At 35.1% G+C, this 230,686-nt stretch carries 211 protein-coding genes, 3 tRNA genes, 20 pseudogenes and 1 riboswitch (2 of these 235 running past the window's edge); of the genes and pseudogenes, 85 read left to right on the forward strand and 149 right to left on the reverse strand.

Going from position 1 to position 230,686, the window contains the following annotated elements; all coding sequences use genetic code 11:
* Together ABWU47_RS04540 and ABWU47_RS04545 are read left to right on the forward strand one after the other, a co-directional pair.
* Positions 1–323, forward strand: partial view of an ankyrin repeat domain-containing protein gene (locus tag ABWU47_RS04540; protein ID WP_236717738.1) — the final stretch only. The gene continues 580 nt to the left of window position 1, outside the view; the window shows 323 of its 903 coding nt (coding positions 581–903); its start codon lies off the left edge, out of view; it ends in the stop codon at positions 321–323.
* Positions 277–1,374: a hypothetical protein gene (locus tag ABWU47_RS04545; RefSeq protein ID WP_236717737.1), complete on the forward strand. Its 1,098-nt coding sequence runs from the start codon at positions 277–279 to the stop codon at positions 1,372–1,374. The genes ABWU47_RS04540 and ABWU47_RS04545 overlap by 47 nt, the downstream gene beginning before the upstream one ends.
* Here the strand turns inward: ABWU47_RS04545 and ABWU47_RS04550 are convergent.
* A complete protein-coding gene (locus ABWU47_RS04550) occupies positions 1,339–1,644 on the reverse strand; it encodes a transposase (protein WP_353285595.1) in 306 nt (101 codons plus the stop codon). The genes ABWU47_RS04545 and ABWU47_RS04550 overlap by 36 nt on opposite strands.
* Before the next feature lie 224 nt (positions 1,645–1,868).
* Between ABWU47_RS04550 and ABWU47_RS04555 the strand changes: the two are divergent.
* Positions 1,869–2,703, forward strand: a pseudogene (locus ABWU47_RS04555) (transposase family protein).
* A 62-nt stretch (positions 2,704–2,765) separates the two neighbouring features.
* On the opposite strand, the pseudogene ABWU47_RS04560 reads toward ABWU47_RS04555, so the two are convergent.
* Both ABWU47_RS04560 and ABWU47_RS04565 read right to left on the reverse strand, forming a co-directional pair.
* Positions 2,766–2,930, reverse strand: a pseudogene (locus ABWU47_RS04560) (phage major tail tube protein); the annotation flags it as partial.
* Positions 2,931–3,014: 84 nt separating this feature from the next.
* Positions 3,015–3,849: pseudogene (locus tag ABWU47_RS04565) on the reverse strand (transposase family protein).
* Positions 3,850–4,043: 194 nt separating this feature from the next.
* Between ABWU47_RS04565 and ABWU47_RS04570 the strand changes: the two are divergent.
* A pseudogene (locus ABWU47_RS04570) lies at positions 4,044–4,550 on the forward strand (transposase); the annotation flags it as partial.
* A gap of 214 nt (positions 4,551–4,764) precedes the next feature.
* On the opposite strand, the gene ABWU47_RS04575 reads toward ABWU47_RS04570, so the two are convergent.
* The gene (locus ABWU47_RS04575) at positions 4,765–5,712 is read right to left on the reverse strand and encodes an IS110 family transposase (RefSeq protein ID WP_209472550.1); all 948 of its coding nucleotides are present in this window, start codon (positions 5,710–5,712) and stop codon (positions 4,765–4,767) included.
* Positions 5,713–5,973: 261 nt separating this feature from the next.
* Between ABWU47_RS04575 and ABWU47_RS04580 the strand changes: the two genes are divergently transcribed.
* From ABWU47_RS04580 to ABWU47_RS04600, 5 genes and pseudogenes are all read left to right on the forward strand, one after another.
* Complete coding sequence (locus ABWU47_RS04580; protein WP_353285596.1) at positions 5,974–6,321, forward strand: IS630 transposase-related protein; 348 nt, start codon at positions 5,974–5,976, stop codon at positions 6,319–6,321.
* Between the two features lie 28 nt (positions 6,322–6,349).
* Positions 6,350–6,832 (forward strand): IS630 family transposase, encoded by a 483-nt coding sequence (locus tag ABWU47_RS04585; protein ID WP_264330460.1) that lies wholly within the window; start codon positions 6,350–6,352, stop codon positions 6,830–6,832.
* A gap of 751 nt (positions 6,833–7,583) precedes the next feature.
* On the forward strand, positions 7,584–10,868 hold the full coding sequence (locus ABWU47_RS04590) for an ankyrin repeat domain-containing protein (protein ID WP_353285597.1): 3,285 nt from the start codon (positions 7,584–7,586) through the stop codon (positions 10,866–10,868).
* Between the two features lie 49 nt (positions 10,869–10,917).
* On the forward strand, positions 10,918–11,250 hold the full coding sequence (locus tag ABWU47_RS04595; protein WP_353285598.1) for an AAA family ATPase: 333 nt from the start codon (positions 10,918–10,920) through the stop codon (positions 11,248–11,250).
* A 2-nt stretch (positions 11,251–11,252) separates the two neighbouring features.
* Positions 11,253–11,420: pseudogene (locus ABWU47_RS04600) on the forward strand (transposase); the annotation flags it as partial.
* A gap of 7 nt (positions 11,421–11,427) precedes the next feature.
* Here ABWU47_RS04600 and ABWU47_RS04605 read toward each other — a convergent pair.
* A pseudogene (locus tag ABWU47_RS04605) lies at positions 11,428–11,632 on the reverse strand (IS630 family transposase); the annotation flags it as partial.
* A gap of 103 nt (positions 11,633–11,735) precedes the next feature.
* On the opposite strand from ABWU47_RS04605, the pseudogene ABWU47_RS04610 reads away from it, so the two are divergent.
* A pseudogene (locus ABWU47_RS04610) lies at positions 11,736–12,849 on the forward strand (IS3 family transposase).
* Positions 12,850–12,956: 107 nt separating this feature from the next.
* Here the strand turns inward: ABWU47_RS04610 and ABWU47_RS04615 are convergent.
* Positions 12,957–13,448: pseudogene (locus tag ABWU47_RS04615) on the reverse strand (transposase family protein); the annotation flags it as partial.
* Between the two features lie 56 nt (positions 13,449–13,504).
* On the opposite strand from ABWU47_RS04615, the gene ABWU47_RS04620 reads away from it, so the two are divergent.
* Positions 13,505–13,927 carry a hypothetical protein gene (locus ABWU47_RS04620; protein WP_186809101.1) on the forward strand — a complete coding sequence of 141 codons (423 nt, stop codon included), beginning with the start codon at positions 13,505–13,507 and terminating at the stop codon, positions 13,925–13,927.
* A gap of 47 nt (positions 13,928–13,974) precedes the next feature.
* Here the strand turns inward: ABWU47_RS04620 and ABWU47_RS04625 are convergent, their stop codons facing one another.
* Together ABWU47_RS04625 and ABWU47_RS04630 are read right to left on the reverse strand one after the other, a co-directional pair.
* On the reverse strand, positions 13,975–14,727 hold the full coding sequence (locus tag ABWU47_RS04625) for an ATP-binding protein (protein ID WP_353285599.1): 753 nt from the start codon (positions 14,725–14,727) through the stop codon (positions 13,975–13,977).
* 194 nt (positions 14,728–14,921) lie between these two features.
* Positions 14,922–15,353 (reverse strand): annotated as a pseudogene (locus ABWU47_RS04630) (helix-turn-helix domain-containing protein); the annotation flags it as partial.
* Between the two features lie 128 nt (positions 15,354–15,481).
* Here ABWU47_RS04630 and ABWU47_RS04635 point away from each other — a divergent pair.
* The gene (locus ABWU47_RS04635) at positions 15,482–16,369 is read left to right on the forward strand and encodes an Rpn family recombination-promoting nuclease/putative transposase (RefSeq protein ID WP_077188053.1); all 888 of its coding nucleotides are present in this window, start codon (positions 15,482–15,484) and stop codon (positions 16,367–16,369) included.
* A 400-nt stretch (positions 16,370–16,769) separates the two neighbouring features.
* Here the strand turns inward: ABWU47_RS04635 and ABWU47_RS04640 are convergent, their stop codons facing one another.
* The 5 genes and pseudogenes from ABWU47_RS04640 to ABWU47_RS04660 form a co-directional block, all read right to left on the reverse strand.
* Positions 16,770–16,922, reverse strand: a complete 153-nt coding sequence (locus tag ABWU47_RS04640) for a hypothetical protein (RefSeq protein WP_186809102.1) — start codon at positions 16,920–16,922, stop codon at positions 16,770–16,772.
* 96 nt (positions 16,923–17,018) lie between these two features.
* Positions 17,019–18,398 carry a hypothetical protein gene (locus tag ABWU47_RS04645; RefSeq protein WP_353285600.1) on the reverse strand — a complete coding sequence of 460 codons (1,380 nt, stop codon included), beginning with the start codon at positions 18,396–18,398 and terminating at the stop codon, positions 17,019–17,021.
* A 126-nt stretch (positions 18,399–18,524) separates the two neighbouring features.
* Positions 18,525–19,648 (reverse strand): annotated as a pseudogene (locus ABWU47_RS04650) (IS4 family transposase); the annotation flags it as partial.
* 104 nt (positions 19,649–19,752) lie between these two features.
* Positions 19,753–19,938, reverse strand: a pseudogene (locus ABWU47_RS04655) (IS4 family transposase); the annotation flags it as partial.
* A 516-nt stretch (positions 19,939–20,454) separates the two neighbouring features.
* Positions 20,455–22,713: a hypothetical protein gene (locus ABWU47_RS04660; RefSeq protein ID WP_353285601.1), complete on the reverse strand. Its 2,259-nt coding sequence runs from the start codon at positions 22,711–22,713 to the stop codon at positions 20,455–20,457.
* A 397-nt stretch (positions 22,714–23,110) separates the two neighbouring features.
* On the opposite strand from ABWU47_RS04660, the pseudogene ABWU47_RS04665 reads away from it, so the two are divergent.
* Positions 23,111–23,653, forward strand: a pseudogene (locus ABWU47_RS04665) (exopolysaccharide biosynthesis protein); the annotation flags it as partial.
* Between the two features lie 370 nt (positions 23,654–24,023).
* On the opposite strand, the pseudogene ABWU47_RS04670 reads toward ABWU47_RS04665, so the two are convergent.
* Positions 24,024–24,146: pseudogene (locus tag ABWU47_RS04670) on the reverse strand (XRE family transcriptional regulator); the annotation flags it as partial.
* Positions 24,147–24,379: 233 nt separating this feature from the next.
* Here ABWU47_RS04670 and ABWU47_RS04675 point away from each other — a divergent pair.
* Positions 24,380–25,255 carry an Rpn family recombination-promoting nuclease/putative transposase gene (locus tag ABWU47_RS04675; protein WP_077188055.1) on the forward strand — a complete coding sequence of 292 codons (876 nt, stop codon included), beginning with the start codon at positions 24,380–24,382 and terminating at the stop codon, positions 25,253–25,255.
* Positions 25,256–25,456: 201 nt separating this feature from the next.
* Here the strand turns inward: ABWU47_RS04675 and ABWU47_RS04680 are convergent.
* Positions 25,457–26,308 (reverse strand): annotated as a pseudogene (locus ABWU47_RS04680) (IS630 family transposase).
* A gap of 471 nt (positions 26,309–26,779) precedes the next feature.
* Between ABWU47_RS04680 and ABWU47_RS04685 the strand changes: the two are divergent.
* From ABWU47_RS04685 to ABWU47_RS04700, 4 genes are all read left to right on the forward strand, one after another.
* Positions 26,780–30,022: a hypothetical protein gene (locus ABWU47_RS04685; RefSeq protein ID WP_077188056.1), complete on the forward strand. Its 3,243-nt coding sequence runs from the start codon at positions 26,780–26,782 to the stop codon at positions 30,020–30,022.
* Positions 30,023–30,775: 753 nt separating this feature from the next.
* Complete coding sequence (locus ABWU47_RS04690) at positions 30,776–31,309, forward strand: HK97 family phage prohead protease (protein WP_077188057.1); 534 nt, start codon at positions 30,776–30,778, stop codon at positions 31,307–31,309.
* Between the two features lie 135 nt (positions 31,310–31,444).
* Complete coding sequence (locus ABWU47_RS04695; RefSeq protein WP_077188058.1) at positions 31,445–32,719, forward strand: hypothetical protein; 1,275 nt, start codon at positions 31,445–31,447, stop codon at positions 32,717–32,719.
* A gap of 8 nt (positions 32,720–32,727) precedes the next feature.
* Entirely contained in the window at positions 32,728–33,117 is a 390-nt protein-coding gene (locus ABWU47_RS04700; RefSeq protein ID WP_077188059.1) for a hypothetical protein, read from the forward strand.
* Here the strand turns inward: ABWU47_RS04700 and ABWU47_RS04705 are convergent.
* Together ABWU47_RS04705 and ABWU47_RS04710 are read right to left on the reverse strand one after the other, a co-directional pair.
* Positions 33,114–34,286: a CCA tRNA nucleotidyltransferase gene (locus tag ABWU47_RS04705; RefSeq protein ID WP_006279937.1), complete on the reverse strand. Its 1,173-nt coding sequence runs from the start codon at positions 34,284–34,286 to the stop codon at positions 33,114–33,116. The two genes, ABWU47_RS04700 and ABWU47_RS04705, sit on opposite strands and share 4 nt — an antisense overlap.
* Positions 34,287–34,373: 87 nt before the next feature.
* Positions 34,374–35,267: a hypothetical protein gene (locus ABWU47_RS04710; protein ID WP_410530064.1), complete on the reverse strand. Its 894-nt coding sequence runs from the start codon at positions 35,265–35,267 to the stop codon at positions 34,374–34,376.
* Positions 35,268–35,384: 117 nt separating this feature from the next.
* Between ABWU47_RS04710 and ychF the strand changes: the two genes are divergently transcribed.
* Together ychF and ABWU47_RS07105 are read left to right on the forward strand one after the other, a co-directional pair.
* Positions 35,385–36,479: a redox-regulated ATPase YchF gene (gene ychF / locus ABWU47_RS04715; RefSeq protein WP_077188061.1), complete on the forward strand. Its 1,095-nt coding sequence runs from the start codon at positions 35,385–35,387 to the stop codon at positions 36,477–36,479.
* Complete coding sequence (locus tag ABWU47_RS07105; protein WP_410529736.1) at positions 36,472–36,666, forward strand: hypothetical protein; 195 nt, start codon at positions 36,472–36,474, stop codon at positions 36,664–36,666. The genes ychF and ABWU47_RS07105 overlap by 8 nt, the downstream gene beginning before the upstream one ends.
* A gap of 42 nt (positions 36,667–36,708) precedes the next feature.
* Here the strand turns inward: ABWU47_RS07105 and ABWU47_RS04720 are convergent, their stop codons facing one another.
* Entirely contained in the window at positions 36,709–37,092 is a 384-nt protein-coding gene (locus ABWU47_RS04720; protein WP_186809104.1) for a hypothetical protein, read from the reverse strand.
* A 144-nt stretch (positions 37,093–37,236) separates the two neighbouring features.
* Here ABWU47_RS04720 and ABWU47_RS04725 point away from each other — a divergent pair.
* The 5 genes and pseudogenes from ABWU47_RS04725 to ABWU47_RS04745 form a co-directional block, all read left to right on the forward strand.
* Positions 37,237–38,146, forward strand: a pseudogene (locus ABWU47_RS04725) (IS630 family transposase); the annotation flags it as partial.
* 107 nt (positions 38,147–38,253) lie between these two features.
* Complete coding sequence (locus ABWU47_RS04730) at positions 38,254–39,447, forward strand: ankyrin repeat domain-containing protein (RefSeq protein WP_077188062.1); 1,194 nt, start codon at positions 38,254–38,256, stop codon at positions 39,445–39,447.
* Positions 39,440–41,245, forward strand: a complete 1,806-nt coding sequence (locus ABWU47_RS04735) for a pentapeptide repeat-containing protein (RefSeq protein ID WP_077188063.1) — start codon at positions 39,440–39,442, stop codon at positions 41,243–41,245. Before ABWU47_RS04730 ends, ABWU47_RS04735 begins: the two co-directional genes overlap by 8 nt.
* On the forward strand, positions 41,229–41,837 hold the full coding sequence (gmk, locus tag ABWU47_RS04740) for a guanylate kinase (protein WP_077188066.1): 609 nt from the start codon (positions 41,229–41,231) through the stop codon (positions 41,835–41,837). Before ABWU47_RS04735 ends, gmk begins: the two co-directional genes overlap by 17 nt.
* Before the next feature lie 282 nt (positions 41,838–42,119).
* Entirely contained in the window at positions 42,120–44,222 is a 2,103-nt protein-coding gene (locus ABWU47_RS04745; protein ID WP_077188064.1) for an ankyrin repeat domain-containing protein, read from the forward strand.
* Here ABWU47_RS04745 and sdhA read toward each other — a convergent pair.
* Positions 44,194–45,999, reverse strand: a complete 1,806-nt coding sequence (sdhA, locus tag ABWU47_RS04750) for a succinate dehydrogenase flavoprotein subunit (protein ID WP_077188065.1) — start codon at positions 45,997–45,999, stop codon at positions 44,194–44,196. The genes ABWU47_RS04745 and sdhA overlap by 29 nt on opposite strands.
* Before the next feature lie 119 nt (positions 46,000–46,118).
* Here sdhA and ABWU47_RS04755 point away from each other — a divergent pair, with 119 nt between their 5' ends.
* Complete coding sequence (locus ABWU47_RS04755; protein WP_353285602.1) at positions 46,119–46,259, forward strand: hypothetical protein; 141 nt, start codon at positions 46,119–46,121, stop codon at positions 46,257–46,259.
* Positions 46,260–46,997: 738 nt separating this feature from the next.
* On the opposite strand, the gene gltX is transcribed toward ABWU47_RS04755, so the two are convergent.
* On the reverse strand, positions 46,998–48,350 hold the full coding sequence (gltX, locus tag ABWU47_RS04760; RefSeq protein WP_077188067.1) for a glutamate--tRNA ligase: 1,353 nt from the start codon (positions 48,348–48,350) through the stop codon (positions 46,998–47,000).
* A gap of 149 nt (positions 48,351–48,499) precedes the next feature.
* Here gltX and ABWU47_RS04765 point away from each other — a divergent pair, with 149 nt between their 5' ends.
* Together ABWU47_RS04765 and ABWU47_RS04770 are read left to right on the forward strand one after the other, a co-directional pair.
* On the forward strand, positions 48,500–49,162 hold the full coding sequence (locus ABWU47_RS04765) for an aankyrin (RefSeq protein WP_077188068.1): 663 nt from the start codon (positions 48,500–48,502) through the stop codon (positions 49,160–49,162).
* A gap of 61 nt (positions 49,163–49,223) precedes the next feature.
* On the forward strand, positions 49,224–51,299 hold the full coding sequence (locus ABWU47_RS04770) for an acetyl-CoA carboxylase biotin carboxylase subunit (RefSeq protein ID WP_077188069.1): 2,076 nt from the start codon (positions 49,224–49,226) through the stop codon (positions 51,297–51,299).
* Here ABWU47_RS04770 and ABWU47_RS04775 read toward each other — a convergent pair.
* The 6 genes from ABWU47_RS04775 to ABWU47_RS04800 are packed head-to-tail and all read right to left on the reverse strand — an operon-like array spanning position 51,248 to position 55,850.
* Positions 51,248–52,276 (reverse strand): COX15/CtaA family protein, encoded by a 1,029-nt coding sequence (locus ABWU47_RS04775; protein ID WP_077188070.1) that lies wholly within the window; start codon positions 52,274–52,276, stop codon positions 51,248–51,250. The two genes, ABWU47_RS04770 and ABWU47_RS04775, sit on opposite strands and share 52 nt — an antisense overlap.
* Complete coding sequence (locus ABWU47_RS04780; RefSeq protein WP_320157282.1) at positions 52,258–53,856, reverse strand: glycosyltransferase family 2 protein; 1,599 nt, start codon at positions 53,854–53,856, stop codon at positions 52,258–52,260. Before ABWU47_RS04780 ends, ABWU47_RS04775 begins: the two co-directional genes overlap by 19 nt.
* Before the next feature lie 14 nt (positions 53,857–53,870).
* Complete coding sequence (locus ABWU47_RS04785) at positions 53,871–54,347, reverse strand: hypothetical protein (RefSeq protein ID WP_077188071.1); 477 nt, start codon at positions 54,345–54,347, stop codon at positions 53,871–53,873.
* A gap of 8 nt (positions 54,348–54,355) precedes the next feature.
* Positions 54,356–54,835 (reverse strand): hypothetical protein, encoded by a 480-nt coding sequence (locus ABWU47_RS04790; RefSeq protein WP_077188072.1) that lies wholly within the window; start codon positions 54,833–54,835, stop codon positions 54,356–54,358.
* A 3-nt stretch (positions 54,836–54,838) separates the two neighbouring features.
* Entirely contained in the window at positions 54,839–55,066 is a 228-nt protein-coding gene (locus ABWU47_RS04795) for a F0F1 ATP synthase subunit C (RefSeq protein ID WP_006014985.1), read from the reverse strand.
* Between the two features lie 58 nt (positions 55,067–55,124).
* Positions 55,125–55,850, reverse strand: a complete 726-nt coding sequence (locus ABWU47_RS04800; protein WP_022626288.1) for a F0F1 ATP synthase subunit A — start codon at positions 55,848–55,850, stop codon at positions 55,125–55,127.
* Between the two features lie 229 nt (positions 55,851–56,079).
* Here ABWU47_RS04800 and ABWU47_RS04805 point away from each other — a divergent pair, with 229 nt between their 5' ends.
* Complete coding sequence (locus tag ABWU47_RS04805) at positions 56,080–56,367, forward strand: hypothetical protein (RefSeq protein WP_077188073.1); 288 nt, start codon at positions 56,080–56,082, stop codon at positions 56,365–56,367.
* Positions 56,368–56,487: 120 nt separating this feature from the next.
* Positions 56,488–58,827 carry a phenylalanine--tRNA ligase subunit beta gene (gene pheT / locus ABWU47_RS04810; protein ID WP_236514775.1) on the forward strand — a complete coding sequence of 780 codons (2,340 nt, stop codon included), beginning with the start codon at positions 56,488–56,490 and terminating at the stop codon, positions 58,825–58,827.
* Here the strand turns inward: pheT and ABWU47_RS04815 are convergent.
* Positions 58,818–61,565, reverse strand: a complete 2,748-nt coding sequence (locus ABWU47_RS04815) for a hypothetical protein (RefSeq protein WP_353285603.1) — start codon at positions 61,563–61,565, stop codon at positions 58,818–58,820. The two genes, pheT and ABWU47_RS04815, sit on opposite strands and share 10 nt — an antisense overlap.
* Positions 61,566–61,619: 54 nt before the next feature.
* Positions 61,620–64,988 (reverse strand): class I tRNA ligase family protein, encoded by a 3,369-nt coding sequence (locus ABWU47_RS04820; RefSeq protein ID WP_077188076.1) that lies wholly within the window; start codon positions 64,986–64,988, stop codon positions 61,620–61,622.
* Positions 64,989–65,248: 260 nt separating this feature from the next.
* On the opposite strand from ABWU47_RS04820, the pseudogene ABWU47_RS04825 reads away from it, so the two are divergent.
* Positions 65,249–66,631: pseudogene (locus ABWU47_RS04825) on the forward strand (peptide MFS transporter).
* A 139-nt stretch (positions 66,632–66,770) separates the two neighbouring features.
* On the opposite strand, the gene miaB reads toward ABWU47_RS04825, so the two are convergent.
* Entirely contained in the window at positions 66,771–68,090 is a 1,320-nt protein-coding gene (gene miaB / locus ABWU47_RS04830; protein ID WP_006279599.1) for a tRNA (N6-isopentenyl adenosine(37)-C2)-methylthiotransferase MiaB, read from the reverse strand.
* 507 nt (positions 68,091–68,597) lie between these two features.
* On the opposite strand from miaB, the gene ABWU47_RS04840 reads away from it, so the two are divergent.
* Positions 68,598–69,566 carry an IS110 family transposase gene (locus ABWU47_RS04840; RefSeq protein ID WP_077190114.1) on the forward strand — a complete coding sequence of 323 codons (969 nt, stop codon included), beginning with the start codon at positions 68,598–68,600 and terminating at the stop codon, positions 69,564–69,566.
* 274 nt (positions 69,567–69,840) lie between these two features.
* On the opposite strand, the gene ABWU47_RS04845 is transcribed toward ABWU47_RS04840, so the two are convergent.
* A complete protein-coding gene (locus ABWU47_RS04845; RefSeq protein ID WP_006279601.1) occupies positions 69,841–70,095 on the reverse strand; it encodes a hypothetical protein in 255 nt (84 codons plus the stop codon).
* Between the two features lie 72 nt (positions 70,096–70,167).
* Here ABWU47_RS04845 and ABWU47_RS04850 point away from each other — a divergent pair, with 72 nt between their 5' ends.
* From ABWU47_RS04850 to ABWU47_RS04865, 4 genes are read left to right on the forward strand one after another with little or no spacing between them, the layout of a single operon-like run.
* Positions 70,168–70,497, forward strand: coding sequence for a transposase (locus ABWU47_RS04850; RefSeq protein ID WP_049973609.1), 330 nt, complete (start codon positions 70,168–70,170; stop codon positions 70,495–70,497).
* Positions 70,481–71,116, forward strand: coding sequence for a transposase (locus tag ABWU47_RS04855; protein ID WP_082246250.1), 636 nt, complete (start codon positions 70,481–70,483; stop codon positions 71,114–71,116). The genes ABWU47_RS04850 and ABWU47_RS04855 overlap by 17 nt, the downstream gene beginning before the upstream one ends.
* Complete coding sequence (locus tag ABWU47_RS04860) at positions 71,113–71,367, forward strand: hypothetical protein (RefSeq protein WP_049973607.1); 255 nt, start codon at positions 71,113–71,115, stop codon at positions 71,365–71,367. The genes ABWU47_RS04855 and ABWU47_RS04860 overlap by 4 nt, the downstream gene beginning before the upstream one ends.
* A gap of 60 nt (positions 71,368–71,427) precedes the next feature.
* On the forward strand, positions 71,428–71,802 hold the full coding sequence (locus ABWU47_RS04865) for a TrbC/VirB2 family protein (protein ID WP_006279664.1): 375 nt from the start codon (positions 71,428–71,430) through the stop codon (positions 71,800–71,802).
* On the opposite strand, the gene ABWU47_RS04870 is transcribed toward ABWU47_RS04865, so the two are convergent.
* Together ABWU47_RS04870 and ABWU47_RS04875 are read right to left on the reverse strand one after the other, a co-directional pair.
* The gene (locus tag ABWU47_RS04870; RefSeq protein ID WP_006279663.1) at positions 71,778–72,776 is read right to left on the reverse strand and encodes a pyruvate dehydrogenase complex E1 component subunit beta; all 999 of its coding nucleotides are present in this window, start codon (positions 72,774–72,776) and stop codon (positions 71,778–71,780) included. The two genes, ABWU47_RS04865 and ABWU47_RS04870, sit on opposite strands and share 25 nt — an antisense overlap.
* A 240-nt stretch (positions 72,777–73,016) precedes the next feature.
* Positions 73,017–74,114, reverse strand: coding sequence for an ATP-binding protein (locus tag ABWU47_RS04875; protein ID WP_077188086.1), 1,098 nt, complete (start codon positions 74,112–74,114; stop codon positions 73,017–73,019).
* 719 nt (positions 74,115–74,833) lie between these two features.
* Here ABWU47_RS04875 and ABWU47_RS04880 point away from each other — a divergent pair.
* From ABWU47_RS04880 to ABWU47_RS04900, 5 genes are all read left to right on the forward strand, one after another.
* Positions 74,834–75,010 (forward strand): hypothetical protein, encoded by a 177-nt coding sequence (locus tag ABWU47_RS04880; RefSeq protein WP_174930852.1) that lies wholly within the window; start codon positions 74,834–74,836, stop codon positions 75,008–75,010.
* A 295-nt stretch (positions 75,011–75,305) separates the two neighbouring features.
* A complete protein-coding gene (locus ABWU47_RS04885; protein WP_410530077.1) occupies positions 75,306–76,511 on the forward strand; it encodes an MFS transporter in 1,206 nt (401 codons plus the stop codon).
* A 160-nt stretch (positions 76,512–76,671) separates the two neighbouring features.
* The gene (locus ABWU47_RS04890; RefSeq protein ID WP_353285604.1) at positions 76,672–76,824 is read left to right on the forward strand and encodes a hypothetical protein; all 153 of its coding nucleotides are present in this window, start codon (positions 76,672–76,674) and stop codon (positions 76,822–76,824) included.
* Complete coding sequence (locus ABWU47_RS04895; RefSeq protein ID WP_007548762.1) at positions 76,809–77,138, forward strand: transposase; 330 nt, start codon at positions 76,809–76,811, stop codon at positions 77,136–77,138. Before ABWU47_RS04890 ends, ABWU47_RS04895 begins: the two co-directional genes overlap by 16 nt.
* A complete protein-coding gene (locus tag ABWU47_RS04900; protein ID WP_353285605.1) occupies positions 77,122–77,688 on the forward strand; it encodes a transposase in 567 nt (188 codons plus the stop codon). The genes ABWU47_RS04895 and ABWU47_RS04900 overlap by 17 nt, the downstream gene beginning before the upstream one ends.
* Positions 77,689–77,690: 2 nt before the next feature.
* On the opposite strand, the gene ABWU47_RS04905 is transcribed toward ABWU47_RS04900, so the two are convergent.
* From ABWU47_RS04905 to ABWU47_RS04935, 7 genes are all read right to left on the reverse strand, one after another.
* A protein-coding gene (locus tag ABWU47_RS04905; protein WP_238513981.1) for an IS5 family transposase occupies positions 77,691–78,475 on the reverse strand; the annotation gives its coding sequence in 2 pieces (ribosomal slippage) (positions 77,691–78,154 and positions 78,154–78,475; 786 coding nt in all).
* A 180-nt stretch (positions 78,476–78,655) separates the two neighbouring features.
* Entirely contained in the window at positions 78,656–79,624 is a 969-nt protein-coding gene (locus ABWU47_RS04910) for an IS110 family transposase (RefSeq protein ID WP_077190114.1), read from the reverse strand.
* A 415-nt stretch (positions 79,625–80,039) separates the two neighbouring features.
* Positions 80,040–80,450, reverse strand: coding sequence for a nucleoside deaminase (locus tag ABWU47_RS04915; RefSeq protein WP_077188051.1), 411 nt, complete (start codon positions 80,448–80,450; stop codon positions 80,040–80,042).
* 25 nt (positions 80,451–80,475) lie between these two features.
* Positions 80,476–82,080, reverse strand: a complete 1,605-nt coding sequence (locus tag ABWU47_RS04920) for a CTP synthase (RefSeq protein ID WP_077188050.1) — start codon at positions 82,078–82,080, stop codon at positions 80,476–80,478.
* Complete coding sequence (gene secG, locus ABWU47_RS04925) at positions 82,080–82,400, reverse strand: preprotein translocase subunit SecG (protein WP_010962615.1); 321 nt, start codon at positions 82,398–82,400, stop codon at positions 82,080–82,082. The genes ABWU47_RS04920 and secG overlap by 1 nt, the downstream gene beginning before the upstream one ends.
* 94 nt (positions 82,401–82,494) lie before the next feature.
* A protein-coding gene (locus ABWU47_RS04930) for an IS630 family transposase (protein WP_410530061.1) occupies positions 82,495–83,506 on the reverse strand; the annotation gives its coding sequence in 2 pieces (ribosomal slippage) (positions 82,495–83,025 and positions 83,027–83,506; 1,011 coding nt in all).
* Between the two features lie 109 nt (positions 83,507–83,615).
* A protein-coding gene (locus ABWU47_RS04935; RefSeq protein ID WP_238513981.1) for an IS5 family transposase occupies positions 83,616–84,400 on the reverse strand; the annotation gives its coding sequence in 2 pieces (ribosomal slippage) (positions 83,616–84,079 and positions 84,079–84,400; 786 coding nt in all).
* A gap of 260 nt (positions 84,401–84,660) precedes the next feature.
* On the opposite strand from ABWU47_RS04935, the gene mtaB reads away from it, so the two are divergent.
* The gene (gene mtaB / locus ABWU47_RS04940; RefSeq protein WP_077188084.1) at positions 84,661–85,887 is read left to right on the forward strand and encodes a tRNA (N(6)-L-threonylcarbamoyladenosine(37)-C(2))-methylthiotransferase MtaB; all 1,227 of its coding nucleotides are present in this window, start codon (positions 84,661–84,663) and stop codon (positions 85,885–85,887) included.
* Between the two features lie 66 nt (positions 85,888–85,953).
* Positions 85,954–86,892 (forward strand): P44/Msp2 family outer membrane protein, encoded by a 939-nt coding sequence (locus tag ABWU47_RS04945; RefSeq protein WP_049973647.1) that lies wholly within the window; start codon positions 85,954–85,956, stop codon positions 86,890–86,892.
* A gap of 7 nt (positions 86,893–86,899) precedes the next feature.
* On the opposite strand, the gene ABWU47_RS04950 is transcribed toward ABWU47_RS04945, so the two are convergent.
* From ABWU47_RS04950 to ABWU47_RS04960, 3 genes are all read right to left on the reverse strand, one after another.
* Positions 86,900–88,387: a type II secretion system protein GspD gene (locus ABWU47_RS04950; protein WP_077188083.1), complete on the reverse strand. Its 1,488-nt coding sequence runs from the start codon at positions 88,385–88,387 to the stop codon at positions 86,900–86,902.
* A 134-nt stretch (positions 88,388–88,521) separates the two neighbouring features.
* Positions 88,522–89,886: an ankyrin repeat domain-containing protein gene (locus tag ABWU47_RS04955; RefSeq protein WP_006280021.1), complete on the reverse strand. Its 1,365-nt coding sequence runs from the start codon at positions 89,884–89,886 to the stop codon at positions 88,522–88,524.
* A 766-nt stretch (positions 89,887–90,652) separates the two neighbouring features.
* Complete coding sequence (locus tag ABWU47_RS04960) at positions 90,653–91,327, reverse strand: septal ring lytic transglycosylase RlpA family protein (protein WP_006280020.1); 675 nt, start codon at positions 91,325–91,327, stop codon at positions 90,653–90,655.
* A gap of 26 nt (positions 91,328–91,353) precedes the next feature.
* On the opposite strand from ABWU47_RS04960, the gene murC reads away from it, so the two are divergent.
* From murC to fumC, 5 genes and pseudogenes are all read left to right on the forward strand, one after another.
* Entirely contained in the window at positions 91,354–92,868 is a 1,515-nt protein-coding gene (gene murC, locus ABWU47_RS04965) for a UDP-N-acetylmuramate--L-alanine ligase (RefSeq protein WP_077188082.1), read from the forward strand.
* A gap of 193 nt (positions 92,869–93,061) precedes the next feature.
* A pseudogene (locus ABWU47_RS07110) lies at positions 93,062–93,178 on the forward strand (WPE palindromic element domain-containing protein); the annotation flags it as partial.
* A gap of 128 nt (positions 93,179–93,306) precedes the next feature.
* The gene (eno, locus tag ABWU47_RS04975; RefSeq protein WP_006280017.1) at positions 93,307–94,581 is read left to right on the forward strand and encodes a phosphopyruvate hydratase; all 1,275 of its coding nucleotides are present in this window, start codon (positions 93,307–93,309) and stop codon (positions 94,579–94,581) included.
* On the forward strand, positions 94,569–95,591 hold the full coding sequence (gene cgtA, locus ABWU47_RS04980) for an Obg family GTPase CgtA (RefSeq protein WP_006280016.1): 1,023 nt from the start codon (positions 94,569–94,571) through the stop codon (positions 95,589–95,591). Before eno ends, cgtA begins: the two co-directional genes overlap by 13 nt.
* 392 nt (positions 95,592–95,983) lie before the next feature.
* Entirely contained in the window at positions 95,984–97,378 is a 1,395-nt protein-coding gene (gene fumC / locus ABWU47_RS04985) for a class II fumarate hydratase (RefSeq protein ID WP_077188081.1), read from the forward strand.
* Between the two features lie 183 nt (positions 97,379–97,561).
* Here the strand turns inward: fumC and ABWU47_RS04990 are convergent, their stop codons facing one another.
* The 4 genes from ABWU47_RS04990 to ABWU47_RS05005 all read right to left on the reverse strand — a co-directional run bounded on the left by ABWU47_RS04990 (position 97,562) and on the right by ABWU47_RS05005 (position 102,852).
* Positions 97,562–98,944 carry an IS66-like element ISWen3 family transposase gene (locus ABWU47_RS04990; RefSeq protein WP_353285606.1) on the reverse strand — a complete coding sequence of 461 codons (1,383 nt, stop codon included), beginning with the start codon at positions 98,942–98,944 and terminating at the stop codon, positions 97,562–97,564.
* A 447-nt stretch (positions 98,945–99,391) separates the two neighbouring features.
* Positions 99,392–100,687 carry a Na+/H+ antiporter NhaC family protein gene (locus ABWU47_RS04995; RefSeq protein ID WP_077188080.1) on the reverse strand — a complete coding sequence of 432 codons (1,296 nt, stop codon included), beginning with the start codon at positions 100,685–100,687 and terminating at the stop codon, positions 99,392–99,394.
* 1,106 nt (positions 100,688–101,793) lie between these two features.
* Entirely contained in the window at positions 101,794–102,417 is a 624-nt protein-coding gene (ccmA, locus tag ABWU47_RS05000; RefSeq protein ID WP_006279892.1) for a heme ABC exporter ATP-binding protein CcmA, read from the reverse strand.
* Positions 102,418–102,420: 3 nt separating this feature from the next.
* Positions 102,421–102,852, reverse strand: coding sequence for a hypothetical protein (locus ABWU47_RS05005; protein ID WP_006279891.1), 432 nt, complete (start codon positions 102,850–102,852; stop codon positions 102,421–102,423).
* A 196-nt stretch (positions 102,853–103,048) separates the two neighbouring features.
* On the opposite strand from ABWU47_RS05005, the gene aspS reads away from it, so the two are divergent.
* Together aspS and ABWU47_RS05015 are read left to right on the forward strand one after the other, a co-directional pair.
* The gene (gene aspS, locus ABWU47_RS05010) at positions 103,049–104,851 is read left to right on the forward strand and encodes an aspartate--tRNA ligase (protein ID WP_006279890.1); all 1,803 of its coding nucleotides are present in this window, start codon (positions 103,049–103,051) and stop codon (positions 104,849–104,851) included.
* Between the two features lie 61 nt (positions 104,852–104,912).
* The gene (locus tag ABWU47_RS05015) at positions 104,913–106,175 is read left to right on the forward strand and encodes an MFS transporter (protein ID WP_077188079.1); all 1,263 of its coding nucleotides are present in this window, start codon (positions 104,913–104,915) and stop codon (positions 106,173–106,175) included.
* Positions 106,176–106,182: 7 nt separating this feature from the next.
* Here the strand turns inward: ABWU47_RS05015 and ABWU47_RS05020 are convergent, their stop codons facing one another.
* Both ABWU47_RS05020 and pdhA read right to left on the reverse strand, forming a co-directional pair.
* The gene (locus ABWU47_RS05020; protein ID WP_006279888.1) at positions 106,183–107,106 is read right to left on the reverse strand and encodes an RluA family pseudouridine synthase; all 924 of its coding nucleotides are present in this window, start codon (positions 107,104–107,106) and stop codon (positions 106,183–106,185) included.
* 408 nt (positions 107,107–107,514) lie between these two features.
* Positions 107,515–108,495 carry a pyruvate dehydrogenase (acetyl-transferring) E1 component subunit alpha gene (gene pdhA / locus ABWU47_RS05025; protein WP_006279887.1) on the reverse strand — a complete coding sequence of 327 codons (981 nt, stop codon included), beginning with the start codon at positions 108,493–108,495 and terminating at the stop codon, positions 107,515–107,517.
* 55 nt (positions 108,496–108,550) lie between these two features.
* Here pdhA and hemJ point away from each other — a divergent pair, with 55 nt between their 5' ends.
* Positions 108,551–108,979, forward strand: a complete 429-nt coding sequence (gene hemJ / locus ABWU47_RS05030; RefSeq protein WP_006279885.1) for a protoporphyrinogen oxidase HemJ — start codon at positions 108,551–108,553, stop codon at positions 108,977–108,979.
* 167 nt (positions 108,980–109,146) lie between these two features.
* Here the strand turns inward: hemJ and ABWU47_RS05035 are convergent, their stop codons facing one another.
* A complete protein-coding gene (locus ABWU47_RS05035) occupies positions 109,147–109,782 on the reverse strand; it encodes a transposase (protein ID WP_082246250.1) in 636 nt (211 codons plus the stop codon).
* A complete protein-coding gene (locus tag ABWU47_RS05040) occupies positions 109,766–110,095 on the reverse strand; it encodes a transposase (protein ID WP_049973609.1) in 330 nt (109 codons plus the stop codon). Before ABWU47_RS05040 ends, ABWU47_RS05035 begins: the two co-directional genes overlap by 17 nt.
* A 34-nt stretch (positions 110,096–110,129) precedes the next feature.
* Between ABWU47_RS05040 and ABWU47_RS05045 the strand changes: the two genes are divergently transcribed.
* Positions 110,130–110,276 carry a hypothetical protein gene (locus tag ABWU47_RS05045; RefSeq protein ID WP_353285607.1) on the forward strand — a complete coding sequence of 49 codons (147 nt, stop codon included), beginning with the start codon at positions 110,130–110,132 and terminating at the stop codon, positions 110,274–110,276.
* 503 nt (positions 110,277–110,779) lie between these two features.
* Here the strand turns inward: ABWU47_RS05045 and lepA are convergent.
* The 10 genes from lepA to pgsA form a co-directional block, all read right to left on the reverse strand.
* On the reverse strand, positions 110,780–112,576 hold the full coding sequence (gene lepA / locus ABWU47_RS05050; RefSeq protein ID WP_006279999.1) for a translation elongation factor 4: 1,797 nt from the start codon (positions 112,574–112,576) through the stop codon (positions 110,780–110,782).
* A 75-nt stretch (positions 112,577–112,651) separates the two neighbouring features.
* A complete protein-coding gene (locus tag ABWU47_RS05055; RefSeq protein WP_006280000.1) occupies positions 112,652–114,055 on the reverse strand; it encodes a malonyl-CoA decarboxylase in 1,404 nt (467 codons plus the stop codon).
* 899 nt (positions 114,056–114,954) lie between these two features.
* Positions 114,955–115,647 (reverse strand): thiamine diphosphokinase, encoded by a 693-nt coding sequence (locus tag ABWU47_RS05060; protein WP_006280001.1) that lies wholly within the window; start codon positions 115,645–115,647, stop codon positions 114,955–114,957.
* A complete protein-coding gene (locus tag ABWU47_RS05065) occupies positions 115,628–115,903 on the reverse strand; it encodes a SemiSWEET family sugar transporter (RefSeq protein ID WP_006280002.1) in 276 nt (91 codons plus the stop codon). The genes ABWU47_RS05060 and ABWU47_RS05065 overlap by 20 nt, the downstream gene beginning before the upstream one ends.
* Positions 115,892–115,994, reverse strand: a riboswitch (TPP riboswitch). Its footprint overlaps the gene before it by 12 nt.
* Before the next feature lie 76 nt (positions 115,995–116,070).
* Positions 116,071–116,916: an SPFH domain-containing protein gene (locus ABWU47_RS05070; RefSeq protein WP_077188091.1), complete on the reverse strand. Its 846-nt coding sequence runs from the start codon at positions 116,914–116,916 to the stop codon at positions 116,071–116,073.
* Between the two features lie 7 nt (positions 116,917–116,923).
* On the reverse strand, positions 116,924–117,820 hold the full coding sequence (locus ABWU47_RS05075; protein ID WP_006280004.1) for a M23 family metallopeptidase: 897 nt from the start codon (positions 117,818–117,820) through the stop codon (positions 116,924–116,926).
* Between the two features lie 3 nt (positions 117,821–117,823).
* Complete coding sequence (locus ABWU47_RS05080; protein WP_006280005.1) at positions 117,824–118,558, reverse strand: YebC/PmpR family DNA-binding transcriptional regulator; 735 nt, start codon at positions 118,556–118,558, stop codon at positions 117,824–117,826.
* 59 nt (positions 118,559–118,617) lie between these two features.
* Positions 118,618–119,325 (reverse strand): outer membrane protein assembly factor BamD, encoded by a 708-nt coding sequence (locus tag ABWU47_RS05085; RefSeq protein WP_353285766.1) that lies wholly within the window; start codon positions 119,323–119,325, stop codon positions 118,618–118,620.
* 60 nt (positions 119,326–119,385) lie between these two features.
* On the reverse strand, positions 119,386–120,327 hold the full coding sequence (locus ABWU47_RS05090; protein ID WP_077188088.1) for a hypothetical protein: 942 nt from the start codon (positions 120,325–120,327) through the stop codon (positions 119,386–119,388).
* A gap of 111 nt (positions 120,328–120,438) precedes the next feature.
* A complete protein-coding gene (gene pgsA, locus ABWU47_RS05095) occupies positions 120,439–120,981 on the reverse strand; it encodes a CDP-diacylglycerol--glycerol-3-phosphate 3-phosphatidyltransferase (RefSeq protein WP_077188089.1) in 543 nt (180 codons plus the stop codon).
* Between the two features lie 134 nt (positions 120,982–121,115).
* On the opposite strand from pgsA, the gene ABWU47_RS05100 reads away from it, so the two are divergent.
* Positions 121,116–122,438, forward strand: coding sequence for a malic enzyme-like NAD(P)-binding protein (locus tag ABWU47_RS05100; RefSeq protein WP_077188090.1), 1,323 nt, complete (start codon positions 121,116–121,118; stop codon positions 122,436–122,438).
* Positions 122,439–122,452: 14 nt separating this feature from the next.
* Here the strand turns inward: ABWU47_RS05100 and ABWU47_RS05105 are convergent, their stop codons facing one another.
* A complete protein-coding gene (locus ABWU47_RS05105; RefSeq protein WP_236717734.1) occupies positions 122,453–123,361 on the reverse strand; it encodes a P44/Msp2 family outer membrane protein in 909 nt (302 codons plus the stop codon).
* A 129-nt stretch (positions 123,362–123,490) separates the two neighbouring features.
* Here ABWU47_RS05105 and ABWU47_RS05110 point away from each other — a divergent pair, with 129 nt between their 5' ends.
* The 3 genes from ABWU47_RS05110 (at position 123,491) to ABWU47_RS05120 (ending at position 125,549) form a co-directional block, all read left to right on the forward strand.
* Positions 123,491–123,709 (forward strand): BolA/IbaG family iron-sulfur metabolism protein, encoded by a 219-nt coding sequence (locus ABWU47_RS05110; protein WP_006280012.1) that lies wholly within the window; start codon positions 123,491–123,493, stop codon positions 123,707–123,709.
* Positions 123,710–123,724: 15 nt separating this feature from the next.
* Positions 123,725–124,048, forward strand: a complete 324-nt coding sequence (gene grxD / locus ABWU47_RS05115) for a Grx4 family monothiol glutaredoxin (RefSeq protein ID WP_006280013.1) — start codon at positions 123,725–123,727, stop codon at positions 124,046–124,048.
* Between the two features lie 118 nt (positions 124,049–124,166).
* Complete coding sequence (locus ABWU47_RS05120) at positions 124,167–125,549, forward strand: IS66-like element ISWen3 family transposase (protein ID WP_353285608.1); 1,383 nt, start codon at positions 124,167–124,169, stop codon at positions 125,547–125,549.
* Between the two features lie 178 nt (positions 125,550–125,727).
* Here the strand turns inward: ABWU47_RS05120 and ABWU47_RS05125 are convergent, their stop codons facing one another.
* The 6 genes from ABWU47_RS05125 to ABWU47_RS05150 form a co-directional block, all read right to left on the reverse strand.
* Positions 125,728–125,883, reverse strand: a complete 156-nt coding sequence (locus tag ABWU47_RS05125; RefSeq protein WP_167347043.1) for a hypothetical protein — start codon at positions 125,881–125,883, stop codon at positions 125,728–125,730.
* A 333-nt stretch (positions 125,884–126,216) separates the two neighbouring features.
* A complete protein-coding gene (locus tag ABWU47_RS05130; protein WP_236717735.1) occupies positions 126,217–126,519 on the reverse strand; it encodes a type II toxin-antitoxin system RelE family toxin in 303 nt (100 codons plus the stop codon).
* Positions 126,497–126,721, reverse strand: coding sequence for a hypothetical protein (locus tag ABWU47_RS05135; RefSeq protein ID WP_010962565.1), 225 nt, complete (start codon positions 126,719–126,721; stop codon positions 126,497–126,499). Before ABWU47_RS05135 ends, ABWU47_RS05130 begins: the two co-directional genes overlap by 23 nt.
* Before the next feature lie 94 nt (positions 126,722–126,815).
* Positions 126,816–128,522 (reverse strand): arginine--tRNA ligase, encoded by a 1,707-nt coding sequence (argS, locus tag ABWU47_RS05140; RefSeq protein WP_077188093.1) that lies wholly within the window; start codon positions 128,520–128,522, stop codon positions 126,816–126,818.
* Between the two features lie 95 nt (positions 128,523–128,617).
* The gene (locus tag ABWU47_RS05145) at positions 128,618–128,836 is read right to left on the reverse strand and encodes a hypothetical protein (RefSeq protein ID WP_077188094.1); all 219 of its coding nucleotides are present in this window, start codon (positions 128,834–128,836) and stop codon (positions 128,618–128,620) included.
* Positions 128,837–129,031: 195 nt separating this feature from the next.
* Positions 129,032–130,747 (reverse strand): ABC transporter ATP-binding protein, encoded by a 1,716-nt coding sequence (locus ABWU47_RS05150; RefSeq protein ID WP_077188095.1) that lies wholly within the window; start codon positions 130,745–130,747, stop codon positions 129,032–129,034.
* 928 nt (positions 130,748–131,675) lie between these two features.
* Here ABWU47_RS05150 and ABWU47_RS05155 point away from each other — a divergent pair.
* Positions 131,676–132,539, forward strand: a complete 864-nt coding sequence (locus tag ABWU47_RS05155; protein ID WP_265023279.1) for an Rpn family recombination-promoting nuclease/putative transposase — start codon at positions 131,676–131,678, stop codon at positions 132,537–132,539.
* Positions 132,540–132,733: 194 nt separating this feature from the next.
* On the opposite strand, the gene ABWU47_RS05160 is transcribed toward ABWU47_RS05155, so the two are convergent.
* The 5 genes from ABWU47_RS05160 to ABWU47_RS05180 are packed head-to-tail and all read right to left on the reverse strand — an operon-like array spanning position 132,734 to position 136,165.
* Complete coding sequence (locus ABWU47_RS05160) at positions 132,734–133,849, reverse strand: FtsW/RodA/SpoVE family cell cycle protein (RefSeq protein WP_077188098.1); 1,116 nt, start codon at positions 133,847–133,849, stop codon at positions 132,734–132,736.
* Complete coding sequence (gene ubiE / locus ABWU47_RS05165) at positions 133,846–134,562, reverse strand: bifunctional demethylmenaquinone methyltransferase/2-methoxy-6-polyprenyl-1,4-benzoquinol methylase UbiE (RefSeq protein WP_006279624.1); 717 nt, start codon at positions 134,560–134,562, stop codon at positions 133,846–133,848. The genes ABWU47_RS05160 and ubiE overlap by 4 nt, the downstream gene beginning before the upstream one ends.
* Positions 134,563–134,615: 53 nt before the next feature.
* Positions 134,616–135,479, reverse strand: coding sequence for a lipoyl synthase (lipA, locus tag ABWU47_RS05170; protein ID WP_077188099.1), 864 nt, complete (start codon positions 135,477–135,479; stop codon positions 134,616–134,618).
* Positions 135,472–135,786 carry a 50S ribosomal protein L28 gene (rpmB, locus tag ABWU47_RS05175; protein ID WP_006279619.1) on the reverse strand — a complete coding sequence of 105 codons (315 nt, stop codon included), beginning with the start codon at positions 135,784–135,786 and terminating at the stop codon, positions 135,472–135,474. The genes lipA and rpmB overlap by 8 nt, the downstream gene beginning before the upstream one ends.
* 37 nt (positions 135,787–135,823) lie before the next feature.
* Positions 135,824–136,165 (reverse strand): DUF721 domain-containing protein, encoded by a 342-nt coding sequence (locus ABWU47_RS05180; RefSeq protein WP_064125521.1) that lies wholly within the window; start codon positions 136,163–136,165, stop codon positions 135,824–135,826.
* Positions 136,166–136,481: 316 nt separating this feature from the next.
* Here ABWU47_RS05180 and ABWU47_RS05185 point away from each other — a divergent pair, with 316 nt between their 5' ends.
* A complete protein-coding gene (locus ABWU47_RS05185; RefSeq protein ID WP_182366768.1) occupies positions 136,482–136,700 on the forward strand; it encodes a hypothetical protein in 219 nt (72 codons plus the stop codon).
* A 242-nt stretch (positions 136,701–136,942) separates the two neighbouring features.
* Here the strand turns inward: ABWU47_RS05185 and iscX are convergent, their stop codons facing one another.
* The 3 genes from iscX to rpsD all read right to left on the reverse strand — a co-directional run bounded on the left by iscX (position 136,943) and on the right by rpsD (position 137,884).
* The gene (iscX, locus tag ABWU47_RS05190; RefSeq protein ID WP_077188100.1) at positions 136,943–137,143 is read right to left on the reverse strand and encodes a Fe-S cluster assembly protein IscX; all 201 of its coding nucleotides are present in this window, start codon (positions 137,141–137,143) and stop codon (positions 136,943–136,945) included.
* Between the two features lie 30 nt (positions 137,144–137,173).
* Positions 137,174–137,260, reverse strand: a tRNA-Leu gene (locus ABWU47_RS05195).
* Between the two features lie 9 nt (positions 137,261–137,269).
* A complete protein-coding gene (gene rpsD, locus ABWU47_RS05200; protein ID WP_010962555.1) occupies positions 137,270–137,884 on the reverse strand; it encodes a 30S ribosomal protein S4 in 615 nt (204 codons plus the stop codon).
* Between the two features lie 113 nt (positions 137,885–137,997).
* Here rpsD and tkt point away from each other — a divergent pair, with 113 nt between their 5' ends.
* On the forward strand, positions 137,998–140,070 hold the full coding sequence (gene tkt, locus ABWU47_RS05205; RefSeq protein ID WP_077188101.1) for a transketolase: 2,073 nt from the start codon (positions 137,998–138,000) through the stop codon (positions 140,068–140,070).
* A 68-nt stretch (positions 140,071–140,138) separates the two neighbouring features.
* Here the strand turns inward: tkt and ABWU47_RS05210 are convergent, their stop codons facing one another.
* The 4 genes from ABWU47_RS05210 to ABWU47_RS05225 all read right to left on the reverse strand — a co-directional run bounded on the left by ABWU47_RS05210 (position 140,139) and on the right by ABWU47_RS05225 (position 147,299).
* Complete coding sequence (locus ABWU47_RS05210; RefSeq protein WP_353285609.1) at positions 140,139–141,680, reverse strand: ankyrin repeat domain-containing protein; 1,542 nt, start codon at positions 141,678–141,680, stop codon at positions 140,139–140,141.
* Positions 141,681–141,812: 132 nt separating this feature from the next.
* Positions 141,813–142,976 carry a multidrug effflux MFS transporter gene (locus ABWU47_RS05215; protein WP_006279533.1) on the reverse strand — a complete coding sequence of 388 codons (1,164 nt, stop codon included), beginning with the start codon at positions 142,974–142,976 and terminating at the stop codon, positions 141,813–141,815.
* A gap of 183 nt (positions 142,977–143,159) precedes the next feature.
* Positions 143,160–144,026, reverse strand: a complete 867-nt coding sequence (locus ABWU47_RS05220) for a hypothetical protein (protein WP_077188103.1) — start codon at positions 144,024–144,026, stop codon at positions 143,160–143,162.
* A gap of 57 nt (positions 144,027–144,083) precedes the next feature.
* The gene (locus ABWU47_RS05225) at positions 144,084–147,299 is read right to left on the reverse strand and encodes a glycoside hydrolase TIM-barrel-like domain-containing protein (RefSeq protein ID WP_077188104.1); all 3,216 of its coding nucleotides are present in this window, start codon (positions 147,297–147,299) and stop codon (positions 144,084–144,086) included.
* A gap of 13 nt (positions 147,300–147,312) precedes the next feature.
* On the opposite strand from ABWU47_RS05225, the gene ABWU47_RS05230 reads away from it, so the two are divergent.
* On the forward strand, positions 147,313–147,465 hold the full coding sequence (locus ABWU47_RS05230) for a hypothetical protein (RefSeq protein WP_186809109.1): 153 nt from the start codon (positions 147,313–147,315) through the stop codon (positions 147,463–147,465).
* Positions 147,466–147,716: 251 nt separating this feature from the next.
* On the opposite strand, the gene dcd is transcribed toward ABWU47_RS05230, so the two are convergent.
* A complete protein-coding gene (gene dcd / locus ABWU47_RS05235; protein ID WP_006280485.1) occupies positions 147,717–148,274 on the reverse strand; it encodes a dCTP deaminase in 558 nt (185 codons plus the stop codon).
* A 141-nt stretch (positions 148,275–148,415) separates the two neighbouring features.
* On the opposite strand from dcd, the gene ABWU47_RS05240 reads away from it, so the two are divergent.
* Positions 148,416–149,432, forward strand: coding sequence for a substrate-binding domain-containing protein (locus tag ABWU47_RS05240; protein ID WP_077188105.1), 1,017 nt, complete (start codon positions 148,416–148,418; stop codon positions 149,430–149,432).
* 155 nt (positions 149,433–149,587) lie between these two features.
* Here ABWU47_RS05240 and ABWU47_RS05245 read toward each other — a convergent pair whose 3' ends face one another.
* Positions 149,588–150,706 carry a hypothetical protein gene (locus tag ABWU47_RS05245; RefSeq protein ID WP_353285610.1) on the reverse strand — a complete coding sequence of 373 codons (1,119 nt, stop codon included), beginning with the start codon at positions 150,704–150,706 and terminating at the stop codon, positions 149,588–149,590.
* A gap of 141 nt (positions 150,707–150,847) precedes the next feature.
* Between ABWU47_RS05245 and ABWU47_RS05250 the strand changes: the two genes are divergently transcribed.
* Positions 150,848–152,308, forward strand: a complete 1,461-nt coding sequence (locus ABWU47_RS05250) for a TrkH family potassium uptake protein (protein ID WP_077188107.1) — start codon at positions 150,848–150,850, stop codon at positions 152,306–152,308.
* Between the two features lie 263 nt (positions 152,309–152,571).
* Here the strand turns inward: ABWU47_RS05250 and mgtE are convergent, their stop codons facing one another.
* Positions 152,572–153,942 carry a magnesium transporter gene (gene mgtE / locus ABWU47_RS05255; RefSeq protein WP_006280192.1) on the reverse strand — a complete coding sequence of 457 codons (1,371 nt, stop codon included), beginning with the start codon at positions 153,940–153,942 and terminating at the stop codon, positions 152,572–152,574.
* A gap of 153 nt (positions 153,943–154,095) precedes the next feature.
* Between mgtE and prfB the strand changes: the two genes are divergently transcribed.
* Together prfB and ABWU47_RS05265 are read left to right on the forward strand one after the other, a co-directional pair.
* A protein-coding gene (gene prfB, locus ABWU47_RS05260; RefSeq protein WP_141456981.1) for a peptide chain release factor 2 occupies positions 154,096–155,200 on the forward strand; the annotation gives its coding sequence in 2 pieces (ribosomal slippage) (positions 154,096–154,170 and positions 154,172–155,200; 1,104 coding nt in all).
* Positions 155,201–155,282: 82 nt separating this feature from the next.
* Positions 155,283–155,417, forward strand: a complete 135-nt coding sequence (locus ABWU47_RS05265) for a hypothetical protein (RefSeq protein ID WP_255703194.1) — start codon at positions 155,283–155,285, stop codon at positions 155,415–155,417.
* Here ABWU47_RS05265 and ABWU47_RS05270 read toward each other — a convergent pair whose 3' ends face one another.
* The 38 genes from ABWU47_RS05270 to carA all read right to left on the reverse strand — a co-directional run bounded on the left by ABWU47_RS05270 (position 155,418) and on the right by carA (position 178,013).
* On the reverse strand, positions 155,418–155,582 hold the full coding sequence (locus ABWU47_RS05270) for an IS3 family transposase (RefSeq protein WP_080717614.1): 165 nt from the start codon (positions 155,580–155,582) through the stop codon (positions 155,418–155,420).
* A gap of 115 nt (positions 155,583–155,697) precedes the next feature.
* Entirely contained in the window at positions 155,698–157,080 is a 1,383-nt protein-coding gene (locus tag ABWU47_RS05275; RefSeq protein ID WP_353285611.1) for an IS66-like element ISWen3 family transposase, read from the reverse strand.
* 92 nt (positions 157,081–157,172) lie between these two features.
* Complete coding sequence (locus ABWU47_RS05280; protein ID WP_353285612.1) at positions 157,173–158,453, reverse strand: M48 family metalloprotease; 1,281 nt, start codon at positions 158,451–158,453, stop codon at positions 157,173–157,175.
* A 71-nt stretch (positions 158,454–158,524) separates the two neighbouring features.
* Complete coding sequence (gene ribB / locus ABWU47_RS05285) at positions 158,525–159,169, reverse strand: 3,4-dihydroxy-2-butanone-4-phosphate synthase (protein WP_007549343.1); 645 nt, start codon at positions 159,167–159,169, stop codon at positions 158,525–158,527.
* A gap of 6 nt (positions 159,170–159,175) precedes the next feature.
* On the reverse strand, positions 159,176–159,670 hold the full coding sequence (greA, locus tag ABWU47_RS05290; RefSeq protein WP_077190318.1) for a transcription elongation factor GreA: 495 nt from the start codon (positions 159,668–159,670) through the stop codon (positions 159,176–159,178).
* A 9-nt stretch (positions 159,671–159,679) separates the two neighbouring features.
* Positions 159,680–161,221: a F0F1 ATP synthase subunit alpha gene (gene atpA / locus ABWU47_RS05295; RefSeq protein WP_012673176.1), complete on the reverse strand. Its 1,542-nt coding sequence runs from the start codon at positions 161,219–161,221 to the stop codon at positions 159,680–159,682.
* A complete protein-coding gene (atpH, locus tag ABWU47_RS05300) occupies positions 161,218–161,778 on the reverse strand; it encodes an ATP synthase F1 subunit delta (RefSeq protein WP_077188175.1) in 561 nt (186 codons plus the stop codon). Before atpH ends, atpA begins: the two co-directional genes overlap by 4 nt.
* Before the next feature lie 41 nt (positions 161,779–161,819).
* Positions 161,820–162,170, reverse strand: a complete 351-nt coding sequence (locus ABWU47_RS05305) for a YraN family protein (protein WP_012673177.1) — start codon at positions 162,168–162,170, stop codon at positions 161,820–161,822.
* A gap of 23 nt (positions 162,171–162,193) precedes the next feature.
* Positions 162,194–162,622 carry a 50S ribosomal protein L17 gene (gene rplQ, locus ABWU47_RS05310; RefSeq protein ID WP_007550873.1) on the reverse strand — a complete coding sequence of 143 codons (429 nt, stop codon included), beginning with the start codon at positions 162,620–162,622 and terminating at the stop codon, positions 162,194–162,196.
* Positions 162,623–162,629: 7 nt separating this feature from the next.
* Positions 162,630–163,697 (reverse strand): DNA-directed RNA polymerase subunit alpha, encoded by a 1,068-nt coding sequence (locus ABWU47_RS05315; RefSeq protein WP_077188176.1) that lies wholly within the window; start codon positions 163,695–163,697, stop codon positions 162,630–162,632.
* Positions 163,698–163,718: 21 nt separating this feature from the next.
* Positions 163,719–164,105: a 30S ribosomal protein S11 gene (rpsK, locus tag ABWU47_RS05320; protein WP_015589137.1), complete on the reverse strand. Its 387-nt coding sequence runs from the start codon at positions 164,103–164,105 to the stop codon at positions 163,719–163,721.
* Between the two features lie 24 nt (positions 164,106–164,129).
* The gene (gene rpsM, locus ABWU47_RS05325; RefSeq protein WP_010962745.1) at positions 164,130–164,498 is read right to left on the reverse strand and encodes a 30S ribosomal protein S13; all 369 of its coding nucleotides are present in this window, start codon (positions 164,496–164,498) and stop codon (positions 164,130–164,132) included.
* A 59-nt stretch (positions 164,499–164,557) separates the two neighbouring features.
* On the reverse strand, positions 164,558–165,199 hold the full coding sequence (locus ABWU47_RS05330) for an adenylate kinase family protein (protein WP_077188177.1): 642 nt from the start codon (positions 165,197–165,199) through the stop codon (positions 164,558–164,560).
* Positions 165,196–166,524 carry a preprotein translocase subunit SecY gene (gene secY / locus ABWU47_RS05335; protein WP_077188178.1) on the reverse strand — a complete coding sequence of 443 codons (1,329 nt, stop codon included), beginning with the start codon at positions 166,522–166,524 and terminating at the stop codon, positions 165,196–165,198. The genes ABWU47_RS05330 and secY overlap by 4 nt, the downstream gene beginning before the upstream one ends.
* A gap of 3 nt (positions 166,525–166,527) precedes the next feature.
* Positions 166,528–166,998: a 50S ribosomal protein L15 gene (rplO, locus tag ABWU47_RS05340; RefSeq protein WP_006279863.1), complete on the reverse strand. Its 471-nt coding sequence runs from the start codon at positions 166,996–166,998 to the stop codon at positions 166,528–166,530.
* A gap of 3 nt (positions 166,999–167,001) precedes the next feature.
* Entirely contained in the window at positions 167,002–167,514 is a 513-nt protein-coding gene (gene rpsE, locus ABWU47_RS05345) for a 30S ribosomal protein S5 (protein ID WP_010962748.1), read from the reverse strand.
* 12 nt (positions 167,515–167,526) lie between these two features.
* The gene (gene rplR / locus ABWU47_RS05350) at positions 167,527–167,898 is read right to left on the reverse strand and encodes a 50S ribosomal protein L18 (RefSeq protein ID WP_006279867.1); all 372 of its coding nucleotides are present in this window, start codon (positions 167,896–167,898) and stop codon (positions 167,527–167,529) included.
* Positions 167,899–167,903: 5 nt separating this feature from the next.
* Positions 167,904–168,449, reverse strand: a complete 546-nt coding sequence (rplF, locus tag ABWU47_RS05355) for a 50S ribosomal protein L6 (protein ID WP_007551152.1) — start codon at positions 168,447–168,449, stop codon at positions 167,904–167,906.
* A gap of 16 nt (positions 168,450–168,465) precedes the next feature.
* A complete protein-coding gene (gene rpsH, locus ABWU47_RS05360) occupies positions 168,466–168,861 on the reverse strand; it encodes a 30S ribosomal protein S8 (protein ID WP_007551150.1) in 396 nt (131 codons plus the stop codon).
* 21 nt (positions 168,862–168,882) lie between these two features.
* The gene (gene rpsN, locus ABWU47_RS05365; protein WP_006279345.1) at positions 168,883–169,191 is read right to left on the reverse strand and encodes a 30S ribosomal protein S14; all 309 of its coding nucleotides are present in this window, start codon (positions 169,189–169,191) and stop codon (positions 168,883–168,885) included.
* 16 nt (positions 169,192–169,207) lie between these two features.
* A complete protein-coding gene (gene rplE, locus ABWU47_RS05370; RefSeq protein ID WP_010962750.1) occupies positions 169,208–169,741 on the reverse strand; it encodes a 50S ribosomal protein L5 in 534 nt (177 codons plus the stop codon).
* 6 nt (positions 169,742–169,747) lie between these two features.
* Positions 169,748–170,065 carry a 50S ribosomal protein L24 gene (gene rplX, locus ABWU47_RS05375; protein ID WP_006279347.1) on the reverse strand — a complete coding sequence of 106 codons (318 nt, stop codon included), beginning with the start codon at positions 170,063–170,065 and terminating at the stop codon, positions 169,748–169,750.
* Entirely contained in the window at positions 170,065–170,424 is a 360-nt protein-coding gene (gene rplN / locus ABWU47_RS05380) for a 50S ribosomal protein L14 (RefSeq protein ID WP_006279348.1), read from the reverse strand. The genes rplX and rplN overlap by 1 nt, the downstream gene beginning before the upstream one ends.
* A 13-nt stretch (positions 170,425–170,437) precedes the next feature.
* On the reverse strand, positions 170,438–170,674 hold the full coding sequence (gene rpsQ / locus ABWU47_RS05385) for a 30S ribosomal protein S17 (RefSeq protein ID WP_006279349.1): 237 nt from the start codon (positions 170,672–170,674) through the stop codon (positions 170,438–170,440).
* Entirely contained in the window at positions 170,667–170,870 is a 204-nt protein-coding gene (rpmC, locus tag ABWU47_RS05390) for a 50S ribosomal protein L29 (protein WP_006279350.1), read from the reverse strand. Before rpmC ends, rpsQ begins: the two co-directional genes overlap by 8 nt.
* 11 nt (positions 170,871–170,881) lie before the next feature.
* Positions 170,882–171,295: a 50S ribosomal protein L16 gene (rplP, locus tag ABWU47_RS05395; RefSeq protein ID WP_010962752.1), complete on the reverse strand. Its 414-nt coding sequence runs from the start codon at positions 171,293–171,295 to the stop codon at positions 170,882–170,884.
* A 14-nt stretch (positions 171,296–171,309) separates the two neighbouring features.
* Positions 171,310–171,924 (reverse strand): 30S ribosomal protein S3, encoded by a 615-nt coding sequence (gene rpsC, locus ABWU47_RS05400; RefSeq protein WP_010962753.1) that lies wholly within the window; start codon positions 171,922–171,924, stop codon positions 171,310–171,312.
* 39 nt (positions 171,925–171,963) lie between these two features.
* Entirely contained in the window at positions 171,964–172,311 is a 348-nt protein-coding gene (gene rplV / locus ABWU47_RS05405; RefSeq protein WP_007549821.1) for a 50S ribosomal protein L22, read from the reverse strand.
* 5 nt (positions 172,312–172,316) lie between these two features.
* Positions 172,317–172,601, reverse strand: coding sequence for a 30S ribosomal protein S19 (rpsS, locus tag ABWU47_RS05410; RefSeq protein ID WP_006279181.1), 285 nt, complete (start codon positions 172,599–172,601; stop codon positions 172,317–172,319).
* A 3-nt stretch (positions 172,602–172,604) separates the two neighbouring features.
* The gene (rplB, locus tag ABWU47_RS05415) at positions 172,605–173,429 is read right to left on the reverse strand and encodes a 50S ribosomal protein L2 (protein WP_015589143.1); all 825 of its coding nucleotides are present in this window, start codon (positions 173,427–173,429) and stop codon (positions 172,605–172,607) included.
* A 1-nt stretch (position 173,430) separates the two neighbouring features.
* Positions 173,431–173,718, reverse strand: coding sequence for a 50S ribosomal protein L23 (locus ABWU47_RS05420; RefSeq protein ID WP_353285613.1), 288 nt, complete (start codon positions 173,716–173,718; stop codon positions 173,431–173,433).
* A complete protein-coding gene (gene rplD, locus ABWU47_RS05425; RefSeq protein WP_012673183.1) occupies positions 173,715–174,329 on the reverse strand; it encodes a 50S ribosomal protein L4 in 615 nt (204 codons plus the stop codon). The genes ABWU47_RS05420 and rplD overlap by 4 nt, the downstream gene beginning before the upstream one ends.
* Before the next feature lie 2 nt (positions 174,330–174,331).
* Positions 174,332–175,054: a 50S ribosomal protein L3 gene (rplC, locus tag ABWU47_RS05430; protein ID WP_006279218.1), complete on the reverse strand. Its 723-nt coding sequence runs from the start codon at positions 175,052–175,054 to the stop codon at positions 174,332–174,334.
* A 9-nt stretch (positions 175,055–175,063) separates the two neighbouring features.
* On the reverse strand, positions 175,064–175,384 hold the full coding sequence (gene rpsJ, locus ABWU47_RS05435; protein ID WP_077188181.1) for a 30S ribosomal protein S10: 321 nt from the start codon (positions 175,382–175,384) through the stop codon (positions 175,064–175,066).
* 14 nt (positions 175,385–175,398) lie between these two features.
* Complete coding sequence (gene tuf, locus ABWU47_RS05440) at positions 175,399–176,571, reverse strand: elongation factor Tu (protein WP_236514841.1); 1,173 nt, start codon at positions 176,569–176,571, stop codon at positions 175,399–175,401.
* A 78-nt stretch (positions 176,572–176,649) separates the two neighbouring features.
* Positions 176,650–176,720, reverse strand: a tRNA-Gly gene (locus tag ABWU47_RS05445).
* Positions 176,721–176,724: 4 nt separating this feature from the next.
* A tRNA-Tyr gene (locus ABWU47_RS05450) sits at positions 176,725–176,807 on the reverse strand.
* Positions 176,808–176,921: 114 nt separating this feature from the next.
* A complete protein-coding gene (gene carA, locus ABWU47_RS05455) occupies positions 176,922–178,013 on the reverse strand; it encodes a glutamine-hydrolyzing carbamoyl-phosphate synthase small subunit (protein ID WP_236514842.1) in 1,092 nt (363 codons plus the stop codon).
* Between the two features lie 205 nt (positions 178,014–178,218).
* On the opposite strand from carA, the gene ABWU47_RS05460 reads away from it, so the two are divergent.
* Both ABWU47_RS05460 and ABWU47_RS05465 read left to right on the forward strand, forming a co-directional pair.
* Positions 178,219–178,701, forward strand: coding sequence for a hypothetical protein (locus ABWU47_RS05460; RefSeq protein ID WP_077188183.1), 483 nt, complete (start codon positions 178,219–178,221; stop codon positions 178,699–178,701).
* A gap of 152 nt (positions 178,702–178,853) precedes the next feature.
* A complete protein-coding gene (locus ABWU47_RS05465; protein WP_353285611.1) occupies positions 178,854–180,236 on the forward strand; it encodes an IS66-like element ISWen3 family transposase in 1,383 nt (460 codons plus the stop codon).
* 175 nt (positions 180,237–180,411) lie between these two features.
* Here the strand turns inward: ABWU47_RS05465 and ABWU47_RS05470 are convergent, their stop codons facing one another.
* Positions 180,412–181,500 carry a hypothetical protein gene (locus tag ABWU47_RS05470; RefSeq protein ID WP_077188184.1) on the reverse strand — a complete coding sequence of 363 codons (1,089 nt, stop codon included), beginning with the start codon at positions 181,498–181,500 and terminating at the stop codon, positions 180,412–180,414.
* An 81-nt stretch (positions 181,501–181,581) separates the two neighbouring features.
* Complete coding sequence (glpX, locus tag ABWU47_RS05475) at positions 181,582–182,508, reverse strand: class II fructose-bisphosphatase (RefSeq protein ID WP_077188185.1); 927 nt, start codon at positions 182,506–182,508, stop codon at positions 181,582–181,584.
* A gap of 115 nt (positions 182,509–182,623) precedes the next feature.
* Here glpX and ABWU47_RS05480 point away from each other — a divergent pair, with 115 nt between their 5' ends.
* The gene (locus ABWU47_RS05480; protein ID WP_353285614.1) at positions 182,624–183,895 is read left to right on the forward strand and encodes an ankyrin repeat domain-containing protein; all 1,272 of its coding nucleotides are present in this window, start codon (positions 182,624–182,626) and stop codon (positions 183,893–183,895) included.
* Between the two features lie 142 nt (positions 183,896–184,037).
* Here ABWU47_RS05480 and ABWU47_RS05485 read toward each other — a convergent pair whose 3' ends face one another.
* Positions 184,038–184,181, reverse strand: coding sequence for a hypothetical protein (locus ABWU47_RS05485; protein WP_353285615.1), 144 nt, complete (start codon positions 184,179–184,181; stop codon positions 184,038–184,040).
* 47 nt (positions 184,182–184,228) lie between these two features.
* Complete coding sequence (gene ppdK, locus ABWU47_RS05490) at positions 184,229–186,964, reverse strand: pyruvate, phosphate dikinase (protein ID WP_186809118.1); 2,736 nt, start codon at positions 186,962–186,964, stop codon at positions 184,229–184,231.
* A gap of 210 nt (positions 186,965–187,174) precedes the next feature.
* Here ppdK and ABWU47_RS05495 point away from each other — a divergent pair, with 210 nt between their 5' ends.
* Positions 187,175–188,026 carry an Rpn family recombination-promoting nuclease/putative transposase gene (locus tag ABWU47_RS05495; protein ID WP_077188186.1) on the forward strand — a complete coding sequence of 284 codons (852 nt, stop codon included), beginning with the start codon at positions 187,175–187,177 and terminating at the stop codon, positions 188,024–188,026.
* Positions 188,027–188,132: 106 nt separating this feature from the next.
* Here the strand turns inward: ABWU47_RS05495 and ABWU47_RS05500 are convergent, their stop codons facing one another.
* Entirely contained in the window at positions 188,133–189,488 is a 1,356-nt protein-coding gene (locus ABWU47_RS05500) for a phosphomannomutase/phosphoglucomutase (protein WP_353285616.1), read from the reverse strand.
* A gap of 127 nt (positions 189,489–189,615) precedes the next feature.
* On the opposite strand from ABWU47_RS05500, the gene ABWU47_RS05505 reads away from it, so the two are divergent.
* The 6 genes and pseudogenes from ABWU47_RS05505 to ABWU47_RS05530 all read left to right on the forward strand — a co-directional run.
* A complete protein-coding gene (locus tag ABWU47_RS05505; protein ID WP_236717743.1) occupies positions 189,616–191,913 on the forward strand; it encodes a hypothetical protein in 2,298 nt (765 codons plus the stop codon).
* Positions 191,914–192,422: 509 nt separating this feature from the next.
* Positions 192,423–192,686: a hypothetical protein gene (locus ABWU47_RS05510; RefSeq protein WP_007552904.1), complete on the forward strand. Its 264-nt coding sequence runs from the start codon at positions 192,423–192,425 to the stop codon at positions 192,684–192,686.
* A complete protein-coding gene (locus ABWU47_RS05515) occupies positions 192,676–193,191 on the forward strand; it encodes a transposase (protein ID WP_353285617.1) in 516 nt (171 codons plus the stop codon). Before ABWU47_RS05510 ends, ABWU47_RS05515 begins: the two co-directional genes overlap by 11 nt.
* Positions 193,192–193,388: 197 nt before the next feature.
* Positions 193,389–194,400, forward strand: a protein-coding gene (locus ABWU47_RS05520; RefSeq protein ID WP_410530061.1) for an IS630 family transposase whose coding sequence is annotated in 2 segments (ribosomal slippage) — positions 193,389–193,868 and positions 193,870–194,400 — 1,011 coding nt in all. Because the reading frame shifts where the segments join, the coding sequence is not laid out codon by codon here.
* Between the two features lie 9 nt (positions 194,401–194,409).
* A pseudogene (locus ABWU47_RS05525) lies at positions 194,410–194,902 on the forward strand (transposase); the annotation flags it as partial.
* Between the two features lie 338 nt (positions 194,903–195,240).
* Positions 195,241–195,402, forward strand: a pseudogene (locus tag ABWU47_RS05530) (transposase); the annotation flags it as partial.
* A gap of 250 nt (positions 195,403–195,652) precedes the next feature.
* Here the strand turns inward: ABWU47_RS05530 and ABWU47_RS05535 are convergent.
* The 3 genes from ABWU47_RS05535 to ABWU47_RS05545 form a co-directional block, all read right to left on the reverse strand.
* Positions 195,653–196,411: a cytochrome c1 gene (locus ABWU47_RS05535; protein ID WP_077188190.1), complete on the reverse strand. Its 759-nt coding sequence runs from the start codon at positions 196,409–196,411 to the stop codon at positions 195,653–195,655.
* 368 nt (positions 196,412–196,779) lie between these two features.
* Positions 196,780–198,012 (reverse strand): cytochrome b, encoded by a 1,233-nt coding sequence (locus ABWU47_RS05540; RefSeq protein ID WP_077188191.1) that lies wholly within the window; start codon positions 198,010–198,012, stop codon positions 196,780–196,782.
* Between the two features lie 85 nt (positions 198,013–198,097).
* The gene (locus tag ABWU47_RS05545) at positions 198,098–198,349 is read right to left on the reverse strand and encodes a J domain-containing protein (RefSeq protein ID WP_236514981.1); all 252 of its coding nucleotides are present in this window, start codon (positions 198,347–198,349) and stop codon (positions 198,098–198,100) included.
* Positions 198,350–198,518: 169 nt separating this feature from the next.
* Between ABWU47_RS05545 and ABWU47_RS05550 the strand changes: the two genes are divergently transcribed.
* Positions 198,519–199,091 (forward strand): NifU family protein, encoded by a 573-nt coding sequence (locus ABWU47_RS05550; RefSeq protein WP_353285767.1) that lies wholly within the window; start codon positions 198,519–198,521, stop codon positions 199,089–199,091.
* On the forward strand, positions 199,088–200,311 hold the full coding sequence (hisS, locus tag ABWU47_RS05555) for a histidine--tRNA ligase (protein WP_353285618.1): 1,224 nt from the start codon (positions 199,088–199,090) through the stop codon (positions 200,309–200,311). The genes ABWU47_RS05550 and hisS overlap by 4 nt, the downstream gene beginning before the upstream one ends.
* Positions 200,312–200,335: 24 nt before the next feature.
* Here hisS and surE read toward each other — a convergent pair whose 3' ends face one another.
* Positions 200,336–201,088 (reverse strand): 5'/3'-nucleotidase SurE, encoded by a 753-nt coding sequence (gene surE, locus ABWU47_RS05560; RefSeq protein ID WP_077188194.1) that lies wholly within the window; start codon positions 201,086–201,088, stop codon positions 200,336–200,338.
* Positions 201,089–201,831: 743 nt separating this feature from the next.
* Here surE and ABWU47_RS05565 point away from each other — a divergent pair.
* Together ABWU47_RS05565 and ABWU47_RS05570 are read left to right on the forward strand one after the other, a co-directional pair.
* Entirely contained in the window at positions 201,832–202,053 is a 222-nt protein-coding gene (locus ABWU47_RS05565) for a hypothetical protein (protein WP_174515652.1), read from the forward strand.
* Positions 202,022–202,144, forward strand: a complete 123-nt coding sequence (locus ABWU47_RS05570) for a hypothetical protein (RefSeq protein WP_256469374.1) — start codon at positions 202,022–202,024, stop codon at positions 202,142–202,144. Before ABWU47_RS05565 ends, ABWU47_RS05570 begins: the two co-directional genes overlap by 32 nt.
* Before the next feature lie 200 nt (positions 202,145–202,344).
* On the opposite strand, the gene ffh is transcribed toward ABWU47_RS05570, so the two are convergent.
* The 7 genes from ffh to rseP all read right to left on the reverse strand — a co-directional run bounded on the left by ffh (position 202,345) and on the right by rseP (position 212,915).
* Positions 202,345–203,688, reverse strand: coding sequence for a signal recognition particle protein (gene ffh, locus ABWU47_RS05575; RefSeq protein WP_077188195.1), 1,344 nt, complete (start codon positions 203,686–203,688; stop codon positions 202,345–202,347).
* Positions 203,673–205,232: a proton-conducting transporter membrane subunit gene (locus tag ABWU47_RS05580; RefSeq protein ID WP_077188196.1), complete on the reverse strand. Its 1,560-nt coding sequence runs from the start codon at positions 205,230–205,232 to the stop codon at positions 203,673–203,675. Before ABWU47_RS05580 ends, ffh begins: the two co-directional genes overlap by 16 nt.
* Positions 205,233–205,535: 303 nt before the next feature.
* Positions 205,536–208,418, reverse strand: coding sequence for an FAD-dependent oxidoreductase (locus ABWU47_RS05585; RefSeq protein ID WP_006279639.1), 2,883 nt, complete (start codon positions 208,416–208,418; stop codon positions 205,536–205,538).
* Between the two features lie 45 nt (positions 208,419–208,463).
* Positions 208,464–208,895, reverse strand: coding sequence for a 3-hydroxyacyl-ACP dehydratase FabZ (fabZ, locus tag ABWU47_RS05590; RefSeq protein WP_353285619.1), 432 nt, complete (start codon positions 208,893–208,895; stop codon positions 208,464–208,466).
* A gap of 4 nt (positions 208,896–208,899) precedes the next feature.
* On the reverse strand, positions 208,900–209,451 hold the full coding sequence (locus ABWU47_RS05595) for an OmpH family outer membrane protein (protein WP_077188197.1): 552 nt from the start codon (positions 209,449–209,451) through the stop codon (positions 208,900–208,902).
* Positions 209,452–211,788 carry an outer membrane protein assembly factor BamA gene (bamA, locus tag ABWU47_RS05600; RefSeq protein WP_353285620.1) on the reverse strand — a complete coding sequence of 779 codons (2,337 nt, stop codon included), beginning with the start codon at positions 211,786–211,788 and terminating at the stop codon, positions 209,452–209,454.
* 8 nt (positions 211,789–211,796) lie between these two features.
* Positions 211,797–212,915 carry an RIP metalloprotease RseP gene (rseP, locus tag ABWU47_RS05605; protein ID WP_006279483.1) on the reverse strand — a complete coding sequence of 373 codons (1,119 nt, stop codon included), beginning with the start codon at positions 212,913–212,915 and terminating at the stop codon, positions 211,797–211,799.
* A gap of 99 nt (positions 212,916–213,014) precedes the next feature.
* Between rseP and ABWU47_RS05610 the strand changes: the two genes are divergently transcribed.
* Positions 213,015–213,293 carry a succinate dehydrogenase assembly factor 2 gene (locus ABWU47_RS05610; RefSeq protein ID WP_006279484.1) on the forward strand — a complete coding sequence of 93 codons (279 nt, stop codon included), beginning with the start codon at positions 213,015–213,017 and terminating at the stop codon, positions 213,291–213,293.
* Here the strand turns inward: ABWU47_RS05610 and ABWU47_RS05615 are convergent.
* The 3 genes from ABWU47_RS05615 to ABWU47_RS05625 form a co-directional block, all read right to left on the reverse strand.
* Positions 213,268–213,594, reverse strand: a complete 327-nt coding sequence (locus ABWU47_RS05615) for a cell division protein ZapA (RefSeq protein WP_010082086.1) — start codon at positions 213,592–213,594, stop codon at positions 213,268–213,270. The genes ABWU47_RS05610 and ABWU47_RS05615 overlap by 26 nt on opposite strands.
* A gap of 72 nt (positions 213,595–213,666) precedes the next feature.
* A complete protein-coding gene (locus ABWU47_RS05620) occupies positions 213,667–213,945 on the reverse strand; it encodes an HU family DNA-binding protein (RefSeq protein ID WP_010963035.1) in 279 nt (92 codons plus the stop codon).
* 29 nt (positions 213,946–213,974) lie between these two features.
* The gene (locus tag ABWU47_RS05625; RefSeq protein WP_012673366.1) at positions 213,975–215,627 is read right to left on the reverse strand and encodes a 30S ribosomal protein S1; all 1,653 of its coding nucleotides are present in this window, start codon (positions 215,625–215,627) and stop codon (positions 213,975–213,977) included.
* Positions 215,628–215,766: 139 nt separating this feature from the next.
* Here ABWU47_RS05625 and trmB point away from each other — a divergent pair, with 139 nt between their 5' ends.
* On the forward strand, positions 215,767–216,432 hold the full coding sequence (gene trmB, locus ABWU47_RS05630; protein WP_012673367.1) for a tRNA (guanosine(46)-N7)-methyltransferase TrmB: 666 nt from the start codon (positions 215,767–215,769) through the stop codon (positions 216,430–216,432).
* A gap of 476 nt (positions 216,433–216,908) precedes the next feature.
* Here the strand turns inward: trmB and ABWU47_RS05635 are convergent, their stop codons facing one another.
* Positions 216,909–217,556 carry a heme exporter protein CcmB gene (locus tag ABWU47_RS05635; RefSeq protein WP_077188200.1) on the reverse strand — a complete coding sequence of 216 codons (648 nt, stop codon included), beginning with the start codon at positions 217,554–217,556 and terminating at the stop codon, positions 216,909–216,911.
* A gap of 106 nt (positions 217,557–217,662) precedes the next feature.
* Between ABWU47_RS05635 and ABWU47_RS05640 the strand changes: the two genes are divergently transcribed.
* Both ABWU47_RS05640 and ABWU47_RS05645 read left to right on the forward strand, forming a co-directional pair.
* Entirely contained in the window at positions 217,663–218,055 is a 393-nt protein-coding gene (locus ABWU47_RS05640) for a TraR/DksA family transcriptional regulator (protein WP_064124828.1), read from the forward strand.
* 296 nt (positions 218,056–218,351) lie between these two features.
* Positions 218,352–218,490 (forward strand): annotated as a pseudogene (locus ABWU47_RS05645) (IS4 family transposase); the annotation flags it as partial.
* Between the two features lie 24 nt (positions 218,491–218,514).
* Here the strand turns inward: ABWU47_RS05645 and ABWU47_RS05650 are convergent.
* From ABWU47_RS05650 to ABWU47_RS05670, 5 genes are all read right to left on the reverse strand, one after another.
* Positions 218,515–219,299 (reverse strand): IS5 family transposase gene (locus ABWU47_RS05650; protein ID WP_238513981.1). Its coding sequence is split into 2 segments (ribosomal slippage): positions 218,515–218,978 and positions 218,978–219,299, totalling 786 coding nucleotides; the frame shifts between segments, so codons are not numbered across the junction.
* 135 nt (positions 219,300–219,434) lie between these two features.
* Positions 219,435–219,821, reverse strand: a complete 387-nt coding sequence (locus ABWU47_RS05655; protein ID WP_015589263.1) for a cytochrome c-type biogenesis protein CcmH — start codon at positions 219,819–219,821, stop codon at positions 219,435–219,437.
* On the reverse strand, positions 219,805–220,845 hold the full coding sequence (locus tag ABWU47_RS05660) for a hypothetical protein (RefSeq protein WP_077188201.1): 1,041 nt from the start codon (positions 220,843–220,845) through the stop codon (positions 219,805–219,807). Before ABWU47_RS05660 ends, ABWU47_RS05655 begins: the two co-directional genes overlap by 17 nt.
* A complete protein-coding gene (locus ABWU47_RS05665) occupies positions 220,838–221,200 on the reverse strand; it encodes a ferredoxin family 2Fe-2S iron-sulfur cluster binding protein (protein ID WP_077188202.1) in 363 nt (120 codons plus the stop codon). Before ABWU47_RS05665 ends, ABWU47_RS05660 begins: the two co-directional genes overlap by 8 nt.
* Before the next feature lie 96 nt (positions 221,201–221,296).
* Positions 221,297–221,419 (reverse strand): hypothetical protein, encoded by a 123-nt coding sequence (locus ABWU47_RS05670; RefSeq protein WP_007549233.1) that lies wholly within the window; start codon positions 221,417–221,419, stop codon positions 221,297–221,299.
* A gap of 750 nt (positions 221,420–222,169) precedes the next feature.
* Between ABWU47_RS05670 and ABWU47_RS05675 the strand changes: the two genes are divergently transcribed.
* From ABWU47_RS05675 to ABWU47_RS05685, 3 genes are read left to right on the forward strand one after another with little or no spacing between them, the layout of a single operon-like run.
* Positions 222,170–223,723, forward strand: coding sequence for a Mur ligase family protein (locus ABWU47_RS05675; protein WP_353285621.1), 1,554 nt, complete (start codon positions 222,170–222,172; stop codon positions 223,721–223,723).
* 6 nt (positions 223,724–223,729) lie between these two features.
* Positions 223,730–224,320 (forward strand): COQ9 family protein, encoded by a 591-nt coding sequence (locus ABWU47_RS05680; protein ID WP_006279275.1) that lies wholly within the window; start codon positions 223,730–223,732, stop codon positions 224,318–224,320.
* Positions 224,321–224,324: 4 nt separating this feature from the next.
* A complete protein-coding gene (locus ABWU47_RS05685; protein WP_006279274.1) occupies positions 224,325–224,657 on the forward strand; it encodes a hypothetical protein in 333 nt (110 codons plus the stop codon).
* On the opposite strand, the gene rsmD is transcribed toward ABWU47_RS05685, so the two are convergent.
* The 4 genes from rsmD to ABWU47_RS05705 form a co-directional block, all read right to left on the reverse strand.
* Entirely contained in the window at positions 224,615–225,163 is a 549-nt protein-coding gene (gene rsmD, locus ABWU47_RS05690) for a 16S rRNA (guanine(966)-N(2))-methyltransferase RsmD (RefSeq protein ID WP_077188204.1), read from the reverse strand. The genes ABWU47_RS05685 and rsmD overlap by 43 nt on opposite strands.
* Positions 225,164–225,285: 122 nt before the next feature.
* On the reverse strand, positions 225,286–225,918 hold the full coding sequence (locus tag ABWU47_RS05695; protein WP_077188205.1) for a hypothetical protein: 633 nt from the start codon (positions 225,916–225,918) through the stop codon (positions 225,286–225,288).
* Complete coding sequence (locus ABWU47_RS05700; protein ID WP_077188206.1) at positions 225,908–229,705, reverse strand: type IV secretion system protein; 3,798 nt, start codon at positions 229,703–229,705, stop codon at positions 225,908–225,910. Before ABWU47_RS05700 ends, ABWU47_RS05695 begins: the two co-directional genes overlap by 11 nt.
* 89 nt (positions 229,706–229,794) lie before the next feature.
* Positions 229,795–230,686 carry the final stretch of a type IV secretion system protein gene (locus ABWU47_RS05705; RefSeq protein WP_077188207.1) on the reverse strand. Its footprint extends 2,090 nt past the window's final position, so only the last 892 of its 2,982 coding nucleotides appear in the window; its start codon lies beyond the right edge, outside the window — the gene reads right to left on this strand; its stop codon occupies positions 229,795–229,797.

The raw sequence follows: 230,686 nt of genomic DNA on the forward strand, positions 1-230,686 counted from the left end.
TAGGTCATTACGATAATGCAAACTCTCTTCTCTTAAAAGGAGCTAACCCTAATATAACAAGTAGAAAGGGCAAAACTCCACAACAAATAGCAACTAATAAACTCTGCTATAATATAGAAGAATTATTCTTAACTGATAAACAGAAAAAGATGAATAAGGAATTGTATGACTTACTTGTGTGTGATTCAGACTGCACTAAAAATTTAAAGGAGTTTTTAAGTAAGCATAAAAGAGACTCAGACCTAAAAGTGGTGCTAAATATTCGGCAAGGAATGGGTGAATCAAAAGTGTTTTCGTATGTTGATCGTTTTTGCTTGGGATAATGAAGATCTTGCTCAAGAGTTAAGAAAAATATTTCTAAAAGCAGGAGCATTAGATTATGATAAAAATATTATTTATCGTCAGCAAAAGAAAGGACAGGTCAGTAAATTACTCGTTAATTTAACCTCAAATCAAAAGGAAAAGTTAAATGAGTTTTCTGATAAGGTGTTTCAGGCTCAAAACATGGCTGAACTTGAAGAGATTGTAAACGATGCTATAAAGTCTGGTGTACGATTAAACTATTCTCTTTCACAAGATTTCTTTTCAGGTAATGAGTACACTTTTACCGATTATGTGATGAAAAAAATCAGTGAGTTGGAAAAAAATCCTAAAGTTGCTAGTAATATAATATGTCAATTAGTATCAAAAGGGGCAGTGTTTGGTAATACAGTTGATGCTAACACACTGACATCAGAATTTAAAGAGCATAAAACTAACCTAAAAAAAGCTTATAGAGATTATATTAGCAATTCTCATAAATTTATTGAAATCGCAAAAAGTGCAACCAATAGCGAGCTAAAAGATGTAAGAGTAGACAACTCCGTTTTTTACTTAGAATATTCTAAAGATAGTAAAATAGACATTATAAAGATAACAGATGGGGCAAGGGATTTAGGTCTAACAGATGGGGATGTAAAGTGTGGAAGAAATATAGTAAAGATCGGTAATAGTGAAGTAGAAATTAAAACTGAAGATGGCATAAGGAATTACACAGATCTTACAGAAGGCAGCGATGTAGTATTAACTTTCTATACTAGTTTGGGAAATGTAGACGTTAGGCTGTATCCTGACATACAGAATAAAAGCAAAATTATAGTAGAAGTGAGTAATAGAGAGGAAATATTAGAAAAATTCAAAGGTTGCGAAGAAGAGTTAGGCAATGATTGCGAGCTTGGTAACTACTGGGTCTACGATGCTATTGAACAGGGATATTTTGAAAGATCTGGTGGATTAATGCGTCCTGAAGTAATAAGCGAGTCTAACAACAAAAAGGTTTCATGGGCAGAACGTGAAGAATTAAGAAGGGTTTCTAGGGAAGAAATTGCTAGGTAGAAGGTAGCTCCTCTTAAGCTTATCGTCGGTTAAGTCCACATTCAACGCTTCTTCTACATCTTCTGTCATAACACTTTCTAGGTTGCTAATAAAGATAGCTGACCAAAAATCCTGTTTAACAGACTCAACACTTTTTCTTGTAAAATTTTCTAGACTTAGTCTTCCTTTGAGTTTTGCAAAAAATGTCTCAACTCTCCAGCGTAAAAAATATAACTCCTTAAATCCTCCAGTTTGAAACTTTTGTTCATCCATTAATGATGTAGCTAACACTTCAATTTCACCAGATGGCAGTACCACTTTGAAGCGTTATTCCGCTATTTTCTTGTTTTATCTTACGCTGAGCACATATGGTAACCTCAACACTAGATGGGCTTTTTTCTTCAAACATAGCATTCACTTGATTAAAAGACAATCTGGAACATCGAATAAACCTGATGGAAAAGAGAGAGAATGGTTATAAAATAGGAGGTATAGCAAGAGAATAGAGAGGAAAGATGAGCTTAAATTACCATAATCTAAAAGAACATCCGAGAAATTTTCGAGATGTAACAGGTTTGAAAATAGAAGAATTCGAAAAGGTTGTAGGAAAAGTGCGCCCAGAGTGGGAAAAAGTTCAAGAACAGAAGAAATACCATGGAAGAACGTCAAGATTGCCTGTATTGGAAGATAAAATACTCTGTATAATTCTATATTATCGAACTTACATAACGTACCGATTCTTGAGCTACCTATTCAACTTGCATAACTCAAACATCTGCAGATTACTCAAAAAAATGGAACCTCTTTTGGCTAAAGAAATCTCAATAAAAAAGGACAGAACTATTACTCCAGAAAGAATTTTGAAGATATTAGCAGATGTTACAGAACAACCAATACAACGGCCAAAAGATAGAAAGAAAAGAAAATTGTCTTACTCCGGAAAAAAAAAGATTAAACACAATGAAAAAGGAAATCATTATAAGAGACGATGGACAAATTCTATCAGTGTCAAAGTCACACAGAGGTCGAATTCATGATTTTAAGATACGAAAACAGGAAAAAATGTTGCCAAAAGAGAATATAAAGTATGCTGATTCTGGTTATCAAGGGTGGCAAAAATTGCAGAGTAACGTTGTAATTCCATATAAAAGGTATCGAAAAAAATCGCTGACCGATGATCAAAAAGAGCACAATCGAAAGCTGGCATCATTTAGAATGAGAGTAGAGCATAAAATTCGTGAAATTAAGGTTTTTAAAATCATGTCGCATACCTATCGCAATTTTCAGAAGAAATACAACATGAGATTTAACATAATTGCTGGTCTGGTAAACCTCAAACATGAGTTTTAATTGATCCTCCTGTTAACCTAACTCATCCTTCAATTAGTTCCATACCGTTTCGCAGTAGGTCTTAACTTTTCCATACCCATATCAATATTTACTGGAATATCCATACCACCAGCTCTATATTCCTCAGTTTTAATCGTGAGCTTCGGCAAGGTTATTTCATCTATTTTTCCTGCATAACCACGGCCATCAACGAATACGTTAAAATTCTTTAAAATCTTAGGTAGCATCTCTCTTTCTCCTTTTTACAATAGACCTACTGCGAAACGGTATGGAACTAATTGAAGGATGAGTTAGGTTAACAGGAGGATCAATTAAAACTCATGTTTGAGGTTTACCAGACCAGCAATTATGTTAAATCTCATGTTGTATTTCTTCTGAAAATTGCGATAGGTATGCGACATGATTTTAAAAACCTTAATTTCACGAATTTTATGCTCTACTCTCATTCTAAATGATGCCAGCTTTCGATTGTGCTCTTTTTGATCATCGGTCAGCGATTTTTTTCGATACCTTTTATATGGAATTACAACGTTACTCTGCAATTTTTGCCACCCTTGATAACCAGAATCAGCATACTTTATATTCTCTTTTGGCAACATTTTTTCCTGTTTTCGTATCTTAAAATCATGAATTCGACCTCTGTGTGACTTTGACACTGATAGAATTTGTCCATCGTCTCTTATAATGATTTCCTTTTTCATTGTGTTTAATCTTTTTTTTTCCGGAGTAAGACAATTTTCTTTTCTTTCTATCTTTTGGCCGTTGTATTGGTTGTTCTGTAACATCTGCTAATATCTTCAAAATTCTTTCTGGAGTAATAGTTCTGTCCTTTTTTATTGAGATTTCTTTAGCCAAAAGAGGTTCCATTTTTTTGAGTAATCTGCAGATGTTTGAGTTATGCAAGTTGAATAGGTAGCTCAAGAATCGGTACGTTATGTAAGTTCGATAATATAGAATTATACAGAGTATTTTATCTTCCAATACAGGCAATCTTGACGTTCTTCCATGGTATTTCTTCTGTTCTTGAACTTTTTCCCACTCTGGGCGCACTTTTCCTACAACCTTTTCGAATTCTTCTATTTTCAAACCTGTTACATCTCGAAAATTTCTCGGATGTTCTTTTAGATTATGGTAATTTAAGCTCATCTTTCCTCTCTATTCTCTTGCTATACCTCCTATTTTATAACCATTCTCTCTCTTTTCCATCAGGTTTATTCGATGTTCCAGATTGTCTTTTAATCAAGTGAATGCTATGTTTGAAGAAAAAAGCCCATCTAGTGTTGAGGTTACCATATGTGCTCAGCGTAAGATAAAACAAGAAAATAGCGGAATAACGCTTCAAAGTGGTACTGCCATCTGGTGAAATTGAAGTGTTAGCTACATCATTAATGGATGAACAAAAGTTTCAAACTGGAGGATTTAAGGAGTTATATTTTTTACGCTGGAGAGTTGAGACATTTTTTGCAAAACTCAAAGGAAGACTAAGTCTAGAAAATTTTACAAGAAAAAGTGTTGAGTCTGTTAAACAGGATTTTTGGTCAGCTATCTTTATTAGCAACCTAGAAAGTGTTATGACAGAAGATGTAGAAGAAGCGTTGAATGTGGACTTAACCGACGATAAGCTTAAGAGGAGCATTAACAAATCTGTCTCATTTAACGCGATCAAAAACTTGGCTTTCGACATTTTTGCTACGGAATCAGATACTGACTGCATTATGGATTAATTATCAAAGCTATTTTTGATGAACACTTTGGCGGTAAGAAAGGGAACGAAAGTTGATCGTCATAAGGTACCTTATCTTCGTTCGTTCAATTACCAAAAAAGAGTTAGAAAACACATATTTTGACTAGAGGTATAGTATCAACTATGTTTTTTAAAAATTTTTTTATTTGTGTAATTTTGCAAATTATATGGGCAATAAAAACCCGTTTGTCATAGAAATAGAATTTTATATCAAACAGCTACCACAGCAATTTCTGCTTAAGCTAATGAATATGTGCTTTAAGTCTGTGTGGACGCACATATTCATTAGCCAATTTCAGTTACCGTTGTGAAGATTTTTAAGTATGCAAATTAATTGCTTCTTTAAGTCTTGTATTAGCAATTACTATAATTTTACGCATTAGGGCTGTTATAGCCACCATCTTCTTCTTACCACTTTCAACAAGCTTAGAATAAAAGGCGCCAAGTATAGATTTTGACCTTGTAGCAGCCATAGCGGCTGTAAAGAGCTTTGAACGAACGTTACTTCTACCACCTGTAATCCTTCGGTAACCAACAGCTTTACCACTTTCTTTTGGATGCGGTGCAACTCCGGCAAGACTTGCTACTTCTTTTCTATTTAAGTAACCAAGCTCTGGCATTAAACACAAAAAATCTTGTGATAACTTTTTACCTATTCCAGGAACTGTTTTAAGAATTTTTTGGCGTTGTTGTAATTCGCGGCTTTCATCAATAATCTTTTGTATAGTATCATTGAGTTCGTTTATTTGACTATCGAAAAACTCAATGGTCTTTTGACAGCTTTCTTTTATATGATCATTTTCCGGTGCTTCAAGTCTGCATTTTTCTTGAGTTCTCATTTGCGTAATATCATCACGACGTTGACAAAGTGCAGCCAAAGTTGATTGTTCTGTAGAGGTAGGTACAAATAGAGAGATAGTTCTATGGCGTTCAAATCCATATTGAGCAAGAGCTCTTGCATCTGATCTATCAGACTTTGCTAAAGTTCCGTGAGATAAAATAAAGCTTTTTACTTTACGAGTATTAGCTCGATGCACGGCAATATTTTTGTCGGTAAGAAAATGTGATAAGCCAAGCTCATATTTCCCTGTATTTTCTAAAGTCACTAAAGCATTAGGTAGAATATCTGAAAACTCTTGAAATAATTGTTGCCAACCAGAAGCATTATTATCAAATTCGACAGCATTCTTCTGTTTGTGAATTGCAACGACATTTTTAAATTTTCCGATGTCAATGCCAATAAAATTTTGATAAGATGTAACCATAATAAACCTCGATAATTTTAGTTAATTTAAGATTGTAAACGGGTGCATATATATGTCCCAAGCAACTATTCAAACGTATCGAGAGATAGGGCTAGCGTACCTTGATACCAACGGTTGTAATACCAATTTCCTTTCGGTCGCGCACGCCCGCTATTCCTAGTGAGCAGGGTTATCTTTCTCTCTTATCTCTTTTATATCACGTTTTTAACTTACAATTTCCTAAAGTAAATGATAAAGGTATAATAAAGTATTTGAGTTATAATGGCATATAGTGTGGATTTAAGGGAAAAGGCAGTATTGATGATAGAAAAAGGTAAGACAAAGGTTGAGGTAGCAGAGCTTATGGAGATAGGAATAGCAACTCTGTACCGTTGGTTAAAAAAGAAAGCTGCTGGTGAAAGCCTCAAGCCATCTAAAAACGGTAGCTTTATTCGAAAAATAGACCCCAAAATACTCGAAGAATATGTTACAAATAATCCAGATCATACTCTGGCAGAGATGAAACAAAATCTTGGATTTGGAATAAACTCAATTTGGTATAGACTAAAACAGCTAAAAATTACTTTAAAAAAAAGTCACACTATATCAAGAGCGCAATCAAGAAGATAGGGAGCAATTTATTGATAAAATCTCAAAAATAGACCATTCCAGCATCTTATATATAGATGAAGCAGGAGTTGATAATAAGTTATACCGAGAATATGGACGCGCTCCAAGAGGAAAGAAAATTTATGCAGATATTCCAGGGAGAACTCGAGAGAGAATCAGTATAGTAGCCGGGTGGATTGGAAAGAGATTTATTGCACCAATGACTTTCAAAGGTGGGTGTGACAAAGAGGTATTCAATACATGGTTGGAGAAGATGTTATTACCTAAATTGCCACTTGGCACAACTATAGTTATGGATAATGCTACATTTCATAAGACCACTAAAACAAAATCATTAATAGAGTCTTTTGGCTGTCATTTGCTGTATCTTCCAACATATTCACCAGATTTGAATCCTATAGAATACTGTTGGCATACCATCAAAAGCCGCCTCAGACCTCTCATGTATAAATATACAGACTTACAGCTTTTGGTTGGTAATACCATAATGGAACTTTATCATCCATTTTAGAAAATACTATAGTATTCATATCTTCTGATAATAACTGGGTAGCTTATTGCCATAGCTCCTGTAAAATGACTTCTAAACAAACTATTTCTTAAGTAATTTATACTTCAGAGTTTATCTGCCTTAAAGTTTACTCTATTCTGTTTCGGCATTTGTCATAAATCCTTAATTATTTCTGACTTTTTAGTTCAGTTTTTAACCATTCTTTCCTTAACTTAATGGCAGTGATCCAGAGGATATGGTCCTGAAAAAAAACTAAAGGGCAGAGACCGTCATATTGTTGTGGATACAATGGGCCTAATGATTACATCTGATGTTCGTAGTGCAAGCGTTCAAGATCGTGATGGTGATCTAAATCTTTTTACTTAAGCTAAACGAAAAGCTCCAACGCTACAGAAGTTTTTTACTGATCAAGGATACACAGATAAATTACAAACCGCTGTTTATTAAAAACAGGATGTTTATTAACAATCGCCAAGAAAGTAGTTGATACATGATTCGAGGTTATTCCTAAACGTTGAAAGAGCTTTTGCTTGGATTTCCAATTTTAGACGTATAAGCAAGGATTACAGACACTCACCTTCTACTTAAAAAATAACACCCCTTTAATATGATCACCATTATGCTTCATAAATACTTTTGAGACAGGTTCTCAGCATCAGTAATACTACTTGCTTTGTTTTTTTGTCTTAAGTACAATTGAGGTTAGTTAACTAAATTAAGTTATTAATATATTTAAATGGATATTTTGGCGATGAATGATATAAATTACACTGTTTGGAAAAGAGTACTGAGTCGTGTTAATGACAGCGAAGATTTGAGTTGTGATAACCTTATAAGGAAAATAGAAGAGCAGCTGGAACTTGAAAATAAAAGTTTTGATTTCAGCTCTGTCGCTATTGATTTAGATGCTAAGTTCACCTTCAGCATTACGTACAAAAACAACGAGGATTATTCTTTCTCTTGTAGCCTGATATCCTTGGCTGCCAAGTCTGGTTGTGAAAAAGTAGTGGACACTTTGGTCCAATTGGGTGCAGATCCTAATATTGTTGACTGTGACGGCTGGAATCTTTTCCACTATGCTGTTTCTGGTAGTGTCCCACACATTGTACCTTTTCTGCTTAGGTTAAAAGTAGAAATTAACGCTAGGGATCTTTCTGGAGCTACTCCTCTATATTTTGCTATTGAAAATGAAGACAAAAATATGGCAATTGCTCTGCTTGAGTGTGGTGCAGATCCTAATATTGTTGACTGTGACGGCTTAACTCCTTTGCATTTAGCTGCTAAATCTCAATGTGATAGTTTGGCTACTATTCTACTAGAGCAAGGAGAAAAAAAGGCGTATGTTGAAGTGGTATCTCGTCTTGATTACTCGACTCCTCTCCACTATGCTGCTAGGGGCTCTTCTCTTTCCTTAGTAAAAAAATTATTGGAAAAAGGAGCGAGTATTTCTGCACGAGATATAGATAGAATGCTTCCTTTGCATATTTCTGCTAAGTTTGATTTTTCAGAAGCAATAAGTAGCTTACTGTTGGTAAGCTCCAAAGATAAAGATAGTTCTAATCGTTATTCGTTAACTTATCCTGGGGTACAGTTCTTGGGTATTGTCACTCACAAAAGTGGTATTACCCTAGAAGATGCTATAACTTTTGATACTGTAGCTAAATTCAAAAATGCTCCTTTACACATTTCCGCTGAATTTTACTCCCAAGAAGCAGCAGTTGCTCTAATAAATGTGGGAGCATCAATTGATCTTAAGAATAAAGAAGGTAGGACTCCATTACATGTTTCTGCTATCCATAATAATGTAGGTTGTGCAAGACTTCTTATACAGAAAGGAGCCTCTTTGGATTTGTCAGATCTTACCGGTGATACCCCCTTGCATCTTGCTGTTGAGAGGTGCAATGTTGATTTAGTAGAACTTTTACTAAGTTATAAGGCATCGATTAAAGCGCAAAATTTAGAAAAAAAAGGGCCTTTGCATCTTGCTGCTGAGCAAGGAATGACCGATGTGGTAGATTTCTTAATCAATAAGGGGATGGATCCTAATCAGAAAGATAATAAAGGTAAAACGCCTTTGCATCTTGCTGCTGAGCGAGGAATGACCGATGTGGTAGATTTCTTAATCAATAAGGGGATGGATCCTAATCAGAAAGATAATAAAGGTAAAACGCCTTTGCATCTTGCTGCTGAGCGAGGAATGACCGATGTGGTAGATTTCTTAATCAATAAGGGGGTGGATCCTAATCAGAAAGATAATAAAGGTAAAACATCTTTGCATCTTGTTGCTGAGCGAGGAATAACCGATGTGGTAGATTTCTTAATCAATAAGGGGGTGGATCCTAATCAGAAAGATAATAAAGGTAAAACATCTTTGCATCTTGTTGCTGAGCGAGGAATGGCCGATGTGGTAGATTTCTTAATCAATAAGGGGGTGGATCCTAATCAGAAAGATAATGAAGGTAAAACACCTTTGCATCTTGTTGCTGAGCGAGGAATGGCCGATGTGGTAGATTTCTTAATCAATAAGGGGGTGGATCCTAATCAGAAAGATAATGAAGGTAAAACACCTTTGCACCTTGCTGCTGAGCGAGGAATGATTGAAGTTGCATTAAAGCTACTCTCTGCTCAAAGTACAGATATTCATGCTTTAGCCTTTAACAGGCACTCTCCTTTACATCTTGCTATTTTAAATCAACAATTTAGTTTTACGAAATTGTTAGTTATTAATCTTGCGGATATTACTCAAGTAGATAAAAGTGGGAATAACTGCTTCCATCTTGCTGCTCAGTGCTCTGATGAAAAGATAATGGACTTTTTAATAAAAAGTAAGGAATATAAACCGTATATAAATATGTTAAATAAGAGAAATCAATCTCCCTTGCATGTTGCTCTTGTTTCTACCCCTAATAGTTTGTCTCTAATACAAATTTTAATAGATCATGGTGCGGAAGTTAACTTAAAGGATGGTGAAAATTATTTTCCTTTACATCTCGCTGTTATGAAAAAGGATATAGAAATCATGAAGCTGTTAGTAAATGCGGGCGCCGATGTTAATTTGTCAAGCAAAGATCACGGTACTCCTCTACAACTTGCTGTTAAAGATGATGAAGTGGATTTGGTTGAAACTTTGGTGAAATTAGGAGCTGACCTTAAAGCAAAAGATAAAGATGGGTATACTCCCTTGCATGTCGCCGTTCGAATGAATTTTATAGAGATGGTAACGACTTTGGTGAAATTAGGAGCTGATCTTGAAGCAAGAGATGTATTATACAGGTCTCCTATATTTCATGCTGTCGAATTAGATCACAGGTGTATGCTGTTACATTTAAAAGAATCGGGAGCCAATCTTGAAGCAAAGGATAGAGGTGGTAGAACTCCTCTAATCCTAGCAGTTGAAAAGAAAAATCTTTATATGGTCGATGCTTTAATTAGTTGCACTTCTTATAGTAGAAGAGAAGTCCTCAGAGCTGCTTTAGATATTGCTATTCAAGCAAATTACGTGGAGATAGTGGATTATATTGTACGTTTCGGACCTTTCAAGCTTGAAACAAAAGGTAAAGATGGTAACACTCCCTTGCATGTCGCCGTTCGAACGAATTCCATAGAGATGGTGAGGACTTTGTTAGGATTGGGAGCTGATCTTGAAGCAAAAGATAAAGATGGTAACACTCCCTTGCATGTCGCCGTTCGAACGAATTCCATAGAGATGGTGAGGACTTTGTTAGAATTGGGAGCTGATCTTGAAGCAAAAGATAAAGATGGTAACACTCCCTTGCATGTCGCCGTTCGAACGAATTCCATAGAGATGGTGAGGACTTTGTTAGAATTGGGAGCTGATCTTGAAGCAAAAGATAAAGATGGTAGGGATCCTATAGCCATTGCAAAGTTTAGTAATCCTGATGTTTATAGGTGGCTTGTGCTGCGGGATAAGGGTGAGGATATTCCTATTACTCAAGACGATGATCTGATATCTCCTTCCACTGCTGTATGTGATCTATTTTCTTGTAGTATATTTTGTAATAGAAGAGGTAAGTGAAAAGAACATGTTAGGTTGTAAATTTTGCGGTAATCTAGTGTAGACTGGTTTGTTGGATGATGAAGCAGGTAATAAATACGCAAAAAAAGCTGAAAAAAAGCTTTTAGAGATTGGAGTTGCATCACTTGTTAAGCTTAAGATACCACAAGGTAGACCAAAAGGCTGGGATGCTGCAGATGGTGTGCTAGAAAGAATGAACGTTGAAGAATTTATCCTCAACAACAAAAGCCCTAGAAAGTCAAAAACAATTAATACTACAGCTTGGAGCAACAATGCTCCAAAGAGAAAATGGATTATTAAGGATTGGCTTCCTGTAGCAAGTGTTACAGCTCTTTACGGTGACGGTGGAGTTGGGAAATCCTCTTCCTTGCTCAACACTTAATAAGTGAGTTACATTCTTTTGTTGTGCTGCCAAAGAGATGGGTTGTCGAACGCTCTTTTGCTTGGTTAGAAAAATGTAGACGATTGTGGAAAAATTGCGAGCGTAAACTTAATACTAGCCTACAGATGATTGTTCTCTCCTTCGTTTCTCTCCTATTACGAAGATTTTAAACAGGTTCTTATATCCGTAGATCTTTTTTTCTTGTAAATCCAATATTTTTAAGTGCGCGATGAATCGTTTGTCAACTGATATTGCCCCAGAGTTTAGCCATCTCCGACTGAGTTTTGCCACCATGGTTTTTTGCAAATTCGGTGAAGACATTCCAGTCGGTAATTTTATGGTTATACCCTACGCTTCCAGGCTTTTTTGATTGAAAATCTCCCGTTTCCTCACGTCTTTTCTGCTACTCATATAGTATAATGCACCCCATAAACTAGACCAAAAAAAATTGGTTGATCCGAGTAGGAAGGTAAAGGGGTAAAAGTATGGCAACAAAAAAATATGAACCAGAGTTAAAAGCAAAGATAGCTTTAGAAGCAACAAAAAATCAAAAAAGCACAGCTGAGATATGTAGTGAATATAAAATACCATCAACAAATCTATATGATTGGAGTGATAGAGTATTGGCAAGGTTAAAAGACCTATTTGCTGAAAAAAGTGAAAGTGCGAGAAAACAAAGAATCTTAGCGCAAGAAATAGAAAGCTTACATAAAGTAATAGGAGAACTGACAGTGGAAAATAGTTATTTGAAAAAAAAATTACTGAAATAAGCAAAAAAGATAGAGTAAGGTTTATAGAAAAAGATTCTGATCTATCAATTAGGAAACAGGCTGATTTACTTGGTATTTGCAGGTCTAGCCTATATCATAGGCCTATAATTAATAACGAAAGTGAAGTAGCAAATTTGATTCAAGAAGTATATTTGGCTTCTGATTGCCGTTATGGATATCGCAAAATTACTGCTGAAATCATAGCGAGTGGAGTAGTAGTCAATCACAAGAAAATCTTAAGAATTATGAAAAAAATGAAGATCAGTGGACTATATTGTAGAAAAAAATGTAATACAAGTATTAAAGAAAAAAAGCATAAAATATATCCTTATTTACTCAAAGATTTGATTATTTGTAGAGTTAATCAGGTATGGGCTACTGATATAACATATATTATGGTAGAAGGTAAGTTTGTCTATTTTATGGCAATAATGGACTTGTATAGTCGCTATATTATTGCTCATTCATTATCACCATATCTTGATGCTGGATTTTGCCTTTATACTCTTAAAGAAGCTCTAAAACAAGGTAAACCTGAGATTTTAATAGCGATCAAGGAGTGCAGTTTACTAGCTATAACTTTATTATGGAATTAGAGCGTGCTAATGTTAAAATCAGTATGGACCATAAAGGACGTTGCTTCGACAATATATTTGTTGAACGCTTATGGAGAACTTTAAAGCAAGAAGCTATATATTATTATAAACCAAATAGTATCAGAGATTTGAATCTTATAATAAATGATTTTGTTGGTTGGTATAACTATAGAAGGCGACATCAGACTCTACATAATAAAGTTCCTGCTGATCTTTATTATCATAAACAGTAAATGAATATATTGATAAATACTTTAAATGTGTGTCGACGTATTTATCAACATATTCATTTTAAAAATCGGATTACTTTGAAAAAAATGGTCTAGACAAATGGGTGCACTATAGATAGAATTTGTCCATCGTCTCTTATAATGATTTCCTTTTTCATTGTGTTTAATCTTTTTTTTCCGGAGTAAGACAATTTTCTTTTCTTTCTATCTTTTGGCCGTTGTATTGGTTGTTCTGTAACATCTGCTAATATCTTCAAAATTCTTTCTGGAGTAATAGTTCTGTCCTTTTTTATTGAGATTTCTTTAGCCAAAAGAGGTTCCATTTTTTTGAGTAATCTGCAGATGTTTGAGTTATGCAAGTTGAATAGGTAGCTCAAGAATCGGTACGTTATGTAAGTTCGATAATATAGAATTATACAGAGTATTTTATCTTCCAATACAGGCAATCTTGACGTTCTTCCATGGTATTTCTTCTGTTCTTGAACTTTTTCCCACTCTGGGCGCACTTTTCCTACAACCTTTTCGAATTCTTCTATTTTCAAACCTGTTACATCTCGAAAATTTCTCGGATGTTCTTTTAGATTATGGTAGTTTAAGCTCATCTTCCCTTTCTATTCTCTTTGCTATACCTCCCTATTTTATAACCATTCCCACTCTTTTGCAGCAGGTTTATAGCCACACATCTAGTAAGGCTCATGCTCAACTTGCAGAAAAAGAAAGAGCATTGATTGATTCAAGGGAGCGTATCTGGCAGCTAGAGCAAGTGATGGAAAACCTTAATGGCAAATTGGAACAGGTAGAACAAAAAAGCTTGAGCCAACAAAAAGTCATCAGTGATCAGAGTAGAAAACAGACTAACTATGCCTCTGCTTCTTTTGTATTAGCTGGAATGTTTGCTATTGGTGCAAGTTTAACACCTTATTTAGCAGTATGTATCATACTTGCTGTAGCTGCATCGATTTTTCTTATAGCAGGGGGATGCTGTTTATATAAAGCAAATACAGCACTTAGTGATGTTAAAGCTGATCAAATTCCAGGCGTTGTAGGTGCGCTTAATTGTAATAGTTCAGGTTTAATCTGACAAGCCAGCTATAACAACTTCTATGAGTCAAATATTTAATTTTTATGTTAATGACGTAGAAAAGAGGATTCTTCTGTTTGTGCCTGAAATGAAGTTGACATTACTCTGCCTCTTCCTTGTCCTGGATTTAGCTCGTGAAACACATGATTGAAATCTTCCTTACTCACTACTTTGGACTTTCTTTCAAGAGCAGCGTGTATTTTTGCTTCACTGACTAATTGTTCTAACTCAGCTCCAGAATAATCTTCTGTTTTTTCTGCAATATCTTGAATATTTAGCCCTCCATCAGTTTTTGTATTTTTGATATAAAGCTCCAATATCTTTCGTCTCGTTTCCACATTTGGATTAGGTATATGAACCCTTTGACCTAAGCGTCCAGGCCTAATAAGTGCTGGATCTATCTCATTGATCAGGTTAGTTGCACCAATTACTATTATATCTTTTCTGCTCTTAAATCCATCTATTTCAGTTAGTAACTGTGTTAAGCTCTCTCGACAGTGGTAAGCTGAGTTATTAGCGGTACTTCTTTTTTGCGCAACTGCATCTATTTCATCTATGAATACTATACAAGGAGAATATTTTCTCGCTACTTTAAAAAGCTCGCGTACAGCATGCGCACCATGACCAATATATACTCCAATAAGTTCTGGACCTGAGATACTTATAAAATTCATATTTGATTCACCTGCAATTGCACGTGCGATAAGTGTTTTACCATTTCCAGGAGGGCCGTGCAGTATATAACCTTTTAGTAAGTTAATACTTTCACTTCCAAACATCTCACGCATTTCTTCTGTCATTTGGTTACAGCAAATAATCTGCAATCGTTGTTTTAAGGAATCGTCAATTATAACATTAGCAAATGTTGTTTATTATCTGAATTAGCTAATTTTATTTCTATAGGCAGCTCTACTTCCTTCATTTTACTAAATACTTGATCATATATAAACCAAGCGATAAAAAAGAAAACAGTGAGTAACACAACAGGCATAGCTTCGCTAATATAATGTGCAGCCAGCTCATATCCTAAACCCTTTGCCACCTCTACTTTTACTGCCTTTCCACTCTCTTCCTCACTAATACGGATGAATTTAGTTAATAAATAAAACGTTTCGCGTAATTCTTGATCCTTAATCTCTTTATGTCTTCTTACTAGATTTACTATCTCTTCTCCCTCATACCTTTCCTTATTTGATACTTCTTGTCCGCAAGCTAGGTCTCTAGCAGTTGTTGATAATGCTTCTGCTAATTCATATAACTTCTTAATTGAAATTCTGCGTGTTCCTTTTTCATATTGCAGTATTAACTGATATGTTGTTCCTATTTTTTTTGCTAAATCTTTTTGAGTATATCCTCGCTTTAACCTCCAGCTCCTTACTTTTTGTGCTATCTGATACCTTATGGAAACGGTAGTATACTTTGCCATACAGAAATAGATATTATACAGGTTAATACTATCAAATAAAGATACACAAAAACTTCTATGTTTGAATTTTAGTTGAATATTTCTTCAGAATTGTGTATAATTATCAATGCTTTTTAGGTTGATTTATTATGGCTTTTTCTAAATTTCTCGATCCTAAATATGATTTGCCCTTCAAACGAGTGTTCGGCACTGAAAAAAATAAGAATATTCTTATCCACTTTTTAAATGATATCTTAGGGTTTACTGGTGTCAATACAATACAAGAAGTTAAGTTTCTTAGCACTATTATGGATCCTGAGATTGCTTCTGATAAACAGAGTATTGTTGATGTTCTTTGTAAAGATTCATACGGAAATAGGTATATTGCGGAAATGCAGCTCGCTAGGGACAAGGGATTTGAAAAACGTGCCCAACTTTATGCTGCTAAAGCTTACTCAAGACAATCTGGCAATTACATTGATTTTAAGAAAGTATTCTTTATCGCTATTTCCAATAGTATATTGTTTCCTACAGAGGTTGAGTATATTTCCACTCACAATATACGTGATATAAAGACTAACGGACATTACTTAAAAGATTTTCAATTCGTCTTTATTGAGTTGCCTAAATTCACAAAGAACAAAGTAGAGCAACTAGAGAGCACAGTAGAAAGGTGGTGTTTTTTTTTCCGGTATGCAGAAGATACTACAGATGAAGACCTAAAAGATATTGCAGAAAAATCACCAATAATAAAGCTAGCATATGATGAATTAGACAAGTTTAGTTGGGAAGAAGAGGATCTAGCAGCATACGAAGAAAGAGTTTTGAGTGTACAGAAAGAAGCTGCTATTTGGGAACAACGTCTTGATGATGCTACTGAAAAAGGCAGAGAAGAAGGCAGAGAAGAGGGCGAAAAACAAGCTAAAATAGCAGTTGCAAAGAATCTACTTAAAGCAGGGGTTTCTATTGATATCATAACTGAAACTACTGGTCTTACAGTTAACGAAGTCAAAGACTTAAGCTCTTTGGGTGTCTAGATGAACACTTTATACTAGATGAAAACCCAGCAATTGCGGCTCAAATGTTGTGTATATAGTAAAAATGCTACTAGAAACTACTGAGTAATGTTTTTTCAACAGCACCCTAATCCTTTTATTAGTGTAATAGATTATAATATAGAAGTTCCATACAAACTTACTCATGTCCTTGTTCTTTATACCTCAGTTATGGATTAGCTTGATGTAAAGTCCTGAAATTCTGTTCTCTGCACTAATTGTAATAACATAAAATCACTTTTGCTTCAGATATTTTGTAAATTGCTGTTATTTTGCGCTTTTTGATCCATAATCTAGCAAAGCTGTTACTTTCTGTCATATATGTATTACCAATCGTATAACTTAATGATTTTAGCTTCTTTTTTGGTGTTATACTCAATTTCTAATCCATAATTGGAGTTCTTACTATCATCCACAAAGAAGTCCTGCTAATTTTTCTACTAAAATTAGTCTTTTCTTCATCTGTATCTCCTTTTGCACCTAGAATTTTATTTGCAAATTCTTTATTTTCTAAGCAGTACTTTACACCCGCCATTCAGCAACAAATTTTTCACACCAAAAGCTGATAGCACTTTTCCACTTCTCCCTAAATCTTTTGGGGAGCAAAGCAAGATATTTTTTTTCCGAACAGTTATAAACTAGGAACCATAAAAACAGCTTCATGATTAGCAATTTTAAAAGTTTGATCAAGTTCAATATTCCTAAGCGTCGTACTTGCCTTATACGAACAATAACATCCCAATGTAAGGAAAGTTAATGCAGTCAAAGCAAGTGAAATAGATATTCCTAAATGAGACATTGTTAAACTTGCGCCAACAGCAAATGCTCCAGATAATATAAGAGAAGCAGAGGCACAAATTATTTGCTTTCTACCGTGAGCGCTTACTGCTAAGAATTGAGATTTTACTGCTGAACTTTTTTCAGGAACTTGAGATAGGTTACTAGCCCTTTTACTATAACCTTGTTTTACACTAACTAGATCCACGTTCTTTGTAGGTACCATCGCCTCAGGGCCAACTTCCGGCTCCATTTCATTTTGGGTTGAATTATCGAGCTTCTCCCTCTTTTCAATAGCTGCAAACTCATTATACAAATTTTCTCCAGAGCAAAAATGTGAGATCTTGGTACTCCAACCGTCTTCTAATCGCTTACTCCCTGTCTTTAACCGCTCTACATGATCCCATAATATAATTCTCTCTGAAAGAAGTTCTTCAATTTGTTTCTTCATTACATCTATCTTTTCTATCAACTCTTGTTGTTCTACCCATCTGGGATACCTATCGTCCAATTGGGTAATTTCTCCAGATTTGCTTATGTCCTCCGTTTGCATAGCAATACTTCTTGTTTTGGTTGGTCTTGAAATGTATTTGTAATACTCGTCTAACTCATCCTTTCCCTGTCTTAATTGCTTATTTTCTGCAATCAACCTATTTTTATCTTCCTCTATTTCCCTTATAGAAGCATACAGCACATCTCTTTCTTTGAGTACGTTGTGTAGATTATCCTTCATTAATCTTTTTCTATCGAGAAGATCTTCATCCTTTCCTATAAGCTTGAGTTTTTCTGCAATCAATAGTTGATTTTCTTCATCTAGAGAACTATTTATTTTTTCTTGCTTTTCCAATTCTAATTTAAGTCTGTAAATTTGTTGTAAAAAATCCCCAGATGAATTTCCAAAATTGTCTTCTTGTGGGCGTTTTTCACCACATTTAATGATAAGCTCCTCTACAACATTAAAAAAATCTTCAAAAGACTTTTTTACCCCTTTTAACTCTTTACTAAATAACGTAACATCTTTTTGTTCTATTATTTTCTTCATATTGTCCAACCTATCTACAATTAGTTTCATAGGTTCAACCATTCTACTTGCACCACTTAAATTCATCTTATCACTAAGTTCTGCCTCATTAACCAGATCTTCAATCATGGAAGTTTGGTTAGATTGACCGACCTGTTTAATCGGAGTGCTCGAATTAATCAAATTTATATCAAAGTTATAAGACACGCTCATATCACTTCCAACAACTGAGCTATCCAGTGAAGATATGCCACTATTTTCAATTAATTCACTATTATCGGAAGCTTTCTGATCTTGTCTCTGATCAACAGCAGTGTCTGTTAGACCATACGCGTCAAGTTAAGAGATTGTGAGCAAATTTAGAGAGGTTAAAGTGGATACTCTAGCCCTTCTACGTTTGTCTTTTAATGAAAATCGCGACCAAGTTATAGTGAGTTTTTTAAGAAATGCTTTTAAACTATTAATTTTGGTTAATACTAAAAATAACTCTCTAACCCGCCTTTTTAGCTCAATAAATGCCTTTGTTAAGCTAAGTTCTGTATTCTTTTTCACTTCTGTGCAACCAACTATGCCGTGAAATATAAGAATTGCGCACAATTTAGCATATAGTTCACATAATACTCTGCATGGCTTTCCTTTTAGCTTATCAAGCCTGATATGGCTTTTATACAATTTAAATAATAACTCAATTTGCCACCTTACTCTGTAAATCGTTAATACTTGCTCAGCACTAATTTTATTTTCTGGAACATTAGTTATAAATATTGACCAGTTCAACAATTTTTGATTTCTTTTAGAGGATGTATATCCCTGCGATCTTGCTAATCTATTAGCTTTCCTTCTTCTGGCCATAGACTGTTCTTCAGTTAGTTTCTGACATATAATTCTTACTCTAATTTTTGCTTCTTTTCCTAACAATACCTCGTTTTCTAAAAATCTCTAAACATTCTAATAACTCCATTTTTTGATTTGTTTCTACATCATATATGTTGGTATCGACGACTTATGAAATAAGCTCCTATTTCATTGATTTGTTTAAAAGAACTTGGCACAAAATAACCGAGATCAGATATTAGCAAATCATTGCTTAATATATTACTTAAATGTTTCCTATATCCCTGGTCTGATCTTACCCCCTCCGTTAAATTAAGTTGGTCTATTATCTGATTCATGTAGTCGAAAACTAATTGTAACTTTATTCCAGACTTAGTATTGCTTTCATAGCCACTGTAGCTAGTACCATAACCTTTATACATCTCTTCCATACTGTTAGGTAGAGTAATATAGCTACTGTCCAATAATTTAACACTATTAAATTGCTGTAAGATTTTGCAATCAACTTGCAAGATATTTTTAAAGAGAATCACAGATTCATTATACATCCTTTTCATAAATTCCACTGCTTCTTCAGTAAATCTAAAATCCAAACCTTGTTTTGTTATATCTATCGAGTCCTCGTTTAGTATAGCCTTTCTTATAATAGTCCGAATGCGATAAGATATGTGTTTATGGCTATAGCAGGCCAGTAGCATATTACGGTCTGTTCGGATTATTGTAAAAAGAGCTATAATTGACACATTGTTTCTACGCTACAATTATCAACTCCTATATTACCCAAGACCATGGCTTTTACGAATGATGAACCTTTTAGCTTTCTCTTTCTTTTTATAAACCTTGTTGTAATTGAGATTTTCTCTGCTTTTTCATTAAAAAATTCTTTGAGCTTTTTTGATAAGCAAGTTATTTTATTCATTGGTTCTCTCACTAAAAGTATATCTGGGAGAACTTATACCTTATTATTCTATCTCTTTCATACCTTTATTTCCTTAACTTGACGCGTATGATTTGAAAGACAATCTCATTAAAAATAGAATATATGACTCTGTTAGTTTATTGGAGGATACTATATGTGCATTCATTCGTAATATTACGGAAAGTTCGATCAAAACTATTTGTTCTGTGAGTTATAGCTCTTTTTACAATAATCCGAACAGATCATAATATGCTACTGCTCTACCATAGCCATAAGCACATATCTTATCCTATTCGGACTATTGCGAGAAGTGCTATATTTGCCTACTTATTTATGATATTTGGTATTATACCTAAATTTTGGATTAGTGATAAAAAAGCTAGAGGAAGAATGGACTATGGATTTGTCGAATTGGACTTTGAATACTTGATATCTTCTTTCCAGATAGATTGAAAACGAAGTTGTATAAAAAATGCTGCTTTGAATGGTTATTTTTGAAATATTTGAGCCTGATTTTTAAATTCCCCTTTCATTTACTAACTGATTGCAATAAGCTTCTTTCATAAAGCTAGATGGAACATATGATTTTTCTATTGTACAATCTGACTGTTTCATAGTTTTAGCTAACTCTTCAGAAACGTCACTGTTTATTTCAAAATAACCATCTTCTATGCCTATAGAAACATTTTTTCCTCCTAAAAGACAGCTCCCCCCTAAACTTGATTTATCCTCCAACTTACTAAAACGTGCTATGCTTTCTTCGTTGGCGAGCTTTACTTCTATTTTATTATTATCTCTATCACTAGGAGATAAATAAACACTGACCTTCCCAAAGTAAGTAGTAAAAGACATTTCAATTCTACCCTCCGAAATGTCGGTGTAATTCCTAACTCCTTCTTCATTTTCAACTCTAACTATACTTTCTCCAACTTGAAGCATACCAATTTCCAGACCTAAATTTTTAGCTTTTTTATTGTTGAATATTCTTGCAACTTCGACAACACTATCTTTTGGATATTTTATACAAAAGTGCCCATTGTCCATCTCTAACTCAAAATCATGATCATCAGTTTTTACACTTACGTCTACGATACTTTTGTACACCAAGTCCTTAAGTTCTAAAAGTATTTTTTCTCGTTGATCTAGAGCGTATCTATCTGAGCAAATTATGTTCACGAAATCGCCATGTTCTTCACCGCTAAATCTATTTAAAGACGCACCTCTTGATACTATTTGCAATATCTTTTTCTCATCTAAAAATCCATAAATTCGGGTAGTATCGTAAGAAAAATATAGCTTTTGCAATGTATCAATTATGCGATCCACTAAAGATATATTAGCTTTATACGGAAGAGTGAACATTACTCTTTGTTTCAGCGCCTCGCTTACAATTTTATCAAGTCTTTTATTGCACTCTTCATAATCCTCTTCATTACCATATTTACCCAAAGCATCCAATTCATCATGAATATTATCTATTTTTTGCCAAATACTTTCATATTTTTCTCTTTCTCTTTCTCTTAATTTTACTTTTGCTAAGGAAAAAGAATCTTTTTTACGTATTATGTTTGCATTGTAGACTAGTTGACCGTAGGTCCTACCAACAATTTCATCATAATCAAAGCAATAGCTAACATTATAGTCACTTTCACTAGTTGATTCCTGATCATTGCTACTTTCATCGTCATCTTTATTCCATACTTCAATATCGTAATCAGTGTTTTCAAGGTTTTTGTCTTCACTTGTTCGATAATCTTGATTGTTTTCTACTTTTTCGTACAGCCAGGTTGATTTTTGATCATCGCTACTTTCATCGTCATCTTCATTCCATACTCCAATGTCGTAGTTAGTATTTTTAGGTTTTTTATCTTCACCTGTTTGATAATCTTCTGCTTCTCTATATAGCCATATTGATTCCTGGTCATCATTATCATTGATACGCCTCATTTCCACTTTTGTTGTAGACTGAGGTCTTACTATTTCTTTTCTTACGTTTTCTTTGTTTAATTCATCTTCAAGAGACACTTCATTACTAATATAGAAGTTTTTCTGTTTTAAACTCTCATTTTCATTCTGCAATGAACTAAATTCTGCAAACAGCTCTTCACGCTCTGATAAATAAACATAGAGCTGGCCTATTACATCATTAAGTTCCTTATCTTTTTCTAATATCTGGTTTTCATAATTACTCTTCAAATCCTCTATACTGTCTACCAGCACTACACTTTCTTTTCTTAGTCTACTTGAGTTAGATTCAACCAAATTTAACCTTTGCTGTAACTCTTCATTTTTTTTGTCTATCATCTGTATTTCACTCTTCATATCTTCTAATTTGCTGTCCAAGTTCCCTATTATGTCATTTTTATTCTTCACGTCCAATAATACTTTTTCTATTTCTTGTTTTAGCTGTTCAATTTCTTGGCCATTTTTAGTTAATTCTCTTGTTTTTCTTTGTAATTGAGCTTCAAGCTCTTTAATTTTCTTTTCTAGGATCTGATTTTTCTTGCTGAGCTCACTCACTTCTTGATCATACTCTTCCGCTATACCTTTATAGCATTCCAAGAGCTTTTCATTTTTCTTGAGATCAAAGTTTTCTTGTTGCAGCCTTTCTATTTCACCATCTGAATTATCTATTACTTGGTTACCCTCACTACCAATCTCAAATATCTCTTCAGAAGTAATCGTAAAATCTTTAAATACGCAAGGCAAAGTAGTGTCTTCAAGGTTATTACTATCAAATGAGTTATATTGTACTACCTGCCTTGAACTAGGCATACTTATACCTTTCTATTAACAAAGGCACACAATGCATTATATTTACTATATACGCAACTGATTTAAACATAATTTATTTACTAATTCATATTGTGAATTTTTATAAAATAGGTTTATATGCAAAATATTATAATAACGTTAAAGCACGTAGCTAATACCATTATTAGTACAGTATAAAGGGCCTTTTTGCCTATAATTGAAGAGTTTAAGCAAATTCATAATATACCTCATTTATCTTCTAATAACGAAAATTTGTATCGAAACAGATAAGACCATAAGTATGAAATTCAAAGAGGAATGAATCAGTTAAATCAAGAATAGATGTTGTGTTATAGTAGTGATTATGCTAATTATTGGGTCGTTTGGTTAAAAGGTAATTGTGAAAAGGGGTAAGAATTTGACTGAAGATAAAAAATTAGCATCTGATATTCTAAAAGAGGTTGCAGGTACTGGTACTGCTGATAGTGATAAAGTGACATTGTTTGACATTAAAACAGCTTTACAAGAACGTGGTTTTGGTATTTTAATAATCATCTTCTCCTTGCCGCTATCGGTGCCTATACCGGTTCCACCTGGTTATACAACTATTCTTTCTATACCTTTAATCTTGTTTTCATTACAACTTCTGCTTGGGTTTCATTCTCCCTGGATGCCACGTTGGTTGGAAAGGAAATCCTTTAAACGTTCAACATTAGCCCTTGTGGTTAAAAAAACTTTACCTGCATTAAAAAAAATAGAAAAGTTCATGAAACCGAGAATGTCTTTTATCTTCTGTGGGCCAGGTGAAAAGATTTTGGCATTTATAATGCTGGTTTGCGTATTGGTGATAGCCAATCCGTTTCCGTTGACTCACTTCATTCCAGCAATCGGTACGACTCTTATTTCACTTGGTATTATGAATAAAGACGGGCTTGTCTCGATACTTGGAGTGTTGGTATCCTCATACGCGTCAAGTTAAGGAAATATCGTGAAATATAGCAACATTTGAGATGGGCATTTTATTTGTTACATTTATTTTTTTAGGGAGTTCTTATCTAGAAGAAGATAATTTTTTCAGAAGAATCTATAAATTAATAACTTTATTACTTAATATATAAAATAGTTTTTTCGTTTCCTTTCTTCCTTATACCACTTTTCTTTAACTTGACGCGTATGCTTGAGATACATTCCCGAGCTGTTTTGCTAGCTCTAATAAACCTAGTTTTGGTTTTAATATTTTTGTTTGTATTGTATTCATTTCTAACACTCCTTTCTTTTATTATTTTATAACTTACTTTTTTAAAGTGTCAGATTAAATCTTGTTTAATACATCTTAGCAGCGTGTGGTAGTTTATGCTTGTTTTGTCTACTAAGTCTTTCAGAGTATATTTTCTCTTTAACCTCCAGCTCCTTACTTTTTGTGCTATTTTGTACCTTATCGAGATATTTGCCATAAATATTATACAGGTTAATATAGCACTTCTCGCAATAGTCCGAATAGGATAAGATATGTGCTTATGGCTATGGTAGAGCAGTAGCATATTATGATCTGTTCGGATTATTGTAAAAAGAGCTATACTACCAAATAAAGATATACAAGAGGGATGCTTCTTTCTATGTTTGAATTTTAGTTGAATATTTCTTCATAATTGTGTATAATTATTAATGCTTTTTAGTTTTTTTTCTCATGGCTCTTTCGAAATTTCTTGATGCACGCAATGATTATGCTTTTAAAAGAATATTTGGCACTGAAAAGAATAAAGATATCCTCATTCATTTCTTGAACGATATTTTAGGCTTTACTGGTTTAGCTGCTATTCACGATGTTGAATTCTTAGCTACCATTTTGGACCCTGAAATTGCCGCTAAAAAGCAGAGTATTGTTGATGTTCTTTGTAAAGACTCTCAAGGTTCCAGATATATTATAGAAATGCAGTTCACTAAGACCAAAGGCTTCGAAAAACGTGCTCAATATTATGCTGCTAAAGCCTACTCAAGTCAAGCTGATCAAGGTGATAATTATCATAATCTCAAGGAAATTATCTTCATAGCTGTTGCTGATTGTATTATTTTTCCAGATAAGACTGAGTACAAATCTAATCATGTCATTTTAGATCAAAATAGCTTTGAACATGACTTAAAGGATTTTTACTTCGTATTCATAGAACTACCTAAATTTATAAAGACAAAAGAAGACCAACTAGAAAATATAGTAGAAAAATGGTGTTATTTTTTCCGATATGCAGCAGAAACAAGGGAAGAGGATCTAGATAAGATAGTTGGTAGTGACGTAATAATAAAACGAGCTTATGAAGAAATGAATAAGTTTAATTGGTCAGAAGAAGAGTTACTAGCATATGAACAAATGAAAAAACGTATAATGGATGAGGTAGCTGCTTTAGCTCAAAAATTTGATGAGGGTCTTAGGTTAGGTCAAGAAAAAGGTAGACAAGAAGAAAAAATCGAAGTTGCAAAAAACTCACTCAAGGCCGGTGTCTCTATTGATGTTATCGCTGAAATCACTGGCCTCTCTTTAGATGAGATCCGAAAATTAAAGGATTAATACGAAAATGTTCAAAAAAGCATATACATCAAGTTAAGGGAAAGTGGCATAAAGAAAAAAAGGGGATGGAAAAAACCACTTTAGATAGTAATTAATAAGGTTAGTGGTTTATAAGATTACTCTAGATAAAAATGCTCTAAAAAATAAATGTAACAAATAAAACACCTACTTTATAGCATTTCTCATAATAGTCCGAACAGGTCATAGGAAGGCAGAATCAACAGCACGACGAAAGGATTCGAATAGAGGAATGTTTTTCCTGGCTCTGTTTTTTATAGCAAACCAATGATGCTCAATTTTGTTGAAATCTGGAGAATAAGGCGGCAGATACAAAATTTCTGCACCAACCCCTTTAGCAAGCTTTATCAGACTTATGAAAAGTAGCATTGTCAAGAATGACAGTCTGTCCAGGTTCCAAGATCGGTGTCAAAAATTGCTCAAACCATCCATTAAAAACATCCATATTACAGTGGCCTTCAAAGGTTAACGGAACAACTATCTTTCTTCCACTTAAGGCTGCAACCATAATGATTCGTTGAGTTTTCTTTCCAGATTTTAAGGCATAAAACCGCTGTCCTTTCTGGCAATATCCGTAGGGGTAGTCTTCGGTGTTATCAATGCCAGACTCATCTATATACACTAAGTTTTTAGGTTCTTTTGTCGCTATAATTTTCAAAAATTCAGCACGTTTTTCTTCGTTTCTTTCCTTGTATCCATATGTCTTTTTTTGCGCGTAAATCCAATTTTTTTAAGGGCTCGATAGATCGTTTGGATACTAACGTTGTTCCAAAGTTTAGCCATTTCCGATAGAGTCTTTCCTCCGTGTTCTCTGGCAAATTTGGCAAAGGTACCCCAGTCGGTAATTTTGTGATTGTAACCCCCATTTCCAAGTTTTTTTGATTGAAAGTCTCCTGTTTCTTTTCTTCTTTGCTGCCACTCCCATAAAGTAGTTCGTCCAATCTTAAATCTTGCTGCCACTGTTTCTCTGCTTTCTCCTTCGTCTAGCGCTTCCATTGCTTTTTTTCTTAAATCATAACTATATGCTGCTGGCATTCAACCTCCTTATCATCATCTACCCTTATCCTATCACATCCGGACTTTTATGGAAAGAGCTATAAATTTTGCTATACTAGACAATCTTTCCTTAACTTAACGCCATTGCTTGAACGGATACCTTTTGATTGAATAAGATAATACGATAGTAAATAAAAGGTTGTATTAGAGCTGAATTTTACATCAAAAAATATTTTTCATGATATAAAAAATTATTATTGACTTTTATGCAATTAGAGAACTTATATACAATTACACTTTCATAGAAGATATAAACCTAAATAAAATTTTTATCCTTATTTTAGTCAAATAATTTTTGACAATAAAAGCATAGTTGATATCGTGGTCTTATAAGTAAGTGGCTTGCAGTATTGTAGGCAATTAATTAATCGTGGTGTTGATTGTATGATAGTGATTTCGTTGTTGTATTGGTTGAAGTAAGTTTTTGTATGTTTATTTGTGAGGGTGTTTATGCAAGAAAATGAGCCAGTTTTGCCTCCAGGCTTTCGTGTAGGAAAAGCAACTACAGATGGAAACTGTTTTTTTGATTCGTTTAAGCAAGGACTAGGACAATTAGGAATGAGCGCTGCTGTTGAGGAACTGCGAGAATATTGTAAAGAGTTTGCACAAAATAACCCACCAGAATGGTTCATAAATGCTATTGCTAACAGTTATGACAATAATGGTGTAGTGCGTAGGAAAACTCCAGATTCTTATGCAAAAAATATTCTAAATAACAATAGATGGGGTGATTCCGAAGTTGAAGGTAGAATACTTTGTGGAAAGTATGGTGTAAAACTGTATGTTATGGAAATACATGTTGTGGATGGAAAAGAGGTATGGACAAATCAGATCATAAATAGTGAAGAAGGTTCTAAGAATGTGGACAACATAGATTATAATGAGGAAAATACTATACACATAATAAATAGAGGCCATGGTCATTTTATTCCAATATTGAGAAAACAAAACGACAGAGGAAGTGGTGAGCCTCTTAATGATCTTGAAAAAAAGATCGAAGGTTACCTTGGCGAATCTTTGCATTTTGTTGATATATTTGGGAACGTTGAAGTAATTTATTTAGGTCGTTACAATAATCAAGACTGCGTTGAAGAAAGAAATTTGAAGTTTGCTGTTTTAACTAATAAAAGAGACTCAGAAGGTCAACAAATTGTAAGGTGCTATACTATTTCTTATAGAATAAACAGTCCTGACTCAAGATTCAGTGAAGAAGAGATGGAATTGGTAAGAAACAAACTACCTGATAGCGATACTGAAGGGAAAAAACGAGCATTTGTGTTTCAAGAGTATAAAATGTTCACAGGAAAAGAAAGGAAGGGGAATGATAGAGAATTAGTCTGTAAATCATTTTCTGAAAAGCAAGAATTTACTAGAGAGTTGAAATGTCCATATAATGAATTTGTAGCATCAATCAGGGGCTTTGGTTCACGTAGTCTTTTTTCTCCTGTACGTGCTTCTACACCAATTGCCCGAAGAAATATACCTAAAGGACATGATAAGGCTTACGCGTATAAGTTTTTAGAAAATCTTCTTAGAATAGAGATGAGTCCTGATGTGCTAGTAGATATTATAGTTGATAGTAAAGATGATACTAAAATCGCTGTAGTAGGACGTCCAAAGGTATTGGGAAGTTCTACAAAACAAATGCGTCATGTTATATCATATTCTTCGGTAAAGAGTGCTATTGAAAGTGTAATAAAAGCAGAAGGTGACTACGAGTTATATGTGAAAAACATGGTAGAACAAGTTATGACTCCACTAGTAATGAGCAGAGAAGGTTTGTGTTTGACAGAAGAACAGTATAATAATCTTAAAGAGAAAGAGGTTATTTCTTCTGGTAAATATGATGAATTTAAACTCACGACTGAAACTAAAAAAGGACAACGTAAAAAATATCACTTAATATACGATAAAGAGATTATAGAAGCCATTAATAGCAAAAAAATTTTTACAGAAGAAGAAATAAAAAAAGCTCGCTCTGATTTTAATGCAAGACTTAGAAAATACATAAGCCATGGAATTGATTATCTAACTGATGGATTAGCTGCAGAAGATATAAACACTGTTACAATAATGTGTGAGGGAGTTGCCAGAATAATATTAACTATGTTTAATCAAGACATACATGCTGCTTTTCCTGAAGAAGGTAATACTCTATCAGAAGAAATTCGTTTATATGAGAGCCAAAACGATGCAAAAGAACCTAAAGCAAAGGTGTTTAGTGTATTGCTACATGACGAAATCACTCAAGAGATAGTCGGAGATTATAATCTTCGTATTAGAATTGTGAATAATGAAGGATATATAGTAAAGAGAACAGCATGTGCGTTGAGTGTTTTAAATTCTTTACTAAAAACTACTTCATATAATATCAATGAAAAAGAAAGTAAGAAATATTTGGATGATTATAATGAAAAGTGTAATTCTACTATTAGAACACATAGTCAAGATTTAGGTAATTATAATGGGAAGATTAATAAAAATAATCTAAATGATGTTCTTTATAATCATGTAGCAAAACATTTGTATGAAGTATTTGATTTTAAACCGTTGGAAAAAAGAGTATTAGCGCCAAGAAGAGAGGCAGGGGATGCTATCAAAGTATATCCTTCTGCTGGTGGTATAAGAGAAGCAGAATATTTAGTACAAGAAGGAGATGAATATAGAAGGTTAAAAATAAATGAAGCAAAAGGTTATAATGATAAAGCAATATTTCGTTCAGGAATGGCTAATAAATTAATAGGAAAAATACTATCTAGTAAAATTGTTTCTCATGTTATTATTCATCTAGTGCCATACAGGTACTTGAAGGATGGTTTTATGGAAAGTGCAGTGGAAGAAGGATTAGGAAATGGAATGCAAAAGATACTAAAGTCTTTTATAGATTTAGTACAGCAAGACTATATTAATGCGCCATTTCACGAAAGAATTGGAGAAGTACTAAATGATGATTGGGTAAATCGAACACTTGAAAAATATCAAGAACAAAATCAGTCTTTTTCTGAAGCAAGCAGTATCATTATAGAGGAAAGTGATACTAAAAGACCGCCAGAAGAAGGTGGTATCGATGAGACTCATATTGAAAAACTACCAAGAGAAGGCGGTGTCAGTGATATTGAACAACGCTTAAAAGGAAAAGGTATTAAGGAAAATATATATAAAGGAGGTTATATGAAAAAACGTAAAAGTAATTTACAGGTGGCATTTGAAGGAGCACACTCAGATTTCTTATGTGATGCAGTGAATAATAATAACCCTGACTTGATTACACAATGGGTGGAAAATAACCTAATGAAAGGTGACGACCAAATAAGAGGTGGTAAAACATCAAGAACTGCTTTTTATGAGGCAGAAAAATCACTAATTAGGAAGTATATTCGTGAGGGTAAGTTTGGTAGTATTGTCACTCTTCTTGATGCGGTTCATAATGAGAAGTTCAAAAATGAGGATAGCTATAAAGAATTAAAAATAAAAGAATGTGAAGTACTGACAGGTGCAATAGTAATGGCAAGAGGGTCTTTGGAAAGAGATGACACTATGCACAAGAATCTGAATGATTTGTTAAAAGATAAACAAGAGAAATTAAAAAAAATGGAAGATATAGATCTTGAAAAAGATGGAGTATCTACTAAAATAACAGAAGCCCTTAACATAGTTCAGGTTAATTCTGCAGGTAGTTCTAAGGGTAAGTAGTAAATTTCAATGTTTTATTAAGGTTTTACAAGTGTGTGGTAGGGAATACTATATTAATTTCGTTTTCCTACCATGTCACTGGTAGTAGGTTTATAAATTCTATATAGTTTTGCGGCGTTTTTATGTTGAGTGATCATGCAGCACCAGACTGATACTACTCCAATAAATAACGATCTCTTAACTATAAAAAACCTCAAATTGTTCGTTCCATATGTGTGATTATGTTTCATTAAAAATGCCTTCCTTGATTTTTGGATGTCAGATAATTTAAACGTAAGATACGCTGTATATGTCAAATATTTATTGTAGAACATAGTGGCCTTAGTCAGAAAAAGTTGTAGAGGAGTTTGGAATATTTCTATACAAGTATTAATAAAAAGAATTGCATTCTATACATTTGCAAGTGGAGTAATAATGATTTATTAATGTATTTTACTAAGAACTTAAATAAAACAGCCATTTCCAGCGCTCAAAACCAAGGGCCGTGAGAAGAGTTTGTTTTGGGATGTGTTGGTCAGGGCACTGGGATGACATCATAGAGGCACTAGGATGACACCTTGACAATCGCCATTCCGCTACTTGTTAGCGCCGCGGTGGTATGACGTAGAATTTTATAACCCAGTGTCCAATCTGGATTCTAGTTAGCGTTTTTAGTAACTAAGAAAAGTGCTTCCCCCTTTTAGAGCACTGCATATAATAGAATTATATCGCAGTGCATTGCGAAACAAAATTCCCAATACTACAGGAGGCTTTATGAATAAGAAATTTCTCTATTCACCATTGTCAATAAAAAGTATAGAAGAAAACGGTGTATTTTCTGGTTATGCTAGCGTTTTTAATATAGTTGATAAACAAAATGATCTGATATTGCCTGGAGCATTTAAGGAAAATTTAAACAGAAATAAAATAAAACTCCTTTGGCAGCACAATCCAGGTGAGCCTATAGGTAGCATCATAGATATTTGCGAAAATGATGTTGGCCTGTATATAACCGCACACTTACTTTTGGGCATCCAAAAAGCAAAGGAAGCGTACTTAATGCTCAAAACTGGAGTAATCAATGGACTTTCCATCGGCTATATACCTATAGAGTATGATGTTGATCATAAAAGCGGAGCTAGAGTGTTAAAACAAGTGGAATTATGGGAAGTCAGTTTGGTCACTTTTCCTGCAAACTTGGCTGCTCAGGTAATCAATGTGAAAAATCAGAACAATGAACAGGAAGTGTTAGCAAGAGCGATAGAAAAAGCAAATGCTGTACTTGCAGACATGTACATTTCTGCTTAAAGTGTATTAGGCGGGCAAAGACTTTACCATAATTTGACACCTGTGTTAGTATTTGTTTAACATTTATACTAATATATATAACTTTATTACTATTAAAATTTTCTGTAAATTAAAGTTAAAAAATGAGGTAATTTTATGCTAAATATTAATAATAAGGTTAATTATGAAATTAATATTAAGCGAAAGGAAAAAAAATACAGCTGGTCTACTGTATTTGCTTGGTTATATCTAAAAACGATTGGACGAATATTGCCCAAGAGATGGAATAGATGGGCAGAAAATATTTTGTACTACGATAAAACTACTGCAAACAATGAAGTTCAAACTGATGCTTTTAAGACAATAGATGGAAGTGTTCAAGTTGACTTAAAACCTGAAGTTGTAGAGAAAGAGAGCCAAAGTGTAGTGATAAACAAAGATGGAGGGGTTCAGACTGATGGAGTAGCATTGATAACAGAGGAAGATGATGAAGCATTAGAAGAACAGCTGGAGGGCATAAATCAGGAATTAGAACTTGAACGTTTACAAAATGCTTCCTTAAAAGAAGAAAATAGAGAATTACGATCTGCAATTGAAGGACTTGAAAAGAGTTATAAGGGACTTACAGAAGATGCAGGCGAACGAGAAGAGGAACTAACCAAATACAAACAAGATAAAAAAGCAATGCAGGATAAAGTTGATGAACAACAGAAAACTATATTTGATCAATACATGATAATAAGAGAGCAAGGAGAAGAAATTGAAGCTACTAGGAAAGATAATGAAAGTCTGCAAGCACAAATAATAGAACTTAAGAGTAGGTTAAAGGACAAGGAGGATAAATTAATTGAATTGAATCAACAATGGCAAGCTAGCAAATTAGTGGCTTTACTTAAATCACAGACTGATAAATTGTGTCAGGCTAAAGACAAAAATACTGAATTAGAAAATAAAGTCAGTGACTTAGGTCATGAAGACAAAGCTCTACGATTAAGTGTGAATACATTGACTGCTCAATTGGGTGAAATGGAGAACTTGGGGAAGCAATTACAAAGTGTTCAAGAATCTAAACAACAATTGGAGATTGATTTAGAAGGTCAATTGAAAGCTGACACTAAGAAACTACAGGAAGCAAAAGAAGGTCAATTGGCTAAAAAGGCAGGTGCAGTGAGTACAGTATCTACTGCAAAATCAACTCTTTCAAAATTACGAAACTTGCCCAATAAGCTTTCTAGGGATAAGGGTCTCAATAACTTTTTATCTGGGAAAAACGAGGAGTTAAAAAAAGGTTTTCCTGAATTTAAAGAGAAACACTTTTGCCATAACGTGCTTAATGAAACTATAAAGTCTCTATCAAATCAAGATGATGGCAAATTTGAAAGCAGTAAGCTGCTTGAATTATTAGAAAGTAATTTGAAACAATCCGCTTAAAAGCCAAGTTGTCACCTTCTGTTAGAAAATGCGTAAAAAAATTAGAATTTAACAAACAAGAAGGGGTAAATAAGATTGTAGACTCTATCTTGCACAGCTTTAATAGCAAGAATAATAATAATAACGACTCAGTAGAATTACTTAAAGAAATTGTTGTGAAAGAGCTAGTAGAAGCTAGAATGAGATTTTTTTTAGATAAGATTCAAGAGTTACAACTGACATCAAGCATAAGAGATAAATTTTTATCTACAGATCAGGGAATGTGTAATCAAACTCAAGGAGGAGTAAACGAATACCAATTAACAGAAAAAGCTAAAAAAGAATACACACCTAATTCCTCGATGAGTCACACTAATACTGTAAGCATACATTCATTGAACAGTCGGAAAGCAAGTTAAAGTAGGCTCTTAGCATAAAGCACCAGCTCCTCTTTTGTTAAAGTATAGGAGCTGTCTTCCCAATGTTGTTTTAGCAATTCTAAGTTTTTACCTAAACTTTTTCCTGGCTGGTGACCTATACTTATTAAATCATCGCCAGATAAAGGAAATTTTGGAATATTGAATGTATTAGCAAATGAAATGTATTTGTCAATATTTTCTCCAGACTCAACACCACAAATTTTTATTAAATCACAATATAGTTCTCTACCAAATAAAGATATGTACTTTTTTTGCTCTTTTTCCGAAAGCTCTGTTTTGATATCGTTGGATAGTAAAAATAGCAGCTTTTTCTTTTGCTTGTTCGAAAGACGTAAAAATTTGCTTACATATTCTCCAAGACTTAGCCTGTCATTTTTGGTGGTCCTAAGAAGTAACGCTAATTTTACTAGTGCATCAGTGCCCAAAAGAAGTGACGAAGACAGAATTTCGCATTTTACTTCTTTTGGGATAATCTTTTGCAAAACATCAGATTCTTGCATGCTCTTAAGTGTTGGAAAAGGATCATTGCACTCCAGCAATTTAAGTATTTCATCTCTTATTCTCTCTCCAGAGAGGTTTTGAATCATATGCGAATGCTTTTTGCATACGCTTAGTATTTCATCACTCAAATCTCCGGCACATATTTTTGCATGAAAACGAAATGCTCTTAAAATACGTAGATAGTCTTCTTTAATTCTATCTTCAGCGTTGCCTATAAAGTTTAACCTTCGCGCTTTTAAGTCCTCTATACCACCAAAGTAGTCATATATATGGCCATGCTTATCTGCATACAGAGCATTAAATGTAAAGTCGCGCCTTGAAGCATCCGCTTGCCAATTATTGGTAAATTCTACTTTTGCATGCCTACCATCACATTTCACATCATGCCTTAGTGTTGTGATCTCAAAAGATCTTTGATTTAGAACCGCAGTGATAGTTCCATGTTTTAAGCCAGTTGGAATAGTTTTTATATTACGGAGTTTTAGCGCTTTAATCGTTTGATTGGGAAGCAAATTAGTAGCTAAATCGATGTCGTGAACATCACGCTGCAAAATTGAGTCTCTCACACATCCGCCGACAAGCCTAGCCTCACCGCCAAATTCCTCTATGGCATCAATAATTAAACTAGTCTCATGGTCAACTTGCATTTAGGTTAGTACGTACTGCAAGTTCATATTATATGAAATGCTTGCAAAAGCCCTATATAAAAATATACAGAGCTATGAAGATTTATTTTACACTTCCAATTGTGATATTTGTTGTTGATGAAATGTTTTTTCTGTTCTTGATTCCTCCATACTACATCTTGGTGAGCTTGAAGGGTTTTGCTTCTCAGAGCGCTCTATGCGCTGCTTTATATCACTAACGCACTGCCCTACAACATCACCAATTTTTCCATCAGCATTTTCTGCCAATAACTTATCAAATCCCTTTTCAAACTCTGCTCTCTCAGAGATATCCTTTGAAAGGTTACAATATTCTAAGATCTCGTCTAGCTGCAGTTTTTTTGCTAATAGGAAATCTTCTTGTTCTTGCTCTTGTTTAAGTTTGGTTTCCTCTTGCAGTTGTTTTGCTAAACTTTTATTTCTATCAAGCAATGGTTCGAAATGCAATCCGCCTTTGTTTATTATATGCACAATACTACTATCATCATAATCAACTTTATTGTATTCACCTGCACTTTTTGAACCTGAATTGTCTATTAATTCATGCAAAGACAGATCTTGGTTATCAACAGTCTGGTTCTCTATAACATGTAGCTTTACCTTATACTTTTCACAAAGTATTCTGCCTTCAACGTCAGGATCACCCCACCTACTGTTACGCATAATGTCTGCTGTATAATCATCTACAGTTTCACTACGGTGCTGGCCATTGTTATCATGACTATTGACAATTGCATTTGTAAACCACTTTGGTGGATTCTTTTGCGCAAATTCCCTACAATCATTTCTTAATTTTTCGACAGTAACTTGCTCTCCTGTCTGTTGTTCTAGACTTTGCCTGAACGAGTCAAAAAAGCAGCTTCCATTACCAATTGCTTGTCCTACATAGAAATTGTCAGGGTAAGGGTTACTATTTAAAAGAGTTATTTCTTGCCCTGAGATCCTGGGCCTTGCTGTAGTCATAGTTTTACCTTAATTTAAGCTATATATTACTATACCAACAAAATTGTCAATAAGCAACTAATTAAGTATAGCAGAAATTTTTAAATTATGCAATAGTTATAATTTTACATAGCAAATATGAGTTTTAACTGCGGTATAGTTGGGTTACCAAACATAGGAAAATCAACCTTATTTAATGCGCTTACAGAGTCAAGTGCAGCCGAAGCTGCAAATTATCCTTTTTGCACAATCGAGCCAAATATAGGCAAGATTTCGATAAAAGATCAACGTTTGAAACAAATCGCAGCAATTGCAGGCTCAGAGAAGGTAATCTACAACCAATTAGAAGTTGTAGATATTGCAGGTCTGGTAAAGGGTGCGAGCAAAGGCGAAGGGCTTGGCAATAAATTTTTAAGCCATATCAGAGAAGTTGATGCCATCGTTCATCTGCTCAGGTGCTTTACGGATGACGATATCAGCCATATACACAGTAAAATAGATCCAATATCAGATGCTGAAGTGGTAGAAATGGAATTAATCCTAGCTGATATTGATAGCATAGAAAAAAGGCTTCCTCAATTGGAAAAGAAAGCAAAGCAAGGTGATAAAGAGCTAAAAAGACAACTTGAATTAATGCAAGAGGTATTAGCTACTTTAAAATTAGGTAAACCTGCAAGAAGTTTGGAGAATATCAATGAAGATGAGATGAAGTTGCTTCAATTGCTGACAACAAAGCCCGTTATGTACGTTTGCAATGTTGCAGATACAAATGTTATAACTGGCAATGAATTATCTAAAAAGGTAGAGAGGATGGCGGAGGAAAATAAAAGCAAATTTTATTGCATTTCAGCAAAACTCGAAGCAGATATTGCAAATCTTGATAGTGAAGAGGAAAAACAGAGTTTTTTATCAGAATTTGGCTTACAAGAATCAGGCCTTGATGGAGTAGCGCGTATTATGTATGAAGTGCTGAGTATGATAACTTTCTTTACTGTGGGCCCCAAAGAAGCACGGGCATGGCCAGTAAAAATAGGGTCAACAGCCGATAAAGCAGCAGGTGTAATCCACACTGATTTTGAGAAAGGCTTTATAAAAGCAGAGACAATAAGCTTTGCAGACTACATAAAGTATGGAAGTGAATCAGCTTGCAAAGACGCAGGAAAAATTCGCTTTGAAGGCAGAGATTACATCGTGCAAGATGGTGATATAATGCACTTTAGGTTTAATGTGTAGTTTATTATGCAGCCACTTATTTAAAGTTAAGTTTTCTGGATCCCAGTGTCTGGGCACTGGGATGACAAGAAAGGGAGCACTGGAATTTTTGTTTCAATATTTGTACATTAGCCATACATCTGAACAGATACCTCCCCTAAACGGATACACTGTAGAAGGAGAGTTTCTTCTCCCCAGTAAAGACTAGATTCCAGACTGGAATGACAGCAGTCCTACGTCATACCGCGATTCATTCCATAGCTGTACGAACATTCATTTTTGAAGGTAAATTGCACAGCAAATGGTCAGTGCTTGGCACTGGAATAACGTCCTCCTTTGTCATCCCAGTGCCCAGACACTGGGATCCAGTTTTCCATATAATCTCATCGAAAATGTTGTAACCACTTTCTATGCTAGTTTGCTTGCTTACAAGCAAACTTTTCTGGATCCAAGTAGTCTGGGCACTGGGATGACAGGAGAAGGAGGCTACTTGCATGACACCATTCTTTTTTCTGGATCCCAGTGTCTGGGCACTGGGATGACGAGAAAGGAGCACTGGGATGACATCCTCCCTAGCGGAGATTGCTCTCAAATCACAATGTTCGTACAGTAAGCACTGACCACTTTGCTTCAATATTTGCGATGCCCCTGAACAGATACAAAAAATCTATTGTTTTTTTATAAATTAAATCCTAATACCAATTCCCATTACAGGGCAAACAGATGGACAATGATGGAAGAAAAGCCATACTGAAGTAAGTAAAATAGCGAGGTTTAAATGGCATTAAGATCAAAATTATTGGATGAAAAAGTAGTAGAATCAGCAAAAGAAATGCTGAAGAAAGTAAGGAATAATGCATATGTTTCAAAAAAACTAAATGCTGTAATTGCAGCAAAAAAGTACAGTATAACGGCTGTAGCAAAAATATATTGCATTTCAAGAAGCGCACTAACTTCGTGGGTAAAACTCTTGAAAATTGGCAGAGAAGAAAAACTGTTTGCTCCTTCACAACGTCGTAGAAAAACTAAATTAAATCAGGCTCAACTACAGCAAATTGAAGAGTGGATAGAAGAAAATCCTAATATCACCATTAAAGAAATGAGAATAAGAATCCAGGAAAAGTTCGGATTAAATATCAGCAAATCTACAGTACACCGCCATATGCAAAAGATGAAATTCTCATATATTACACCAAGACCAGTTCATAATGGACAAGATAAAAGCAAACAAGAGGAATTCAAAAAAAAATCTCAATTGAGCTATTAGCAAGTATCCAGAAAAAGAGCTATTTTTCTTTGATGAATCACGGTTTGGCACACATTCAAAAGTTGGACATGGGTGGTTTAAAAAGGGGATTAGAACACAGGTTAAAACAAAATTAGGTAGGCAAAATTTCTATCTCTATAGTGCAGTTAATCCTAGAAATGGAGAGAGTTCTAGCTTATTTGCACCAAATGTCAACACTGATTGCATGAACATATTTCTTGAGCAAATTTCGCAATATCTAGAAACACGAGAGGCTTTTCTCGTTATGGACTGTGCTAGTTGGCATAGGTCAAAAAATTTAAAGGTACCTAAAAATATCGACATTATATACCTACCTCCATACTCACCTGAGCTAAATCCTGTTGAGAGGCTTTGGTTATATATAAAACAGAACATTTTGCGCAATAAAATATACGATAGTTTCCTATTTGACTGGACAACAATGAGAATTGGTATAAGGCATTTTTTACTGTAGATTAATCATTTGATTATAGTATCATTTTAATTAAGCTTATGCTTGGGATATTTATGAAAAATATTTTATATTTTATATTATTAGCTGTTGTATTCGGATCACTGAGCCTATTTGCTGTAGAGCAATTTGAAGAAAAGAAAATTGAATCAGTTCATAAAAACGAAAATGTAGGTGTAAGGAAGCAAGATAGCACAAATCAAAAAGATGAGTTAAAAAGCAACGTCGATGCTAAACAAACACAAGAGGCTGAGAGCAAAAGATTAGACGGCACTACCGATAAAGAGAAACTGCAACACAACGAGAACAAAGCTTTCGTGGTTGAAAAAACTATAAGTGAAGGTGAAAGGATTGATAAAGATTTGCCAAATGACCAGCTAGAAGGAAGCACAGACAAATTTGCTCAAAATTTACCAAATGTGGCCAATAAAGAAGTGAATAAAGATTTGAAACCAGAGCCTTTGCCTTTAAGTGCTGATTTAAATGAGAATACAGCTAACCCGCAAAAAAATCTACAAGCTGATCAGAAGATTGATATAAAAGATAATGAACTTTCAAAAAGTGATGCGAGTCAATTATTAGAGGGAAAAAAAGAAAAAGTAGAGAATCAGTCTGAAGAAAAAAAAGTGAAAGAAACAAACAGTAATTCCAAGGACCGCAATAGAGTAAAACCTATAACTAAAAAAGATGAAGAAGAGCAAAGTGAAAAGAAAAGTTTACAAAAATGGACAAAGCTAAACAGAGAACCAATAAAAGAATGGGGTCATAAAGACATACAAAGCAAGTCAATATATAAACGACAATATGATAGCCTTAATGAGCATCTTCCTACAACTGTGTTTATTGATGATTACAGTAAGCAATTTTTTTACTGCATTAAGAAGAACAACTTAACTTGCTTAAGAGGAGTAATAAGTAAGCTAGAAAAAATTGGATTAACAATTCAAGAGATACTAAGGTTTAGAAATAAATTGGGTGATACTCCTCTCATTTATTCAGTTAAACAAGGTGAGGTAGACATAGTGCGCTTTCTCTTATTACAAGGTGCTGATCTTAGAGTAGTTAACAATAATTTTCAATCCCCAATTGATATAGCAATCGAAAAAAAGCAGATCAATATAATAAATGCGATTGCCGAAATGATGCCACATCTTTTGGAGGATAGAAAAATAGACAATAAAGAAAGCTCAGCAATGTACGATTGGGCTGTGAAAACGAAAGAAATACAGTGCGATAAGCAAGATGATTAGATTTTTGATATTAATTTTAGTTGGTCATTTATGTTATGGAAACGAAACAAATGATGAAAAAAATCAGATTAGTGATTTTTTAAACGCTTTGCGTGATGCAAAATACGTATCTTACAGTAAAAAAGACTTTGCTGAATTTTTGGTGCAGTGCCACAAAGAGGGCGTGCCAGAAGATTTTAAGAAAGGTTTTGGTTCTAACTTAAATGGAGCTAATTTTAACCAACTGTACCTAAGTAAATCTGTTTTTGATGGAGTAAGTCTGATTGGTGCTGATTTTTCTAACACCGATTTATCCGACGTGTCTTTCATTGATGTTGATTTACGTGGTGCTAATTTCTCCAATGCTAATTTACATGGCATTAAAATAAAAGGTACAAATTTGAGTTTTACAAAATTTGTTTCTGCAAACTTAACAGATATCGTATTTGATCAGTCTAATGTTAGTTATGCTGATTTTATCAGTTCCGATCTCAAAAAAGTGAGTATGCACAACGTAATTGGTTTGCATACTAATTTCTCGAATGTGAAAATGAATTTCTCCAACTTATCAAACTCGAATGTTAGCCACGTAAATTTTAGTGATAGTGAAATAAACGATACTGTTATGCAGAAAAACAACCTTGATAATGCAAGTTTCTTTGGAGTGGATGCATATAAATTAAAGATACAATTTTCTTCATTAAAAAATGCTAACATATATGGTGCAGAGTTAAAAGAATCAGACTTTACAGGTAGCAATCTTTCCGCTGCCTACCTTAATTCTTCTATCATAATTAACAGTAACTTCGACGAAACTAATTTAAGCAACACACAAATTTCCTATGTGAATGACGATAATTCAAGTTTTGTTCAATCTATACTAAATGGTTCCAAGATAAAGCATACATATGTTTCTGAAGCAAATCTTCAGGATGCTGATTTATCCAATATTGATTTTAGTTTTAGTGAACTGCATCAAGTTAATGTCTCTAATGCTGACATTCGTCACGGAAAGTTTCATAATACTAAAGTTGCGAATTCTAACATGAATGGCTCATTTTTTGACCATTCACTATTCACCTCTGCGAAGATAGAAGATTCAGACCTTTCTACAACTTCAATGTATAAGATAAAAATCCAAGACTCTCAAGTTTATAACAGTACACTTTCTCGCCATAATATTGATTCCAGTGAAATAGAAAATTCAACATTCTTTAATTTATTAGCTGATAATTCAAGCTGGTCTAATTTAAAAGTAACTAATTCAAATTTTATTGAAAGCGATTTCAGATCTTCTTTGCTTCACGCTAATGCCTTTAGGAAAACTAGCTTTTTTCTTAGCAATTTGAGCAATTCAACAATTAGTGATATGTCTTTTCTCTCTTCAAGCATATATAAAAGTTCAGTTGTTGATGCTCACTTAACAGGTTGCAAATTTGATAATTCAATTTTGATTGACAATAAAGGACAGAAAAAACTTGCAGGTTCAGAAAATGCTATAACTTCGATTAAAGATTTGCAAGAGAAAATATCACAGGGTGAAAAATTTAATGTAAATTATTCTTACTTTGAATTTAAGAATATGAATTTAGAAAATGCCGATTTTTCTAATTCAACATTAAGTAGAGCAAAGTTTGTAAACGTTAATTTGAATAAGGCAAATTTTGAAAAGACCGATTTGCGCTATACTGTCTTTGATAACTCTTCTCTCATTGGCACCAACTTATCAAATTCTAATTTAGAAGGTTCTAGCTTTTTAAACTCTGATCCAAAAAGCACCATGTTAAAAAATGCAAAGAAAAATGACCATAAAAAGTGAGGGCGTATTATTGGTTCTATCCTCCCCTTCTGGAGCTGGAAAAACTACTATATCAGCAAAATTACTTGAGCGATCAACTAATTTAGTTAGGTCTGTTTCTATGACTACGCGCAAGCCTCGCACCGGCGAAATAAATGGAAAAGACTATTTTTTCGTTACCGAAGAAAAATTTCACGAGTTATGCAAAGCTGGCCAAATGCTTGAATACGCCAAAGTTTTTGAGAATTTTTATGGTATACCAAGAAATTTTATAGAGCAAAACTTAAGCAATGGAATAAGCGTTTTACTCAGCATAGACTGGCAAGGAGCATTTCACTTATTCAAGCTCATGAGAAAAAAAGTTGTAAGTGTTTTTATACTTCCCCCTTCAATGGAAGAGCTTAGGTTGCGTTTGCAAAAGCGTAATAGTGATGATGCAAGCGAAATAGAGCGCAGATTAGCCGAAGCTCAAAAAGAGATAAGCAAACGTGATAAATATGATTATGTAATAATCAATGATGATATTGATAAAAGTGTAGAAGAGATAAGCTCCATACTAAATAAAGAAAGACTTAAAAAATCAGAAGAAAAACCAAGCCTGAAAGATTTATAAAAAATCAATTTGGATATTTGCAGCTATAGTTTCTTATCCTATTTTAGCCAATAGCACGTTTCACAGTTTAGCTATATTTATTATTTTTTAAGATTAAATGGTTAAAATAGTAGCAACTGTTCAAGTGAGGATTTGACTATGATAACAGATTTTCTAATAGAAACTAGTTTTCTGCCTTTCCACCTATACATATACAACGTTTAGCTCAATTTAAAAGTCAAACTTCTTGGTTGTTAGTTTAGTGCTGACAACTTAAATAGCTTTTAATATTGAGGTTTTAGTATGGGTATAGATATAACTGCACTAACTACTAATGCAAAAAAATTAGATGAATACATAGATAAAAATGAAAAGCAAGAGCGGGATAGAAAAGACGAACAATTGTATGGCATTATAGAGAGAAAGGTAAAAAAAGAAGAACACAAGCGTGAAAAACCAAGAGGTCAAGATGGAGCTCTCAAGGAGTGTAAAAGGTTATTCAAGGAAGGTGCTAGCCCTGAAGTATTAACTAAATTAGAAGAATCACTTAGAGAACAAGAAAAATATTATAGGTATTATGTCCAATGCTTTCTTCCAGTGCTAGATGAAGTAATAGAACGATCGAAAAAAATACCAAATGAAACAAAAGAGCGAGTAAAGCAAGTAATTTTTAAAATTACTTGTAATAGCAGATATTGTAACCAAAATGATCGTAGGAATAGTGAAGCAGAAAGTGGCTACGGCAGTGATGTTGAAGATGATCATAAAATAAACGGGATAACGAATAATAATGTTCAATTACTAAAAGCGATCAAAAATGGAAATAACAGGAAATTTAAAAAATATCTAAAAGATTGTACGAATGTTAACGGCATAAAAGATGAAAAAGGAAATAATATTTTACACCTTATCGTGCCATTGGAAAAGAAACAGAAATGCAAGTTTCTAGGTACCCTAATAAAAACGGTCACCGAGGAAGATTTAGCACAACTCATTAATAGTGAAAATCAGGAAGAACAAACACCTCTTCATCAGCTGCTTCAGCATATAAAAGGAAAGAATGAGGATCGATCATGTACAGATAGAAAATTTGAAAAAACAAATAGGTATAAAGCCTTAGAGTTATTTCTACAAAATGGTGCAGATATTACTGTGCAAGATAAAGATGGAAAAAATGCTCTGCACTATATTGCTTCATTCAAAGGAGAACAAAAAGTTACATGTTTAGAGTTGATTTCAAATAAAGATGATGCTGTAAATACTACTAACAGGGAAGGATTAACACCTCTTCATCAGCTGCTTCAGCATATAAAAGGAAAGAATGAGGATCGATCATGTACAGATAGAAAATTTGAAAAAACTAAAAGGTATGAAACCCTAGAACTATTGCTAAAAAACGGTGCAGATATTACTGTGCAAGATAAAGATGAAAAAAATGCTCTGCACTATATTGCTTCATTCAAAGGAGAACAAAAAGTTACATGTTTGGAATTGATTTTAGGTTTAGTAAAAAATGGAACAATATCTAAAGATAAATTAGGTAAAGCTATAAATGCTAAGAATGGAGAAGGGAACACACCCCTAGAATTGGCATTAAAGAAAAAAGCAGAAAAAAGAAGTATCGAATACCTACCGCAAGGAACAATTTTTGATACAGCAACTGCTTATGACAATACAACAAAATTTTGTACAATGCTGCTAGAAATAGGCGCTGATCCCTGTTCTCTGGAGCTGAAAGATCCAAAATTCCATACTAAAAAGTACTATTTAACTTTACGAGATCTAAAAGATTATTCAGGGACTCCACAGAAAGCACAGGAGAAAGCTAAAGAACTAAAAGAGAAGCTTGAAGAAAAATACCACTGTAAAACTGCTTCAAAAAAATGCAAGTCTGGCATTAAAGAAGCAGGTTCTGGTATAAAAAAAGGAGTATCTGCTGTAGCAGGATTCATAGATCCAGCAAAAAGGACCCGCGAACTGTTAGCAATCACGATAACGATTACTGTTATTGCAATGGTAACATTTGCTTTCTTTCAGGGTCAAATGGCAATTGGAGCAGCCATTCCTATCATAGCTGTTGCTGGAGTTATATGCCTTACTTTAACTTTAGGATTTAGTGGTATTAAGAAACTTTTTGAAAAATCAACCAACAAAGCACAGGACACATTTAACGACAAAAACCGCTCTAATTCAACAACAGAGCAGAATCAAGCTTCGAAGAACCTTGTTAATAATGATCAACAGAATTTAAGAAATGAGACTAAAAATCAAGCAGTACAAGAGTCACCAAATCAACCAGAGCATACAGAAAACCCAGCTACTAAAATGAGCGATGTATCAATACTACGTCAATTCATGAATAAGCTAGATGGGCTGACTAATAAACCCTCTTCTCTGGCGCTATGAAATCAATCTCACCGCTCAGAGTTTTTTCAGCCACTTTTTTATAATCAATTTTTACGTTAATTTGCCCTTTCTTTTCTTCAAGCCACGCTATAGTGTGCTTCATCCAGTTTTTGTCATCACGTTCAGGAAAGTCTTCACGAGCATGGGCACCTCTGCTTTCCTCGCGATTAGCTGCGCATTCCATGGTAATAACCGCTTGTGGGATCATGTTAGCAATCTCCAGTGCTTCAACTAAATCACTATTCCACATCATACTGCGATCCTCAAGTGAAATATCAGGCATCATTTTTGCTACCTTTTTTATAGCTTTTTTGCCTTCTTCTAAAACTTCAGCAACACGGAAAACTGATGCGTATTTTTGCATAGTGTTCTGCATTTCACTGCGTATTTTTGCTACTTTTAGCCCACCAGAAGCAAATCGCATTTTATTGAATCTATCTACTATCCAGTCTGTGCAGTCTGAATGCAATTTTTTATGTGGTGTACCGGATTTTAGTTTCTCTCTTGCTCTGAGCGCTGCAGCTCTGCCAAAAACCACAAGATCAAGAAGCGAGTTAGAACCAAGTCGATTTGCACCGTGCACAGAGACGCACGCAGCTTCTCCAATTGCAAATAGTCCATCTACCACTTCTTCCTTACCTTGCTTCAGCGTAATCACTTCTCCATGATAATTGGTTGGAATGCCACCCATGTTGTAGTGAACAGTCGGAATGACCGGTATTGGATCTTTAGTGACATCAACTCCAGCAAAAGTTCTTGCGGTTTCGCTGATGCCCGGCAATCTGAGTTTTATTACTTCCGGATCAAGATGCGCTATAGTTAAATACATGTAATCTTTTTTCGGTCCAACTCCCCTTCCCTCTCTAATTTCAATTGTTATTGCGCGACTTACCACATCACGGGAAGCTAAATCTCTTGCTTTTGGTGCGTAACGTTCCATAAACTTCTCGCCCTGAGAATTAACGAGGTACCCCCCTTCACCACGGCATCCTTCTGTCATCAGGCACCCTGAGCCATATATTCCTGTTGGATGAAATTGTACAAATTCCATATCTTCAAGTGGTAATCCAGCCCTTACTACCATGCCATTACCATCACCTGTGCAGGTATGCGCACTTGTTGCAGAGAAATAAACACGTCCATATCCACCTGTTGCTAACACCACTCTATGCGCACGAAATCTATGTAATGTGCCGTCGCATAGCGACCAAGCAAGAACTCCGCAGCATGCTCCGGTTTCGCTATCCATAATTAAATCAATCACAAAGTATTCAACAAAAAATTCAGCGTTGAATTTAAGACACTGCTGATATAGAGTGTGAAGGATTGCGTGCCCAGTTTTATCTGCCGCCGCACAAGTGCGTTGAGCTGATTTTCCTTTACCAAAGTGAGTTGTCATTCCACCAAAGGAACGCTGGTATATTTTGCCATCTTCTGTACGAGAAAAAGGTACGCCAAAATTTTCAAGTTCAATAACAGCTTTAGCAGCGTTTTTACACATATATTCTATTGCATCTTGATCACCAAGCCAGTCTGAACCTTTTATTGTGTCATATGCATGCCAGCGCCAATCGTCTTCACCGATATTACCTAAAGCTGCACTAATTCCGCCTTGTGCTGCAACTGTATGACTTCGTGTAGGGAAAATTTTAGAAATGCAGGCAACTGAAAAATTAGTTGCAGCCATCCCAAGCGTTGCTCTGAGCCCTGCTCCACCTGCACCTACTACTACCACATCATACTCATGTTCTATGATCTCATACGCTGACTTATCCATATTTACTTATTTTATCATTACAGGCTTATGATATCACAGAAGTAGAAAAAATCTATACAAGTTTTCTGTAGCTATATCGCTGCGGTATTTCATAATAGATCCCGCTAACACGTATCGGGGTGACAGCAGTCCTACGTCATACCGCCGCAGTATCTCAGCCACTAACACGTAGCGGGATGACGGTTGTCAGGGTGTCATCCCAGTGCCCCTATGATGTCATCCCAGTGCTTGACACTGGGATGGCTTTGTTGCATCGCTAGCTATGATGGATTAAAGATAAAAAAGGTGGAGAATATCAGTAGCTTATTATTCTGGTATTTATAACAAGAACGGTCAGTGAATACCTAAATTTGAGTAAAAGAAATTTCACTACCACTCACTAATCCGGCTAAAATTCAAGAATTTCAATGCTTTAGCTATTTTCAATAGAATTAAATTTATTAATATAAATAACAAGTTACTATTCTTAAATTTGATCAGATTGATTGCAAAAAAAACAAGATTTTCAATAAGTTGCTTATAATCCTAATTATAGTTAGCCTTTCATAAGTAGCGATGCAACAAAGCCATCCCAGTGTCAAGCACTGGGATGACACCCTACTTAGCCGTCATACCGCGATTCATTCGCGGTATCTCTAGATCCCGCTCACAAGCAGCGGGATGACGATTGTCGTTTAGCTATAAATATTTAAGAAATTTACCAAATAAAAAAAAGGCAAAGAAAACCTAGGGTAGCTAGTATTCAAATTCTCCCTTGTTCTATTTGACGTCTTTTGATGTCTTAAACGCTTTATAAGCGCGTTTCGGCTTGTATAGGTAGAAACCCAGAAGTTTTATAAAGACATGAGGTGCACATAGTGCAAAAAATTAAGCATGATTTACGCCAAATACAAAGTTCCCTTTGTCGTTTTAATCTGCAGATTGCGAAGATAAATAAATAGCTTCAGTTTCATGATAAGGGGGCTGGCGAAGGATGTCAAGTAATTTTCTTATTTCATTTAAATTGCTTGTAACCTTCTTATACACTCATCTTTACCAAGAATCACCATGATATCAATGATTCCAGGTGCATCCATTACTCCAGTTATAGGGGCGCGTAATGAGTGGTATACATCGCTTATTTTCATATCGTGCAATTTTGCACATTCCTTGATCTGAGAAGATAAAAAACCCTTATTCCAATTTTCATCACCGATCTTTGACAGAAATGATGCGAGTAACTTAATTATATTGAGGTTAGATTTGACAATTTGACAAGCTTCTTCACTTAAATCAAGTGGCGGATCTTGAATATAAAATTTTGCTAAATCCAATAATTCGGTCAGGTAGTTTGCTCTTTTTTTTAGCTCTGTCAGTCCCTGCAGTAAATAGCCCTTTTTTTTGTCAGTTAGAGTATTTTCTCTAAGCATTAGAGTCAGAATATCTTCATTGCTCATATTACTAATATAGTGGTTATTCAAATGCTCCAGTTTTTTGAAATCGAGCCGTGCAGGTGAACGACCAATACTTTCTAAATTAAACCACTCTATTGCTTGCTCATCGCTAATAATCTCATCGTTGCCGTGACTCCAGCCAAGTCTCAGCAAGTAATTACGCATCGCTTTTGGCAATATTCCCATCTTTTCATAATCGCAAACGCTTGTGGCACCATGCCTTTTGGATAGCTTATTCCCATCTTCCCCATGGATAAGCGGCACATGTGCAAAGCGTGGAATGTCAAAATCAAGAGCCTGGTATATTAGCAGATGTTTAAAGGTATTAGTGAGATGGTCAGAGCCACGTATTATATCAGTTATTCCAGCATCATGATCGTCAACTACTACGGCAAAAATATATGTTGGAGTGTTATCAGAGCGTAAGATCACTATATCATCAAGCTGCTCGCTACTTACTTTGATTTGGCCGTATATTTTATCATCAATGACGATCTCTTGCGAGTCTGGCACTTTAAAGCGGACAACAGGCTTTACGTTTGATGTCACACTAATACATTTGTGCTTATATATTTTTCCTTCTTCTCTCGCTTTTATTTTCCTTTCTGTCTCAGGGCAATAACAGTGATACGCCCTACCCTTCTCAACTAAAAGGTTTGCTACTTCTTTATGCCGCTCTATTCTTTTTGACTGATATACTATTTCCCCATCATAGCTCATACCTAGCCATCTTAGCCCTTCTATAATTGCATCAATTGCTTCTTGCGTTGAACGTTTTCTGTCGGTGTCTTCAATTCTCAGCAAAAACTTGCCACCATGATGCTTTGCATAGAGCCAATTAAATAACGCAGTGCGGGCCCCTCCAATATGCAAAAACCCTGTGGGTGATGGAGCGAATCTAGTGACTACGTCTGGCATATTTGTCTATTACAGTAATATAAATGATGATAGCTAAAATTTATGTTTGTAACAATTTAGAATTTATTTATTCTGAGAGATAAAATCTACTTGTTTTTCGTAAGTTATGTTGTATAATTTAGTGTTGGTTAAATATAGCGAGGTATGTTATGGCTGACTTATTTGAAGTTGCAAAAGCAAGAAATAAAGATGAATTTGTCAGAATTTGCACAGAGAATGTTGCTTATGCAGCTAAGCATAGGCTTGATGAAAATGGGAACCCATTTCATATAGCAGCAAGTCAAGAAATTCTGCTACCTGCACTCAAAGAGATTATGAGAAATTTGGAAGAAGGTACTAAGAGTAAGGTTAAAAAAGCAGAAGAAGCTAAAAATTGGAAAGAATCAGAAAGATTAAAAGAGAAACTTAAGGATAATAAGAGATATATTAAAGAAGCACTCTGTGATAAAAGCTGCATTCTTCATGGGAGAGTAGCGGTAGCTCCTCTTTATTTTTTAAATGCTGCAGAACGGGAAGAAGCTAAGCAAATTGCAGGTATAAAGGGCGGTTTTATATGTAATAGCAAATTTCATTCGTGCTTATACATAATAGGAGCTATAGCGTGTATTGCTGCCTTATGTTTATCCTTGTACTTTTTATTTTTGGTTTCTCAATCTCTTGCACTAGCTTCAGTAGCTACAATAGCTTCTGGAGGATCTACATGTTTGTTGTTTAAGGCATGTAACGGAATATACGGCTTGTATGATGAAAGTACTATAGTGACAGATCCTGATGTTATGCAACTTTTAAATAGTGATTTAGCTGTAGCATGAAGCTAAAAATTACTTGCAGGCAATAATTTACTTTCTCAACTTAAGAAAGTATACTCATACGATGACGGAAAAGAAGTACAGTAAGATTTTAATAGCAAACAGAGGAGAGATTGCCTGCAGGATTATCAGAACTGCTCGTAGGATGGGTATATCTTGTGTATGCATATATTCGGATGCAGATGTAAATTCTGTGCATGTAAGACAAGCAGATGAGTCAAGATATATCGGCCCTTCGCCATCTTGCCTCAGTTACTTAAACATTGAAAAAATATGTGAAGTAGCAGTTGAAACAGGTGCTGAGGCGGTTCATCCTGGCTATGGTTTTTTAGCAGAAAATCCAGATTTTCCACGTGCTCTTCAAAAACATAATATAGACTTCATCGGCCCCAGTGCAGAAACAATAGAAGTTACAGCCAACAAAATAACAGCAAAAGAAGCTGCAAAAAAAGCTGGAGTGAATGTAGTGCCAGGATATATGGGTAAGATCAGCGATGTTGCCCACGCAGCTCAAGTTGCTAAAGAGATCGGTTTTCCCGTTATGCTTAAAGCTGCATCAGGCGGTGGTGGCAAAGGAATGCGAATTGTAAACTCCAAAAAAGAAATTGAACTAGCATTTACATCAGCCACAAATGAAGCAGAGAAAAGTTTTAAGGATGGCAGTATCTTTATAGAGAAATATATAGAGTTGCCAAGACATATTGAAATACAAATCATAGCAGATAAATATGGCAATATAGTTTGTCTTGGAGAAAGAGAATGCTCGATACAAAGGAATAATCAGAAAATAATAGAAGAAACGCCAAGTCCATTCATTAGTGAAGAAGTAAGACAAAAAATGTATGTTCAATGTGTTTCTCTGGCAAAGCAAGTTGGCTATTTTTCAGCAGGCACTGTTGAGTTTGTTGTAGATAAAGACCAAAACTTCTATTTTCTTGAGGTAAATACGAGATTGCAAGTTGAGCATCCAGTAACAGAATTTATAACTGGAATAGACATAGTAGAAGAAATGATTAGAACTTCCTGTGGAGAGAAATTGAGATTCAATCAGGATGATATTAAACTTACTGGTTCTGCAATAGAAAGTAGAATTTGCGCTGAAGACCCATCGAAGAAATTTTTCCCTTCCAGCGGAAGAATAAAATATTACGATAAACCGGGTGAAAATGATTATGTAAGAATAGATGATGGAGTTGCTGCAGGTTCAGAAATTAGCATGTTCTATGATTCGATGATTGCCAAAGTGATAACATATGGAAAAGATAGAGTAGAAGCGATCAGCAGAATGCAAAAAGCATTGTCTGAATGCTATATAGAAGGAGTAACAAATAATATAGAATTTCTAGAATCCATCTTCCATCACCCAAATTTTATCGCAGCAAAGCTCCATACGAGATTCATTCCAGATCATTACCCTAGTGGGTTTCACGGCGATTTTGTTACAGAGGAGTATATTAAAATATTTATTTTCACTGCGTTATATGTTCATTTGGAAAATGAAGAAAGGTACCATCATAAAGCAGTGAATGAAACATCTCAGGTGTCATTCCAGTGCGTGACACTGGAATCTAGTAAAAAAGAAGGGGCACCAGTATCAGCTACTCGGATGGCAGGTGACCGTGCAAGAGATTTATTCATAGTGAATATAAATGACAATGAGTACTCCGTAAATGCAAAATACCAAGATAATATATTAATAACGGTATATAATCACAATAAATACTCCGTTATAGGCAAGTGGAAATCAAGTTATAGATTGCTATATATCACAATTAATGACGATACCAATATAGCACTTAAAATAGAAAGACAAGGCAGCAAGTACTTCATAAGACATGCAGGTATGAAAGCTGAGTGTTGTATATTAAAACCTCATGTAGCTGAATTAAGTAAGTTAATGCTAAATAATGAAACAGAAGGGATTTCAGCAGATGCTGTAAAATCCCCAATATCTGGTTTATTAGTTAAATTGCACGTAAATGTAGGAGATCAGGTGGAAATAGGACAACCTTTATTTGTGGTGGAGGCAATGAAAATGGAAAATATCATATGTGCTGAAGCAGCAATGGTGATAAAAAATATTCCCGTTCAAGAAGGAAAAAATGTGCAGATTGGTGATGTAGTCTGCTTCCTTAAATAACACAAGAAGTATAAACTTGACCCAAACAAGATAAATGAAAACACTTGATGAGCTATGGCAATGGCTATCGGTATGTGCAATAATAGAGTAATTACACCTAAAATGATCTGAATGACGACGGAGAGCAGCATAATATATACCGGTTTTATGCTAGCATTTTTTATTGTGAGTATTACTACCAAAGTTAGTATTAGCAATGCCAGTGCTCGATGTATAAATTGCACTGTCGCTCTGTTCTCAAAGATATTCAGCCATATAGGCTGTAAGAAAAATAAATCTTCTGGAACGATTTGTCCGTCCATTAGTGGAAAGGTATTGTAAATCAAACCAGCATTTAATCCTGCAACAAATGCACCGAAAATTATTTGTATTACAATTAGGACCAAAATCATCCTTGCGTAGTATATAGTGTTACCACTAACCTTAAGTTTTGTTTGTTGTGGCCTTATCTGATAATCAAAAAATTGATATGACAATAATGCAAAGATAACTAATGCTAATAATAAGTGAAGTGCGAGCCTATAGTGGCTAACATGAGGCTTGGCTACCAAGCCGCTTTTTACCATATACCAACCAGCAAAAGCTTGTAAAGCTCCAAATAATAATGCCACACATAGCTTTATTACTACCTTTTTAGATATTTTTCTTCTTAATATGAAATATATAAATGGCAGGACAAAAACTAAACCTGTTAGTCTTGCAACCAATCTGTGTACATATTCTATTAAGTATATAGCGCGAAACTCCTCCATACTAATACCATAGTTAAGTGCTTTATATTCAGGTGTAGCTTCGTATTTTAATTTTTCTTGTAGCCAGTCTTGTTCACTCAGTGGTGGTAATGTTCCAGTAATTGGTTTCCACTCTGTGATTGACAATCCTGCTTTTGAAAGTCTGGTAAATCCACCAATCCCTACCATGAGAATTACCATGACCGAGCAGAGAAAAAGCCAAATAGCTACAGGTTTTGCTTCCATAAACCATGCTGAGTTTTGTTCCATCGCTCAGGGTAAAGAATAAATTCCCATAAGGCAAGAAAAGCTGCAACACTATGTAGCAGACTATAGACCGGAAAAAATATCGATACTATATAAAAATAAAAAGGCATCTTTTGCTGTTTGACAGCTATTACCAAAAGAATCAGGTTAGTAACGTATACCACTACAAAGTAGTACAAAAATAATTCATTTAAAACTTTAGTTAATATCAATGAAAGCAGTAAAAATGGAGTAGTAAAAAATATAAAAGCTGCAGAGCCAACAAAAAGATTCAATAGCAAAATTCCCTTAAATCCAGTGTGTTTATAAAGTGACTTTATATTTTTTAAATGAACAATATAAGTTTGCATATAGCCTTTGATCCAGCGCGCTCTTTGCTTAATCCAAGCAAATACAACAATTGGTGACTCTTCCAATGTTTCTGAGTCAATCATCCTGGTTTTATATCCCATTTGCGCAAGTCTCAAACCGAGGTCAGCATCTTCGGTAACACTGTAAGCATCCCAGAAAAACACTTTTTTTAGAATTTTTACTGAAAAATGATTACTGCTACCACCCAAAGGCATCGGCATGTTCATTTTTTGGAATCCAGGCAATAAGTATTGAAACCAGTTCATATACTCCAGAGAAAAGAATTTTGTGAGAAAATTATAATCACAATTGTAGTAATTTAATTTCGCCTGTACACAGGCAAGCTTATCGTCGTCCTTATTAAATTCAATCAGTGCTTTTTTTAACTGCAATGGGTCTGGTTTATCGTCCGCATCATATATTACTGCATACTTTCCTCTAGCAAAGCTCATAGCATAATTGCATGACTTGGCTTTTGTTCTAGGCAAAGAATGAGGCACTTTTATTACTTCAAAATACTGCGGTAAAGTGTACTTTTCTATAGCTGCTAGCGTTTCTTGGTCATCACTTTCTACCTGAAGCTTCACATCTAATTTTGATTTTGGATAATCCAAACTTTCAATGCTTTCGATCAATTGCTCTATCACTGCACTTTCTTTAAAAGCAGGCAATAAAATAGTATATATAGGAAAATCTTCTTCATTCAGCTTACTATAATCCACTTTTTGGTTGGAGGTTTCACACAAGCTAAAAACTGTAGCTATAAACTTGAATAAATAACTAGAACATCCGATTATAAATATCAACATCAAAGCAAAATATGTATATTTCTCTGTTAGTGTTAAAATTGAAGTTACAATAAAGAAAGAAGCAAAAAATATTGAGCTTAGTTTAATGCTTTTAGCTGAAAAATTAGGATTCTTGTAATATAAGTAGTTGCTTGCAAATTCTGAAATACCAAAGTGCGAGTTAAGAAGATTTAAAATCTGTTCGCTATCCACTTTTATTAATACATAGTCAATACCGTAATGAGCTTCGACCCAACGGTTGATATCTCGGCTTGTGTCTTCAACCATAAAAAAAGTAGTATTATTTAATTTTTGCCAAGGAATTATATTAAATTTATAGTAAAAAAGTTTCTCTGGCTCTTTGCACAAACTAGAATCAAACTTAATTTTTTCTACATTATCAGCTTGAAGTATAGGCAATTGTTGCATTGAACCTAATGCAATTTTTTATTTAAGTCACGTGAAAATGAAGATATGACCTCGCTACTACGCTTATCATCTTTACGTTCATGCATTATTTTTTTTACAGCATCAGCAGCTATATTCACTGTGTTAGTCTGTAAATCCCCAAGAGCTTTTTCAACTTGGTCAGTGACTTTCTTCAAGTTAGAATGGGCATTGTCATCTAATGTCTGATCTAGCTGCTGTCTATTGTGCTTAATGATACTATTAGCTTTATCAAGTGCTTCATTCATCATTTTATTAACTTCTGCATCTAATTCTTTGTATTTTTTAGAAGATTTTTTGTAATACTCCAACATATCTTTCCTGAATTTTTCAGTTTCTTCACTTGAAAATTTGCTTTTGTTACGCTTATTGTTAAGCGCATTTTTTATCACTTTCTTTAGCAATTTATACGAAAGGACAAAACTTACCAAGAAGGCAAGACCGATAATCAGTGATGTAGACATAAAAACCCCTAAAATTCTTTGGACACCAAGTCAGCAATAAATTCCTCTTCAATTTCAGAATTAGTCAATTTAGTATAATAAATTAAAGCAATACTAGTAGCCATTTGTTTTAACTGATCAGTATATTCAGATTTAAATTCTGCCACTTTTTTTTCAATAAGCTTGCTCTTTTTTTTGTCTTCCTCTTCTAATATATTCTTAACATTAGCTCTCATTTCTTCTACCTGAGCAAGTGCATCATCTATGATTTTTTTTGCCTGTATTCTAGCTTGGTTTAAAGCGGCATTATACTTGGCAATCTGCTCTTCCGTGAGTCTTAAAAGATGAACAGAACTATTAAAAGAACCCAATACTTCTTTACTTCTAGTGCTTATTATTTTATCTAACTTTGGTAAAAATAAACAACTTACCACGAAAAAAAGTGAAGAGAAAAAAATTAAAAACCAAAAAACTTGAGAAAAGAAGGTTGAAACATCAAGCTGTGGCATCTGTTAAGCAGCAAATATTAATAACATTGCAAGTACAAACGCAAGCAATCCCATGATTTCAACCATGGCAGCACCAATATAAACATAACTTTTCATTTTACCTTCTGATTCAGGGTTTCTCGCAATCCCATTTAACATAGCAGAAAAGATATTAGCTATACCTAAACCAGCACCGAGCATTCCAAACACAGCTAAACCAATTGCTATAAACTTTAAAGCTACTAAATCCATATATTACCTTTAATTTTTCTTTATAATATAATTGTAAAATATTCTACAAGGAAGTCAATTACTTTACTGCATCTGACAAATATACACATGTTAATATAGTAAATATATAAGCTTGTAAAATTGCAACAAATACTTCAAATCCTATCAATGCAATTATGAACAAAAACGGCGCAGGAGTGAAAAATATGTTCATATTTACAATAAACCCTGCTATCACTTTGATGATTGTATGACCAGCAATCATATTTGCTGCAAGCCTTATTGATAGGCTAACCGGCCTTACTAAATAAGCAAACAACTTAATAATAATTATTATAGGTGCAAGCCACGAAGGAGTTCCTTTTGGTAGCAATATGCGTAAAAATTCTACTCCCCTTTCTTTAAATCCAACAATCGTTATATAAATAAAAACCACCATCGATAAAGCGAAGGTGACTATCACATGACTTGTGACCGTGAAACTATAAGGAAGAACACCAACTAAATTACACGATAAAATGAAAATAAATACTGTGAATATCAATGGAATGTGCTGCAAGCCTTTGCTTCCAGTGTTATTTTCTATTATTGAAATAACAAAATCATATACATACTCAACTGCAGCTTGCAAATATCCTGGTATTACTGACCCCTTCTTTATTCCAAAAAGCAAAAAGAGTATCATCAATATCACCGAAATCATCGTGAAAAAAGATGAATTGGTAAAGCTTACGTCATACCCAAATAACCTAGGTAACTCTATTATTGTATATACTTTAAATTGCTCTAGCGGATTTAACGCCATTTTGACCCTATGTACTTGAACTATAACAGTAAATAAAGTATGAATTTTATAGGACAAAGTCAAGGGTTAAGATAAGGCTCTGTGTTATTATAACATTGATACATTAACAAAATATGTAATTAGAGTGTTAATTACAGTCAGCTCTGTATTTTAAAATTTACTAATCTTATTAAATTATTTAACTTAACATCTTATTTTAATTATAATTTAATTTTTAGTGAGGTATATAATGAACGAAATAGATTTTATTAACGCTAATCATCCTTTAAATTTAGAGCAGGAATTTGGTAACGGATACATCAAATTGACAGATGGTTCCTTTAACGAATATACTGGCCATTATCAAATAGGAAGCGAAATACTAGATGAAAGCCATAATATGATAGGAGACTTAACTATAGATGGCTACATTCATAGCTTCCATGCAGATACCCACAATATGAATCTTAAATCCTTTACGGAGATAGATTTAAAAGGTGATATAAAGAAGATAAATTCTCTTTACAAGAAGATATAAAGTTACAAAAACTTCTGCATCATTGCTTGTGATACAGAAGTCACTTTTCATTCCACTACAATAAGCTTTAAAATCACTACATTTTACATTACAATAACTTTTTCACTTCTTTTTAGGTCCATGAAATTCACATTATCTTGGTTATTAGAACACTTAGAAACCAATGCTAGTTTAGAAGAAATTACCGATAAATTAACTCACATAGGGTTAGAAGTAGAAGATGTGATCGATAATTCCAGATTGACTGGGTTTATTGTTGCAGAGGTATTAGAAGTCGTACCTCATCCAAATGCTGATAAATTAAAATTATGTAAAGTAAATGATGGAAGTAAAATTCTACAAATAGTCTGTGGAGCAAACAATGTTAGAGAAGGTATGAAAACTGTACTTGCATCTCTTGGTAGCACGTTGCCAGAAAGTGATCTCACAATTAAGTCCACAAAAATACGAGGAATGCTAAGTGAAGGGATGCTCTGCTCTGCTTCTGAACTTGCGCTGGTTCAAGAGGAAAGTGAAGGAATAATCGAGCTTTCCGATGATTATAAAGTAGGGGATAAATTTTTCAATTGTGACCCTGTAATTGATATAAATGTTACTCCAAACCGTGGAGATTGCTTAGGCATTTATAGAATAGCTCGCGACCTTGCTGCAACTGGAATTGGGACATTAAAGACTTTAAGCATTCCACAACTTACCAGCTCCATAAATTCACCAATCGATGTTGAAGTTACTGACGGGGAAAGTTTTATTAGTGGAATATACATCGCCAATGTAAAAAATCAAGAAAGCCCAAAATGGTTAAAAGATAGGCTGGAATCGATAGGAATGCGCTCCATTTCTGCAATAGTTGATATCACGAACTATATTATGATATCTTTCAGCCGCCCAATGCACGCGTATGATGCAAAAAAAATAGAAGGAGAGCTCACAGTACGCAAAGCAAACGACGGAGAAAAATTTGCTGGTTTGAACGGTAAAGAATACTTATTAAACAAAGACATAAGCGTTATTGCAGGTGATAAAAATATTCATGGAATTGCTGGAATTATAGGTGGTAAGTGCAGTGAATGTACTCTTGAAACTACTGATATCTTTTTAGAGTCTGCTTGGTTCGATCCCATCTCTATTACTAAATCTTCAAGGCAGCTCGGCATCTCCACAGACGCTAGTTACAGATTTGCACGTTCAGTTGATCCTGGATTTACTTTTGATGGACTCAACCTTGCAGCTAAAATGATTCTGGACTTATGTGGTGGAGAAACCTCAAGCGTAGTGTCTGCTGGCAGTTTAGATAGTGCTGACACCAAGGTGAGCTTTGATTATCAGGATGTGAACAAGTTTGGAAGTGTGTCTGTATCGCCTGATGAGGTGCTTGATATCTTAACGAAACTAGGGTTTAGTATTGATAAAAAAACCGAAGGCAATTGGAATGTACAAGTACCAAGCTGGAGACCGGACGTGACAATACCTGCTGACCTAATCGAAGAAGTAACAAGGATATACGGCTATGACAAAATAAAAGAAGAACCACTACCAAATAATGTTGAAGAAGTAGATAGTACATACGACAATTTGCGTATTTTGATGACAAACAGAGGGTTTCATGAAGTGCTAACCTGGTCGTTTATGAGTGAATCAACAGCTGAAAAATTTGGTTACTCGAATAAGTTATTTATCATCGATAATCCGTTTAACAATAGCTTTAATATAATGAGACCAAGTATTATGCCAAATTTATTGCAAGTTACTGCTGATAATATTGCCCATGGAATATCTGATCTTGCAATCTTCGAAATTGGGCCGATTTACGATGGTGAAGCTCGGTCTAAACATGTTTTAAGTGGGATAAGAACAGGAAATAATTTACCGCGAAACCATTATAATACTGATAGAAAAGTAGATGTTTTTGACGCAAAGGCTGATTGCATAGCAGCTTTGGAGTTTTTTAACGTCAATTGTGATAATTTAACGATAGAGAGAGCAGAAAAAGAACATTATCACCCAGGAAAGTCAGGCACTCTCTCTTTTAAGAATAAAGTAGCAGGTTATTTTGGAGAGTTGCATCCTAATATATTAGATCTTTTTGATATCAAGCAAAAAGTTGTAGGTTTTGAGGTGATATTAGAAAATATTGAAAATTTACCTGTAAGTAGAAAGAAATTTATCGATTATAAATACCAAAGTGTAAAACGTGATTTTGCATTTATTGTAAATAAGGATGTGAAAGTAGGTAACATAATCAATGTGGTAAAAAAAAGCTCAGAGCTCATCACAGAAGTTTTAGTATTTGACGTATACCATGGAAATAATATAGAATCGAATAAGATGTCTATAGCATTGTCAGTTACTTTCTGCTCTCCAACTCACACTTTAACTGAAAAAGAGATCCAAAAAGAATCAAGTGCTATAGTTAATTTAGTATGTGAAAATACCGAAGGAACTTTGAGAACTTATCGTTGAGTCACAATCATAGTTTCCTGCCGTTGCTGTGTCACACTTACTTCATCCAATTTATTTCCAATATTGAATTCAATATCCTTGAAAAATCTATCCCACATTCCATGCAAATGCTCTTCTATTTTAGGCCACACATCATTTTTAAATGTTACCCCACCATCAGAAAATAAATTACCTAAAAAGGCTCCAATACCTTCATAATTTAACTGAAAACATTGAAGAAATGTCTCTCCTTCTTTACAAGTATTATGTGCCACATTTAACGCTTTTCTCTCTGTAGTCTCTTTATAAACATTTGATGCTCCAATCTTTATTGCACCAAACATAACTTTACTCCAGTTCTTAACTTTCTGTATACAACCTTCACTATTTCCTGGTATATTATTTATTATATCTTTTGTCAAATTATCTATCAAAGGAGACAATAAACCTTGATAAAAGTGCTTGATATTATTTTTTGTTTTTATCACAGGACTTTTTATGCATTTTTCTGCCAAATAGTATTCAAGTTCCGCTTCCTCTAACAACTTCTTAACTGCTTCTTCGTTAAAAGTTTCACGCTCGAACTCCTTCAGTAAATCATCCTCTATTATTGCAAACTTTATTTTTTCGCGAGATTTTAGTTCTTCTATGTAATCATTTTTTGTTTCTTCATTTATCAACAATCCTTTTTCTTCTAATTCTAACTGTTTTAATGCTTTGAGAATTTCTTGGTTATTTTTCAAATGCTTCTCTATTAATTTTGTACTTGGATGCTGTTCTCCTTTCCTATTTCGCTCACCTTCTAAATATTTGTTTAAATCCTCATTTTCTTCTATTACTTTCCTTAACGATATAGGTTGCTCTAAGCATTCTGCAATTTCCGCTCGGTGCGCATTAATCCTCTGTACTAAATCCGGCTCCTTTTCCTCTAACAGCTTACATGAATCCTCTATACCCTTTGCTTGGCCTTTGAGTACATTTTGTTTTTTGCATTTCGTTATTTCTAAATATATCTTTGCTACAAAAGCATTTACTTTATCTGAAGCTTCTTTTAAATTCTCACTCAAAGAACCTTTTATCTCCTTTTCTAAATCCCGAAACTGGTCTATTAAGCTGAGCATGCCTAATAGGCCTAACTCACCCTTGGCTTTTTTCATTACTGATTTTACTAGCCTTTGCTCAACTTCTTGATCATCATACTCGAACTTAAAAAGACCTTCTAACCTTCTTCTTAAAACATCACCTGCTAAATTATTCTTTTTTACATCTCCATATATTTCTTTCAATTTTTCATGTATCCTAATATATCTTTTTTGTCCTTCTTTTTTTAAAAGATTAATCTCTTCTTTAGCATTACCTAGAGCTGTCTCTGTTTCTCTACTATGTATATATTTATAAACATCAATAATTGTTCTCTTAGCTATCTTCCCTTCTTCTTTAAGCCGCTTCCATTCTGCTTTAAATATAGGAAGCTCACTATCATCTAAAACATCCGGTACTTTTGCTCCTGCTTTTTTCAGATCTCTTATTATCACTTCTTTCTCACCTGGTAATTCCTTACCTCGACTCTCTAATTCCTGTCTCACTAAAGAATTTTTTATCTCATCTTCCAGTGAAAAACCTTCTTTCCGTCTATCCAGCTGAAACCTAACTGCTTGTATAAAGGCAACTTGATAGGCGTTGTATATTAAGTGAGTTGTCAACTTAAAATCTATGCTACTTACCACTTTTAACCTGAATTCGTCCAACAATTCCTTCAATTTATCATATGTAATCTCTTTCTTTTCTAGCTTTATCAGTTCTTCCATAGTCTTCGCAAATTCTTGAATAGAAGTTGCAAGCACATCCTTGATTTCATTGCGTAAGGGCTTAAGACCATTTTTTAAATTGATGTTAGTTGACAATTTCAGTACGATGCTATGCTCTGAATCCCGCGTCACATCAAACCACTTGTTATTTTCATTTTCATACAAATCTCTAAGCAATCGTTTAAATTGCGGTGGAAATTCTATTTCCATATCCCACGCAATATTTGGTCCAGTAACTTCCTTTTCATGAAAAGACACCTCAATATTTTGATGCTTATTAGAATACCGCCCCATACTTATTTTAAGAGCAGTAACTAAAGAGTGAGATAAATCTCTATTTAAAAGATAAAAAGTAGCCAAAGCAATTGTTGCAGGAATAAGTAATGCTGCAAGCATAGCTATATTAACAAGAATCACTATTGCAGCAAGAACACCATATGCCAGTCTTTTTGCTGTACTTTCACTTACTTCACTTTTTTTTGTTTTATTCTCCTCTGAACTGATTTGTGTCTTATCATTTGTTTTTAATTTATTATATACGGCTAATCCTAACGCAGTGAAAACTGTATAAGGAAACATTAAAACTGATAGAGCTAAATTTAATACTTTCTTCTTCGGGCAAGCTCGATTTACCTCTTTAAATATTCTACTTGATATATTATACCAAGAAGTAAAAAAATCAGAGTTATAATCTTTATAATGAAATATACTGAGTGGAACGTCAAAATTAGCTAACGGCTCTTGTTCTTCCACAGCATCAAAAAATTCTTCTTCCTCTTCTGAAGTAGCAAGACCTAAATCATTCCCTTCTTCTACATTAGAAACAGCTTCCATAGCATCAAAAGACTCTTCCTCTTCCAAAGTAACATTGGAAATAGATTCTACTTCACCTAAATCATCACTATTGTTATTTAAGTCAACAACTTTCTTACAATCTACAACAGCATTCATACCATAACCTTATCCAATTACCTTAAGTATAGCACAAACACTGACGATTTTCAACTACTGACAATCTAACTTAATACCAACACTTAAATCCTGATATTCCTTAGAATAAAAGTTAGTTCCAATTTCTGTATTAATTTCTAAAGATAAGGAAAGAGTCTGCTCTTTTATGTATTCACTCCATTTACTTGTCGCTTTCCTAATTTTCTCATCTTTTGTTTTTATGATCACCTTAATTCGATCAGATATATGAAAATCAGCTTGTTTCCTAGTTTCCTGAATAAGTCTCACGACATCTCTTGCAAGCCCCTCTAGAATTAATTCATCATTTAAAGTGGTGTTCAGAATCACAATTCCTCTGTTATTATCAAACACGGAGGAAAATTCACTGTTTGCTTTTAACAATAGTTCATATTCGCCTTTTTTTATAGTATAGTTCTCTGTTTCATCTCCGAGGAATATTTGCTCATTTTCAACTTGCCACCATTTCCCCTCTTTGACATATTGAACTAGTTTCTTAATTTTATCTGGAACTCTTCTTCCAAGCACAGGAAAATTTAATTTTAACTCTAGTGATGCAATACCTTCGAGCCTGTTTACTAACTCTAGCTTTTTTACATTTACCTCATCTTTTATCATCTCCTGGTACTCATTTGAATCTGCAGCACACTGGATCCCAGTGTCAGCTACTTGGATAACAGGAGAGAACTCTGGGATGACAGAAAGCGGTTCACCTTCAAGAAAACTACAGGAAGACTGATGATAAATGATCATACTGCCAAGCGGCTGTCTGATACGTATATTAAAAGTGTTTCTGATCGAAAGTGCAGAGTTGCACACCTCTCTCACTAGATCCATCTTGGCAATGAGCTGACTATCAAACTTCTCTAATTGTGGAAAATTAGCCAAATGAACAGATGTTTCTTCATACTTAAGCCCTTGCCATATATTCTCTGTTATAAGTGGCAACAAAGGAGCTGCAGCTCTTAGTATGTAATAAAAAACCGTATATAGAACATTATAAGCATCAGTTTTATCCTGATCCAAATCACTTTTCCAAAAACGCTCGCGACTGCGACGAATATACCAATTATTTAGCACTTCAAAAAAGTTCATTAAAATTTTGCAAGCCTCTTGGGAGTTATAGCTATTCATAGAAGCTTGGATACTTTCTATAGCTTCAAAACATTTGGAAATCATGTAGTGATCAATAGTACTTTGATAATCCTTACAAACTTCAGCTTTAATTCCATCTGCATTTGCATACATAGTAAAAAAGTGATAACTGTTCCAAATAGGTTTTATTACGTTTTTCAGAACATCTCGTATTGAGTTTCCCTCTTTATCAAGCAGCAAATTACCACCACAAACAATAGATCCAGAAAGCATAAGAAAACGCAGTGCATCAGAACCATATCTATCAAAAACCTCCATTGGATCTGCATAGTTATTCAAACGTTTGGACAACTTTTGCCCTTTTACATCCAAAACAACACCGTGGCATATGCAGTTCTTAAATGGTTCCCTATCAAACAAAGCAGTGGACAATACAAAGAGCGTATAAAACCACCCCCTGGTTTGCGCTATGTATTCAGTGATAAAATCCGCAGATTCAAACCACTCCTTATTTTCAAACGGATAGTGGATTTGCGCAAATGGCATCGAGCCAGATTCAAACCAGCAGTCAAACACGTCAGGTACACGGCGCATAACTGATTTTCCTGTTGGATCATCAGGATTTGGTCTTGTTAAAGTATCGATAAATGGTCTGTGCAAGTCGTCTATTTTAACATTAAAATCTCTCTCCAGTTCTTCTATTGAACCATATACATCTACTCTTGGATATCTCGCATCATCTGATTTCCATACAGGGATTGGCGTACCCCAGAATCGATTGCGTGAAATTGACCAGTCGTGTGCCCCTTCAAGCCATTTTCCAAATTGACCATCTCTAATGTGGTTTGGTATCCAATTAACTCTCTTATTTAGCTCTACCATTCTGCTTTTGAATTTTGTAACAGCAACATACCAAGAAGGCATAGTGCGATAGATCAAAGGAGTGTCAGTTCTCCAGCAGTGTGGATAATTGTGAATATATTGTTCAGTTTTAAACCAATTCCCTTGCTCTTTTAATTTTTTTATTACTGTATCATTGGTATCAAAAACATGAACCCCTGCCAAATCTGAAATTTCAGCAGTAAATTTTCCACTGTTATCAATTGGACAAATAACTGGAATATCATGACTTTGGCAAAGGTAAAAATCTTCCTCACCAAATCCAGGAGCAGTGTGTACAACGCCAGTACCATCTTCTCCTGTAACATAATCAGCAACAAAAACACGGAATGCATTCTTTGTATCTTTAAAGTAATCAAACAGCGGCTTATAGGAAAGATCTACAAGATCATCTGCTTTAAATTTTATATTGCAGTTTTCATATGGAATATTGCTTTGTTCACAGTGGCTGACAAATTTCCCTAAATAACTTTCAGCGAAGATGTAAACTTCATCGTTAACTAGATCTTTTGCATTATCCCCTGTCATCCCAGTAGCCCCCTCCCCTGTCATCCCAGTGCTTCGACACTGGGATCCAGAAATAGATTCCAGCGTCACGCGCTGGAATGACATCAAAGGGTGGACTGACACTGCACAATACTTAATATCTTTTCCTATTGCTAAAGCCAAGTTGCTCGGCAACGTCCAGGGAGTTGTAGTCCAAGCAAGTAATTTACACTTTCGTTTAACACTTTTAAACTGCTGTGGGTTTTCTAAAAGCTCAAATGCAACAGTTACAGCTTTGCTAGTCTTTTCTCTATACGCGTTATCTAGTCTTGTTTCAAAATTAGACAATGGAGTTTCGCACGCCCAGCTATATGGAACAACGCGCACTGATTCATACACTAGACCCTTATCATAAAGCTGCTTGAATGCCCACATGACCGACTCCATGAATGATTTATCCATGGTCTTATAGTCATTGTGAAAATCTACCCATCTTGCTTGTCTATTGACATATTTTTCCCACTCTGATGAAAATTTCATCACAGAAGTACGGCAATGATCGTTAAATTTATCTATACCAAACTTCTCTATCTCAGTTCTACCAGATATTCCAAGTTCTTTTTCTGCACCCATCTCAGCCGGCAATCCATGGCAATCCCAGCCAAATCTACGTTCAACCCTTTTTTGAAGCATAGTTTGATATCTTGCAAATGCGTCTTTGATGAAACCAGTGAGTAAATGTCCATAATGCGGAAGTCCATTTGCAAACGGAGGCCCATCGTAAAAGACAAAACAATTATCCTTGGAACGTTCTTCAACTGACCGCTCAAAAACTTTGTTTTCCTGCCAAAATTTTATGATTTCCTTTTCTAACGATGAAAAATCAGGACTACTTACTGTATCAGGATAATGCTTTGACTTCATGTTCGCTATGTAAAACTAAAGAATATAGGGCTTTCTGAAAAATTACAAATTCAAAAATATTTCCGTAGCTCACACCCCAACAAACTATTCTGCCGAGTTTCCAATACCTTTTTTTAAGTTTTACTTGCAGTTTTTATTGTTTTACTTAACATTAACCCAAGCTTTAGGGGTATTTTATGGATCAGAAGACAGATAAGTTTCCACAATTTTTAAGAATGTTGTGCTTTGTTGAAATGTGGGAACGTTTCTCTTACTATGGAATGAGGGCACTTTTGGTCCTATTTTTGACTTCTCACTTAGGTTTCACTGATGAGAGGGCCTTTACTATTTACTCATTATTTGCTGCAACAGGTTATGCTATACCAATACTTGGAGGTTTTTTAGCTGATAAGTTGATGGGATTCCGCAACATGGTATTGCTTGGAGGGATAGTGATGATAGCAGGTCATGCCTGCATGTCATTGGTTGAGTTTGAACCAGGTTTATTATATTTAGGTTTATCTCTAATAGCCGTAGGTACTGGTATGTTTAAAGGAAACGTAACTAACTTACTTGGTTCATGCTATGGCAAAGACGATCCTGAACGTAGCAGAGGCTTTACTTTATTTTATGTAGGTATAAACCTTGGAGCAATATTGGCTTCTATTTCATGTGGTTATGTAGCCCACTTATTTGGTTGGCACTACGGCTTTGGTTTAGCTGGCATTGGGATGTCTATAGGGCTAATCTTTTTTCTCAAATTTCAGAGTCTTTTAGGAGATAGCGGCCTTTCTCCTTATCCAGAGCTTATGAATAAGCGCATATTAGGGATTAAAATCTTTGGTATAGTATTGATAGGAAGCTTTCTGTAATCATCAATAATTGCTAAAATGCTTATACATAGTGAATTTTTTACTAATATGCTCATATTTGTTGGAATAACAGCTCTAGGCATATTTATTTATATAATATCTAAATTATCAGCAGAACAAAGACGAAAATTAGTGGCATTATCTATTCTTGTGGTATTTTTCTTGTGTTTTTTTGCTTTAGAAATGCAGCTTGGCTCTTTGGTTAACTTATTCACCGAAAGAAACGTTATTAACAATGTATTAGGTATAACAATTCCAGCTTCAGTTTCTCAAGCCATAAATCCTTTATCAATTATAATACTTGGCTTTCTTTTTGGAACATACATGAAGTTTAAGCAAAAATATGCAACTTCCATGTTTACCCTTGGCCTTCTGACAATGGCTATGTGTTTTTTCACACTGTACATAGGATGTTTAAACTCTAACAGCGAAGGTAAAGTAGAATACTTATATTTAATAATTGCTATCTCCTTTATGGGACTGGGAGAATTATGCATTGCTCCCTTAGTTTTAGAACAATCAACTGCACTAGCTCCCCCAAATTTTAAAGGAGTAGTAATGGGTATAACAACGATGTCGTTAGCATTTTCTAACCTAGCCGGAGTTGCAATATCAAAATTTATGTCAGTTCCTTCAGTAAACGGTAAAATAAATTATTTAGAATCTTTAGAAATATATAAAGAGGGTTTTTTAAAGGTGGGAATATTTAATTTAATGCTCGTTATTGTATTTTTATTCTTCTTCAATTTTATACATAAAGTTGTTACTAACTCATCTTGTACAAAAAATTGATATAGGTAAGCTCAAATTTGTAGGTTTAAGGTACCCGTTCAGCAGAGGTAGCAATTAAACTTTGTAACTTTTGAAAAAGATTATGATTGCATTTTTTCAATACTCTTTGCTTAAGATTTATATTTAACGCTGCTTAAAATCAGTGAAATGCACACCCCAGCAAACTACTCTGCCGAGCTTCCAACACTTTCACATTTACTATTTTGTCCCTGTATTTATCTTCAGAATCATCAATGCACACTGATTGCATATATGGGCTTTTACCAATAATTTGGTTTTGGTGTTTACCTTTTTTATCGCTAAACAGAACAGGTATAGTTTTACCTACCATACTCTGGTTAAACTCAAGTTGTTGCTTACTAATTAATTTCTGTAAACGAAGAAGGCGCTCTGTTTTAACCTCTTCTGGTACTTGATCTTTTCTTTCCGCTCCCGGTGTGCCTGGTCTTGGGCTGTATTTAAAACTATAAGCCTGAGCATATCTAACTTTTTCTACTAATTTCATAGTTTCTTCAAAATCTTTTTCGGTTTCTCCAGGAAAACCAACAATAAAATCAGAAGAAAATTCGATTTCAGGTTTCAATTTGCGAAATCTGTCTATTATTTCCAAATACTCCTCTGCAGTGTGTTTCCTGTTCATCGCGTGCAATATTTTATTCGAACCAGACTGCACAGGCAGGTGAACAAACGGCATGAGCTTTGGCTCTTCCGCATGTGCCAAGTAGAGAGATTCATGCATATCTCTTGGATGAGAAGTTGTATAACGAATCCTCTCTAGCTTTTCAATTTTAGCAATATGACTAATTAATTTTCCTAAATCCCACACTTCCCCTTCGCACTCCCCATGGTAAGCATTGACGTTCTGACCAAGCAAATTGATCTCATTTGCCCCATTTGCAACTAATTTCAATGCTTCATGAAATATTTCATTCACTGGCCGTGAATACTCAGCTCCACGAGTATAGGGCACTACACAAAACGTACAAAATTTATCACAACCCTCTTGTATGGCAAGAAACGCAGAAGACCCCTGGCTATTGCCATAGCATTCATCTGGCAATTTATCAAACTTTGCAACTTCAGGAAAATCAGTGTTTATTACATGACCTTTACTTCTGCTTGCTTTGACTATCAGCTCCGGTAAGGTAGCGATACTCTGCGGACCAACAACAATATCAACAAAAGGAGCCCTTCTGAACACTTCTTCTCCCTCTGCTTGCGCTACACACCCAGCCACCACTATAGTCATTTCTTTTCGTAACGAATGAATCTTCCCAAGCTCTGAGTAAAGTTTTTCTGCTGCCTTCTCTCTAATGTGACAAGTATTCAGTATCACTAAATCGGCTTTCCCTGCATCACTAACAACGTTGAACCCCAAAGGTTTAATTACATTTTCCATTAAAACGGAGTCATAAACGTTCATCTGACAGCCGTAAGTTTTAATATATAGGCCTTTCATATTTGGTATGTCTTTTTCAAAATTTCTTCACCCTACACGTAAATGTCTAACAGACCAGCGCGTGACGCTAGTGAACTTGCTAGCACAATAGATTTTGACAAAATTATACGAAAAACTGGATCCCAGTGTCAAGCACTGGGATGACAAGTTCTCGGCAACCCCTACGTCATACCATCACGGTATCTCTAGATCCCGCTAACAAGTAGCGGGATGACGGTTGTCAGGGTGTCATGAAAGTAGCTAACACTGGCTTCCATCCAAGAGGGCAGTGCCCTCTTCTTGTCATCCCAGTGCTTGACACTTGTATCTTTATGATGTGAGGCATTAGAGCTAAAATACCTCACAGGGAGGGTGAAGCTGATGCGACACTAATGCCATTAAGGCCGAATCCCAGATTTTGCTTCCCTCCCATAGAGTTAAAGACTGAACAGTATCTTTTGGAATTATATCCCGTATTACAAGGTTAGTCTAAACTCTCAGTTTATTTATAGTCTTGGAGGCAATTTTATGCAAGTAAATGCTATTTTGGGTGTGGATATTTCAAAAAAGAAATTTGATGTTTGTTTGTTAGTGGACAGTAAAAAACGACACAAAGTCTTTCAAAATAATCAAGATGGTTTTGCAAAACTTGTAGTTTGGTGCAATGGCCATGGAGCAAATCTTACTCATTTATGTCTTGAAGCAACTAGTTGGTATGGAGAAGATTTGGCTACTTTTATGCACGATTTAGGACATAATGTCAGTATAGTAAACCCAGCCCAAATCAAAGCTTTTGGCAAAAGTGAGCTGCTCAGAAATAAGACAGATAAATCAGATGCAGCTATGATAGCTAGATTTTGTATCGCCAACAAACCTGCTCTTTGGAAGCCCATTACACCTGAAATGAGGCATTTGAGGGAGCTTTACCGTTGCATGCAATCGCTAAAAGATGATAAGGTGCAACAGACAAATCGCTTGGAAAACAAAAATATGCATTCCAGTTGCAAAGAAGCTATATCTAAAGTAATTTTGGCAATAGAGGAGCAAATTATTGTTCTCGAAAAAGAAATTAATGAGCATATAAATAACTATCCACATCTAAAAAATATGGTGGAAAACCTTAAGACTATAAAAGGTATAGGATATCTTACTGCTGTTGCTGTTGTCGCAGAAATGCCATCAGTTGATAACTTTGACAATGCTAAACAATTTACAGCTTTTGCTGGTCTAAATCCAGGACATTATCAATCGGGATCGTCAGTAAGTAAGAGAAGTTGCATATGCAAAATAGGATCTGAGCGTATTCGAAAAGCTCTTTATATGCCAGCTATAGTAGTCAAAAACCATAATAATCATTTTCAAAAGTTTTGTCAGCGTCTAGCAAGTAAAGGCAAATGTCCAAAAGTCATAGTTCTTGCGTTAATGCGAAAATTAATGCATGTCTTTTTTGGTATTCTTAAAAATAATCAACCATTTAATTGTAATTTTGTTGGATAATTTGTTTGACAGCAGAGACAGTATCTGGGATGGCTTTGTTGCATCGCTACTTATGAAAGGCTAACTATAGTTAGGATTATAAGTAACCTATTGAAAATCTTGTTTTTTTGCAATCAATCTGATCAAATTTAAGAATAGTAATTTATTATTTACATTAATAAATTTAATTCTATTGAAAATAGCTAAAGCATTGAAATTCTTGAATTTTAGCCGGATTAGTGAGTGGTAGTGAAATTTCTTTTACTCAAATTTAGGTATTCACTGACCGTTCTTGTTATAAATACCAGAATAATAAGCTACTGATATTCTCCATCTTTTTTATCTTTAATCCATCATAGCTAGCGATGCAACAAAGCCCACTGGGATCCAGGAAAAAGAATGGTGTCATCCGAGTAGCTTGACACTGGCATCCAGGAAACTTAATTGCAAGTAATGCATTGAGTTTGGTGAGTATGGGTTTTGCGTTATAGAATGAAGCACTTTTGGTGAATTTGTAAAGAAAGCTGGATCCCAGTGGGCTTTGTTGCATAGCAACTGAAAAATCTGGTGGCTACTGACAAAATTCATTATAAAATAGCCATTTAACCTTGAAAGAAAAAATATGCCACAAAAAATGAGGGTCAGTAACCATAGCGAATATAACAAATTTCTAGAAAAAAGAGGAAATATTTTTCATTATACCAACGAAGCCATAGAAAAGTGGTACGAGAATGGTCCAAAAATACCAGGTGGCAACAATATTTATAGCGATAAAGTTGTAATTTTGGTGCACATAATAACTTGTTTATTTAGAATAGGCCTGAGGCAAACAGTTGGGTTTATAGCAGGATACCTTGAGCAAATTGGGAAAAATTTGCAAGTTATCAGCTATTCACAATCATCAAGAAGGTTTAAGAAACTCAATATTAAGATCAATGATTGCAGAAAATAATATGGAAGATATCGAAATTGCTATAGACAGTACAGGAATTAGTATATACAACAACACTCCTGGTCATAGCAAAGAAAATAGCGAAGATAGAAAGTATCGCAGCTATGAACAGACAAGAAAATTGCATGTAATGTTGAATACAAACAGCAAAAAAGCCATAGCTGTAAAATACAGTAACGGTGTCTACTCTGATCACTATGGAGCTTGTGATTTGCTAAAAGAAGTCGATTTTCAGTATGTCATAAAAGTACTATATGCAGATAGGGCATATGACAGAGAAAAGCTCTATAAGCTGTGTAATCAATATGGTATAAAAACGAAAATTCCTCCGAAAAACAACGCAGCAGAGCATCCAAAATTGGATTATATGCTTGATAGAAATGCCGCTATTCAGTTAATGAAATTACATGGTGAGAATGGTATAAAAAGATGGAAAGAAGAAGTAAATTACGGAAAAAGATCGTATATTGAAGGATTTTTCTCAAGGTTGAAGCGAATATTTGGGTTTAGTTTTAGGAGCAAATCTGAAATTAATCGTGAGAAGGAACTGCTACTCAAGTGTTATTTGCTTAACAAATTTACTGAAATAGGCATGGCTAAGTTTGAGATAGCTTCATGAATTTATTGTACGTTACCTACTATCCGAAGAGCGATGCAACAAAGCCCACTGGGATCCAGTTGAGCTATTTCAACAAAAATACTGCATTTGAGATGAACGTTCCAGACTTATTTACAAATATAACAATTAAAGTCTGGATTCCAGCGTCAAGCACTGGAATAATATCGTTTACTATGTCTATATTACAATATTTGTGCAGTTGTGTATCAACTACTTTTGTGGCACTGTTTGTTATTCAATCTTTATGCTAGTTTTACTAAAAATTATAGTATTTTAGGTATAATTGCAATATCTAAATTTAAGGTATAGAGATGAACCCTAGGAAAGTTTTTAATATTCTTTTTATAGTATTATTTATTTCTTTTTCTCATGTTGGGAGTGCTGCCGCTGACACTAATACTGATACAACTGCTCAAGTAATATGTAACATTATTGGCTACGTTTGGGGAATAGGCGGACCGCTTATGACCGTAGTGATAATAGGTGCAGCTTTGCTTGCGATATTTGGTAGAATGCCATGGCCAGCTCTTTTTGCACTCGGTATATTTTGTGCTGTATTTTTCGGTGCTAAAACTATCGTCATAAAAGTAATGGGTGGTATAGGCGGCACTGGAAATACTTCTTTGATGGACCAATGTGGAACAGGAGACACAAAAAAGAACTATTTTTTTCTAAAACAGACCTGATGTACGGCTTTAACTATATCTTCCACTTGTGGTAATGCTTTTTTTTCTAGATTTGCAGCGTAAGGTAAGGGGATGTCCTTGCCAGTTACGCGTACAACTGGAGCATCAAGGTAGTCAAATCCTTGTTCCATAACAACGGCTGACAGCTCTGCTCCTATTCCTGCAAATGGCCATCCTTCTTCTACACTAACTAACCTATTAGTCTTCTGAATAGAGTTAATAACAGTTTGAGTGTCAAGTGGTCTTAAGGTTCTGAGGTCAATAACTTCAGCTTCTATACCTTCACTCGAAAGTAAATCTGCTGCATTTAAGGCATCCATTAATTTTAATGAAAAAGCAGTGATAGTTACATCCTTTCCTTCCCGTATAACAGCAGCTTTGCCTATTTCAAGTAGATAATCTTTGTTTGATAGCTCAGAGTCAGAAACTTCATGCTCATGTCCATAAGCTATTTCGTTTTCTAGAAATATTACCGGATTAGGGTCACGAATTGCAGCTTTAAGCAGACCTCTGCAATCGGAGGCAAAATAGGGTGCTATTACTTTTAACCCCGGTATATGCGAATACCAAGCTGCAAAGCATTGAGAATGTTGTGCAGCAACTCTTGCTGCAGCGCCATTTGGTCCACGAAATACTATAGGGCATCCAAGTTGTCCGCCTGACATATAATTTGTTTTTGCTGCGGAATTCACAATTTGGTCAATAGCTTGCATAGAAAAATTAAAAGTCATAAACTCGACTATTGGCTTTAATCCAGCAAATGCCGCTCCAACAGCAAGGCCAGCAAATCCATGTTCGGTAATAGGCGTATCAACTACTCTGTTTTCTCCAAACTCTTTCAGTAATCCTTTCGTTACTTTATAAGCACCATCATACTCTGCAACTTCTTCACCCATGATAAGCACATCAGAGTCGTTTTGCATTTCTTCTCTAATTGCTGTGCATAAAGCTTCTCTTACACTTAAGGTTGCCATTTATAAACTTTTATAGACTTTAACTAAAGTAACTATATCAGAATTACTGGGGGTAAGTAAAGTGTACAAATTAAGTTTTACAAACATCATGACCAACTCATTCCAAAAAAAAATCTTCTCACGCTTGCTGTTTTTTGTTGCTGGAAATGGCTGGATTATTTAAGCTTTTAGTAATGTATGTTGTTAAATTAATAGCAATTTATTTGGAAATAACAGAAAAATTTATGATAGTTTTATACTCTAAATAGAATAAGATACTTCTGTCTGTGTCTCCACGTTTGAAACTAACCTTATTCTATCTCTTTCTTGTTCTGGACTTAACCTGTGAAGCGCGTAACTGAAATCTTCCTCACTCACTATAAGCCGTCTTTGCGCACCAGCGCTAATGTTTGCTTCATTCACTAATTGCTCTAATTCAGCCCCAGAATAGCCTTCAGTCTTGTCTGCAATGTCTTGGAGGTTTAGCTTTTCATCAGTTTTTGTACCTCGCATATAAAGTTCCAATATCCTTTGTCTCACCTCTATGTTTGGATTAGGGACATAAACCTTCTGACCTAAACGTCCAGGTCTAATAAGTGCTGGATCTATACCACCGATAAGGTTAGTTGCACCAATTACTATTATATCTTTTCTGCTCTTAAATCCATCTATTTCAGTTAACAACTGTGTTAAACTCTCTCGACAATGGTAAGCTGAGTTATTAGCGGTACTTCTTTTTTGAGCAACTGCATCTATTTCATCTATAAAGACTATACAAGGAGAATATTTTTTTGCTATTTTAAAAAGCTCGCGTACAGCATGTGCACCATGACCAATATATACTCCAATAAGTTCAGGACCTGAGATGCTTATGAAATTCATATTTGATTCACCTGCAATTGCACGAGCGATAAGTGTTTTACCATTTCCAGGAGGGCCATGTAATATGTAACCTCTTAGTGAATTAATACTTTTATTTCCAAACAGCTTGCGCATTTCTTCTGTCATTTGGTCACAGCAAATCATCTGCAACCGTTGTTTTAAGGAGTCATCAATTATAGCATCAGCAAATGTTATTCTTTTATCATCTGAATCAGCTAATTCTATCGATATAGGCAGCTCTACTTCCTTTAGTTTGCTGAATATTTGATCATATATAAACCAAGCAATAAAAAAGAAAACGACAAGTAACACAAAAGGCATAGCTTCACTAACATAATGTGCAGCTAACTCATACCCTTTACTGAGCAACGTTGTATGCATATAGGCAAACAAAAAAGCGATAGAGATAATAGTTGCCACGCATAGTAAACAGATTGAAATTCTTTTTAGTAATTCTGAAATTTCAATTTTTTTCATCTTAATATCTTATACCAATTTTAAACTAAGAATAATTTTATCTAGCCTACCTATTTTAGCTTGATTAGAGCGTTCCGAAAAATTATCAAGTACGTACTTTAACTTATTAAATACTAAAAACAATATATCCCCATATTGTCACATACGTCCTTAAAGTTTACCAAATTCATTTTCAAAAAACAAGATTTTATTATTAACCCGAATTCTGGATTAGATTTTAGGTAAATTATTGAAAGTCTTGAATTTTACTAAATTAGTAACTAGTCTTAAAATGCTTACTGCTTTATCGTAAATGCTAAAACAATAAGCTATTGATATTCTTGTTTTTTTTAATCTCCAATCCAGAATTCGGGTTAAAAACGCTAACTTGTATCTTCAAGAAGTAAGACATAATAGCTCTAAAATGTCTTGCAAGGAAAGGTAAAGCTGAACGCTAACTTATGCCAGAAAAATACCGTCTTGTTTGCCTTTTTGAGTAGTATCATCTTATTTTTCCTGTAAATTTTGTTTATAACGCCTAAGATTTACGATATTTTAATCCCGGTAGAATATCTTATAAAATCAGATTATATGTTATACCTATGGAAATAGATAACTTTCAGCAATATTACAACCAAGAAGAAATGAAGACAGTAACATTAGCTCAAATTTATAAAGACTTGGTAATAAAGATATCCGATATAGCCACAAGCAAAATGTAAGCTACTATTAATGGTATTATGGAAATAGCACCAACGATACCACCTACTATACCTACTACCAGAGGTGACGGAGTAGTAAGGCTTAATATAATAAGTGGGAGAGATATAATTGATAGTATTATAGAAATTACACCTACTGTTTTCAGAAGAGATAGAAATCCTTTTGAATCTAAGTGTTCTTTTTCCCTTAAATAATATAAAGAAAATGCTTATACACATTATAGCACAAAGTATTACTGCTGCTATTTTTATTATAGCTGCTGCTATAAGTGCTGCTAAATAAGCTATATTCATTATAACTTTACCACTAAACTTAATAACACTGCAATTATCACACACCATAATAAAAAAGTCAACTCCATATGTTTAGGTTGTAAAATCCCAAAAAGCAGCCAGAATAGAATAAGCAAACATTTACGAATTGAATTTAGTGCAAACAAGGGTGTTGATATCAACCATACTCTGCAGAATCGCAATATGGTATGACTACATGCTTTTTATTGATTTGATTAACATAATCAGCAGAGAGTTTTGTTTTGCAAAAGATGTCTACAGTAACATACTGCAATTATTTGGAATTGTAGGGCTAGGTGCAATTGTAAGGCCACTTGGTGCATTCATATTTGGTCACGTTGGTGACAGGTATGGAAGGAGGATAGCATTAATAATTACTATCTTGCTAATATCGATACCATCAAGTCTCATTGCATTTATTCCAAGTCACAATCAAGTAGGTATAATTTCTACTATATTGCTTCTTGCAATCCATATAACACAAGGAATTGCACTTGGTGGTGAACAAGGAAGTTCTGTTTATCTTATAGAGCATTTATCCAGTAGGAAAGAGAACTTAGGGATGTATTTTGGAATGATGGGTTTTGGTCGCTCCATTGGCGTCTTGCTTTCTGCGGTGATAGTGATTATCTGCAAAAAAACTACTGATTTTTGTACCTGGGGTTGGAGATTGCCATTTATTTTCTCAGCTATTTTAGGATTAATTAGCGCGTATAGCATATACACATTGGGAGAAACTCCAGCATATGAAAAAAATCGAAAACAAAGAAATTTATCTGATTTGCCAATAATAGAGCTTATAAAACGCCACAAGAGAGCTCTTATACTTGCTATTTTAATATCTGTACCTGTTAATGTTGCTGTTGGATTTACCATATTTCTTCGAACTCTCGCAAAGGAAATAGCATCAGTGGATGTTTATGTAACAACATATATCAACGAAATTGTATTGATTATAACCAGTGTATTAATGCCGATATCTTCAATAGCGTTTGGAATGTTGGCTGATAAAGTTGGAAAAGAGCGCACTGCAATCTTATTTATAGCAATTACAATGGCACTGTGTTGTCCTGCGTTATCTATTGCATATTACCATAAAAATTATCTTGTGATTGCGTTGAGCGTAATGGTTCTCTCTATAATAGAAAGGGGTATAGTTCCCATAGGAATAGTTGCATCTGAACTCTTTCCTACCAATGTTAGATTTAGTGGTGTGAGCTTATCACGCAATATCTCTTATGCGTTACATGGAGGATTTACTCCTATGGTTTGTATTTGGTTGACTGTAACATTTCCTCAAACAAACCTTGCTGCTGGGCTTTATATAGTCTTCTGCTTGTTGATCAGTGTGGTAGCAATATTGCAAATAAAACCGCAAGATAAGAAATTTGATTGGTCTTAGTTTTCTCCTATGTGATTTGATAGACCGGGAAAGGGTTTCATCTAAGTAGCTGACACCCTGACAACCGTCATCCCGCTGCTTGTTAGCGGGATCTAGAGATACCGTGACGGTATGACGTAGGACTGCTGTCATTCCAGTCTGAAATCCAGAGAAAAGGATGATGTCATCCCAGTGTCCCTGTAATGTCATTCCAGTGCTTGACACTGGAATGGCTTTGTTGCATCGCTCAAGTGAAAAGAACTGGCAGTTACTGACAAAATTCATTATAAATAGCGATTTAACTGTTGAAGAAAAAATATGCCACAAAAAATGAGGGTCAGTAACCATAGCGAATATAACAAATTTCTAGAAAAAAGAGGAAATATTTTTCATTATATCAACGAAGCCATAGAAAAGTGGTACGAGAATGGTCCAAAAATACCAGGTGGCAACAATATTTATAGCGATAAAGTTGTAATTTTGGTGCACATAATAACTTGTTTATTTAGAATAGGCCTGAGGCAAACAGTTGGGTTTATAGCAGGATACCTTGAGCAAATTGGGAAAAATTTGCAAGTTATCAGCTATTCACAATCATCAAGAAGGTTTAAGAAACTCAATATTAAGATCAATGATTGCAGAAAATAATATGGAAGATATCGAAATTGCTATAGACAGTACAGGAATTAGTATATACAACAACACTCCTGGTCATAGCAAAGAAAATAGCGAAGATAGAAAGTATCGCAGCTATGAACAGACAAGAAAATTGCATGTAATGTTGAATACAAACAGCAAAAAAGCCATAGCTGTAAAATACAGTAACGGTGTCTACTCTGATCACTATGGAGCTTGTGATTTGCTAAAAGAAGTCGATTTTCAGTATGTCATAAAAGTACTATATGCAGATAGGGCATATGACAGAGAAAAGCTCTATAAGCTGTGTAATCAATATGGTATAAAAACGAAAATTCCTCCGAAAAACAACGCAGCAGAGCATCCAAAGTTAGACTATATGGCTGAGAGAAATTCTGCAGTCAAGCTCATAAAGTCATATGATGAAGATGGTATAAAGAAGTGGAAAAAAGAGATGAGTTATGGAAAAAGATCTTATATAGAAGGTTTTTTCTCGCGATTAAAAAAGACATTTGGATTTAGTTTTAGGAACAAATCTGAGAGGTTGTCCGGAAACAAGTAAATTCAAGCATATTCCCTCTTTAACATAACCCTACTCATAGCTAGGTATATGAAATTCTCAGTGGATGTTGTGAGTAAATCATACTCCTTCGATAGCCTTCTATTCCTATTAACCCAAGCAAAAGTCCTTTCTACAACCCATCTTCTTGGCTGTACTTTAAACCCTTGTTCTCTTGTTGGTAGTAGCTCAGGTGGCGTATCTTTGTGCACCCAAAATCTACATGGAGGCCTTGTAACAATTTCAATATCTATGTCATATTCTTCCTTTATGTGATTCTTTAAATTTCTTCCTTGGTATCCCATGTCAGCCCACATTTTTTTAACTTTAGTATATTTTGTTCTCATATTGTTTAATGCTATTTTAATACCATCTCTATCATTTTCGTTAGCAGCGCCTACGTAACAACCTAGTATAAAACCCTGAGTGTCTGTAATTATATGCCTTTTTCTACCCTTTACTTTTTTACTTCCATCATAGCCTTTGATCCCCCCTTTTCTGTAGTCTTTACAGATTGACTATCTACTATACAGGCACTCGGCTGCTCATTCCTTCCTATTTTTCTTCTACTATATTTTGTAATTTCATAATTCATTTTCTCAAAAATTCCCTGCTTCTTCCATTGCCTGAACTGCTCATACACAGTCTTCCATAGCGGAAAATCATTTGGTAAATACCGCCATTGACACCCTGTACGCAATACATAGAAAATTGCTTCTAATATTTCTCTTTTGCTATACTTTGGCGGCCTTCCTCCTTTCTTGTATGATACTCTGAAGTGTTTTTCTATTCTTGCCTATTCCCTTTCGCTTAGATCTGTTGGATACTTTTTTCTCATCTTTACCCCGTACTAAAATTTCAGATATTATAGCCTTTTACTTGTTTCCGGACAACCTCTAAGCAAAGGAGTGATACTGTGTCTGAGTGAAAATCGTTGAGATCCCAGATACTGTCTCTGCTGTCAAACAAATTATCCAACAAAATTACAATTAAATGGTTGATTATTTTTAAGAATACCAAAAAAGACATGCATTAATTTTCGCATTAACGCAAGAACTATGACTTTTGGACATTTGCCTTTACTTGCTAGACGCTGACAAAACTTTTGAAAATGATTATTATGGTTTTTGACTACTATAGCTGGCATATAAAGAGCTTTTCGAATACGCTCAGATCCTATTTTGCATATGCAACTTCTCTTACTTACTGACGATCCCGATTGATAATGTCCTGGATTTAGACCAGCAAAAGCTGTAAATTGTTTAGCATTGTCAAAGTTATCAACTGATGGCATTTCTGCGACAACAGCAACAGCAGTAAGATATCCTATACCTTTTATAGTCTTAAGGTTTTCCACCATATTTTTTAGATGTGGATAGTTATTTATATGCTCATTAATTTCTTTTTCGAGAACAATAATTTGCTCCTCTATTGCCAAAATTACTTTAGATATAGCTTCTTTGCAACTGGAATGCATATTTTTGTTTTCCAAGCGATTTGTCTGTTGCACCTTATCATCTTTTAGCGATTGCATGCAACGGTAAAGCTCCCTCAAATGCCTCATTTCAGGTGTAATGGGCTTCCAAAGAGCAGGTTTGTTGGCGATACAAAATCTAGCTATCATAGCTGCATCTGATTTATCTGTCTTATTTCTGAGCAGCTCACTTTTGCCAAAAGCTTTGATTTGGGCTGGGTTTACTATACTGACATTATGTCCTAAATCGTGCATAAAAGTAGCCAAATCTTCTCCATACCAACTAGTTGCTTCAAGACATAAATGAGTAAGATTTGCTCCATGGCCATTGCACCAAACTACAAGTTTTGCAAAACCATCTTGATTATTTTGAAAGACTTTGTGTCGTTTTTTACTGTCCACTAACAAACAAACATCAAATTTCTTTTTTGAAATATCCACACCCAAAATAGCATTTACTTGCATAAAATTGCCTCCAAGACTATAAATAAACTGAGAGTTTAGACTAACCTTGTAATACGGGATATAATTCCAAAAGATACTGTTCAGTCTTTAACTCTATGGGAGGGAAGCAAAATCTGGGATTCGGCCTTAATGGCATTAGTGTCGCATCAGCTTCACCCTCCCTGTGAGGTATTTTAGCTCTAATGCCTCACATCATAAAGATACAAGTGTCTAGGCACTGGGATGACAAAGGAGGGCAGTGTCAGCTACTCGGATGACACCCTGCTGGTGGACAATGTTTGTATAGTTGTGCGTCACGCGCTGGAATGACGAATTACTTAACCGCCATACCGTCACGGTATCTCCTAGCATAGATCCCGCTAACACGTAGCGGGATGACGATTTTGTATCGGAAAACAAGTAGCATGACGATTTATCAAATGTTCCTTAGTTTCTCAAAAAAATCCTTTAACAAAAAAGAGCATTCTGTTTCTAATATTCCACCATAAACTTCAGGTATATGGCTGCAAAATTGAAATATCTTAGCACCATTTTCAATTCCTCCACCTTTTGGATTATAAGCTCCAAAGTACAATCGTTTAATTCTGGCAAAGGAAATAGCTTGAGCACACATCGGACATGGTTCTAATGTTACGTACATATCAGCATCACAAAGCGTGGAAGTTGAAAATGCTTGTCTGATCGCTAACATCTCTGCATGTGCAGTTGGATCGTTAGATATATTGTGTGCAGAAGAAATGATATTGTCTCCACTCACTATTACAGCACCTATGGGCACCTCATCATTTTTTTGAGCGAGTTTGGCTTGCTCTATGGCAAGCTCCATATATTGATACTTAAACACTAGGCACTTATTTCTTATCAATTGCTGCTTTAACGAACGACACGAAAAGAGAATGAGGAGAAAACGGCTTTGATTGAAATTCTGGATGAAACTGCACACCAATAAACCACGGATGACTCTCTAACTCCACTGCCTCTATGCACGTTCCATCTTCTGATATGCCACTGCATAGCAGCCCATTTTTTTCCAAATCATCTTTATAATCTGAATTGATTATGTATCTATGCCTGTGTCTTTCTGAAATAGTAGTGTTACTATATGCATCCATCATTTTAGAGTTTGCATTTATATTACATTTGTATGCCCCAAGTCTCATGGTTCCACCAAGATCGTCATCTTGATCGCCAGCTAACTTAACGATTGGATGTTTACAGTTACGAAATTCTTCAGAGTGTGCATCTTCAAGCTTAACAACATTACGAGCAAATTCAATAATTGCAAGCTGCATACCAAGGCAAATTCCGAAAAATGGGATATTATTTGTACGGGCATAATTTATTGCTAATATTTTACCCTCTACTCCGTCATCACCAAACCCCCCTGGAACAAGGATTGCATGAGAATTCTGTAATTTCTCTCCTATAAGTTTTTCATTTATAGGTTTTTCTTCCTTCTCTCTTGAGTTAACCCAATTTATCTTTACTTTGACTTTATTACTAATCGCACCATGATTTAATGCTTCAATCAGTGATTTGTATGCATCAGGGAATTCGGTGTATTTTCCCACTATAGATACAGTAACTTCCTGTGTTGGGTGCCTTATGGAATGCACTATTTGATCCCATTCAGTCAAGCTTGGTTTTGGCTTACTTAAATGAAAGTGCTCCAAAATTTGCGTATCAAGCCCACATTGGCTATACAACACCGGTAACTCATATATATGACTCACATCAGGGGCAGGTATTACATTGGATAAAGAAACATTGCAAAGCTTAGCTATTTTCTCTCTTTGATTATCGAAAATTTCTTTCTCACTGCGGCATAATATAATATCTGGTTGTAACCCCGCGGAATTTAACTCTCGAACTGAATGCTGCGTTGGTTTTGTCTTTAATTCTTGCGCTGCGGTAAGATATGGTATTAAAGTTAAGTGAATCAGGATAACTCTTTGTTTTCCTAATGTGTAGTTAACTTGGCGTATAGCCTCCAAAAATGGTTGGCTTTCAATGTCACCTACAGTTCCGCCTATTTCACATATTACAAAATCTAAACCTTCCGTACCATTAAAAATGAACGATTTGATCAAATCTGTCACATGAGGAATGACTTGCACAGTTTTGCCCAGATAATCACCACGCCTCTCTTTCTTCAATAACTCATGATATATCTTACCAGTTGTTATATTGTCATCTTTTGTTGCTTTAATTCCAGTAAAACGCTCATAATGCCCAAGATCCAAATCAGTTTCAGCACCATCTTCGGTAACAAATACCTCTCCGTGCTGAGTTGGGTTCATTGTCCCAGGATCAATGTTGAGATACGGGTCAAGTTTTCTGATACGGATCTTAAAACCGTGAGCTTGAAGAAGCGCACCAACGCTTGAAGCAACTAAGCCTTTACCAAGCGACGATACAACTCCACCTGTAACAAAGATAAATTTAGCTTCCTTCATTAATTTTCAAATGGAACAGAAGTAGGTTCACTTTCTTGCTTTTTTTCTAATATAATTTTCTCTGCAATCGATTTTTTATGTACGTCTTTTGAATATAATCCTGACAATAGCAATGTGTTTATAATAAACAATCCAGCAACAATAGCCGTTATTCTGCTGAGCGGGTTTTCAGAAGATTTCACCGGAATCATCGAATTGACCCCCTGTTGTGTATTACTAAAACCACTTAATGAACTACTCCCAGGTGGCTGCAAGAGCACTAAAATTACTAACACAACAACCAATATTATTTGAAATATACTTAATACCGCTACTGACATTATAGATAGGGCTGAAAATAAAAATCTTAGCAGTACAAAGCACGTAAGTCAAGAACATCTGTCACCCAAATAACTTGAAATCTAATACCAATTCTCATTGTTGTCCAGTCAAATAGGAAACATTGCAGAGTTGTTTAATTGTGGAGCTGGCAAGAGAAGTAATAAATTTGCACAAAGCACCCTCAAGTAGAGCAATTGTATCGTATATTTTATTGCGCAAAATGTTCTGTTTTATATATAACCAAAGCCTCTCAACAGGATTTAGCTCAGGTGAGTATGGAGGTAGGTATATAATGTCGATATTTTTAGGTACCTTTAAATTTTTTGACCTATGCCAACTAGCACAGTCCATAACGAGAAAAGCCTCTCGTGTTTCTAGATATTGCGAAATTTGCTCAAGAAATATGTTCATGCAATCAGTGTTGACATTTGGTGCAAATAAGCTAGAACTCTCTCCATTTCTAGGATTAACTGCACTATAGAGATAGAAATTTTGCCTACCTAATTTTGTTTTAACCTGTGTTCTAATCCCCTTTTTAAACCACCCATGTCCAACTTTTGAATGTGTGCCAAACCGTGATTCATCAAAGAAAAATAGCTCTTTTTCTGGATACTTGCTAATAGCTCAATTGAGATTTTTTTTTGAATTCCTCTTGTTTGCTTTTATCTTGTCCATTATGAACTGGTCTTGGTGTAATATATGAGAATTTCATCTTTTGCATATGGCGGTGTACTGTAGATTTGCTGATATTTAATCCGAACTTTTCCTGGATTCTTATTCTCATTTCTTTAATGGTGATATTAGGATTTTCTTCTATCCACTCTTCAATTTGCTGTAGTTGAGCCTGATTTAATTTAGTTTTTCTACGACGTTGTGAAGGAGCAAACAGTTTTTCTTCTCTGCCAATTTTCAAGAGTTTTACCCACGAAGTTAGTGCGCTTCTTGAAATGCAATATATTTTTGCTACAGCCGTTATACTGTACTTTTTTGCTGCAATTACAGCATTTAGTTTTTTTGAAACATATGCATTATTCCTTACTTTCTTCAGCATTTCTTTTGCTGATTCTACTACTTTTTCATCCAATAATTTTGATCTTAATGCCATTTAAACCTCGCTATTTTACTTACTTCAGTATGGCTTTTCTTCCATCATTGTCCATCTGTTTGCCCTGTAATGGGAATTGGTATAAGAGGTTGTCCGGAAACAAGTAAATTCAAGCATATTCCCTCTTTAACATAACCCTACTCATAGCTAGGTATATGAAATTCTCAGTGGATGTTGTGAGTAAATCATACTCCTTCGATAGCCTTCTATTCCTATTAACCCAAGCAAAAGTCCTTTCTACAACCCATCTTCTTGGCTGTACTTTAAACCCTTGTTCTCTTGTTGGTAGTAGCTCAGGTGGCGTATCTTTGTGCACCCAAAATCTACATGGAGGCCTTGTAACAATTTCAATATCTATGTCATATTCTTCCTTTATGTGATTCTTTAAATTTCTTCCTTGGTATCCCATGTCAGCCCACATTTTTTTAACTTTAGTATATTTTGTTCTCATATTGTTTAATGCTATTTTAATACCATCTCTATCATTTTCGTTAGCAGCGCCTACGTAACAACCTAGTATAAAACCCTGAGTGTCTGTAATTATATGCCTTTTTCTACCCTTTACTTTTTTACTTCCATCATAGCCTTTGATCCCCCCTTTTCTGTAGTCTTTACAGATTGACTATCTACTATACAGGCACTCGGCTGCTCATTCCTTCCTATTTTTCTTCTACTATATTTTGTAATTTCATAATTCATTTTCTCAAAAATTCCCTGCTTCTTCCATTGCCTGAACTGCTCATACACAGTCTTCCATAGCGGAAAATCATTTGGTAAATACCGCCATTGACACCCTGTACGCAATACATAGAAAATTGCTTCTAATATTTCTCTTTTGCTATACTTTGGCGGCCTTCCTCCTTTCTTGTATGATACTCTGAAGTGTTTTTCTATTCTTGCCTATTCCCTTTCGCTTAGATCTGTTGGATACTTTTTTCTCATCTTTACCCCGTACTAAAATTTCAGATATTATAGCCTTTTACTTGTTTCCGGACAACCTCTAAGCAAAGGAGTGATACTGTGTCTGAGTGAAAATCGTTGAGATCCCAGTGTCTGCTGCTTGCATAGCATTTATTTACAAAAAAATAGTCATGCAAGAGACTTTGCTTGGATATTTGATATAATTTAGGTCTATTAAAGCAAAAAATACTAACATGAATGAAGTGATAACATTTGGTTGTCGTCTAAATTTTTACGAGAGCGAGTTAATCAAAGAAGCATTAAAAAAAGCAAAGAGAGAAAATGTTGTTGTGGTGCATAGCTGTGCAGTGACAAACGAAGCAGAACGTCAGGTAAAGCAAAAGATACGTAAGATTTACAAAAATGATCCAAATAAAGAAATTATCGTAGTTGGTTGTGCTGTTCAGTTGGATCCAGAAGTTTACAGTAGCATTCCTGGTGTAAGTAAAGTGCTCGGTAATCAAGATAAGCTAAAAGCTGAAAATTACTTACTAAATGACGATAAAATCTTGGTCAGTGATAACCAAGTAGAACCTGTTCTAATTAATGGATTTGAAGATAAGTCAAGGGCATTTATTGAAATTCAAAATGGTTGTAATCATAGCTGCACATTTTGTTCAATTACTGAGGCAAGAGGGAATAATCGATCTGTGCCAATAAACAGTATTATAGAGCAAATCAGGATCTTTGTAGAAAATGGATATCAAGAAGTAGTGTTTACAGGGGTTGATATTACTGACTTTGGTACAGATTTGTTGGGTAAGCCATCACTTGGTTCAATGATTAGGAGAGTTTTAAAGGATATACCAGAGTTGAAGAGGCTAAGACTTTCCTCTATCGATGTTGCTGAAGTTGACGACGAATTAATGGATTTAATAGCTAATGAGTCAAGACTTATGCCTCATTTACATTTGAGTTTACAATCTGGTAATAATTTAATACTAAAGAGAATGAAGCGTCGTCACAACAGAGAACAAGTGATAGAATTTTGTCATAAAATGAAGAGCTTGAGGCCTAATATAGCATTTGGCGCTGATATTATTGCTGGATTTCCAACAGAAACTGATGAAATGTTTCAGGATACAGTTGATTTACTGAAAAAAACAAATATAGTTTACCTACATGCTTTTCCATATTCAGAGCGGAAAAATACACCTGCTGCACGAATGCCACAAGTACCAGAGAATGTGCGTAAAGAACGAGTAAAAAATTTAAGAGAAGTAAATAAAGAAATTATGAGCAGTTTTTGTCAATCCTTGATCAACACTAAGCAAAGTGTTCTGGTTGAGCAAAATAATGTCGGTAGAGCAGAAAATTTTGCATTAATAAAGCTTGAATCAAGAGCGCAAGCTAAAAGTATTGTGAAAGTTAATGTTACAGGCGTAGAGAATAATTATTTAATTGGAAATACTCTTTCTTAATTTTTGTACATTAAAGAAATATATGATATGATGGTTATACTATAAATGGTAATTATGTGTTCATTTGTGATAACTAAAAGATCTATTACTTTATTTTTGATTTTAATTTCATGTGTCTATTTTTTTATTACTTATATCGGTAATTATGTACACGTTGAACAAGTTATTGGAACACAACTCTTAAAACTAGAAACGGACAATAATGAAGATGTAATGCATTCTAAAGAGGTTACTGAAAAAGAAGTACTAACAGAGGATTTAAAATATCAAGAACCTGAAAATAGTCCTATTGAACAACCTTCTATTCTCCAAGTAGCTGATCAGAAAAATATGTGGTCACGTATTGCAGATCAAGCTGAGCCTACAAAAGAAAAATCAAAAAAACTTGATTTTTATGTTAGCGCTAACGGTGGTAAGGTATACCATGATAATTCAGAAACATTTGTAAAGGGTATAAAGGCAATAGGGGAGAGAGTCCTAACTTTAGTTGAAAGTCATTATGGTTTTATAATAAAAAATATAGTGGCAGATGAAATTAAAAGTATACAGCAATTTGATGGTAAAATTGATTTCCAGTGGTTTAGCAGCATGTCTTTAGGTTACTATGCTGGAGAAAATGGTAAAATTGATTTTGAAGCCGCGTATTCTATAGCCAATATTGAAGATAGTAATTCTCCTCCGGTATTTGATAAATCAGCAAGTATATTTGCGTTTTTGTTAAACTTCTATTATAATCCCAGCGTTCAGGATACACAATTTGCTCCGTACATCGGTCTTGGTATAGGACCAACAGTTTTTAGATTAAAAAGGATTAATGGGTCACCCCAAAATTCAATGCCACTGAATGTTCCTTGGTTTGCTTATCAAATAAAACTTGGTGTTGATTATTCAATAATCCCAGAAATCAAAACCTTTCTCGGCTATCGTTACTTTAGCGTTCCGATACCTGTTGCAGATGACATATCTACTCACAATATTGAAGTTGGTTTGATATTTAATTTTTAGTGATAATTTAATATATATATAAATTCTTATCTTTTCTATCTAACAAACCAAATGTTGGTACGATTGTTGCTTTTAAAAAAATGACAGTTTCTACTGTTCTAATATTATTCGCTAGCCTTTTTGATTTCTGATGCAATAAGCTTTGCTTATCTTCTCTATGTTCTATAAGCCCGCCGATTACCATAATTTCACCGCTCTTAATTTTTAACATAGAGTTCATTTCTCTGATTTCAACAATTGGAATGTCGCTATTTAATTTCATTTTACTCTGCTGTGCGACGTACTCTATATCTGGATCTTTAGTGTAGCCGTTAATTCTTGATAAAGTTGGATGTATATCCATGAATATTTCACTAGTATCAATGTTAATGCTTGGGTGGATTATTAGCACAACACCTATTGGGACGCTATTCATCTTGGTAATTAAGGTCTGATTAGAGTTTCTAGTATCTTTTTGTATATCGGAGGTAAAATAAATATGGTTTTTAGTAAATGAAATCATCGCTTGCTGATTATTTATAGCATGTACTCTGGGGCTTGAAATTACAGTTGAAGTGCCAAATTTGTCTAAATTTTTTACTAAATCTCCTAGATCATTTGCACCAAAGTTCATTGCTAGGTTAATAATGGAGTTATCTTGATTTATTATAGACTTAGTTCCATCTTGTAAGTCATTTAAGTTCATACCAGAAAGGTATTTGTCATCTAGCACAACTTCAACTATTTTTGCCTCTATCATTACTTGAGAAGACGCTAACTTCTTAACCTTATTAATATATTCTTCAACAGCTTTGTGGACATCTTTTCTAGCATTCAAAATAATAACACCAGCTTCTCTGTTGGATGAAAGGAATTCGCCATCATCCACCCCGTTAACATCCATTATTGCATTCAAGCCTTTTTCTAATGAATTCCATAAGTCACTACTGTATTGAGACTTCATAACATTGTTATAGTCCCTATCAACGTTACTTCCATCACTGTTAGTAATATTGTTATTAATAACGAAACTGCTTTGAGCAGAATGTTGAATATTGATGAAGTCTACGTAATAATTTTGTGCGTATGGCAAGTCCTGCTCAATTCTAATTACACCATTACTTGTTGAGTAACGCAGTTTGGCGCTATTTGCTATACTCTGAATTACTTCGTTTATATCCTTATCTTTTAGCTTTAAAATAATATTACCTGATATTTTTGGGTCCATATCCAAGTTAACGTCAGAAAGTTTTCCTATCTCAATCAGCAAATCCTTTACTGATACTTCTTCACTAACATTAATAGAAATAAGCTGATTACTGATTGTGAGATCGGGAAACTCTATTGGTAAAGGCATAATTTCTGGTATTGCCGGTTCATTAATCTCCAAAGAGGTGTTATATTGTTGCAACGGATAATCGTGCTTATAATTGTCTATGTTAATAGGATATTGCTTGGTAGGTAGATGTGTGCAAGAAATAATGAAGAGGAGTATTAAGCATTTAAAAATAGCCATTAGAACAGCATACAAAATCTATACTAATAGATTTCTATAAAAATATTAAAAATGTATTTAATCTCATTTTCATCGAGCAGATAATTGTCGTGTATTAGCTTTGGCTATTTATTTTTTGTATACTCTTCTTGTACTTAAATGTAGACCAGCATAGCCCTAATTTTTTTATATATTTTACTTCTTTCTCTGTATTTAATAATAGGCTTGAAAATAAATGGTAAGCCTATAATTGTTAAGCTTAGAGCTAGGGTTGAAAGTATACAACAGGCTTTGTGTTTACTATGTAGCTCTTTCAGGTAAAGCATCAAAAATCTACAAAATTTTTTGTAATTTTCTTCGATGTTTTTTTTGCTATGAGCCTTGCTAATGAACATATCTATTGCGGTATGACCGTTATTGCACTTAATGTTAAGGTCTGCACCTTTTTCTGTTAACAACTGAGCTATATCAAAATAATCCTTTTGAACAGCAAGATGTAGAGGTGCAAAACCTTGTTGCTCACAAATGTTCATATTGGCTCTAACTTCCAATAACATTTTCACAATTTGTGTATGGCCTTTTTTAACTGCGAGTAGCAAGGGAGTTCTGTTACATTTAGTAACAGCATTAATGTTTACCTTAAGCCTCAATAAGAGCTTAACTGTTTTAGTGTTACCATTATGGCTAGCTTTATGCAGCCTGGCGTTGCCATTAAAATCTTGATCATTTGCATCTATTCCTTTTGATACAAGAAATGTTACCATTTTTCTATTATTATGCTCAATAGCGCAATCTAATGCATCAAAACCATGGTTATTTTTTGTGCAAAAAAACTCTTTAAGTTTAATTTTATCGTTACTTGCTTGCTGTTTTTTTGCAATAAGCTTTACTATTTGCATTTTGTTGTTATACGCTGCTAGGAAAAGCGTAGTGTTATTTTCTGCATCTTTGGCTTCTATATTTGCACCTTTCTTTATCAGATATTCTATAATTTCTGCTCTGCTGTCATAATGTGCGGTGCATTGATAAATGGTTAAAAACAAAGGAGTACGAAAATTGTTATCTTCACATTCGAGATTTGCTCCGCTATCAATTAAAATTTGAACACTTTTTTTAGAACCGTATAGTGAAGCTATATGAAGAGGAGTATAGCCCTCTTTGACATCTTTTTCATTAATTTTTGCGCCTTTTATTATCAAAAAATCTATTAATTCCGTGTCATCTTGTAGTGCAGCAAGGTGCAGTGGAGTGAATCCATTTTTATCCTTGGAATTAATTGTCAGTTGGTTAACAAAAAGTTTAGCAACTTTCTTGTGTCCATGCATAATGGCGTAATGCAGAGGGTTTCTATTTTCGTTGTCTACGACATTGAAATCAGCTTCGTGCTCTAGTAATGACTTTACTCCAACTAAATCGCCTTCTTTTGTGAACTTATGCAAGAGAGTGATTCCACTTGCATCTTTTGAGTTAATATCAAATCCATTTTCTACTAATTGGTTTATATCTTCCTCACGCGCCATATCACTTAAATCTCTAATTAAACTCTTTTCGCGTTAATAATACTCCTACTTGATTAAGTTTAAATGAATCTGTGAGAAATGGCTAGTGCATTCTTGCATAACAAACTTTTGGCAGCGCATTGGATGAAACGAAAAACTTACTTGACAAACTCCGCCAGCCCTCTTATCATGAAACTGAAGCTATTTATTTATCTTCGCAATCTCTGCAGTGGATTAATGACAAAAAACTTAATGTATTTGGCGTAAATCATGCTTAATTTTTTGCACTATGTGCACCTCATGTCTTTATAAAACTTTTAGGTTTCTACCTATACAAGCCGAAACGCGCTTATAAAGTGTTTAAGACAGTAAAAGACGTCAAATAGACAAGGGAGAATTTGAATACTAGCTACCCTAGGGTTTCTTTGCCTTTTTTTTTATTTGGTAAATTTCTTAACATTTGCAGCTAAACGACAACTGTCATCCCTGTAAAGGTCAAGTATCCCGCTACTTGTTAGCGGGATCTAGAGATACCGTGACGGTATGACGTAGGATTGCTGTCATTTCGCTACTTGTTAGCGGCTGAGATACCGCGAATAAATCGCGGTATGACGGTTAGCGGTGGCGTGACGATAAGCTCGTCATTCCGCTACGTGTTAGCGGCTAAGAGATATCGCGGTGGTATAGCTATAAATTGTTGATATCTTTTTTATATCACATTTTTAACTTACAATAGTTAGCCAGCGTTCCTTACATTAACCAAATCTTTCAAATTCTGCACTCACCACTACCTATAACTCACTTTCACGCAATATTGATCGTTCTTAAAAAGCAATCTAACATTTTTTATTCCTTGATTGCGAAGCTTTGATGCAGCTGACTTAGCAGCCTGAGCACTTTTAAAAAATGCAACATATCCCTTACTTTCTGCATTGTCTTGTTTTGGGTGACGTTTCTGTATTTCTTTTTCATACTGCTTTCTATAATGAGGAGTATTTTGTATCAATTGTTCTGACATCTTTCTTAGGTATTGAACTTTTACTTTTGCAAGCCCAGATTTATGAAATCCTAAGACTTGAGCTGCTTTTTCTGATAAGTCTATTATTCTGCCTTCAATAAAAGGCCCTCTATCGTTAACCCTTGTAACAAGCTTTCTTCCATTTTCTAAATTAGTGACAAGAACAAAGCAGGGTAAGGGCAAAGTCTTATGCGCTGCAGAGATCAAGTGACGGTTAAACGCTTCACCATTTGCTGTAAGTGTGCCATGATCTTCTATTCCATACCACGATGCTATCCCTATCTCTTCATAGTGTTTACAGTTTTTTGGATAATAAGTTATACCATTTATTGTGTAGCTGCTGCCAATTTTATAATGACCTGCAGTGCAGTTAAACCTGTTGCTAACACTGCAGCTACTTATCAAAACAAATATTAGGCATAGAAAGGTTAGGTTTTTTATCATTGTATTCGGTAAGAGGGTTCGATACTATGAGGATTTTAAATTATACTATAATAAATTTAGTAATGAGTAAACATCTACTGCTAAATATTAACAAAACTCAAAAAGGAATAATACATATTATTGGTATAGGTGGAATCGGAATGAGCGCTATTGCTGAAATTCTTCACAATTCCAATTACAAAGTTCAAGGCAGTGATGCACAATCAAACAACAATATAAATAAGTTACAAAAGCTAGGTGTAGAGGTTTATATTGGTCACAATGCTAATAATATAAGCCAAGCTCAAATAGTTGTACATTCTTCTGCAATAGAATCTGATAATGTGGAGTTAATTGCGGCAAAAAATAACAATAAAACCGTTTTGCATAGATCAGACATACTTGCTGAAATTATGAAAGGTAAATATGTGATAGCGGTTTCAGGTTCAAGCGGAAAGACAACAACAACGGCTATGATTGCTTCCATTTTTGATCATTCTAATATTGATGCAACTGTAATTGTAGGAGGAATACTAAATTCGTATCAGAGTAATTCAAAACTTGGAAAGAGTGACACTTTTCTGATCGAGGCTGATGAGTCTGATGGAACTATGCTAAAAATCCCTGCAAAGATTGCTGTCATAACAAGTATCAACAATGACCACATAGATTATTACGGCACATTTGATAATATCAAAAATGCATTTTCCCAATTCGTGAATAATGCAGGTTCTGCAGTTTTACCTGATTCTGTAGACATCGATTATGATGCGAGTAATTCTATAACGTTTGGGTTTGAGAATGGTAGCATAAGAGCCAGCAACATTAAACAGCATGCTAACAGCATAGAATTTGACGTGTTGAACAACTGGATTCCAGCATCAGCTACTTGCATGACAAAAAAGCAGGTGTCATCCCATCACCCTCTGTCATCCCAGTGCGTGACACTGGGATCCAGCCCTTTAAAAAACATAGTACTATCAAACGCAATAGGTATTCACAAAGTAAGCAACGCCTTGGCTGCAATATCAGTTGCGATAAAACTCGGGATTAGCGATGCAGATATTAAAAAAGGCCTTTTGGAATTTCAAGGAGTAGCAAGAAGATTCTCTTTGATTGCCAATATTAAAGGTGTTAAGTTAATTGAGGATTATGCCCATCATCCAAATGAAATATATGCAACTTTAACGGCTGCACGTTCGATTACTAAAGGAAAAGTAATAGGAATTATCGAACCACTTCGTTTTGCTCGCATTCGTAATTTTTTTGATGAATTCATACGAATTTTCATGATGTTTGATTATGTCATCCTTACTCCTGTTCATCCTCCAGAAGATAAGCCCATTCCTGGTTGTGGAATTGATGATATACAAAAAGCTTTAATCAGTAATGGATTTAATAACACAAAAATTATGAATGATGCTTTGCTCATTTCACATTTTATTAGTGATTCGACAAGTCCAGGTGATATAGTATTATTTATTGGTGCTGGTAGTAATATAGCTAAATTGGCAAAGGAAGCTGCAAAGCTCATAGCAGAAACTATACAAACATCTAGTTAAACGATAGAATAAATGCAAGTACTGGTGTCATGCAAACTGGAATCTAGTCAATTGTATATATGGAAAATGAATTTAATTGAGAAAAAGAATCCGGACTGGGAGGATTTATATGATAAAATTGTGTAATAAGGCTGGATCCCAGTGTCGAAGCACACAACTGTACGAACGTTGTGATATGGGGGTAACTTCCACTAAGAATGATGTCATCCCAGTGCCCAGACACTGGGATCCAGAAAACTTAATCGTAAATGAGCACACCAGGTGGCTGTATAGTAAAAGCTGGATTCCAGTGTCAGCTACTTGCATGACACCATCCGCTACTCAAATTACCTGTATATTGCAATGTTCATACACTGAAATGTTACAGCGCTGGGATAACATCTTCCGAGACAGAACGTTCCGTGCACACAATTGTGAATCTAGTAAAGGGTTAATGTAATGAATAAGATAATCAACAATGTATTTGCAAGAGAAATTTTAGATAGCAGGGGTTACCCTACTGTTGAGGTGGAAATTGAACTCTGTGATGGAGTAATAGGTAGAGCATCTGTACCTTCTGGAGCTTCAACTGGTAAATTAGAAGCCTTGGAACTCAGGGACCAAGATGAGAAAAGGTATTGTGGTAAGGGAGTGCTGAAAGCTGTTCAAGCTGTAAATGGGATAATAGCAGATGAAATCTTTGGAATGAATGCAGCGGACCAAAATGCAATTGATAAAGCATTAATTGAACTGGATGGAACAAAAAATAAATCTAAACTTGGAGCAAATGCAACTTTGGGTGTGTCTCTTGCGGTTGCAAAAGCAGCAGCAAACAGCTTCAATATGCCGCTCTACAGATATTTGGGAGGAGAGCAGATGAGTGTTATGCCGGTTCCACTCATTAACATAATTAATGGTGGAGTACATGCAGACAATAAGCTCGATTTCCAAGAATTCATGATTCTTCCGGTCGGGGCTGAGACTTTCAGTGAAGCAATCAGAATGTCTGCGGAGGTGTTCCACAACTTACGTAGCATTCTTAAGAAAAAAGGTTATAGCACAAACGTAGGAGATGAAGGTGGTTTTGCACCAAATATTGAAAGTACTGAAGAAGCACTTGACTTGATCATATACGCTATAGAATCAGCAGGTTATTCAGCGCAAAGTGATTTTGCACTAGGCCTTGATGTTGCTTCATCTACTTTTTATGAAGATGGAATTTACAAATTTGAACACAGAGATCTTACTTCAGAAGAGTTGACTGAATATTATTGTAATCTTGTGGAAAGATATCCAATAATTTCTATAGAAGATGCAATGAGTGAAGACGACTATGAAGGTTGGAAATTACTTACTGCAAAATTGGGGAGTAAAATTCAATTGGTTGGGGATGATTTGTTTGTTACAAATTGTGAACTGATATGCAAAGGAATAGAGGAAAAAATGGCAAATGCTGTACTGATCAAGCCAAATCAAATAGGGACGTTAACAGAAACTTTTGCTGCTATTGAAATGGCAAAATCAAATGGCTATAAAGCTGTTATTTCTCATCGCTCAGGTGAAACAGAAGACACAACAATATCCCACATAGCAGTTGCATCAAATTGCGGGCAAATAAAAACCGGGTCGCTATCGCGTTCTGATAGACTCGCGAAGTATAACGAGCTAATCAGAATAGAAAGCGCATTAGGAAAGGATGCTAAATATTATCGTGGGTTAGCATGGGTTTTATAGACGAAGTAAAATTGTGTTTAAAAGCTGGTGACGGTGGTGATGGCTGTGCAAGTTTTCGTCGAGAAAAGTTCGTTGAATTTGGTGGTCCAAATGGTGGTAATGGAGGAAAGGGTGGAAACATAGTTTTCATCAGCGACGCTAATCTCAACACTTTGCTTCATTTTCGTTATAGAAGACACATTAAAGCAGATAGTGGAAAAAATGGTGCAGGCAGGGATAGATCTGGCACAGCAGGGAAAGACGTTATACTTAAAGTTCCAGTCGGTGCACAAATAATTGATGAAGAAAGTGAAGAGATAATAGTAGACCTTGACAAGCCTGGTATGGAATTTCAAGTAGCACAGGGTGGAAAAGGTGGACTTGGAAATACTAATTTTAAATCTTCTACTAATAAGGCACCAAGACATTTTACTTACGGTCAGCCTGGCGAAGAAAAACATGTATTATTAAAACTAAAAGTTTTATCAGATGTTGGAATTATTGGCATGCCAAACGCAGGTAAATCAAAATTTTTGACTCGCTGCTCAAATTCCGATACAAAAGTAGGCGATTATCCATTTACCACCGTAAGACCTCATTTAGGCATGGTAAAAGTGGATGATAGCGAAGTTGTAATAGCAGATATTCCTGGAATAATTACTGATGCTCACCTTGGAGTTGGGCTCGGGCATAAATTTTTAAAGCACATAGAAAGGTGTCAAATTTTACTTCATTTAATCGATGTAACTCACGATGACGTTGTTTCGGCTTATAGTTGTATCCATAATGAATTGGAACTTTACAATAGTGATCTTGTTGAAAAAGAAGAGATTGTAGTATTAAACAAATGCGACTTATTGAGGGAAGCAGAAATTCTGGAAAAGAAGAATCACCTAGCTAATTATCTCAATAAAGAAGTGCTGTGCTTATCAATTAATGGTGATTTACAGCCTATTTTAAGATTATTAAGTGAAAAATTGAAAAAGAGTAATTCTAAGGAAATCGATGTATATGATCCTTTTAAAGCGTAAATTTTCTATTTATGGATGTACAAGAATGGTAGCGTGCAACCAGAACTAAGCGTACAGCTGTGCAAACATCGTGATTTGAGTCCACCAGAAGGGTGTCATCCCAGTGCCCAGACACTGGGATCCAGGAATTTTATTAAGTTGGTAAGCATAAAAGTAGCCGTTTTATGTTAAAATACAACGTTTTGATGATTATGAAAAGGCTGGATTCCAGACTGGAATGACACCATCATAAAGTGAATCAGTGTCAGCTACTTGCATCTACCATGCAAGTTACCTGAAAATTGCAATGTTCGTACACTTGACTACTTGGATCTAGTATGATTTAATTAACCAAGAAGTAGGCATGAAAAAATTATGTAGTGAACCAGTTTGCATAACACCAGGAGGAAAATATGGATAGAAAGACGAGAATAGAATCAGACAGCTTAGGGGAAGTAAAAGTACCAAGTGAACATTACTGGGGAGCGCAGACTCAGCGTTCTTTAGAAAATTTTAAGATTGGCACAGAAAAAATGCCAGAGCCTCTGATTAAAGCATTAGCAATAGTAAAACTTGCAGCAGCGCGTGTTAATATGAAACATGGTGTTATAGATGATAGGGTAGGGGACGCAATTTGCACAGCCGCGAGGGAAGTAATAGATGGCAAATTTAATAATGAATTTCCGCTTGTTGTTTGGCAAACCGGATCCGGAACGCAGACTAATATGAATATGAATGAAGTGATCAGCAATCGTGCAATAGAGATTTTAGGTGGTAATTTGGGTAGTAAATCTCCAATACATCCAAATGATCATGTGAATTATGGTCAGTCGTCAAATGACACCTTTCCAACAGCAATGCATATAGCAGCAGCAGACCAGATAAACCGCTTGCTTATTCCAAATCTTGAAAAATTGCATAAGGTGCTGGATAATAAGGTTCAGGAATTTAAAGATATAATAAAAGTAGGACGTACTCATCTGCAAGATGCAACGCCCCTAACACTAGGACAGGAGTTCTCTGGCTATGCAGTCCAGATTAAAAAGGGGATAGAGAGAGTAAAATCAACTTTAAGTGATATATATGAGCTTGCACAAGGTGGCACTGCAGTTGGCACGGGACTCAATACTAAAAAGGGTTTTGCTGAAGATTTTTCAAGCCAAGTTGCAGAAATTACTAACCTTCCATTTACTTCAGCAGGCAATAAATTTGAAGCGCTAGCAGCAAATGATGCTTTAGTTGAGCTCAGTGGAACACTCAATACAGTAGCAGTCAGTTTAATGAAAATTGCAAATGATATAAGGTTGCTTGGTTCTGGTCCAAGATGCGGAATTGGGGAAATAATGTTACCGGAAAATGAGCCTGGTTCTTCAATTATGCCAGGTAAAGTGAATCCAACTCAGTGTGAAGCGGTGACTATGGTATGCACTCAAGTTATGGGAAATCATGTTGCTGTAACCATTAGTGGTTCAAACGGTCATTTTGAATTGAATGTGTTTAAGCCAGTGATAATTTACAATGTTTTGCAGTCTATAAGACTTTTAGCTGACGCAAGTTTAAATTTTACAGAAAAATGTGTAGTTGGTATTAAAGCAAATGAAGAGAGGATAAAAGATTTACTGAATCAGTCGTTGATGTTGGTCACTATATTAAATACGCATATAGGGTACGACAATGCAGCAAAAATAGCGAAGCTTGCTTATAAAGAAAATATCACTCTAAAAGAAGCAGCAGCAAAACTTCAACTGCTCACTGAGGAAGAGTTTGAAAGGATAGTGAAACCAGAAGAAATGGTAAATTATTTGTAACCGCTCACACTTAATTCTTCAATCTCACTAATAGAAAGGCCAGTAAACTTGACAATAGTGTTAACATCAACATTATTATCTTGCTTTGTCTACCTTATTTTGCCGCTCCCCTGAACGGATACGGTTTAAGACATAAGATCCTTTTTCATAGCTATACTACGTGTATCCGTTCAGGAGAGTGGTTTAAGAAACAATAGATAGGAGATTTTGGAAAGGATTGAGACCCCTTTGTTTCCAAATTAAGTATAATGAAATTATCCGCTCAAGGAATGTATTTCCCCGCTTTGATTGTGTAAAATATGAGTTTTTGCGATAAACGACATAATGCCGAATTTGCCGTTCAGCGTGGTTATTTGTCAGCGGAATATTTTCTGGGTCATCTAAAAATTTCCACATCATTCTTTCAGATCTCAGAACATTTTTTGCAACTCGAGAGGCTCCAATTGCTTCAGGTAAACGAGATATCTCCTTCAAGTAATACTTTGTACGTTTTCTTAATTTTCTGGCACGTCTGACAAACCTCAAAACATCTATCTCACTTTTTAGTAAAGCTTTTTTTAGTGCAAATAATTCAGTGGCCACGTTTCTCAAGTAACAACCCAGAACTTTAACTTCAATATTCCAACTATGTGCTAATCTTTCAAAATCTCTTGATAAATGTGCCCAACAGATTTGCCTGTTTTTATCGGCAAAATAATTGTATGCTGCATACCTGTCAGTTATTACCAAGCTATTGCGATTGCAGAATTTACTATTTTGTAAAACTTTCATTCCTCTTGACTCTGTAAATTTTACAAAACTTGCCGTATTGCTTGCAAACATCCAACACCAAGCGAGTTTACCTTTGTTATAATGGCTCGTTTCATCAATATGTAGAACTTTACTCCTACTTATCTCTTGTTCGATCTGCTCATACATTTTTTTGCATTTTGAAGCAACTCTATGTTCACTATTTGATATGCTACCGACGCTTATGTTCAAATTGAAGATATCATTTACGACACTCGCTATTTCGCGTTTTGAATTTTTGTAGAATCCGCTGAACGCTGCAATTATTGACTTAACCCTTGGACCAAATGTATTTGGCGTAACACCTTCCGGTAACTTGCTACTTCTTCTCTTTCCGCATCTCCGACAACGGCCATGTTCTAACTGATATTCCACTACATAAGGCTTGATTTCTGGAAGATCAACTTTCTGATGAATATATGGTTTTTCACATATTGCAATTTCTCCTCCGCATTCGCAAGTATTAGGCAACTCTATCTTTACTACTTTATCTGCATCCATGTTGGCGCGAAAACTTCCTTTATGACCAACCTGACCGCCAATATTCCTTTCGCTTTTCGGCTTATTCTTTTTTATTTTATACAACTCTTTGGAACTTGGTATTGATGAATTTTTTGAGCTTAAACCGAGTCTTTCTCTTAACTCAGCATTTTCTATCTTTAAAGCCTTATTTTCTGCTTTTAAACTTTCATTCTCTTTTTCCAATCTTTCTACTTTTGCTTCTAACCTTTCTATTTTTTGCTGTAAATTTTTGCAAAGTTCTAAAAGGTTTACCATATTATTTCACTTTTGCTCTATGATTATCTTTTTAGATCACCTTGTCTACCTTATTCTGCCACTCCGCTTAACGGATACGATTTAGCTGCTTTTAACTTGCAACTAACCTACACCGCAAGTGTTTAAGAAATTTACTAAGCAGGAAAAAAGGCAAAGAAACCCCGTAGTAGCTAGCATTCAAATTCTCCCTTGTCAATTTGACGTTTTTTGCTGTCTTAAACGCTTTGTAAGCGCGTTTCGGCTTATATAGATAAAAACCTAAAAATTTTTAAAGACATGCGATGCACGTAGTGCGAAAAATTAAACATGAGACGCCAAATACCCTAAGTTTTTTGTCATTAACCTGCACAGATTGCGAAGATAAATAAATAGCTTCAGTTTCATGATAAGGTGGTTGGCGAAGGGTGTCAAGTAATTCCGTTCCTTATGGGTAAAAAAAGAGAAACTCTAAGTTGCAGCCGCACAATGTTTCTCTTTTCTGCTGTTGATGATTATTTCGCCTATTGTAACTGCCGCTAGAATAAAGCAATAATATACCTGTGTTAATAAAGAAATAGGTGATACAAAAGCTATACTCCCTGCTAGCAATAGTTGGGAACCATAAGGTAAGATACCTTTTGTAGCACAAGCAAAAACATCTAATAAGTATGCGCTGCGATGTGGCGCAATACTGTGTTTTTGTGCAAGCCTTTTTGCAATGCCACCACTTAGTAAAATAGCAATGGTATTATTGGCAACTAAGGTAGTAAACATAGACGCAATTCCTGCTATCACAAATTCAGCTTTAGTTTTTGTGATATTGCTTTCATCGATGAGTTTATGCAACGCTTTTTGACCTTGCTTGTACATTATATGGCTCAATCCACCGATAAATAGAGCAAATATCACTATTTCGTTTACTTTTTTGAAACCGTCATACACGTCATGAGGAAATTGAATGATAGCATAGTCAAAAAAAGTTATTCCTAGCACACCAGCAATAATTATGTTTATAGTTATTGTTACTAAAGTGGCGACTTCAAGCAGCCCCATGATTATTAAAGAAATGTAAGGAATAATTTTTATTATAGAATAATAATCTAAATTTGATATAGAAATAATTTTTGTACTATTTGAGGCAACTGCTAGGTAGATGAGTGTTATAATGCTGGCAATAAGTGCAACTTTAGAGTTCATTTTAAGTTTATCTTTTGCTGAAGCTTCCTGTGAAGAAACAGATGCAATGGTGGTATCAGATATCATCGAAAGGTTATCGCCAAACACGGCACCACCTACTACAGTTGCAGTTCCTATTTCGAGACCAAAAGCTCCACTTTTTGCCAGATTAACAGCTATAGGTACCATCAGCGCAACAACTCCCATAGATGTGCCAATTGCAGTTGAAATAAAAGCAGAAGCCAAAAATACTCCAGGCAGCAGTAATCTTGCTGGAAGGAAATTAAGAATTAAATTAGCAATAGTGTCTGCGCTACCGATTGATTGAGTCACCGCAGAAAATGCTCCAGAAAATAAAAAAATTAAACACATAGTAAGGGTGTTTTTGTCACCCATGCCCTTGATAACAGTATCGATGTTATGCTGAATTTTATTTGTACCACGTGAGACAGCAAAAAATAGTGCTGGTAATAAGCAGATTACTGGTGAAACCTGATGAAGTGGATTATCAGTTCCGATAAAAGAAAAATAAGCACCACTTCCAAGATACAAGATTAAAAAAATAATCAAGGGGACAAAAGCTGTCATTTTACTGTACCTAAACTTATAACTATAACTAATTAAGTGGTTTTAAGCAAGTTTGGTTTTCACTAGTTCTACAGGAAGTCAATAGCAGAGTTTTAAACTTCATATTTAATCTACTAAATAAATAGCACATGTAGCTTATTGCTTGACAATAGGATCTAATTGTTGTCTAGATTCCAGCATCACGCGCACAACTGTACGAACATTTGTTTGCGAAGAAATGTTATAGCTGGTTTTGCTTCAAACACAAAGATATCATCCGAGTAGCTGAATACTTGGATCCAGAAAATTTTGCTGCGAGTAAGCAAATTTGTTTGGTGAGCATAGAAAGTGGAATGTGTAAGCGCAGCCTCAACAGGTTGTCATCCAAGTAGCTGACTACTTGGATCCAGCTGAGTTGGTGAGTATAAAAGTATAGCTAACGCGAGCTCTACGTCATACCGCCGCAGAATAATTAACCGTCATACCGCGATTCATTCGCAGTATCCCTTCGCGGTATCCCTTAGCCGCTAACAAGCAGCGGGATGACGAGCTTATCGTCACGCCGCCACGAACCGTCATACCGCCGCGGCGCTAACAAGAGATCCCGCTAACACGTAGCGGGATGACGGTTGTCGTTTAGCCATAAACATTAAGGAATTTACCAAATGAAAAAAAAGGCAAAAGAAGCCCCGTGGTTGGCTAATTACTTACATTATACTTTCAAGTATGGCGTTTTTTTATTCTAAACGCTTAATAACCGCGATTTAGCTGCTTTTTAATGCAACTAACCTTTAGTCATAAATGTTTAAGAAATTTACTAAACAGAAAAAAAGGCAAAAGAAACCCTAGGGTAGCTAATTATTCACTATCCATTTTTTAAGTTGGCGTTTTTTGATGTTTTAAATGCTTTATAAGCGTATTTCAGCTTGTATAGGTAAAAACCTAGAAATTTGATAAAGACATAGAGTGCACATAGTGCAAAAAATTAAACATGAGACGCCAGATACGTGAGTTTTTTTGTCATTTAATCTGTACAGAGAAGATAAATAAATAGCTTCAGTTTCATGATAAGGAGGCTGGCGGAGTTTGTCAAGTAAGTTTTTATTTCTAGCGGTTGTTGCCAAAAACTATACAAGAAGTCTATTGAAATCGCGTATATCAATCGTTGTAAAATCACACAATTGCTCTGTAGAGCTATGCCCTGTAATAATTACTATACCATTTTGCTCAGAGCGTATTGAGATTAGGTTCAGCACTAATTCACACGTTGCACTATCAAGATTACAAAATGGTTCATCTATCAGCCAAACGCTTGCATTAGAAATCAAGAGGCGAGCAAGTGCAACTCTTCTTCTCCAGCCTGCAGAAAGTTCGCCATATCTAATATTAAGTACAGGCTGCAACTGCAAACAACAAATAGCTGCCACAATCAGTTCTCTAGTATTTCGTATTCCTGCCCAGAATTCTACGTTTTGAGCAACAGTTAAGCTGTCCTTGCAGGCATTCTTATGGCCTATATAGACCATAGAAGATATATAGGATTTTGGATCATCATATATATCTTTTCCGCAGTGCCTTATATTGCCTGATACCGGCGGTAAAAGTCCAGATAAACTTCTAATTAAGCTGGTTTTACCACTACCATTTGGACCAGTGATTAGAATCTTTGATTTTAGCTCAGCTTTAAAACTGAGATTTTTAAATAATACTTTGTTATTACGAGCGCAGGATAAATTTTCACATTCAAGCATGGATTATCTGCCCTTCCCCTTATGTTTACCTTGAGTTGAAGCCTGAGCTTTAACAAACAGCTCCCAAAATCCTTTCTGTCCGCCTTCTCTATGTATCAATTGTGCAAAACGCTGCATTAAACCATTACCCATCATAACCATCTTTGTCCATTTACCTACCGGTTTTGCTATGTCAACTATTTCTGGATCTTCTTTATAAACTTGCACATCTTTTTGTTTCTCGCGTAGCGTTTCTTGTTGTTTCAGCAACTCTTTTTGCTTATTTTTTTGATATAATTCATTGAATTTTCTGTCTTCTTCCCACTCTTCTTTAAAAACTTTTCTAGGAAATATGATTTTTCTAATGCGATTTTTGTATATTTTTCTCAAAAAGAGAAATACTGCAGCTACAGCAAGTAATGTTACGCTATATAATATGATCTGTGTAAGTGGCATTTCCTGTATCTAATTCATTAAAAATACCCTTGCTATTATACCATAATTATAGAAATTGTGCAATTTTTTTGCGGGTAAAGACAATATAAAAGCAGTACTGCTCTATTTCGAAAATTGCGCAAATATCTGACGAACGGGCTTGTATGTAATAAGGTTTATTTCTATACTTCTTAAAGAATTTAGAAGTAAAACAAATATGAACTGCTGTAAAACTCATACGTGCAATGAACTGAGGAAGAACGACGTAGAAAAGGAAGTTACCCTTTCTGGATGGTTATATCGTAAGCGCGACCATGGTAACCTAATTTTTGTTGATTTAAGGGACTTCTACGGAATCACTCAGCTAGTATTTAATAATGACAAAGACTTTTTTGATGAGATATCAAATTTAAAATTGGAGAGTGTAATTACTGTTACAGGAATAGTTGAAGCTAGAACTGAAGATACGGTAAACAGCTCTATTTCTACCGGAGAAATCGAGGTGATAGTCAACAATTTGCGCGTTGAGTCGGAAGTTGAGTTCCACTTTGATGAAGAAATAGCAAAAGAAGAAAGAAGTATATTGGCAAGCATTACCGGCGAGCAAGAATACCCAGAAAACATGAGATTTAAATATCGATTTCTTGACTTAAGACGTGAAAAAGTCCGCAACAATATTATTTTGCGCTCACAAATTATTGCAGAGCTCCGCAAGCTCATGATAGAGCGAGGATTTTTAGAGATTCAAACTCCAATACTCACTGCTTCCTCTCCTGAAGGAGCACGCGACTACCTAGTGCCAAGCAGGCTAAATCCTGGCAAGTTCTATGCATTGCCACAAGCTCCGCAGATTTTCAAACAGTTGCTCATGGTCTCAGGGTTTGATAAATATTTCCAAATCGCACCGTGTTTTCGTGATGAAGATGCAAGGGCTGACCGCTCTCCTGGGGAATTTTACCAGCTAGACCTTGAAATGTCTTTTGTGACTCAAGAGGACATATTTGACGTTATTGAATCTGCTTTATATAAAGTGTTCGCCAAATTTTCTCGCAAGTCTGTCGATAAAGATTTTCCACGCATTACATACAAAGAGGCAATGCTTAAGTATGGTTCTGACAAGCCAGATTTGCGTAATCCACTATTAATCAGCGATGTTACAGAAATTTTCCGTGATTCAGGGTTCAATATTTTCAAAAGCAATATTGAGCGTGGTATGGTAGTGAGAGCCATCCCTGCACCTAAAACAGCAGAGGAACCACGCAGCTTCTTTGATAAAAAGATAGAACATGCGCAAAAAGAATTCGGTGCTAAGGGTCTCGGATATATAACGTTTGATAAAGATGGAACTGCGAAAGGCCCAATTGCTAAATTTCTTGATGAAAATAGGCTAAACCACATAAGAGAAGCAACAAACATAGAGCCAGGAGATAGTGTATTTTTTGCTTCTGACAAAGAGAATGAGGCGGCAAACATTGCAGGAAAAGTACGCACTCTTTTAGGGTCAGAACTCAGTCTTATAGATGATAATATCTTCAAGTTTTGTTGGATCATTGATTTTCCATATTTTGTATATGACGATAAAAGTAAAAAAATAGATTTCTTTCATAACCCATTTTCTATGCCACACGGTGGTCTGAAAGATTTAGAGGAAAAGAATCCACTCGATATCCTTGCTTACCAGTATGATCTTGTTTGCAATGGAATAGAACTATCAAGTGGGGCAATTCGCAATAACAAACTGGATATCATGTATAAAGCTTTCGCCATTGCAGGCTATAGTAAAGAAGAAGTTGATACAAAATTCGGTGCACTTGTACGTGCATTCAGATTTGGTGTTCCTCCTCATGGTGGAATAGCACCAGGGGTTGATAGAATAGTTATGCTGCTTGCTGATGAGCCAAATATTCGTGAAGTAATCTGTTTTCCTATGAACCAGCAAGGTGAAGATGTTCTAATGGGTGCTCCTTCCAAGGTGGAGGATAAGCATTTACGTGAATTATCCTTGAAGGTTATTGAATGAAAAATTTTATAGCAAGGAGCACCGGTTAATGATATATTAGGTTATGTTAAATTGAAAGACCATGAATAATATCCAAAAAGCAATACTATCGGGCATGATCTGTAACATGATTGTGTGGTATGAACTCACTCTTTTTGGAGTATTAACAGATACAATCATCAACGTTTTTTTCCCATCAGAAGATCATTATTTGAGTACACTCAAATTCCTTGGTGTTTTTGCAATTGGTTTTGCGTTTAGACCAATTGGTGCAGTAATTTTTGGTTATATGGGAGATAAGTATGGCAGAAGAAAGACTTTACTTACTTCAGTAATATTAATTTCAATATCATCCACAATTATGGGAATTATACCTGGGTATAAAGAAATAGGGTTGCTTTCACCTGTATTGCTTGTGTTTTGTAGAATAGTGCAAGGAATAACTGCAGGAGGTGAAACAAGCATTAATACAGCATTTACGATAGAGCATTCAAAAGATAAAAAAAATCTAGGTTTCTTAGGAAGTATGAAGCCCTTTGGCGGAGCCCTTGGAACGCTCTTATGCATAACAATGATATTTATCTGCAAAAGAGTTACAGGTGAGAACTATGAAATATGGGGATGGAAGTTGCTTTTTTATTTTTGCTTTTTTTTGGGGACAATAGGTTTTTTAACTAGGTACATATTAAAAGAAAGCTTAGCATATAAAACTAATAAGTACGCTAATAATTTAGCACATTCACCATTGTTAGAACTAGTAAGAAACTATAAAAGACCGCTTATTATTTCAATCAATCTGGGAATTGCTCAGAATGCAATTGTCTACGCAGCAATAATGTTTTATAATATATCAATAAAAGAGCTAGTTATTTTATCTATTAGTGTTAAAGATTTAATGAGGATAGTAGTACAGGTTGTATTTGCAGCATCTGCGGTACTTTTTGCAATTTTATCTGATAAAGTTGGAAGAAAACGCGTAATGATTCCTGTACTGATTATGCTATCTCTGATTGGTACATGTGTATTACCATTATTATCTTCCGTTAACCACTATGTCGTAATAATAACTTACTTATTGATTACTATACCAGTAGGTGCATCTTTTGGAATATATGGCTCTGTTATTTGTGAACTGTTTCCAACAAAAGTAAGATGCACTGGCGTAAGCTTAGCAAATAATATATCTGCAGGAATTTTTGGTGGCCTTTCTCCATACATATGCATGTGGCTTATAGAAAAAACCGAAACAAAACTTGCAGCAGGCATTTATCTTACTGCCTGCGCATTAATTAGCCTAATATCTGTGCTTCAAATTAAAGCCAAAGACAGAAAAGTTGATTGGTGAAATCGTTTCAGTCGAAAAATAGCGCTTCAATGGATTTTTCGATGTGTTTAGTGATAGGAGCGGTGATAGTGATTTCTTTATTGTTTGGCAGTTTTAAAGATAAAGAATGCGAATGAAGGTGAATTTTATTTGCTATCCCATCAATAAAAGCTTTTTTACCACCATATTTACCGTCACCAAGAATAGGGCAATTTATATGAGCTAAATGTGCACGTAACTGATGGGTTCTGCCGGTAATTGGTTGTAATTTTAAATAAGCAACATTGTGTTTGGATTTTGCTATAATTGAAAAATGCGTAGTGGCATTCTGAGGTGAATTTTCATCAACGACCACTTTTTCTTGACCTGAAACATATTTTTTCACCAATGGATAGTCTATTGTTCCACTATCCTTGCTCGGTATGCCAGAAGTTAATGCTAAATAAGTTTTTTTTACTCTTCGTCCTTTAAATTCTTCCATAAGGTATCTGGCAACATTAGCGTTGCGTGCGAATATTATCACTCCACTCGTATCTCTATCTAGCCTATGGACAATTTTAAATGTTTCTCCCTCTCTTATTTGGTCAAGCAAATCACTCATGCTAATCTTTACTTTTACGCCACCTTGAACGATGACCCCTGCGGGTTTGTTTATAGCTAGTATATATTCGTCTTCATATAATATGTTCTCTCTTAGTAGATTCACTAACTTTTCATTATATTTGCGATCAGAATTAGCGTTTTCAATATAATTCAAGTGCTTCAGCGTTATAGTTTGCCCAGAATTTACTCTATCACTGGACTTTGCTTTGCAATCATCAACTTTGATTAATCCTTTCCTTAAAGATTTTTCAATTACAGATTGCTTTAGATCAGGAAAGATTCTTCTGATGTACCTATCCAGCCTAACGTTATCGTCTTCTATTAATATGGTTTTTATACTTTGTAGCATTCCATTATTTATAATGAATATCTAGTGAAATGTCAATTATTGGTGTCATTCCAGTGTCAAGCACTGGAATGACACCGAAGGGGCTACTGCCGTCATAAAGGAACCAGTGTCAGCTACTCGGATGACAGGAGAAGGAGACTACTGAGATGACAGCTAGCCTGACAACCGTCATCCCGCTGCTTGTTAGCGGGATCTAGAGATACCGCGAATGAATCGCGGTATGACGGTTCGCGGCGGCATGACGTAGAGCTTGCGTTAGCTATACTTTTATACTCACCAACTCAGCTGGATCCAAGTAGTCGGAGCACTGGGATGACAAAAAAAGGAGGGCACTTGGATGACGGGAGAAGGAGCTATTTGGATGACATCGTTTACTATACAATGTTTGTACAGTTCTGGATAAAAAAATTAGCTAACAAATTTATAAACATCAGTATACAGCTCATCAACGCTTGGTTCTTTACTATTTTTGGCAAAATCTTCCGACTTTTTTACTAAATCACGTATTTCCTTATCAATTACTTTGCACTCTTCTTCTGAAGCCATTTTATTATCTGTCATGTATTTCTTTAAAGTGCTTATAGGGTCATGATTTTGCTTCATATCTTCAACTTCTTCTTTTAAGCGATAAGTAGCAGGATCTGACATTGAGTGACCGCGATATCGATATGTCTTCATTTCAAGCAGGATAGGCCCTTTTCCGCTGCGTGTGTGTTCCGCTGCTTCGCTTGTAGCCTCATAAACAGAGAAAAAATCCATTCCATCAACTTGTTTTCCAGGAATACCAAAACTTTCTCCTCTTTTATATAACTCTGTTACTAAAGTTGATCTTTGCACGGAGGTTCCCATTGCGTATTCATTATTTTCTATGATGTAAACCACAGGCAACTCCCACAAAGATGCCATATTAAACGATTCATATACTTGTCCTTGATTTGCAGCACCGTCGCCAAAATATGTAAATACCACATTATCTTTTTTCTTATATTTATTAGCAAATGCTATTCCTGTGCCAATTGGAACTTGTGCTCCCACTATTCCATGCCCGCCGAAGAATTTTTTTTCAACGTCAAATACGTGCATCGAACCACCTTTACCTTTCGAGCATCCTGTTTCTTTGCCGGTAAGCTCTGCCATTACAACATTTGGATCAGAATCACATGCGAGCATTAAGCCATGGTCTCTATAACTTGTGATAAAAGCGTCACCTAATTTTGATGCAGCTTGAGTTCCAACTGCAACTGCTTCTTGTCCTATTGATAGGTGACAGAACCCGCCTATTAATCCCATCCCATATAATTGTCCTGCTTTTTCCTCAAATCTGCGTATGAGTAGCATTTTCCTGTAGAATCCAATTATCTGTTCTTTAGTGAAATTTTCTGCTTTCATATCGATTTCTTTTTCATTAAACTAACACAATACCAGGAATTTTAAATTTTTGCTAATGAACTATTACCACTGGCTTGAGGCTTTTCATGTTATCTCTGTTATCATGTGGATGGCAGGTATGCTTTATTTACCCAGGCTTTATGTCTACCATGCAACTGTAAAACCGGGATCGGAAAATGATAGCTTGCTTCAAACAATGGAAAAGAGGCTACTTAGACATATCATAAACCCTGCAATGCTTTTCTCACTTGGTCTTGGAATTACACTAATGGTTATTAGGGAAGCATATCGTGAAGGATGGTTTCATGTAAAAGCATTTGCAATACTTTTGATGTTAATTATTCATATGCTACTTGCAAAATATAGGAAAAATTTTGCAATGGGTTCGAATAAGAAGTCACATATTTATTTTCGCGTTTTAAATGAAGCAGTTACAGTATTGATAATAGTTATAGTTATTATGGTTGTTGTAAAACCTTTTTGACTGACCTTACCCAAAAAAAAGCAGAAAGCTCGTATCTGTTCAGATGCATGGCTAATGTACAATACTGAAATAAAAATTCCAGTGCTCCCTTTCTTGTCATCCCAGTGCTTGACACTGGGATGGCTTTGTTGCATCGCTCTTCGGATAGTAGGTAACGTACAATAAATTCATGAAGCTATCTCAAACTTAGCCATGCCTATTTCAGTAAATTTGTTAAGCAAATAACACTTGAGTAGCAGTTCCTTCTCACGATTAATTTCAGATTTGCTCCTAAAACTAAACCCAAATATTCGCTTCAACCTTGAGAAAAATCCTTCAATATACGATCTTTTTCCGTAATTTACTTCTTCTTTCCATCTTTTTATACCATTCTCACCATGTAATTTCATTAACTGAATAGCGGCATTTCTATCAAGCATATAATCCAATTTTGGATGCTCTGCTGCGTTGTTTTTCGGAGGAATTTTCGTTTTTATACCATATTGATTACACAGCTTATAGAGCTTTTCTCTGTCATATGCCCTATCTGCATATAGTACTTTTATGACATACTGAAAATCGACTTCTTTTAGCAAATCACAAGCTCCATAGTGATCAGAGTAGACACCGTTACTGTATTTTACAGCTATGGCTTTTTTGCTGTTTGTATTCAACATTACATGCAATTTTCTTGTCTGTTCATAGCTGCGATACTTTCTATCTTCGCTATTTTCTTTGCTATGACCAGGAGTGTTGTTGTATATACTAATTCCTGTACTGTCTATAGCAATTTCGATATCTTCCATATTATTTTCTGCAATCATTGATCTTAATATTGAGTTTCTTAAACCTTCTTGATGATTGTGAATAGCTGATAACTTGCAAATTTTTCCCAATTTGCTCAAGGTATCCTGCTATAAACCCAACTGTTTGCCTCAGGCCTATTCTAAATAAACAAGTTATTATGTGCACCAAAATTACAACTTTATCGCTATAAATATTGTTGCCACCTGGTATTTTTGGACCATTCTCGTACCACTTTTCTATGGCTTCGTTGGTATAATGAAAAATATTTCCTCTTTTTTCTAGAAATTTGTTATATTCGCTATGGTTACTGACCCTCATTTTTTGTGGCATATTTTTTCTTTCAAGGTTAAATGGCTATTTTATAATGAATTTTGTCAGTAGCCACCAGATTTTTCAGTTGCTATGCAACAAAGCCATCCCAGTGTCAAGCACTGGAATGACAGCAGTCCTACGTCATACCGCCGCGGTATCTCAGCCGCTAACAAGTAGCGGGATGACGGTTGTCGTTTAGCCATAAACATTAAGAAATTTACCAAATGGAAAAAAAAGGCAAAAGAAGCCCCGTGGTTGGCTAATTACTTACATTATACTTTCAAGTATGGCGTTTTTTTATTCTAAATGCTTAATAACCGCGATTCAGTTGCTTTTAAACCGCAACTAATCTAAATTAGAAACATTAAGAAATTTACTAAACAGAAAAAAAGGCAAAAGAAACCCTAGGGTAGCTAGTTATTCACTATCCATTTTTTAAGTTGGCGTTTTTTTATGTTTTAAACGCTTTATAAGCGCGTTTCAGCTTATGTAGGTAGAAGTTTGATAAAGACATAAGGTGCACATAGTGCAAAAAATTAAACATGAGACGCCAGATACGTGAGTTTTTTTGTCATTTAATCTGTACAGAGAAGATAAATAAATAGCTTCAGTTTCATGATAAGGGGGCTGGCGGAGTTTGTCAAGTAAGTTTTTTCGTTTCTAACGGTTGTTGCCAAAAACTATACAAGAAGTCTTTTAAGATCAATCACTTATCTTCAAGGCTTGAATAAAAGCATTCTGTGGAATATTTACGTTCCCTATAGAATGTAACCTTTTTTTACCCTTCTTTTGCTTTTCAAGTAGTTTCATTCTTCGCGTTACATCTCCACCATAGAGTTTAGCTGTTACATCTTTTCTGTATGGGTTAATCGTTTCTCTGGCAATAATTTTTCCGCCCACTGCCGCTTGAATCGCGATTTTGTATTGCTGACGTGGTATTAAATCCTTCAAGCGTGCACATATTTCACGCCCCCTTTTTTCTGCCCTACTTTTGTGAACGATACAAGCCAGTGCATCTACGGGCTCTCCATTAATTAAAAAGCTTAATTTATCTATTTGGCTTACCAGATAGCTGGAAATTTCCCAATCTAAGCTTGCATATCCTTTGGAAATTGATTTTAATCGATCATAAAAGTCAAAAACAACTTCAGACAGTGGTAATTTATATCTTAACAATGCTGTTGTTGTGTTACCAATGTAAGATAAATCCTCCTGTTCTCCCCTCCTTTCTTCACATAGAGATAGAATCTCTCCCAAGTATTGATCAGGAACCATTATGGTTGCGGTAATCCATGGTTCTTCCACAATTTCAATTTTCGTTGGATCTGGCATATCACTTGGGTTATGAATATTCAAAATTTCACCACTTTGTGTTGTAACCCTATATATAACACTTGGCGCAGTTGCTGTTAGGTCTAAATCAAATTCTCTCTCGAGCCTTTCTTGAATAACTTCAAGATGCAACATTCCCAAAAAACCACAACGAAATCCATAGCCTAGTGCATTTGAAGTTTCAGCTTCGAAGGTAAAACTTGCATCATTTAAATGTAACTTCTCTAGAGCTTCCCTTAGATATTTAAAATCATCCGTTTTGTGAGGGAAAATGCTACAAAATACCACAGGATGCACTTCTTTAAATCCAGGAAGTGCTTCACTACAAGGTCTCTTTTCCTCAGTGATAGTGTCCCCTACCTTGCAGTCTGCTACTTCCTTCATTGAAGCAGTTATAAAACCAACTTCACCCGCTGAAAGTTCACCCGTCATCACTTTTTTAGGGGTGAAAATACCGATATTATCTATCTGGTATGTAGCATTATTAGACATCATAACAATTCTCATGCCTTTTTTTAGCACTCCATTTTTAACTCGCACTAAAATTACCACTCCTAAGTAAGTGTCATACCAACTATCAACTAAAATTGCTTGCAGTGGAGCATTTACATCACCTTGAGGAGCTGGAAGTTTTGCCACTATTGCTTCAAGTACATCTTTTATTCCAAGTCCAGTTTTTGCTGATATTAAAACTGACTCACTTGCGTCAATACCGATTATTTCCTCAACCTGGAGTTTTACCCCTTCTGGATCTGCAGCAGGAAGATCAACTTTATTGAGCACAACTATTATTTCATGATTGTTGTCAATAGCTTTATATACATTTGCAAGGGTTTGTGCTTCAACGCCCTGGCTACTATCCACCACTAAAAGTGAACCTTCGCACGCTGCTAAGCTTCGACTTACCTCGTAAGAAAAGTCAACGTGACCTGGGGTGTCCATGAGATTTAGGCAATATTGATTACCGTCGTTTGCCGTATAATTGAGTTTTACCGTCTGTGCCTTAATTGTAATCCCACGTTCGCGTTCTATATCCATTGAATCGAGTATTTGATTGGTCATTTCTCTTGCTTCAAGGCCGTTACATTCCTCTATTAAACGGTCAGCAAGCGTTGACTTACCGTGGTCTATATGCGCTATTATTGCAAAATTTCTTATGTTGTTCATTTATGGCTATTTTACTTAAGTAGAACCATTTTACATTTTAAGTGTTGTGAGGGCAATCCTTTATTAAGAGACTATTTACTCCTTCAACATAGACGACACTTTTTTCGAGCAGGAAATCACTTTATTAACCATATAGTTTTCATGATTATTATCTATTTTAGGCAACTCATATAGATAATTTACCATCATCCCGGCTGACTGACTAATACCCTTTTCAGAAGTATCCGCCATCCAGTTTAATTGTTTTATCGATGCACCATTGCTTAAATGAAAATGCGCCACCGGGTCATAAGCATCGCCACTATTGTTCTTAACTTTTAGTAAATAATATGCACATAGTTTAAGCATGCATTGTTTAGTTTCATTTGTACATTCAACATTAGTTTTTAATTGCTCTGCACTTTCTAAAATTTCTGCACTAGATTGTTTTATATTTAGTTTGCCCAATAAAGTGACATCTTGGTTTAGATTGTTTTTTAGCCATTTCGTAAAGCCAGGTATTGGAGAAAGAGTTGCATATGTTTTTATACTTTTAAACTCCTGTGATAGCTTTTCTACAACCCTTTTGATCAAAAAATTACCAAGGCTGATTCCAGATAACCCTGCTTGAGTGTTTGATATTGAATAGAATATAGCAGTGCTTGCATTACTCGGATCATTTGAAGGTACTGACTCATCTAAAAGGTGTTGAATGCTATCTGCAATCTTATCCACCAATGCAACCTCTACAAAAATTAGAGGTTCGTTTGGTATCTTGTAATGAAAAAAAGCAAAACAGAGACGATCAGAATCTAGTCTGTTTTTTAGGTCGCCCCAAGAGGAAATTTTATGCACAGCTTCATATTTTATAAGTTTTTCTAGCAATGATGCAGGTGAATCCCAAGTGATTTGACGAAGATCGAGTAGATCAACATCAACCCAAGTATAGAGTATATTTTTTAATTCCCTCTCTAGTGGATTCAAGCCTCTATATTGGTTCTTTAGCTTAAGCACATCAGAACGCATATCAACAATAAACTTAAGGCCTTCTGGTAAAGAAATAAATTGCTTCAATATTTTAGAACGTGGTGATTCAAGAATTTTTATTAAATCCTGTTCAAATTTATAGTTTAACTCGGGATCTTGGTTTTTCTTATACTCTCTAATTTTCTCATCTATTTCCGCTTTATTCGGATTAAATTTTTCTGCCAGGGTTTGTAGAAATTTTATTTTACCTTTCTCTGATAAGCTTAAGTACAAGTTACCAAGAGATACAGCGTTTTTACGTGCTGAAACCTCCCCTCCCTTTGGATTTAAGCACTCGTTCATCTTCAAGACTAAACTATCGATATCGCGACTGTTGCTTAAATCAGGACTGATGTTACCAATCCACGATCTTACAGCATCTGCCACTCCACCTAGTATTTTAAAAAAGCTTCTTACCGCTTTTTTGTCTTCAACTTTCACTATATCAGTTTTTACCAATGATTCTTTTGTCATAGATTCCCTTTATTATACATGGCTAATGCAAGTCAGGGTCATACCGCCGCGGTATCCCGCTAACAAGCAGCGGGATGACGAATTTATCGTTTGTCAAATCGTCGGTAAACCCAAGTTATTTTAGCTACATATAGCTTAAGTTAAAGGAAAATTTTAGCTACATAGCAGGCACTATTACTAGATTATTAATAATTCAGTAATACAATAGACTTCTTGCACTACCTCCCAAGCCACAACTGTCATTCAGTAGAAACAAAAAAACTTGCTTGACAAACTCCGCCAGCCCTCTTATCATGGAAGTGAAGCTATTTTATTTAACTTCGCAATCTCTGCAGCAGATTAAAATGACAAGAAAACTTGTATTTGGCGTACTATTGTTTAATTTTTTGCACTATGTGCACCTTATGTCTTTATCAAATTTCTAGGTTTTTACCTACATAAGCTGAAACGCGCTTATAAAGCGTTCAAGACATCACCCAACGTCAAATTTTAAAATAGAGAGTGTAATAACTAGCTACCACGGGTTTTCTTTGCCTTTTTTTTCTGCCTAGTAAATTCCTTAAACATTTAAACTAAGGTTAGTTGCTTTTAAAAGCAGCTAAATTGCAGTGTTTAAGACTTAAAAAACGCCAATACTGAAAATAGACAATGACTAGGGCTTCTTTTGCCTTTTTTTTTATTTGGTAAATTTCTTAAACATTTATGGCTAAACGACAACCGTCATCCCGCTACGTGTTAGCGGGATCTATTGCCGAGATACCGCGAATGAATCGCGGTATGACGTAGGACTGCTGTCATTCCAGTGTTTAACACTGGAATGACACGTCATAAAGGAACCAGTGTCAGCTACTTGGATGATACCTTTTTTCTACTTAGTTTGGGTTATGCAAGAAGTCTATTTACTTCTTAACTTGACGCACATGATGTCTTGCAGCATCATCTACTGCTTCTAAATAAACCATCACCAAACATATACCACTGTGTACTTCTATATATGCCTCATTGCTCAGGCTTCGATTAAAGCAAGAATTCTTTCCTGGAAAGGCAAGGTTGCTAAGATGCAGTTCCCATTTTAATCCTTTGGTTGATATTTGAGCTCTCGGTATACCAAGTAAAGATATTTTAGTATTTTTTGGCAAAGAAAAAAAATGGGTAATACCTTTTCGTAAAGTGTAACCTACCATGGGAGGTGAAGGTGTGTAAAAGATACTGCCCGTACTTAGAAAAATGTTAATATTCTGTAGTATGTGATCAATTGCTCCTCCAGTAATACCCGTTACTATTGATGGCAATAACTTTACTGTTTTTAAGTGAGCCATTGCTTTAGAAAAGTCGCAATAATCTTGATCAGGTAGATATATCGTATTCAAATTAGCACGTAAATCCAGATTTACGCTATCCAAATCTCCTACTACAAGATCAGGTTTTACGCCAATTGATAGAAGCTTGTTTGCTCCTCCATCTACAGCAATAATAGGTATATCTCGTTTAAAAAACGATGAGCTCGGTATTTTTCCATTTAGCACTACAATAGAACGATATTGTTGTTGTGTACTGCAGTGCAGCACATGATCATGGTGCAGGTTTTGCATCGTAGTAACATTTTTGAATAATTGATATTATGCTAATCACTAATCCAGCAATATTGCTAAGCACCACAAAAATTGAGCTCTGGTAAAGACCATAGCCAATCCAAGACAATGAACAAATAAGATAGTTTACTAACATTAACATCGATACATCACGAGTAACTTTAGTGATATATGCTTTATATACTTGAGGTGATAATCCAATTAGAGATGCAATTAACGCAATGAAGCCGAAGCATTCTTCAATATTTATATACATACATTTTCCTACGCTTGCTTTAACAATATCAGGTTCAAAGGGTTGTACTTTATGTACTCTCAGCTTTTCTAGAGCACCCCTAATGCGTGTAATTTATAACATCATTTAGTCTATTAATCAAGAAATTAATAGTGACTTGCATTTATGAAACCCAATCGGCTTCTATGCTAATTATTATCTAAACTAATCGTCGGTTGTGCATCTTGCTCAGAGATTAGGGCAACCAACAAATTATTTATCAATTGAACCTTTTGCTTGCCATCTAATTGTAAGCTTTTGTTTTTTTCAAAATGAGCTATTACTTCCTCGACAATTCCTATTGCATTTTGCACTATATGCCTTCTTGCCGAAGTGATAGCATGTGCTTGTTGACGCCTTAACATTGCTTGTGCAATCTCGGACGAATACGCCAAATGCGATATTCTTGCTTCTGTAATCTCAATTCCTGCAATATCTAATCTTTGTTGTAACATTGACCGCAATTCATCTGAAATTTTATCAGAATTTTTACGTAAAGATTCCTCATCGCTTTCGCTATCATACGGATAATTGCTCGCCAATTCTCTAATTACCGAGTCACTTTGTACAAAAACAAATTCGTGATAGTTGTTAACATTATAATACGCCTTTGCAGGACTGCTCACTCTCCAAACAATTACTGCAGAAATCTCTATTGGACTTCCATTTGCATCATTAACTTTTATTTTTTCTGTGTTAATATTCTGAAATTTTAGGGAAACTATATATTTGCTTGAAAAGGGAAGCGTTACACATATTCCAGACTTAAAATAAGTTCCAATATAATGACCAAAAAATTCTATCACTCTTGCTTCATTAGGGTCATTAATAAAAAATCCTTGAAGAAAAGTCAAAATTGAAACGGCAGCAACTCCAAGTGCAATTGTGCTGTCATATGCCAAAAAAAGCAGCGATAAAATTAATCCTAGCGCTATTAGTACAGGAAAAAACCGGAGTTGACTTAAATTTCTATCGTTTATCGTATTCTTATCCATATTGTCTTTAAACTTCTTTTTCACTTGAACCCTCTCTGTTGATCGTTTTATTTATCTTATTTACAAATAGTTTAAACTCTCTTAATTCATGATCAGGCAATTTTACTTCAGTTTTATGCGCTATCGTAAGCGGATCGATGTGTTTGCCGTTATATATAACTTCGTAATGTAAATGAGGTCCTGTTGCAACACCAGTGCTACCAACATAAGCGATGATCTGCCCCTGCTTTACTTTAGAGCCTAACTTTATATCGCCACTAAATCTACTTATATGCGCGTAACAGGTTGAATATTCATTTTTGTGTTTTATTTTGATGTAATTTCCATAGCCACCATTCTTTCCTATATATTCTATCACACCCTCTGCAGCAGCGTATATGGGAGTGCCAAGTTTAGCTGCATAATCCACTCCTTTGTGAAAAGCAATTTTACCGCGAACAGGATGCTTTCTATTGCCAAATTTTGAGGATATGCGATAATCTCCATTTAAAGGATTTGCAAAAATTTCGCCATTTTTTAAGCTTATTCCTTCTTTATTAAAATACCTTTCTTTGCCGTCTTGCGATTTATAATGATATAAACTAATAGCTTTCTTGTTTATTGTCAGTGAAGCATATAAAATTTTTTCTTCAGTCTTCTGATTATTAGGCAATCTCTCAAAAAGAACTTCCAATTTACTCTTCGGCACAATGTCTTTTTTAAAATCAACACCGAAATCTTTATATATGTTGATCAATTTCACCACTGTATTTGGCGCCAACCCTTGCTCAATTCCCGTGGCAAAAAAGGAAGATTTTATGGTACTGGATATTAAAAAAGTCTCTTTACTGTTATCTGGAGTCTTAAGGGCGTGTATATTAAATATTGGTAAAATATAAAACAGTATAAATATAAACAGCTTCATCATTTAAACAGCATCAACAAAAGTAAAATTACCTTCCACATACTGTACATCGTCGTTATCTTCTAGTTCTTCAACCAATGCAGATAATTTATCAATTAACTCTTTATCGCTAATTTCAATCAGATCTTTTGGCTGCCGTGAAAGACGAGCAAGTTCTGGTTCTCCGAATTTTGCATAAAAGGCATCGCGTACTTTACCAAAATCTTTTATTTCACAAGTTATAACGTGTAATCCTTCTTTGTCATTTTCCTCAACATTCAATACTTCTAATTCGATTCCATGACTGAATAAATCATCAAAATTCACACCCTCTGCTTTATAGACAATTAAACCTACATGATCAAAAAGGTAACTAACACTTCCTGTTTCTCCCAAGTTTCCACCCTTGCGAGAAAATATATAACGTACCTCAGAAGCAGTACGGTTGCGGTTATTAGTCAAGGCATGGACAATGAGTGCAGTGCCAGAAGGCCCATGACCTTCATATTGTATTTCCTCGTAATTTTCTCCAGCAACGTTACCAGTTGCATTTTTTATTGCTGTTTCTATTTTATCTTTTGGTAGATTTTCCTTGCGTGCAGCAAATATAGCAGAGCGAAGGCGCGGGTTGAGTTCGGGTAGCCCTTGCTTTGCAGCAACTGCTATTTCTCTGATCAGCTTCGTAAATTTTTGAGAGCGCTTTGCATCCTGAGCGCCTTTCCGATGTTTTATATTTGAAAATTGTGAATGACCAGCCATATTCAAATAGTTAAAAACCTAATTATATATCAAAGCATAGAAAAAGCTAAAGCAAATTTTCAAGCCTCTGGCTTGGCATCTTGCAGGTTTTCTGCTAATAACATACTTTCATACTGCTCAACTTCTAAGTCAAGGCCAAGAGCTGAATGGGCTGCTATTAAATAGTTAATAGACTTAGAAAAATATTTAGAATCTTTATAGCTTTCTATATTCTGGAAACGCTTAATTGCTGCTAAATATTCACCACGCTTCAAGTAAAATTTACCGATAGAATACTCTTTTGTTGATATATGTTCTGTGATTAGCTTTGCTTTTTCCTTTATCTCGCCTACATATTCGCTGCCTGGAAAGAGATTAATGTATTCTGTAGCCAGCTCTAAAGTTTTATATGCAGTTTGCTGTCCAAGTTGCACTTTATTAATTTGCATGTAATAAGATAATACTCTTAAGTAGTATACATATGGTAAATCTTCACCATTTGAATAAACATATATATAATCAGCCATATCACTTGCAGCACTGCTATAGTTACCCATATTATAGTGAGAGACCCCAGATAATAATTTTGCTTTCATTGCCCAATAAGAAAAAGGATACAAATCCTCTATCTTATGAAATGCCCTAACAGCTTGTTTATATTTTTTCTGGTCAAAAAGTTCAACTGCTTCTTCATATAGTTCAGTTTCAGTTTTTTCAAGATCATCCGCATACGATTGTGTAAAGGAGCAAATTAGGAAAATAAAGCACGTGATTAAAGTCCTATACATAAGATTTTTTTCGATCAAAATAAAGTATAGACCTAAATATTACTTAAATAAATAAATTTCTTAGGCAATAGCCGGCCCTTCTTCTTTATAACTACGGTCAGAACTACCTGCATTTCTTGATTCACCTCGTCCTTCCACTTTTGGATCTTTCAGCGTCTTACTGTAGGAATGTATAGTTAAGACCTGTACAGCCATAAAAATTGCAATACCTATCAAGCCTAAAGTAGTTCCAACAGCAGGATTTAAGGACGATGCTAATGCTATTAACATTATCCTTCTTATTAAAAATACAGAAGAACCAGCAAGCGCCAATCCGGCTACAGATATATTGCTAGTTTTCTTGCTAGATTTCTCATCAAGATCAGACTTTTCTGTTTCCTTTTTCTTATTTTTTTCATGCTTATCAATATAAGAAACAAGAGTTGCAAGAAAAGCAATTGCATTGGCAAGAAATAAAATTGCATCCTCTGCTGCTTCAAGTGAAGATGTTTCACCCATTATCATACCTACAATAACCAGTGCAGTTGTTATAGCCTCAATATAGATCAAACACTGACCTATATCAGAAATATTGTGCTCTTTTTCCTTTACTTCCTCTCCATTTTCAATAATCTCCAACTCTCGTTCTTTTTGTGCTATCTTCCTATTATTGTAAATTAAATATAGCGTACAAATAAGAGATAAGACTGTAAAAGGTAATATAGTGTGGCTTAGCGCGCCACTTATCACGCCAAGTAATACCTGATCGCTATATGTTTTTTCCAGTTCAATCGCCATCAGCAATGTAAATGGGACCATTGTTGCCAATGATGCACATTTTCTATATAGCTCTCTTTTTTTTAGTGCTAATAGTTCTTGTTCTAGCCTTTCTCTTTTGACTTCTTTATCAACTGTTGGCCAAAAATCCCAAAAAAACTCTTCTAATGGTTCAAAATCTCTTTTTTTCTTATTCTTTCCTGGAACCTTTTTAGTAGAAGAAAATTTGCCACTAGGTATTTTCATAATATTAACCTAATTAGTTGTAAGTTAATACAATTATACACCTTTTTGCTTTCTGAGTCAATATCACTAAGATATTAACTACTCTTGTCTATTAACTATTTCCTAGGAGATTTAACCAATCTGTTTGATGCCGGCTAGGATATAATTATAGCCTGACCACATAGTTATAATAGCTGCAACCCATAAACAAATCGCACCTGTATATTGAATCATATAATAATCGTTCATTATTAGCGCTACTACAGCAACCATCTGCAAAAATGTTTTAATTTTTCCAGCTTTGCTTACAGGTAGACTAACATTTGTAGCTATCAGAAACTCCCGTAAACCCGAGACTAATATCTCCCGACAGATGATGATAATCGATGGTACTATTGTAAAATCATTTATCTTATGCTTATAAACTAGCATAATTATCGTTGAAACCACTATTAATTTGTCAGCAATTGGATCAAATAGCTTGCCAAACTTTGATTGGACTTTCCACGCACGCGCCAGGTAACCATCAAAAAAATCCGTAATGCACGCAAACACAAAGATTGATATTGTTATCAGGCCTGCATATTTATTTTCTATATAAAAACTTAATATTATTGCTGGTATTGCAAGTGCACGAGAAATTGTAAGCAAATTAGGCACGTTTTTTTTAAGCATGTAATATCATCTTACGTAATAGGTAAACTTATACAGAAGTACAACAGAGTTCACAAGTTAATAGTTTACAATTGAACATTTATAAAAACTCCATATACTTAAAAAATACAAGCTTAAAATATAAGGATGTAATGATGAACGATGATTTAGATAGTACCACAAAACAAGAAGCGCTTAAGTATCACAGCAGAGGTGGTAACCCTGGTAAAATTTCAATCATGCCAACAAAACCTTTATCTACCCAGTATGATTTGTCACTTGCTTATTCCCCTGGTGTTGCAGCTCCGTGCCTTGAAATAGCTAAAAATCCTGAGGTTGTTTATGATTATACAGCAAAAAGCAACTGTGTTGCTGTCATTTCAAATGGCACTGCAGTGCTTGGACTTGGTAATATCGGTCCTCTTGCTGCAAAACCTGTCATGGAAGGCAAAGCTGTTTTATTTAAGCGTTTTGCTGATATTGATGCAGTTGATATAGAAGTTGGTACAGAAAATATAGAAGATTTCATCAATGCAGTAAGGTATCTTGGGCCAAGTTGGGGGGGGATAAATTTAGAAGATATAAGATCTCCCGATTGTTTTATAATAGAGAAACGCCTGAATGAACTGATGGATATTCCAGTGTTCCATGATGACCAGCATGGAACTGCGGTGGTTGTTGCAGCTGGCATAGAAAATGCTCTTGATATTGTTGAAAAGAAATTAGAGGACGTTAAGATCATTATGAATGGTGCTGGAGCAGCCGGTATTGCATGTTTAGAAATACTAAAGTCCATGGGCGCTAAAAATATAGTGCTGTGTGATAAGCAAGGAGTAATATACAAAGGTAGAAACGAGGATATGAATGAGTGGAAGGAAAAGTATGCAATTGATACTTCCGAACGTTCTCTACTTGATACAATAAAAGGCGCTGATGTATTCATCGGACTATCTGCAAAAGATGTGTTAAATGAAGAGATGTTAAAGAGTATGGGCAAAGACCCGATTATTTTTGCTCTTGCCAATCCCGATCCAGAAGTAAGGCCTGAGTTTGCAAAATCTGTGAGGCCAGATGCAATAATTGCAACTGGTAGGTCAGATTACAACAACCAAGTCAACAACGTAATGGGTTTTCCTTATATATTTAGAGGGGCACTTGATGTACATGCAACAACAATAAATGATGAAATGAAAATTGCAGCTGCAGATGCAATAGCAAAGCTTGCCCGTGAGCCAGTACCAGGTGAGATATCTGCAGTCTATGGCGGTCGTAAAATGGGCTATGGACGTGAATATATAATACCTACTCCATTTGACCCAAGATTAATTTCTATAGTAGCTCCTGCTGTTGCAAAAGCCGCAGTTGATTCAGGTGTTGCAAGAAAGGCAATACAAGATTGGAGTAAATATGAAAATCAATTAAAATCTCGTCTTTCTAATGTTCTCAGCACGCTGAATTTACTATCTTCACATATGTAATTTATTGGATAAAGTTAAAAGTGATAAACCAACCCAAACTCTAAGCCATATATGCCAAACCTATTGGTAATGGTTGCAGTTGTTGATTCAACACGTGCAGTTTCATCGACTTTACTTCCTCCACCGGCAGGAATATATCCTTCACCAGCTAGTATCTTTATTCCTGGTACAATATCTTTAAATTGGTTATCAAGGATACCAAAATAGCGTAAACCAGCAAATGCTTGAGTTTGTGCTGTAAGTTGGTGATTGATACCAAGTTTTGCTTGGTAAGCCAAGGCATATCTGGTTTTTCCTAGAAATTTAACCCTAGTTACACCTGCACCAATACCAACATATGGGGTGAATGGCATTTTTGCTATATTAAAATCACGATATACATTGACCATTCCAGCTAAGTTATTAAAACCTTCATTTTTCATCTTAAATGCAGCTCTGAACTCTGCTTCAACACTACAATTTTCTTGAATGTGAATATCAACCTTTCCACTTCTCCAAGGTGAATTGCATTCCGCTCCGGTAGACGCATCATTGTGACGAAGAAGTTCAATATATCTTGCTTTTTTCTTATCTGAATAATCTTCATCATATAAGTTAGTCTGAGAATATAAGCCTTCAAACTCAACTCTCATATTTTTGAATAAATACCCTATTGCAGCACTACCGGCAAACCCTGGAACATATTTAGGACTGTATCCAGCTTCAATTCGCTCCTTCTTATTAAAACTAAAAACCCCCTCTGTTATATTGTCACCTGCATCTTCTTTTCCTTCTAGAGAACCTATTGCATTGAAGAATGCTCCAAAATAGTTAGCTTTGATGTAAACATTCTCTAAGTTATTTATTTTATCATCGTAAGATAAGCACCTAAATGAAAAAGTTAGCAAAACCAATAGATATGTGAATTTAAATCTTTCGCCCACCACAAAGCCTCCCTGCATAACTTGTCATTCCATTATTATAGTATGCTTCTATTTTTTATGATAGCAACTTTTTATTGCGCTCAATCGTTTTAGATTTATAATGAAAGTATTGTAATTTAAAGCAAATCAATGACTATTGCAATTCACGAATTAGAGAGAATCATCAAACAATCGTTCCCCGACGCTGATATAAAGATTCATGATCTTGCTGGAGATGATGACCATTATCATTTAAAAATAAACTCCAAGTGTTTTCTTGGAAAGACAAAAATAGAACAGCATAAAATGGTATATAAAGCTCTGGAAGGTCAGTCTATACACGCCTTGCAACTGGAAACTAATACTTAAAAATAAGGTGAATTTATGAGCAATTTTGAACAAATAAAAAAAGATATAACAGAAAATGATGTGGTATTGTATATGAAAGGCACTTCTGATTTTCCTCAATGCGGATTCTCTGGACTCGTCGTGTCAATCCTAAAAAAATTGAACGTGAAGTTTAAGTATATTAACGTGTTGGAGAATGATGAAATACGTGAATCTATAAAAAAGTTTTCTGATTGGCCAACAATTCCACAATTATATATAAAGGAAGAGTTTATTGGTGGTTGCGACATCACTCGCGAGATGTACGAAAAAGGCGAACTGCAAAGTTTATTGAAGGAAAAAAAAATTATTGCGGAATAAGTACCAAGAAACCAGTGCCCAGACGCTGGATAACGTAGTAGTATCCGTTAAGCGGAGTGGCAGAATAAGGTAGACAAGGTGATCTAAAAAGATAATCATAGAGCAAAAGTGAAATAATATGGTAAACCTTTTAGAACTTTGCAAAAATTTACAGCAAAAAATAGAAAGGTTAGAAGCAAAAATAGAAAGATTGGAAAAAGAGAATGAAAGTTTAAAAGCAGAAAATAAGGCTTTAAAGATAGAAAATGCTGAGTTAAGAGAAAGACTCGGTTTAAGCTCAAAAAATTCATCAATACCAAGTTCCAAAGAGTTGTATAAAATAAAAAAGAATAAGCCGAAAAGCGAAAGGAATATTGGCGGTCAGGTTGGTCATAAAGGAAGTTTTCGCGCCAACATGGATGCAGATAAAGTAGTAAAGATAGAGTTGCCTAATACTTGCGAATGCGGAGGAGAAATTGCAATATGTGAAAAACCATATATTCATCAGAAAGTTGATCTTCCAGAAATCAAGCCTTATGTAGTGGAATATCAGTTAGAACATGGCCGTTGTCGGAGATGCGGAAAGAGAAGAAGTAGCAAGTTACCGGAAGGTGTTACGCCAAATACATTTGGTCCAAGGGTTAAGTCAATAATTGCAGCGTTCAGCGGATTCTACAAAAATTCAAAACGCGAAATAGCGAGTGTCGTAAATGATATCTTCAATTTGAACATAAGCGTCGGTAGCATATCAAATAGTGAACATAGAGTTGCTTCAAAATGCAAAAAAATGTATGAGCAGATCGAACAAGAGATAAGTAGGAGTAAAGTTCTACATATTGATGAAACGAGCCATTATAACAAAGGTAAACTCGCTTGGTGTTGGATGTTTGCAAGCAATACGGCAAGTTTTGTAAAATTTACAGAGTCAAGAGGAATGAAAGTTTTACAAAATAGTAAATTCTGCAATCGCAATAGCTTGGTAATAACTGACAGGTATGCAGCATACAATTATTTTGCCGATAAAAACAGGCAAATCTGTTGGGCACATTTATCAAGAGATTTTGAAAGATTAGCACATAGTTGGAATATTGAAGTTAAAGTTCTGGGTTGTTACTTGAGAAACGTGGCCACTGAATTATTTGCACTAAAAAAAGCTTTACTAAAAAGTGAGATAGATGTTTTGAGGTTTGTCAGACGTGCCAGAAAATTAAGAAAACGTGCAAAGTATTACTTGAAGGAGATATCTCGTTTACCTGAAGCAATTGGAGCCTCTCGAGTTGCAAAAAATGTTCTGAGATCTGAAAGAATGATGTGGAAATTTTTAGATGACCCAGAAAATATTCCGCTGACAAATAACCACGCTGAACGGCAAATTCGGCATTATGTCGTTTATCGCAAAAACTCATATTTTACACAATCAAAGCGGGGAAATACATTCCTTGAGCGGATAATTTCATTATACTTAACTTGGAAACAAAGGGGTCTCAATCCTTTCCAAAATCTCCTATCTATTGTTTCTTAAACCACTCTCCTGAACGGATACGCTAAATCGCTCTTAATCAAGCGTTTTAGAATAAAAAAAACGCCGATATTTTAGTACATAGTAAATAGCCAACCACCATGGGGCTTCTTTTGCCTTTTTTTTATTTGGTAAATTTCTTAAACATTTATAGTTACAATTTAAGAGCCCGTAAAGGGTGTCATTCCAGTGCCCCTGTGATGTATTCCAGTGCTTGACACTGGAATACAGTTTTCCATATAATCTCATCGAAAATGTTGTAACCACTTTCCATGCTAGTTTGCTTGTGAACAAGCAAACTTTTCTGGATCCCAGTGTCTGGACACTGGGATGACAAGAGAAGGTACTAGCCTGACACCCTGACAACCGTCATCCCGCTGCTTGTTAGCGGGATCTATGCTAATGCCCTTTTATTCTTTCAATTATGTTATTTCCATTTAAATCTGTCTGTTCCGCAACTTCAGTGAATACAGTTGAATACTCCCTAAAACTGATTGTCATAACTTTACCCTACTTTGAATAATATTTTGATCATTACATATTGTAACAAAAAAAATCAACTCATTTCTTCTAACGGCTCTATATTAAAGATAGAAAGTCCAGAAGCAATGACGTGTGCTAAGGCTTGGACAAGTTGCAGCGGTAAGGTTTAAGTTGTCTTCTTATATTTTTAATTGTGTAATCTCCTGTGTTTGTAAATGTTTTTTCTATGCCCCACTGCAGTAATAAGTACTCTGCGCTCTGAATGATTTATGCTGTAAATTATACAGTAGTTGCTAACCCTTATCCTATATTGCCCTCTAAAGCTATGACATAAAGGCTTTCCTAGATTAAAAGGATCAACTGTAAGGCGTTTCTTTATGGCCTCCTGAACCATTAATTTAATCTTTGCCGGAAGAGCTGGAATTTCTTTTTCAATAACATTTTTTAAGAATTTTATAGTGTAAGTTTTATTTCCAGATGTTTTCATCATCCTCTACTTCTTCTTCACCTTCAGAGAGGCGATCGTCAGCTATTTTGGATAGCTCTACATCTTCTTCGAACTCTTCTTCCACTAAATCTACTAAAACTTCAGGAATAGTTTTATTTTGAGTCTCTGCCATTTCTGTAAGATACTGAGCCAATTTACTGTCAAAACTTACATTAACATTGAGCTTTTTTTGACTGTGAGCCATATATTAACCAGAAAATACTACTATAAACTATAACATTTTTACTTAATTTTGTCAACTTCTCTATTCGTTGAAAAAACAATCTTGCATAAAAAAATCAACTCATCTCTTCCAAAGGCTCTATATTGAAGATAGAAAGTCCAGAAGCGATGACGTGTGCTAAGGCCTGCACGAGAAACATTCTTGCAGCGGTGAGGTTTAAGTTGTCTTCCAGTATGAAACGCATGTTTAAATCACTCTTGCCATACCCCCATAAAACGTGAAACGCTTCTGCAACTTCAAGTAAGTAGAAAGTAATTCTGTGTGGCTCACAAAGCCTTGCTGCAATTTCTACCACATCTGGCCACTTTGCTAAGGTTTTTATGAGGAAGAGCTCTCCACCTGTCCTTAAAAGTGAAGGATCTGCTGTTGGGAGCTCTTTTGGAGCATTACGCATTAACGAATGAGCACGAGCATGCGCATATTGCACGTAAAAAATAGGGTTGTCTTTTGACTGTTCTTTAACTTTAGCAAAATCAAAGTCCAAGACCATATCATTCTTGCGTGTTAGCATTATAAAACGAGTTATGTCCCTGCCAACTTCTTCCACTACATCTCTTGCTGTTAGGAAGTTTCCTGATCTTTTGGACATCTTAACAGGTTTGCCGTTCTCGAAAAAATTCACAATATTATGCAGTTTTACCTCTATTTTTGCTTGATCATCACTGAGCGCAGAGACGACTGCTTTAAGTCTTTTGACATAACCGCCGTGGTCACTACCAAGCTCTACGATCATATTGTTAAAACCACGTGATATCTTATCAAAATGGTAAGCGATATCCGAGGCAAAATAAGTCCAACTGCCGTCCTCTTTCTTCAATGCACGGTCAACGTCATCACCAAATTTTGTAGAGCGAAATAGCATCTCTTTTCTGGAAGTCCAATTTTCGCTTTCTTTGCCTTTTGGTTTCTCCAGGTACCCTTCATACACTAGACCCTTGTCAGACAATATCTTTATACTCTCTTCGATTTTGCCACTTTTTTGTAGCTCATACTCTGAAGTAAAAACATCATGATTTACTCCAAGTAAGTTCATGTCTTCCTTTATGAGTTCTAAGATAGAACTTAAAGTATAGTCTCTAATTATCTGATTATCTTGCTTTTTTAGAAGCTCCTTGCCATATTTTTTAGCCAACTCCTCCCCTATCGGTTTCAAATATTCACCTGGGTATAAACCTTTTTCGATGCTAATCTTCTCTCCCAGAGCTTCTTTATATCGAAGATACACTGACTTTATTAGTGTATCTATCTGCGCTCCAGCATCGTTAATATAGTATTCCTTAGTAACTTTATAACCAACTTTTTTCAATAAATTTGCCAGAACGTCACCAAATACTGCCCCTCTTGCATGACCAATATGCAGTGGACCAGTTGGATTTGCAGATACAAATTCAACATTAATGGCCTGATTGTTCCCTATATCTAGGGTGCCAAACTCTGTTTTTAGCTCATTTATTTGTTTTAAAATCCCATGCCATACTTTTATTTTTAAGTGTATGTTGATGAAACCAGGGCCCGCTATTTCCACTTTTGCAACTTCATCAAAAAGTTCAAATTCTTTGGCTAAAACCTCTGCAATTTCAATGGGATTCTTCTTTTCATGCTTTGCGAGCACCATAGCAACGTTTGTGTAAATGTCTCCATGTGCTCTGTTACTTGGGGGTTCTACGATAAAGTTTGTTGTATCTGTATTTATAATACCCCTTTGCTTCAACTCGTTTAATTTACTCAAAATTAAGGAAGAAGCCCTTTTGAAAATGTTCATCAACTAGAAAAACTATGAAAACCTCCAACAATATAGCGAATAAGTGGGGCTAGTTGAAGGTTTATCTTAACTATTTTATCTTCCTGGATCAGAGTTTATATTAAGTCGTTGCCGTAACCATGGTAAGAGAAAGCCATACCTTCACTGTAACCATCATTACCAGCATCAGGTTCTTTAACATCATCAGTTACTACCTGATCTTCAGTTGTGATTTTATCCTTGATCGTCTCGTCTACACCCTCATCACTATAAGAAAATTTGTTAGTATATGAATAGCGATTATTGATTTTATCACTATAGTTATGTTTTAACATAGAGACCTCCTATACAGTCAAAATTGGAATTACATTAAGATAGAACAAGCTATGAATATAACGTGAATGAAAGAAACTACAGATCACGAAATTTCCGGATAACTATGGAACCATTATAAAATAATAAAATTAAAAATTTAATAATTTTAATTATAAATCTAGCATATCAACTAACGGTATGATTTAAATTTTCTTTCAATTCCACTGTATCTTCGCCAGTTTTGCATATAGCCCGTCTTTACTTATTAGAGAGTCATGAGTGCCTACTTCTTCTACTTTTCCATGATTAATTACTATAATCTTGTCAGTCTTGAGTGCGGTTGATAGCCTGTGTGTAATTACGATTGTTGTTCTGTTTTGCATTAACTTGCTCAATGCTTTTTGCACGAGGTTCTCACTTTTGTAATCAAGGGCAGAGGTTGCTTCATCCAGTATTAAAACCTGAGGGTTTTTGAGTATGGCTCTTGCTATTACAATACGTTGTTTTTGTCCTTCAGAAAGTTTTAATCCTCTTTTTCCTACAAATGTATCAAATTTATCAGGCAGCTTATCAATAAATTCCATCGCATAAGCGCTGATGGCTGCTTGCTTCACTTCCTCATATTCGGCACCTGGTTTGCCATATAGTATATTTTCCATTATTGAGCAAGAGAATATCATGTGATCTTGTGGCACTAAGCCAAACAACGATCTGAGGTCATTTAGCGCAATTGACTTAATGTTGTGCCCATCGATAGTAATGCTACCTTTGTTTGGATCATGAAAACGGAGCAGAAGCTTTAAAATGGTGCTTTTACCACTGCCAGATGGTCCAACAATTGATACTGCTTGACCTGCCTCTATAGAAAATGATACGTTATTTAACGCTGGCTTATCAGACTGAGATTCATAAAAAAATGTTACACCATTAAACGAAATTCCTTTTTGAACACTACAAATTTTTATAGGATCATCGGGATCTGCTATAGAGCTTTTCATATTTTTAAATTCAAATAAACGCTCTACTATTCCAAGACCTCGTTGTAAATCACTGATATTATCACTCAAATTATTTATAGCTCCTGCTGCGAGCGCTGAATAAAACACAAATGAGGAGAGTTGTCCAATAGTTATATTATTGCTTAAGACTTCTTTAATACCAAAAAAGAGCAAAACAACTAGTGAACCTATCACACACGTGATAACTAGAGTTACTAAAATAGCACGCAAGAGTACTAATTTTACGTATGATTTTGATACTGAGTTTAAATGTTCCTTAAAACGGATTTTTTCGTTTTCCTCGAGTACAAACGATTTGATAGTCACTATAGATCTAAAATTTTCCTCACTAAATGACGCAAGCTCACTTAATTTATCCTGAGCAAAGCGTGCATAGCTACGCACTTTTTTTCCAAGTGAGGTCATGATAATGAGTAGTATAGGTATTATTGCGGCTGCATACGCAGTTAGTTGTATATTTGTATATAATAACATAGCAACACTGCCAATCAGAATCACAAAATTTCGTAATATGGTTAGTAAGCTGCTGTTTATTATTGATTGCAGCACAGAGGTATCAGTAATTAACGCTGAGATAACATCTTGTACGCCTGTGTTCTCAAAGAAACTTGGTTGCAAGTTAGTGATACTGCTATATAAGTCATATCTGATTCTTGCGATAACTTTCTCGCTGCCAATGCCAATGAAATATAACCGAGTAAATGCAGTGAGAGAAATGGCTAAAACTATAAGTATTGCAACTAATAGTTTGGTAGTAAAATCTTGCTCTGTGCCAGAATCAATTATATTGCTTAAGCCTCTGCCAAAGAGGAGGATCGTTAAGGCTGAAAATAAAACTGCAATAAAAGCTATGACAAAATAGGATAGATTAGGCTTTATATAGTAAAATAACTGCCTAATATTAGATCGCATCTTATTTTAAAGTTTCTAAAGTTAAGTATATAGATTTTAGTTTCAGGGGAAAGGGGAAAGGTGTAGTATGAAGCAATTTAGGTTCTGCAGCTGTTATAGTCCACCAAGAAAGGGTAGTAGCCCGCAGAAACGAAAAACTTGCTTGACAAACTCCGCCAGTCCTCTTATCATGGTATTGAAGGTGTTCAGTTATCTTCATCTGTGCAGATTAAACAGCAAGAAAACGACGTGGTTGGCGTCTTATTTTTAATTTTTTGCACTATGTGCACCTTATGTCTTCACAACATTTCTAGGTTTTTACCTATATAAGCTGAAACGCGCTTATAAGTCGTTTAAGACAGTATAGTACGCCAATTTGCAGGATTAGAGAGTGACAACTAGCTAACACGGGGTTTCTTTTGCCTTTTTTTCTGCTTAGTAAATTTCTTAAACATTTAAACTAAGGTGAGTTGCATTTAAAAGCAGCTAAATTGCAGTGTTTAAGACTTAAAAAACGCCAATACTGAAAATAGACAATGACTAGGGCTTCTTTTGCCTTTTTTTTCGTTTGGTAAATTTCTTAATGTTTATGGCTAAACGACAACCGTCATCCCGCTACGTGTTAGCGGGATGACGGTTCGTGGCGGCGTGACGATAAGCTCGTCATCCCGTTGCTTGTTAGCGGGATCTCTTGTTAGCGGCTGAGATACCGCGAATGAATCGCGGTATGACGGTTCGTGGCGGCGTGACGATAAGCTCGTCATCCCGCTACGTGTTAGCGGGATCTCTTGTTAGCGCCGCGGCGGTATGACGGTTTGCGGTGGTATGACGATAACCTCGTCATCCCGCTACGTGTTAGCGCCACGGCGGTATAGCTATACTTAAAAATATGGTTGAATAGTTGTTAATAATAGTGTATGATTATTAATCTTTTCTCAGTATTTTTACTATGGCTCTTTCTAAATTTCTCGATCCAAAATTGGACCTAACATTTAAAAAAATATTTGGTACTGAGAGAAATAAGAATATTCTTATTCATTTTTTGAACGATATTTTAGGATGTACTGAAGTCAACACTATACAAGAAGTAGAATTCTTAAGCACCATTATGGACCCTGAAATTGCTTCTGATAAACAAAGCATTGTTGATGTTCTTTGCAGGGATTCTAGTGGGAACAGGTATATAATTGAGATGCAGCTCACTCGTGATAAAGGCTTTGAAAAACGCGCACAACTTTATGCTGCTAAGGCTTACTCAAGACAAGCTGATAAATCTGGTAAATACGTTGATTTAAAGAAGATTTTCTTTATCGCGATTTCAAATTGTACCTTATTCCCTGATAAGCTTGACTATATATCTAGCCATACCATAAGAGATGAGAAAACCAATGAACATGACTTAAAAGATTTTCAATTTATCTTCATAGAGCTGCCAAAATTTCCTAAGAGTAGAGCAGAACAACTAGAAAGTGTAGTAGACCGTTGGCTATTTTTTTTCAAATATGCAGATGAAACAACGGACGAAGATCTCAGAAAAATTGCGGAAAAATCACCAATAATAAAGCTAGCATATGATGAATTAGATAAGTTTCACTGGAATGAAAAAGATCTAATAGCTTATGAAGAAAGAATAATGGATCTGCGCAAAGAAGAAGCCATTCTTGAATACAGACTTGATCTTGCTAAAGAGGAAGGTAGAAAAGAGAGGGAAATTGAAGTCGCAAAGAATCTACTTAAAGCAGGTGTTTCTTTTAATATTATAGCTCAAACTACTGGTCTTTCTATGAGTGAGATCAAAGAATTGCAGAATTAAGTGTGAATGGTTACGAAAAATATAAGTTTTTGCGATAAACGACATAGTGATGTATTTGTTGTTCAGCATGTCAGTGGAATATTTTCTGAAAAATTTCCACATAACTCTTTCAGATTTCATAATATCTCTTGCCACTCATCTGAACAGATACCCATTTTGGAGGGATACCAATAATAGTTGTGAGCGGTACAAGTTTAGTCCATATACCTTCCAAGCATAACACGCTCACGAAACTTTAATGCGATAGCTTGGTTTCTACTGAAAGACAGCATTATGCCAAGTGCGATGCTCGAAGATAAAAGAGAAGAACCACCATAGCTAAGTAATGGCAGGGTTATGCCGGTGGTTGGAAAAACACTCAATGTTACCCCTATGTTTATTATGAATTGTGTGATGAATTGAATTGAGATACCGAGAATCACCAACAGATTAAATAATTCATTTTCCCTATATGCAATGTAAAGCAAGCGGGCGGAAATGATGCCAAATAACATCAATGTGGCTAAGCACGTAATCAAACCAAATTCTTCTGCTAAAACAGAAAACACAAAATCTGTATGGCAATCAGGAAGAGAGGCTTTTACGCTACCTTCACCAGGTCCAACTCCAGTTAATTGACCTCTTTTGAATGCTTCTAATGATTTTGTGACTTGAAAGTTATCGCGTTGCGTAAAAAAGACAAAATTGTAAATCCTTTGCTTTATATGTGGGAGGCATAAGTAAGCTATTGTAGTTCCAGTTGTGGCCATTCCTATTATGCATAGAAAGTATAAAAGTGGTATACATGCAATAAACATTTGACCAATAAAAGAATATGTTAAAAGCATAGACATACTGAAATCAGGTTGCAAAAGTAACAACACAAAAACTAACAGAAATATTATGATTGATATGTGTATTTTAAACTTCATTTCGCTGGCCAAGATACTAGCTATAACAACAGAAAAAAATGGCCTTACGAACTCAGATGGTTGAACTGAAATTTTGACAATATGTAACCATCGTTTCGCACCTTTTACCTCTATACCAAGTATTATCGCAGTTGCTACTAGAATAGTAAATAAAGCGAAACCTGCGAATGAGAGGTTAAGTATAGTTCTTGTGTTGAGAAAAGAAAATGTCACCAAGGTAATTAGTGACAGGACTATATAAATTGTATGGCGCCGTATAAAATAATCTTGTGGTAAAGAAAGACGCTGCGCAATTACAGGGCTTGCTGAATAAACAAGAATGAAGCTTATAGTGAGCAAAAAAAACACTGGAAGGATGAGATAATAATCCAGCGTTCTATACCAGAGTTTAATATTCATTTTGTTCCAATGTGTAATGCCACTATTCCATAGCTCATATTATGAAACTCAACATTCTTAAAACCTACCTCTTCAATTTCCATTTTAAAATCAGCCTGAGTTGGAAACTCTCTAATGCTCTTCACTAAATATTCATAAGAACTCTTGTCTTTAGCAACTATGCTGCCAATTTTAGGAATTACTTTAAATGAATATAAGTCATAAAGTTTGGTAAATATCTCATTTTGATAGTGCATAGGGGCAAATTCTAAGCAGATAAATTTCCCATGTGGTTTTAATACCCTGTGCGCCTCATTTAAAGCCTTCTTGCGGTCAGAAACATTTCGAATACCAAAAGCTATTGTGCAATAATCAAATTCGGAGTCTTCAAATGGTAAACTTTCTGCACTTGCACATACCCAATCAAAATTAATTTGGTTTGAATTTATAGCTTTATCACGTCCTCTGTTTAGCATGTTTTGATTTATATCGCATACTGTAACCTTAGCACTTGGCTCTTTTCTTACTACTCTTATTGCTATATCTCCAGTTCCTCCAGCAACATCTAAAACCTGAGAGTTTTTTGTAAAATGCACACTATTTACCATCTTATCTTTCCATAATCTGTGCATTCCGAGGCTCATTATATCATTCATGGTGTCGTAGCGACTTGCCACGGAATCGAATACCTCTTTAACTAATTGTGATTTCTTCTCGATTTTTATAGTAGACATTACGTAAAAACTCCTTTATAATTAGCAAAAATTAATTTGAATTAACACAAATGTCAACGACAGGCCTTGAGCCTGTTAAAATCTTCTTCGGCGTGGTATGATGACCGAGTTAGTGGGCTTGATGCAACCACTAGGAACCCTTTGGAGTAAGCAATATATTTATAATGCTCAAATTCCTCTGGGGTAACATACCTATCAAGTTTTGCATGTTTTGGAGTTGGTTGTAGATATTGACCAATTGTAATAAAATCAACCTCAGCACTGCGCAAATCGTCCATAACCTGCAGTATTTCCTCTTTTGTTTCTCCAAGACCGACCATAAGCCCTGACTTTGTGAAAACTTTGGGATTAATCTGCTTTACCATCTTCAGTAAATATAGTGAATGAAAATAGCGAGCTCGTGGTCTTATTTTTGCATACAATCTCGGCACTGTTTCAATATTGTGGTTATAGACATCAGGTGATGCAACAGCGATTGCTTCAAATGCTCCTTTCTTATTTAAAAAATCAGGAGTTAAAATCTCTATTGTTGTTTCTGAAGTTATCTTTCTAATTTCTTCTATGCACTGTATAAACTGATTTGCGCCACCATCTGGCAAATCATCACGATCAACGGAAGTAATAACAACATGCTTTAAGTTTAACTTTTTTATTGCTTTTGCTAAATTTTCTGGTTCATGAGGATCTAGTTTATCAGGAATGCCAGTTGCAACGTTGCAAAATGCACAAGCACGAGTGCAAACAGAACCGAGAATCATTACAGTAGCATGACGTTTATTCCAACATTCACCAATGTTTGGACATGCAGCCTCTTCGCACACTGTATGCAAGTTATGCAGTTTAACGATGTTTAAGGTCTCATTGAATACTTCACCGGTCGGAGCTTTTGCTCTGAGCCATTGAGGTTTGTTATGCATCTGAAACGGCTAACTCTACCTCTTGCTTTACTAAAACTTTTTTCAACCTTCTTTTTATCTTCTGCGCTTTCTCACTTAGTTTAATCGTTCTTGTGTTGAGCAAAAAAGCATCCAAATCACCTTTGTAATCTATAGTTCTCAAAGTTCTTGTTGCCACACGAAATCTAAACTTTTTATTTAATATATCACTTGTCAACGTAACCTTATGTAAATTTAAAAGAAAGGTACGCTTTGTTTTACGATTCGAATGTGATACCTTATTACCAAAAGATTTTTTTCTATTTGTTAATTCACAAACTCTACTCACTTCAATATACCAAATTATTCTATGTACTTAGATTACCTTATATAGTCAAATAGTCAATACTCTCTTGCTTAATTTTTATACCATATACTGCTTTATAGCCAAAAAATATCGTAATTTTTTCTATTATAAGAGAAATCATATGCTGAATTTCCAATGCTTTGCTGCCATTTGTTACTACCAGATGCAACACACCCGAATTTATATTCTGTGCATATGAGATCTTTTTCGGTTTTGTACACTCTGCTATTTCTTTCCCTACTATATTTCGCCAGTTTAAAATCAGACGTATTTCATTTTTACTAATCTTATTTTTCATGCATTTTAATGCATAGTTTTCAATTATAGACTTTAATTTTTTTGGACCGCTGTGTTTGAGCATTTTTCTGTTTTGTTTCTAGTATAACTAAATAAGTAAGGTTTACCACTACATTGGATTTCTTAAAGCCCTGTCATTCCAGTGCGTACTGCACAAACATTGTAATTTGAGTCCACCAGGGAGGATGTCATCCCAGTGCTCAGACACATAGCTGTACGAACATTCATTTTTGAAGGTAAATTGCACAGCAAATGGTGTCATTCCAGTCTGGAATCCAGAAATTTTGCTTATAACTGAGCTGATGAGCTAAAGGTAGTTGTCTTACGCTAAAATAAACGTTTTTAATTAAGTTGCATAGAACCAGTGTCTGGGCACTGGGATGACACCCCACTGGTGGGAATTGCTCCCAAACTACAACGTTCGTACAGTTGTGTGCTCAGACTACTTGGATCCAGAAAAATTGATTGTGCACTATACAACATTTTCGATCAAAAGCTGGATGCCAGTGTCAAGCACTGGCATGACACCATTTGCTGTGTTTAACAAAAATAAATGTTCGTACAGTTGTGTAGCTGACACTGGGATGACAACCTTCTAACTGCTTTACAAACCTCTAGCCTCACACCATAAAAGCAGTATTTTTATGTAAAATTTATCTCAACGTAGCACTTGTCAAGTAAGTCGTTCCATTCAAAAATTTTTGTTTTGCCTCATAATTAACCTTATAGCTGTTTTAATTGTAATTGGTTAAATTATTATTAATTTGCCAGGCTAGATCCAAAAAATAGCATAATCAATATGCAAATTGTAATAGAAATCACGTTTGCGTATGGTTTATTGCTATGCGGTTAATCTTTCCTCAATCCAAGCTGCTTGAATAGCTTCGAGTATTTTTTCGTTACAGCGTTTTTCATCATCATCAAATTCCTCTAAACTCAAGACCTTTTTTTTAAGCTCAGTGAATCTGATACTAATTATATTCTCATCTGGAAATTTTTCCTCCAGAGCTTCTACAATATCTTCTATATCAAACCATTTCATACTTTTTTGTATTTATCTGCTAAGTTAAATTGGTGCCCATGGGGAGACTTGAACTCCCAAGGTCGCAAAACCCACGGATTTTAAGTCCGCTGCGTCTACCGATTCCGCCACACGGGCTTTTTTTATCTATCTAGAGTAAAACTCTACTACTAAATTGACTTCCATGTCTGCTGAATAAGGAACCTCAGAATATTGAGGTGACCTCAAATACTTCACTGAATGCTCTTTACTATCTGCTTCTAAATAATCCGGAGCCTTGCGCTCTTGTTTTTGTTCAGCCTCTACTACTACAGGGATTTTTGCTGCCCTTTCTCTTATTTTTATTATATCACCTGGCTTCACTCGATAACTCGATATGTTAACCACCTTATCATTAACTGTAACGTGCTTATGAGATATGAGCTGCTTTGCTGAGTAAATTGTTGGAACAAGACCAGAGTGGTATAAAACAGAACTTAATCTCGATTCTAAGATACCGATAAAATTATCAGCCGTATAACCCTTTCTGTTATAAGCATCTAAAAATGTACGTCTGAGCTGCTTACTTGAAATCGCATAGTAAAACTTAAATTTCTTATGCGCAGCAAACTGCTTACCAAAGTCGGATAACTTCTTGAATCCAAGAATACCATGTTGACCTGGAGGGTATTTCCTTTTGTTTACCGGGTCTTTAGCTCTACCCCATAAATTTACACCAAGTCTACGGCTAATCCTATACTTTCTAGTGATAACAGTTGTCATATAAAAACTCTCACGATTTAACTTTAGATTATTAAGGATTTTAGCACTCAGTGTCAACTTGTTTTTGCTGATATAATCTTTTATACTTCATTTTTAAGTTTTTCTATTAACACATGAATCATTCACATTTAAAATCTATGGCAAACGCCATCCGTTTTTTATCAATTGATGCAGTACAAAAAGCAAACTCTGGACACCCAGGTATGCCACTTGGCATGGCAGATGTTGCAACTGTTTTGTTTGCTAAATATCTGAATCATAATCCTGATGATTCTAAATGGTTCAATAGAGATCGCTTTGTTTTATCAAACGGTCATGGGTCAATGTTACTATACTCAATATTATATTTGACAGGTTATATTAGCATAGATGAGCTAAAAAACTTCAGGCAAATGGGATCCAAGACCCCAGGTCATCCAGAGTTCGGCTTGACTTCCGGGGTAGAGGCAACAACAGGCCCGCTCGGTCAGGGGTTTGCCGCTGCTGTTGGCATGGCACTTGCTGAATCAATCCTTAAAAAGCAATTCAGAATCAATCACCACACTTACGTGATGCTAGGGGATGGCTGTCTTATGGAAGGAATAAGCCATGAAGCAGCATCACTTGCTGGGCATCTTAAATTGAATAAGCTCATAGCTCTTTTTGATGATAATGATATCTCTATAGATGGCGCTACTTGCCTTTCCTGCTCTGATGATGTAGAGAAACGCTTCTTAGCGTATGGATGGAATGTTGACAAAATTGATGGCCACGATTTTGATGCCATATCCTTTGCAATAGAGCAAGCAAAAAAGTCTGGTAAACCTACAATGATCTGCTGCAAAACCATTATCGGAAAATTTTCAAGCCGTGCTGGCACATCCTCTGCTCACAGTGGTGCTTTTTCGGAGGAAGACATAAAACAGATGAGAGAGAAATTAAACTGGAATTATGAACCATTCCATGTACCAGAAGATGTGAAAAATGCCTGGAAGAAAACTGTTGAGAGAGCAAAACAAAACTACACGATGTCATTCCAGCGCGTAACGCTGGAATCCAGGAAAGAAGAAAAAGAATGGATCCCAGTGTCAAGCACTGGGATGACAAGAGAGAGTACTGGGATGACAGAAGAGAATGCTGGGATGACAGGGTATCATGCAGAACTTCAAAGACGGTTAGATAAACATCTACCAGATAATATCGCTGGTGTTTTAGCTGACCTGAAGAAACAAATATGTGAGCTAATGCCAAACGAAGCTACTCGATCTTCTTTCGGCAGAGTAATGGAACTTTTAACTGAGTCTATGCCGGAATTAATCGGCGGTTCTGCTGATCTTACTGGGTCAAATTGCACTAAATATAAGCACATGCAGGTAATAAATAGCAATAATTATAGTGGCTCTTATGTCCACTATGGAGTGAGAGAGCACGCTATGGCAGCATGTATGAATGGTATGGCACTTCACGGCGCGATTCTTCCTTATGGCGGCACTTTTTTGGTATTTTCCGACTATTGTCGTCCTGCTATACGTCTTTCAGCTCTGATGAAGCAGCAGGTTATGTATGTCATGACTCACGACTCAATTGGAGTGGGAGAAGATGGCCCAACTCATCAGCCAATAGAGCATTTAGCCTCTTTGCGTGCTATACCAAATCTATATGTTTTTAGGCCAGCCGATGCAGTTGAAACTCTTGAGTGTGTTAGCATTGCACTCGAAAAGAAAGAATCTCCAGCACTGTTTGCGCTCTCAAGGCAAAACGTAAGTTACATGCGCAAGTTCTACTCTGATATCGATCAATCTGCTAATTTATCGAAGTTTGGTGCATATATTTTGTGTGAATGTTCAAAAGAATTAAAAGTGACGATATTTGCTACGGGGTCCGAGGTTGAAATTGCAGTTGAAGCAAGGGAGAAATTGCAGGAAAAGGGTATAGGTACAAGGATTGTTTCTATGCCATGCTGGAGGCTTTTTGACGAGCAAAGCGATGAATATAAAGCGGCAATATTAAATAATGACAGCATTAAAGTTGCAATTGAAGCCGGAAGTGAAATGGGTTGGCATAAATACATAGGTTCAAACGGTATATTTATTGGCATGAAAAGCTTCGGAGAATCAGCACCTTATAAAACACTTTATGAGCATTTTAATATCAGTGCTGATCACGTAGTAAAATGTGTGTGTGAGAAACTGGTTTACATTGAGTAGACTTCTTGCATTACTCTACACATCTGTGTTCATTGCACTATAATGACCACCACTACTATCTTCTTCGTCTAATGAATCGGATCTAAGTAAAGAAACACTAGCATCGGTTTGCGATGTAGATTCATCAGTGTTAGACCCAAATAACCATGAAAAAAATCACTAAAAAATGATCCTATTAATGAAAAAGGCTTCATAAGTATACTAAACAAACTACCAAAAAAAGAGCTCGGCTGTTCTTCTGTTTGTGCAGGTTCTGTGGAAGCAACAGGACCTACATCGTTGTCTTGTACATCAGCTCCTTTTTCTCCATTGATGTCTTGCTCTCTCTGTGATTGATTTGAATCTTCCTCCTCTTCCTCTTGACCCCCTTCACTATCTGTCGCTGGCTCACCCACTGAACCATCATCAGATTCTTCTGCGGGTTGCAATAGAGTTTTTATTTCTTCGTTAGTAGTTAAATCTAAGGGAGTCTTTCCATCTTCATCTTTTATATTAACATCTGCTCCTGCTTTTATTAGGGCGTCTACTATTTCTTTGTTGTTATTTTGAGCAGCAAAATGTAAGGGAGTCCTGTTATCTTTATCTTGTGCATTAACATCTGCTCCTTTTATTATTAGAACATTAACCACTTCCACATTATCCCTACCGGTAGCCCAATGTAAAGGAGTCCTGTTATCTTTATCTTGTGCATTAACATCGATTCCTTCTGCTCCCAGTAGAGCGTTCAATACATTTATATCTATGTTGTCCTTTTTAAGAACAGAATGTAAAGGAGTCCTGTTATCTTTATCTTGTGCATTAACATCGATTCCTTCTGCTCCCAGTAGAGCGTTCAATACATTTATATCTATGTTGTCCTTTTTAAGAACAGAATGTAAAGGAGTCCTGTTATCTTTATCTTGTGCATTAACATCGATTCCATGTTTTCCCAATAGGGCTTCTACTACCTCTTCATGGCCCTTTACAGCAGCCCAATGTAAAGGAGTCTTTCCATTTTGATCTGTTGCATTAACATTTGCCCCTTTTTCCAATAGATCTTTTACTATCTCTGCATGGCCATTTTCAGCAGCCCGATGTAAAGGAGTCTTTCCATCTTGATCTGTTATATTAACACTTGCCCCTTTGTCCAATAGGGCTTCTACTACCTCTTTATGGCCATGTGCAGCAGCAAAATGTAAAGGAGTACCTTCATATTTATCTTGTGCATTAACATCGATCCCATTTACTTTCAGTAGGGCTTCTACTACTTCTTGATGGCCCTCTTCAGCAGCCCTATGTAAAGGAGTGCTGTTATGTTCATCTATTGCATTAACATTTGCCCTATTATTTAGTAAAACTTCTACTACCTCTTTACGGCCCTCTTCAGCAGCTCGATGTAGAGGAGTCATATTTGCAAATCCTACTGCATTAACATTTGCCCCATTATCCAATAGATCTTTTACTATCTCTGCATAGCCATTTCCAGCAGCATAATGTAAAAGAGTGTTGTTATGTACATCTACTGCATTAACATCTGCTCCTTCACTTATTAGACTTTTTACTTTCTCAATATTACCTTCTAGAGCAGCCTTACGTAATTCAGCATTTATATCTCTGTTTGAATTGCTCATCCCATACCTCCTGTAAAACTATATTGTTATGATAAAGTCGTTAATAATCTATGAACTCTCACCCCCTGTAAAATTATATTATCATGATAAAGTCATTAATAACCCATGAGCTCTGGATCACGCAAATAATGGTTATTCCCTGTGTTTTTCAGTACATTTGAGCTGGCTGTACATAAGAATTGCAATTGTAGAGCATGCTATTGTTAATAGTAAATTTGGTAAAATACCATAGCGAAAAAATTTTCCTACTATATATATTCCAATAGCCCCAAACATCATATTGCAGAATGAGAGAACTGCACTACCAAGCCCTATACCTTTGATCGTTTCTAAAGCAGAAGTTACGTTATTGCTTATTATTAATGCAAGTCCGATATTGGCTGGAATCCAAACAGTTTGAAGAATTAATATATTTAACTTGTCCGCGAAATAAAAATATACCAATAAACTATCGGATATTATCGGTAACACCAAACCTATTATTAGCATTTTGCTAACCCCTACTTTTGGTACATACCTTCTATTAATTAAAGTTCCAATTATGTAAAATATGACTATGATCGATATGAGGTAGCCAAAATACTGTACTTCAATGCCCATCGATTCAAATATGAACGGGTAGTTAGCAATGTATGCCCAAAGCCACATGAAAGTTAATCCATGAATGGCTGAAAACCCAAGGAAACGATAATTTCTAAATATTGATATATATTGCTTGCAGATATTAGTAGTTATGTTAGTTATACTGGTTTCATTTTTATTTACAGTGAGTGTTTCTTGTAACTTAAAGTAGATAAAAATAAGTATAGCAATTGCTGCAAGTGATATAATAAAAAACAAAAATTTCCAACTATACCCATGTGAAATTATATAACTGCCCACCACTGGAGCTATTCCAGGTGAGAGTGCCACAACCATATTTAATTTTGAAATGACTCTCGAGTATTCACTACCCGAGTACATATCCCTTATTGCTGCATACCCAACAACACCTGCAACACCAGCCCCTGTTCCTTGTATGAAGCGAATTAGTATCAAGAGCGCAATACTGTCGGCTATATAACACATGACACTTGCCAAAGTAAAAATTGTCATACCAATCAGCATCATTGGACGCCTACCATAATGGTCCGATAATGGACCATAAATTAATCCAGACACCGCAAATCCAACTAGATTCAAGCTAATTGTAAGCTGCACTACACTGCCTTCTACTTTAAAATAATTGGCAATGCTTGGTAGTGCAACTGAGTATAGGTCAGTTGCCATATCGACAATTGCTACAGACAATATCATAATAAGAGAGATGATATTTTGCGAAAGAGCTGTTTTCACTTAATGATTTATTGGTAAATATGCTTAATTATAATGTATTTTTTTCATTAGTATAAGTACAATGTTACATAGTAAACGATGTCATGCGAGTAGCGGACACTGAAATCTTAAGCTAAAATCATAAAAAGCACGAATTTCAATATCTTATCTTGAATTATTCACTTTAAGCTTTAAGTCTTCAACAGAAGATGCATTTGCCTCACTTACTACCTTTAGTGGTTCACCAAGATTATGCTCTATTTTTATATTATGCTCAGGATCGTACTCTATTCTTGTATCAAACTCAAAGCCCAATTTCTCACAAAGTTTTTTGAAATACTCAATAATCTTATTTATAATATAAGTAAGCTTATCAAACAAACCGTCATCACCAGCTTTATAGTTCTCTAACTCTTTAGGAATGGTAAGAAGTACTTTACCATCTTCATATACCACATTTTCACCTTCACATTTTAGTTTAAACTCCGCTGAACTGCAAAAACCTGGTGTTTCGATATATGTATAATCATCATAGTTAAGCATTTTTGTATATTTCATGCTAAAACTAAGCTTTATACAATTGGGTTCACGACAATCCATAATATACTCTCTTGTCATACAGTTGCTTTGCGTTAACAAATGAAAAGATCCAAGAGCGTGACTCATATCATTAGGAAGAAAATGAGTATATCCGCCCTGATAATAGTTATTTATTAACTCTTCAATAATAGAGTTATTGGGAATTGTTGCACCAACGTGTTTAAACATTTCTGTAAAAATTTGTCTGAGAAATGGACGATAATTCCCTTTTCCGTTTTCATCCCGTAGAATTAGATTTTTATGGTTTGAATACAGATCGTTAATAAATTCGTTAGTTATTTTTTGTCCGTTAATAGCAAGGCCGTGTGTTCTATTAAGATCCTTATATGTTCCCTCACCAGAAATTACTTCGTCCCCAGTGTTAGCTTTGAAATCAGCATATTTGAGCTTCTTCACTTCAGCTTTCAACGCATTGACCATTTCCTTTGACATGTTATATCTCTACCATTAATACCTGTATATTAATTCTAGCACTTACTTTATTAAATTTCAATTACTAAATGAATTTATCACTTTCACTTCCGTATTTTCCAGCGAGTCACCGTAAGTCACTGCTTTTAGGTAAAACTTTTTTCCCCTTTGCACTTCGAAAGATATTATTGAATCATCAAGTAGAACAAATTTTTCACCTGCAGTGTGCTGATACTCTTTAGTACCTTCTTGTCCTCTGATTAGGTTACTAAGCTTATATTTATTTTTATCTATAAGTTCAGCATTCTGGAATTTCACTATCTCTTTTCCAACTAGTGCTAAATTTGAGTCCGCAATTGAAGTTATGTTTCCAAAACGTAACACTACTATAAGCCCCTCGTCGGTAGATTCCATTACATATCCGTAAGTAGACTGCTTGTTTGTGCTTGCAATAGGCTTATAATCCTTATCGTTGTACGAAATAAAGAGTGTTGCTCCCTTCCAATTCTTTTCCTCACTAATTAAAGTAAAGCTTGCACTATTACCTTTAATATCCGGTAAATCTATCATTTCTACGATGGTTTTGCTAATGTGAGAGGGAGGGTATTCCTTCAGCATAAGTGACCTTGTTGAAGGAAAAGAAAGCTTATATATAGAGTGATCATAACCAACGCCAATTACTTGAATGGACATGCTTTCGAATTTTGTTTTTATAATTCTCACCGTATGCTTTTTCTCACCGTCTAAAATCGTTATTACATCACTTGGCACAAGCCACGCATATTTTATCGGCAGCTTGAAATTGTATATATTTCTCTCTTGCCACGAAGAATAAAGTAAAACCTCAGCTATATTTTGCGCCTCTCCCTCCTCCATAATGAGCGGTATTTCAACTGTTATAGCAGCGCCTTGCTTTGGCAACTCAGCATATTTAACATCAATTGGATAGCCAAAATTGCGATTAAAATAAACGACGTTAACTTTATTGTTTAAATCTAATTGACTGATATTAGCAAGTTTTGAATTGTTACTGAAAACCATTTCACCAATTGGTATTCCAGTCGTAACTCCCCTGCCCTTTTGGACAAATTTCAGTTTAGAGTCCTGTTCAACCACATCAAAAAAATAGCAACTTTGCAGCATTTTAATAATTGAACGTACCGATTGCTGGTCGTTTATCACATACCCAGACAATAACCCTTTGACGTTGCTTGTATCGAACTGATCGCTTTTTAAACCTGTTTTTTGTAACAGATCCGATAAAACATCGGAAATATTAAGCTGTGAAAGCTTTCCCTGAATCCAATGTCCTGTCTGCCAATTATGGCAGTCAGCCCACACATCACATAAATTGGGAAAGTAAGGAAATGGCCTTGCATCCCATGCCCAGAGAAACATTTTTTCTACCATTTCTGAACTTTGCCACTTTTTTAGCGTTCCTTCAATTGCAATTTTTTGCGAAAGAAAGCTCACCTCTCCGTTTGAATATCGTGGATATTTGCTCTCTATGCTGCCTTTGTCAACAAACACATTTGGCTCATTAGTGCAGCCGTTCATACTGGGAAATCCATACTCAGTAAACCATATTTTTTTCATTTTTGGTTGCCATTTCGTTTTACTACCACCTGGATTTATGTGAGTTTCACTCCACCATTTTGCTATGTTTTTCCACGCATACCTGCTGTCGTTATACTTTACTCTTTCAGGCTCACCCTTTGAGTAATCATAGAAATAATCATACCCCACTCCACTGCTCCAACCACCCATTACATCTTCCGCGGAATAACCAAAAGGAGGCTCTGGACCATCAGTCAGTGGAAAATAAGCATCTATGCCAACAACGTCGATATACTCTGAAGACCACAGTTCATCCATATTATACCAACCATCATATGAATGGTATTCGCTCCAATCTGCAGCGTAGGTAACTGTTACTTCTTTTCCAAGATTAAGTTTTATCTGCTTTGCAAGCTTGACCAGCTCTATAACGGCAGGGTAATTCCCTTGTTCATCCCTGATTTTGGTAAGTTGCGCAAATTCAGAACCAATGATAAACCCTTCCACTTTAGTTTGTTTGGCAATGCTTGCATAATGCTCTATAAATTTGTTGTACTGATTCTTAAAAAAATCACTTATATCTTCAGGAGTCCCGCTCAACCTTCCTCGCCACTCTTTGTTCTTTGTATCAAGTAAGGGCATTGGATAGAGCATCACCTTGTAGCCTCTGCTGTGTAGCTCTTCTATATATCTTATCAACGCTGCATCACTAACTGTGCCACCATACCTTGGGTTTCCACTCGCATCTTTTGAAATTAGCTGAGCATTATCTCTGGTTACACCCCCTACTTGCCAATCATCAGGTAATATTGCGGAATCATCTTGAAATTCAACTGCAGGATATATTTTACAATCTTTAATGTTCAGATCATTCACAAACCAATTGACTACTACCGATACCCACTCAACATTTGGTAAATCTCCCTTTAATTGATCCAAAGAAAGCATTGCATCGCTCTTTTTAGTGTGGTTGTTGTGATTTACCCTTTGCGCCAGCCCATATGGGATATATTGGTTGCTGCTTATTTTCTCTTGCGCGATTTTCTTCTGTATTTTTGTATCATATACAAACTCACCTGAACCTGGTATGATATTGATATTCCGAATATTTTTTGCTACTGAAAATTCATTTGACTTTACTGCAGTTTGCACTTCAAACGTAAATACCGGAACATGATTATTATAGTCTGCTAAAGGAAAATTCTTGATGACTATGTAAGATATTCCCCTATAAGCCGGCACATTCCCCTCTCCTTCAATTGATGACATAAATGGATCAGGATTTTGGTCTTCTCTGCCGCTGTAAAAAGTATAATCTATTTCATCAAAGCTAAGTGATGTTGTATCTGCCCAGATTCTGTTTAATTTTTCTACTTTCCCCTTGCAGATCGCAATTGCAAGCGTTGCGTAGTAATTATATGTAACGTTCATACCTCTTCCAATTTTGCTTTTGGTGGTTATCGCCTCTTCTTTTATTGGCTGTGACCAAATAATGTTCCCTGCAACACGAGCAGTGCCATAGATAATTGGAATCGTTCTGCCGTAGGTTGAGGTTTGAACTTGCAGATTTTTTAGTCTCGCACCATGCGTTACTTTTTGCTCGGCATCAAGGCCGAACATTGCCCCATCTAGCTGTGCACCAAGAAGAGCACCGAGTTCTGAGCCGATAATCCGGCCAATTGGACCAAAAATGCTGCCTGCTTGACCAAAAATTGATGATAAAATTATTGTAGACATGGTAATCCTCCTTTTGATAGATTTTTTTGAAATTGTTGAGAAAAGATCCAAGTGTCACGCTACTTGGATGACACCTATAACCTTGTCATCCCAGTGCTTCCTCCTTTGTCATCCCAGTGCTCCGACACTGGGATCTAGGAATTTTAATTGTAAGCAAGCACACTGAGTTGATAAGTATAAAAATGGCTGAAAAATAAACATTTTTGATGAGGTCACATAGAAAGCTGGATCCAAGTAGTCAAGGCACTTGGATGACAAGAAAGGGGCTACTCGGATAACAGATACTATGATAAGAAATTCAACAACTTACAATGAATAATTGAAGTTTTTAATTAAGAAAAGCACATGGTGTAGCTATAATTATTGTAAGCAACAATGAAAAAGTACGGAAGTGAAAAATTACCACTCTCATGGCAATCACTTCACCAGCGGCAAAGTGATACCATGCTGATTCATATATTTTCCTTTCATATCATCATATGATTTCTCGCATTCACTTTCGCCGCTTAAAAATACGAATTGGCATGCGCCTTCATTAGCGTAAATTTTCGCAGGAAGTGGAGTGGTGTTTGAGAATTCGAGTGTGACATGACCTTCCCATCCAGGTTCTAAGGGAGTAACGTTTACTATAATTCCACACCTTGCGTAAGTTGATTTACCAACACAAATGACCAGTACATTCCTTGGTATACGGAAATATTCCACTGTACTTGCAAGCACAAAGCTATTTGGTGGAATTATGCATACGTCTGTTTCTTTATCTATAAAACTATTCTCAGAGAAATTTTTAGGGTCCACGATGGCTGAATTAACGTTAGTAAAAATCTTAAATTTATTATCCACTCTTGCGTCGTAACCATAAGATGATAGTCCGAAAGATATGACACCTTTGCTGCTTTTGTGATTCACAAAAGGCTCTATCATTCCAAAATTTTCAGCTTTTTCTCTTATCCATTTATCTGGCATAACTGCCATAATTGCCCCTTAAAGTTGTGTAATACTTACAATAATATAAAATAAAATTTAAATGTAAACTGTAGCTTTTGTCATGCAATTAAAGCTTTTCAGTTTGATTTTTTGTTACAATAATTAGATTTATGTTCTTAACTAAAAATAATGCTTAGAAACTTTCTCCTGATTTTTGTATTCGTATTATTCATGCCGCTGTCAAATGCTGATGCCAGGAAATACATCAGAATTGTTGGGTCTTCAACTGTTTTTCCTTTTATCTCATTTATAGCCGAGGAGTTCAATCGTGTATTCTCCTTTAAGACTCCAGTTGTGGAATCGATAGGAAGTGGATCAGGATTCAAAATGTTTTGCTCAGGAATAGGGGAAGACACTCCAGACATCACCACTTCATCTCGCCCTATGAAGGAAGTAGAAAGAGAACTATGTAAAAGAAATAAAATTAATGAAGTGATAGAGATCATCATTGGCTATGATGGAATTGTCATTGCAAATTCAAATCAAAGCCATAGATTTGATTTCACAAAGAAGGACTTATTTGACACTTTATCTGCATATTCTCAAGAAAATGATAAATTAGTAAAAAATAATAAGAAGTTTTGGTCTGATGTAAATCAAGCCTTACCAAAAACAGAAATTGAAATTTATGGTCCACATCAAAATACAGGCACATACGAAACTTTGGTTAATTCTATTATGCTTGATCAATATTCATGCATGAACTCGAGAATTTTCAAAGAGAATTATAAAGATCAGGAAGAAAGAAAGCAAGCATGTGGTAATATAAGGGATGACGGAAGGTATATAGAAGTTGGAATTAATGAAAACATAATAATACAAAAATTGAAAAGTAACAAGAACGCTTTAGGGATATTTAGTTTTAGCTTTTTAATGAGGAATCAAGATAAAATACAAGGGAGCACAATTGCAGGAATTGAGCCAACTTACGAAAATATATCATCGGGAAAATATATATTAGCAAGACCTCTATACCTTTATATAAAGAAAGAACACCTGGATACTGTTGATGGATTAAGAGAATTCATAAAAGAAATTATAGATTCGATCGGCATTGAAGATGGGTACCTATCTAGGCTTGGTCTAATTCCACTTTCAAGTGAAGATATAAAGAAAGCTTCAGCAAAGGTTTATGATATAACGTGACGGCAACGTTTCTTTTATATTCTTTGTTCTAGCGTAGTCAGACCCAGCGCGGCGCGCTGGGATGACAATGGATTACTAATTAGACAGTTCTGCGTTGTTGCAACACCCCAGAAACAACCGGGTCCGAGCTTTTCGTATTTGGGCTTTCTGATTTCTCACAAACTCCTCCAATATAAGCTAGTACAGCCAATGCTGAAACTGCAACTACGCATAGTCCAACAAACGCCCAGAGCGATCTTCCCTTTGTGTTCACTCCAGAAGTTTGTATCGTTTTTTTCTGGGGTTTTGTTGTCTGCAGTTGGTGCAGAGTTTACGGTGTTTTGATCTAGATCAGTGTCATCTATAAAGTTAAGATCATCATTCTCAGACGGATCCCAATTGATTTCTTGTGAAAATCGAGTCTCATACTCTTTATCCCATGCTATCTGATCATTAATCTTGGCATTATCTAGTTCATTTTTACTAAGTTTTTCCTCAAATTCTTGAATCAAATCTTGAAAGCATTGCTCACCTACTCCAGGTATTTTAGCAAAACGTTTTTGTGCACATGTAAGTTTATCCATTACATAGTTATTTCCATTGAACTCGAACCCAAGGAGCCCTGGAGAAGCAGCATCAAACATTAATTTAAAGCTTTCTTTTATCTTTTCCACATCTTCTTGGTTCAATTCTTCACTATATTCAACTTTCAGAGGATAAACTAAAAGGGCATCTACTCTTCCACTACTCCAATATACCTCTCGCTCTAAAACCCTTTCTACATCTTCACCACAATTCTCTAATGCTGCTTTAACTTGATCAATATCAAGGTTTCCTATTGCTTCTTGTAAGTTGGAATCAAGATCCATTACCCACTTGTGATCTTCTATTTTTTGAACAACTTGTACAAGAGCAAAATATTCTGTGCTATGAGGGTCAAATTTTCCTTGAAAGCGTTTAAGATCATCTATTGTATCCGTAAAATATGGTTGATCTTCAAAAGATTTTGTTACCTTGTAATCACACAAAAAATCACGAGTTTTTTGATCAGCTTCCTCCCAAATTAGTTCAATGATCTCGACTTTAGTGTTAACGCTAGCTTCAGAACAGTCAATAACAAAATCTAAAATGGTACCTTTGTTACTAGTCAAAGTCCCCTCGTGGTTCAAAACTGCTTGTATATCATTATGTTCACCATTGTTGAATATGTCCTGGACTTTTTGAAAATTGCCATCCCAGACTGCCTGTCTTAATGAACCTAGAATTTTTTCTTGTGCATCAGTTAATTCAACCATATCTTACCTCTAATAAAAATTTAATTATCACACATATTTACAAGTAAATCAAGTATGTTGTTAATAACTGTTAATAAAGGCCAACAAAATGCTTGACGTTAGAGTAGCTTTTATGGCTTTGTATAGCGAGGAAGTAACTCTATGAAAAATCATCAACGTTTACAAAATTTGCGTTCAATTGTATTTATTGCGGGAATATTCCTATTGCTGTTTAGCTTAGCAATGCTTATTCCTGCTATTACCAATAAGTATCTCAGCTACGAATGGAAAAATTTCCTCGCTGGATTCATAATTACCTGCACATCTGGCGCAATTTTTATTTTACTCGGTAAATTAAGTAGATTGCATGGAATGCCAGCAATTTTTGCGATTACTAGTTGCACCTGGATTGCCTTGTCTCTGTTTGCAGCTATTCCTTTCTATTTTGATAATCTGAGCTATGTTGATGCATTGTTTGAAACGATATCTGGCATCACAACCACAGGAGCAACTATATTTAATGATATTGAAAAACAATCTCCAGGAATACTGCTATGGAGAGCAATGCTACATGGCATGGGGGGTTTTGGTGTAATCACTTTAGGAATTGCAGTTTTTCCTATGTTTAAGGTTCTCAGCCTAAATAATTTACTTTATTCTGAATATTCAGATGCTACCAAAAGGAAGTTGCCGAACACGCGAAGCGTAGTGATTCATGTTACGGCAATATATTATGGCTTAATTTTGTTATGCATATTTTCCTATTATCTAGCTGGTATGCCACTATTTGATGCAATATGCCACGGAATGTCCTCTGTATCAACTGGTGGATTTGCTAACTATAACGATTCTATAGGGCACTACAATAACCCTATGTTAGAAGTCATAACGATCATTTTTATGATTTTGGGTTCTCTGCCTTTTCTTAGCTATTTAAAAATTATAAGACGATTAGACATTTGCTATGATGAACAGGTCTCTTACTTTGTTAAGATAGCTATTGTTTCATCTTTATTTGCTTGTTTTTGGTTGTATAAAAATGTTGATTTAGGAGTGTCATTATCATTTAGATGCAGCACATTTACCATCACCTCTTTAATTACGTCAACTGGTTATGCAATCTGTAATCATATAGATTGGAGTTTCATTTCAGTCTTAGCTTTTTTTCTAACCTTTGTTGGTGGATGTAGTGGTTCTTCAAGTGGTGGTGTCAAAATCTTCCGCTTGATTGTTCTTTTAAGGTCTATAAGAAATTACTTTTACCTTTTATTAAACCCTGATGCAGACAATGGAGTAAAATTCAATGGAAAAATTCTGGAGAATGATGAAGTTCACTCTGTCTTTATATTTTTTGCAATTTTCATGTTAACGTTTACCATTTCATCAATAGTGATGTCTTACTTAAGCAATGCAGACTTTATAACTAGCATCAGTTCAGTCTCTGCAACGCTTACAAACTCTGGCCCGGGATTTAGTAATTTAATAGGCCCTTCGGGTAATTATTCCTCTTTCAGTAATGAAGTAAAATTATTTCTGTCGTTTTTAATGCTGCTTGGCAGACTTGAAATATTGCCAATCTATTTTTGTATAGGTAATTTATTCTTATTTAATAGAAAGAAATAGTTGGTGAAGTTGTGAAATTTGATATTATAGCTAAACTGACTTACGACAATTTGAAAAACCGTCATTCCGCTACTCGTTAGCGATATCTATACCGCGAATAAATCCACAGATGTACGAACATTGTGATTTGGGCACACCAGGAAGAATGTCATCCAAGTAGCCCCTTTCTCGTCATCCCGCTACTTGTTAGCGGGATCTATGCTAAGAGATACCGCGAATGAATCGCGGCATGACGGTTCGCGGCGGTATAGCTATAGATAGTATTAGCTATTTAATAAAAAGATCGTAGCTAAACCAAGAAATATAAAAGCTGAGAGAATATCAGTTGTTGCCGATGTTAGGATTGAAGAAGAAACGGCAGGGTCAGACTTTAAGCGATGAAGCATTATAGGAATGAAAGTTCCGATGAACGTTGCAATAATTGACATCATAATCATGGAGACCACAAAAATCATCTCCACTTTGAAGTTGTGAAACCTTATTGCTAACACTACTAATGAAATAGTAGATAAGATCACCCCGTTTATAAGACCTATTAAAAATTCTTTCATCAGTATTCTTTTTGCATTTTGCTCAGTTAGATATTTTGTTGCGATTGCCCGGATGGTTAGCGTTACTGTTTGGGATCCTGCATTTCCGCTCATTGATGCAATTATCGGCATGATTATTGGCAGCACTATAAAACTTTTTATTACATCATCGAAAAAGCCAACTACTATGGAACACATTGTTGCAGCTAAGAGGTTAAACAGTAACCAAGGTAGCCTTTTAATTATAGTTTTATGTATAGGGGCATTTATATCGGCTTTAGAAGATACACCGCTTATTTTGAGTACATCCTCTTCTGTTTCTTGTTGAACAACTTTTATCACATCTTCAATTAAGATCACACCAATAATTTTACCATTCTTATTTACTACCGGAGCCGATAATAGAGAGTAATCTTTAAATATTCTTGCTACTTCCTCTTGGTCTATTCCAGTTTTAATGATTTTTATGTCATGATCCATTATCTCTTTTATTATTGTGTCTCCTGAGTGAGATATTACCTTATTTAAATTAACACTGCCTATAGGCTCTAATTTTGAGTTGATAATGAATATCTGGTGAAATTTTTCTGGTATTTTTTTATAGTTGCACACAAATTCTGTCAGTTGATTTATTGTCCAATAATATGGAGCTATAACCATATCTTTATGTATTAACCTTCCTGCACTTTCTTCTGGATATGATAGCAACTCCTCTACCGATTTCTGAGTTTTGCTGGGCAAATAGTAAAGTATATTTTCTACAGACTTTCTATCTAAATCTTTCACTATGGTTACTATATCTTCTACATCAAGGAGCATTAGTAACTTTGCTGTATTTTCTATTCCCAATGTTTCTATGATCTCTATTTGTAAATCTGGCACTACATGCACTAGGGCATCACTTAACAAATGTTGATCGAGGATATTAACTAATTTCTCCCTGTGATCACTGATCGAAGTAGATAAAAAATAAGCTAACTGAACACTGTCTATCGTTTTTACAATATTACGAACATTCTCTAGCTCCTCGTTATCAAGTGACTCTATTAAGTCATCAATAGCCTTTTTGTCTAAACCATAATGGGAACTTATTTCAATATTCATTACTTTACCTTGTTTTTTAATAAATATACGCGCTTGATTTCCTTAAACATTAAAGTATAATGGAATTATTTAAATTAACTATCATATGGTTAAATTTCTATTTTGTTTACTGTTATTGTTATTGATAGTAAATATATTAAAATCTAAAGTATAATGAAAACTTATCCAGAAATTCTTGAACACTTTCAAAGCTTAAATAAAAGTATTTCTCTTATCAGGAGGTGTCTTTGACATAGAAAAATTAAAGTTGCGTCTTGAAGAGCTTGACTCCCAAGCGTCGAATGATGACCTATGGCAAGATAACCAAAAAGCACAAGAAGTTTTAAAAGAACGTTCTAAAATTAAGAATGACGTAGAGTCGTTTTTAAAGCTGGAAAGCGATTACAACGATGCCATCAGCTTAATGAAGTCTGCTATTGATGAAAATGATGAAGAATTTTTCTCTGAAGTTGAAAATGAATTAGCTAAGCTAGAGAAATTAATCAAGTATAAAGAAACAGAGTCCTTATTTACTGGTGAAGCAGATAATAATAACTGCTTTTTAGAAATCCACTCAGGAGCTGGCGGAACCGAGAGCAATGATTGGGCTGAAATGCTGATGCGCATGTATATAAGGTGGGCAGAAATTTATCACAACTTTAAAGTTGAAGTTGTAGAAAAATTAGAAGGAGAGTCAGTTGGTATAAAGTCTGCAATGATAAAAATCGTTGGAGAAAAAGCTTATGGGTGGGCAAAAAGTGAAAGTGGAATTCACAGGCTGGTTAGAATATCGCCATTTGATGCAAATGGTAAACGTCATACCAGTTTTGCAAGTGTAGGAGTAACTCCAGTGATAGAAGATTCAATTGATATTGCTGTGGATGAAAAGGATCTAAAGATCGACACCTATCGTGCTTCCGGAGCAGGCGGTCAGCATGTGAACAAAACTGAAAGTGCAGTACGCATTACGCATATTCCAACTGGTGTTGTAGTTCAATGCCAAAATGGTCGTTCTCAACACAGAAATAAAGATGAGGCATTGAAATTACTTAAAGGACGTTTATACCAAATTGAACTGGAAAAGAAAGAACAAAAGATGGCTGAAGAATATGGTAAAAAATGCGATATAGGCTGGGGCAATCAGATCAGATCGTACGTTATGCATCCATATCAAATGGTGAAGGATTTAAGAACCGGACATGAAGTGGGCAATATAAATTCTGTTTTTGATGGTAATATAGATTGTTTCATAGTTAGTGTGCTTACTAAGCAAAATTAAGAATTCATTTGGAGTTGACTTTACTTGCTGTGATAGGTGATAATTAAAAATACTATTTAAAATTAGAGGTAAAGTTATTGCAATGAACTATAAGCAATGGGAAGAAATATTAAGTACAGTTAATAAAGAAGTGACCTTACCCAGAAAAAGTGGAGAGAAAGTTTGGAATGTTTTTTACAAAAAGAATGATGCATCAAATTGTTCTGGAATGCAATAGTTAATAGTGACGTTGTTTGTTATAAAAAATTTCTATGTATTCAAATATTGCAGTTCTAGTTTGTTGAGCAGAGTGTTGTGAAGTATCAATAAGTATTTCTCTTTTCAATGAGCTAAAGAAGCTTTCCACAACAGAATTGTCGTAACAACAACCTTTATGACTCATCTATGTTTTTTATGGATAAGAGATATTGATAACCTTGCGAAGTATATTGTGAACCTTGATCACTATGTAATAGTAGATTTTTGGCAGGTTTACGGTATCCGTTCAGGAGAGTGGTTTAAGAAACAATAGATAGGAGATTTTGGAAAGGATTGAGACCCCTTTGTTTCCAAGTTAAGTATAATGAAATTATCCGCTCAAGGAATGTATTTCCCCGCTTTGATTGTGTAAAATATGAGTTTTTGCGATAAACGACATAATGCCGAATTTGCCGTTCAGCGTGGTTATTTGTCAGCGGAATATTTTCTGGGTCATCTAAAAATTTCCACATCATTCTTTCAGATCTCAGAACATTTTTTGCAACTCGAGAGGCTCCAATTGCTTCAGGTAAACGAGATATCTCCTTCAAGTAATACTTTGTACGTTTTCTTAATTTTCTGGCACGTCTGACAAACCTCAAAACATCTATCTCACTTTTTAGTAAAGCTTTTTTTAGTGCAAATAATTCAGTGGCCACGTTTCTCAAGTAACAACCCAGAACTTTAACTTCAATATTCCAACTATGTGCTAATCTTTCAAAATCTCTTGATAAATGTGCCCAACAGATTTGCCTGTTTTTATCGGCAAAATAATTGTATGCTGCATACCTGTCAGTTATTACCAAGCTATTGCGATTGCAGAATTTACTATTTTGTAAAACTTTCATTCCTCTTGACTCTGTAAATTTTACAAAACTTGCCGTATTGCTTGCAAACATCCAACACCAAGCGAGTTTACCTTTGTTATAATGGCTCGTTTCATCAATATGTAGAACTTTACTCCTACTTATCTCTTGTTCGATCTGCTCATACATTTTTTTGCATTTTGAAGCAACTCTATGTTCACTATTTGATATGCTACCGACGCTTATGTTCAAATTGAAGATATCATTTACGACACTCGCTATTTCGCGTTTTGAATTTTTGTAGAATCCGCTGAACGCTGCAATTATTGACTTAACCCTTGGACCAAATGTATTTGGCGTAACACCTTCCGGTAACTTGCTACTTCTTCTCTTTCCGCATCTCCGACAACGGCCATGTTCTAACTGATATTCCACTACATAAGGCTTGATTTCTGGAAGATCAACTTTCTGATGAATATATGGTTTTTCACATATTGCAATTTCTCCTCCGCATTCGCAAGTATTAGGCAACTCTATCTTTACTACTTTATCTGCATCCATGTTGGCGCGAAAACTTCCTTTATGACCAACCTGACCGCCAATATTCCTTTCGCTTTTCGGCTTATTCTTTTTTATTTTATACAACTCTTTGGAACTTGGTATTGATGAATTTTTTGAGCTTAAACCGAGTCTTTCTCTTAACTCAGCATTTTCTATCTTTAAAGCCTTATTTTCTGCTTTTAAACTTTCATTCTCTTTTTCCAATCTTTCTATTTTTGCTTCTAACCTTTCTATTTTTTGCTGTAAATTTTTGCAAAGTTCTAAAAGGTTTACCATATTATTTCACTTTTGCTCTATGATTATCTTTTTAGATCACCTTGTCTACCTTATTCTGCCACTCCGCTTAACGGATACGAAATGCTTTTTTGTTATCCATTAAATCGCTTCATATCTTCAACTTGCAACAAATAAGGGCTATCTTTTGGTAAAGTTTTAACAGCTAGCTCAGCATATTTTGTAAATTGCTTTAAATCACCTTCAATACAAGCCTTTTTTGTCAAGGCAAAATAATGCATTGCCGTATCAGCTTCACATTTATATGCAATGCTTAAATACTTCCAGACAAAAGCGTTATTTGGTTCTATATTCAAAATCTGCCCCAGGTAAAAAATCGCCTTTTTTGCATCACCGTGTAATAATAAAGTATGAGATAATGCAAGTTTCACTAAATAACTGTTTTTCTTAGATAAATACCTAAGCGATTCCTCATACATTTTTATTGCTTCACTTAAATTTCCGGCCTTGTATAGCATTTCTGCTTTTAATTCATATAGGTATGGGTCATTGCGTGACTCTTGAATCAATGAATTAACTTTAGCAATAGCCTCTTCTATCTTTCCTTGCCTATAGCAAACTATAGCATTTACATACTCAGAATTATTTTCATATTTATTAGATAACACATGAATAGGAGCAAAGAAAGAGTCTAGCTTGGCAACCACACGCTCAAACTTTAGTAACTTATCCGCAAAAATTGGTTTTACGTTGTTTTTAACCTTATAATTTTGTACAGCAAATATACGTTTCTCACTAAGTGGGTGAGTGCGGAAATATTCCTCGGTGTTCTCATGCTCAATACTTTTAAAATAATCAAAAATCTCTTTCATACCTGAATTATCATAGCCAGATTCATCAAGATACCTTAAAGCATAGCTATCTGCTACACTTTCTTGCTCTTGAGAATAGTTAAAAAATAGCCTTGAACTAAACGCTACACCACTAAGCAAAATTGCACCAGCAACCTGAGGGTTAATGATAATACTAGAAACTAATCCTACCATATAACTAATCATTGCTATCGATTGAAAATAACCCATAGCACTACTCATTTGCAATATATGACCAGCAGATATGTGAGCAATCTCATGTGCTAATATACCAAGCAGGACATAAGGTTTAGCCGAATATTGTAAAAGTCCTAAATGAATGAAAATACTGTTATTGTTAATTACAAAAGCATTAATCGAATTGTCATTAATTATAAAAACTTTTATTTGCTCATGATCAATATCCGCAGCAGAAAATAAAGGTTGCGCTAGCTCTTTCACTATTGCTTCCACTTCACTATCTCTAATAATGTTAATAGAGTAAGCATTATTATAATATGCAAAAAAGAACAATAAGGTCAAAAACTTAGCAACTCTAAACATGAAAATTCTGTGCTTGTATAATTTATAGAAATTCTATATTTTAACACTTAAATTATACAAATTTATAAACGCTAGTTTAAATTTTTAACGTAACTGATAAGTTTGTCGATGGTAGTTAACTTAATTTTATGTTGTTCAGCAAATTTAAGTAACTGAGGTAAGCGCATCATAGAGCCATCATCATTCACTAATTCACAAATAACTGCTGAATGATCAAACCCTACTAACTTCGCCATTTCAACACTCGCTTCAGTATGACCAGCACGTTGTGCCACCCCACCTTTATGTGCAATTACAGGAAAAACATGACCTGGAGTTATGATGTCATCCTGAGTACCATCCTTGTTGATAGCAGCATGTATAGTTTTCGTTCTATCCTCTGCTGAAACACCGGTTGTAATGCCATAACGCGCATCAATTGATGTAGTAAATGCGGTATGATTTTCACCAATATTTTTCTTTTCCATGAAATTAAGGCCCAACCTTTTCATGTGAAATTTAGTCATTGCTAAGCAAACAACCCCTGTACCGTACCTAACCATAAAAGCCATATGTTCCGGCTTTATTTTCTCAGCTAAGACAATCAAATCGCCTTCATTTTCTCTATTTTCATCATCAACTAAAATGAATAATTTACCGGAACGAGCATCCTCTAATACATCTTCCACAGAAGAAATACCTGGTAGACTCATTGAAGCATAAGTGGCCTGTACCATAATAATTTACTTAAATTCAATCTTAACTATTTTATACAATTTCTCTCCATTTGGCACTGTCACTTCCACATATTCACCGACTTTTTTGCCGATTAAGGCACTCCCAAGTGGTGAACTAGTAGATATTAACTGCTTTGAAACATCAGCTTCATATTCGCCTACAACCTTATAAACATATTCCACTTCACCGTTATTATCACTTAACATGCTTAATGTCACAGTTGCACCAAACATTACTGAATCGCCAGACAAATTTTTTACTTCTATTACTTCCGCATGTGAGAGCTTACTTTCTATCTCCATTATACGGCCTTCAATAAAACCTAACCTTTCCCGTGCTGCATGATACTCTGCGTTTTCAGACAAATCACCTTGATCACGAGCATCAGAAATAGCCTGTATCACAGAAGGTTTTTCTTCCTTTAATTTTTCAAGTTCGGCTTGCATATTCTCAAAACCTTCACTCGTTATAGGAAATTTATTAATAATGGATGAAGCCATAATCACCACCTAAACGCAATTAAATTGAGTAACGAAATTACTCACAATGTTAAAAATATCACCTTTTATATCATCACTCATGTCATTTGACAACTTTTTTAAAACCCCAGGATGCACAGTATGAAAATAATTAATAAGATCATGTTCAAATTTATTAATGTAACTTATTTGTATTTTACTTAACTGATTATATAGGTTAGAAAAAATATACATCAGCACTACTTGTTCTTCTATTGACATAGGTAAATGTTGTTTTTGCTTTAATAACTCGACAAGATATTTACCCTTATTCAAGGATAATTGAACACTAGCATCAAGATCAGAACCAAATTTTGCGAAATCTTCTAATTCTCTATACTGAGCTAAGCTTAGCTTTATAGAACCAGCAACTTTCTTCACAGACTTTAGTTGTGCAGCAGAACCAACCCGTGAAACTGACAAACCTATATTTACTGCAGGTCGAAATCCTTTATAAAATAATTCAGACTCAAGAAAGATCTGCCCATCGGTAATTGAAATAACATTTGTTGGCACATATGCAGATACATCACCAGCTTGAGTTTCGACAATTGGCAAAGCAGTTAAAGAACCCTGCCCTTTTTTATCAGACATTTTAGCAGCTCTTTCAAGCAAGCGAGAATGTACATAGAATATATCTCCAGGGTAAGCTTCACGACCAGGAGGACGTCTGAGCAATAAAGACATCTGCCTATATGCCACAGCATGCTTAGATAAATCATCATATATAATCAAACAATGCATTCCATTGTCACGGAAAAATTCCCCAATAGTGCAACCAGCATAAGGTGCTAAAAATTGCATAGGCGCGCAGTCAGATGCACTAGCCACAACTACAGTTGTATACTCTAATGCTCCGCTTTCTTTCAGCTTATTTACCACTTTTGCTACTGTTGAAATTTTTTGCCCAATAGCAACATAAACACAGTAAACTTTTTGATTTTCGTTTACCTCATCGTTAATCTTCTTCTGATTGATAATAGTATCAAGCGCAATAGTAGTTTTACCAATTTGTCTATCACCAATAATTAATTCACGCTGCCCTCTACCTATTGGAATTAGCAAATCTATAATTTTAATTCCTGTTTGCAGTGGCTCATGCACAGACTTACGATCAATAATGCCTGGCGCTTTAGATTCTATATCCATTCTGTTTTTGGCTCTAATTTCCCCACCGTCGTCCATAGGATGGCCCAACGCATTTACAACTCTCCCTAACAATTCATGCCCTACAGGCACCTGCACAACATCACCACTACATTTTACAACGTCCCCTTCTTTCACATCACGGTCATTACCAAGCACAACTATTCCAGCCGTATCATGATCTAAATCGAGAACTATTCCTTCTACACCACTTGCAAAAAATACCTTTTCACCGAATTTTGCTTTTTCCAGCCCATAAACCAATGCGATACCATCTGTTACTGAAATTACTTCACCTATATTTTCCCGCTTTATAGGATTATCAAACGTCTCAACCTTTTCTCTTATTATACTTGCTATCTCAGAAACATTCATACTGTTCTTCATACAAAATTCCTTACTTTTAATATTTCCATTTTACTTAAGTCAACTAACCTATCCAAGTAACTTTTTAGCGAAGCATCGATCAAATTAAAACCATACCTAACTACGAAGCCACCTAGTATAGAAGGGTCAACCACATTGCTTACTTTTATTATTTTACCAAGAAAGCTCAAAGATTCAGTAATTATTTTTATATCAGATTCCTTTAAAGTTTCTGCTGACTTTATAGTAATTTCGAATTCATTTTCATTTTCTCTTGCAAGACTTAAGAATTTTTCTAATATAAGGATCAATAAACTAGAGCGTTTATTTGCAAATATAACCATAATAAATTTTACTAAATTCTCACTCAAGTGCTCATTTATAGAAAGCGTCACTTCTTTTTTGTGTGCAAAAGAAATCATAGGATGAGATAGGTACACAAAAACATCACGTTGATCCTTAAAAAAAGCCAACAAAAATTCTACTTCTTTCCTTATAATACCTAACCTGCTTCCTGAGACATGAAATAGCACTCTAGCGTAAGATGAAACTAAATTATTGTATTGGGTCTTTTTCATATTAAATCCAGTAAATCTAAATTAATTCAGCTACAAATCTTTCATTCTTCAATCCAAGCATTTTTTATATAAACAGGTCTTCTCTTTAAGGAAAGAAAATATAAATCATATCTGACTGAATAATCTAAAAAACTAAGGTTTTTACTTAAGAAATACTTAGAAGAATTTATAATAGACTGACATTGAAGATGAGATATCGGTATTTCTTTTCCAAGTAAACTTGTTTTAACCTCTATAAAAATCAGCTCCTTTTTTTTAGATACAATCAAGTCAATTTCACCGAACTTACAACGGTAACGGCGTTTTATAACATTATACCATTTCAGTTTTAAATATACTAAAACTAATAACTCGCCAAAGTAACCTACAAAGTAGCGTAACCTACTTACCACAAGAAGAACAATTATGATAACAATTAACTTTGTGTAACTACTTTGCCTCCTTCTTTATTTTTACTATAAACCTTACCTCTTGCTGCAATATCCCTATCAACCAGTTCTATCACTGCCATTGAAGCGCAATCACCCTTTCGAGTGCTAAATTTTATTATTCTAGAATACCCACCTTTACGATCTTGATAACGGCTGGCTAAGACGTTTAATAACTTATCAACTGCTAACTTACTATTATGAAGGCGTGAAAGCAAAAGTCTTCTACCATGTAAAGTATTCTTATTCTTAGCAATTGTAATAAACTTTTCGACATATGGACGAAGTTCCTTAGCTTTTGGTAAAGTAGTTACAATCTGCTCATGGTTAATTAATGAGATAGATAGATTCTTTAACGTCGATAATCTATGTTCAGTACAACGAGATAGTTTACGTTTTTTTATTCCATGTTTCATATATCACCTAATCTTCATCAGTATGTTGTTTAGCCAACTCATCTATATCCTTAGGTGGCCAGTTTAGCACATTCATACCCAAAGACAAGCCAAAATTAGTCAAAACTGCCTTAATCTCATTCAAAGACTTTCTGCCAAAATTAGCAGTTCTTAACATTTCACCTTCTGTCTTTTGCACAAGATCACCTATATAAGTGATGTTTTCGTTTTTCAGACAGTTATGAGACCTGACAGATAATTCCATTTCATCTACCTTACGCAATAAGACAGGGTCATAACCCAAATCTTTAGCACCACTAGACGAAGAAACCTGCGATTTTTTATAACTTACATCAGAACTAATAAAGGGCTGAAGTTGCTCCTGTAATATTCTTGCAGCAGAGTCAACAGCTTGACTCGGAGAAATTGTACCATCAGTTTCAATTGACAATATCAGCTTATCCTTATCAGTCACTTGGCCAACACGACTGTTCTCTACCCTGTACGAAACCCTGTTGACAGGGCTATACAAAGCATTAACTGGAATAAAACCAATTAAATCCTGTTCACTCATAAGCTTCAAAAGTTCGTTTTCTTTATACTTAATTACAGGAAGATAACCTTTTCCGCTAGCCACATATATGGTCATGTTAAGCTCTACATTTTGCCCCAGCGTACATATTAATAAATCCTTATTCACAATAGAGCATTGATCATCAGTTTCTATCATCCCAGCTAATACCTGGCAAGGCCCTTTAGCGTTTAAATTTAAGCATTTATTAGAAGCACCATTTAATTTACACCTCAACATACCCATATTTAATACTATATCAGTTACGTCTTCTCTCACCCCTTGAATTGAAGTGAACTCATGAGTTACACCTTCAATTTTTATTCCATAAACAGCACTACCTTTAAGAGAAGATAACATTACACGTCTTAATGCATTACCTAATGTTAAAGCAAAACCACTTTCCAACGGTTCTAGCACTATATCACTTTTTTCACTTGAATCATCTGATATTACCTTAACTGAACTAGGTTTAATCAATTTATCTAAATTGCTACAGAGAGAAACATCATTATTATAATACATAAAACAACCTTTTCAAATATCCTATACTCTTCTTTTTTTTCTTAACCTGCACCCATTATGAGGAATTGCGGTTTTATCTGCAATTGAAGTCACAGTCAACCCACAGCTCTGAAGTGCTTTAACCGCAGCTTCGGTACCAAAGCCAGGACCGCGAATTATTACAGAGACAACCTTCATACCAAATCTCTCCATTGCGTTCTTCGCAGCAGACTCCGCAGCCTTACCTGCAGCATAAGGTGTGGATTTTCTCGAACCTGAAAAACCACATGCACCCACAGAAGTTTGACATAGCGTATTACCATGAACATCAGTTACATTTACAAAAGTATTATTAAAAGTTGCACGAATATGGACAACACCAGTAATAAACTCCTTCTTACTCTTACTAACCGTTTTGACTTTTTTCATTAAAACTCACAATAATAATAAATTTTATTTTTTCCCAGCAATAGGCAACCGAGATCTACCTTTACGAGTCTTAGCATTAGTATGAGTCCTTTGCCCTCTCACAGGTAAACCTTTTCTATGTCTCACCCCTCTATAGCATCCCATTTCCACTAAAGATTTTATGTTCATAGCCACTTCTTTTCTGAGCTCACCTTCTATAACATAATTTTGTCTAATGAAACCGCTGATCTTTTCTATATCTTCATCTCGTAATTCTGAAACACGTTTGCGCTTATCAACTTCGCAAGCGTGACAAATTACATTCGCAGTAGCAATACCTATACCATATATATAAGTTAATGCAAAAGGAACACATTTCCTCACTGGAATATTTATGCCTGCAATACGTGCCACTGGTACCTCGATACTTTATTAATAACAACTCTTAATTTATACCATAAAACAACTCAGAGTCAAACCAAATTACAAGAAATTTTACTTTCAATCTCTTGCGTTACCTCATCAACACTCAAATTAGCGTCAATTGTTAATAATTTGCCTTTATAATACTCGCGTAAACCTTTCATTTGAAGGTGATATTCACTTATTCTCTTATTAATTGCAGACATATCAGCATCATCAATTCTTTTCTCTAACCTCGTACTTTTACATTTAGCACAAGTAGTACTCTTAAAAGAAGATACACTATATATGCTTTTACAGTCCAAACACGCGAGACGATTTTTTAACCTATCGATTGCAATATTATCGTCAAGCTGCAGCTCAACTACAATGTCAACATCCCTATTATATTTTTCTTGCAAAACTTGAGTCAAAAAATGAGCCTGGTTTAAATTTCTCGGAAAACCATCTAATAAGCAATTATCATCCACTAATGCAATCTGGTCACGTAATAATCCACATATAATTTCATCTTGAATTAAATTACCAGATTCCACGGTACCCTTTATTTTTTTACCTAACTCACTACTGCTAGATATAATATTCCTTAATAAATCCCCTACTGAAATTAATTTTAAATTATATTTTGCTATTAACAAGCTTGACTGAGTACCTTTACCAGAACCTGGAGGACCAAAAATCGTAATGATCATCTTACTTTCCTCGTTTTAGACTCATATTTCTTTATCCAGTTGTCGTACCTATTTGAAAAAATATAAGATTGTATTTGCATAACAGTATCAGTAATAACGTTCACTATAATCAGTAAGCTCGTCCCACCAAAAATAAATGGTATATCATAATAATATCTCATAACTTCAGGTACAGTACATATGACTACCAAATACGCAGAGCCAATGAATGTCAACTTAAAAACTATATCTTGAAGGTAATCAGAAGTATGTTTCCCAGGCCTTCTACCAGGTATAAAACCACCATTTTTTTTAAGAAAATCTGCGTTTTCCTCTGGATTAAATATAAAATTGGTATAGAAAAAATTAAAAAATACTATCAGCACCAAATAGGCTACAATATATACTACTTTATTTGCCATAAAGTAATTCAAAATAAAATCAGAAAAAGCGTGCCCCTTATAGAAATTTGCAATTGAAATAGGTGTCAATAAAATTGCATTAGCAAAAATGGTTGGTACTACACCAGATAAATTAATCTTCAATGGAATATAAGTAAAATCGTCATTATGTAATCTTTTAAATTGCTTTTTAGGATGTTGAACAATAACCTTTCTATAAGAAGACTCTACAAAAATGACTAAGAGTAGCAGCAAAAAAAACAATACCAAAACAAAAAGGATAATAAATAACGATACGCTACCGTTTTTATTTAACGTTAACAAAGATGACAAAGCGCTGTGTAACTCTGATATTATACCCGTGAAAATGATTAATGAGATACCATTGCCTATACCGCTAGCGCTGATTCGTTCACCAAGCCATATTAAAAGCATAGTTCCACCTAAAAGGCTGAAAACACCTATTGTACGAAACATAACACTAGGTTCGATTACAACCAATACCCCTTCCCTATTCATCCCTTCCAATCCAACCAAAATTGGAATTGATTGAAATACACAAATTACTATGGTCAGATAGCGTATATAAGAATTCATCTTTCTACGGCCTGACTCTCCATCATTCTTAACTTCCTTCATTCCTTTAATCGCAGAAGAAAGTAACTGAATAATGATAGAAGCCATTATATATGGCATAACGTTCAATGCTAGAATTGTCATTCTAGCCAATGCACCACCAGAAAATAAATTAAATACTCCAAAAACGCCTGAGCCATCTTTGGGAAATATATCATTAATTACATCAAGATTAATTCCAGGAATAGGCACATAAGTACCCAAGCGATAGCAAATTAAAGCTATTAGCGTAAAAAATATACGCTTTAATAAATCGCCTTTATATAACAACGTAGGATCCAAGCTATTAAATGCTGATTTATTGCCCATGACTTACGATAGTATTTCCACACTACCACCAACTGAAGCTACAGATTTTTTTGCAGCTTCTGACGCAAAATCAACATGAAACACAAATTTTTCGCTCAACTTACCTTTATTAAGAAGTTTAATTTTATCCTTAATAGACTTTATAAAACCTAATTTATACAGCCTCTCCTTATCTATAACAGAGTCTTTCACTATTTTTTTAGCTTCCATTAAGCGCTGTATATCGCCAACATTAATTATAGAGTATATGCTCCTACGTATAGGCTTAAAACCTCTTTTAGGCAAACGAGTATATATAGACTGTTGTCCACCCTCAAAACCATTTATAGAAACTCCACTTCTAGCCTTCTGCCCTTTATGCCCTCTACCGGATGTTTTACCTTTACCACAACCGATACCTCTACCCAGCAACTTAGGCTTCTTTTTCTTAGATAATTTAGTAAATATAGAGTTTAATTTTACAGCATTATTCATACTTTACCTGTTTCCAACTATCTCGCTAATCTTTTTGCCTCTTTTGCTTGCTACCTGACGAGGAGATAACATACTATCAAAAGCCTTAAACACCGCACATATAACGTTATGAGGATTATTTGATCTAGTGGATTTAGCTACCACATCCTTTATACCTAACACCTCAAAAACTGATCTAATCGCTCCACCAGCAATAATACCTGTTCCGGCTCTTGCGGTTCTTAAAACTATCTCACCAGAACAAAATTTAGCTTTAATATCATGATGCAAAGTTCTACCTTCACGCAAGTACACTCTAATCATTGATTTCTTTGCAGCATTTACAGCTTTGACTCTTGCTTCAGCAACTTCTGCGTGCTTACCTATTCCACACCCTACCCTACCCTTCTCATCGCCAACAACAACCAAAATTGAAAATGAAAATCTTCTACCACCTTTGGTAACCGTTGTCACTCTTCGTACCGAAACTAAAAGCTCTGATAAATCATTATTATTTTGTAAATTCTTTATAGCCATATTCAAAACCTTCTAAAATTCAAATCCAGAACTTCTTAAAGCCTCAGCAAATTGAGAAACTAATCCTGTGTATTTATACGCTCCACGATCAAACGTAAGCTGCTGCTCTAATTTCATGCCAGACAGACGCTCAACCATTAAAGAAGAAACCTGTTTTATAGTTTCAGCGTTGACTTTCCCTTTACATACATCCTTAATTTTAGCATCCAAAGTAGAAGCTGAAGTGAGAGTTATTCCTTTTACATCATTAATTAACTGGACATAAAAATGCCTATTAGATTTAAATATGGATATGCGTAAACGTTCAGCGCTCTTGTCAAGCTTCGCTCTATTACGTAACTTCCTTTTTTCAGAATTACTTAAAAAATTATACGATCTTTTCATTTTTATTACTTCTTTTTACTTACAACCTTACGCAGCATAAATTTGCCTTTTATTACAACACCCTTACCTTTATAAGGATCATATTTTCTAATTTTGCATATATCAGACGCCACCATATAGACCTTCTGCTTATCCATACCACTAACTACTAAGTGAGTTGGCTTTATGCACTTAATCTCAACATCTTTAGGCACTTTATATTTAACATTATGGCTATAACCAAGATATAAAGTCAAATACTTACCATCACACTCTGCCTTATATCCCACACCGTTAATCTCAAGATTAACAGAAAAACCATCAACCATGCCGTTAATGATATTATTAATATTACTCCTATAAGTGCCCCACATAGGCTTTATTTTATCATAATTATCTTTATCTTGATCAACAGAAAGCAATAGCTGATTATCAATAATCTGACACACAACATCCCTGATCAAGCTAACTTCCTTTTCAGCCTTAGCACTCTTTATTAACATACTACCATTATTATATTCAACTGAAACACCAGCAGGAATATTGATAGGAGCAGCACCTATACGAGACATGAATTTCTCCTATTATTTAAAACACACGACACAAAACTTCTCCACCAACCTTTAACTTATGTGCATTATAATCAGTCATCACTCCTTTGGGTGTCGATATAATAAAAATACCAAGACCATTATATGCTTTAGAAATGTCCTTATACTTAGAATAACGACGACAACCAGGCTTTGACACCCTAACTATGTCACTAATTACAGGTGACTTCTCATAATACTTCAATTTTACAATGAAAGAAGGTAAATTATCTACAACTTGCTTTTCATAATCAAGGATATACCCTTCCTCTTTTAAAATCTCCAATATAGAAGAATTCATCTTAGAAAACAGTACCCTTGTTGCCCTATGCATTGCCAATTGAGCATTACGTATCCTTGTTAAAAAATCACCAATACTATCAGATAACGCCACAATATACTCCTTATATTATATTTACCAACTAGACTTTGTAACTCCTGGAATTTGCCCAAAAGAACATAAATCACGCAAAACAATTCTACATAAACCAAATTTTCTATATACTCCTCTTGGTCTCCCAGTTAAAGCACACCTATTTCTAATTTTGGTTTTAGAAGAATTTCTAGGCAATTTTTTAATTAATTTATTTTGAGCTGTAAACCTTTCTACAATAGACAAATTCTTATTATTTATTATAGATTTCAATTTTTCTCTTTTTTCTTTATATTGATCGCACAACTTTATTCTGCGAAGATTTCTTTCTATCATAGATTTTTTTGCCATATATTTCTCCTCTCAATTAATCAAAAAAAGGAAATTTAAGAGCCAGTAATAATTCCTTTGCTTCCTTATCACTAACTGCACTTGTTATAATATTAATATCCATACCTCTAATTTTACTTATTTTATCATAGTCTATTTCTAAAAACGAGATATGTTCCTTTATACCAAAGGAAAAATTACCATTACCGTCAAATTGCTTCACACTAAATCCTCTAAAATCTTTTTCCCTTGGCAAAGCAATATATATCAATCTTTCTAAAAACTCATACATTTTATCTCTACGCAAAGTTACTTTGCAACCTACTGTAGCACCTTTTCTGATCTTGAAGCCAGAAATAGATTTTTTTGCAAAAGTTGATAAAGGCTTCTGCCCAGCAATCAAATATAGGCTATCAAGTGGTTCATTTATTGCTTTACTATCTGTAGCAGCATCTCCAACGCCCATATTGATACACACCTTGACAAGTTTAGGCACTTGCATTATATTGCCGTAATTAAACTTATCCTTCAAGGACTTTACTATGCTATCTTTATACAATTCTTTAAACATATCAACCTAATCTATCACTTCTCCAGAAACTTTTGCAAAACGCACTTTTCTACCGTCTATAACCTTAAACCCCACTCTAGTTGGAGTTTTATATTTAGGGTCCAATGTTGCAACGTTGGATATATCAATAGCTAACTCTTTATTTAATATACCACCACTACTACCAGCTTTTGGTTTAGTATGTCTCTTATGCACATTCACTCCAGAAACAATTACTTTCTTTTTAGCATCACGTGCTATAACTTTGATTACCTTACCAATTTTTCCCTTATCTTTACCAGTTAAAACTATAACGTCGTCACCACTTTTTATTTTAGCACTCATTATAAAACCTCAACAGCTAATGACATTATCTTCATAAAAGAACCAGATGATAACTTTTTTACCGGACCAAACACCCGAGTGCCAAGTGGTTCACCTTGATCGTTAATCAAAACTACAGCATTGCTAGAAAAACGAATTACAGAACCATCAGATTTTCTAATAGGGCTTTTCACCCTCACCACAACTGCTCTATATACTTTTCCCTTCTCAACTTTCCCTCTTGGAGTAATAGATTTAGTAGATACAATAACTGTGTCACCTATAGATGCAGACTTTCTACCACCCAATAAACCAATACAAAGCACTGCACGCGCGCCAGAATTATCAGCTACTTCCAACAATGTATTTTTTTGAATCATATAAATATCCTATTCAATGTGAGCTATTAACAATAACCCATTTTTTAGTAGTAGAAATAGGCTTGTGTTCTTGTATTAAAACCTTGTCCCCTTCTTTACAACTATTATTCTCATCATGTGCTGTATACTTCTTGTATTTTCTTATAACCTTTTTATACAGCTCATCCTTATACACTTGTAATACCGAAACCTTTACAGTCTTATCACACTTAGCCTTAGTTACAGTACCACAAAAAACCTTTTTAGGCATTCTTTTCCTCTCTTCTTCTTTTATTTAATGTAGTTAAAATACGAGCTATGCTCTTTCTTATTAAGCTAAAACGCGAAATATTGTTGCACTGGCCCAGCTTCTTTTGAAAAACCAAATTAACAAACTCTTTTCTCAAATTCACAAGAATTTCATGCAATTCTTGCGAGGACCTCGATTCAATGTCAGCTATATCCATTGCAACTCCATTTAATTATGATTAGATACAAATTTACACTTCATAGGAAGCTTAGCAGTTGCCTTTTCAAGCGCCAATCTTGCTAAATGCATGGGAACATCACTGCTAATTTCAAACAACATTCTACCGGGCTTAGCTTTAAATACCCAAAACTCAACACTACCTTTCCCTTTACCCATACGCACATCCGCCGGCTTTTTACTAACAGGGGTATCAGGAAAAATTCTTATCCACACTTTACCAGAGCGTTTTAATGTTCTAGATATTACACGCCTTGCAGTTTCAATATGCTTAGATTGAATCCTACCTGCTTCCATAGCCTTTAGACCATAATCTCCAAAAGATAATGTGCTACCACCTTTCGTGTTACCCTTAATTCGTCCTTTAAATACTTTTTTATATTTACTTTTTTTAGGAATAAACATTTCAATATACCTAATTAGTTACCAATATAAACCCAGACCTTAACTCCTATGATGCCATATATAGTTTTTGCTTCAGCAAAAGCATAATCTATATTAGCACGTAAAGTATGCAAAGGCAAACGGCCTTCTTTATACCACTCAGTACGAGCTATCTCAGCTCCGCCAAGGCGCCCAGAACAACTTACTTTAATACCTCTAGCACCCATCCTCAAACAACTTTGAATAGCTTTTTTCATCGCTCTTCTAAATGAAACCCTTTTTTCTAACTGCTGTGCAATGCTGTTTGATATTAAAACTGCATCTATTTCAGACCTTTTAACCCCTACTACATTCACTTCCACATTATTTTTTACTTTTTCAGCTATCTTTTGCTTTATCTTCTCAATATCCGAGCCTTTCTTACCTATTATCACTCCAGGTCTAGAAGAATGTATTATTACAGATACCAAATCGATCGTACGCTCTATAATTACTTTAGAAACACCAGCATGCTTAAAAGATTCATTTATATAACTGCGAATAGATAAATCTTGATGCAACCCTTGTTTATAACCCTTCTCAGCATACCAAATAGATGACCAAGTATTAATTATTTTTAACCTAAATCCTTTAGGATTAACGTTTCCCATATTTTTGCACTTTCCTTATTAATTTTCTATTTTTATGAATCATATAATTTCCCCCAATTTTACAGTTATATTACTATAACGTTTACTAACTCTATTAGCTCTACCCATAGCTTTTGGACATACCCTACGCAAAGTAAGAGACTTACCTATTAAAATTTCTTTTATATATAAATTATCGATATCCAATCCATAATTTTGAGCATTAGCAATCGCAGAATTTAATACCTTCCTTATAAGACCTGCAGCTTTCTTTTCACAAAATCTTAATTGCACAGTGGCAAAAGAAACTTTTTTATTACGTACTAAACCAGCAACCAAATTCAATTTACGAGGAGTTGATTTTAAAACCCTAGAACCAGCTTTAACTATTACATCTCTGTTTTTCATATCAATTACCTTCTTGTCGCCTTTTTATCACCACTATGCCCAGTAAATTTACGAGTGGGTGAAAACTCACCAAACTTATGACCTATCATATTCTGATCATTAACATTCACAGGAATGTAATCCTTACCATTATAAACAGCAAACTTTAAACCTAAACAATTAGGAAGAATTACAGAAGCCCTGGAATGAACTTTTATAGCCATGTTAACAAACCCCTTGTTTAAAGCATTATTCACCGACTTTAATATAGAAGGATGACAAAAAGGAGGCTTCCATGCAGATCTACTCATAAACTAACCTTTCAATTGTTTTATATACTTATCACTAGATTTATTTCTCCTTCGAGTTTTCTTTCCTTTTGTTGCAACACCCCAAGGAGTAACAGGATGACGACCACCAGAGGTTTTTCCTTCCCCGCCTCCATGAGGATGGTCAACCGGATTCATTGCAACTCCACGTACAGTAGGTCTAATCCCAAGCCACCTACTTCTCCCAGCTTTACCCAACTTTCTATTCTTATGGTCAGGGTTAGATACTACACCAATAGTAGCCTTGCAAGAAGATAAAATCAACCTAATTTGACCAGACCTGAGTCGTAATAAAACATATTGGCCATCACGACCAACGATTTGTGCATAACAACCAGCAGCTCTAGCAATCGCAGCACCATTACCTGGCTTCAGCTCAACATTATGAACGAAAGAACCAACAGGTATATGCTTGAGTAGTAAACAATTCCCTGGCAAAATATCAGCATCATTCCCAGCTGTAACAACATCACCTGGCTTCATACCTTGAGGAGCTAATATATAAGACTTAATATCATCTTCCTTATATGATATTAACGCCAAAAACCCACTTCTATTTGGGTCATACTCTATTTTTTCAACTATACCTTGACCACTTCTATTACGCTTAAAATCTATCACTCTATACTTCTTTTTGTGACCACCACCCCTATGACGAGTTGTAATTCTACCATGATTATTTCTTCCACCACTGGACTTTTTACCGGATGTAAGAGACTTTTCTGGCTCATCTTTTGATAAACCAACTTTACTTACTAACACAGTCCCACGAGAAGACGGAGTAACAGGATTAAAAAATTTCATACCCATACTAAACGCTCATTATATCTAATTTTTGACCATCCATCAAAGAAAAATAAACTTTCTTTTTCTGTTTTTCACAACCAATCACACCCCTAAAACGCCTATATTTAGGCTTAATTCTAACAACATTTATAGAAGAAATTTTAACATCAAATAGAGACTCTATTGCCAACTTTATTTGACGCTTATTTACATTTACAAAAACATACAAAGAATATTTATTAAACTTCTCCCTCAAAAAAGAGGCCTTTTCTGTAATTACAGGAGATTTTATTATATTATTATATTTGATCATAACAATCTACCTTCAAGATGCTTTAAAGTATCCTTTGTCAACATCACGCATTCGTGATTCAATATATCAAAAACATTTAACCCAATAGGTTTGATTAAGTCTACATAGTGCAAGTTTTTAGCCGCACGCAACAAATCATCTCCATAATCACCAACTATCAAAAAGGAAGAAAATTTAAAATTTTTAATACATTTACACATTTCAGACGTTTTCTTCACATCAATATTTAAATTATCCAGAATAATTACTTGATTATTTAAATACTTTAGAGATAAAGCAATTTTTAAACCAAATTTGCGTACCTTCTTATTAAGAGAATAAGTATGACTCCTCACAACAGGGCCGAAAATAATCCCACCACCTCTAAATTGAGGAGATCGCAAGCTCCCTTGTCTTGCCCTACCGGTACGTTTTTGACCATAAGGTTTAGCTGTTGTACCAGAGACATCACTAATACCTTTTGTTTTATGAGTACCAGCTCTTCTCTTCGCTAATTGCCATCTCACTATATCATGCAAAATACTCAATTTTTGCTTAGCAGAAAATATCAAAGGATTGAGCTGAGCAGTACCTACATTATCATTAGATAGATTAACTAAATTACATTCCATAACTAACTTACCAAATTACTAGCATCATCATTTACATCTAACAGTAAACCTACCGGAAAAGGAACATCTTTATGTAAAGATTTTTTAACTGCATCTCTTACAAAAACATAGGAATTTTTAAACCCAGGAACATTATTACCCTTCACAGCAATTATACTATTTTCATGATCAATGGATAATATCTTCATATTTTGTGCAGTTATCCTGCTGTTACCTAAATGACCAGCCATTTTCTTTCCTTTGAATACTCTACCAGGATCCTGACATTGGCCAGTGGAACCTTGTGATCTGTGAGCAATAGAAACACCATGAGATGCCCTAAGCCCACTGAAATTATGCCGCTTCATCACACCAGCAAATCCTTTACCTATAGAATAACCCGTAATATCAAGATATTGACCAACCACAAAATGATTGATTCCCACTTTTTTACCACATTCTATTCCCGACAGGTCATTTAATCTACTTTCGTATAACTTACATTTATTATTTATACCCTTTTTCTTTAAATATTCCAACTGAGGTTTTGCTATATTTTTAAAATCTCCTGTGCCTAAAATGACTGAATTATAGCCACATTTATCTTGTCCTTTTATATCAATAATATAAGTTTCGCTGAGATGCAATAAAGTTACAGCCATGCGACTATTGTCAGAATACATAGCAGTATGACCAATATTCATCATTAGTAAACCAATTCTCCTCAGCGAATTTATTCTCTTCATTTCCTTCTCCTAAACCTTAACTTCCTTGACTTTTAAATCCACTTCTACGCCAGCAGAAAAAGATAAACCTGTAAGCATCTGCATCATAGTAGGAGTAAGATCATGTAAAACAATCAAACGCCTAGAAGTTCTCATTTCAAACTGTTCACGAGATTTTTTATCAACGTGAGGAGATCTATTAACAATAAATTTAGAATCTTTCCTTGGCAACGCAATCGGACCAGATAATTTTGCACCGGACCGCTTTAATTCATCAACAAATTTTCGAACACACTCCTCCAATAAAGAACAATCGAAAGCCTTAATGTTAATATATATATCTTGCTTCATCTTAGTTACTACACTCACTCCAAAATTTCAGAAACAACACCAGAACCAACAGTTCTACCACCTTCTCTTATCGCAAAACGCAATCCCTTATCCATCGCTATCGGTACTTGCAATTCTACTTCTATACTCACATTATCTCCTGGCATTACCATCTCCTTCCCATCTAGCAATTTTACGCTCCCAGTTACATCTGTTGTCCTTAAATAAAACTGTGGCTGGTAATTCGCAAAAAATGGTGTATGCCTTCCTCCTTCCTCTTTCTTTAATATATAAACCTCCGCCTTAAACTTTCTATGCGGTGTTATCGTCCCCGGTTTCGCTAATACTTGCCCTCTCTCCACTTCTTCTCTTTTTGTTCCTCTTAACAATATTCCTACATTGAGTCCTGCACTTCCCTTATCCAGCAACTTCTTAAACATCTCAACACCTGTGCATATCGTCTTTTGCGTCGCTTTCAGACCTATTATCTCTATCTCTTCTCCCGTCTTTATCTCTCCCTTCTCTATTCTTCCTGTTACCACTGTTCCTCGCCCCGATATCGAAAATACATCTTCGATTGGCAATAAAAATGGTAAATCCACAGGCCTTGGTGGAACCGCCACATATTCATCTAACTTTTCCATCAATTTATCTATTGATTTCTTTCCATATTCGCTGCTGTCATCCTCCAGCGCTTTCAATGCAGATCCCACTACCACAGGAACTTCATCCCCTGGAAATCCGTATTTATTCAGCAATTCCCTCACTTCCATTTCTACTAAATCCATCATATCAGCATCAGCAACATCAGCTTTATTTATATACACCACGATATATCCAACACCTACCTGCTTCGCCAGCAATATATGCTCTCTCGTTTGTGGCATTGGCCCATCAACCCCTGACACTACCAATATCGCCGCATCCATCTGTGCTGCACCTACTATCATGTTCTTTACATAGTCAGCATGTCCAGGACAATCAACGTGTGCATAATGCCTTTTTTCCGTCTGATATTCAACATGCGCTGTTGCTATCGTTATCCCCCTCTTCCTTTCTTCTGGCGCCTTATCTATCTGATCATACGCTACAAAATTTCCATAATGCTTTGTTATCGCCGCTGTTAACGTTGTCTTCCCATGATCCACATGTCCTATTGTTCCCACATTTACATGCGGCTTTCCAAATGCTTCCACTATTGCTGTCATAATTTAAACTTTTCTACCTAAAATACAAATACATCAATAAATAATATGTTGATTTTATAAAAATACAACAAAAAAAAGAGCGGATAGTGGGAATCGAACCCACGTCACTAGCTTGGAAGGCTAGAGCTCTACCATTGAGCTATACCCGCACAATGGAGGAGGTAGGATTCGAACCTACGTACGCTCACGCGGACAGATTTACAGTCTGTTACCTTTAACCACTCGGTCACTCCTCCGCAAAAATTTGTTAAGAGAATACTATTTTAGCATCTTAACTTAAGCTCTTATTGTATTTAATACTAAACGCCTAAAATTAAAAAATCAAGCAATAAAACCTACCCTGATTAAAATCACGCAGATTTCATTTTATACAACACAATATTGTCAATAAAACGTTTAAACAAATAATGCGAATCATGCGTACCTGGCGCTTCTTCTGGATGGTATTGCACAGAAAAGACTGGGTAATCCTTCATCATTATTCCCTCTACACTATTATCAAATAGAGAAATGTGAGTAATTTCAACATTACTTAGAAGAGAAGCTGAATCAACAACGAAACCATGATTTTGGCTAGTGATCTCAACTTTTCCACTAATTACATCATAAACTGGATGGTTACTCCCTCGGTGACCTATATCCATCTTGATGGTCTTTGCCCCCAAAGTAATCGCAAGTAATTGATGGCCCATGCATATGCCAAAAATTGGTATTTTAGATTTTATAATAATGTCTATTTCTGAAACTACACTTTCTCCTATTTCTTGCGGATCACCAGGACCATTTGAAAGCACTATACCATCTGGATTCATACTCAACACTTTTTGAGCAAAACCTGTGCTTGGTCTGATTAATTCAACTGTACAACCAAGTTCTATTAAGCGTGAAACTATACTGATTTTTACGCCAAAATCAACGATTACAACCCTATATTTTGCATTAAGGTCTCTTTTAAAATTACTATGCAAGCTAACTTTATTGGTTATTTCTATCCCATTTACAGGTTTGTATTTCTTCAATTCATCCAACACATGCGTCTCGCTTGACGGGTATATCATTCCATTTTGAGATCCATGTTCTCTCAAATGTCTCGTTAAAGCTCTAGTATCAACTCCTGATATCCCAATCACGTTATTTTTCTCTAACCAATCATTTAAACTGATATATGAAGAAGAGTGGGACATAGAAGAAAGTTCACGCATAACCACACCACTTGCAAAAATTTTCTTTCCTTCATTATCTTTATGGTTTACTCCAATGTTACCAATATGAGGAAAAGTGAACGTTATAATTTGATCGGCAAAAGAAGGATCAGTTATAGTATGCTGATACCCGGTCATACCAGTGGTAAAACAGATCTCACCTATGCACTTGCCTTTTTTACCTACTGATTTTCCCCAAAAGCATTTGCCATCTTGTAAAATTAAAACTGCGTCCTGCACTTCATTATCTATTTAACTGATTCAAAACAGTATACAAGAATTTCAAATAATACGTAACTCTTTCTAAAACTCCAAATTCAACCATAAGGCGGCGAAGAACAATATGAAAAAAATTTTTAACACGCCCTTCCATAAAATATGTTGACTATCTCCGTATTTTATATTAGATATATTTAGTAGTTAAAAAATAGAGAGGTTAGTTATTATGCTAAGTGGGTTTCAGTCTAAAAATAAGTTACTAATTGCAGGAGCTGGTTTACTATTCTTTACGATGGTGTTGCCATCATTTTTTCTCTTAGCAAAAATAGCCATAGGATTAGCTATGACCGCAATTGCAATAATCGCGGTAAAAATTGTCTCAAAAATAATATCAAACGTTCTTGAAGAGAAGGAAGCAGGTCAAAATCAGGAAGCACAACAAACAACACAAAGTAAAATTATAAACCTGGCTATTGGATTAACATCTATATTGGTAGGAGGATTATCAATGCTCATTATAGCAAAAACTGGCTTGATTGCAGCATGTGCAGCTATAACTGCTTTAGCTCTACACGAATATGTTAAAAATGAAGAAATAGGAAAAGATATAAACAATAAATTCGATAAGGTAGCTGACGGTATCACTGACTTTATTGTTAGCAGTGTTGAAAAACTTATTCCAACAAAGCCGCCAGGCATAACAGCCTAAACTGTCTCCGTTCAGCAGAGTGGTTTAAGAAACAATAGATAGAAGGTTTTGAAAAGGGTTCAGCCTCCTTTGTTGTATCCGTTAAGCGGAGTGGCAGAATAAGGTAGACAAGGTGATCTAAAAAGATAATCATAGAGCAAAAGTGAAATAATATGGTAAACCTTTTAGAACTTTGCAAAAATTTACAGCAAAAAATAGAAAGGTTAGAAGCAAAAATAGAAAGATTGGAAAAAGAGAATGAAAGTTTAAAAGCAGAAAATAAGGCTTTAAAGATAGAAAATGCTGAGTTAAGAGAAAGACTCGGTTTAAGCTCAAAAAATTCATCAATACCAAGTTCCAAAGAGTTGTATAAAATAAAAAAGAATAAGCCGAAAAGCGAAAGGAATATTGGCGGTCAGGTTGGTCATAAAGGAAGTTTTCGCGCCAACATGGATGCAGATAAAGTAGTAAAGATAGAGTTGCCTAATACTTGCGAATGCGGAGGAGAAATTGCAATATGTGAAAAACCATATATTCATCAGAAAGTTGATCTTCCAGAAATCAAGCCTTATGTAGTGGAATATCAGTTAGAACATGGCCGTTGTCGGAGATGCGGAAAGAGAAGAAGTAGCAAGTTACCGGAAGGTGTTACGCCAAATACATTTGGTCCAAGGGTTAAGTCAATAATTGCAGCGTTCAGCGGATTCTACAAAAATTCAAAACGCGAAATAGCGAGTGTCGTAAATGATATCTTCAATTTGAACATAAGCGTCGGTAGCATATCAAATAGTGAACATAGAGTTGCTTCAAAATGCAAAAAAATGTATGAGCAGATCGAACAAGAGATAAGTAGGAGTAAAGTTCTACATATTGATGAAACGAGCCATTATAACAAAGGTAAACTCGCTTGGTGTTGGATGTTTGCAAGCAATACGGCAAGTTTTGTAAAATTTACAGAGTCAAGAGGAATGAAAGTTTTACAAAATAGTAAATTCTGCAATCGCAATAGCTTGGTAATAACTGACAGGTATGCAGCATACAATTATTTTGCCGATAAAAACAGGCAAATCTGTTGGGCACATTTATCAAGAGATTTTGAAAGATTAGCACATAGTTGGAATATTGAAGTTAAAGTTCTGGGTTGTTACTTGAGAAACGTGGCCACTGAATTATTTGCACTAAAAAAAGCTTTACTAAAAAGTGAGATAGATGTTTTGAGGTTTGTCAGACGTGCCAGAAAATTAAGAAAACGTACAAAGTATTACTTGAAGGAGATATCTCGTTTACCTGAAGCAATTGGAGCCTCTCGAGTTGCAAAAAATGTTCTGAGATCTGAAAGAATGATGTGGAAATTTTTAGATGACCCAGAAAATATTCCGCTGACAAATAACCACGCTGAACGGCAAATTCGGCATTATGTCGTTTATCGCAAAAACTCATATTTTACACAATCAAAGCGGGGAAATACATTCCTTGAGCGGATAATTTCATTATACTTAACTTGGAAACAAAGGGGTCTCAATCCTTTCCAAAATCTCCTATCTATTGTTTCTTAAACCACTCTCCTGAACGGATACCCTTTGTTTCCAAGTTAAGTATAATGAAATTATCTTTTCTGCTTTTAAACTTTCATTCTCTTTTCTATTTTTTGCTGCAAATCTTTGCAGAGTTCTAAAATATCTTACCTCACTTTTTCTCTATGATTATCTTTATTATCCTGTTTCGTCTACCTTATTTGCTACTCTCTTGAACGGACTCTCTCTTGAACGAACACTCTACAGTTACTCTTTCATCAATAGCTGAGCGAGGTGCACCGGAACCAGGTACAACAATATTTTCGTGCGATTGCGTACTCTTCTTTTCCTCATATGGTATTTGCTTAATGAAATGTGCTGCTAAAACTTCATGTAAAGCTTTACCTTTTATAAGCACAGCCTCGTTTTGCTTAGCTAATTCTAAAATTTCCTTTGGTTCAACATCTTTACCGTCAATAGTTGATTTTTTAATACTAACTTGACCTAAATTTATATTTAGAACAACAGCGCAGTTAAGGTCTTTTCCAGATTCATCTTTTGCACCCCAACTAATTTCGATGTCACATATTGCAAATTCTGTAAAGGAGTAGTTCCTCTGTTGTTTCTCATTCTTCTCAATTGTTACTATTCTTTTATCATTACTGTATATTTTTACTCTTTGTACCTCATTTTTAATTGTTTCCATCCTTTTAGTCTTTTCGCTAAAAAGACGACTAGTTTCTAAACTCTGTCCAGGTTTAGTAATGTTGATACTAAGATTATCATAATGATTAACAAGATGTCCTGCCTTTTTGTCTGGCCAATAACATCCATCAAAGAAACCAATTAGATCATCTTTGTTTAGAAATTCTTTTGCATCATTCATTCCTTCGTCAATTCGAAGAAGATATCTACCCAACCTCTTTTTAAAATTTTCTTTTAACTCCTCCTGATCTTTAGAAGTAAGCTTCTTATCCAATATATCCATTATTTCTCTTTGCTTACTTAATACCACATAGTTAAAAAGGAAAATGCTCTCCTTCTCCCGTCGATAATAGTTTGCTATTTTGTCAAATGGATCTGCTGGCCGGCCGTTATTATAATTTACAGAATCAGAAGAATCTTGACATTTATTATCCTTAAAATTGAAATTCAATTTTTCAAAATCTGAGAGCACACTTTGTACCTGAGTCTCATCGAATTGAAGATTTGCTTGAGGAGATAGAAGAGTCAACTTTTCTTCACTTTCCTTGGTACTCGAATTTTTGTAAAAACCATTCAATAGATTTACAATACTAGAAAACATTTCACACCTCTATTGTTATAAGTAAACTTAATTATATCTTAATGCTAAATGTTGTAAAGCTAAAATTAGAAACTAAAAAAGCTAACATAAGTTCTGCATTGTTTGCAGCTTTATCAGCCTATTAGGCAGAATTATTAAAGAATTAGTTGAATAGGTATTATGATTCAATTTAACTCCATCCACAAGTTCTCCGCTTGTTACTCCAGTTGCAATGAACACTGATTCACCTCTTGCCATATCTTTTACGGCGTAGACTTTTTCTGGGTCATCAATATTTAAATTTTTTGCTCTTTCTCTTAACTGATCCGTATCAAGTACTAATCTTCCCTCCATCTGTCCGTCGATAGAGCTTAGCGCTGCAGCCGCAAGCACTCCCTCTGGTGCTCCTCCTATACCGATATACATATCATGATTGCCATTTATTAGTGAAACTATGGCCGCAACATCACCATCATCTATTAGTTTAATTTTTGCTCCTAATTTCCTGATTTTCTCTATTAATTCACTATGCCTTTCACGTTTAAGTACAGTTACCACGAGATCATTCACTTTGCACTTTTTTGCCTTGGCTAAATTGTCTAGATTCTTTTCAATGCTATTTTTTAGTGAGACTACACCCTCTGGAAGATTTTTTCCTACCGCTATTTTTTCCATATAAACATCAGGTGCATGTAAAAAATTACCTTTTTTCGTTGCAGCAAGAACAGACATTGCCCCTGGTTTGTAATGAGCACAAATCGTAGTGCCCTCAAGTGGGTCAACGGCAATGTCGATTTCAGGACCATTTCCAGTGCCAACCTTCTCGCCAATATATAGCATCGGCGCTTCATCCCTCTCACCTTCACCAATTACGATAGTACCATTTATTTCCATTGAATTTAATACTGTACGCATTGCATCAACTGCAACCTGATCAGCCCTTTTTTCATCACCAAAGCCTGCCAATTTATACGCAGCAAGTGCTGCAGCTTCGGTCACTTTAACTAATTTATAGGCTAAATCTTCCATCATTCGCTTTAAGAACTATATTCAATATATATCATGCTGCTTGAAACTGCAATATGTCTTGACTGGTTGTGGGAAAGTTGCTATAATAAACTAACATATAGTAGTAGGGTTAGTTATGATATATAGTAATGATGATATTAGAGAGTTGTATCTAAATATAAATGAGACTGTAAAACAGAAGCCTCAAGCAAGTCTTGAAGAATTAAGTAAAGAGCTAAATGCAAGAATTGATCTAAAGCAAAAATTTCATAATGGCTGTGTGTTGGGAGATTTACTATTAGCACTTGCAATTGAAAAAAGTAATCTAGATTTTATAAAATTTCTCTTTAAAAATGAGCTAAAAATTATTAGTATCATTTCCCAACAAGAAGAAACATGCCATATTCCCAAAACTATAAATGGTCAATCTATATTAAATTATGCTGTCCATTTTGGTAATACCGAAATTTTAGATCTACTCTTACAAAATGTTAACGCAGAACAATCAAAGCTAATACCTAAAAGCAAGCTGTACAAGTTGTGTCAACAATTAAAGAGTAATGCGTTAGATAAGGCTATAGACAAAAACAATGAAAAACTTGTTACGTTACTCGTGTCAGCGATAGAGGAGAAACAAGAAAAGCAAAAAATATCTAATGAGGAAATTAAAGTAGGATCTGGCAGTAATAGTAATGCCACTAGTAAATCTATAGCAACATCAACAAAAAAAACAAATCCAACTACTGTACCAAATAGTGGTAACGGTAGGAGTGTTATTAATAAACCAGTATCTCCTGTAGTATCAACAAACGCCGGCACATCCGCTATGTCAAGCGGTAATGATAAGTCTAGTAATATAAGAACTCACGGCGATGGTCTATCAAATCATACTATTACACCAAATAGTGGTAACGGTCAGCATCATAATAACGAAAATAAAACGCCTGTAGTAACAGGGATTGACCAAACTGCCACACCAAATAATGATAATAAAGCTAACGGCTTTGTAGATGCTCAATTTTCTATGCCAAATGAACAAGAAACTAAATATAAAGAGAGCAAAAAGGATTTTTACACCTCATTGACAAAAGATGTTGTTGGAGTTGTTATTACAGGATTATTCATTACTGCTGCTGTGATGGTTCCATTTGTAGCTGGTGCAGTAGTTTGCAGTGTCATAGCTGCTTTGATTGCAATATATACCGGGTTGCATGTAAAAAATTCTACATTACCAAGTTATAGGGAGATGAGAGAGAATGAAGTTGAACATGTAACAGGATGTCATCCCAGTGCCCAGACACTGGGATGGCTTTGTTGCATCGCTACTTATGAAAGGCTAACTATAGTTAGGATTATAAGCAACCTATTGAAAATCTTGTTTTTTTGCAATCAATCTGATCAAATTTAAGAATAGTAATTTGTTATTTATATTAATAAATTTAATTCTATTGAAAATAGCTAAAGCATTGAAATTCTTGAATTTTAGCCGGATTGGTAAATGGTAGTGAAATTTCTTTTACTCAAATTTAGGTATTCATTGACCGTTCTTGTTATAAATACCAGAATAATAAGCTACTGATATTCTCCACCTTTTTTATCTTTAATCCATCATAGCTAGCGATGCAACAAAGCCCACTGGGATCCAAAAGGCCATAATAAAAACTAGATTCCAGCGTCACGCGCTGGAATGACACCCTCTGGTGGGCTCAAACCATATGAGTAGCCAACACTGCCACTATACTTACCTAGCAAATTTAGATCTAACACTAAACTGTGCTGCCACTAACTTTGCAACCGGTACTCTATAGGGTGAGCATGAAACGTAATCCACCCCTGATTCGATGAGAAACTCTATGGATTTTGGATCTGCTCCATGCTCTCCACATATACCCAGTTTTATTTCTTTTCGGGTTTTTTTGCCTCTTTCAATGGCTATCTTGATTAACTCCCCTACCCCTTCGATGTCCAGCACTTCAAATGGGTCGTTTCCGAATATGTTGCTTTCCTTATAAGAATCGAGGAAATTAACTGAATCATCTCTTGAAAGTCCCATGGTTGTTTGCGTTAAATCATTAGTGCCAAAACTAAAAAACTCTGCATGTTTTGCTAACTTATCAGCAATCAGTGCCGCTCGTGGCAGTTCTATCATCGTTCCAATTGAATAAGCCTTGTCTGATGTCATTCCAGCGCGTGACGCTGGAATCCGCTTCTTGATCCTAGCTGAGATGACAGAAAATTCTTTCTTCACTAGCTCGCATATCAGAACAAACTCTTTCTCACTCATGATAAAAGGAATCATGATTTCAGGCTTAACTTCTACCTTTTTCTCTTCCTTCAGCTCATTTGCAGCACTAAGTATTGCCCTGATTTGCATGCTATATATTTCAGGATGAGAAATGGCAAGTCTACAACCTCGATGGCCAAGCATTGGGTTCTTTTCTGATAACTGTGCTATTTTATTTTTTACTGATTCAACTGACTTACTAAGCGATTTGGCGATTTTTTCTATAGTAGACTGATTATTGGGTAAAAATTCATGCAAAGGTGGATCAAGCAAACGTATAGTGACTTCCCTGCCCTCCATAATAGAAAATATTTCTTTGAAATCAGACTTTTGCATTTCTTCCAGTTTAATGAGCGCATTTGCCCTTTCATTTTCATCGTCAGCTATTATCAACTTTTGAATGAATTCGATTCTATCACTAGCGAAAAACATATGTTCTGTGCGACATAAGCCTATACCTTCTGCACCGAATTCTTTTGCAATTTTTGCATCTTTTGGAGTATCAGCGTTCGCTCTCACTTTGATCGTTTTGATTCCATCTATCCAGTTGATTATCGTTTTGAATTCTTGCGATAATTCAGGTGAAATTGTAGGAAGAATGCCAAGCATAACCTCCCCTGTTCCTCCGTTGATGGTAATTGGTTCACCTTTATTTACTTTTGTATCCCCTACAGAAAAGAAAGTTCCATCTTTATCGATATAAAGTCCACTCACACTGCAAATGCATGGCTTACCCATTCCACGGGTTACAACAGCAGCATGCGAGGTCATCCCTCCCCGTGCTGTTACTATGCCACTTGCAGCATTCATTCCATTAATATCTTCAGGACTCGTTTCTGACCTTACTAAAATCACTTTTTTACCCTGCTCTGCAGCTTTTTCAGCATCACTTGCACTAAACACTACATATCCAGAAGCAACCCCTGGAGAAGCCGGCAGTCCCTTCCCTATTACTTTCTGGTCACCCTTAACGTCAAGAACTGGATGCAATAAATTGTCAAAGGTTTTTGGATCAATTCTCAATATTCCTTCTTCTTTTGTAATCGTTCCTTCGTTTACCATATCAACTATTATGCGAATAGCAGCTTCAGCCGTGCGCTTGCCAGACCTAGTTTGCAAAATCCATAACTTACCGTCCTGTACAGTAAATTCGATATCCTGCATGTCTTTATAATGCCTTTCAAGTTTTTCACATACCACGCATAATTCTCGGTAGACACTTGGCAGCAACTTCTCCATGGTGTTTTTTTGCTCTCCGTCAATTGGCATAGGAGTATAAACACCAGAAACCACATCCTCACCCTGAGCATTAACCAAAAACTCACCAAAAAGCTTTTTTTCTCCAGTTGAAGGATTTCGTGTAAATATCACACCAGTTGCAGAATTATCATTTAAATTACCAAAAACCATTGCTTGCACGTTGACCGCTGTTCCAAGGTTTTCAGGAATATTATGTATTCTTCTATAGGAAACAGCCCTATCATTTTTCCAAGAAGCAAATACTGCATTCACTGAGCTGAGCAATTGCTCTTCAACGTTCTGCGGAAAATGTTTTCCTGTTTTTTCATGTACTATCCTTTTGAAATTGTTAACAATTTCTTTTAAAACATCAACATCAAGATCAGCTAAGCTTTTTGCTCCACTCTTTTGCTGCTTATTATCAACAACATCTTGAAATAGGTGATGATCAAGCTGTAGTACAACATTGGAGTACATCATGATGAAACGGCAGTAGCTATCGTAAGCAAAACGTTCGCCACTTTTTTTTGCAAGCCCAACAACGGTTTCATCATTTAGACCAACATTTAAAATAGTATCAAGCATGCCCGGCATTGAACTAACACTACCAGAGCGTATTGAAACTAATAAGGGGTTATTTAAATCCCCAAACTTACAACCGATGTCATTTTCGAGCATCGCCATGTAGTTTTTGATTCCACTACATATGTCATTCCAGTGCGTGACCACATTTTTTTCTGGATCCGAGTAGTCAGCTACTTGGATAACAGAAGATCTATTGTCTTGATAATAGACTTCGCAAGCAGAGGTGGAAATTGTGAAACCAGGTGGAACAGGAATGCCAACATTGCACATTTCTGCTAAATTTGCCCCCTTTCCTCCCAGCAGATTTTTCATTTCTGCATTGCCTTCGCATTTACCCTGGCTAAAGTAATGTATTAACTTTTCCCCCATCATTTTCTCCGGATTTTCACTGATAAACACATTGTACATATAGTTCCAATAAACCTGTGAGAACTTGAAACCTTAGGATAATAAATTTTACAAAATTTTGCAACAACGTTCCTTCTGGCAACATCAGTAAAGTTAACAAAAAAGATGACAAATTATTGAATTATTATCAATAAGAATATATAATATAAGGATACATTTAAAAATTTTTTTATGGCTCTTTCTAAATTTCTCGACCCCAAGAATGATGTTGCGTTCCGGCGTATTTTTGGTACTGAAAAAAATAAAGACATCCTCATTCACTTTCTCAATGATATTTTGGGGTTCACTGGCAAAGATGAAATAAAAGAAATAGAATTCCTCAGCACTATTCAAGATGCTGAAATTGCCTCTAAAAAACAAAGTATCGTTGATGTTCTTTGCAGGGATGAAAATGGGGTGCAAGTAATAGTCGAAATGCAAGTTGCCAAAACTAAAGGCTTTGAAAAACGCGCTCAATATTACGCTGCTAAAGCTTATTCAAGGCAAGCTGATAAAGGTGATCAATATCAGGATCTTAAAGAAATCATTTTTATAGCTATTGCTGATTGTATTCTCTTTCCTAATAAATCTGAGTATAAGTCAGATCATGTAATGTTAGACAAAGATAGCTATGAACATGATTTAAAAGATTTTTATTTTACATTTATCGAGTTACCAAAATTTCCTAAAACTAAAGAAGACCAATTGGAGAGTATAGTTGAAAAATGGATCTATTATTTTAAATATGCAGATGAAACTAGCGAAGAAGAATTGGAAAAGATAATAGGTAGTGATGTAATAATTAAAAAGGCATATGAAGAACTAAATAGATTCAACTGGTCAGAGAAAGAATTTATTGCCTACGAACAGGAAATAAAACGTATTCGTGATGAACGGGCTGTTCTTGAACAAAAACTTGATGATGCTAAAAAGGAAGGAAAAATTGAAATTGCAAAAACAATGCTGGCTAATAATGTTGATGTCACCACTATTGTTAAGTTTACTGGCCTCTCCATGAGTGAGATCAAAGAATTGCAGAATTAAGTGGACCCGCAAACGGTTACACGAAATAATGCTGCAGCCTGACCAGGTGATAAGTACATTTAGCCTATTTATCTTTATACTTTCATGTCAATTTTATAAATCAAATTTATTTCTGTGAGTAGCTACAATTTAAAGACCTTGCTTCATCAATGTAATGGAACAAAACCTTTTTAGTAAGTTCAAAACCCTCTAAAGTCTCTCCTTCGCATCTTGCTGTAATGCAGTTTTGCGTATTTGATACCCTAAGAAGCCACCAACCTTTATTATCGGTTACCTTAACACCATCAAGATCTGAAAATACAATATTTTGCTTCTCCAGTGTTTTCTTTATTGATTCAATTATTTGAAATTTTTTCTCATCTTTCACTACAATCTTTACTTCATGAGTGATATATAACTTCGGTAAATCCTCAATTACCTGAGATAGGCTTTGGTTTTTCTTAAGCAAAATGTCAACTACTTTAACAGCAGAATATAGCCCATCATCAAAACCTAGCTCAGAAAAGAAGAAGTGCCCGCTTAATTCACCAGCAAACTTTGCCTCTTCCTCTACCATCTTCTTCTTAACTAGTGAATGTCCAGTAGCGCAGGTAATAACTTGCCCTCCTAACTTACTAACAAAATCATGCACTTTCATACTCATTTTTACGTTGGCAATAACTTTGCTTTCTGGATATTCCTCCAACACTTCACGTGCAAAAATTATAAATAAATGGTCATTGGAAACAACGTTGCCTTTATTATCAATTAAGCGCACCCTATCGCTATCGCCATCTAGCGCAATGCCAAGATCACATCCATACTCCTTCACAACGTCAATTAATTGAGCGAGATTTTTTTCCTCTATGGGATCTGGATCATGCAGTGGAAATGTCCCATCTATAGAATTATTGGTTACGATGTGCGTATGACCAGGCAAGATCTTTTCAATATACCTTATGATTCCACTTGCTGGACTATTTCCACAATCCCAGGCTATTTTTAATTTCTGTGTAGTATTATTCTTCACTGCACTTTTTAATATGCGAATGTACTCACTATATATATTTATGTTAATTAAGCTTCCAATTCTTGTGCTGTTTTTAATTGGACTGCTTATAATTTCCTTTATCTCTTGATCTGAGAAGACTTTTTTATTACTAAAAAATTTAAAGCCATTATATTCGCTGGGGTTATGAGAGGCAGTTATTATGATACCAAGATCCGCCTGTGTGATTTGTGTTGCAGCGTAAAGCATAGGTGAAGAGCATAGTCCAACGCGTATAACATTTGCACCGGATAAAGTTAAGCCCCTAATTAATTCTCTTTCTATACCTGGTGAATCTATTCTGCTGTCGTAGCCGACACAAACACTAGCTACGGTTTGGCCAAACTTTCTACCTATCTCGTACCCATCATTAATCTGTAAGTCTTTGCCTATTATACCTCTAATATCGTATTTTCTTATAATGGTATTGTCCATACTGTACTTCTTGAAGTGACTACTATATAACATTTTGGCCAAATGCTCAAGTTTATTTATCCAACAATTAGTTGACTTTTTAAAGAAATCTGTTAATATTATAGTATATTTTTTAAAATGTAAAATTATGCCACAGGAAAACGAAAATGTATTTATAGCTGAAAGTCAAAGTTTAGATGTAGATGAACAGCAGAAAAAGGATATTTTAGATGTGATTGAATCTTGTAGCAGCTTTCAAGAGACTATAAAACAATTGGAGGAAAAAAATTTAATCTGGTATTTTATTGGCCCTTTACGCAAAGATGAGAACATTACAGGACAGATAAATTTAAAGTGGGAAAAGGAGTTCCAAAAATTTGAGCAATCAATAAATGAAACACATAGAGAATTTGAAGCATCTTTACCAAATCAAAATTTCTTAGTGTATCCAACAAAGGATAATGACTTCAAAATTAGATTTGAAAATGAAGAAAAACCAATAGAAATTAGCAATATTTTAAGGACCAGCAGTGAAGGTAAGGTTTATAATATATCTTTAGGGAAAGATAGTCAAATAACCGCAAGCAAGAAAAATGGCAATGAGAGGCACTATGATTTTACTGGTTCAAGCTCATGTGAAATGACCATTAATCGGCAGGCTAAGGATTCTGAAGGTAACAGCATAGACTGTAGCATGACCGTAAAATTGGATTCTGGTGGTATACAGAGTGTTATTGGTGAGCCAAAATTTGGAGGAATAACGAGTTCAGAAGAAGTATTAAAGTTAGTTGGACAAAATAAAGAAGTTTTTATCAACAGAAAAACTCTGTATCAAGCTTTTACTGATATAGGTCAAGATATGGACAGTCTCGAGCCCACACAAGATCTATCATCGCAATTGCCTACACCAAGCAGCAGTGGGTATTCCTCTCCTAGCACACCTTCTTCACGTAGAAGTTCTATATCCACCAGCAGTGAATTTAGTGATGAAGATGAAATATTTGAGGATGATATGTCTGGTGATGAAGAAGAGTATGAGCAAGAAGGATTAAAAGATAAAGTAGATGAAATTATAAACGAAATTGAGGAATTAAAGGAAGGAAAAGAAACATTTGCTCAACATTTTGCAGCGCAGGCAAAGCAGCTTGAGGATCTAAGATTAGAACGTGACTCCTTGAGAGATAAAGTTAATGAACAACAGCGAGCGATATTTGAAAGAGATCAAAGAATAAAGGAGCAAGATGCTTCTATTAAGTCACTTATAGAGAAACTCGAAAAATTAGAAGAACTTAATCAAAAGATAGAAAAAGAAGGTGATACACAAATAAGCGAATTAAGTGAAGAAAAGCAAACTGGGGAAGAAGAAGCTGAAAGACTTAAAGCTGAATTAAAAAGGATGACGCAAGAATTAGCTTGGAAGAATCAAAATATTGAGCAGTTAACACAAAAGATAGAGAAAGAACTGCAGGATAAAAATGATGTAATAGAAAGCTTAAATGATAAGTTGAAAGATAAGGAAGGTGAAACAAATGAGGCAAATAAAGAATTACAGAGAAAATTGAAGCAAAGTGAAGCTAATTTAACTGTACTAAAGGAAAAGAATGCAAATTTGGAGAATGACCTGAAGAAAATAGTGGAAGGTTTAAACGATGATCATAAAAAGCAGTTGGCAGAACAGTTAATGGAAACAAAAAAGGAAAACAATACATTGGCTGAAACGGCGAGCCAATTGTCTAAAGAATTAAATGAATTACAGAGAGAAAAGGAAGATTTAGAGAGGGAAATTCGACAACTTGAACCTGGAAGATCACTTGCAGATGAGCTAAGCGAAGAAAATACGAAGGGGGAAATAGAAAAGCTTCAACGTCAGCTTAAGGAAAAGGAAGGGATGTTAACGTGTACACAGGAAGAGCTAGCATCTGTCAAAGAGAGTCTAGAGCAACTGCAGAACATATTACAGCAGGAAAAAGGTCAGGCAACTCAAACTGAAGTTGAATATGAAAGTAGAGGAACAAGCATGCAGCAGCAAGACCAAGGTATACAAGCTGTAAACAACAACTCAAGCAGAATAGCTAGTGGGTTAAGACAAGAAAACAAAAAATTGACTAGAGACAAACTAACTATATCTGAACAATTAAAACAAAAAATAAGAGAGATTGACGAGTTAAAGAAAAATTTAAAGCAACTGCAAGAAGAAAATAAACAACTAAAACAAGAAGTTACCAAAAATGCAGGCGTTGATGCATCATCTTCAACAGGTCAAAAAGAAGCTAAAGAAGCAGAAGTTATACCGCAAAACATTATGGATTGGCCTGTTCCAATTCCAGACGATAAACCAGAAGAGCAGAAAACTCCATTAGAGCCAATCAAGGTAAATACAGAATTATCAGATCCAAAATCAATCTCCGCTGAGGGTCCGGAAAAATCTCCTCCTCTTTCAAAATGATGAGTTTTGCTTCTATAGCTGACCCAAGCAACACGTCATCCCGCGATTTATTCGCGTTATCTCAGCCGCTAACACGTAGCGGGATACTTAACCGTCATACCGTGATTTATTCACAGTATCTCTTAGCCACTAACAAGCAGCGGGATGACAGCAATCCTACGTCATGCCGCCGCGGTATCTCTAGATCCCGCTAACTAGTAGCGGAATGACGAATTTTTGTTTTTCAAATTATAGCTAAACATACTGTAATTGCTATTGAATGATGGAGAGACATACTCCATTATTTTAGCACGAAGTAACAAATTCAATGAATTGGTTCTTCAAAAATAATTTAAACTTTTACAGTAGGTCATGAAATATTATAGCGATCTCATTAAAAGAAACTTTTATAAGTATCGTTGATGAGAAAGGAAAAGTTGTTAAGGAAGAAGTTGTTGCAAGCGAAAGTAAGGCAATAGCAGATTAGCCAAGGCAAAAAATACGAACCCATAGGAATAGAAAGTGGATAGTTGTCAATATCAATGTGCAAAGAGTTAAGGAGTTTTGGATTACCAGTAATTTGTGTAGATGCAAGGCATATGGCAGCAGCGTTGTCTGCAAGAATCAATAAGAATGATAAAAACGATGCGAGGGGTATAGCGCAGATGATGAGAAGTGTTAGTAAAATCAGTTGTCAAATTAAAATAGCGCTTGGAAGCAGAAGACAGCTAATGTGTAGCAAACAGCAGGTTATTGGAACAATAAGAGGGTTGTTGAAGATACATGGTCGATAAAGGATCAAAATTTGAAACTTTCGCTTTAAGAATACAAGAGGCAATAAATAATTTGGATGAAATCAGTAGGAGTTCAATTGAAGCGTTAGTTTGTAGTTTGGAAGCAATAGAAAAGTCATTAAGAAAGCTTGACAAAATGCTTTCAGAACAAGGTGAAAAAGACGATGATTGTAAATTGTTAACTACTGTTCCAGGAGTGGGGATTATAGTAGCAATGACGTATAAAGCTGCAATTGATAACCCACATAGGTTTGAGAAATCTGATACAGTTGGAGCATATATAGGGTTGACACCAAGGCAATATTCTTCTGGAGAAGTTGATCGGCATGGCAGCATATCAAAGATGGGACGAGCGGAATGTAGAAGTATGTTATATGAAGCTGCACAAACAATGCTTACAGTTACCAAGAGGACATTTAAATTAAAAAACTGGGGTTGCGAAGAAAAAAGGAATGAAAAAAGCAATCGTAGCAGTAGCAAGAAAATTAGCTGTAATTATGCATAGGATGTTGGTTGATAAAACAGAATTTTATTATCAATAAACATCAAAAGAGCATAGGACAATAATTTTATTGAAAATAAAGATAGCAATGCCGATGGAAGGGACAAGCAAGAACTTATACCAATTCCCATTACAGGGCAAACAGATGGACAATGATGGAAGAAAAGCCATACTGAAGTAAGTAAAATAGCGAGGTTTAAATGGCATTAAGATCAAAATTATTGGATGAAAAAGTAGTAGAATCAGCAAAAGAAATGCTGAAGAAAGTAAGGAATAATGCATATGTTTCAAAAAAACTAAATGCTGTAATTGCAGCAAAAAAGTACAGTATAACGGCTGTAGCAAAAATATATTGCATTTCAAGAAGCGCACTAACTTCGTGGGTAAAACTCTTGAAAATTGGCAGAGAAGAAAAACTGTTTGCTCCTTCACAACGTCGTAGAAAAACTAAATTAAATCAGGCTCAACTACAGCAAATTGAAGAGTGGATAGAAGAAAATCCTAATATCACCATTAAAGAAATGAGAATAAGAATCCAGGAAAAGTTCGGATTAAATATCAGCAAATCTACAGTACACCGCCATATGCAAAAGATGAAATTCTCATATATTACACCAAGACCAGTTCATAATGGACAAGATAAAAGCAAACAAGAGGAATTCAAAAAAAAATCTCAATTGAGCTATTAGCAAGTATCCAGAAAAAGAGCTATTTTTCTTTGATGAATCACGGTTTGGCACACATTCAAAAGTTGGACATGGGTGGTTTAAAAAGGGGATTAGAACACAGGTTAAAACAAAATTAGGTAGGCAAAATTTCTATCTCTATAGTGCAGTTAATCCTAGAAATGGAGAGAGTTCTAGCTTATTTGCACCAAATGTCAACACTGATTGCATGAACATATTTCTTGAGCAAATTTCGCAATATCTAGAAACACGAGAGGCTTTTCTCGTTATGGACTGTGCTAGTTGGCATAGGTCAAAAAATTTAAAGGTACCTAAAAATATCGACATTATATACCTACCTCCATACTCACCTGAGCTAAATCCTGTTGAGAGGCTTTGGTTATATATAAAACAGAACATTTTGCGCAATAAAATATACGATACAATTGCTCTACTTGAGGGTGCTTTGTGCAAATTTATTACTTCTCTTGCCAGCTCCACAATTAAACAACTCTGCAATGTTTCCTATTTGACTGGACAACAATGAGAATTGGTATTACCACACGATTTTCCGCCGTGGAAGGCTGTGCATGAACAGTTTAGAAGATGGAAAAAGCAGAGAATTTTTGAGAAAATGAACTATGATATCACTAAATATAGTAGGTCAAAAATGGGAAGCCGAGCGCATGCATAGTGGACAGTCAATCGGTAAAAACCACGGAAAAAGGGGGGGCAAAGGTTATGATGGTGCGAAAAAGGTAAAGGGGAGAAAAAGACATATAATCACAGATACTCAAGGATTTGTGCTTGGTTGCTATGTAGGAGCTGCAAGCGAAAATGACAGAGATGGGGTGAAGATGGCATTGGACAATATGAAGGAAAAATACAGCAATATTAAGAAAATGTGGGCTGATATGGGATACCAAGGAAAAGATTTAAAGGATTACGTAAAGAGAGAATATGGGATAGATATTGAAATTGTCAAAAGGCCTCCATGTAGGTTTTGGGTGCATAAAGATACACCACTAGAACTATTGCCACAACGGGATGGCTTTGTTGCATCGCTACTTATGAAAGGCTAACTATAGTTAGGATTATAAGCAACCTATTGAAAATCTTGTTTTTTTGCAATCAATCTGATCAAATTTAAGAATAGTAATTTGTTATTTATATTAATAAATTTAATTCTATTGAAAATAGCTAAAGCATTGAAATTCTTGAATTTTAGCCAGATTAGTGAGTGGTAGTGAAATTTCTTTTACTCAAATTTAGGTATTCACTGACCGTTCTTGTTATAAATACCAGAATAATAAGCTACTGATATTCCCTATCTTTTTTATCTTTAATCCATCATAGCTAGCGATGCAACAAAGCCCAACGGGATCCTGGATTTTCAGTACAGCCGAGAAGGTGGGTGGTAGAGAGGACTTTTGCTTGGATCAATAGAAATAGAAGGCTATCAAAGGAGTACGATTTACTTACAACATCTACTGAAAGTTTCATATATCTGGCTATGAGTAAAGTTATGTTAAGTAGGGAATATGCTTGATTTACTGGTTTGTGGACAACCTCTAAATCGTGAAAAAGAACTGCTCATTAAGTGCTATTTGCTTAATAAATTTACTGACATTGGTATGGCTAAATTCGAAATGGCTACATGAATTTATCGTAAATTATTACCGTATAAGGTACGATGCGACAAAGCTATCCCAGTGTCAGCTACTCGGATGACACTGTCATAAAGGAACCAGTGTTAGCTACTTGGATGACAACCATTGTGCTTGAGGCAAAATTGACTATCACTTCTTTTTATAGAGCTTGCTCCAAACTTTGTTGTTAGTTAATACAAAAAACACTGTTAAAATTATAAAATACGCCACTACTTTTAATCCAAGTTTATGCCGGCGCTCTAATTCTGGCTCTGCTGCCCATTGTAAAAAATTTATCACATCATACGCCATATTTTCAACTGTGGCTTGCCTTGCACCATCATATTCCACCATTCCTTCAGAAAGTGGTGGCGCCATAGCTAATCTGCCTGTTGGAAAATACGAATTAAAATATAAATCATTTTCATCGTGTTCGCCGTTTTGATAGCCTGTTAACAATGAATAGACATAATTTGCACCATCATGCCTTGCTTTAATAATTAATGATAAGTCTGGTGGGACTGCACCATTGTTGCTTGCTGCAGCTGCTTCTTTTGTATCAAAAGGTGCAATAAAATAATCCGAAGGTATTCCAGGTCTATCGAACATTTCACCCAAATCATTTGGGCCATCTTTAACTTGATAAGAAGCTGCAATCTGTTTTACATCTTCTTCAGAAAAACCAACATCTTGCAAATTACGAAATGCTACCCTATTCATTGAATGACAAGCAGCACAGACTTCTTTATACACTTTATAGCCACGCTGAATTGACTCTCTATCGAAAGATCCGACAATTCCATCAAATTTCCAGTCTATTTTCTTATTTGGTGATGATTTAAATTCTTCTGCAGATATAAGACTAGATAGAAATAACATGCAGAAGATTGCAAATACATTAGATCCCATGCATAACCACTGTTTTAGTAAATTTCGAATTGATGTCATGCAAGTAGCTGACACTGGAATCCAGCTTATTTCATCACTGACATTATGGTTATCGTGCACTCCTAGAATCTGTTGTCCATTGCATGATTTGTAAGTATTTTTATACCTGGATCCTAGTGTCAAGCACTGGGATGACAACGGAAGATAGTGGAATGACACTGTGTGTTGTATACAACGTTCATACAATTGTGTACATGATGCTGGAATCCATTTATTTTTTTTCTGGATCCCAGTGTCAAGCACTGGGATGACAAAAGAGGGCTCTGGGATGACAGAAGAGAGTTCTGGGATGACAGAGAATTTTGTAAGAGATCTGCTTTGAATTGACATCACCTCATCTCCGGCACAGAATCACTTAAGGTTTTTGGTGGTTCTTTTGGCTTTTCATACTTACTAAGCAGTGGTAAAACTATCACAAAGTATGCAAAGTAATAAAGAGTAGATAGCCTACTCATAGTGATGTAAGGCTCTTTTACCTCTTGTCCTCCAAGCCAGGCAAGAAGTACAAAATTTATTGCAAAAACCCAAAAAAATTTCTTAAACACCGGGCGATAAGAACCACTTTTAACTTTTGATTTATCAAGCCAAGGTAACAAAAACCACACTAAAATAGACGCAAACATGGTAAGCACACCAGTAAGTTTATCTGGAATTGAACGTAGCATTGCATAAAAAGGTAAAAAATACCACTCTGGCACTATGTGTACCGGAGTTACCATAGAGTCAGCTTCTATATAATTGTCTGGATGCCCAAGATAATTGGGAGCATAGAAAACAAATGCGAACAAAACTACAAAAAACAGACCAAAAGTTATGCAATCCTTGACTATATAATAAGGATAGAGAGGGATGGTATCCTTATCTGATTTTACCTCCACTCCACTTGGGTTACCAGAGCCAAACCTATGCAGAGCTATCACATGAAGCATAGCTAAAGCAATAATAACAAAAGGCAGAAGATAATGCAGAGCGAAAAAACGGTTAAGTGTTGGGTTATCCACTGAAAAACCACCCCATAACCATATAACTATTTTATTGCCAATTAAAGGTATAGCAGAAAATAAGTTGGTTATAACTGTTGCACCCCAGAAACTCATTTGTCCCCAAGGCAATACATATCCCATAAAGGCAGTTGCCATCATTGCAAAAAATATAAATATTCCAATAAACCACACCATCTCTCTCGGTCTTTTATAAGATCCGTAATATAATCCACGCATTATATGAACATAGACTACCATAAAGAAGAGCGATGCTCCAACAGCGTGAGTGTAGCGTATTAACCACCCGTAATTCACATCCCGCATTATGCGCTCTACACTATTAAACGCATAATCAACATGCGGAGTGTAGTGCATAGCAAGAAATATACCTGTTATTATTTGTAAAATTAGCGCTATACCAGCCAAAGAGCCAAAGTTCCAAGCATAATTTAAGTTTTTTGGTACTTGATAAGAAGCGGTGTGTTTTAGAAAAGAAAATATAGGCAGTCTATATTCTATCCACCCTAATATGCCTTTTTCTTCTTCTATCGTTGTTTTTTTTTTAGTATCATCTTGCATAACTTAAAGCTTTCTCTACCTTTAACTCGTTTTATTGTAGCAGCTTATCCTTTATGCACAAATAAAAACTTTAAAGCAATATTAATTACCTCTTCAGCAACCTATCACGTGCCGCGTTTAACTTTTGTGCAAAATATTCCGAGCCTCCCTTATCTGGATGAACTAACTTCATTAAATTTTGATATGCTTTATTGATTTCATTTTGACTTGCCTCAGGATTCAGCCCCAGTATCTTTAATGCTTCATCTTTGGATATGTTGTCACCAGTGTAATTTTCAGTATAACTTCTACTGCTATTAAATTCGTTCAAAAACTTACTCAATATAGAGTTCATCATGAAACTTATGTTATTTTTTTTTGTCAGGAAAAGAAAAAATACAACAACGCTAGGCAAGACAAATGTAATTACTATGAATACTAAAAAAAGAAAAAAGATGAATGACATGTATATTTTTTTATCATTTTATGATTAAATAGTAACAATTATAATTGTCATGGTAAATAACATGTTCATCCAGATTGAAGAAACACCAAACCCAAATACGCTAAAATTCCTTCCTGGATTTGCAATTCTAAACGAAGGAGAAACGGCTGATTTTTCAAATGCAGATGAAATAAAAAACTCCAAGTTAGCAGCAAATCTTTTTCAAATAGAACATGTGGTAAGAGTGTTTTTTGGTCATGATTTTATTTCAGTAACAAAATTGGGTGGAATTAATTGGGATACACTAAAAGTAGAAATTTTAACTACAATCATGGATCACTTTACTTCAGGTGGAAAAGCGCTAGATAAAGAAGGAGTGAATGATAATAATATATCAGATGAGGAATTTTTCGATGAAAATGATATAGAAATTGTAAATAGAATAAAAGAATTGATGGAAAGTTATATCAAACCTGCAGTTGCTCAAGACGGTGGTGATATCAAATTCCGTGGCTATAAAGATGGAATAGTTTATGTTGAGCTGCAAGGAGCCTGCTCTGGATGCCCAAGTGCTGCAATTACCCTCAAGCGAGGAGTGCAGAATATGCTGAGCTACCACATACCAGAGGTTGCGGGTATAGAGACCACACTATGACTAATCAAACGGTTAGAGGAACAAAAGATCTCCTGTTTGATGAATGGTACAAGTTTAAATACATTCAGCAAACAGCAAATAGAATCTCAAGTCTATACGGCTTTTTGCCCGCCCAAACTCCAATATTTGAATACACGGAGGTTTTTACAAAAACCTTAGGTGATAGCTCAGATATCATCACTAAAGAGATGTATAGCTTCAATGATAAAGGGGGAAAGAGCATAACTTTACGTCCTGAGTTCACTGCAGCGATTGTTAGGCTACTCATTGAAAAAAAACTGCAAACACCGATAAAATTATTCTCAACAGGACCTGCATTTCGCTATGAAAGGCCGCAAAAGGGAAGACAAAGGCAATTTCATCAGATAAATTTTGAGGTTTTTGGCATAGAAGATCCAAAAGCTGATATTGAATTGATATCACTCGTTCAGCACTTACTAACTGAATTTGGCATCAATAAAAATGTAAAGCTGGAAATCAACTCTTTAGGTGATGGTGAAACAATAACTAAGTATAGAGAAGCTTTGATCTTATACTTTACAAAGTATCAAAATGATCTATCAGAAGATAGCAAAAATAGGTTGATCAAAAACCCACTCAGAATACTGGATTCCAAGGATGAGAAAGATAAATCAATAATTTCTGATGCGCCTAAAATCAGCAATTATTATACGAAAGGGTCCTCAGATTTCTTTGAACAAATACTAAATGGATTAACAATTCTTGATATACCTTATACCGTAAACAATAAACTAGTTCGAGGTTTGGATTATTATTGCCACACAGTGTTTGAGTTTGTTACAGAGGATTTAGGCGCACAAGGGGCAGTTTTTGCCGGTGGAAGATACGATAATTTAGTATCTTCAGTGGATGGAAAACACACTTCAGCAATAGGATTTGCAGGAGGTATTGAACGCATAATGGAGTTAATCAATTATTCTCCGAAAGAAGAGCGACCTATTTACCTAATTCCAATCGGTAGAGAGGCTGAAGAATATGCCCTAACACTTGCAAATGAATTGCGCAGAAATGATTTGTATGTGATCTATGAATATAGCGGAGCGCTTAAAACCCGAATGAAAAAAGCAAATCAAGCAAATGCTAAAGTTGCTTTAATTTTTGGCGATGAAGAATTGAGTAGTAAAACTTTAAAGATTAAAAACATGGATACAGGTGAAGAAAAAATAATTGCTCGCGATAACACAATAGAAAACATCTAATTAGGAGCAATGCAAATGTTTTTCTCAGTCAGCTATAGAAGAAAATTCGTCTGCACAAGAATTTTTCATAGCATTCAATGTATCATAATCTGTAAAATCTAATTTTACTGGTGTGATAGTAATAAATCCTTCTTTTATTTTATTTACACTACCACTGCCTGAGTGCTCTCGAGACCAATTTAAGCTAAAAGAGCCATTCGAATTTTCAGTAAAAATTAAATCCCCATCAATGTTATATTCACCTTGTTCAGCAAATTCTACTCCTTTTACTTTTTCTGTAGCAGGAAAATTTACACTCATCACTATGTTTTTAGGCCAACCAACCTTAACGAGCTTGGCAATAACCTTTGGTGCAAAAACCTTTGTATTGTGCCAGTCTATTTTATCATGATAAACTTGGCTCAGTGCAATAGAAGGTATAGACCTTGCAGCACCTTCCATTACAGCACCAATTGTTCCTGAATAACAAATATCGTCCCCGACATTTGATCCAATATTTACTCCGGACAATATTAAGTCTGGTTTTTTATTCATAACTTTATTTAGCGCAATAATGACACAGTCTGCAGGAGTACCAGACACACTAAATTCCCTTTCACCATGTTGTTTTATTCCAATAGATTGTTTCACTGGATAATCAAGAGATCTTGCAGCTCCGCTTCTATCAGTATCTGGTGCCACTATCCATATTTCTGACGCAAAATTCCGTGCAACCTCTTTGAGTAATTTTATTCCTTCACTTCCAAAGCCATCATCGTTTGTTATCAATATTATCATATACAATACTCAGCTATACAGCTCCAAATTATGTAAATCACTGGCTGTAAATAAACTCATGAGGCCTTAAGTTTCTTTGCATAACTACGAACTGTAACAAAGAACCTGCTGTAAATCAATAGATTTCTTGCACAGGCCATAACTGTCATTACAATAGAAACGAAAAAACCTACTTGACAAACTCCGCCAGCCCCCTTATCATGAAACTGAAGCTATTTATTTATCTTCGCAATCTGTGCAGGTTAATGACAAAAAACTTAGGGTATTTGGCGTCTCATGTTTAATTTTTCGCACTACGTGCATCGCATGTCTTTAAAAATTTTTAGGTTTTTACCTATATAAGCCGAAACGCGCTTACAAAGCGTTTAAGACAGCAAAAAACGTCAAATTGACAAGGGAGAATTTGAATGCTAGCTACTACGGGGTTTCTTTGCCTTTTTTCCTGCTTAGTAAATTTCTTAAACACTTGCGGTGTAGGTTAGTTGCAAGTTAAAAGCAGCTAAATCGCTCTTAATCAAGCGTTTTAGAATAAAAAAAACGCCGATATTTTAGTACATAGTAAATAGCCAACCACCACGGGGCTTCTTTTGCCTTTTTTTTCGTTTGGTAAATTTCTTAATATTTGTAGCTAAACGACAACCGTCATCCCGCTGCTTGTTAGCGGGATCTAGAGATACCGCGAATGAATCGCGGTATGACGTAGGACTGCTGTCATTCCAGTCTGGAATCCAAAAAAAAGGATGATGTCATCCCAGTGCCCTGACTACTTGGATCCAGTTTTCTTTACAAATTCACAAAAAGTGCTTCATTCTATAACGCAAAACCCATACTCACCAAACCCAATGCATTACTTGCAATTAAGTTTCCTGGATCCAAGTAGTCAAGCTACTCGGATGACACCCTTTTGGATGGAGACCAGTGTCAGCTACTTTCATGACACCATTCTTTTTTCTGGATCCAAGTAGTCAAGCTACTCGGATGACACCTCTGGGCGCTGGGATGACAGGAGAAGGAGGCTACTTGCATGACACCATTCTTTTTTCTGGATCCAAGTAGTCAAGCTACTCGGATGACACCCCACTGGTGGCCCACACTACAATGTTCGTACAGTTATGAAATGAATCGCGGTATGACGTGTTGCTTGGGTCAGCTATAGTATTTCTTAAAATTAATAATAAATTTCTTGGCTAGCAAGAAGCTGTAAATTTTTTTGCGAGACCTAAGCCGGCTTTTGATATAGCTAAAGGTAAGGTCACTTACTTTCTGCTTAGCATATCCATCAAATCAGATTCTTTGAGTTTACTATGGTCAACTTTACTGAACTTATTTACCATAGAGCTCATTTGATTATACTGCTTAATTAGAAGATTAATGTCAGTTACAGTTGTTCCGGACCCCTTAGAAATTCTAAGTCTTCTTTTGCCATTTAAAATATCTGGATTTTGCCTTTCTTTTTCAGTCATTGAGTTTATGATGGCTATATATTTTTTCACTTTATTGTCATCTGGCACACTGCTACTTAGCTTTTTTGTAAATGAACTAGGAATGAATTTCATTATGTTGCTAATGCCATCCATTTTACTCAGAGTTTTTAACATTCCCACTAGGTCGTTTAGGTCGAATTTACCTTTTTTCACTTTCTTTTGTAACTTATCAATTTCTTCCTGACCAACAATCTCAGCAGCTTTTTCAACCAATGATACAACATCACCCATGCTAAGTATCCTTTTTGCAATTCTATCGGGATAAAAATCATCGAGGTCACTTAATTTTTCACCACAAGCAATAAATTTAATTGGACAATCGGCGATCATTTTCATAGAAAGAGCAGCACCACCACGTGCATCACCATCAACACGGGTGAGAATAATGCCGGTTACACCTATTACCTCATTGAATGATTTGGCAATGTTGACCGCATCCTGGCCTATCATTGCGTCGGCTACTAAAATAACTTCTGCAGGTGAAGCTATTTTCTTTACGGCTTTCAACTCATTCATCATATTATTGTCAATATGAAGCCTGCCTGCAGTGTCTAGTATTAATACATCATAATTATCGTTCTTTGCTATTGCTATTGCCCTTTTTGTAATTGTAATGGGCTTCTCATCTATTACTACAGGTAAAGTTTGCACATCTATTTGCTTACCTAGCACTTCAAGTTGTTTCTGGGCAGCAGGCCTATAAATGTCTAAAGAGGCAAGCATCACTTTTTTCTTTTGCTTTTTTAGTTTTAAAGCAAGCTTTCCTGAGGTAGTTGTTTTACCTGCACCTTGTAAGCCCACCATCATAATCACAGCAGGGGGTTTAACTGCTAGATTTAAGTCACTTTTCTCTGATCCGAGAACTGCAACTAAATTATCCTGTACAATTTTAATTATCATTTGTGCTGGAGAAACACTTTTTATGACTTTTTCCCCAATCACTTTATCTTTAATGTCGTTGATGAATTTTTTTGCAACTTCAAGTGAAACGTCAGCTTCAATTAAGGCTATGCGTATTTCACGCATGGCAAGATTAAAATCATCTTCAGAAATGATTGACTTTCCTCTCAGTTTACTAAATACAGAATTTAAACTTTCAGTTAACGATTTAAACATAATAGCATTAGTAGAATACTCATTAAAAAGAGAGAAGAAGCTGAAACAAAACTCACTGAGTTATAACCCAGCACTTCTTTAAGTTTAGTAATATTATTAAAGTATAAACCAGTAAGTGGATTAGTCAAGTTTTGCACTACGCTGGCAAACATTTCTCTAGTTTTAGAGACTAACTGATTGAACAGCAAGATAATATAGGGTATGAAAGCTCTAAAAATCCAATCAACATCCATTTTAAAATTTACTCTCGGGTAAAATAACTTGCGTAAAGGAATAAACAATAAAGTGGTACATAGTAATAAATTAAATTGCGACCAAATACTTTTTGTGTTGTACGCAAGATTAAAAATTGAAGGCTTATTGTAAATAGGTAAGTAAGGATTGCCAGCGATTACGCATATAAATGCTAAAATAATCATAGTCATTTTGCCTCCTCTCTCTGCTAAAGGTTTTGACTTACTTTTTGCAATAAATAAGTAATAAAGAAACTTTAGCCCCACGCTTAAATGAAGCAGCAAATTTAGAAGCTTATATAAATTTTTATACCCTTTTAAGGCAACAGTGTTCATTTCAATTTCAGCTGTGATATATGATTTACTGATAAATCCAACGGTTCCAGGAAATGCAGCCATTGTAAGTATTGCGATTATAGCACACATGCCTTCCACTGACATCAGTTTACCCACTCCATTAAAACTAATTGTTTTTGTTTGTGAAATAATCGAATTACTGACCACAAACAATAATGATTGATAAACAAGAGAGAAGATTATATGCAGTATCAAAATTGGTATTGCTTTTTCCGAAGGACTGAGCAAACTTCCTGCAATAATCAGCAAGCCCATTTGTCCTACAACGTTATAGCATAAAAATCTGCGAATATTTTGCTCAAGAGAAGCAAATATAATGCTGTAAATTGCAGTGATGGTGCCTACAAGCGCTAATATTTCAGTACAATCTTGCCATAGGTTATAAGTGTGTAAAAGCATCACTAAAAAAGAGACTTTAGTGGTAAATAAAGAGAGATATGTGGTGCCATGTAGCGATGCAGCAGGATATGCATCAACAACCCAAAACGAAAAAGGAAAACAAGCGCAGTTTATCAATAAACCCAAAATTATCAGGTTAGTGCTTTGAAGTGCCAATCCTGCTATTAATATAACTCCAACGAAAAAGTGTACACAAGCGTACCTTATTGCAGGTCCACTATCTCTACAGCTAGCTGCGATAATAAAAAATGCACTGATGGTCATTAATTCACAGAATATTATAACCAATATCATATGTTCAGATAAAACTGCATAAAGTGAACTAATAGTGTAAGCAGCAAAAGATAGCATCTCTGAAAAAGTCAAATTTTGTGCTGGTAGAACAGCTAAAAATGCAACTGATAAAAAAGATATTAGTATGGTACGAAAAGATAAATCAAAATCTAGAATTGGGAGAGACCAATTTACTGCAATGCTCAAATTTTCAGGTAATTTTAGGACTATAACTATTAATACAGTCAGTAGAAGTAACAGTGACGATTTATAAAGTTGCACAATAATTAAAACCAATATGGTTTATGCTATCTCAATATATGAATAAAATCAATTTGCATATTAACCACTAATTAAACTAATTATCATATAATTATATCAGAGTTTAGAGGGTTATAGAGAAACCGGTCAGATTAGGTTTTTAATCTAATCTGACCGATAGCTTTAATAGTGAGGTAAGCTTTAATATAGCACTCCTAATTCATAACGCTACACTCGTGCATAATTTATTTTTAATTTGTGCACGAGCGTTAGTAAATTATTTACTTTTTGAAATAAAATTTGGCATCACTTTAATATTGAGACTTAGTAAACCTCAGTAGGTCTGCCAGTTGGGCCCATAAGAATTATTTGCTCGCCTTCTCTTAAGTGTCTGCATAAATTAGTGGAGCCGCCGATTTCCAGCACAATAGTGGAAATAATTCCTTTTTTTTTGTCTACTTCAGTGCCGGTTACGGCTATACCTTCCATAGCAAGGTTTGTATTATTGGCTTTTCTGCCATTGGTTTCAAAATTTTGCAATCTAAAGAATTGCCCAGGCTTAAAATTCTTTGCCGCAAGTGGTGCTTTGATCACTATTTCCACAACTTTGTCTGTTAAATATTGAACTTTTATAACCTTTGCAGTGAATTGCTCTTTGATTCTATTAAATAATTCTTTATTAGCCAGGTCTTCAACACTTGACCACGCATTTTTTTTCTGGCCCACAACATCACACACTGGAATGAAAGAAACGAAGCTATTAACTCCACTCAAAAGCTGAGAAATAATAGGGTAGCCGTTCTTAGCACTTGCCATAGCTTTCACGACGCTGCCACTATACGAAGGGTGAAGATCACCAAAAAAGCTGATTGTTTTATTGCCTTGCTTATACACTAATATTCTATCTTTATTTTGCATTTTAGGAGAAAATATTGGGTCTATTTCTTTTCCTGATGAATTCAAATGAGTAAAATACCCATTACTTAATTTAAAATGCTTTTTATCTTCTGTTGCAATAACTGTATTTGGCTCAGTACCTGCTGCTATAAAAATAGAACGTGCTTTTATACGTTTGATTTCGCCGGATTTTGTGTCTATCAGTTTTATTGATTCAGCATGGTTATATTTATCCGTCACAACTTCAACTGGCTCTAAGTTTTCAATAAAGTAAATCCCTTCTGACAGCCCATTTTGCACCTCTTCGCTATTTAATCGATAACTTGGTGAATCTTTTAGCTCTTTTCTATATATAACTTTCACTCCCCCGAGACTCTGCATCAACTCTAATATTTTTATTTCTCTATTCTCTTTTTTTGCTAACTTTTGCTTTTCTCGGATCAATTGTGCGTGTGATATAAACTCATTCGCAATTTCGCGCTCTTCTTCTGTCCAATCTTTTTCAACACAGTCCTTTCCATACTTATCAACTAATATCTCATAACGAAGAAGAAATTTTTCTACTTGAATTGGATAATACGCTAAAGCTTCAGTGGCAGTGTCAATCGCAGTAAGCCCAGCCCCTATTACAACTATCGGCATACGAACTTGCAGATTTGCTATAGAATCAAATTTAAGAGCGCCAGTCAGTTGTAACGACATAAGAAAGTCAGATGCCATACGCACTCCACGAGCTAGTATATTCTTTATTTTGATCATTCGTGGCTTGCCAGAGCCAAGTGCTAGGGCAATGTGATCAAAACCCGAGTTGAACGCGTCATCAACATTAATCGTGCCACCAAAACGAATGCCTCCATAAAGTGCGAAATGCTCACGTCTTTCCAGCAGTAATCTAATAATCTTTAAGTAATTCTTATCCCACCGAGAAGTAATACCATATTCTGCCACCCCACCAAACCCTCCTGCCGTGCGTTCACTCAATTTTTCGTGTTCAAAATCTTTAATTAGCTGGAAATTATCGATCAAAGGCTCAATTTTTAGTCCATCAATGGTGATAACGTTATGCCCATCGTTCAACAAATGATGAGCTAAATTAAAACCAGCAGGACCAAGGCCTACAATTAGAATGTTTTTTCCGGTGTTTTCTCTTGGCAATGAACGCTGAAAATTTAAAGGATTCCAACGGCTGAGCAGAGAATATATTTCAAATCCGTACGGTAAACTGAGCACATCATCCAGAATCCTTGTTTCAATTGCTGGCACATTTACGGGTTCTTGTTTTTGATATATGCACGAATTCATGCAGTCATTGCATATTCTGTGTCCAGTGGCTGCGCATAATGGGTTATCTATCATCACAATTGCAAGACTTGCTATGCTGTACCCTTCGCTTTTCACCAGATTCATTTCTGATATTTTCTGCTCTAGTGGGCAGCCGTGCAGTTCAACTTTTAGTGGAGATTGTTTAAAAGTATTGTCGTTATTAATTAGCCCCTTTGAGCAGCTGTCCTTACTTTGCTTATGACAAAATATGCAGTAGTGAGCATTATCTAGTGCTTTATTCAAACTCACCTTTTTGCTTGTTAGATCAAAACCGTATCGTCTTTTTACTTCATTTGAATACAGCACTTCAACTTTGTCCACTTCTTTTTTAGAAAATGGTATGAGGTTTTCGTGGTCGATTTTTTTATGAATACTGAATAATATACTCTGTTTATTTTTTACTCTCCACACTGCATATTGTGCTGCAAGTTCTATTTCTTCTTTGTGATTTTCTTTATCTTCAAACCAATGCATCACCTGCTCAGCAAAATTTTTTTCTGTTGTTGGCAAAGTGAGAAAATGACTTAGTTTGTTAGTAATATCTATATTCGCCACATTAGTGTATTTCTTCAATGCATAGCGTTGGACAAATAATCTTTTGCACTTATATATTACAGCAAAGTCGTTGTGCTTTTTCTTTAGCTCCTCTATTTCTTTTTCAACATTGAAAAGTTTTGCAATAAATTCATCAAGTAAATATGAGAGGTCTACTATTAACTGACTATCTGTCATCCAAGTAGCTGACCGTCCTTCTTGTTTTCTAGATCCCAGTGTCAAGCACTGGGATGACGGGGGGTGACACTGGGATGATGGGAGGTGACACTGGGATGACATCGAAGAAGAAGCTGCTTTTTCTCTTGCTTCAATTAATGAACAAAACAAGCTCTCATCACATGATTTAATATAATTCAAAAATGTCTCATCTAATTTTGTTAATCCATTGCGAGTATATAGATTCGAAAATGAGATTTTGAAATTCAGCTTCATTGCTATACTATAAAGTGTACATGCTGTTTCTTACAGATGAAGATTTTATTTATTTTGCAGTACTGCTGAGATTGTTGCTTCTGCAACTTTTTCTTCGCTAACAGATGCAATACACCTAAATTTGTGTACACCTAAACACACACTTTGAATGTTAGCTTGAAGAATCAATGTGTCCCCTGGAGTAACTGGCTTTCTGAATTTTGCATTTTCAATGGATCTCAAGTAAACAACTTTATTTTCTATTGTTTCTTTACCTAGAACACATATAGCAGATGCCTGAGCTAGAGATTCAATTATCAAGACTCCTGGCATTATTGGATGACCAGGGAAGTGGCCAATAAAAAATGGCTCATCGAAAGTCACATTTTTGATTGCTTTTATACTTTTACCAGGATCACACTCTATAACTCTATCTACTAAGAGAAACGGATAAGAATGTGGTAATATTTTTATAATATCACTGATATTAAATTGCATAAGCCTACTCAATGCCTTTCAAAGCAAATTCAGGTATTTTCTTGTTTATATTGTTTAATACCACATCTGATAAATCAACTTCATCCATGGAGTATAAAACTTGGTTCTTTTTTGAAATAAATAGTACCAAATCTATGTTGTTTTTTTCTGCCGTTTTTTTAGCGACTTCTTTTATCTTGTTAAAAACACTCTCTACTGCGTCTCTATAGCTTTCTTCTAAATGTAACATTTTTTTAGCGTAATTATCTCTAGTATTTACAGTGTGCTTATTAAACTGTTCTGTCTTTTCTTTTTTTGCTTCTTCTGACAAAAGTTCAAATTCTTCTTTTGATGGCTTAAGTTTTTCTAACTCACTTTCAAATTCTTGTTGTAATCTAGAATTCTGCTCCTTTATTTGTTGTTGTATATTTTGCAGAGCAAGAGATTCATTGATGACTTTGTCACTATCGATAATTGCAGCTTTTGTGTTCTGAGGTTGATATCCTACAAACTTATACCCCACAAATAAGGAAATAATTAAGGCAATAACTGATATAAATAACTGTATATATTTCATTCAAATCCCCGCTTCAATAGAAAATTTAACATTTGGTGATGGTATTATATCATAAGATTCCTTTACTAAAGGAAACCCGAAATCCAATCTAAGTCTACCAAAAGGAGAAAGCATTGAAAAGCCAAAACCTGGTGACACTCTCACAAGCTTGCTATCATAGTATTTCCCTTCATACTTCTTATTTTTATCATCTAAGCCAAAAAGTGTCGCATAGTCAACAAATAGTGAGCCTTTGATACCAGCATAGTCATATAGTTTTGGTAGAGGAAAATCCACTTGCTGTGTTAGATTAAAATAAGTTTTGCCTCCTAATGAGCTTTTATTTTTGTCTTCTGCTCTTGGTCCAATACCGGAAAGGTCAAACCCTCTAATCTCATTACCCCCTTTAAAAAAGTGCTGGCCAATGTTTAGATTTTCATCAGTATAAGAAAAAATATGACCTGCCGCCATCTTAAAGCGTAGCGTTATATCATCGTCAATTTTGCTTAATATAGGGTGCGTATAAAAAGATAAGAATTCAGATTTTAGGAAATTCACGTTTCCTCCCAATCCTGAAATATCCTGACTTAAGCGCAGTAAATACCCTTCTTTTGGAGCATATAGATTATCCAGTTTATTATATGCCAACGTGTATCCCACTGATGAAATCTGATGTTTACCTTTTCGGTCCAGTATTATTTCAGAGATATGGGTGTCTTGTCCACCCTTATTATCCATGTGTATATGATTATACTTATAAGAATAGCGAAGGGAATTAGTTAAGTTCTCTGTGACTTTATATGATAACTTTGTAAAAAATCCCATATCGCAACTATCAAAAGTAGTGTTTGGTTTATCTTGTTTTTCATAAAATACACCCATGCCTAGTGACGTATCAGAATCGTTAAAATTATTTTCAACAAACTCTAAATCAGTAGAAAATACGTATTGACTTTTTTCAAGAGCAAAAGAGAGCTCTTTTCCAGTACCAAATAAATTACGGTCTTTGAGGTCAATTTTAATCAATGCTCCACCAGGAAGAGACACACCGCCTCCCAAATACAACGAAGTAGTGTTTTTTTCTTTAACATTTAAGTCAAGATTTACTGTATTGTCATTAACTGCGTAACTATTTACTTTCACTGTTTCAAAAAAATCACTACTCATTAGTTTTTTACGTGACTTTTGAATCTCAGATATATTGTATGCATCACCTTCTGCTACACTTAGCTTACTTCTGATCACTTTATCTAAAGTGCGATCGTTACCATCAATTGTAATTTGATTTATATAAATCTTTTTACCCGGCAGCACTCTGTAGGTTACATCTACAACGTTGTCACGTTGTGCATACTCTGGATTAACTTTTGCAAATATGTATCCCTTTTCATTTAAATATTTGTTTATTTTTTCTACTGTATTATTAATTTTAACTCTATTAAATATCTTATCGTTTTCCTCTGTTATAAAATCCAATATTTCTTCTTTTAGGCTCAAATCCTGAATTTCAGTTTCAATATTAACCTCATTATTTCCAAACAAATACTGCTGTCCTTCGTCAATCAAAAAAGTTAACTCTGTTTGATTGTTATTATCAACCTCAACAATTGGTTGAATATTATTTTGAATATATCCCTTAGACGAATAAAAACGATCGAGCAATTCTGTGTTAATCAATAGATATTGCGGTGAATAATGATTTTCGCCTTTAAAAATGGCTCTAAATAACTTACTAAATATGTCATTACTATGTCTTTTAATAACTTGCTCTAGCTCATTTTCAGAAAAGTTTTTATTGCCTATAAATCTTATATCCTTAATTTTAGAGGTTTTGCCTTCTTTTATTTTGAAAATTAGATTGACCCTATTACTATCGAGCTTCTCCAACTCATATTCAATTTTAACGCCAACCTTACCGTTATTTCTATAAGTAGTGATTAAATTCATTAAATCGTTTTGCAATTTTGTTTCAGTGAAAATAGTTAGCGATTTTGACTGAATCACATTATTTAGTAACTCTTTGCTATTAAATAACTTATTACCCTTTAATATTATCTTGTTAATTAGTGGATTTTCTTGAATTTTTATTACTAAATTTTTTTTATCATCTATGTAAGCATTAACACTAGCAAATAACTTTGTTTTATATAGATCTTTTATAATTGAGTCTATATCATCGTCGTTTATATAATCACCAGATTTTAGTTTTATATAGAACCCTATTGTCTGGTTGCTTACCCTCTCATTACCAATACATTTGACATCTTTCACCTGCACTTTTTCCGCAGTTCCTAAAGCAACAAGCAGGGCAGGAAAAGAAATAAAAACCACTACCAGTATATAAAATAGCTTTTTCATATTTTATTTCAAAAAAGATCCCTAATATCATTTGACATTCCAGTTGCCATAAGCAAAAACAACACTAAAGCACCAAAAATAGCTGCATATTTTTGACATTTCAAGCTTAAATCCCTACGTATAACCGCTTCTATGATATAATGAAATAAATGCCCACCATCTAGCAGTGGTATTGGCAGCAAGTTAATTGCAGCTAAATTAGCTGAAATGATTGCCATAAAATATAGAACCATAATAAATCCCTTTTTAGCTGATTGTCCTGAATATTTTGCGATTTTTATTGGTCCACCTATTTCATTGATACTCCTTTTACCAACAATAATGTGAAAGAGAGCTTTGATCGTTAAGCACATAGTGTGGTAAGTTTCACTTACTGATAAGCTCACAGCCCCAAGAAAAGACGACTGCTTTAATGTATTGACTGAAATAATCCCTATAGTTTCTCTTTCTATTGTGTTGCCAAAAACGTCTTTGTCCTTGATTATTAATGGAGTTAAACTGGTCCTGTGCTTCTCATTATTTCTGCTATACTCAATCTCCATTCTTGTTTTAGGATTCGACATTATCACACGTGAAATATCTTCAAAGTATTTTATTTTATGCTCATTGATTTGTGTAATAGTGTCACCTGGCAACAAACCAGCTTGCTTAGCTGCACTACCTTCGATTACATTTTCAATCACCGGTGGAGTGCGATAATAACCTGCTATGCTAAAAAATATTGTAAAAGCTATAACAGCAAATACCATGTTTGCAAAAGGCCCTGCAAAAACTACTGCTGCTTTTTTATGACGCAGTTTTGTATGAAATGAATACAATTTTTCTTCTTCCGTTAATTCTTGTTGATCAGCTGGGACACTCGCTGCATTAGTATCTCCTAGCATTTTAACATAACCACCCAATGGAACAGCGCTTAATTTCCATCTAGTTCCAGACTTATCGTTAAAACCAAAAATTTCAGGACCAAAACCTATGGAAAAAGATTCAACTTTAACTTTGCATGCTTTGGCAACAACATAATGCCCATATTCATGCACGAATACTATGACAGAAATTATTAAAGAAAATGATAAAAAATAATATATTCCATCGCTAAATTGATGGATAAGATTAGAAATTAATTCCACCTGTATATTTAGATCTTAACAAAATGTTAAGTATATTAAAATGCGCCTCGCTTGACAAGTATTTAGTTTAACTTTTAAATTAAAAAAAGTTTAATTGTAATGACAGATACCTCACTACTCAGAAGAAAATTAATATATAGAAGCTGGCATAGGGGTTGCAAAGAAACCGATATACTTTTAGGGCATTTCGCATTGAAATATCTTGATAAATTTTCCTTAAGCGAACTAATCGAATACGAAAAAATAGTTGATCTTGATGATTACGAATTATATTGTTACATAACTCGTAAGACAAACCTCCCTCCTGGCTTGAATAGTCAGATAGTCAATTTAATTGCTTGCTTTATTGAAGCTAATCCTTTATGCACTCAAGATTAGTGATAATCTTATTTACCTTATCTAGTACCTCAGTATATTCTATTCTTTTCTCGTTTCTATACTTTTCGCGCTCTTGATTTACTTCATCTAATCGCTTTGTTAATTCTAAAATTTTATCCTCAAGAATTAGTGCTGCAAGTAAGAAATTTAATGCATCCGAACCCTTACCTCCAGTTTTTTGAGATACAGAACTAACTAACTTGTCAAAACTATTAGCAAGGCGTAATAAATGATTCCCCTTCCCACTTTCGCAAGATATTTTATATGTGTTATTACGTATAACTATTTCTACTACTTGCATATGGTGCTAAAAATTTCTATCGTACAGTATAAACTCAAACCCCTACTTTCATCTTATTTATGGTATAAATTTTTATTCATTTATCAAATCAGATAATTTTTTACTGCTACGAAAATATGTTTTAAAGTATTGATTCTTTGTAAACTTCTGTAACATTAAATGGCTTGTTTCTTTCAAGTTATAACTTCTAACTGAAAAAGAACCAAACCCCCTAATTTCAACTCTATTATGATGTTTCAATGTGCTTGAAAGTATCCCAAAAAATCTATCAACTATAGCTGCTATAACAATCTTATCTAAAAAAGGATGTCTTTTTGCTACCCTCGCTATTATATCAGACTTTGTTGCCATTTATATGAAGCCAAAATAAGTAAACCTTATCACTTAGCAGATAATGCTATGTTATATTCCTCAACACCCAATACTTCAACTTCTATTTTTTCTGATATAGAGAATTTTTTATTCTCTGGTAAATGCTCTTGATCTATTAGAAGGGTTACATCGTTCTCAACTTCAACGACTAGTCCATTATCTTCTCTCTTACCTACAATAACCTGTATTTTATCACCTACCTTAACTTTCTTTATCAGTTCTTCAAGAGGATCATACTCTATTTGTTTTATTCCAAGATAAATTCTTGCCCGATTCACGTTAGCCCTTATTACTTTTGCTTCTATTTTATCACCTACATTATACTTCTTTATCTCATCTGAACCATTTTTAGACCAACTAAAATCTTTCACATATATTGTCCCTTCTACGTTCTCATCTATTTCAGAATCACCGAAAGCAACAGATACATATGAGCCGGTATTATTCTTCACTTCACCAGAAACAATAGAACCAGGAGGATATTTATTGATAAATACTTGCCAAGGGTTGTCTACACACCTTTTCATGCTTAAACTCATCCTACTCTTAGCAATGTCAATACTGAGAATTTTTACATATACTTCTTGTCCCCTTGTTACGAGACTACTAACTGGTAAATTACTCTTAACCCAAGTTATTTCTGACGAGTGCACTAAACCTTCAATTCCAGGTCTAAGCTCAACAAATAATCCATAATCTTCTATGCTTGTTACATAACCCTTATGCACACTATCAACTGGATATTTTGACTCTGCATCTTGCCAAGGGCTATCTTCTAGCTGCTTCACACCCAAGGAAATTTTAGCATTTTCCTTGTCTATTTTTATAATTTTAACTTTTATAGTCTGACCACAAGTAAAAACTGCAGACGGATGACTTACCCTACTCCAAGAGATATCTGTAATATGTAACAATCCATCTATAACTCCCACTACATCTGATTCATGAATACCGACAAATACACCGTAATGAGTGATACTTTTTATTTTCCCTTCTATTATATCGCCTTCATTTAAAGATTCTAAAAATTTAATTTTTTCACCAGCGTGCAATTTTTCTAACACCAGCTTTCTTGATACTACAATATTGCCCTGCTTCTTATCCATTTTAAGCACGATGAACTTTTGTTCAGTTTCAATAAGGTGCTTCGCATCTTTTACTTGCTTCAAATCCACATGACTCAGCGGTAAAAAAGCGCTTATTCCGTCACCAAGATCAACAATAAAGCCACATTTAATTGAGCGTTTAATAACTCCGCTTACTTCAGCCCTTGTAACTGTATCTTCTTCCAACTTATTCCATTTTTCGTCCCTAATTGCTTTTTCACGACTAAGAACAACATTACCATGATAATCTTCAATTCTTTCCACATAAACTCTGATTTTCGAGCCAATAATGACCTCATCATTACAACCGAGTTCCTTGATCAGAATTCTCCCGTCAGATTTTAAACCAATATCAACCACAACGTCGTTAGGGTTTATTCTTGTAATTACACCTTCTACCACATCTCCTTCTTTAATTTTGTTAACAAAAGAATCTTCAAACAAGGTATTATCTTGATCCTCAAATTGGCCTTGACATATCTCTTCTATAAATTTGTTTGATGATAGCTTTCTGATAGTAACCGGTAGATTTACGACTGGATTATTATTATTCATACCTTTAACTTAAACTTTATTAGAACTCATATATTATATAATATTAACAATTATTGACAAGTAATTTTTCATTAACTCATTTCGAGAATTGTTTAAGCTATATAAAATATAGTGAGAAAATTATATATGTATCAAGAATATGCTATTTAAGAATAGCAAGTGGATTAGATCGTTCTCCAGAAGGTCCAGGCTAAAACCTGATGTTGATGAAATATTGGAAAAATATTCTATTCAAAACAGCAAGGAATCTATAGAGAAAATTGTAAATTCACAAAAAAGAATATGGGTAGAAATAGGCTTTGGCAACGGTGAAAATATGCTTTACCAGGTGCTCAATGAACCTGATCTATTATTTATAGGATGTGAGCCCTACTTAAAGGGGGTTTCTCGCTTGCTGACAAACATAGAAATACAGAACATAAAAAATATTTTAATGTGGACAGAAGATGCAAGAGAATTGATTGCAAATTTTCCTGATAACAGTGTTGAAAGATTCTTTATTCTCTTTCCAGATCCATGGCCAAAAAGAAGTCACAATAAAAGACGATTAATTAATACGGAATTTTTAAATTTATTAGCAAAAAAAATACTTATAACAGGGGAAATATTCATTGCAACCGATCATCAGGACTATGCAGAGTGGATAGCATCACATATAAAGCAGTGTAACTCTTTAATCTATAGGGAAGACGATTTCACAAGTTATACTCTTACAAAATACCACAGAAGAGCGCTCAAAGATCAGCGTAAAGTGAGGTTCTTTAAAGTAAGTGTTATTAATAATTTGCAGACTATGGATCAATAGAGTTTTTGCATATCTCTTTTACGTTAACTATAGATTAAAAATAATAAAAAAAGAGGGAGAAATAGAGTAAATTCCTTTAACTACTTCTCCTTATGAAGGAATAGACTTCTTGCATAACCCAAACTAAGTAGAAAAAAGGTATCATCCAAGTAGCCCCTTTCTCGTCATGCCGCTGCGAATCGTCATACCGCCGCGGCGCTAACACGTAGCGGGATGATGAGGCTTATCGTCATGCCACCGCGAACCGTCATACCGTCACGGTATCTCTTAGCCGCTAACAAGTAGCGGGATGACGGTTGTCAGGTTAGCTGTTATCCCAGTTTTTGACACTGGGATGACAACGAAGGGCTACTTGGATGACAGGGAAGGATGCTGGAATGAAGGTTTTTCAAATTGTCGATAAACCTAAATCTATAATAACTATTTGCCTTTTTTCTAGGTTATGCAAGAAGTCTACTGAATAACAGTAAGATTTTTCAATCCTGTTCCACAGCAAATTTTAGTGCCATGTGAGTAGTTATGGTGCTGTTAACAATCAAAATAACAAAAATTAAGATGGTGATTAGTAGTGTATAAATATTCAAGGACAAATTTTCAAATTGAGTTAGCATTTTAAAATACACAAAGGTTGGCATTATCATTGGCAAAACAAGAATTTGCGATACTCCTGATGCTAAGTTGTTTCGACCAATCATCAATGCATTTCCAGTAGCTGAAATATTAATGATTATCAGCGTATTAAATAATAAAGACACTCCAACTGCTATTGAGTGTTCAATACTATTGCATAGAACTGCAAAGCTGAATATGGAAGAAATCACTGAAATTGGTAATCCAAATAATAGCCAGTGAGCGAAAATTTTATAAGCAACTATAAGCCTAGAAGAGAGTGGCTGTACAAAGATTTGCTCTAATATTCCATCATGATAATCAGATGTAAACAAATTATTTGTAGAAATCTGCAAAACAAATGTAGCACATATCCATGTTAATGTTAACATAACTTCTTGTTTATTGTTGTTTTTAAGTGTAAATGAAGATAAACTTAACATTATGATAAAAATACATACTATATAGGTAAAGTTCTTATCATCTATTACTAATTTTTTTACTGAGTCGATCATACTAGGCTTTTAAATGTTTATTATAAATTATAGTGTTTACTTTGAGGTAGTATAATTTTTTGTTCATAAATTATATAGGTTTTATTATTTTTTTGATAATGCAATTATGGAAAAGTTACCAAAAATAAAGTCACCAGAAGATTACACTCCTTCAGAAGATGAAGAATATATGAGCGTAAAACAACTGGAATACTTCAGCTTAAAGTTACAGTCAATACTCGCTGAGCTGGAGAAACAAGAACTAGAAGAGAATAGTATTGATACATACTATTCTGATGGAGATAGTGGAAACGAGGAATTAATCAAGCGTCGAAAAGATAGAAAAGAAAAAATTAAGGAGGCGTTAGAAAAAATAAAATTAGGCACTTATGGTTACTGCGATGGAACAGGAGAAGAAATAGGAGTCGAAAGACTTAAAGCTAATCCGCTTGCTATATATTGTATTGAAGAGCAAGAGAGAGTAGAAAAAGAAAAGAACGTGTACAACATTAACGATTAATTTACACATAAGTGGTGAGCCCATTGGACTTCAAGAGGAGCAAGAGGCGCTGAAGTATGTTATGCTATAAAGAAAGTGGAAAATTGGACATTCTCAACTTGACTCCTGCAGATTAAAAATTAAGTTGTATCCGTTCAGGCAATGGCGTCAACTTAAGGAAAAATGTCAGAGATTGTGTATAAAATTTCTCTCCAAATTTTTTATCATTAAATTATCCAAAGAGTGCAAGGGACAGCACTTTTGTTTCTGTTTTATTTCAACAAAGAAGTCTAAAATGTGTCCTTTTTAGGTGAAATATGCAAAAAGGAAAAAACCTTATTCTACAAATTAAAAATATAATATACTCGAAAACTTTTCAGAAAATCCATTGTGTTGAGTTTTACACGAACAAGAAAACTTCCTTTTTCGACAGTATTTTCTATGATTTTAAAGTTAGAGGTTGTCCGGAAACAAGTAAATTCAAGCATATTCCCTCTTTAACATAACCCTACTCATAGCTAGGTATATGAAATTCTCAGTGGATGTTGTGAGTAAATCATACTCCTTCGATAGCCTTCTATTCCTATTAACCCAAGCAAAAGTCCTTTCTACAACCCATCTTCTTGGCTGTACTTTAAACCCTTGTTCTCTTGTTGGTAGTAGCTCAGGTGGCGTATCTTTGTGCACCCAAAATCTACATGGAGGCCTTGTAACAATTTCAATATCTATGTCATATTCTTCCTTTATGTGATTCTTTAAATTTCTTCCTTGGTATCCCATGTCAGCCCACATTTTTTTAACTTTAGTATATTTTGTTCTCATATTGTTTAATGCTATTTTAATACCATCTCTATCATTTTCGTTAGCAGCGCCTACGTAACAACCTAGTATAAAACCCTGAGTGTCTGTAATTATATGCCTTTTTCTACCCTTTACTTTTTTACTTCCATCATAGCCTTTGATCCCCCCTTTTCTGTAGTCTTTACAGATTGACTATCTACTATACAGGCACTCGGCTGCTCATTCCTTCCTATTTTTCTTCTACTATATTTTGTAATTTCATAATTCATTTTCTCAAAAATTCCCTGCTTCTTCCATTGCCTGAACTGCTCATACACAGTCTTCCATAGCGGAAAATCATTTGGTAAATACCGCCATTGACACCCTGTACGCAATACATAGAAAATTGCTTCTAATATTTCTCTTTTGCTATACTTTGGCGGCCTTCCTCCTTTCTTGTATGATACTCTGAAGTGTTTTTCTATTCTTGCCTATTCCCTTTCGCTTAGATCTGTTGGATACTTTTTTCTCATCTTTACCCCGTACTAAAATTTCAGATATTATAGCCTTTTACTTGTTTCCGGACAACCTCTAAGTCACTTTAGCTATATATAAAAGGTTTAAGTGGTTGTATTGATGTATCTTTGTATTAAAAAACACCCAATAAGCAGAGTTGTAAGTGGAATAAACCACAAAATGTAAGTGCTAGATTTTATAGGCGGTACGATTATAATTGAATTGCCGTAAGAATTTTTTAACTCTGAGATTATCTCTTCATCTGTGTATCCATCATTGATTTTTTTACGAATTGCTTCTCGCATATCATACGCGATCTGAGATCCAGATTCAGACAATGATTCGCCAGAACATATTGGACACCTTATTATTTCAAATAAACTTGTTGCTCGTTTTTCCATGCTTTTATCTCTGAGTTTATTATCCAGAGTAAAAGCGTTTACGCCTGAGTGGAATATCAATATGAAAAGTAAACTAACTACTGCTCTCATCCTTGGTTAATTGGGTTATTTTACTGAGCTGGTTCATAAAATCAGTGGTGGATAACTTTCCAATAAAACTTGACCCTACATCATCATCGTACTTTATTGAAAATTGAATGCCATCATCAGTTGTTTTTTCTGATAAGGAAGACATTAATTTTTCAAACGCATCTGAAGTTTTTGAGTCACCAATCATAAACGAGATTAATTCTTTATAATTTGATATAGCCACGTTGATTTTGTCTTTAAATGAATAAGTAACTAAGTTGTAATTGTTTACCCCACCATCTGCAGCAAAAGAAAAATTATTACTTTGAATCAAAAATTTCTCTATATTGAAATTAATTCTGGAAGCCGAGATGTCGTTTACAAATTCATAATCAAATTTAGTATCGATACTAAGGTAACTTTCAGGACTTGCAGTATTTTTATACCGATAAGTATACAAATCAAATCCTAGCTTAGCATTTCCACTCAGTTCTTTATCGAGGTAAAATTGAATGTAATTACTTTTATCATTCACTTCAGTTATAACACTTTGCTGATTTTCTGAAACATCACATTTTAATCCATAATCTTCGTAACGAAGTGTACCTATATAGTCTATCACGGTACTATTTCTGTTGAATCGCAATGAAGATGGTAAATCGTTTAGTCTAACAACAAAGTGGCTGCTATCGTTTGTGTGGCATTTTATATTCTTTTTCTCATCATCATGAACAGCAATGTTGACTTCATTGCTTGGTATGTAGATATATACTGATTTATCAAACAATCTATTTTTTATCAATAAAGCATCAGATGAGATGGTTAATTGCTCATTGGAAAATTTTGGGTTTGTCACACGGAAAATTAGGTTAGTAGGAAATCCACTAAAATCATGTGAAATATCAAATTTTTCGTCGTTAATGTATAGTATTGTTTCAGCTAAAAGATTTTTTACCTTACATGCAGAAAAATACCAAAAACCACTATACGCTACAGGAATAAACAAAAGTAAAGAGATGATAATATAGATAAAAATCTTACGCATGATTCCCCTGTTTATCTAATGATATGTTTCTTGTACCCCTTGGTATGGTTACACACAAGCCGTCGATATCTTTTGTGATTTTTATTTGGCATCCAAGCCTCGACGTCTCTGTTAAGCCGAAAGCTAGGTCTAACATATCATTTTCCTCATCAGATATAGGGTTATGTATTTCTACAGCATTATAAAACTTTGGATCAACAATTACATGGCATGTAGAGCAAGCAAGAGAACCTTCACATGCACCTTCAAGCAGATCTGGATCACTTCTGTGGGCTAAATTGAGCAGAGTTTCTCCCTCTGCAGCTTCATAGCTTTTCTTACTCCCATCAGGTAAAATAAAAGTAACAGATGGCATATTATTCCTATTAAAATCCTTACTAATTTCTCTATATCCTACAGGTAATAACTAATATTTGCAAACTCTTTACAATTCCAGTACCTATATTTCTTGTTATCCAAGTAGCTCTTTGTTGTCATCCGAGTAGCTGACACTGGTTCCTTTATGACGGCAGTGCCCTCTTCTTGTCATCCCAGTGCCCTGATTACTTGGATCCAGAAAAAAGAATGGTGTCATGCAAGTAGCCTCCTTCTCCTGTCATCCGAGTAGCTGACACTGGGATGACACCCCACTTAACCGTCATACTGCCGCGGTATCTCTTAGCCGCTAACAAGCAGCGGGATAACGAGCTTATCGTCACGCCGTCGCGAACCGTCATACCGCGATTCATTCGCGGTATCTCAGCCGCTAACAAGAGATCCCGCTAACAAGCAGCGGGATGACGATTGTCGTTCAGCCATAAATATTAAGAAATTTACCAAATGAAAAAAAGGCAAAAGAAGCCCCGTGGTTGGCTAATTACTTACATTATACTTTCAAGTATGGCGTTTTTTTATTCTAAACGTTTAATAACCGCGATTCAGTTGCTTTTAAGCCGCAACTAATCTAAATTATAAACATTAAGAAATTTACTAAACAGAAAAAAAGGCAAAAGAAACCCTAGGGTAGCTAATTATTCACTATCCATTTTTTAAGTTGGCGTTTTTTAATGTTTTAAATGCTTTATAAGCGTATCTCAGCTTGTGTAGGTAAAAACCTAGAAATTTGATAAAGACATAAGGTGCACATAGTGCAAAAAATTAAACATGAGACGCCAGATACGTGAGTTTTTTTGTCATTTAATCTGTACAGAGAAGATAAATAAATAGCTTCAGTTTCATGATAAGGGGGCTGGCGGAGTTTGTCAAGGAAGTTTTTTGTTTCTATTGAATGACAGTTGTAACCTACGAAAGAAGTCTGTTGTAATTTGTACGATATCTTTATAAAATGGTTCGCATAAGTTATCTAGCAGTGCAACTAAACAAATACAAAAATCAAAACGTCGCGGTTTTTGGTCTTGGTAAAACTGGTTTATCCGCCATTAACGCTCTAACAAAGAGTGGTGCAAGAATATATGCATGGGATGATCATGAAGAGCAAATAGCAAATGCAAAAATGATGAATAAAAAATGTAATTTTATTCATCCCAAGGAATACAATTGGCATGAGATCAGTGCATTGGTTTTAAGCCCTGGAGTGCCAACAGAGCCACATTGGATAGTAAAACTTGCAAGGAGATTTGATTGCAAAATAAAATCAGACATTGAGCTATTTCTTGAAGCTAAAACTACGAACCAGAAGGTAATAGGCGTCACAGGAACAAATGGTAAATCAACCACTACATCACTAATAGGGCACATATTAAAATCTGCAGGGAAAAGAGTAGCTATTGGTGGAAATTTAGGCGTTCCTGTTTTGGATCTAGAAAGAGATGCAGAAATTTATGTAATCGAACTCTCCTCTTTTCAATTGGAGTTGATGAATGAAATTAACGTGGACATTTCAGCACTGCTCAATATTACACCAGATCACATAGATAGGCATGGAAGTATGGAGAACTACATAGCAACTAAATTAAAACTGATAAACGGTAGTGAGGTTGCCGTAATAGGATGTGACAATGAGATTACTGCTGATATATTCAACAAATTCACTGGAGACAAAATTCCAATCTCAGTAACATATTCCCCGATGTCATTCCAGCGCGTGACGCTGGAATCCAGAAAAGAAAAACCATTGCCAACTACTCAGATGACAGAGGGTGGTGCAAGAGATCTAATATCATTGGCAGGTAACAATTTGCTTGATTATAGTGAACAGATTACTGGTATAGATCGAAATTATCTGGATCCCAGTGTCAGCTACTTGGATGACAAAAGGGGCACTGGGATCCAGAAGATCTCGTTAAAACTAGAGAATCATAGCTTATCAGTAAGCGACGTGAAAATAAACCTAATATCCAACGCAGAAAACATAGCAGCCACATATGCCGTATGTAAGGTACTTGGAGTAGATAGCAACACTATTATCAATGGAATCAAGTCCTTTTCAGGACTGAGGCATAGGAATGAACTGCTTGGCAAAATAAGAAATGTGTTTTTCGTGAACGATAGCAAAGCAACTAATGCAAAATCGAGCGAAAAGGCGATCTTATCTTATGAAAACATAAATTGGATCGCTGGTGGAAGAAGCAAAAAAGGTGGAATAGAATCATTAAGCAAGCATTTTACAAGGGTTAGAAAAGCTTTTCTTATTGGAGAATCAACCGAAGCTTTTGCAAATGTTATGGAGAATAAAGTAGATTATGTTAAATGTTGCAATCTAGAAGATGCATTCAGATTGGCTTTTGAAGAGGCCTTAAATAGCGCAGAAGAAGTAACAATATTACTTTCTCCCGCGTGTGCTTCTTTTGATCAATGGAAAAATTTCGAGGAACGTGGTGAAGCATTTTGTAGAATGTTTGAAAATCTCAGGTACAATCACACATGCTGTTTAGTATGATGTTGCGTGGAACAAAAGTTAATAATAGATAAGCTAATTAGGGTTATTCCATTTGAAGGGATAAGCGATGAAACCCTATTAAAGGTGTGCACTGACCTTAATCTAGCTAATAGCTTTTGCAAATTTCAGAATGGAATATATAGCGCTTTGGAGCACATAGCAGAGGACTTAAATAGCTCAATGGAAGCTGAACTAAGGAATTCTAATTTAGAAGATATGAAAGTGCGAGAGCGAGTAAAGTTAGCCATTCAAATACGCTTTTCAAATTACGCTAAGCTACCAAATTATAGAGAACTTTTAAAAAATGTTTTATTATTCTCTGTATCACCAAAAAATACATATTTTTCTAGTAAACTTTTATACAGAACTGTTAGTGCGATTTGGTATGGCATTTATGACCAATCAACAGATTTTAACTACTATACAAAAAGAGCAATATTAGCTGGAGTGTACTTAAGTACGATACTTTTTTTTATCAATGATTATTCAGAAGATTTTGTGGATACTTTATCGTTTCTTGATAACCTTATCAACAATGTCATGACATTTCAAAAATTCAAAACTCGCTTAAAAGGAATCATAGGAAATTTCTTATAAGCTATTGATTGTTGGTAGAAAAGTACTTGAGCACGATCCTGAAAAGGTTTGTGAAAATAAAAATATTCATGCTGATCATAAAGAACATTTAGTTTATCGTGAGGATAATAATGGTACAACAAAATACACCAGTTACGAAGAAAAAGAAAATAAATTTATTGAAGAAGCACATGAATATTTAATAGACTCTGAATTTAATAAAAATTTTGATCTAGGGCAGTACAGAATAAGTAATTTCTCCGGAAACTTGACGAAAATAGAACTGGAACTCATCAATGAAAAGTATATGCAAGTTCAAGTTAATAGAGAAAGAAAAATTATTCTCGCTATACCGTAGGTGCGTTCCAAGATTATACTGAAGTTTTTATTGCACTCAAAATCTTCGTTTTTCCTAATCTCTAGAATTATCAATGCATCATCACTTAACCAGCCTGAGTGAGCTAGTCCATTCAACGTTGATTCAACTAGATTGCTATTGTAAGGTGGGTCTATAAAAACTACATCGCACTTTGAAATAGGTTGTGGCAATTTGTTAGCACTACAACAAATTAGCGTGACATTGTTCGTAATTCCAAAATCTTCTGCTGTTTTTTTAGGCAGTTGCAAATTGTAATAATCTGAATCCACCATGAATGCATGTTTAGCGTCGCGAGAAAGCGCTTCAAATGAAAAAGAACCACTACCACAGAATAAATCAAGTACATTCAAGTTATAAATAGGTTTTCTTGAGGAAAGCATATTAAATATTGCTTCTCGGACAATACTCATAGTTGGCCGTGCAGCTAAATGCTTACCTGTAGTTATTTTTCTTCCGCGATATTTGCCTGCAATGATGCGTAGCATATTAAATAAGCTCCAAAATAATTAATTATTTATACTATATGATTAATGTCAATATGGCTTTAGCAGTTTAATAGAGAGAAGCTATCGAGTCGCTTGTAAGAAAAACACAAACACAAGACTCATCAGTTATCTTTTTCTGATTTGCCTGCTGCATTAATTGCTTGACCAATCTCATCTTGTAAATCATCATGATCATTTTTTTCATCATGATTTAGCCCTTCAATTCTGCTTTCTAACTCTAACTTAATTATAGTATTGATTTTATCTATATTATCAAGAAAGCCTCTACATTCTTCTTCACTATACTCTTCACCAGATGCTTTTTTTTCAATAAATAGGTTTTTAAATCCTGCTAGATCAGAATTCTGATCGGTATTTAGTACAACATTTCTCTCTATGAAGCTAAGATCTGACAGCAGTAAGCTAACCTCTAACAGATCCTCACTTTTCACGCTTTTAAGGTCTTCAAGACTTTCTAAAATACTAAACAACTTAATCCTTTCTTGTACAATCTCTTTGTCTTCCTTATCAAATTCAGACAATAAACTATGATTATCTACAAATTTCTCACTCAAAGCTTTATTCAATTTAGCAAAATTGACATCCTTGTCAAGTGATGTGTTATCCCGCAACAAGTCTACCCTTGCCCTACGCGCATTTAAAATGTCGTCGTAGTCATTTAACTTTATGTTGCCATCTTTGTCTTGCTGCAATTTATAATAATCAAGGCCTTTGAAATTTTTATTAGTCTTCATCTTCAATCCTCTTCTCATCTCCTTTTGCATCTGGTTTCCTCATTGGTTCCGGTAATTTCCTTTTACTGTCTTCTCGATTTCTTTTTTCCTCTCTTTCAGCACGTTTTTTTATAGCTTCCTGGGTATTCATTCCAAAAAGTGCCTTAACGTACTCTTCTGGATTTTTTGGTTCTTTAAATAAAGGCTTAAGATTATAAACTTCGTCTTTTCGATCTCTTTCTTCTTTTCTTCTAGCTCTTTCAGCACGTTTTTCTACAGCTTCTGGAGTGTTCATTTCAAAAAGTGGTGAGAGGTTGTAAACTTTATCTTGATTTCTTCTGCCTTCTCTTTCAGCACGTTTTTCCATACCTTCAAAAGCAGATCCAAAATCATCAATTTCATCTGGGCCTTTTGGTTCCGTGCCTAAATTTCGTGTCACTTCATTTGATTGATCAGGCTTATCTTCTTCTGTTGGCTGATCATGCTGTAGTTGATTAGGCTTGTCTTCTTGTTCTGTGCTTAGTTCTCGTACTACCTTATCTGGCTGACCTCCCCCTCGTAGTCGAAGAGGGTCGCCTTCTTCTAGTGGCTGATCATGGTTATCTCTTACTAGTTCCGTGCCTAACTCTCGTTCTACCTTATTTGATTGATCAGGATTGTCTTTTTCTGGTTCTCTCTTACGGCCGATAGTGTAATCATGAAGCTTCTCTAAGAAATCTCGCCTATATTCTTTTGCTCTATAGAGTAGGTTATGATCATAGCCATGCTTTCCTATAGAGTCAAGGCCATGCTCCCAAGTAAATTTCATAGCATCTTCTATTGTATAGCCCAAATGTGATCCTACATATCCTTTGTAATATTCTAAATATTTACCGATCCTTCTATGCGTAATATCTTCCTTATCAACTCCAAATGCCCTGTAGATTTTTTCCTCAAGTTTATCAACGTCATTTTTAGGTGATGTTGCAAATTTTGTTGCTTCAATAGTAGCACCTACAAATTTACGTGGCACATCAATAGCGTATTTCAGCACTCCTCCAACTCTTGGTACTCTCCCCAGCAGATTAGCTGCACCTCCAGCTAATCTATCCGGTAAATGAGTAGCCCAACTGCCTAAAGACTCTAACCCTCCACCAATTTTATCTTGCACTGCTGATTTGCCAAAATATAAGATTTGACTTACAAAAGACGCATCTGGGTCGCCATGTGCAGTAGCGCTTGGAGAATGCTTAGAATACATACTAGATATATTGTAAACGCTGAATCCACCACCAGCGATACTTGAGCCCATTTGTTGTACGAACGTGCGTAAGGAGAACATTAAAAATGAAAGCAAGAATAATACAAAGATTTCCCCTGCATTGATTAAATAACCTCTCTGTATGTCTTGCACCCTTTGGTAATCACTATTTTCTCGATAATCTTTGCAATCCTCACAATCTTTACATTTCTTACAGTATTCACTGTTGGGATCCTTATATAAATCATGAAGTTTCAGTCTTCCACAACCTTGTTGTTCTAATACTCTTTGCACCAAAGACTTTATCTCTCTTTTGAGATCTGGTCTTATGGTACCTTTTCTGTAGTCATCCACTATTTTCCTATAATTTTTACACTTTGCTTCATCTTGCTGAGATCGACAGTAAAGCTCTGTTATTTTACTATTCATACCACCTATCTTTTTGTCTATATTGTTGATCAACAGTAGAATATCAGCTTTTTCTGATGCATATGATAAACTATTTGTTAAGCGTACTAGATCTTTTGCTCTACAGTCATTCTTCACTATCATATCACTTTCTGCAATATAGTGGTCTGCTGGATTCTTCTCAGTACCAGGAATTGGGTTAAAGAAAGGATAATCTATATAACGAAACCCTTTTTCAATGTAATCAGGTGGAAGAGGGATATATCCAGCGCCGCCAGTAAATTTTATTGTACCACCTTCTCTGCTTAGTTTTTCTATACCTTCTATATTTTTATCTATGTTAAGTGGAGAAGCTTCTCCAAGAGTGTAAGGTACAAAAATTTGCCCTGGGGTCCAACCAAAATACTGTTTATCAATGATACAAAAACCACCAAACACCCATTTTGGAGCACATAACCTTACCTCGAACCATTTATTGTAGCATACAGTAAAACCTAGTTGTCTATAAAAGGTATTCATTATAATGGAAGCCAGTAATGACAAGAGAGCAAATATCATAATCGACTGCAAACAAAAGCTGATGCAGAATTTTATCCAACCTTCAAATAGACTTTTCAGTGGTGAGAATAAAATAGAGATTAGGAACAGCGGCATGATAGCTATAAGAAAAGCTATACCCATAAAACCAGAGAGGAATATTATGTAAGCATATAAGCACAGCAAGAAATATAAAACTATCCCTATGAAAATTGCCGGTATCATCAGAAGGCTTGCCCACATTTGGTAATGCAAAAACGCTGCAAACTTTTTCCAAACAGAATAAGCAAAAAACTTATTGAACATGTCCTCCATGAAGCTAAACAACTTAGCTTCATCTCCTTGAGCAATACTTCCGGTGTTCATGTTGGGAGCAAAGTTAGTAATTATACTTATCAATTGTTCAAGACCTTTAACGAATAAAACAAGAAAATGATCATAGAAAAATCTAAAACTTCCAGGAGATATAAGCACTATTACTAGAGTGATTTTCATCATTCTGATGAGCATATCATGCTTAGTCTCTTGTATCATGCCAAAAAGATAAAGAAGCGATGAAATCATTACAAATAGAACAAGCAAGGAAAGAACAAAATTGTGAAAGCTCGTACTTTTTTCAGCTATATTTTCGAACATAGCTTGTGCAGCTGCAGGATCGTTACTGTTAAAATGCTCTTCACAATTTTTGTTAATCAATAATACACATTTTAGATAGTTATAAATATAATCAAAAAACCCAAAACTACTTGGCTGCTGCACTCCACTTAAGAACTCAAAAGAGTAGCCACCTACATTATCTAAGTAATATCTATCTAATATTTTTACATATATTTTCCATCCCTTTTTTAACTTCAACTCATTACAATTTCTGTCCTTTAATTTAGTGTTATCTCTGTCTAAAGTAAAAAATCCATTGTCGCCCTCTGCTGTGGAGTTATAACCTAGATGTACAGTAGGATATTGAGGATCGCGCATTAACTTTAGATTTTCGTTAGGATCATCTTTCCCCGTTTGAAACAAAAGATAAGCACCATGACCGTTGGTAAACCAACATGGAGCACCACGTGATACTGTATTTGCACTATCATCTTCATTAATGCACTTGCAATTTACAGTGCAACTTGCATTAGGCTTACTTGAAAATTTTTGTATGCTAGGTTTATAATCATTACAAACTAAGTGAAAATTAGGTAAACTATTATCACTTTGTTTACCTTCAAATTTAGTTGCATATTTTAACTGCTCCAAGCTTTGTAAGGTATAACTGCCTTTTTTAGATTCCTTCTTGTTATTATTACTCCAAGATGTCCATTCACCATTAACTCGCACTTTTAAACTATCTCCATTGGTTTCGAGTCCGGTGTCCTCCCACTTCACCACTTGGTTATGGTGAAAACCATAATTAATTTCGCCAGTTTCAGGATCAATAACTTCTCCATCTCCTGGAATAAACGCATCGTGGTCGCTTGAAAAATGAGCGCTTACTGCAATAGGTTTAGGACCAAAATAGTCAGCAGATATACACCTTGGAAAAGGCATATCGTTTTTACTACAACCTGTGATCAGCACATAAGCTGCAAGAAGTAATACCCTAAACCAACATTTGCCTAAACGTGATTGCATATCTAAACTTTTTCCAAATACAGAATAAATTTCTAAAACTTTACTTAAAATATCTTTTTAATTAGTTACTCCATAATATCATTTATATCTTACTCCTCTCCATTTTCTTCCTTGTTTTTAGCTTTAGCACTAGGATCACTTCTTATTGTTTCATCAGAATTTTTTTGCTGATCTGATTGTTTTAATGTTTTAGGTCTATCACTCGTTGTTTTATCAGAACTTCCTTTAGAATCTTCTTTTTTGTCTGGTTGCTTTGGCGTGTTAGGTAATTTAGCCTCAATTTTTCCCCGATCTTTACTCATTTTCTGCTTGATACTCTGTATCATACTTTGGGTCTTATCATCAAGGCCAACGGTTGACAGCATAGCTTGCGATGCGCTCTTAGCAACTGTACCAACACCGCCAGTAACTCCATAACCAGAGCTAAATAGTGTTTGTACCATAGTTTCCGATATAGAAACAAAAGCTTCCATTGCACCGGCAATAATGAGGTATATAAACGCCTGGATTAGGTCTATAGGTAATGCTGCAAAGTGTCCACCAGCCCTTTCTCCGGTACTGAGTGCAACATCAACGCTAGTGCCAGGACTGTATCCAAGAGGCAGTATTGATTTCATCAAGCACAGATCATACGATAAGAAATTTACGCTAATTAAACATTGATAGCATGCAGAAAAATTTGTGAGGTTATATAAAACTGAATACATCAACTGATTTAAAAGAGATAAAAATGAAAATAAAATGACTGGTTCTAATGAAACATGAGCCAACGTTTTTATCCAATTATCAAACAAGGGTTTAGTCTTTTGAAATAGAATAAATACGATAAATAAAGGTGTTAATGACAGTAAAAACGCCACTAGAACAGTAGATATTACATATTTAAACGTAGCGCTAATAATGCATTTTAAGAACATAAAAGTAGCGTAGAGTATTGCCAAAAATGCAATAAAGCCAAAAGGACCAGAGAGCATCAATGAT

The organism is Wolbachia endosymbiont (group A) of Gastracanthus pulcherrimus (genome assembly GCF_964028265.1).
GTDB classification, from domain to species: Bacteria; Pseudomonadota; Alphaproteobacteria; order Rickettsiales; family Anaplasmataceae; genus Wolbachia; species Wolbachia pipientis.

What these genes read in the sequence shown, in the direction of transcription:
- ABWU47_RS05615 (WP_010082086.1), bottom strand. Translation starts at nt 213,594, where the DNA reads ATGCAAGTAGTAGAAATAGTTATACGTAATAACACATATAAAATATCT.
- ABWU47_RS05505 (WP_236717743.1), top strand. Translation starts at nt 189,616, where the DNA reads ATGCCACAGGAAAACGAAAATGTATTTATAGCTGAAAGTCAAAGTTTA.
- ABWU47_RS05655 (WP_015589263.1), bottom strand. Translation starts at nt 219,821, where the DNA reads ATGAGAGCAGTAGTTAGTTTACTTTTCATATTGATATTCCACTCAGGC.
- ABWU47_RS05005 (WP_006279891.1), bottom strand. Translation starts at nt 102,852, where the DNA reads ATGCCACTTACACAGATCATATTATATAGCGTAACATTACTTGCTGTA.
- ABWU47_RS05610 (WP_006279484.1), top strand. Translation starts at nt 213,015, where the DNA reads ATGACAGATACCTCACTACTCAGAAGAAAATTAATATATAGAAGCTGG.
- ABWU47_RS04805 (WP_077188073.1), top strand. Translation starts at nt 56,080, where the DNA reads ATGAACGAAATAGATTTTATTAACGCTAATCATCCTTTAAATTTAGAG.
- tuf (WP_236514841.1), bottom strand. Translation starts at nt 176,571, where the DNA reads ATGACAGCAATAGTGGAAGCATTTGGAAAGCCGCATGTAAATGTGGGA.
- lipA (WP_077188099.1), bottom strand. Translation starts at nt 135,479, where the DNA reads ATGCATAACAAACCTCAATGGCTCAGAGCAAAAGCTCCGACCGGTGAA.
- ABWU47_RS05470 (WP_077188184.1), bottom strand. Translation starts at nt 181,500, where the DNA reads ATGTTTTCTAGTATTGTAAATCTATTGAATGGTTTTTACAAAAATTCG.
- ABWU47_RS04625 (WP_353285599.1), bottom strand. Translation starts at nt 14,727, where the DNA reads ATGACAGAAGAAATGCGTGAGATGTTTGGAAGTGAAAGTATTAACTTA.
- ABWU47_RS05220 (WP_077188103.1), bottom strand. Translation starts at nt 144,026, where the DNA reads ATGTCAAAGGAAATGGTCAATGCGTTGAAAGCTGAAGTGAAGAAGCTC.
- ABWU47_RS05245 (WP_353285610.1), bottom strand. Translation starts at nt 150,706, where the DNA reads ATGGTTGAATTAACTGATGCACAAGAAAAAATTCTAGGTTCATTAAGA.
- ABWU47_RS04885 (WP_410530077.1), top strand. Translation starts at nt 75,306, where the DNA reads ATGCTTTTTATTGATTTGATTAACATAATCAGCAGAGAGTTTTGTTTT.
- ABWU47_RS05275 (WP_353285611.1), bottom strand. Translation starts at nt 157,080, where the DNA reads ATGGTAAACCTTTTAGAACTTTGCAAAAATTTACAGCAAAAAATAGAA.
- ABWU47_RS04890 (WP_353285604.1), top strand. Translation starts at nt 76,672, where the DNA reads ATGTCATCCCAGTGTCCCTGTAATGTCATTCCAGTGCTTGACACTGGA.
- ABWU47_RS04990 (WP_353285606.1), bottom strand. Translation starts at nt 98,944, where the DNA reads ATGGTAAACCTTTTAGAACTTTGCAAAAATTTACAGCAAAAAATAGAA.
- ABWU47_RS04915 (WP_077188051.1), bottom strand. Translation starts at nt 80,450, where the DNA reads ATGGAGCTTGCCATAGAGCAAGCCAAACTCGCTCAAAAAAATGATGAG.
- cgtA (WP_006280016.1), top strand. Translation starts at nt 94,569, where the DNA reads ATGGGTTTTATAGACGAAGTAAAATTGTGTTTAAAAGCTGGTGACGGT.
- ABWU47_RS04580 (WP_353285596.1), top strand. Translation starts at nt 5,974, where the DNA reads ATGGCATATAGTGTGGATTTAAGGGAAAAGGCAGTATTGATGATAGAA.
- tkt (WP_077188101.1), top strand. Translation starts at nt 137,998, where the DNA reads ATGAATCATTCACATTTAAAATCTATGGCAAACGCCATCCGTTTTTTA.
- ABWU47_RS05040 (WP_049973609.1), bottom strand. Translation starts at nt 110,095, where the DNA reads ATGCCACAAAAAATGAGGGTCAGTAACCATAGCGAATATAACAAATTT.
- rpsE (WP_010962748.1), bottom strand. Translation starts at nt 167,514, where the DNA reads ATGGCTATAAAGAATTTACAAAATAATAATGATTTATCAGAGCTTTTA.
- ychF (WP_077188061.1), top strand. Translation starts at nt 35,385, where the DNA reads ATGAGTTTTAACTGCGGTATAGTTGGGTTACCAAACATAGGAAAATCA.
- ABWU47_RS04640 (WP_186809102.1), bottom strand. Translation starts at nt 16,922, where the DNA reads ATGGCGGGTGTAAAGTACTGCTTAGAAAATAAAGAATTTGCAAATAAA.
- ABWU47_RS05020 (WP_006279888.1), bottom strand. Translation starts at nt 107,106, where the DNA reads ATGCTACAAAGTATAAAAACCATATTAATAGAAGACGATAACGTTAGG.
- ABWU47_RS05240 (WP_077188105.1), top strand. Translation starts at nt 148,416, where the DNA reads ATGCTTAGAAACTTTCTCCTGATTTTTGTATTCGTATTATTCATGCCG.
- rpsD (WP_010962555.1), bottom strand. Translation starts at nt 137,884, where the DNA reads ATGACAACTGTTATCACTAGAAAGTATAGGATTAGCCGTAGACTTGGT.
- ABWU47_RS05225 (WP_077188104.1), bottom strand. Translation starts at nt 147,299, where the DNA reads ATGTCTACAATAATTTTATCATCAATTTTTGGTCAAGCAGGCAGCATT.
- ABWU47_RS05515 (WP_353285617.1), top strand. Translation starts at nt 192,676, where the DNA reads ATGGTCGATAAAGGATCAAAATTTGAAACTTTCGCTTTAAGAATACAA.
- ABWU47_RS04795 (WP_006014985.1), bottom strand. Translation starts at nt 55,066, where the DNA reads ATGGATTTAGTAGCTTTAAAGTTTATAGCAATTGGTTTAGCTGTGTTT.
- ABWU47_RS05060 (WP_006280001.1), bottom strand. Translation starts at nt 115,647, where the DNA reads ATGCAAAACCTGCACCATGATCATGTGCTGCACTGCAGTACACAACAA.
- greA (WP_077190318.1), bottom strand. Translation starts at nt 159,670, where the DNA reads ATGGCTTCATCCATTATTAATAAATTTCCTATAACGAGTGAAGGTTTT.
- mgtE (WP_006280192.1), bottom strand. Translation starts at nt 153,942, where the DNA reads ATGAATATTGAAATAAGTTCCCATTATGGTTTAGACAAAAAGGCTATT.
- mtaB (WP_077188084.1), top strand. Translation starts at nt 84,661, where the DNA reads ATGAATGAAGTGATAACATTTGGTTGTCGTCTAAATTTTTACGAGAGC.
- ABWU47_RS04950 (WP_077188083.1), bottom strand. Translation starts at nt 88,387, where the DNA reads ATGGCTATTTTTAAATGCTTAATACTCCTCTTCATTATTTCTTGCACA.
- ccmA (WP_006279892.1), bottom strand. Translation starts at nt 102,417, where the DNA reads ATGCTTGAATGTGAAAATTTATCCTGCGCTCGTAATAACAAAGTATTA.
- ABWU47_RS04850 (WP_049973609.1), top strand. Translation starts at nt 70,168, where the DNA reads ATGCCACAAAAAATGAGGGTCAGTAACCATAGCGAATATAACAAATTT.
- miaB (WP_006279599.1), bottom strand. Translation starts at nt 68,090, where the DNA reads ATGAAAGGCCTATATATTAAAACTTACGGCTGTCAGATGAACGTTTAT.
- ABWU47_RS05215 (WP_006279533.1), bottom strand. Translation starts at nt 142,976, where the DNA reads ATGATATTGTCTGTAGCAATTGTCGATATGGCAACTGACCTATACTCA.
- ABWU47_RS05015 (WP_077188079.1), top strand. Translation starts at nt 104,913, where the DNA reads ATGAATAATATCCAAAAAGCAATACTATCGGGCATGATCTGTAACATG.
- ffh (WP_077188195.1), bottom strand. Translation starts at nt 203,688, where the DNA reads ATGTTTAAATCGTTAACTGAAAGTTTAAATTCTGTATTTAGTAAACTG.
- ABWU47_RS05550 (WP_353285767.1), top strand. Translation starts at nt 198,519, where the DNA reads ATGTTCATCCAGATTGAAGAAACACCAAACCCAAATACGCTAAAATTC.
- ABWU47_RS05595 (WP_077188197.1), bottom strand. Translation starts at nt 209,451, where the DNA reads ATGAAATATATACAGTTATTTATATCAGTTATTGCCTTAATTATTTCC.
- ABWU47_RS05675 (WP_353285621.1), top strand. Translation starts at nt 222,170, where the DNA reads ATGGTTCGCATAAGTTATCTAGCAGTGCAACTAAACAAATACAAAAAT.
- secY (WP_077188178.1), bottom strand. Translation starts at nt 166,524, where the DNA reads ATGGGCAATAAATCAGCATTTAATAGCTTGGATCCTACGTTGTTATAT.
- rplO (WP_006279863.1), bottom strand. Translation starts at nt 166,998, where the DNA reads ATGAATAATGCTGTAAAATTAAACTCTATATTTACTAAATTATCTAAG.
- argS (WP_077188093.1), bottom strand. Translation starts at nt 128,522, where the DNA reads ATGAACATTTTCAAAAGGGCTTCTTCCTTAATTTTGAGTAAATTAAAC.
- ABWU47_RS05090 (WP_077188088.1), bottom strand. Translation starts at nt 120,327, where the DNA reads ATGAAAATACCTAGTGGCAAATTTTCTTCTACTAAAAAGGTTCCAGGA.
- hisS (WP_353285618.1), top strand. Translation starts at nt 199,088, where the DNA reads ATGACTAATCAAACGGTTAGAGGAACAAAAGATCTCCTGTTTGATGAA.
- bamA (WP_353285620.1), bottom strand. Translation starts at nt 211,788, where the DNA reads ATGAAAAAGCTATTTTATATACTGGTAGTGGTTTTTATTTCTTTTCCT.
- ABWU47_RS04870 (WP_006279663.1), bottom strand. Translation starts at nt 72,776, where the DNA reads ATGGCAACCTTAAGTGTAAGAGAAGCTTTATGCACAGCAATTAGAGAA.
- ABWU47_RS07105 (WP_410529736.1), top strand. Translation starts at nt 36,472, where the DNA reads ATGTGTAGTTTATTATGCAGCCACTTATTTAAAGTTAAGTTTTCTGGA.
- ABWU47_RS05210 (WP_353285609.1), bottom strand. Translation starts at nt 141,680, where the DNA reads ATGAGCAATTCAAACAGAGATATAAATGCTGAATTACGTAAGGCTGCT.
- ubiE (WP_006279624.1), bottom strand. Translation starts at nt 134,562, where the DNA reads ATGTCTACTATAAAAATCGAGAAGAAATCACAATTAGTTAAAGAGGTA.
- ABWU47_RS05480 (WP_353285614.1), top strand. Translation starts at nt 182,624, where the DNA reads ATGATATATAGTAATGATGATATTAGAGAGTTGTATCTAAATATAAAT.
- ABWU47_RS05585 (WP_006279639.1), bottom strand. Translation starts at nt 208,418, where the DNA reads ATGAAGCTGAATTTCAAAATCTCATTTTCGAATCTATATACTCGCAAT.
- hemJ (WP_006279885.1), top strand. Translation starts at nt 108,551, where the DNA reads ATGAACTATTACCACTGGCTTGAGGCTTTTCATGTTATCTCTGTTATC.
- ABWU47_RS05035 (WP_082246250.1), bottom strand. Translation starts at nt 109,782, where the DNA reads ATGATTGCAGAAAATAATATGGAAGATATCGAAATTGCTATAGACAGT.
- ABWU47_RS04800 (WP_022626288.1), bottom strand. Translation starts at nt 55,850, where the DNA reads ATGGCGTTAAATCCGCTAGAGCAATTTAAAGTATATACAATAATAGAG.
- ABWU47_RS05535 (WP_077188190.1), bottom strand. Translation starts at nt 196,411, where the DNA reads ATGGGATCTAATGTATTTGCAATCTTCTGCATGTTATTTCTATCTAGT.
- ABWU47_RS04860 (WP_049973607.1), top strand. Translation starts at nt 71,113, where the DNA reads ATGAATTTATTGTACGTTACCTACTATCCGAAGAGCGATGCAACAAAG.
- ABWU47_RS05695 (WP_077188205.1), bottom strand. Translation starts at nt 225,918, where the DNA reads ATGAAGACTAATAAAAATTTCAAAGGCCTTGATTATTATAAATTGCAG.
- ABWU47_RS05625 (WP_012673366.1), bottom strand. Translation starts at nt 215,627, where the DNA reads ATGAATAATAATAATCCAGTCGTAAATCTACCGGTTACTATCAGAAAG.
- atpA (WP_012673176.1), bottom strand. Translation starts at nt 161,221, where the DNA reads ATGAAGAACAGTATGAATGTTTCTGAGATAGCAAGTATAATAAGAGAA.
- ABWU47_RS04910 (WP_077190114.1), bottom strand. Translation starts at nt 79,624, where the DNA reads ATGCAAGTAAATGCTATTTTGGGTGTGGATATTTCAAAAAAGAAATTT.
- grxD (WP_006280013.1), top strand. Translation starts at nt 123,725, where the DNA reads ATGAGCAATTTTGAACAAATAAAAAAAGATATAACAGAAAATGATGTG.
- ABWU47_RS04820 (WP_077188076.1), bottom strand. Translation starts at nt 64,988, where the DNA reads ATGAAGTCAAAGCATTATCCTGATACAGTAAGTAGTCCTGATTTTTCA.
- rpsJ (WP_077188181.1), bottom strand. Translation starts at nt 175,384, where the DNA reads ATGAAGCAAGATATATATATTAACATTAAGGCTTTCGATTGTTCTTTA.
- ABWU47_RS05160 (WP_077188098.1), bottom strand. Translation starts at nt 133,849, where the DNA reads ATGAATATTAAACTCTGGTATAGAACGCTGGATTATTATCTCATCCTT.
- rplE (WP_010962750.1), bottom strand. Translation starts at nt 169,741, where the DNA reads ATGTTTAAAGAATTGTATAAAGATAGCATAGTAAAGTCCTTGAAGGAT.
- iscX (WP_077188100.1), bottom strand. Translation starts at nt 137,143, where the DNA reads ATGAAATGGTTTGATATAGAAGATATTGTAGAAGCTCTGGAGGAAAAA.
- ABWU47_RS04790 (WP_077188072.1), bottom strand. Translation starts at nt 54,835, where the DNA reads ATGCCACAGCTTGATGTTTCAACCTTCTTTTCTCAAGTTTTTTGGTTT.
- ABWU47_RS05465 (WP_353285611.1), top strand. Translation starts at nt 178,854, where the DNA reads ATGGTAAACCTTTTAGAACTTTGCAAAAATTTACAGCAAAAAATAGAA.
- ABWU47_RS05265 (WP_255703194.1), top strand. Translation starts at nt 155,283, where the DNA reads ATGAACTATAAGCAATGGGAAGAAATATTAAGTACAGTTAATAAAGAA.
- aspS (WP_006279890.1), top strand. Translation starts at nt 103,049, where the DNA reads ATGAACTGCTGTAAAACTCATACGTGCAATGAACTGAGGAAGAACGAC.
- rpsS (WP_006279181.1), bottom strand. Translation starts at nt 172,601, where the DNA reads ATGAGTAGATCTGCATGGAAGCCTCCTTTTTGTCATCCTTCTATATTA.
- rpmC (WP_006279350.1), bottom strand. Translation starts at nt 170,870, where the DNA reads ATGGATATAGCTGACATTGAATCGAGGTCCTCGCAAGAATTGCATGAA.
- ABWU47_RS04590 (WP_353285597.1), top strand. Translation starts at nt 7,584, where the DNA reads ATGAATGATATAAATTACACTGTTTGGAAAAGAGTACTGAGTCGTGTT.
- ribB (WP_007549343.1), bottom strand. Translation starts at nt 159,169, where the DNA reads ATGGTACAGGCCACTTATGCTTCAATGAGTCTACCAGGTATTTCTTCT.
- ABWU47_RS04815 (WP_353285603.1), bottom strand. Translation starts at nt 61,565, where the DNA reads ATGAATGCTGTTGTAGATTGTAAGAAAGTTGTTGACTTAAATAACAAT.
- ABWU47_RS04695 (WP_077188058.1), top strand. Translation starts at nt 31,445, where the DNA reads ATGCTAAATATTAATAATAAGGTTAATTATGAAATTAATATTAAGCGA.
- eno (WP_006280017.1), top strand. Translation starts at nt 93,307, where the DNA reads ATGAATAAGATAATCAACAATGTATTTGCAAGAGAAATTTTAGATAGC.
- ABWU47_RS05670 (WP_007549233.1), bottom strand. Translation starts at nt 221,419, where the DNA reads ATGACACCATTCTTTTTTCTGGATCCAAGTAATCAGGGCACTGGGATG.
- glpX (WP_077188185.1), bottom strand. Translation starts at nt 182,508, where the DNA reads ATGGAAGATTTAGCCTATAAATTAGTTAAAGTGACCGAAGCTGCAGCA.
- ABWU47_RS05620 (WP_010963035.1), bottom strand. Translation starts at nt 213,945, where the DNA reads ATGGCAACAAAGTCTGATATAATAGCGAGGGTAGCAAAAAGACATCCT.
- ABWU47_RS05085 (WP_353285766.1), bottom strand. Translation starts at nt 119,325, where the DNA reads ATGTATAGGACTTTAATCACGTGCTTTATTTTCCTAATTTGCTCCTTT.
- ABWU47_RS05640 (WP_064124828.1), top strand. Translation starts at nt 217,663, where the DNA reads ATGGAAAAGTTACCAAAAATAAAGTCACCAGAAGATTACACTCCTTCA.
- ABWU47_RS05070 (WP_077188091.1), bottom strand. Translation starts at nt 116,916, where the DNA reads ATGGATAAGAATACGATAAACGATAGAAATTTAAGTCAACTCCGGTTT.
- ABWU47_RS04770 (WP_077188069.1), top strand. Translation starts at nt 49,224, where the DNA reads ATGACGGAAAAGAAGTACAGTAAGATTTTAATAGCAAACAGAGGAGAG.
- ABWU47_RS05500 (WP_353285616.1), bottom strand. Translation starts at nt 189,488, where the DNA reads ATGGACAATACCATTATAAGAAAATACGATATTAGAGGTATAATAGGC.
- ABWU47_RS05545 (WP_236514981.1), bottom strand. Translation starts at nt 198,349, where the DNA reads ATGATGAACTCTATATTGAGTAAGTTTTTGAACGAATTTAATAGCAGT.
- gltX (WP_077188067.1), bottom strand. Translation starts at nt 48,350, where the DNA reads ATGCCAGACGTAGTCACTAGATTCGCTCCATCACCCACAGGGTTTTTG.
- ABWU47_RS05120 (WP_353285608.1), top strand. Translation starts at nt 124,167, where the DNA reads ATGGTAAACCTTTTAGAACTTTGCAAAAATTTACAGCAAAAAATAGAA.
- ABWU47_RS04855 (WP_082246250.1), top strand. Translation starts at nt 70,481, where the DNA reads ATGATTGCAGAAAATAATATGGAAGATATCGAAATTGCTATAGACAGT.
- ABWU47_RS04730 (WP_077188062.1), top strand. Translation starts at nt 38,254, where the DNA reads ATGAAAAATATTTTATATTTTATATTATTAGCTGTTGTATTCGGATCA.
- ABWU47_RS05145 (WP_077188094.1), bottom strand. Translation starts at nt 128,836, where the DNA reads ATGTTAAAACATAACTATAGTGATAAAATCAATAATCGCTATTCATAT.
- ABWU47_RS05540 (WP_077188191.1), bottom strand. Translation starts at nt 198,012, where the DNA reads ATGCAAGATGATACTAAAAAAAAAACAACGATAGAAGAAGAAAAAGGC.
- rplP (WP_010962752.1), bottom strand. Translation starts at nt 171,295, where the DNA reads ATGTTTATTCCTAAAAAAAGTAAATATAAAAAAGTATTTAAAGGACGA.
- ABWU47_RS05075 (WP_006280004.1), bottom strand. Translation starts at nt 117,820, where the DNA reads ATGAAGCTGTTTATATTTATACTGTTTTATATTTTACCAATATTTAAT.
- pheT (WP_236514775.1), top strand. Translation starts at nt 56,488, where the DNA reads ATGAAATTCACATTATCTTGGTTATTAGAACACTTAGAAACCAATGCT.
- ABWU47_RS05185 (WP_182366768.1), top strand. Translation starts at nt 136,482, where the DNA reads ATGACACCCCACTGGTGGGAATTGCTCCCAAACTACAACGTTCGTACA.
- rplV (WP_007549821.1), bottom strand. Translation starts at nt 172,311, where the DNA reads ATGAAAAACAGAGATGTAATAGTTAAAGCTGGTTCTAGGGTTTTAAAA.
- rplN (WP_006279348.1), bottom strand. Translation starts at nt 170,424, where the DNA reads ATGATTCAAAAAAATACATTGTTGGAAGTAGCTGATAATTCTGGCGCG.
- ABWU47_RS05330 (WP_077188177.1), bottom strand. Translation starts at nt 165,199, where the DNA reads ATGATCATTACGATTTTTGGTCCTCCAGGTTCTGGTAAAGGTACTCAG.
- ABWU47_RS05495 (WP_077188186.1), top strand. Translation starts at nt 187,175, where the DNA reads ATGGCTCTTTCTAAATTTCTCGACCCCAAGAATGATGTTGCGTTCCGG.
- lepA (WP_006279999.1), bottom strand. Translation starts at nt 112,576, where the DNA reads ATGAACAACATAAGAAATTTTGCAATAATAGCGCATATAGACCACGGT.
- pgsA (WP_077188089.1), bottom strand. Translation starts at nt 120,981, where the DNA reads ATGCTTAAAAAAAACGTGCCTAATTTGCTTACAATTTCTCGTGCACTT.
- ABWU47_RS05150 (WP_077188095.1), bottom strand. Translation starts at nt 130,747, where the DNA reads ATGCGATCTAATATTAGGCAGTTATTTTACTATATAAAGCCTAATCTA.
- surE (WP_077188194.1), bottom strand. Translation starts at nt 201,088, where the DNA reads ATGATAATATTGATAACAAACGATGATGGCTTTGGAAGTGAAGGAATA.
- ABWU47_RS04840 (WP_077190114.1), top strand. Translation starts at nt 68,598, where the DNA reads ATGCAAGTAAATGCTATTTTGGGTGTGGATATTTCAAAAAAGAAATTT.
- ABWU47_RS04865 (WP_006279664.1), top strand. Translation starts at nt 71,428, where the DNA reads ATGAACCCTAGGAAAGTTTTTAATATTCTTTTTATAGTATTATTTATT.
- ABWU47_RS05180 (WP_064125521.1), bottom strand. Translation starts at nt 136,165, where the DNA reads ATGCTCAAACACAGCGGTCCAAAAAAATTAAAGTCTATAATTGAAAAC.
- rpsQ (WP_006279349.1), bottom strand. Translation starts at nt 170,674, where the DNA reads ATGCCTAAAAAGGTTTTTTGTGGTACTGTAACTAAGGCTAAGTGTGAT.
- rpsK (WP_015589137.1), bottom strand. Translation starts at nt 164,105, where the DNA reads ATGAAAAAAGTCAAAACGGTTAGTAAGAGTAAGAAGGAGTTTATTACT.
- ABWU47_RS05315 (WP_077188176.1), bottom strand. Translation starts at nt 163,697, where the DNA reads ATGTATTATAATAATGATGTTTCTCTCTGTAGCAATTTAGATAAATTG.
- ABWU47_RS05700 (WP_077188206.1), bottom strand. Translation starts at nt 229,705, where the DNA reads ATGCAATCACGTTTAGGCAAATGTTGGTTTAGGGTATTACTTCTTGCA.
- gmk (WP_077188066.1), top strand. Translation starts at nt 41,229, where the DNA reads ATGACCATAAAAAGTGAGGGCGTATTATTGGTTCTATCCTCCCCTTCT.
- ABWU47_RS04660 (WP_353285601.1), bottom strand. Translation starts at nt 22,713, where the DNA reads ATGCCTAGTTCAAGGCAGGTAGTACAATATAACTCATTTGATAGTAAT.
- ABWU47_RS05250 (WP_077188107.1), top strand. Translation starts at nt 150,848, where the DNA reads ATGAAAAATCATCAACGTTTACAAAATTTGCGTTCAATTGTATTTATT.
- ABWU47_RS05065 (WP_006280002.1), bottom strand. Translation starts at nt 115,903, where the DNA reads ATGTATATAAATATTGAAGAATGCTTCGGCTTCATTGCGTTAATTGCA.
- ABWU47_RS05635 (WP_077188200.1), bottom strand. Translation starts at nt 217,556, where the DNA reads ATGATCGACTCAGTAAAAAAATTAGTAATAGATGATAAGAACTTTACC.
- secG (WP_010962615.1), bottom strand. Translation starts at nt 82,400, where the DNA reads ATGTCAGTAGCGGTATTAAGTATATTTCAAATAATATTGGTTGTTGTG.
- ABWU47_RS04995 (WP_077188080.1), bottom strand. Translation starts at nt 100,687, where the DNA reads ATGACAGCTTTTGTCCCCTTGATTATTTTTTTAATCTTGTATCTTGGA.
- ABWU47_RS04960 (WP_006280020.1), bottom strand. Translation starts at nt 91,327, where the DNA reads ATGATAAAAAACCTAACCTTTCTATGCCTAATATTTGTTTTGATAAGT.
- ABWU47_RS05420 (WP_353285613.1), bottom strand. Translation starts at nt 173,718, where the DNA reads ATGATCAAATATAATAATATAATAAAATCTCCTGTAATTACAGAAAAG.
- ABWU47_RS04685 (WP_077188056.1), top strand. Translation starts at nt 26,780, where the DNA reads ATGCAAGAAAATGAGCCAGTTTTGCCTCCAGGCTTTCGTGTAGGAAAA.
- ABWU47_RS04675 (WP_077188055.1), top strand. Translation starts at nt 24,380, where the DNA reads ATGGCTCTTTCGAAATTTCTTGATGCACGCAATGATTATGCTTTTAAA.
- ABWU47_RS05055 (WP_006280000.1), bottom strand. Translation starts at nt 114,055, where the DNA reads ATGACAAAAGAATCATTGGTAAAAACTGATATAGTGAAAGTTGAAGAC.
- rplF (WP_007551152.1), bottom strand. Translation starts at nt 168,449, where the DNA reads ATGTCTCGTATAGGTGCTGCTCCTATCAATATTCCTGCTGGTGTTTCA.
- ABWU47_RS05135 (WP_010962565.1), bottom strand. Translation starts at nt 126,721, where the DNA reads ATGGCTCACAGTCAAAAAAAGCTCAATGTTAATGTAAGTTTTGACAGT.
- atpH (WP_077188175.1), bottom strand. Translation starts at nt 161,778, where the DNA reads ATGAAAAAGACCCAATACAATAATTTAGTTTCATCTTACGCTAGAGTG.
- ABWU47_RS05565 (WP_174515652.1), top strand. Translation starts at nt 201,832, where the DNA reads ATGTCATCCCAGTGCCCTGACTACTTGGATCCAGTTTTCTTTACAAAT.
- ABWU47_RS04845 (WP_006279601.1), bottom strand. Translation starts at nt 70,095, where the DNA reads ATGCAACAAAGCCCACTGGGATCCAGCTTTCTTTACAAATTCACCAAA.
- ABWU47_RS05460 (WP_077188183.1), top strand. Translation starts at nt 178,219, where the DNA reads ATGCTAAGTGGGTTTCAGTCTAAAAATAAGTTACTAATTGCAGGAGCT.
- ABWU47_RS05110 (WP_006280012.1), top strand. Translation starts at nt 123,491, where the DNA reads ATGACTATTGCAATTCACGAATTAGAGAGAATCATCAAACAATCGTTC.
- ABWU47_RS05270 (WP_080717614.1), bottom strand. Translation starts at nt 155,582, where the DNA reads ATGAGTCATAAAGGTTGTTGTTACGACAATTCTGTTGTGGAAAGCTTC.
- ABWU47_RS05100 (WP_077188090.1), top strand. Translation starts at nt 121,116, where the DNA reads ATGAACGATGATTTAGATAGTACCACAAAACAAGAAGCGCTTAAGTAT.
- ABWU47_RS04735 (WP_077188063.1), top strand. Translation starts at nt 39,440, where the DNA reads ATGATTAGATTTTTGATATTAATTTTAGTTGGTCATTTATGTTATGGA.
- ABWU47_RS05280 (WP_353285612.1), bottom strand. Translation starts at nt 158,453, where the DNA reads ATGTTTAGAGTTGCTAAGTTTTTGACCTTATTGTTCTTTTTTGCATAT.
- rpsC (WP_010962753.1), bottom strand. Translation starts at nt 171,924, where the DNA reads ATGGGAAACGTTAATCCTAAAGGATTTAGGTTAAAAATAATTAATACT.
- ABWU47_RS05660 (WP_077188201.1), bottom strand. Translation starts at nt 220,845, where the DNA reads ATGCGTAAGATTTTTATCTATATTATCATCTCTTTACTTTTGTTTATT.
- rplX (WP_006279347.1), bottom strand. Translation starts at nt 170,065, where the DNA reads ATGAGTGCTAAAATAAAAAGTGGTGACGACGTTATAGTTTTAACTGGT.
- ABWU47_RS04705 (WP_006279937.1), bottom strand. Translation starts at nt 34,286, where the DNA reads ATGCAAGTTGACCATGAGACTAGTTTAATTATTGATGCCATAGAGGAA.
- ABWU47_RS05155 (WP_265023279.1), top strand. Translation starts at nt 131,676, where the DNA reads ATGGCTCTTTCTAAATTTCTCGATCCAAAATTGGACCTAACATTTAAA.
- ABWU47_RS04765 (WP_077188068.1), top strand. Translation starts at nt 48,500, where the DNA reads ATGGCTGACTTATTTGAAGTTGCAAAAGCAAGAAATAAAGATGAATTT.
- ABWU47_RS05045 (WP_353285607.1), top strand. Translation starts at nt 110,130, where the DNA reads ATGAATTTTGTCAGTAGCCACCAGATTTTTCAGTTGCTATGCAACAAA.
- fumC (WP_077188081.1), top strand. Translation starts at nt 95,984, where the DNA reads ATGGATAGAAAGACGAGAATAGAATCAGACAGCTTAGGGGAAGTAAAA.
- ABWU47_RS04900 (WP_353285605.1), top strand. Translation starts at nt 77,122, where the DNA reads ATGATTGCAGAAAATAATATGGAAGATATCGAAATTGCTATAGACAGT.
- ABWU47_RS04575 (WP_209472550.1), bottom strand. Translation starts at nt 5,712, where the DNA reads ATGGTTACATCTTATCAAAATTTTATTGGCATTGACATCGGAAAATTT.
- trmB (WP_012673367.1), top strand. Translation starts at nt 215,767, where the DNA reads ATGCTATTTAAGAATAGCAAGTGGATTAGATCGTTCTCCAGAAGGTCC.
- rplB (WP_015589143.1), bottom strand. Translation starts at nt 173,429, where the DNA reads ATGGGTATGAAATTTTTTAATCCTGTTACTCCGTCTTCTCGTGGGACT.
- ABWU47_RS05570 (WP_256469374.1), top strand. Translation starts at nt 202,022, where the DNA reads ATGACACCATTCTTTTTTCTGGATCCAAGTAGTCAAGCTACTCGGATG.
- ppdK (WP_186809118.1), bottom strand. Translation starts at nt 186,964, where the DNA reads ATGGGGGAAAAGTTAATACATTACTTTAGCCAGGGTAAATGCGAAGGC.
- ABWU47_RS05665 (WP_077188202.1), bottom strand. Translation starts at nt 221,200, where the DNA reads ATGCCATCTGTTACTTTTATTTTACCTGATGGGAGTAAGAAAAGCTAT.
- rplC (WP_006279218.1), bottom strand. Translation starts at nt 175,054, where the DNA reads ATGAAGAGAATAAATTCGCTGAGGAGAATTGGTTTACTAATGATGAAT.
- dcd (WP_006280485.1), bottom strand. Translation starts at nt 148,274, where the DNA reads ATGGCAGTTATGCCAGATAAATGGATAAGAGAAAAAGCTGAAAATTTT.
- ABWU47_RS04875 (WP_077188086.1), bottom strand. Translation starts at nt 74,114, where the DNA reads ATGAAAAAAATTGAAATTTCAGAATTACTAAAAAGAATTTCAATCTGT.
- ABWU47_RS04920 (WP_077188050.1), bottom strand. Translation starts at nt 82,080, where the DNA reads ATGAAGGAAGCTAAATTTATCTTTGTTACAGGTGGAGTTGTATCGTCG.
- ABWU47_RS04690 (WP_077188057.1), top strand. Translation starts at nt 30,776, where the DNA reads ATGAATAAGAAATTTCTCTATTCACCATTGTCAATAAAAAGTATAGAA.
- ABWU47_RS04635 (WP_077188053.1), top strand. Translation starts at nt 15,482, where the DNA reads ATGGCTTTTTCTAAATTTCTCGATCCTAAATATGATTTGCCCTTCAAA.
- ABWU47_RS04785 (WP_077188071.1), bottom strand. Translation starts at nt 54,347, where the DNA reads ATGTCTACATCACTGATTATCGGTCTTGCCTTCTTGGTAAGTTTTGTC.
- rpsN (WP_006279345.1), bottom strand. Translation starts at nt 169,191, where the DNA reads ATGGCAAAAAAATCTATGATAGAAAGAAATCTTCGCAGAATAAAGTTG.
- murC (WP_077188082.1), top strand. Translation starts at nt 91,354, where the DNA reads ATGAGGATTTTAAATTATACTATAATAAATTTAGTAATGAGTAAACAT.
- ABWU47_RS05130 (WP_236717735.1), bottom strand. Translation starts at nt 126,519, where the DNA reads ATGATGAAAACATCTGGAAATAAAACTTACACTATAAAATTCTTAAAA.
- ABWU47_RS04880 (WP_174930852.1), top strand. Translation starts at nt 74,834, where the DNA reads ATGGAAATAGCACCAACGATACCACCTACTATACCTACTACCAGAGGT.
- ABWU47_RS05080 (WP_006280005.1), bottom strand. Translation starts at nt 118,558, where the DNA reads ATGGCTGGTCATTCACAATTTTCAAATATAAAACATCGGAAAGGCGCT.
- pdhA (WP_006279887.1), bottom strand. Translation starts at nt 108,495, where the DNA reads ATGAAAGCAGAAAATTTCACTAAAGAACAGATAATTGGATTCTACAGG.
- sdhA (WP_077188065.1), bottom strand. Translation starts at nt 45,999, where the DNA reads ATGGATAAGTCAGCGTATGAGATCATAGAACATGAGTATGATGTGGTA.
- rplD (WP_012673183.1), bottom strand. Translation starts at nt 174,329, where the DNA reads ATGGAATGTAATTTAGTTAATCTATCTAATGATAATGTAGGTACTGCT.
- ABWU47_RS04710 (WP_410530064.1), bottom strand. Translation starts at nt 35,267, where the DNA reads ATGACTACAGCAAGGCCCAGGATCTCAGGGCAAGAAATAACTCTTTTA.
- ABWU47_RS04745 (WP_077188064.1), top strand. Translation starts at nt 42,120, where the DNA reads ATGGGTATAGATATAACTGCACTAACTACTAATGCAAAAAAATTAGAT.
- rplR (WP_006279867.1), bottom strand. Translation starts at nt 167,898, where the DNA reads ATGAAAAGATCGTATAATTTTTTAAGTAATTCTGAAAAAAGGAAGTTA.
- ABWU47_RS04895 (WP_007548762.1), top strand. Translation starts at nt 76,809, where the DNA reads ATGCCACAAAAAATGAGGGTCAGTAACCATAGCGAATATAACAAATTT.
- ABWU47_RS04775 (WP_077188070.1), bottom strand. Translation starts at nt 52,276, where the DNA reads ATGGAAGCAAAACCTGTAGCTATTTGGCTTTTTCTCTGCTCGGTCATG.
- rplQ (WP_007550873.1), bottom strand. Translation starts at nt 162,622, where the DNA reads ATGAAACATGGAATAAAAAAACGTAAACTATCTCGTTGTACTGAACAT.
- fabZ (WP_353285619.1), bottom strand. Translation starts at nt 208,895, where the DNA reads ATGCAATTTAATATCAGTGATATTATAAAAATATTACCACATTCTTAT.
- ABWU47_RS04645 (WP_353285600.1), bottom strand. Translation starts at nt 18,398, where the DNA reads ATGAGCGTGTCTTATAACTTTGATATAAATTTGATTAATTCGAGCACT.
- rsmD (WP_077188204.1), bottom strand. Translation starts at nt 225,163, where the DNA reads ATGCTACGCATCATTGCAGGCAAATATCGCGGAAGAAAAATAACTACA.
- ABWU47_RS04955 (WP_006280021.1), bottom strand. Translation starts at nt 89,886, where the DNA reads ATGGCGCGTGAGGAAGATATAAACCAATTAGTAGAAAATGGATTTGAT.